General features: G+C 37.9%; 225 protein-coding genes, 3 riboswitches and 1 other annotated feature (1 of these 229 cut by a window edge). Of the genes, 167 read left to right on the top strand and 58 right to left on the bottom strand.

Annotated elements, in window-relative coordinates; genetic code table 11:
• The 4 genes in view from BLR36_RS09310 to BLR36_RS09295 are tightly spaced (at most 1 nt apart) and all read left to right on the top strand, a layout consistent with a single transcriptional unit that may run on beyond the window.
• Positions 1–357, top strand: the 3' end of a protein-coding gene (locus BLR36_RS09310) for a response regulator (RefSeq protein ID WP_175454028.1). Its footprint begins 546 nt before the window's first position; only the last 357 of its 903 coding nucleotides appear in the window; the start codon falls outside the window, past its left edge; the stop codon is at positions 355–357.
• Positions 348–1,391, top strand: a complete 1,044-nt coding sequence (locus BLR36_RS09305; protein WP_093061471.1) for a HEAT repeat domain-containing protein — start codon at positions 348–350, stop codon at positions 1,389–1,391. Before BLR36_RS09310 ends, BLR36_RS09305 begins: the two co-directional genes overlap by 10 nt.
• A 1-nt stretch (position 1,392) precedes the next feature.
• Entirely contained in the window at positions 1,393–2,817 is a 1,425-nt protein-coding gene (locus BLR36_RS09300) for a glycosyltransferase family 2 protein (protein ID WP_093061470.1), read from the top strand.
• A complete protein-coding gene (locus BLR36_RS09295; RefSeq protein ID WP_093061469.1) occupies positions 2,814–5,966 on the top strand; it encodes a hypothetical protein in 3,153 nt (1,050 codons plus the stop codon). Before BLR36_RS09300 ends, BLR36_RS09295 begins: the two co-directional genes overlap by 4 nt.
• 72 nt (positions 5,967–6,038) lie before the next feature.
• Here the strand turns inward: BLR36_RS09295 and BLR36_RS09290 are convergent, their stop codons facing one another.
• From BLR36_RS09290 to BLR36_RS09280, 3 genes are all read right to left on the bottom strand, one after another.
• Complete coding sequence (locus BLR36_RS09290) at positions 6,039–6,770, bottom strand: metallophosphoesterase family protein (RefSeq protein WP_093061468.1); 732 nt, start codon at positions 6,768–6,770, stop codon at positions 6,039–6,041.
• Between the two features lie 19 nt (positions 6,771–6,789).
• Positions 6,790–7,476 (bottom strand): TVP38/TMEM64 family protein, encoded by a 687-nt coding sequence (locus BLR36_RS09285; protein ID WP_093061467.1) that lies wholly within the window; start codon positions 7,474–7,476, stop codon positions 6,790–6,792.
• Positions 7,477–7,784: 308 nt separating this feature from the next.
• A complete protein-coding gene (locus tag BLR36_RS09280; protein ID WP_093061466.1) occupies positions 7,785–8,987 on the bottom strand; it encodes an MFS transporter in 1,203 nt (400 codons plus the stop codon).
• Positions 8,988–9,047: 60 nt separating this feature from the next.
• Positions 9,048–9,307: a binding site (T-box leader), on the bottom strand.
• 123 nt (positions 9,308–9,430) lie between these two features.
• On the opposite strand from BLR36_RS09280, the gene BLR36_RS09275 reads away from it, so the two are divergent.
• Complete coding sequence (locus tag BLR36_RS09275; RefSeq protein WP_093061540.1) at positions 9,431–10,675, top strand: erythromycin esterase family protein; 1,245 nt, start codon at positions 9,431–9,433, stop codon at positions 10,673–10,675.
• A gap of 63 nt (positions 10,676–10,738) precedes the next feature.
• On the opposite strand, the gene BLR36_RS09270 is transcribed toward BLR36_RS09275, so the two are convergent.
• Positions 10,739–11,413 (bottom strand): DUF1129 family protein, encoded by a 675-nt coding sequence (locus BLR36_RS09270; RefSeq protein ID WP_175454027.1) that lies wholly within the window; start codon positions 11,411–11,413, stop codon positions 10,739–10,741.
• Complete coding sequence (locus BLR36_RS09265; RefSeq protein ID WP_093061464.1) at positions 11,391–11,735, bottom strand: PadR family transcriptional regulator; 345 nt, start codon at positions 11,733–11,735, stop codon at positions 11,391–11,393. The genes BLR36_RS09270 and BLR36_RS09265 overlap by 23 nt, the downstream gene beginning before the upstream one ends.
• A gap of 217 nt (positions 11,736–11,952) precedes the next feature.
• Here BLR36_RS09265 and dacB point away from each other — a divergent pair, with 217 nt between their 5' ends.
• A complete protein-coding gene (dacB, locus tag BLR36_RS09260) occupies positions 11,953–13,434 on the top strand; it encodes a D-alanyl-D-alanine carboxypeptidase/D-alanyl-D-alanine endopeptidase (protein WP_093061463.1) in 1,482 nt (493 codons plus the stop codon).
• 189 nt (positions 13,435–13,623) lie between these two features.
• Here the strand turns inward: dacB and BLR36_RS09255 are convergent, their stop codons facing one another.
• Positions 13,624–14,397 (bottom strand): SDR family NAD(P)-dependent oxidoreductase, encoded by a 774-nt coding sequence (locus BLR36_RS09255; RefSeq protein ID WP_093061462.1) that lies wholly within the window; start codon positions 14,395–14,397, stop codon positions 13,624–13,626.
• 171 nt (positions 14,398–14,568) lie between these two features.
• On the opposite strand from BLR36_RS09255, the gene BLR36_RS09250 reads away from it, so the two are divergent.
• Entirely contained in the window at positions 14,569–15,144 is a 576-nt protein-coding gene (locus BLR36_RS09250) for a TetR/AcrR family transcriptional regulator (protein WP_175454026.1), read from the top strand.
• A 103-nt stretch (positions 15,145–15,247) separates the two neighbouring features.
• Complete coding sequence (locus tag BLR36_RS09245) at positions 15,248–17,338, top strand: MMPL family transporter (RefSeq protein WP_093061460.1); 2,091 nt, start codon at positions 15,248–15,250, stop codon at positions 17,336–17,338.
• Between the two features lie 52 nt (positions 17,339–17,390).
• Here the strand turns inward: BLR36_RS09245 and BLR36_RS09240 are convergent, their stop codons facing one another.
• The 4 genes from BLR36_RS09240 to BLR36_RS09225 all read right to left on the bottom strand — a co-directional run bounded on the left by BLR36_RS09240 (position 17,391) and on the right by BLR36_RS09225 (position 19,514).
• Positions 17,391–17,960, bottom strand: coding sequence for a manganese catalase family protein (locus tag BLR36_RS09240; RefSeq protein ID WP_093061459.1), 570 nt, complete (start codon positions 17,958–17,960; stop codon positions 17,391–17,393).
• Between the two features lie 14 nt (positions 17,961–17,974).
• Positions 17,975–18,241, bottom strand: coding sequence for a spore coat protein CotJB (locus tag BLR36_RS09235; protein ID WP_093061458.1), 267 nt, complete (start codon positions 18,239–18,241; stop codon positions 17,975–17,977).
• Positions 18,238–18,456, bottom strand: coding sequence for a spore coat associated protein CotJA (locus tag BLR36_RS09230; protein ID WP_093061457.1), 219 nt, complete (start codon positions 18,454–18,456; stop codon positions 18,238–18,240). The genes BLR36_RS09235 and BLR36_RS09230 overlap by 4 nt, the downstream gene beginning before the upstream one ends.
• A gap of 149 nt (positions 18,457–18,605) precedes the next feature.
• Positions 18,606–19,514, bottom strand: a complete 909-nt coding sequence (locus BLR36_RS09225) for an AEC family transporter (RefSeq protein WP_093061539.1) — start codon at positions 19,512–19,514, stop codon at positions 18,606–18,608.
• 144 nt (positions 19,515–19,658) lie between these two features.
• Here BLR36_RS09225 and BLR36_RS09220 point away from each other — a divergent pair, with 144 nt between their 5' ends.
• From BLR36_RS09220 to BLR36_RS09205, 4 genes are all read left to right on the top strand, one after another.
• Positions 19,659–20,225, top strand: coding sequence for an NADPH-dependent FMN reductase (locus tag BLR36_RS09220; RefSeq protein WP_093061456.1), 567 nt, complete (start codon positions 19,659–19,661; stop codon positions 20,223–20,225).
• Between the two features lie 108 nt (positions 20,226–20,333).
• Complete coding sequence (locus tag BLR36_RS09215; protein ID WP_093061455.1) at positions 20,334–21,104, top strand: 3-hydroxyacyl-CoA dehydrogenase; 771 nt, start codon at positions 20,334–20,336, stop codon at positions 21,102–21,104.
• Positions 21,105–21,371: 267 nt separating this feature from the next.
• Complete coding sequence (locus BLR36_RS09210) at positions 21,372–22,535, top strand: thiolase family protein (RefSeq protein WP_093061454.1); 1,164 nt, start codon at positions 21,372–21,374, stop codon at positions 22,533–22,535.
• Positions 22,535–23,683 carry an acyl-CoA dehydrogenase family protein gene (locus BLR36_RS09205; RefSeq protein WP_093061453.1) on the top strand — a complete coding sequence of 383 codons (1,149 nt, stop codon included), beginning with the start codon at positions 22,535–22,537 and terminating at the stop codon, positions 23,681–23,683. Before BLR36_RS09210 ends, BLR36_RS09205 begins: the two co-directional genes overlap by 1 nt.
• A 97-nt stretch (positions 23,684–23,780) precedes the next feature.
• Here BLR36_RS09205 and BLR36_RS09200 read toward each other — a convergent pair whose 3' ends face one another.
• The 9 genes from BLR36_RS09200 to BLR36_RS09160 form a co-directional block, all read right to left on the bottom strand.
• Positions 23,781–24,086 (bottom strand): hypothetical protein, encoded by a 306-nt coding sequence (locus BLR36_RS09200; protein ID WP_093061452.1) that lies wholly within the window; start codon positions 24,084–24,086, stop codon positions 23,781–23,783.
• Positions 24,087–24,172: 86 nt separating this feature from the next.
• Entirely contained in the window at positions 24,173–25,279 is a 1,107-nt protein-coding gene (locus tag BLR36_RS09195) for a 5-methyltetrahydropteroyltriglutamate--homocysteine S-methyltransferase (protein ID WP_093061451.1), read from the bottom strand.
• A 1-nt stretch (position 25,280) separates the two neighbouring features.
• Positions 25,281–26,468, bottom strand: coding sequence for a cystathionine beta-lyase (gene metC, locus BLR36_RS09190; RefSeq protein ID WP_093061450.1), 1,188 nt, complete (start codon positions 26,466–26,468; stop codon positions 25,281–25,283).
• Positions 26,465–27,583 (bottom strand): methionine biosynthesis PLP-dependent protein, encoded by a 1,119-nt coding sequence (locus BLR36_RS09185; protein ID WP_093061449.1) that lies wholly within the window; start codon positions 27,581–27,583, stop codon positions 26,465–26,467. The genes metC and BLR36_RS09185 overlap by 4 nt, the downstream gene beginning before the upstream one ends.
• Before the next feature lie 82 nt (positions 27,584–27,665).
• Positions 27,666–27,772, bottom strand: a riboswitch (SAM riboswitch).
• Positions 27,773–27,853: 81 nt separating this feature from the next.
• Positions 27,854–28,054, bottom strand: coding sequence for a C4-dicarboxylate ABC transporter (locus BLR36_RS09180; RefSeq protein WP_139185080.1), 201 nt, complete (start codon positions 28,052–28,054; stop codon positions 27,854–27,856).
• Positions 28,055–28,197: 143 nt separating this feature from the next.
• Positions 28,198–28,635: a universal stress protein gene (locus BLR36_RS09175; RefSeq protein ID WP_093061447.1), complete on the bottom strand. Its 438-nt coding sequence runs from the start codon at positions 28,633–28,635 to the stop codon at positions 28,198–28,200.
• Between the two features lie 44 nt (positions 28,636–28,679).
• Positions 28,680–30,050 (bottom strand): DHA2 family efflux MFS transporter permease subunit, encoded by a 1,371-nt coding sequence (locus tag BLR36_RS09170; RefSeq protein ID WP_094029271.1) that lies wholly within the window; start codon positions 30,048–30,050, stop codon positions 28,680–28,682.
• 33 nt (positions 30,051–30,083) lie between these two features.
• Positions 30,084–30,650, bottom strand: coding sequence for a TetR/AcrR family transcriptional regulator (locus BLR36_RS09165; protein ID WP_094029270.1), 567 nt, complete (start codon positions 30,648–30,650; stop codon positions 30,084–30,086).
• A gap of 501 nt (positions 30,651–31,151) precedes the next feature.
• Positions 31,152–31,952 carry a TIGR00266 family protein gene (locus BLR36_RS09160; protein WP_093061446.1) on the bottom strand — a complete coding sequence of 267 codons (801 nt, stop codon included), beginning with the start codon at positions 31,950–31,952 and terminating at the stop codon, positions 31,152–31,154.
• Positions 31,953–32,114: 162 nt separating this feature from the next.
• Here BLR36_RS09160 and BLR36_RS09155 point away from each other — a divergent pair, with 162 nt between their 5' ends.
• Genes BLR36_RS09155 through BLR36_RS09145 form a run of 3 tightly spaced genes read left to right on the top strand, consistent with a single transcriptional unit; the run spans position 32,115 to position 35,962 of the window.
• A complete protein-coding gene (locus BLR36_RS09155) occupies positions 32,115–33,593 on the top strand; it encodes an aldehyde dehydrogenase family protein (protein ID WP_093061445.1) in 1,479 nt (492 codons plus the stop codon).
• A 15-nt stretch (positions 33,594–33,608) separates the two neighbouring features.
• Positions 33,609–34,766, top strand: coding sequence for a saccharopine dehydrogenase family protein (locus tag BLR36_RS09150; protein WP_093061444.1), 1,158 nt, complete (start codon positions 33,609–33,611; stop codon positions 34,764–34,766).
• Between the two features lie 2 nt (positions 34,767–34,768).
• Complete coding sequence (locus BLR36_RS09145; RefSeq protein WP_093061443.1) at positions 34,769–35,962, top strand: acyl-CoA dehydrogenase family protein; 1,194 nt, start codon at positions 34,769–34,771, stop codon at positions 35,960–35,962.
• Between the two features lie 289 nt (positions 35,963–36,251).
• Here the strand turns inward: BLR36_RS09145 and BLR36_RS09140 are convergent, their stop codons facing one another.
• Complete coding sequence (locus tag BLR36_RS09140) at positions 36,252–37,568, bottom strand: short-chain fatty acid transporter (RefSeq protein WP_093061442.1); 1,317 nt, start codon at positions 37,566–37,568, stop codon at positions 36,252–36,254.
• Between the two features lie 202 nt (positions 37,569–37,770).
• Between BLR36_RS09140 and BLR36_RS09135 the strand changes: the two genes are divergently transcribed.
• The 3 genes from BLR36_RS09135 to BLR36_RS09125 all read left to right on the top strand — a co-directional run bounded on the left by BLR36_RS09135 (position 37,771) and on the right by BLR36_RS09125 (position 41,211).
• Complete coding sequence (locus tag BLR36_RS09135; protein ID WP_093061441.1) at positions 37,771–39,888, top strand: beta-propeller domain-containing protein; 2,118 nt, start codon at positions 37,771–37,773, stop codon at positions 39,886–39,888.
• Positions 39,889–40,005: 117 nt separating this feature from the next.
• Positions 40,006–40,749 (top strand): threonine/serine exporter family protein, encoded by a 744-nt coding sequence (locus BLR36_RS09130; protein WP_371326709.1) that lies wholly within the window; start codon positions 40,006–40,008, stop codon positions 40,747–40,749.
• 12 nt (positions 40,750–40,761) lie between these two features.
• On the top strand, positions 40,762–41,211 hold the full coding sequence (locus BLR36_RS09125) for a threonine/serine exporter family protein (RefSeq protein WP_093061439.1): 450 nt from the start codon (positions 40,762–40,764) through the stop codon (positions 41,209–41,211).
• 46 nt (positions 41,212–41,257) lie between these two features.
• Here BLR36_RS09125 and BLR36_RS09120 read toward each other — a convergent pair whose 3' ends face one another.
• A complete protein-coding gene (locus BLR36_RS09120) occupies positions 41,258–43,273 on the bottom strand; it encodes a sensor domain-containing protein (protein WP_093061438.1) in 2,016 nt (671 codons plus the stop codon).
• 130 nt (positions 43,274–43,403) lie between these two features.
• On the opposite strand from BLR36_RS09120, the gene BLR36_RS09115 reads away from it, so the two are divergent.
• The 4 genes from BLR36_RS09115 to BLR36_RS09100 all read left to right on the top strand — a co-directional run bounded on the left by BLR36_RS09115 (position 43,404) and on the right by BLR36_RS09100 (position 48,856).
• Entirely contained in the window at positions 43,404–44,333 is a 930-nt protein-coding gene (locus BLR36_RS09115) for a DMT family transporter (RefSeq protein ID WP_093061538.1), read from the top strand.
• 108 nt (positions 44,334–44,441) lie between these two features.
• A complete protein-coding gene (locus BLR36_RS09110) occupies positions 44,442–46,178 on the top strand; it encodes an ABC transporter ATP-binding protein (protein ID WP_093061437.1) in 1,737 nt (578 codons plus the stop codon).
• Entirely contained in the window at positions 46,162–47,982 is a 1,821-nt protein-coding gene (locus tag BLR36_RS09105) for an ABC transporter ATP-binding protein (RefSeq protein ID WP_093061436.1), read from the top strand. Before BLR36_RS09110 ends, BLR36_RS09105 begins: the two co-directional genes overlap by 17 nt.
• 10 nt (positions 47,983–47,992) lie before the next feature.
• On the top strand, positions 47,993–48,856 hold the full coding sequence (locus tag BLR36_RS09100; RefSeq protein ID WP_093061435.1) for a GNAT family N-acetyltransferase: 864 nt from the start codon (positions 47,993–47,995) through the stop codon (positions 48,854–48,856).
• Between the two features lie 179 nt (positions 48,857–49,035).
• Here the strand turns inward: BLR36_RS09100 and BLR36_RS09095 are convergent, their stop codons facing one another.
• Positions 49,036–49,242 carry a hypothetical protein gene (locus tag BLR36_RS09095; RefSeq protein ID WP_093061434.1) on the bottom strand — a complete coding sequence of 69 codons (207 nt, stop codon included), beginning with the start codon at positions 49,240–49,242 and terminating at the stop codon, positions 49,036–49,038.
• A gap of 346 nt (positions 49,243–49,588) precedes the next feature.
• Between BLR36_RS09095 and BLR36_RS19145 the strand changes: the two genes are divergently transcribed.
• The 8 genes from BLR36_RS19145 to BLR36_RS09055 all read left to right on the top strand — a co-directional run bounded on the left by BLR36_RS19145 (position 49,589) and on the right by BLR36_RS09055 (position 57,310).
• Positions 49,589–49,720, top strand: coding sequence for a hypothetical protein (locus BLR36_RS19145; RefSeq protein ID WP_256371023.1), 132 nt, complete (start codon positions 49,589–49,591; stop codon positions 49,718–49,720).
• Between the two features lie 16 nt (positions 49,721–49,736).
• Positions 49,737–49,958, top strand: coding sequence for a hypothetical protein (locus BLR36_RS19030; protein ID WP_371326712.1), 222 nt, complete (start codon positions 49,737–49,739; stop codon positions 49,956–49,958).
• Positions 49,959–50,440: 482 nt separating this feature from the next.
• Positions 50,441–51,658 (top strand): M20 family metallopeptidase, encoded by a 1,218-nt coding sequence (locus BLR36_RS09080; protein WP_254771362.1) that lies wholly within the window; start codon positions 50,441–50,443, stop codon positions 51,656–51,658.
• Between the two features lie 33 nt (positions 51,659–51,691).
• Positions 51,692–53,248 (top strand): ABC transporter substrate-binding protein, encoded by a 1,557-nt coding sequence (locus tag BLR36_RS09075; protein WP_093061433.1) that lies wholly within the window; start codon positions 51,692–51,694, stop codon positions 53,246–53,248.
• 177 nt (positions 53,249–53,425) lie between these two features.
• Positions 53,426–54,343, top strand: a complete 918-nt coding sequence (locus BLR36_RS09070; RefSeq protein WP_093061432.1) for an ABC transporter permease — start codon at positions 53,426–53,428, stop codon at positions 54,341–54,343.
• 15 nt (positions 54,344–54,358) lie between these two features.
• Entirely contained in the window at positions 54,359–55,294 is a 936-nt protein-coding gene (locus BLR36_RS09065) for an ABC transporter permease (RefSeq protein WP_093061431.1), read from the top strand.
• A 17-nt stretch (positions 55,295–55,311) separates the two neighbouring features.
• Positions 55,312–56,316 (top strand): ABC transporter ATP-binding protein, encoded by a 1,005-nt coding sequence (locus tag BLR36_RS09060; protein ID WP_093061430.1) that lies wholly within the window; start codon positions 55,312–55,314, stop codon positions 56,314–56,316.
• Positions 56,294–57,310, top strand: coding sequence for an ABC transporter ATP-binding protein (locus tag BLR36_RS09055; protein ID WP_093061429.1), 1,017 nt, complete (start codon positions 56,294–56,296; stop codon positions 57,308–57,310). Before BLR36_RS09060 ends, BLR36_RS09055 begins: the two co-directional genes overlap by 23 nt.
• Positions 57,311–57,326: 16 nt before the next feature.
• Here the strand turns inward: BLR36_RS09055 and BLR36_RS09050 are convergent, their stop codons facing one another.
• Positions 57,327–58,217: a LysR family transcriptional regulator gene (locus BLR36_RS09050; protein WP_093061428.1), complete on the bottom strand. Its 891-nt coding sequence runs from the start codon at positions 58,215–58,217 to the stop codon at positions 57,327–57,329.
• Between the two features lie 562 nt (positions 58,218–58,779).
• Here BLR36_RS09050 and BLR36_RS09045 point away from each other — a divergent pair.
• The 3 genes from BLR36_RS09045 (at position 58,780) to BLR36_RS09035 (ending at position 61,093) form a co-directional block, all read left to right on the top strand.
• Positions 58,780–59,028: a hypothetical protein gene (locus BLR36_RS09045; protein ID WP_093061427.1), complete on the top strand. Its 249-nt coding sequence runs from the start codon at positions 58,780–58,782 to the stop codon at positions 59,026–59,028.
• Positions 59,029–59,190: 162 nt separating this feature from the next.
• On the top strand, positions 59,191–59,394 hold the full coding sequence (locus tag BLR36_RS09040) for a hypothetical protein (protein WP_093061426.1): 204 nt from the start codon (positions 59,191–59,193) through the stop codon (positions 59,392–59,394).
• 340 nt (positions 59,395–59,734) lie between these two features.
• A complete protein-coding gene (locus tag BLR36_RS09035; protein ID WP_093061425.1) occupies positions 59,735–61,093 on the top strand; it encodes an MFS transporter in 1,359 nt (452 codons plus the stop codon).
• A gap of 127 nt (positions 61,094–61,220) precedes the next feature.
• Here the strand turns inward: BLR36_RS09035 and BLR36_RS09030 are convergent, their stop codons facing one another.
• A complete protein-coding gene (locus BLR36_RS09030; protein WP_093061424.1) occupies positions 61,221–62,444 on the bottom strand; it encodes an IS110 family RNA-guided transposase in 1,224 nt (407 codons plus the stop codon).
• Between the two features lie 519 nt (positions 62,445–62,963).
• Between BLR36_RS09030 and BLR36_RS09025 the strand changes: the two genes are divergently transcribed.
• The 4 genes from BLR36_RS09025 (at position 62,964) to BLR36_RS09010 (ending at position 65,724) form a co-directional block, all read left to right on the top strand.
• Complete coding sequence (locus BLR36_RS09025) at positions 62,964–63,680, top strand: class I SAM-dependent methyltransferase (protein WP_093061423.1); 717 nt, start codon at positions 62,964–62,966, stop codon at positions 63,678–63,680.
• A 256-nt stretch (positions 63,681–63,936) separates the two neighbouring features.
• Entirely contained in the window at positions 63,937–64,281 is a 345-nt protein-coding gene (locus BLR36_RS09020; protein ID WP_139185079.1) for an SMI1/KNR4 family protein, read from the top strand.
• Between the two features lie 317 nt (positions 64,282–64,598).
• The gene (locus tag BLR36_RS09015; RefSeq protein WP_093061421.1) at positions 64,599–64,844 is read left to right on the top strand and encodes a hypothetical protein; all 246 of its coding nucleotides are present in this window, start codon (positions 64,599–64,601) and stop codon (positions 64,842–64,844) included.
• Between the two features lie 109 nt (positions 64,845–64,953).
• Positions 64,954–65,724, top strand: coding sequence for a GNAT family N-acetyltransferase (locus tag BLR36_RS09010; RefSeq protein WP_093061420.1), 771 nt, complete (start codon positions 64,954–64,956; stop codon positions 65,722–65,724).
• A 306-nt stretch (positions 65,725–66,030) separates the two neighbouring features.
• Here BLR36_RS09010 and BLR36_RS09005 read toward each other — a convergent pair whose 3' ends face one another.
• Positions 66,031–66,948 (bottom strand): aldo/keto reductase, encoded by a 918-nt coding sequence (locus BLR36_RS09005; RefSeq protein ID WP_093061419.1) that lies wholly within the window; start codon positions 66,946–66,948, stop codon positions 66,031–66,033.
• Between the two features lie 312 nt (positions 66,949–67,260).
• On the opposite strand from BLR36_RS09005, the gene BLR36_RS09000 reads away from it, so the two are divergent.
• Complete coding sequence (locus tag BLR36_RS09000; RefSeq protein WP_093061418.1) at positions 67,261–67,974, top strand: AAA family ATPase; 714 nt, start codon at positions 67,261–67,263, stop codon at positions 67,972–67,974.
• Positions 67,975–68,015: 41 nt separating this feature from the next.
• On the top strand, positions 68,016–68,759 hold the full coding sequence (locus tag BLR36_RS08995; RefSeq protein WP_093061417.1) for a glycerophosphodiester phosphodiesterase: 744 nt from the start codon (positions 68,016–68,018) through the stop codon (positions 68,757–68,759).
• A gap of 610 nt (positions 68,760–69,369) precedes the next feature.
• On the opposite strand, the gene BLR36_RS08990 is transcribed toward BLR36_RS08995, so the two are convergent.
• The 4 genes from BLR36_RS08990 to BLR36_RS08975 are packed head-to-tail and all read right to left on the bottom strand — an operon-like array spanning position 69,370 to position 73,147.
• Positions 69,370–70,377 (bottom strand): FecCD family ABC transporter permease, encoded by a 1,008-nt coding sequence (locus BLR36_RS08990; protein WP_093061416.1) that lies wholly within the window; start codon positions 70,375–70,377, stop codon positions 69,370–69,372.
• The gene (locus tag BLR36_RS08985) at positions 70,374–71,372 is read right to left on the bottom strand and encodes a FecCD family ABC transporter permease (RefSeq protein WP_093061536.1); all 999 of its coding nucleotides are present in this window, start codon (positions 71,370–71,372) and stop codon (positions 70,374–70,376) included. The genes BLR36_RS08990 and BLR36_RS08985 overlap by 4 nt, the downstream gene beginning before the upstream one ends.
• A gap of 58 nt (positions 71,373–71,430) precedes the next feature.
• Entirely contained in the window at positions 71,431–72,351 is a 921-nt protein-coding gene (locus BLR36_RS08980) for an iron-hydroxamate ABC transporter substrate-binding protein (protein WP_093061415.1), read from the bottom strand.
• A 1-nt stretch (position 72,352) separates the two neighbouring features.
• A complete protein-coding gene (locus BLR36_RS08975) occupies positions 72,353–73,147 on the bottom strand; it encodes an ABC transporter ATP-binding protein (RefSeq protein ID WP_093061414.1) in 795 nt (264 codons plus the stop codon).
• A 122-nt stretch (positions 73,148–73,269) separates the two neighbouring features.
• On the opposite strand from BLR36_RS08975, the gene BLR36_RS08970 reads away from it, so the two are divergent.
• On the top strand, positions 73,270–74,310 hold the full coding sequence (locus BLR36_RS08970) for an NAD(P)/FAD-dependent oxidoreductase (protein ID WP_093061413.1): 1,041 nt from the start codon (positions 73,270–73,272) through the stop codon (positions 74,308–74,310).
• 228 nt (positions 74,311–74,538) lie between these two features.
• On the opposite strand, the gene BLR36_RS08965 is transcribed toward BLR36_RS08970, so the two are convergent.
• Positions 74,539–75,561 (bottom strand): DUF2804 domain-containing protein, encoded by a 1,023-nt coding sequence (locus BLR36_RS08965; protein WP_093061412.1) that lies wholly within the window; start codon positions 75,559–75,561, stop codon positions 74,539–74,541.
• Between the two features lie 116 nt (positions 75,562–75,677).
• Between BLR36_RS08965 and BLR36_RS08960 the strand changes: the two genes are divergently transcribed.
• On the top strand, positions 75,678–76,166 hold the full coding sequence (locus tag BLR36_RS08960; RefSeq protein WP_093061411.1) for an amidase domain-containing protein: 489 nt from the start codon (positions 75,678–75,680) through the stop codon (positions 76,164–76,166).
• Between the two features lie 51 nt (positions 76,167–76,217).
• Here BLR36_RS08960 and BLR36_RS08955 read toward each other — a convergent pair whose 3' ends face one another.
• Together BLR36_RS08955 and BLR36_RS08950 are read right to left on the bottom strand one after the other, a co-directional pair.
• Positions 76,218–77,066 carry a DegV family protein gene (locus BLR36_RS08955; protein ID WP_093061410.1) on the bottom strand — a complete coding sequence of 283 codons (849 nt, stop codon included), beginning with the start codon at positions 77,064–77,066 and terminating at the stop codon, positions 76,218–76,220.
• Between the two features lie 111 nt (positions 77,067–77,177).
• Positions 77,178–77,744 carry a glycerol-3-phosphate acyltransferase gene (locus BLR36_RS08950; RefSeq protein ID WP_093061409.1) on the bottom strand — a complete coding sequence of 189 codons (567 nt, stop codon included), beginning with the start codon at positions 77,742–77,744 and terminating at the stop codon, positions 77,178–77,180.
• A gap of 140 nt (positions 77,745–77,884) precedes the next feature.
• Between BLR36_RS08950 and BLR36_RS08945 the strand changes: the two genes are divergently transcribed.
• Positions 77,885–78,460 (top strand): nitroreductase family protein, encoded by a 576-nt coding sequence (locus BLR36_RS08945; protein WP_093061408.1) that lies wholly within the window; start codon positions 77,885–77,887, stop codon positions 78,458–78,460.
• Positions 78,461–78,503: 43 nt separating this feature from the next.
• On the opposite strand, the gene BLR36_RS08940 is transcribed toward BLR36_RS08945, so the two are convergent.
• The gene (locus BLR36_RS08940; protein ID WP_093061407.1) at positions 78,504–79,271 is read right to left on the bottom strand and encodes a hypothetical protein; all 768 of its coding nucleotides are present in this window, start codon (positions 79,269–79,271) and stop codon (positions 78,504–78,506) included.
• 181 nt (positions 79,272–79,452) lie between these two features.
• Positions 79,453–80,850, bottom strand: coding sequence for a dipeptidase (locus BLR36_RS08935; protein WP_093061406.1), 1,398 nt, complete (start codon positions 80,848–80,850; stop codon positions 79,453–79,455).
• Positions 80,851–81,026: 176 nt separating this feature from the next.
• Between BLR36_RS08935 and BLR36_RS08930 the strand changes: the two genes are divergently transcribed.
• The 4 genes from BLR36_RS08930 (at position 81,027) to BLR36_RS08915 (ending at position 84,354) form a co-directional block, all read left to right on the top strand.
• Entirely contained in the window at positions 81,027–82,298 is a 1,272-nt protein-coding gene (locus tag BLR36_RS08930) for a hemolysin family protein (RefSeq protein ID WP_371326708.1), read from the top strand.
• A 147-nt stretch (positions 82,299–82,445) separates the two neighbouring features.
• Complete coding sequence (locus BLR36_RS08925) at positions 82,446–82,853, top strand: hypothetical protein (RefSeq protein ID WP_093061405.1); 408 nt, start codon at positions 82,446–82,448, stop codon at positions 82,851–82,853.
• A 115-nt stretch (positions 82,854–82,968) separates the two neighbouring features.
• On the top strand, positions 82,969–83,427 hold the full coding sequence (locus BLR36_RS08920; RefSeq protein ID WP_093061404.1) for a DIP1984 family protein: 459 nt from the start codon (positions 82,969–82,971) through the stop codon (positions 83,425–83,427).
• A 378-nt stretch (positions 83,428–83,805) separates the two neighbouring features.
• Positions 83,806–84,354, top strand: coding sequence for an RNA polymerase sigma factor (locus BLR36_RS08915; protein ID WP_093061403.1), 549 nt, complete (start codon positions 83,806–83,808; stop codon positions 84,352–84,354).
• Between the two features lie 310 nt (positions 84,355–84,664).
• Here the strand turns inward: BLR36_RS08915 and BLR36_RS08910 are convergent, their stop codons facing one another.
• The 3 genes from BLR36_RS08910 to BLR36_RS08900 are packed head-to-tail and all read right to left on the bottom strand — an operon-like array spanning position 84,665 to position 87,503.
• Positions 84,665–86,230, bottom strand: a complete 1,566-nt coding sequence (locus BLR36_RS08910; protein ID WP_093061402.1) for an ABC-F family ATP-binding cassette domain-containing protein — start codon at positions 86,228–86,230, stop codon at positions 84,665–84,667.
• Positions 86,231–86,264: 34 nt separating this feature from the next.
• Positions 86,265–86,450 (bottom strand): SE1832 family protein, encoded by a 186-nt coding sequence (locus BLR36_RS08905; RefSeq protein ID WP_093061401.1) that lies wholly within the window; start codon positions 86,448–86,450, stop codon positions 86,265–86,267.
• A gap of 48 nt (positions 86,451–86,498) precedes the next feature.
• Complete coding sequence (locus tag BLR36_RS08900) at positions 86,499–87,503, bottom strand: hypothetical protein (protein WP_093061400.1); 1,005 nt, start codon at positions 87,501–87,503, stop codon at positions 86,499–86,501.
• A gap of 77 nt (positions 87,504–87,580) precedes the next feature.
• On the opposite strand from BLR36_RS08900, the gene BLR36_RS08895 reads away from it, so the two are divergent.
• The 5 genes from BLR36_RS08895 (at position 87,581) to BLR36_RS08875 (ending at position 92,890) form a co-directional block, all read left to right on the top strand.
• Complete coding sequence (locus tag BLR36_RS08895) at positions 87,581–88,339, top strand: oxidoreductase (protein ID WP_093061399.1); 759 nt, start codon at positions 87,581–87,583, stop codon at positions 88,337–88,339.
• Between the two features lie 11 nt (positions 88,340–88,350).
• On the top strand, positions 88,351–90,177 hold the full coding sequence (locus BLR36_RS08890; protein ID WP_093061398.1) for a cation:proton antiporter: 1,827 nt from the start codon (positions 88,351–88,353) through the stop codon (positions 90,175–90,177).
• Positions 90,178–90,259: 82 nt separating this feature from the next.
• Entirely contained in the window at positions 90,260–90,823 is a 564-nt protein-coding gene (locus tag BLR36_RS08885; RefSeq protein ID WP_093061397.1) for an NADPH-dependent FMN reductase, read from the top strand.
• A gap of 251 nt (positions 90,824–91,074) precedes the next feature.
• Entirely contained in the window at positions 91,075–91,593 is a 519-nt protein-coding gene (locus BLR36_RS08880; protein WP_093061396.1) for a sigma-70 family RNA polymerase sigma factor, read from the top strand.
• Complete coding sequence (locus BLR36_RS08875; RefSeq protein WP_093061395.1) at positions 91,586–92,890, top strand: DUF4179 domain-containing protein; 1,305 nt, start codon at positions 91,586–91,588, stop codon at positions 92,888–92,890. The genes BLR36_RS08880 and BLR36_RS08875 overlap by 8 nt, the downstream gene beginning before the upstream one ends.
• A gap of 67 nt (positions 92,891–92,957) precedes the next feature.
• Here the strand turns inward: BLR36_RS08875 and BLR36_RS08870 are convergent, their stop codons facing one another.
• Both BLR36_RS08870 and BLR36_RS08865 read right to left on the bottom strand, forming a co-directional pair.
• Positions 92,958–95,147 (bottom strand): DNA topoisomerase III, encoded by a 2,190-nt coding sequence (locus BLR36_RS08870; RefSeq protein WP_093061394.1) that lies wholly within the window; start codon positions 95,145–95,147, stop codon positions 92,958–92,960.
• A 414-nt stretch (positions 95,148–95,561) separates the two neighbouring features.
• Positions 95,562–97,256: a methyl-accepting chemotaxis protein gene (locus BLR36_RS08865; protein ID WP_139185078.1), complete on the bottom strand. Its 1,695-nt coding sequence runs from the start codon at positions 97,254–97,256 to the stop codon at positions 95,562–95,564.
• A gap of 807 nt (positions 97,257–98,063) precedes the next feature.
• Here BLR36_RS08865 and BLR36_RS08860 point away from each other — a divergent pair.
• The 7 genes from BLR36_RS08860 (at position 98,064) to BLR36_RS08830 (ending at position 104,098) form a co-directional block, all read left to right on the top strand.
• Entirely contained in the window at positions 98,064–98,696 is a 633-nt protein-coding gene (locus BLR36_RS08860) for a hypothetical protein (RefSeq protein WP_093061392.1), read from the top strand.
• Positions 98,697–98,712: 16 nt separating this feature from the next.
• Positions 98,713–99,195: a Cys-tRNA(Pro) deacylase gene (ybaK, locus tag BLR36_RS08855; RefSeq protein WP_093061391.1), complete on the top strand. Its 483-nt coding sequence runs from the start codon at positions 98,713–98,715 to the stop codon at positions 99,193–99,195.
• A 120-nt stretch (positions 99,196–99,315) separates the two neighbouring features.
• Positions 99,316–99,912 carry a YczE/YyaS/YitT family protein gene (locus BLR36_RS08850; protein ID WP_371326707.1) on the top strand — a complete coding sequence of 199 codons (597 nt, stop codon included), beginning with the start codon at positions 99,316–99,318 and terminating at the stop codon, positions 99,910–99,912.
• A gap of 78 nt (positions 99,913–99,990) precedes the next feature.
• Positions 99,991–101,052, top strand: coding sequence for a hypothetical protein (locus BLR36_RS08845; RefSeq protein WP_093061389.1), 1,062 nt, complete (start codon positions 99,991–99,993; stop codon positions 101,050–101,052).
• Positions 101,053–101,291: 239 nt separating this feature from the next.
• Entirely contained in the window at positions 101,292–102,482 is a 1,191-nt protein-coding gene (locus tag BLR36_RS08840; protein WP_093061388.1) for a glycine C-acetyltransferase, read from the top strand.
• A 238-nt stretch (positions 102,483–102,720) separates the two neighbouring features.
• Complete coding sequence (locus tag BLR36_RS08835) at positions 102,721–103,260, top strand: sigma-70 family RNA polymerase sigma factor (protein WP_254771361.1); 540 nt, start codon at positions 102,721–102,723, stop codon at positions 103,258–103,260.
• Positions 103,253–104,098: a helix-turn-helix domain-containing protein gene (locus tag BLR36_RS08830; protein WP_093061387.1), complete on the top strand. Its 846-nt coding sequence runs from the start codon at positions 103,253–103,255 to the stop codon at positions 104,096–104,098. Before BLR36_RS08835 ends, BLR36_RS08830 begins: the two co-directional genes overlap by 8 nt.
• A gap of 36 nt (positions 104,099–104,134) precedes the next feature.
• Here BLR36_RS08830 and BLR36_RS08825 read toward each other — a convergent pair whose 3' ends face one another.
• Positions 104,135–104,773 (bottom strand): hypothetical protein, encoded by a 639-nt coding sequence (locus tag BLR36_RS08825; RefSeq protein ID WP_093061386.1) that lies wholly within the window; start codon positions 104,771–104,773, stop codon positions 104,135–104,137.
• A 165-nt stretch (positions 104,774–104,938) separates the two neighbouring features.
• On the opposite strand from BLR36_RS08825, the gene BLR36_RS08820 reads away from it, so the two are divergent.
• A complete protein-coding gene (locus BLR36_RS08820; RefSeq protein WP_093061385.1) occupies positions 104,939–105,898 on the top strand; it encodes an L-threonine 3-dehydrogenase in 960 nt (319 codons plus the stop codon).
• Positions 105,899–106,117: 219 nt separating this feature from the next.
• Positions 106,118–106,462 carry a hypothetical protein gene (locus BLR36_RS08815; RefSeq protein ID WP_093061384.1) on the top strand — a complete coding sequence of 115 codons (345 nt, stop codon included), beginning with the start codon at positions 106,118–106,120 and terminating at the stop codon, positions 106,460–106,462.
• A 202-nt stretch (positions 106,463–106,664) separates the two neighbouring features.
• Here the strand turns inward: BLR36_RS08815 and BLR36_RS08810 are convergent, their stop codons facing one another.
• On the bottom strand, positions 106,665–106,847 hold the full coding sequence (locus tag BLR36_RS08810) for a hypothetical protein (protein WP_093061383.1): 183 nt from the start codon (positions 106,845–106,847) through the stop codon (positions 106,665–106,667).
• 488 nt (positions 106,848–107,335) lie between these two features.
• Between BLR36_RS08810 and BLR36_RS08805 the strand changes: the two genes are divergently transcribed.
• Together BLR36_RS08805 and BLR36_RS08800 are read left to right on the top strand one after the other, a co-directional pair.
• A complete protein-coding gene (locus BLR36_RS08805) occupies positions 107,336–107,674 on the top strand; it encodes a hypothetical protein (protein ID WP_093061382.1) in 339 nt (112 codons plus the stop codon).
• A 187-nt stretch (positions 107,675–107,861) separates the two neighbouring features.
• Positions 107,862–108,593, top strand: a complete 732-nt coding sequence (locus BLR36_RS08800; RefSeq protein ID WP_093061381.1) for a class I SAM-dependent DNA methyltransferase — start codon at positions 107,862–107,864, stop codon at positions 108,591–108,593.
• A gap of 172 nt (positions 108,594–108,765) precedes the next feature.
• On the opposite strand, the gene BLR36_RS08795 is transcribed toward BLR36_RS08800, so the two are convergent.
• From BLR36_RS08795 to BLR36_RS08775, 5 genes are all read right to left on the bottom strand, one after another.
• Positions 108,766–110,106, bottom strand: a complete 1,341-nt coding sequence (locus BLR36_RS08795) for a YjiH family protein (protein WP_093061380.1) — start codon at positions 110,104–110,106, stop codon at positions 108,766–108,768.
• Between the two features lie 108 nt (positions 110,107–110,214).
• Positions 110,215–110,901 carry a bacillithiol biosynthesis deacetylase BshB2 gene (bshB2, locus tag BLR36_RS08790; RefSeq protein ID WP_093061379.1) on the bottom strand — a complete coding sequence of 229 codons (687 nt, stop codon included), beginning with the start codon at positions 110,899–110,901 and terminating at the stop codon, positions 110,215–110,217.
• Positions 110,902–110,914: 13 nt separating this feature from the next.
• Entirely contained in the window at positions 110,915–111,265 is a 351-nt protein-coding gene (locus BLR36_RS08785) for a YojF family protein (RefSeq protein ID WP_093061378.1), read from the bottom strand.
• Positions 111,266–111,509: 244 nt separating this feature from the next.
• On the bottom strand, positions 111,510–112,343 hold the full coding sequence (gene thiD, locus BLR36_RS08780) for a bifunctional hydroxymethylpyrimidine kinase/phosphomethylpyrimidine kinase (RefSeq protein ID WP_093061377.1): 834 nt from the start codon (positions 112,341–112,343) through the stop codon (positions 111,510–111,512).
• A 69-nt stretch (positions 112,344–112,412) separates the two neighbouring features.
• On the bottom strand, positions 112,413–112,670 hold the full coding sequence (locus BLR36_RS08775) for a hypothetical protein (protein WP_093061376.1): 258 nt from the start codon (positions 112,668–112,670) through the stop codon (positions 112,413–112,415).
• 103 nt (positions 112,671–112,773) lie between these two features.
• Between BLR36_RS08775 and BLR36_RS08770 the strand changes: the two genes are divergently transcribed.
• The 6 genes from BLR36_RS08770 (at position 112,774) to BLR36_RS08745 (ending at position 116,185) form a co-directional block, all read left to right on the top strand.
• Entirely contained in the window at positions 112,774–113,523 is a 750-nt protein-coding gene (locus BLR36_RS08770) for a DUF4230 domain-containing protein (protein WP_093061375.1), read from the top strand.
• A 1-nt stretch (position 113,524) separates the two neighbouring features.
• Positions 113,525–114,184 carry a uracil-DNA glycosylase gene (locus BLR36_RS08765; RefSeq protein ID WP_093061374.1) on the top strand — a complete coding sequence of 220 codons (660 nt, stop codon included), beginning with the start codon at positions 113,525–113,527 and terminating at the stop codon, positions 114,182–114,184.
• A 37-nt stretch (positions 114,185–114,221) separates the two neighbouring features.
• Positions 114,222–114,401: a uracil-DNA glycosylase gene (locus BLR36_RS19025; RefSeq protein ID WP_093061373.1), complete on the top strand. Its 180-nt coding sequence runs from the start codon at positions 114,222–114,224 to the stop codon at positions 114,399–114,401.
• Positions 114,398–114,652 carry a YwdI family protein gene (locus BLR36_RS08755; RefSeq protein ID WP_093061372.1) on the top strand — a complete coding sequence of 85 codons (255 nt, stop codon included), beginning with the start codon at positions 114,398–114,400 and terminating at the stop codon, positions 114,650–114,652. Before BLR36_RS19025 ends, BLR36_RS08755 begins: the two co-directional genes overlap by 4 nt.
• Positions 114,653–114,679: 27 nt before the next feature.
• On the top strand, positions 114,680–115,060 hold the full coding sequence (locus tag BLR36_RS08750) for a DUF423 domain-containing protein (RefSeq protein WP_093061371.1): 381 nt from the start codon (positions 114,680–114,682) through the stop codon (positions 115,058–115,060).
• 178 nt (positions 115,061–115,238) lie between these two features.
• Positions 115,239–115,322: riboswitch (cyclic di-GMP riboswitch) on the top strand.
• Positions 115,323–115,339: 17 nt separating this feature from the next.
• Entirely contained in the window at positions 115,340–116,185 is an 846-nt protein-coding gene (locus tag BLR36_RS08745; RefSeq protein WP_093061370.1) for a GGDEF domain-containing protein, read from the top strand.
• Between the two features lie 147 nt (positions 116,186–116,332).
• Here the strand turns inward: BLR36_RS08745 and gerQ are convergent, their stop codons facing one another.
• Entirely contained in the window at positions 116,333–116,671 is a 339-nt protein-coding gene (gerQ, locus tag BLR36_RS08740) for a spore coat protein GerQ (protein ID WP_093061369.1), read from the bottom strand.
• Positions 116,672–116,979: 308 nt separating this feature from the next.
• Positions 116,980–117,729: a hydrogen peroxide-dependent heme synthase gene (hemQ, locus tag BLR36_RS08735; protein WP_093061368.1), complete on the bottom strand. Its 750-nt coding sequence runs from the start codon at positions 117,727–117,729 to the stop codon at positions 116,980–116,982.
• A gap of 151 nt (positions 117,730–117,880) precedes the next feature.
• On the opposite strand from hemQ, the gene pta reads away from it, so the two are divergent.
• Positions 117,881–118,825 carry a phosphate acetyltransferase gene (gene pta, locus BLR36_RS08730; RefSeq protein WP_093061367.1) on the top strand — a complete coding sequence of 315 codons (945 nt, stop codon included), beginning with the start codon at positions 117,881–117,883 and terminating at the stop codon, positions 118,823–118,825.
• Positions 118,826–118,836: 11 nt separating this feature from the next.
• Positions 118,837–119,676 carry an octanoyl-[GcvH]:protein N-octanoyltransferase gene (locus tag BLR36_RS08725; RefSeq protein ID WP_093061366.1) on the top strand — a complete coding sequence of 280 codons (840 nt, stop codon included), beginning with the start codon at positions 118,837–118,839 and terminating at the stop codon, positions 119,674–119,676.
• Positions 119,677–119,811: 135 nt separating this feature from the next.
• Here BLR36_RS08725 and BLR36_RS08720 read toward each other — a convergent pair whose 3' ends face one another.
• Complete coding sequence (locus BLR36_RS08720; protein WP_093061365.1) at positions 119,812–120,435, bottom strand: RsfA family transcriptional regulator; 624 nt, start codon at positions 120,433–120,435, stop codon at positions 119,812–119,814.
• A 171-nt stretch (positions 120,436–120,606) separates the two neighbouring features.
• Here BLR36_RS08720 and BLR36_RS08715 point away from each other — a divergent pair, with 171 nt between their 5' ends.
• The 3 genes from BLR36_RS08715 to BLR36_RS08705 all read left to right on the top strand — a co-directional run bounded on the left by BLR36_RS08715 (position 120,607) and on the right by BLR36_RS08705 (position 122,758).
• A complete protein-coding gene (locus BLR36_RS08715) occupies positions 120,607–120,834 on the top strand; it encodes a YuzB family protein (protein WP_093061364.1) in 228 nt (75 codons plus the stop codon).
• An 84-nt stretch (positions 120,835–120,918) separates the two neighbouring features.
• Positions 120,919–122,214 carry an HD domain-containing protein gene (locus BLR36_RS08710; protein WP_093061363.1) on the top strand — a complete coding sequence of 432 codons (1,296 nt, stop codon included), beginning with the start codon at positions 120,919–120,921 and terminating at the stop codon, positions 122,212–122,214.
• 28 nt (positions 122,215–122,242) lie between these two features.
• Positions 122,243–122,758 carry a YwgA family protein gene (locus BLR36_RS08705; RefSeq protein ID WP_093061362.1) on the top strand — a complete coding sequence of 172 codons (516 nt, stop codon included), beginning with the start codon at positions 122,243–122,245 and terminating at the stop codon, positions 122,756–122,758.
• Between the two features lie 474 nt (positions 122,759–123,232).
• Here BLR36_RS08705 and BLR36_RS08700 read toward each other — a convergent pair whose 3' ends face one another.
• Positions 123,233–123,418 carry a 2-hydroxymuconate tautomerase gene (locus tag BLR36_RS08700; protein WP_093061361.1) on the bottom strand — a complete coding sequence of 62 codons (186 nt, stop codon included), beginning with the start codon at positions 123,416–123,418 and terminating at the stop codon, positions 123,233–123,235.
• Positions 123,419–123,484: 66 nt separating this feature from the next.
• Here BLR36_RS08700 and BLR36_RS08695 point away from each other — a divergent pair, with 66 nt between their 5' ends.
• Positions 123,485–124,000, top strand: coding sequence for a YwhD family protein (locus tag BLR36_RS08695; RefSeq protein ID WP_093061360.1), 516 nt, complete (start codon positions 123,485–123,487; stop codon positions 123,998–124,000).
• A 402-nt stretch (positions 124,001–124,402) separates the two neighbouring features.
• Here BLR36_RS08695 and BLR36_RS08690 read toward each other — a convergent pair whose 3' ends face one another.
• Positions 124,403–126,469 (bottom strand): transglycosylase domain-containing protein, encoded by a 2,067-nt coding sequence (locus BLR36_RS08690; protein WP_093061359.1) that lies wholly within the window; start codon positions 126,467–126,469, stop codon positions 124,403–124,405.
• Positions 126,470–126,636: 167 nt separating this feature from the next.
• On the opposite strand from BLR36_RS08690, the gene speE reads away from it, so the two are divergent.
• Together speE and speB are read left to right on the top strand one after the other, a co-directional pair.
• Positions 126,637–127,470, top strand: a complete 834-nt coding sequence (gene speE, locus BLR36_RS08685) for a spermidine synthase (protein ID WP_093061358.1) — start codon at positions 126,637–126,639, stop codon at positions 127,468–127,470.
• 4 nt (positions 127,471–127,474) lie between these two features.
• A complete protein-coding gene (gene speB, locus BLR36_RS08680) occupies positions 127,475–128,347 on the top strand; it encodes an agmatinase (RefSeq protein WP_093061357.1) in 873 nt (290 codons plus the stop codon).
• Between the two features lie 49 nt (positions 128,348–128,396).
• Here speB and BLR36_RS08675 read toward each other — a convergent pair whose 3' ends face one another.
• Positions 128,397–129,485, bottom strand: a complete 1,089-nt coding sequence (locus BLR36_RS08675) for a diguanylate cyclase (protein ID WP_093061356.1) — start codon at positions 129,483–129,485, stop codon at positions 128,397–128,399.
• A gap of 158 nt (positions 129,486–129,643) precedes the next feature.
• On the opposite strand from BLR36_RS08675, the gene BLR36_RS08670 reads away from it, so the two are divergent.
• The 25 genes from BLR36_RS08670 (at position 129,644) to BLR36_RS08555 (ending at position 156,508) form a co-directional block, all read left to right on the top strand.
• Complete coding sequence (locus BLR36_RS08670; RefSeq protein WP_175454024.1) at positions 129,644–130,063, top strand: YwiB family protein; 420 nt, start codon at positions 129,644–129,646, stop codon at positions 130,061–130,063.
• Positions 130,064–131,731 (top strand): arginine--tRNA ligase, encoded by a 1,668-nt coding sequence (gene argS, locus BLR36_RS08665; RefSeq protein WP_093061354.1) that lies wholly within the window; start codon positions 130,064–130,066, stop codon positions 131,729–131,731.
• Between the two features lie 362 nt (positions 131,732–132,093).
• A riboswitch (cobalamin riboswitch) is annotated at positions 132,094–132,235 on the top strand.
• 124 nt (positions 132,236–132,359) lie between these two features.
• The gene (locus tag BLR36_RS08660; protein WP_093061353.1) at positions 132,360–133,328 is read left to right on the top strand and encodes an ABC transporter substrate-binding protein; all 969 of its coding nucleotides are present in this window, start codon (positions 132,360–132,362) and stop codon (positions 133,326–133,328) included.
• Positions 133,329–133,332: 4 nt separating this feature from the next.
• Positions 133,333–134,316 carry a FecCD family ABC transporter permease gene (locus BLR36_RS08655; protein WP_371326711.1) on the top strand — a complete coding sequence of 328 codons (984 nt, stop codon included), beginning with the start codon at positions 133,333–133,335 and terminating at the stop codon, positions 134,314–134,316.
• Between the two features lie 3 nt (positions 134,317–134,319).
• Positions 134,320–135,789: an adenosylcobinamide amidohydrolase gene (locus BLR36_RS08650; protein WP_093061351.1), complete on the top strand. Its 1,470-nt coding sequence runs from the start codon at positions 134,320–134,322 to the stop codon at positions 135,787–135,789.
• Between the two features lies 1 nt (position 135,790).
• Positions 135,791–136,750: an adenosylcobinamide-phosphate synthase CbiB gene (gene cbiB, locus BLR36_RS08645; protein ID WP_093061350.1), complete on the top strand. Its 960-nt coding sequence runs from the start codon at positions 135,791–135,793 to the stop codon at positions 136,748–136,750.
• Positions 136,737–137,813: a pyridoxal phosphate-dependent aminotransferase gene (locus BLR36_RS08640; RefSeq protein WP_093061349.1), complete on the top strand. Its 1,077-nt coding sequence runs from the start codon at positions 136,737–136,739 to the stop codon at positions 137,811–137,813. Before cbiB ends, BLR36_RS08640 begins: the two co-directional genes overlap by 14 nt.
• Positions 137,786–138,316, top strand: coding sequence for a bifunctional adenosylcobinamide kinase/adenosylcobinamide-phosphate guanylyltransferase (locus BLR36_RS08635; RefSeq protein ID WP_093061348.1), 531 nt, complete (start codon positions 137,786–137,788; stop codon positions 138,314–138,316). Before BLR36_RS08640 ends, BLR36_RS08635 begins: the two co-directional genes overlap by 28 nt.
• Positions 138,317–138,324: 8 nt before the next feature.
• Positions 138,325–139,155 carry a cobyric acid synthase gene (locus tag BLR36_RS08630; RefSeq protein ID WP_093061347.1) on the top strand — a complete coding sequence of 277 codons (831 nt, stop codon included), beginning with the start codon at positions 138,325–138,327 and terminating at the stop codon, positions 139,153–139,155.
• Complete coding sequence (cobS, locus tag BLR36_RS08625; RefSeq protein WP_175454023.1) at positions 139,152–139,901, top strand: adenosylcobinamide-GDP ribazoletransferase; 750 nt, start codon at positions 139,152–139,154, stop codon at positions 139,899–139,901. Before BLR36_RS08630 ends, cobS begins: the two co-directional genes overlap by 4 nt.
• Positions 139,871–140,470, top strand: coding sequence for a histidine phosphatase family protein (locus BLR36_RS08620; protein WP_093061345.1), 600 nt, complete (start codon positions 139,871–139,873; stop codon positions 140,468–140,470). Before cobS ends, BLR36_RS08620 begins: the two co-directional genes overlap by 31 nt.
• Complete coding sequence (locus tag BLR36_RS08615) at positions 140,422–140,823, top strand: bifunctional adenosylcobinamide kinase/adenosylcobinamide-phosphate guanylyltransferase (RefSeq protein ID WP_093061344.1); 402 nt, start codon at positions 140,422–140,424, stop codon at positions 140,821–140,823. Before BLR36_RS08620 ends, BLR36_RS08615 begins: the two co-directional genes overlap by 49 nt.
• Positions 140,807–141,397, top strand: coding sequence for a cob(I)yrinic acid a,c-diamide adenosyltransferase (locus BLR36_RS08610; RefSeq protein ID WP_093061343.1), 591 nt, complete (start codon positions 140,807–140,809; stop codon positions 141,395–141,397). The genes BLR36_RS08615 and BLR36_RS08610 overlap by 17 nt, the downstream gene beginning before the upstream one ends.
• 5 nt (positions 141,398–141,402) lie before the next feature.
• Positions 141,403–141,885 carry an ECF transporter S component gene (locus tag BLR36_RS08605; protein WP_093061342.1) on the top strand — a complete coding sequence of 161 codons (483 nt, stop codon included), beginning with the start codon at positions 141,403–141,405 and terminating at the stop codon, positions 141,883–141,885.
• Positions 141,878–142,540 (top strand): hypothetical protein, encoded by a 663-nt coding sequence (locus tag BLR36_RS08600; protein ID WP_093061341.1) that lies wholly within the window; start codon positions 141,878–141,880, stop codon positions 142,538–142,540. Before BLR36_RS08605 ends, BLR36_RS08600 begins: the two co-directional genes overlap by 8 nt.
• A 508-nt stretch (positions 142,541–143,048) precedes the next feature.
• Entirely contained in the window at positions 143,049–145,202 is a 2,154-nt protein-coding gene (locus tag BLR36_RS08595) for a (Fe-S)-binding protein (RefSeq protein ID WP_093061340.1), read from the top strand.
• 155 nt (positions 145,203–145,357) lie between these two features.
• Positions 145,358–146,566 carry an acetyl-CoA C-acetyltransferase gene (locus tag BLR36_RS08590; protein WP_093061339.1) on the top strand — a complete coding sequence of 403 codons (1,209 nt, stop codon included), beginning with the start codon at positions 145,358–145,360 and terminating at the stop codon, positions 146,564–146,566.
• Positions 146,563–147,414: a 3-hydroxybutyryl-CoA dehydrogenase gene (locus BLR36_RS08585; RefSeq protein WP_093061338.1), complete on the top strand. Its 852-nt coding sequence runs from the start codon at positions 146,563–146,565 to the stop codon at positions 147,412–147,414. The genes BLR36_RS08590 and BLR36_RS08585 overlap by 4 nt, the downstream gene beginning before the upstream one ends.
• 14 nt (positions 147,415–147,428) lie before the next feature.
• Positions 147,429–148,565: an acyl-CoA dehydrogenase gene (locus BLR36_RS08580; RefSeq protein WP_093061337.1), complete on the top strand. Its 1,137-nt coding sequence runs from the start codon at positions 147,429–147,431 to the stop codon at positions 148,563–148,565.
• Positions 148,566–148,755: 190 nt separating this feature from the next.
• Positions 148,756–149,895 (top strand): acyl-CoA dehydrogenase, encoded by a 1,140-nt coding sequence (locus BLR36_RS08575; RefSeq protein WP_093061533.1) that lies wholly within the window; start codon positions 148,756–148,758, stop codon positions 149,893–149,895.
• A 9-nt stretch (positions 149,896–149,904) separates the two neighbouring features.
• On the top strand, positions 149,905–150,522 hold the full coding sequence (locus tag BLR36_RS08570) for a TetR/AcrR family transcriptional regulator (protein ID WP_093061532.1): 618 nt from the start codon (positions 149,905–149,907) through the stop codon (positions 150,520–150,522).
• Between the two features lie 37 nt (positions 150,523–150,559).
• On the top strand, positions 150,560–153,817 hold the full coding sequence (gene icmF / locus BLR36_RS08565; RefSeq protein WP_093061336.1) for a fused isobutyryl-CoA mutase/GTPase IcmF: 3,258 nt from the start codon (positions 150,560–150,562) through the stop codon (positions 153,815–153,817).
• A gap of 105 nt (positions 153,818–153,922) precedes the next feature.
• Positions 153,923–154,081, top strand: a complete 159-nt coding sequence (locus BLR36_RS18795; RefSeq protein ID WP_175454022.1) for a hypothetical protein — start codon at positions 153,923–153,925, stop codon at positions 154,079–154,081.
• Positions 154,082–154,153: 72 nt separating this feature from the next.
• Entirely contained in the window at positions 154,154–154,687 is a 534-nt protein-coding gene (gene rpoE, locus BLR36_RS08560; protein ID WP_175454021.1) for a DNA-directed RNA polymerase subunit delta, read from the top strand.
• Positions 154,688–154,912: 225 nt separating this feature from the next.
• Positions 154,913–156,508: a CTP synthase gene (locus BLR36_RS08555; RefSeq protein ID WP_093061335.1), complete on the top strand. Its 1,596-nt coding sequence runs from the start codon at positions 154,913–154,915 to the stop codon at positions 156,506–156,508.
• Positions 156,509–157,205: 697 nt separating this feature from the next.
• Here the strand turns inward: BLR36_RS08555 and BLR36_RS08550 are convergent.
• Complete coding sequence (locus BLR36_RS08550; RefSeq protein ID WP_093061334.1) at positions 157,206–157,721, bottom strand: DUF2529 family protein; 516 nt, start codon at positions 157,719–157,721, stop codon at positions 157,206–157,208.
• Positions 157,722–157,889: 168 nt separating this feature from the next.
• Here BLR36_RS08550 and BLR36_RS08545 point away from each other — a divergent pair, with 168 nt between their 5' ends.
• From BLR36_RS08545 to BLR36_RS08345, 41 genes are all read left to right on the top strand, one after another.
• Complete coding sequence (locus tag BLR36_RS08545) at positions 157,890–158,246, top strand: response regulator (protein ID WP_093061333.1); 357 nt, start codon at positions 157,890–157,892, stop codon at positions 158,244–158,246.
• Between the two features lie 129 nt (positions 158,247–158,375).
• A complete protein-coding gene (locus BLR36_RS08540) occupies positions 158,376–159,233 on the top strand; it encodes a class II fructose-bisphosphate aldolase (RefSeq protein WP_093061332.1) in 858 nt (285 codons plus the stop codon).
• A gap of 85 nt (positions 159,234–159,318) precedes the next feature.
• Positions 159,319–159,966 (top strand): fructose-6-phosphate aldolase, encoded by a 648-nt coding sequence (fsa, locus tag BLR36_RS08535; RefSeq protein WP_093061331.1) that lies wholly within the window; start codon positions 159,319–159,321, stop codon positions 159,964–159,966.
• Between the two features lie 19 nt (positions 159,967–159,985).
• Positions 159,986–161,263 (top strand): UDP-N-acetylglucosamine 1-carboxyvinyltransferase, encoded by a 1,278-nt coding sequence (locus BLR36_RS08530; protein WP_093061330.1) that lies wholly within the window; start codon positions 159,986–159,988, stop codon positions 161,261–161,263.
• 138 nt (positions 161,264–161,401) lie between these two features.
• On the top strand, positions 161,402–162,364 hold the full coding sequence (gene glpX, locus BLR36_RS08525; RefSeq protein WP_093061329.1) for a class II fructose-bisphosphatase: 963 nt from the start codon (positions 161,402–161,404) through the stop codon (positions 162,362–162,364).
• A 274-nt stretch (positions 162,365–162,638) separates the two neighbouring features.
• The gene (gene rho / locus BLR36_RS08520) at positions 162,639–163,922 is read left to right on the top strand and encodes a transcription termination factor Rho (protein ID WP_093061328.1); all 1,284 of its coding nucleotides are present in this window, start codon (positions 162,639–162,641) and stop codon (positions 163,920–163,922) included.
• A 437-nt stretch (positions 163,923–164,359) separates the two neighbouring features.
• Entirely contained in the window at positions 164,360–164,578 is a 219-nt protein-coding gene (rpmE, locus tag BLR36_RS08515; protein WP_093061327.1) for a 50S ribosomal protein L31, read from the top strand.
• A gap of 128 nt (positions 164,579–164,706) precedes the next feature.
• Complete coding sequence (locus tag BLR36_RS08510) at positions 164,707–165,279, top strand: thymidine kinase (RefSeq protein WP_093061326.1); 573 nt, start codon at positions 164,707–164,709, stop codon at positions 165,277–165,279.
• An 838-nt stretch (positions 165,280–166,117) separates the two neighbouring features.
• Positions 166,118–167,197: a peptide chain release factor 1 gene (gene prfA, locus BLR36_RS08505; protein ID WP_093061325.1), complete on the top strand. Its 1,080-nt coding sequence runs from the start codon at positions 166,118–166,120 to the stop codon at positions 167,195–167,197.
• Positions 167,181–168,044, top strand: a complete 864-nt coding sequence (prmC, locus tag BLR36_RS08500) for a peptide chain release factor N(5)-glutamine methyltransferase (RefSeq protein ID WP_093061324.1) — start codon at positions 167,181–167,183, stop codon at positions 168,042–168,044. Before prfA ends, prmC begins: the two co-directional genes overlap by 17 nt.
• Positions 168,045–168,246: 202 nt before the next feature.
• Positions 168,247–168,777 (top strand): stage II sporulation protein R, encoded by a 531-nt coding sequence (locus BLR36_RS08495; protein ID WP_093061323.1) that lies wholly within the window; start codon positions 168,247–168,249, stop codon positions 168,775–168,777.
• Positions 168,778–168,845: 68 nt separating this feature from the next.
• Entirely contained in the window at positions 168,846–169,874 is a 1,029-nt protein-coding gene (locus tag BLR36_RS08490) for an L-threonylcarbamoyladenylate synthase (RefSeq protein ID WP_093061322.1), read from the top strand.
• Between the two features lie 63 nt (positions 169,875–169,937).
• A complete protein-coding gene (locus BLR36_RS08485; protein WP_093061321.1) occupies positions 169,938–170,441 on the top strand; it encodes a manganese efflux pump in 504 nt (167 codons plus the stop codon).
• Between the two features lie 59 nt (positions 170,442–170,500).
• Positions 170,501–170,947, top strand: a complete 447-nt coding sequence (locus BLR36_RS08480) for a low molecular weight protein arginine phosphatase (RefSeq protein ID WP_093061320.1) — start codon at positions 170,501–170,503, stop codon at positions 170,945–170,947.
• Positions 170,944–172,257: a methyl-accepting chemotaxis protein gene (locus BLR36_RS08475; RefSeq protein ID WP_093061319.1), complete on the top strand. Its 1,314-nt coding sequence runs from the start codon at positions 170,944–170,946 to the stop codon at positions 172,255–172,257. Before BLR36_RS08480 ends, BLR36_RS08475 begins: the two co-directional genes overlap by 4 nt.
• Positions 172,258–172,438: 181 nt before the next feature.
• Positions 172,439–172,879 (top strand): ribose 5-phosphate isomerase B, encoded by a 441-nt coding sequence (rpiB, locus tag BLR36_RS08470; protein WP_093061318.1) that lies wholly within the window; start codon positions 172,439–172,441, stop codon positions 172,877–172,879.
• A 15-nt stretch (positions 172,880–172,894) separates the two neighbouring features.
• Positions 172,895–173,440 carry a TIGR01440 family protein gene (locus tag BLR36_RS08465; protein WP_093061317.1) on the top strand — a complete coding sequence of 182 codons (546 nt, stop codon included), beginning with the start codon at positions 172,895–172,897 and terminating at the stop codon, positions 173,438–173,440.
• Positions 173,441–173,459: 19 nt separating this feature from the next.
• Positions 173,460–174,695, top strand: coding sequence for a serine hydroxymethyltransferase (gene glyA / locus BLR36_RS08460; RefSeq protein WP_093061316.1), 1,236 nt, complete (start codon positions 173,460–173,462; stop codon positions 174,693–174,695).
• A 493-nt stretch (positions 174,696–175,188) separates the two neighbouring features.
• On the top strand, positions 175,189–175,818 hold the full coding sequence (gene upp / locus BLR36_RS08455) for a uracil phosphoribosyltransferase (RefSeq protein ID WP_093061315.1): 630 nt from the start codon (positions 175,189–175,191) through the stop codon (positions 175,816–175,818).
• 170 nt (positions 175,819–175,988) lie between these two features.
• Positions 175,989–177,110, top strand: coding sequence for a non-hydrolyzing UDP-N-acetylglucosamine 2-epimerase (wecB, locus tag BLR36_RS08450; RefSeq protein ID WP_093061314.1), 1,122 nt, complete (start codon positions 175,989–175,991; stop codon positions 177,108–177,110).
• A 407-nt stretch (positions 177,111–177,517) separates the two neighbouring features.
• Positions 177,518–177,892, top strand: a complete 375-nt coding sequence (locus BLR36_RS08445; RefSeq protein ID WP_093061313.1) for an ATP synthase subunit I — start codon at positions 177,518–177,520, stop codon at positions 177,890–177,892.
• 26 nt (positions 177,893–177,918) lie between these two features.
• Positions 177,919–178,632, top strand: a complete 714-nt coding sequence (gene atpB, locus BLR36_RS08440) for a F0F1 ATP synthase subunit A (RefSeq protein WP_093061312.1) — start codon at positions 177,919–177,921, stop codon at positions 178,630–178,632.
• Between the two features lie 63 nt (positions 178,633–178,695).
• The gene (atpE, locus tag BLR36_RS08435) at positions 178,696–178,920 is read left to right on the top strand and encodes a F0F1 ATP synthase subunit C (RefSeq protein ID WP_053590520.1); all 225 of its coding nucleotides are present in this window, start codon (positions 178,696–178,698) and stop codon (positions 178,918–178,920) included.
• A 142-nt stretch (positions 178,921–179,062) separates the two neighbouring features.
• A complete protein-coding gene (atpF, locus tag BLR36_RS08430; RefSeq protein WP_093061311.1) occupies positions 179,063–179,587 on the top strand; it encodes a F0F1 ATP synthase subunit B in 525 nt (174 codons plus the stop codon).
• Positions 179,584–180,120, top strand: coding sequence for a F0F1 ATP synthase subunit delta (locus tag BLR36_RS08425; RefSeq protein WP_093061310.1), 537 nt, complete (start codon positions 179,584–179,586; stop codon positions 180,118–180,120). The genes atpF and BLR36_RS08425 overlap by 4 nt, the downstream gene beginning before the upstream one ends.
• Before the next feature lie 27 nt (positions 180,121–180,147).
• A complete protein-coding gene (atpA, locus tag BLR36_RS08420; protein ID WP_093061309.1) occupies positions 180,148–181,656 on the top strand; it encodes a F0F1 ATP synthase subunit alpha in 1,509 nt (502 codons plus the stop codon).
• Positions 181,657–181,700: 44 nt separating this feature from the next.
• Positions 181,701–182,561 (top strand): F0F1 ATP synthase subunit gamma, encoded by an 861-nt coding sequence (locus BLR36_RS08415; protein ID WP_093061308.1) that lies wholly within the window; start codon positions 181,701–181,703, stop codon positions 182,559–182,561.
• 34 nt (positions 182,562–182,595) lie between these two features.
• Positions 182,596–184,011, top strand: a complete 1,416-nt coding sequence (gene atpD / locus BLR36_RS08410; RefSeq protein WP_093061307.1) for a F0F1 ATP synthase subunit beta — start codon at positions 182,596–182,598, stop codon at positions 184,009–184,011.
• Between the two features lie 24 nt (positions 184,012–184,035).
• Positions 184,036–184,440, top strand: a complete 405-nt coding sequence (locus tag BLR36_RS08405; RefSeq protein WP_093061306.1) for a F0F1 ATP synthase subunit epsilon — start codon at positions 184,036–184,038, stop codon at positions 184,438–184,440.
• Positions 184,441–184,662: 222 nt separating this feature from the next.
• Positions 184,663–184,899, top strand: a complete 237-nt coding sequence (locus BLR36_RS08400) for a DUF1146 family protein (RefSeq protein ID WP_093061305.1) — start codon at positions 184,663–184,665, stop codon at positions 184,897–184,899.
• Positions 184,900–185,217: 318 nt separating this feature from the next.
• Entirely contained in the window at positions 185,218–186,513 is a 1,296-nt protein-coding gene (gene murA / locus BLR36_RS08395; protein ID WP_093061304.1) for a UDP-N-acetylglucosamine 1-carboxyvinyltransferase, read from the top strand.
• Positions 186,514–187,054: 541 nt separating this feature from the next.
• Complete coding sequence (spoIID, locus tag BLR36_RS08390; protein WP_093061303.1) at positions 187,055–187,996, top strand: stage II sporulation protein D; 942 nt, start codon at positions 187,055–187,057, stop codon at positions 187,994–187,996.
• 31 nt (positions 187,997–188,027) lie between these two features.
• Positions 188,028–188,690, top strand: a complete 663-nt coding sequence (locus BLR36_RS08385; protein ID WP_093061302.1) for a M23 family metallopeptidase — start codon at positions 188,028–188,030, stop codon at positions 188,688–188,690.
• A 68-nt stretch (positions 188,691–188,758) separates the two neighbouring features.
• A complete protein-coding gene (locus BLR36_RS08380) occupies positions 188,759–189,034 on the top strand; it encodes a sporulation transcriptional regulator SpoIIID (protein WP_093061301.1) in 276 nt (91 codons plus the stop codon).
• A 211-nt stretch (positions 189,035–189,245) separates the two neighbouring features.
• Positions 189,246–190,238 carry a rod shape-determining protein gene (locus BLR36_RS08375; protein WP_093061300.1) on the top strand — a complete coding sequence of 331 codons (993 nt, stop codon included), beginning with the start codon at positions 189,246–189,248 and terminating at the stop codon, positions 190,236–190,238.
• A 66-nt stretch (positions 190,239–190,304) separates the two neighbouring features.
• On the top strand, positions 190,305–191,144 hold the full coding sequence (locus BLR36_RS08370; RefSeq protein ID WP_093061299.1) for a flagellar hook-basal body protein: 840 nt from the start codon (positions 190,305–190,307) through the stop codon (positions 191,142–191,144).
• 45 nt (positions 191,145–191,189) lie between these two features.
• Positions 191,190–192,029 (top strand): flagellar hook-basal body protein, encoded by an 840-nt coding sequence (locus BLR36_RS08365; RefSeq protein WP_093061298.1) that lies wholly within the window; start codon positions 191,190–191,192, stop codon positions 192,027–192,029.
• A gap of 24 nt (positions 192,030–192,053) precedes the next feature.
• Positions 192,054–192,332 carry a DNA-directed RNA polymerase subunit beta gene (locus tag BLR36_RS08360; protein ID WP_093061297.1) on the top strand — a complete coding sequence of 93 codons (279 nt, stop codon included), beginning with the start codon at positions 192,054–192,056 and terminating at the stop codon, positions 192,330–192,332.
• Positions 192,333–192,356: 24 nt separating this feature from the next.
• The gene (fabZ, locus tag BLR36_RS08355; protein WP_093061296.1) at positions 192,357–192,794 is read left to right on the top strand and encodes a 3-hydroxyacyl-ACP dehydratase FabZ; all 438 of its coding nucleotides are present in this window, start codon (positions 192,357–192,359) and stop codon (positions 192,792–192,794) included.
• A gap of 91 nt (positions 192,795–192,885) precedes the next feature.
• A complete protein-coding gene (locus BLR36_RS08350; RefSeq protein ID WP_093061295.1) occupies positions 192,886–193,275 on the top strand; it encodes a hypothetical protein in 390 nt (129 codons plus the stop codon).
• 88 nt (positions 193,276–193,363) lie between these two features.
• Complete coding sequence (locus BLR36_RS08345; RefSeq protein ID WP_093061294.1) at positions 193,364–193,705, top strand: hypothetical protein; 342 nt, start codon at positions 193,364–193,366, stop codon at positions 193,703–193,705.
• A 407-nt stretch (positions 193,706–194,112) separates the two neighbouring features.
• On the opposite strand, the gene BLR36_RS08340 is transcribed toward BLR36_RS08345, so the two are convergent.
• Positions 194,113–194,541, bottom strand: coding sequence for a YwpF family protein (locus tag BLR36_RS08340; protein WP_093061293.1), 429 nt, complete (start codon positions 194,539–194,541; stop codon positions 194,113–194,115).
• Between the two features lie 257 nt (positions 194,542–194,798).
• Between BLR36_RS08340 and BLR36_RS08335 the strand changes: the two genes are divergently transcribed.
• Positions 194,799–195,194 carry a single-stranded DNA-binding protein gene (locus BLR36_RS08335; protein WP_093061292.1) on the top strand — a complete coding sequence of 132 codons (396 nt, stop codon included), beginning with the start codon at positions 194,799–194,801 and terminating at the stop codon, positions 195,192–195,194.
• Between the two features lie 90 nt (positions 195,195–195,284).
• On the opposite strand, the gene BLR36_RS08330 is transcribed toward BLR36_RS08335, so the two are convergent.
• From BLR36_RS08330 to BLR36_RS08320, 3 genes are all read right to left on the bottom strand, one after another.
• Entirely contained in the window at positions 195,285–197,996 is a 2,712-nt protein-coding gene (locus BLR36_RS08330) for a DEAD/DEAH box helicase (protein WP_093061291.1), read from the bottom strand.
• A complete protein-coding gene (locus BLR36_RS08325; RefSeq protein ID WP_093061290.1) occupies positions 197,993–199,573 on the bottom strand; it encodes a hypothetical protein in 1,581 nt (526 codons plus the stop codon). The genes BLR36_RS08330 and BLR36_RS08325 overlap by 4 nt, the downstream gene beginning before the upstream one ends.
• Before the next feature lie 139 nt (positions 199,574–199,712).
• Positions 199,713–200,111, bottom strand: a complete 399-nt coding sequence (locus BLR36_RS08320) for a helix-turn-helix domain-containing protein (protein WP_175454019.1) — start codon at positions 200,109–200,111, stop codon at positions 199,713–199,715.
• Positions 200,112–200,277: 166 nt separating this feature from the next.
• Between BLR36_RS08320 and BLR36_RS08315 the strand changes: the two genes are divergently transcribed.
• From BLR36_RS08315 to BLR36_RS08230, 17 genes are all read left to right on the top strand, one after another.
• Positions 200,278–200,643 (top strand): hypothetical protein, encoded by a 366-nt coding sequence (locus tag BLR36_RS08315; protein WP_139185077.1) that lies wholly within the window; start codon positions 200,278–200,280, stop codon positions 200,641–200,643.
• A 309-nt stretch (positions 200,644–200,952) separates the two neighbouring features.
• Entirely contained in the window at positions 200,953–201,414 is a 462-nt protein-coding gene (locus BLR36_RS08310) for a transcriptional regulator (protein WP_093061287.1), read from the top strand.
• A 631-nt stretch (positions 201,415–202,045) separates the two neighbouring features.
• On the top strand, positions 202,046–202,729 hold the full coding sequence (locus BLR36_RS08305) for a hypothetical protein (RefSeq protein ID WP_093061286.1): 684 nt from the start codon (positions 202,046–202,048) through the stop codon (positions 202,727–202,729).
• A complete protein-coding gene (locus BLR36_RS08300; RefSeq protein WP_093061285.1) occupies positions 202,722–203,981 on the top strand; it encodes an efflux RND transporter periplasmic adaptor subunit in 1,260 nt (419 codons plus the stop codon). Before BLR36_RS08305 ends, BLR36_RS08300 begins: the two co-directional genes overlap by 8 nt.
• 271 nt (positions 203,982–204,252) lie before the next feature.
• Positions 204,253–204,513 carry a YhdT family protein gene (locus tag BLR36_RS08295; protein WP_093061284.1) on the top strand — a complete coding sequence of 87 codons (261 nt, stop codon included), beginning with the start codon at positions 204,253–204,255 and terminating at the stop codon, positions 204,511–204,513.
• Entirely contained in the window at positions 204,510–205,958 is a 1,449-nt protein-coding gene (gene panF, locus BLR36_RS08290) for a sodium/pantothenate symporter (protein ID WP_093061283.1), read from the top strand. The genes BLR36_RS08295 and panF overlap by 4 nt, the downstream gene beginning before the upstream one ends.
• A 15-nt stretch (positions 205,959–205,973) precedes the next feature.
• Positions 205,974–206,894 (top strand): DMT family transporter, encoded by a 921-nt coding sequence (locus tag BLR36_RS08285; RefSeq protein WP_093061282.1) that lies wholly within the window; start codon positions 205,974–205,976, stop codon positions 206,892–206,894.
• 302 nt (positions 206,895–207,196) lie between these two features.
• On the top strand, positions 207,197–207,934 hold the full coding sequence (locus BLR36_RS18790; protein ID WP_175454018.1) for a hypothetical protein: 738 nt from the start codon (positions 207,197–207,199) through the stop codon (positions 207,932–207,934).
• A gap of 170 nt (positions 207,935–208,104) precedes the next feature.
• Positions 208,105–208,854, top strand: coding sequence for an RNA polymerase sigma-I factor (gene sigI / locus BLR36_RS08275; protein ID WP_093061281.1), 750 nt, complete (start codon positions 208,105–208,107; stop codon positions 208,852–208,854).
• Positions 208,851–209,726: an anti-sigma factor domain-containing protein gene (locus tag BLR36_RS18785; protein ID WP_093061280.1), complete on the top strand. Its 876-nt coding sequence runs from the start codon at positions 208,851–208,853 to the stop codon at positions 209,724–209,726. The genes sigI and BLR36_RS18785 overlap by 4 nt, the downstream gene beginning before the upstream one ends.
• 121 nt (positions 209,727–209,847) lie before the next feature.
• Positions 209,848–210,882 (top strand): N-acetyl-gamma-glutamyl-phosphate reductase, encoded by a 1,035-nt coding sequence (argC, locus tag BLR36_RS08265; protein WP_175454017.1) that lies wholly within the window; start codon positions 209,848–209,850, stop codon positions 210,880–210,882.
• Positions 210,883–210,900: 18 nt separating this feature from the next.
• Complete coding sequence (argJ, locus tag BLR36_RS08260; protein ID WP_093061279.1) at positions 210,901–212,127, top strand: bifunctional ornithine acetyltransferase/N-acetylglutamate synthase; 1,227 nt, start codon at positions 210,901–210,903, stop codon at positions 212,125–212,127.
• Complete coding sequence (gene argB, locus BLR36_RS08255; protein ID WP_093061278.1) at positions 212,090–212,869, top strand: acetylglutamate kinase; 780 nt, start codon at positions 212,090–212,092, stop codon at positions 212,867–212,869. The genes argJ and argB overlap by 38 nt, the downstream gene beginning before the upstream one ends.
• Positions 212,866–213,990: an acetylornithine transaminase gene (locus BLR36_RS08250; RefSeq protein WP_093061277.1), complete on the top strand. Its 1,125-nt coding sequence runs from the start codon at positions 212,866–212,868 to the stop codon at positions 213,988–213,990. Before argB ends, BLR36_RS08250 begins: the two co-directional genes overlap by 4 nt.
• An 817-nt stretch (positions 213,991–214,807) precedes the next feature.
• Positions 214,808–215,761, top strand: coding sequence for a nuclease-related domain-containing protein (locus tag BLR36_RS08240; RefSeq protein ID WP_175454016.1), 954 nt, complete (start codon positions 214,808–214,810; stop codon positions 215,759–215,761).
• A 402-nt stretch (positions 215,762–216,163) separates the two neighbouring features.
• Complete coding sequence (locus BLR36_RS08235) at positions 216,164–218,017, top strand: T7SS effector LXG polymorphic toxin (protein ID WP_175454015.1); 1,854 nt, start codon at positions 216,164–216,166, stop codon at positions 218,015–218,017.
• 11 nt (positions 218,018–218,028) lie between these two features.
• Positions 218,029–218,502, top strand: a complete 474-nt coding sequence (locus BLR36_RS08230; protein WP_093061273.1) for a DUF600 domain-containing protein — start codon at positions 218,029–218,031, stop codon at positions 218,500–218,502.
• A gap of 873 nt (positions 218,503–219,375) precedes the next feature.
• Here BLR36_RS08230 and BLR36_RS08215 read toward each other — a convergent pair.
• The gene (locus BLR36_RS08215) at positions 219,376–219,939 is read right to left on the bottom strand and encodes a helix-turn-helix domain-containing protein (protein WP_254771359.1); all 564 of its coding nucleotides are present in this window, start codon (positions 219,937–219,939) and stop codon (positions 219,376–219,378) included.
• Between the two features lie 262 nt (positions 219,940–220,201).
• On the opposite strand from BLR36_RS08215, the gene BLR36_RS08210 reads away from it, so the two are divergent.
• From BLR36_RS08210 to BLR36_RS08180, 7 genes are all read left to right on the top strand, one after another.
• Positions 220,202–221,020, top strand: a complete 819-nt coding sequence (locus tag BLR36_RS08210) for a transporter substrate-binding domain-containing protein (protein ID WP_093061269.1) — start codon at positions 220,202–220,204, stop codon at positions 221,018–221,020.
• A gap of 31 nt (positions 221,021–221,051) precedes the next feature.
• Entirely contained in the window at positions 221,052–221,708 is a 657-nt protein-coding gene (locus BLR36_RS08205; protein WP_093061268.1) for an amino acid ABC transporter permease, read from the top strand.
• Between the two features lie 21 nt (positions 221,709–221,729).
• Complete coding sequence (locus tag BLR36_RS08200; protein ID WP_093061267.1) at positions 221,730–222,458, top strand: amino acid ABC transporter ATP-binding protein; 729 nt, start codon at positions 221,730–221,732, stop codon at positions 222,456–222,458.
• 147 nt (positions 222,459–222,605) lie between these two features.
• Positions 222,606–224,768 carry a 5'-nucleotidase C-terminal domain-containing protein gene (locus BLR36_RS08195; protein WP_093061266.1) on the top strand — a complete coding sequence of 721 codons (2,163 nt, stop codon included), beginning with the start codon at positions 222,606–222,608 and terminating at the stop codon, positions 224,766–224,768.
• A gap of 216 nt (positions 224,769–224,984) precedes the next feature.
• Positions 224,985–226,442, top strand: coding sequence for an N-acetylmuramoyl-L-alanine amidase (locus tag BLR36_RS08190; RefSeq protein WP_093061265.1), 1,458 nt, complete (start codon positions 224,985–224,987; stop codon positions 226,440–226,442).
• Positions 226,443–226,508: 66 nt separating this feature from the next.
• Positions 226,509–228,401 carry a S8 family peptidase gene (locus BLR36_RS08185; protein WP_093061264.1) on the top strand — a complete coding sequence of 631 codons (1,893 nt, stop codon included), beginning with the start codon at positions 226,509–226,511 and terminating at the stop codon, positions 228,399–228,401.
• A gap of 64 nt (positions 228,402–228,465) precedes the next feature.
• Positions 228,466–230,463, top strand: a complete 1,998-nt coding sequence (locus BLR36_RS08180) for an S-layer homology domain-containing protein (RefSeq protein WP_093061263.1) — start codon at positions 228,466–228,468, stop codon at positions 230,461–230,463.
• Positions 230,464–230,686: the final 223 nt, after the last annotated feature.

Raw genomic sequence — 230,686 nt, 5'->3', positions numbered from 1 at the left:
CAAAAAGTACTTCTGTTAGCATTAACCAAACTACCACTTAAACAGTTTAAGTTAGACATCCAAACATTCTCAGATGGTTATGAATTTTTACAATCTGACTGGTATCGATCCAGTCATGCACATTTAATCATTATGAACGATATACTACCAAAGAAAAATGGATTTGAAGTACTATATGCATTAAGGAAATTGCCGAATAGTAAGCGTTTTATAACATTTATGATGACGAAAAAAAAGGTAGAGGAAGACATGCTATATGCATATGAAAATGGTGTAGATCAATATCTCTTTAAGCCATTTAATTTAAGGTTATTCGAGGCGCAGGTAAAAAGAGTGTTATCAAGGTTATGGTCATGATGTATTTATCCATAGAACTTCTAATTCGAATTATCGTTGTCTTGGTTGTATTGCTCATATGCTTTGGAATTTATGTAGCTATTAATGGATTAAGAGAAAATTATAGGAATAAAGGAAAAACTACTTATTTAGATGCAGAACAGGAAAATTGGTATACATACTTTAGTAGTGCTGGGGAGATTAGTGAATCACTAATACCTAAAACGACAAGGGAAATCCAGGGAGTCGAAGAGATTTTTATCAGTTATTTAAAAAATGTATCTGACCCAACTATTAAAGAAAAGATTAATCAATTTTCAAATAAATATTTAAGAGAACATTATTTAACGCTTCTTCGAAGTAAAAAATGGAGTATTCGAATAAATGGGTTGAAACGTATAGCTAATTTTGAAATTGAGTGCTTGGAAGAATGTCAAAAGTTTAAAGGAAAAAATACCTCGAAGGAAGAAAATTTCCAGTTGCTTAAAATTTTCTCGTTCTTGAATAGAGAGAATTTTGAAGATGAGCTTTTAAACCGCTCAACAGGTTTCTCTGAGTATGAATTCAAAAAACTATTTGTATCAATTGACGAAGAATTATTAGGTAGGATTATTACGAATATAGAGGATCTACCGAAAGCTGGTCAATATGCATTTATTGATATTTTAGGCAGCAAGCGTGATATGAAATACCTTGATTTTCTAGAATCTCAATTATTAAACGAACATCAGGAAATACGAATTCGTACATTAAAAGCAATTCATTCTATAGGTGTTGTTAGAGAATTAGAAAAGTATATCGATTTTGTTAAATCTCCATTTTGGGAAGAGAGGTTAATGATGGCAAAGTTACTAGGAAATTTACCATTAAACGAAACGGCTTCACACTTTCGAGTTTTACTGGAGGATGAATCCTGGTGGGTACGATCTCAAGCAGCAAAGACAATCGGAAAAGATAAAGATGGCTTGGATTACTTAAAGAACTTTAGCAAAACGACAGGTGATAAATATGCGATGGAAATGGCTAATGAAATTTTGCTAAATGGTGGGAACTAGTATGTTGTTATCTATATTAAATTTTCTTATGCTTTTTTTTGGTAATATCATACTTATCTATATGATTGTAGTTATTTTTTCTTATTCCATCATGCTAATATTTGCATCTATTGAGTTAAGAAAGAAATATAAGTTAAACAGGACGGAGATCGAAGAGGATTATATCGACGTTATTTATACAAAACCAGTTTCTATTATCGTTCCTGCTTTTAATGAAGAAGTTGGTGTCGTGGAAAGCATTCATTCGTTATTGAGTTTACGATACCCTTTAACAGAAATTATTGTAGTAAATGATGGTTCTACAGATTTAACACAGGAAAAAGTGATAGAACAATTTAAAATGAAAAAAATAGAAAAAATTTTAAGAGCACAGCTACCAACGAAAAAAGTTCTATCCGTTTACCGTTCTGAAATCCATCCTAACCTACTACTAGTAGAAAAAGAAAATGGAGGAAAAGCGGATGCCTTAAATGTGGGAATCAATATAGCACAGTACCCTTACTTTTGCTCGATAGATGGAGATTCTTTACTACAAGAGCAAGCACTCCTACACGTGATGAAGCCAATTATTTTATCCGATGAAGAAGTAATAGCTACAGGTGGCAATATTCGAATTGCAAATGGATTAAATGTCCATTTTGGCTCTGTATTTGAATCAAGTAATTCTAGTAACTTACTAGTAGTTATGCAAATAGTTGAGTATTTGCGAGCATTTTTACTTGGAAGAATTGCTCTAAGTAAACTTAACCTAGTTTTGATAATTTCAGGAGCTTTTAGTGTGTTTTCTAAGAAATGGGTAGTAGAAGTAGGTGGATATTCTACTCACACTATTGGAGAAGATATGGAGCTTGTAGTAAAGCTACAACGATTCATTAAGGAAAAGAAGTTAAAGAAGAGAATTGAGTTTGTTCCTGATCCAGTATGCTTTACAGAAGCACCACAAAGCTTAGGAGTATTAAGGAAGCAAAGAAGAAGATGGCATCAAGGTCTAATAGAAAGTTTGTGGAAACATAAAAATATTACGTTTAATCCAAAATTCGGGTCTATTGGGACTGTAGCTTTTCCTTACTTTTGGCTAGTGGAATGCTTGGGACCCTTAATAGAATTAGGTGGATACATATATGTAATTGTTTGCTTTTTCCTAGGAGATATTTATTTAGAGTTTGCTATTATTCTGTCTCTACTCTTCGTATTGTATGGATCATTATTATCTGTAGCATCCATCATTTTAGAGGCATGGAGTACAAATACCTATCCTAAAAGGATAGTCGTAATTCGATTGATTTTTATGGCATTAACCGAGATTTTCTGGTATAAGCCTTTAACCTTATTATGGAGATTAGAAGGAATTATGTATTTCCTGCGAGGACGAAGCGAATGGGGAAATATGAGTCGAGTAGGAATGTCGAAGGGACCATCTAGATGAAACGATTCTATTTAATAGTTATATTTTTATTAATCATCCTATTTATCCCTATTGCTATGTGGTTGCTAGAGCCAAGTAACAGGCTAAATATAGCAATTATCGATAAAACAGTGCCAGATGAAACATATCGTGAGCATAAAGGGTTTACATGGTTTTTAAATTATTTGAAATATGTAGATAAAGAAGGAAATTCGTATAATTCAACGACAAGCTATTTTGGTGTTTTACCAAATGATGAGGAAAAAAGTTATGCTACCCGGGAACTTCCTGATGATTATACAGAGTACGAAGTCATTTACCTTGCTGATTTGTATGGAGTAGATGAACAAATTATCAAACCACTAGAGGGTGGAATGCAAGAGGAAGAGTGGAAGGCAATTGTTAGACGATTAGATAAACAAGATAAGAGTTTACTAATTGCTGAATTTAACACATTTGCATCTCCAACGAGTGAACGGCTAAGAGAAACTATAACAAGCTATCTAGGTATTGAGTGGGCGGGCTGGACTGGCAAATATTTTTCTGAACTCGATTATAAGATAAATAAAGATATTCCACAGTCCATAATTAATGCATATGAAAATACTTGGAGATATAGTGGAGCAGGATTTTTATTAGTAAATGATTTTACTGGTGAAGTGATTGTCTTAGAAAACGAGAAACATATGCTAGAAGACGGGATAAGCTTAACGTTTACTGCGGAAGGTGAAGCGAAGTTTGGACTTGCATCTAGTGCGAGCTACCACAATTGGTTTGATATCATTTTACCGACAAATGGCAGTACGGTTCTTGCTGAATACGAGTGGAGTCTAACAGAGGATGGAAAGAAAATTTTGGAAGAAAAAGGTATTCCTCGTGAATTTGCAGCTGTCATTGAAAATTCACATTCAAACTCTTCTAGTATATATTTAGCTGGTGACTATAATGATGTAGTAAATGTACCAATCTTGTTTCAGTTTAAAGGACTCTCACAAATTTATAAAGCAGTCCAGAAGTTTTCAGATGAATCTTTTTATTGGTCTACTTATGTCCCGATGATGCAATCTATTCTAGAGAATTTTCAGAAGGAACAAAAAGTTAACCAAATCTCAAAAAGCAATAAGGCTATGAAGTACAATGCAAGAATTGAAAATAACTCCTTTGAACTGTTAATAGACGGCAAGTGGAAAGCAGTGACGATTAAAGGGGTTAATGTTGGAATGGCAAAACCTGGAGTATTCCCTGGAGAAGCTGCAATTACAGAGGATGAATATTATAGGTGGTTTGAACAGATAGGTGAGATGAATGCCAATACTATTCGAGTATATACGCTTCATCCACCAGGATTTTATAACGCATTAAAGAAATATAATGAAAGTCATGAAAACAAGCTGTATGTTTTCCATGGAGTTTGGATTAATGAAGAAATGCTGGCAGAATCATTAGATGCCTTTGAAGAAGAGAATCTAAAGCAATTTCAAAATGAAATGAAGAAAATAGTTGATGCCATTCATGGAAATAGAGTTGTTGAGCCAGAAACTGGCCATGCTTCCGGTGTATATAAATCAGATATATCCGAGTATGTGATTGGATGGGTGCTCGGGATAGAGTGGCTTCCAGAGATGGTATTGAACACAAATGAAGTCTACTCAGAGTTGGGTGATTATAATGGAGAGTATTTTGAAACAAAAGATGCGGCACCATTTGAATACTGGCTTGCAGAGCAGATGGATATTATTACAATGTATGAAAGTGAAACTTATAATTGGTTTAGACCGATGAGTTTTACAAACTGGGTCACTACGGATATTTTGGACCATCCAGCTGAACCAAGTGATAATGAAGATTTAGTTAGTGTAGATCCTAATGTGATTTATACGAAGAAGGAAATGAACGAAACAAACCAATTTGCTTCATATCATGTGTATCCTTATTACCCTGATTTCCTGAATTTTGAAGAATCCTATCAAAGTTATGAAGACCATCGTGGGGAAATTAATGGATATGCAGCTTATTTAAACGAACTCAATGAAGTACATCGTCTCCCAATTTTGATTGCTGAGTTTGGATTACCTTCATCTAGAGGATTAACGCATGAAAATACATTTGGATTGAACCAAGGATATTTAACAGAGGACGAACAAGGAGCTTACCTAGCTAGGATATTCGAAGATATTATGGCAGAGAAGCTTCTCGGAGGACTTATTTTTACTTGGCAGGATGAATGGTTTAAACGAACATGGAATACAATGGACTATGATAATCCAGATAGGCGTCCCTATTGGTCTAACGCTCAAACAGGAGAGCAACAGTTTGGTTTATTAAGCTTTGATCGCCATAAAGTAAGGATCGATGGTAACACTGATGATTGGGAAACACAGCCGTTGTATAACAAAGAATTAGGTGCTATGCATTCTCTATCTATAGATTATGATGAACGATACTTATATGTTAAATTAGATTATAACTCTAAAGTGACAGGACATCCAATCTTCCTTTTAGACGTAGTTCCGGACCAAGGAAACTACTTTGTAGAAGGAGAAAAATACGGTGAGTTCTCTAACGGAGTGGACATTTTAATAAATCTGGATAAAAATGTATCAAGACTACTAGTGGACGATTATTATGATTTTTATACGTATCATTATATGCACACATTAAAATTGCTAAAACCTTCTACTGAGGTGCCTAAAAAAAATAGCGGAAAATTCTCTCGTGAGATGTATGCCCTGAACAAGGAACTATACTTACCACAACAAAAAACAACGGTCCCCTTCAGTTCTTATGAGGCTGGAAAATTGCTCGAAGGGAATGGTAATCCGGATTCACCTGATTATAATTCTCTTGCAGATTATTCAGTTAGTGAGAAAGGTGTTGTTGAATTAAGACTACCTTGGTTATTAATACGTTCAAAAGATCCGAGTCAAAAGGAATTCGTGGGGGATATATATAGCGACGGAGCAGCTGCTAGTAAATTTGTTGAAGAAATTTATATCGGTGCTTTGTTTGTAGGTGAAGAAGGGGAGGTTACTGATTCATTCCCAGCTGTTGATCGAGACAAACTAGGACCATTAGAAGCCTTCGCCTGGGAAAAATGGGATCAGGTAGAGGCAGTAGAAAGGTTGAAAAATTCTTATTATATTGTCAAAGAGCTGTTTAATAACTATTAAATAGAACACTTAAATGTCCTCCAAGTAATTTCTTGGGGGACATTTTTTAGTCAAGAATCTGATGGAAAACTATTATTCTTTATAAAAAAGCTTAAACAATATTTCTCTCTGTGGTACTTGGAGTTTCTCGAATTTTTCTAGGAAAGTTTCTTTGTCATACTTAACGTGGTGTATAGTAACTTCGGGTTTATCTAAACTAAAGTCTATTATTGCATAAGGTGCAGTATTTCCTTTAGACACACCAAGGGCTCCTGGATTCAATAGTATCTTGTTGTCTGTTTGAAAAAGATGCTCTGGATGATTATGCCCAAAGCAAATAATATCAGCAGGATAATCACCAAACATGTTAATCGAATTTTCTAGTGTTGGCTCTAAAATAGTATAAAAGGGTTCTTCTCTAATATGAGCATCACGCATATGGGCTTCTATATGATAGTGGATGCCAAATAGACGCGTGCCGTTAATATCTTTTGTTACTATTCTTGGTAGTTGCTGAAGGCGTTGCACATTTTCCTTAGATAATTGGTTAGCAATCCATTCGTGGTGTTCACGTGTATGCTTGTAACTATCAGGATGACCTTCTCCTGAAATAAGAGATAGTATTGCCTCGTCGTGGTTACCAGTAATCATTCGAACATCAGAACGCGCAAATAGTATATTTAGAACCTCATTAGTATCTGGTCCCATAGCAATCATGTCCCCAAGACACCAAATTTCCTGCACATCTCGGGTATCTATTTCTTTCAATACTGCTTGTAAAGCAAGTTCGTTTCCGTGAATGTCTGTTATGATAGCGATCTTCAAAAATAATCACCTCAATAGCTTAGTCTAACGTTTCCACTTTTTTCGTAGCTTTCTTTTTGTGCTTCACATATTTCATTAAATAATAAATCATAATCGTCACAAAGATTATTCCAAAAATGACGAACTCATCAACCTCAGAGGACAGTATCCCCGCTGGAATAAGGGCAAGAACAAAAAAATACAGGAAATTTCCAATTGCAGTAGCTACGGTAAAGGGAACGATTCGTATTGTGCTTAGCCCTGACAAGATATTTATCAGACTTGTTGGGATAAAAGGGAAAAGTCTTCCCTGAAGCACATAAGCAAAACCATTTGCATCAACCTTTTCGATCAAACCTTTATTGAACTTATCTATAATAATTTCTTGGAAAACATAGCGAACACCGTAAAACACAATGATGGAAGCAATGACACCTGTAAACCAGCTCCATAAGAATCCGTTAATAAATCCAAATAACGTAATATTGATTGTAATTACTAAAATAAGTGGGAATATAGTAAATGAATTTTGTATGAGCATGACTAGCGCCATAAAAAAAAGAGAATAGCCGATATTTCTTTCTAAAAACAGTTGGACTTCATCTATATCTCCACGCAATAATGACGTCACAATATCTTTGTTTAATAAGACAAAAACTAAAACTAGCAGCAAACCGCCCCATATAATCCATTGCCTTTTCGTAAGATGTTGAATTTTATTTTTCATTTGTTAACGTCACCTAGTCCTTCTCACGTTTATCCTGTATTTACGGGCAGTTTTCCCACTATATAGCGTATCCCAATTTACCCAAGCATATGTGATACAACTGCCCCTAAAAGTCCGCCATAGAATATAGACGAAAAGCGTTACGTTGTGCGGTTTCATTTGCCAGTGTTCCATTTTCCATCAGTGGCATGGAAGTTTCACTTTATTATCCAATCGTACCATGGTTTGAGGTCACTAAAAAACTTTTAAGGTCAATTCTTATAAAGATATTCAATTGAATCTTGTTAAGACCGAAAAAAACAATTCTTTTAGACCATTTTCCTTTTAACTTTACTTGCTGAAAGAAAAGTTAAGTGGAGAGCCACACAAAGCATTAGAATAGCACCTCCAATGACTACCTCTCTAACAGATAGCCAATGAGAAGCAAATCCTAGGAAGAGAATAACGATAATTTGTATAAAACTCGATAGCATCCCATAAAGGCTTGATATTCTACCCATCATGTCAGTAGGAATATTGGATTGAATGTATGTCATAAATCCCGTATTTGAAATAGATAGAAAAAATGAAAGAACAAAAAATCCGATACTTGCTAACAAATAGCTTGTGGAAAAACTGTAAATAACATAACCAATTGAAACAAATAGTGTCCCAATACTCATCAACAGTTTTGCTGGAGTGAATCTTACTAATACATTGGTACAAATAGCACCCACTAAAAATCCAATCCCAGCAAGCGTGACGAGAGAACCATAGGCAGTATTGGATAGATTGAGGACCTTCTTTGCAAAGGTCACTTCCATGGAATCTAAAGCGGCAGTAAGTAACATAACCATTTGAAACATCATATAAAAGAGGAAAAAAGGAATAGCCTTCTTACTAAAATGTACAACTAAACTCCAATCATTTCGGATGTTCGACCAGGTTAATCTTGAATTATTAAAGAGATCTGTAGAAATTTGATTGGGAAGTAGGAGTGTAAGAGCAGCACATAATAAAAAAATAACTACGTTTACAAATAGAGCTTCCTTAAGGGAACCAATCATAAACAAAACACCTGCAATTAGTGGACCAGTTACAAAAGCACCCGAATGGACAAAGCTAAGAATTGCGTTAAATCGATGTCTTATATTTTCAGGTAGCAAAAGTGTCATGTAAGTGAAGGATGCTGTCCCAAATATCGCCCCGGCCATTTGGATGAAAAAGACTAATGTATAAATGAATAGGATGGAATCAGAAAAAGGGATAATAAAGATTAATATTGCTCTAATAACATCTAAGCACACCATAATATGTTTAGTTGAAACTCGATCAATGACACTGCCAGCCCAAGGTCCGACTAATAATTGGGTGATAGGCTTGATAATATACAATACTGCAACGGCTAAAGCAGATCCTGTTATCTCTAATACCATTAAGTTAATCGCTAATAAGTATATCCATCCTCCGATATTGGCAATTCCAACAGAACACAAATATAAAATAGGGTATTTCCATTTGAATGAATTCATTTTAAAACCTCCGACATATTTAATTTGACCAATAAAAAATCCCACCCCCAAGACTGCTGTCTTAGGGACGAGAAAATATGTCGTGGTGCCACCCTAGTTTGCCCTAATGTCACCATTAGTGGCCTTTTCAAGTACGGCATGTAAGCATGCTTATACTCTAGCTCGGTAACAGGAGCGTCTGTCACATAATACCTTGTTCTGTACAAGTCCTATGTGAAGCTCAGAGGCTTGTTTCGATAACTTCATTCTTACCCATTCGCAGCTAAAAGGGCTCTCTGTCAAGAAATTCGATTACCTACTCTTCTCTTCATTGCTTTTTAATTTTTCCTATCATACCACATCTACCATTAAATAAGAGTTGTTTTTTTATCTTTGGCAGTATACTTTATCAGTATAAAGAGTGCTAGTGTAACGCAAACTTCTAGAGAAAAGGAGTGTTTACGATAAAATCTGTTACAGAAGCTATAAAAAGTTTTGCGCAGCCATTTAATACTTCCGAGGATTTGAATCCACTTTTAAAAGCGATTGGAGATGCAAAGATTGTTCTATTAGGAGAAGCAAGTCATGGGACATCCGAATTTTATAAGGTACGAGCAGAGTTGACAATGCGCCTCATAGAAGAAAAGGGGTTTACTTTAATAGCGGTAGAAGGGGACTGGCCATCCACTCAGCGAGTAAATAGATTTATAAAAGGATACGATACAGCGGTTAACAATCAAAGTGTACTAAATGCATTCGAGCGTTGGCCTACATGGATGTGGGCAAATAAAGAGATTGCTGATTTAGCTAAATGGTTAGAAAAATATAATAAGCAAGTAGAAGATAATAGGAAGATAGGCTTTTATGGAGTTGATGTCTATAGTTTATGGGAATCTCTAGATGAGGTGGTTAGCTATTTGGGCAAAACGAATCCAGAAGGAACAGACATGGCTTTTGCAAAAAAAGCAATTTCCTGTTTCGAGCCTTTTAACCGTCATCCCGAAACATATGCTTTTTCTGCCGTTCATATTTCAGATGCTTGTGTGGATGAGGTGACCAAGCTAGTTTCTTCCCTTCGCATAAATGAAAAGCAGTATGAGGATGATCAGGAAGCGGATTTAAATTTAAAGATAAATGCTTTAGTTGCCCAAAACGCGGAAGAATACTACCGAGCTATGGTACGGAGTGATGAACTTTCATGGAATGTTCGTGATGAGCATATGGTCGAAGCGATTAATGAAATAATGGATTATCATGGAAAAGAATCGAAAATAATAATTTGGGCACATAACACCCATATTGGAGATGCATCCGCAACGGATATGAAAGAAGAAGGTATGACAAACGTTGGGGAAATTCTACGTCAACAGAACAAAACCGAAAATGTGTTTTCAATCGGGTTTGGTACCCATAGTGGAGAGGTTATTGCTGCAAACAAATGGGGGACTATTCCTAAGAAAATGATTGTTCCGCCTGCAAGAAAAGGTTCATGGGAAGATATGCTACATAGTACGGGAGCTTCTGATAAGATTTTACTTTTTGATGAGGAGAATCGAGTATTCTTTAATGATTGGGTGGGGCACCGGGCTATTGGTGTCGTGTATAATCCAGAGTTCGAAGCTTATGGAAATTATGTACCATCTAAAATTGGGAGCAGATATGATGCATTTATCTATATAGACAAAACTAATGCATTAACACCAATTTAAGTTAATGATTGAAATTCATTTACAGATGGAGAGGGAACGAATTTCTCCATCTGTCTCTAATATCTAGGTTCTATACTTTTTAATAAGCCATGATATCAGTAATAATAGGGAGCCTATACCAAGAGATACTTGCCATGGTAACGTAAAGGTTGGACCGATTTCCTGTACAAAAAAACTAAAGATCGCAATAATCGAAAATCCACCAGCTCCATATAAACCAGCCTTAATCATCGCCTTCTTATCAGTAGCATTTTCATCAAAGGAAGTTTGACTTATTAAGCCGAAAATCATTTTTACGCCAAAAGCTGTCAAAACCATTATCAATAGGATGAGAAGAAGGGAAGAAATGATATAAACTTCTTCGGACGCTTTACTACCTATTATTGGAATAATTATGCTTCTCATTATTAAAAACCATCCAACTAAGTTTATAACTATTTCACTTACAAATATGAAGTTCTTGCGTTTGTTTTCACGCGGTAAATGACTAATAATCTCATCTGCATACCCCTTAGGATCATTACCAAAGATTTCTTGCGCAGTTTTACCGTCGTGTTGACCTTCAATAAGATGACCTAACATTTCCATCAAAACTTCCTCTGATTGCTGCTCTGATAAGGTTAGCTTGGTTCGAATATAAAGTAATAAATTCGTGTAATATTTCTCGTTTTGCTCTGTCAGTAACATTCTTTTTTGATTGTTTTGTTCTATTAACTCACTCGCTTTCAAACGTTTCATCCCCCTTCGATAATAATGCATTAATAGGTACTGATAACTGATTCCACTCTGTGGAGATTGTCTCAAGAGCATCTTTACCAACAGAAGTTAGTGAATAATATTTACGATTTGGTCCAGATTCAGAAGGTCTCATTTCACCGATAATAAGTTTATTTTTTTGTAGTCTTAATAAAACAGGGTAAATAGTTCCTTCACTAACGTCCTCTAAACCCACTTTTTGCAGCTTCTTGGATAATTCATAACCATATACGGCCTCTTTTTCGATAACGGCGAGAACACAGCCATCCAGAATTCCTTTAAGTAGTTGACTTCTTATTGACATGCTAATTCTCCCTTTCACTATCTTGTAAAACAAAGTAGCATTATAAAATTTAACTACCTTGCTTTACAGAGTAGTTAATCTTAGTGTAAAGAAAACTTCGTTTAATGTCTACTAGGTCAATGGTCCAGTTTCTTGTGAATATCTCAAATGGACCTTATTATCTGACAATTTAATGTTAAACTATCAGTAACTTAAACGACAAATAAGGAGGGATAAAGTGAGAAGTTGGAGGAAATTATTAGTTTCTGTCTTATCAATCGTGATGATCAGTAGTTCTGTATTTATTTCTACCAGTGAGTATAATTCTGTAGAAGCAGCTACCTCATACAGTAGTCTAAAAAGTAAAATCAATAGCATAATGGCGGATAGCCGTATGAAAAATGCGTCTACAAGTGTCACAGTAAGGAAGGCTTCTACTGGAGAAGTCGTGTATGAATATTATGCCGACAAGGCGGTAACACCTGCATCTACGATGAAATTGTTAACTGGAGCGGCTGCACTGGAAACGCTTGGTGAGAATTATCGTTTCACTACCACCGTTTTATCGGAAGGTAAAGTTGAAAAAGGTATATTAAAAGGGAATCTATATTTACGAGGTCAAGGAGATCCCACATTACTTAAAAATCATTTGGATAGTTTTGCTGCGAGCCTTGCAAAAAATGGTATCAAAAAGGTAAACGGAAACTTAGTCGGAGATGATACTTGGTATGATAAAGTTCGACTTTCTGCTGGTATTTTAGCTGAGGACGAGCCATATTACTATGCAGCACCTATTTCGGCGTTAACACTTTCACCTAATGAAGATTATGACGCAGGATCGGTTATTGTAACAGCAAGACCAAGTAAAAATGGAAGTTCAACAAGTGTTACATTGACACCAGCTACAAGTGTTCTACAAGTAGTGAATAACTCCAAAACTGTCCCTAAAGGATATAAAAATACTTTGAAAATAACCCGCAAGGTAGGGACTAAGAAAGTAATTATCAGTGGAAATGCTCCTTTAGGAACTTCCGGAGTAAAAGAATGGATTTCTGTTACGGATCCAACAGCCTATGCGCTAGACGTATTTAAAAAATCATTAGCAGAAAAAGGTATTACATTTTCTCCAGGTTCTAAGGTAGTGCGAGGTAAAACACCGGAAAATGCAAAAGCTCTTACTTCTAGAAAGTCAATGTACTTAAAGAATTTAATGATCCCTTTTATGAAATTAAGCAATAACACACATGCAGAAGTATTAGCGAAGGAAATGGGAAAAGTAGTGCATAATGAAGGAAGCTGGAAAGCTGGGCTGCTTGTCATGCAAGACTATGCATTATCGATTGGGTTGGACGTTACTAAATGGAAATTTGAGGATGCTTCTGGAATGTCCTATTCTAACAAAGTTACTTCAAGAGAGCTATCAGAGCTATTATATTTAGTAGGTTCAGAGCCCTGGTATAAATATTATATTAAGAGTCTCCCTATTGCAGGGTCTCCAGACAGATTAGTTGGGGGTACTTTAAAAAACAGATTGAAAGCAGCTCCTGCTAAAGGAAATGTAACGGCGAAAACCGGCAGTCTAAACAACATAAAGTCACTTGCTGGCTATGCGAAAACTAAAAGTGGAGAGACTCTAATATTTACTGTCTTAACAGAAAAAAATAGATCGAGTACCATTCCCGTCATCGATAGAATAGCTACTACAATTGCTAACAATTAATAAATGTGGTTGACACATAACCCAAAATTTAAAAACGTGAAATCGGTCAATTGATTTCACGTTTTTATCTTTATTTTAGGAACGTATAGTCAAGATTTGATTAAATAACATTATTTATGACCTTTGTATTTTAGTTGTTTGAAGTGAAGAAATTAACTGTATAAAAAAACACCCCCGAAGGGATGCTTTTTATTGATTCAACTGACCGCCGTCAACTGTGTAGATAGATTGGTTGACATATGATGCATCCTCAGATAATAAGAATGATACGACATTTGCAACTTCTTCCGGTTCTCCGTAGCGTCCCATTGGAACGGCTTGAGCGAATGCTTTGATAGCTGCCTCACCTTGACCAGGAAGTGTATTTTCCTCAATTTGACGCATCATGCGAGTATTGATGATTCCAGGAGCAACGGCATTTACACGTACACCTGCTGGTGCTGCTTCAAGAGCAGCTACACGGGTAATACCAATTAACGCGTGTTTCGACATAATATATCCAACCATACCTGGAGAAGCCATTAGCCCTGCACCGCTTGCGGTATTAACTACTGCACCAAATCCTTGTTTTTTCAACACTGGTAACACATATTTCAACCCTAGGAATGCTCCTTTGATGTTGACATTGTACACCAAATCAAATGTTTCTACTGGATACTCTTCGATTGGTTTTGTTATTCCTTCAATCCCTGCATTGTTAAAGAATCCATAAATTTGGCCAAATTTTGAAATTGTTGCATCTACATATGCCTTAACTTCTTCTTCCTTTGCCACATTAGCTTGAAGTGCAATAGCGCGAGTTTCGTCTAAGCCTAAATCCACGATCACTTGTTGAACAGCTTCTAAATTTAAATCTACAAGAGCTAATTTAGCCCCTTCATCAGCTAGTTTCTTAGCCGTTACTTTTCCAATTCCACCTGCTGCACCAGTCACGATTATTACTTTATTTTCGAATTTACCCATTATTAACACTCCTTGTTTTATAAAATATCTTGAATACGAGATAAATATCCCTTGAATTCAAGATACTATTGTTATTGAAATTTGTCAATTGCCTTGACTTCAGTATATTTATAGTGTGGTTTAAGTATTTCAATTTATGTACTATACTATTTGTGTAGTGAGGTGAGAAGAGTGGCACGTGAGCGTAAATTTACTAACCCGGAGTTATTTAAAGCAACGAAGTTATTGCTAATAGGAGATGGCTATGATTCCTTTACATTTAGTAAGTTAGCATCAATGATGGAAGTTTCGCGTGGAAGTATATATAAATATTATGAGAACAAAGATGAACTAATTTCAGCATTTCTAGTATATGAAATGAATCGATTTCTTCAAGATTTTAATGAGCTCGACAAAAGTGGTGATTTTAAAACACAGCTATTTTTAGTTATTGATTTTATTTTTAGTCATAGTGAGATCCATCAAATATTGGAGATTATCAATCAAATCCCTAAAAAGTCTAACAACCCATACCTATCTAATCAAACACGATTAAAAACATATTATGTTGAAATGTACAAACAATTTCAGATTATAATCGAGCAAGGAAAGAAAGAAAAAGTGATTAAAAATCATCTATCTAATGCTATAATTCTCGGGATGATTTTTCAAACCATTGCAATTCCTAATCATTTTGGGATTCCTCAGGATCAATGGATAGCTTCAATAAAGGAAATTTTAAGTGAAGGAATGTTCACAAAAGATTAATTGACATACCTGTCACTTTTGCACATAATGTAAAAAGCAGGTATGTTTTTTTATTCAAAGTGACACAAGTGTCATTATCTTAATGGAGTAGGAAGTGATCTTAGTGAAAAAGTTGCTAGGGAAAATAACAGATTTTGTTACGTCTCGAAAAGGTATGTGGATTACTTTAGGCGTTTGGATTGCCCTCACTGTAATACTTACAGGTGTTGCACCAGGTTCAAGTGATTATAAAGTTTCCAGTGTAGCCTCCTTACCTGAAGATGCCAAGTCTATTATAGCGCAAGAAAATATTGACGAGCATTTTAAGGATGCAGAAAGCCTGCCTGGAATACTAGTTCTTCAGTCAAAAGAAGAAATTGATGTTACAACACTTGGAGCAGCATTAGACAAAGTAGCAGCGGCGGATATTAATGGTATGAAGGAAATGATTCCATTTAATAGTTTGCCACCTCAAGCATTGGAAGGTTTTTTCTCAGAAGATAAGAAAACATCTGTAATTCCCCTTAGTTTTGTCACTAATCTAGAAACGTCTGACTTAGAAGAGAGCCTCGATCAGGTGAGAGAAATTGTAGCTGAGGAAACTGGTTCAACGGTTTATATGACAGGACCAGCTGGAATTGCTGTAGATACAACGAATTTATTTGAACGTGCTGACCTTGTATTAATATTGTCGACAGTAGGGATTATATTAATACTTTTAATTATCATTTATCGTTCTCCATTATTAGCGCTAATTCCGCTTTTAGCAGCAGGTGTTGTGTATCAAGTAGTCAATCAAATACTTGGAATTTTAGGTGCTACCGGATTAGATTTAGCTAGTCAGTCTTTATCCATCATGTCTATATTATTGTTTGCAGCAACGATTGACTATTCATTATTCGTGTTCTCTCGTTACCGTGAAGAACTGAAGAATTATGAATCTAAATTCGATGCTATGAAATATGCAATGCGTGAGACTGGAATTCCTGTATTCTTTGCAGGGGGTACAGTTTTAGCAGCAATGCTCGTACTGTTCTTTGCATCATTTGGCGATTATCGTAATTTTGCTCCAATTTTTGGGACCACGATGCTTGTTATTATGTTTGCTTCTGTCACGCTAATTCCAGCATTATTTACGCTTTTCGGTCGCAAGTCATTCTGGCCACGAATTCCAAAGTATGGGGAGAAGGAAGTAAAAGCAAACTCATTATGGAACAAAATTGGGACATTTGTTGTTAATAAACCAGTAATTGCAGCAGTATCGATATTAGTTATTTTAGTAGCTTCTGCGTTAAACTTATTTAATCTTAAATATGAGTTCGATACGATTAAATCTTTCCCTGCTGACATGCCATCCCGTGAAGGGTATGAAGTAATTGAAAAAGAATTTGAAAAAGGGGATTTAGCTCCAACAACTGTCCTGTTTGAATCCAAAAGTGGAGTTACAGAAGAAATGCAAGCAAGTCTAGTTGATCAGTTATCCCAACAAGACTTAGTGAGCAGTGTTCGTGCTTCAGGAATTTCAGAGGATGGATTTGCAGCACAATTCCAACTTACATTCGAGGAAAGTCCATACTCTACAGAGTCAATGGATGCCTTGGAATCTCTGATTGATGATGCAGATAATATTGTCAAAGCCAGTGATGTAGATGGAGAATTGTACTTTGCTGGTGAAACTGCATCACAAGTAGATGATCGTTCTGCCAATAACCGAGATCTGATCATTATTGTATTACTTGAAACGCTGTTAATCTTTGTCTTATTGATCACGTTAACAAAATCTATTAAAATGCCAATTTATATGATGGGTACTATTTTATTGTCCTTCTTGGCAGCACTTGGCTTAGGGATGTTCTTAACGAATATATTCTTCGATATTGATACGATTAGTAATCGAGTTCCGCTGTATTCATTCGTATTCTTAGTAGCACTTGGAATAGATTATAATATTATTCTCATTTCAAGATATTTAGAGGAACGTGAAAAGCGTTCCGTTAAAGAAGCGGTTCAAATTGCGGTTTCACACACAGGTGGAGTTATTTCGTCGGCAGGAATCCTGCTTGCCGCAACATTCGCCGTTTTAATGACTCAGCCAATCCAACTGCTATTCGTTTTCGGATTTATCGTAGCAGTCGGCATTATTTTGGACACATTCTTAATACGAGGAATCCTTTTACCAGCGTTAATTGTCCTATTTGAAAAAGATAAAAAGTAATTTAAAACGCATGGTCTTTTGGAATTTATCCAAGATGACCATGCGTTTTATTTTAAAATATCTTCTTTCTATCTCTTTCATCCTTGAGCATTTCAACTGCCTCACGGAAACGAAGCGAATGAATATTTTCTCGTTCTCTTAAGAAACGTAAAGCATCGTTAATACCGGGATCATCTGATATATCGATTAACCACTGATAGGTTGCGCGTGCTTTTTCTTCAGCAGCAATATCCTCATAGAGGTCGGCGATAGGATCACCTTTAGATTGAATATAGGTTGCTGTAAAAGGGACTCCTCCTGCATTCTCATAAAATAATGAATGACCATGATTAACAAAATGGGCACCTAAACCTGCTTTTTCTAATTGTTCAGGAGTAGCATCCTTCGTTAATTTATAAATCATAGTTGCGAGCATTTCTAGATGGGAGAATTCCTCAGTGGAAATATCCGTAAGCAGTCCAATTACTTTATCCGGTACAGTGTACCGCTGGTTCATATATCTAAGTGCAGCTGCCAGTTCACCATCAGCACCTCCGTATTGCTCCATAATATATCTTGCGAGCATCGGATTACAGGTGGTTACCTCAACAGGATAAAGCAACTTTTTTTCATATACCCACATCTAATTTCTCCTTTCTATAATTGCCATGGCCAAGGTGCTTGATTCCAACGCCAACCAACTTCTAGCGCCTGTCTAGAGGGTGCGGATTTTAGGGATATTGGTCCAAATTTATTTTCATATTGTTTGCGTGCAGCTGCAGCGTCTTTAATCGCAACTCTCCATTGCTCTAAGGCGTCTTCATCATCGGGGTGTGTGTCCGTGTATAATGTCCATTCCACAACAACAAAATCCGTTTGTTGTACTTTTTTTAACAGAGCCATTCTTTCATCAAAAACACTCATGAAATTCCTTCCTCTCTGAAGAATCCATCCACAAATTGGGGCCAGAGCGAACCATGAATTAACGCCTCCTCTGGAGAAAACTGAGGTAGACCAGGCTGCTGGAAATTGGTGAAAATCTGTGGAGGCAACACAAAATACTTCACTGTAATCGGGGGGCAGGGATCCCGTGGGGAAACAAAAGGCTTAAAACTTCCTCGATAACTAGGATGTTGCAAATGTCATCACTCCTTCTACCTAACCTATGAAGCTAGAACTTGTCTAATTCTCAACAAAATTGTTTTTTTATATAACGTAATGGCGAATACAAAAAACTCTTATTAGCAAAGAAAACTAATAAGAGTTCGGCATTTTACTCTCTACTACTCTAAGATATTCCTAAGAAAAATAGAACTAGCGGAATAGAAATAATGCTGACGAGAGTTGTAACTAAAGTTGTAAACGAAACAAGATCCGGTTCGGTATTAAACTGCAATGCTAACATTGTTGTATTAGCTGCTGTTGGCATAGCGGCTAGTATAATTGCAACCTGTTTGACCGTATCATTAACCGGCAAAAAGTATAAAATCCCAACAGCCAGAAGGGGGGATACAATTATCCGAATAACAGAAACTACAGCGACGTATCGGTAAGCAACCTTTTTTCGAGAAATGACAGCTAATTGCATTCCAAGAACGAGCATCACGGTTGGTATTGAAGCGTCTGCTACAAGTCCTACTCCATCCATTACCGCTTGAGGAACAGTCACTCCGGTTTCTTGTAAAAAAATACCGAGTGCAGCTGCATACACTAACGGCATCCTTATTACGCGATGCAAGGACTGTTGCCATGTCGCCTTTTCATCACCACCAAGAGATGCAAAAAATATACCAAATGTATTGATGAACAAACCATGTAGAACCATAATTATCACAGCATAGTCAAAGCCGGTAGCCCCTAAAGCAAATAACACTACCGGAGCACCGTAATTTCCACTATTCATAAACATGCCACCTAAAATCATTGCGGAAAGTTCTGAGCGTGAAGATTTCATAAGAGTTCCCGTTATCCAAGTCAATATAAGTAAAATAATGGCCAAAATAAGACAGAATAATACGATATAAAAATATTCTATCGTTAGGGCATTAGTATAAAATGTTCGGAAAGCTAAAAATGGAGACATTAAATATAGCGCAGCTGTAGAAATAGATTTAATATCGAAACCAATAAATTTTTGTCCGATAAACCCGATAAAGAAAATAATAAAAACCGGCAAAATAATTAATATAAGTTCCACTTCAACACCTTCAATCTCCATCTATTAAAATTACTATATCATTATTAAAATATATAATGGCAATAAATGTGTAGAAATCATTCACAAGGAAATGATAAAGAAGAGTGTATAATGTCTTTAAAGAAACAGACGGAGGCAGAGATAATGTCAGTAGAAAAATTAAAAATTGGTATTGTGGTTGGAAGCGTAAGAAAAGGGCGTAATGCAGAGGCTGTGTCAAAATGGATGTTTAATTTTGCTTCAAAAAGAAATGATGCAGACTATGAATTAGTAGATTTGATAAATTATAGATTGCCTCTTCTTGGGCAAGAGATTCCTTCAGAACAGGAGGAAGAAGCCAATTCTGCGATAAAAAATTGGTCTGAAAAAATGGATACGTATGATGGTTATATTTTCGTTACTCCAGAGTATAATCACGCAGTTGGTGGAGCATTAAAAAATGCATTAGATTACTTAAACCCCGAATTAAACAATAAGGCAGCTGGTTTTGTTGGATATGGTAGTTTAGGTGGAGCACGTGCACATGAAAATATGCGTTTAATTTTAGGAGAATTACAGGTTGCAGATGTTAGTACTGCGGTTACATTCTCACTAATGGCTGACTTTGAGAATATGAGTTTATTTAGACCTGCTGCATATCACGAAGGAAACGCTCATAAAATGCTTGACCAATTACTCGCATGGGGCGGGGCTTTAAAAACGCTCCGTTAATCTAAAATCAATTTAAGTCCAAGGGAATAATATTTTTCCCTTGGACTTTTTGAGTTATAATTAAAATGTATTATTTAAAATTTTCAGACAACATAAAGGGGTGAGACAGTGGATATTCAAAACAAAGTGGCAATTGTAACAGGTGGGGCATCTGGGTTGGGGCTGGAAACTGTTAGGCATTTATTACAAAAAGGAGCTCGTGTAGTAATTTTTGATTTAAATGAAGAATTAGCTAAAAAGGTCACTCAGGAACTCGGAGAAAACGTAACCTACGAGATAGTAAATGTGGCAGATGAAGAATCTGTTCATGCAGCTATTCAGCAAACAGTAGAAAAGTTTGGGGCAATACATATTTGTGTGAATTGTGCTGGTATAGCTCCTCCGCAAAAAACAGTTGGAAAAAATGGAGCGATGCCTCTAGAAAATTTCAAAAAAGTGATAGATATAAATTTAATAGGTTCGTTTAACACATTGAGATTAGCTGCTGTAGAAATGATAAAAAATGAAACGCTCACAGATTCGGGCGAACGTGGCGTTATTATTAATACAGCCTCAGTTGCAGCATTTGAGGGACAAATGGGGCAGGCGGCTTATAGTGCAAGTAAGGCAGGAATAGTGGGGATGACCTTGCCTATTGCAAGGGATCTGTCCGCAAATGGAATACGTATCAATGCAATTGCTCCAGGATTATTCCGTACACCTATGGCAGCAGGTTTAGACGATAGAGTAATAGAAAAGCTAGAGTCGTTGGTGGAATTTCCAAAGCGACTTGGACGACCTGAAGAATTTGCTTCGCTAGTAGCTTTTATGATTGAAAACGAATATATCAATGGGGAAGTAATTCGATTGGATGGAGCAATTAGAATGCAACCAAGGTAACAAGAAAAGCGAAAGCGCCTATGTAAGCCCCGACTAGCACTGGAAGGATTTCGGAAAAGGCGTCCTTTGCCTTTAACGAAATTCTGAAGTGACTCGAGGGGCTAGGCGCTGTAGCTGGACAACAAGAAAAGCGAAAGCGCCTATGTAAGCCCCGACTAGCACTGGAAGGATTTCGGAAAAGGCGTCTTTTGCCTTTAACGAAATTCTGAAGTGACTCGAGGGGCTGATGACCGGATCAAGACAAAAAAAGCGGAGGGTGGAAATGATATGACAGAGGTTGTAATAGTAGAAGGGGTACGTACTGCAATAGGAAGAAGAAAAGGGGCACTTTCAGAATACAGAGCAGATGAACTTGCAGCTGTAGTGTTAGAGGAATTAGTAAATCGTGCAGGAGTGGATAAAGCAGAAATTGATGATGTCATTTTAGGCTGTGTCACTCAGGTTGGAGAGCAAGCTGGGAATGTCGCACGTACAGCAGCTTTGATCGCCGATTTTCCGATTCATGTACCGGGAGTGACGATTGATCGACAATGTGGTTCTAGTCAGCAGGCAGTCCATTTTGCTGCACAAGCAATTGCTTCTGGGGATATGGATATAGTCATTGCTGGTGGTGTAGAAAGTATGACGCGTACACCGATGTTTTCCAATATGGGAGACACAAAACCGAGTGCAAAGCTAACGGAGAAATATGAAATTATCAATCAAGGGCTATCGTCCGAACGAATGGTAAAGAAGTGGAATTTAATGCGTGAAGAATTGGATAAGTATGCTTCTGAAAGTCATACAAAAGCGATTGAAGCAATTGAGAAAGGTCATTTTGAAAAAGAAATTGTTGCGGTAGGGGTTCCACAAACAGATGGCACCATAAAAAGCTTTGCAACGGATGAAGGCCCTCGTCCAGGTTCTACTGTTGATGTATTAAGTGGATTAAAGCCTGTATTTGATGAAAATGGAATGATTACTGCTGGGAATGCTAGTCAAATGAGTGACGGAGCGTCTGCAGTTCTTTTAATGTCCCGTAAAAAGGCAGATGAGCTTGGACTAAAACCTAAAGCTCGTATAATAGCTCGAAGCGTTACAGGGTCAGACCCAACGCTTATGCTGACAGGTCCAATTGAAGCGACGAAAAAAGTGTTATTAAAAGCGGGACTTTCGATTGATGATATAGATACCTATGAAGTCAATGAAGCTTTTGCACAGGTTCCATTAGTTTGGCTAAAAGAGATAGGTGCCAATCCAGAAAAGTTAAATCCAGATGGCGGAGCAATAGCGTTGGGTCATCCATTAGGAGCGACAGGTACAAAATTATTAGTTACCATGCTACACAGACTTGAACGAACTGGTGGGCGCTATGGTCTTTTGGCTATCTGTGAAGGAATGGGTATGGCAAATGCCACAATTATTGAAAGAATTGAAGAGGGGGTAGAATAATGGGGAGGTATAGATTTGAGAACGAAGAGCATGAATTATTTCGAAAATCGTTGCGAAACTTTCTTCAAAAGGAGGCTGTTCCCAATTATGAAACATGGGAAAAGGACCGTCTTATTCCAAAGGACTTTTGGAGAAAACTTGGTGAGATGGGATATTTGTGTTCACAAGTAGAGGAAGATTATGGTGGTCTTGGCTTGGATTTTAGTTTCGGTGTAATTATTTCAGAGGAATTAGAGAGAGTTGGTTCAAGTTTAGTTGGAGTCGGATTGCACAACGATATTGTAGTTCCTTATATAGAGTCATTTGGTTCACAGGAGCAAAAGCAAAGGTGGCTACCGGGATGTATAACTTCCGATTTCATTACTGGCGTTGCGATGACAGAGCCAGGAACAGGTTCAGACTTAGCTAATATACAAACAACAGCAATTCGCGATGGAAATCATTACGTTTTAAATGGACAAAAGACATTCATTACAAATGGTGTTAATGGAAATCTGTTTTTAGTAGTAGTGAAAACTAATCCAAAAGCAGAACCAAGGCATCAAGGTATTAGTTTAGTTATTGTGGAAGAAGGGACTCCTGGATTTTCGAAAGGGCGTAAGTTAGATAAGGTCGGATTGCATGCACAGGATACAGCAGAGCTATACTTCGAGGATTGCCGAATTCCCATTTCAAATTTGATCGGCGAAGAAGGAAAAGGCTTTGGCTATTTAATGGAAAAACTACAACAGGAAAGATTAGTAGTCGCAATCTCTGCTCAAATTGCTTCAGAGGATATGTTAGAAATGACAATGGAGTATGTAAAGTCTCGTAAAGCTTTTGGAAAATCAATATCGTCCTTTCAAAATACACAGTTTAAAATAGCAGAGATGGCAACAAAGATAGAGCTTGGAAAATCATTTTTAGAATCCCTTATAGAGGATCATATTGCAGGGAAGGATATAGTTACTAAAGTGTCGATGGCCAAATATTGGCTAACCGAAACGGCAAGAGAAATTTCGATTGAATGTATGCAATTGCATGGTGGCTATGGTTATATGGAAGAATATAAAATTGCAAGAAGATATCGAGATATACCAGTAGCTTCGATATACGCCGGGACAAATGAAATAATGAAGGTGATAATTTCAAAGAACTTAGGTTTATAAATTAGATAATTTAGCAAATGAATGATTAAAAGCTCGACCCAGCAATTCATCACTAGGTCGAGCCTTTTGTTAATAGAATTCTGAATTCTGTTCAGATTTAGCTGCCAGCATGTCTCCATTGTGTAGGAGTTCCTGCTTTTGGACAATTAGGGAAGGTAGATCCCTCAACTAAATCCATCTCGTCGCCATCCTCATCAATATATCTTCCAGATTCCGTTACTGGTTCTCCTGAATTATGATGGTGACCTTCCGCGTGTTTCCAATAAGTAGCTATTTGTGATTCCGGACAAGAAGGGAATTTATCGCCCTTATTTAAAGTTTTGGTAATTCCAGCCTCACATGTATATGCGCCAGTTTCTTCCACAATCTCATCTGTTGCGTGTTCATACTGTTGGTTTCCCATCTTAAATTCCTCCTTCATGTTTTAACCTCTGCTATCTATTTACCCTTCGCAACATGTCTAAAACATTAGGGGGAATATTGAATTCCTTATTTCCAAACATCATTAGCGATTTGAATTACATGCTGAACCTTCGACCATTGTTCTTCCTCCGTCAAAAGATTTCCTTCTTCAGTAGATGAAAAACCGCATTGTGGACTTAAACAAAGCTGCTGTAATGGCACATATTTAGTTGCTTCTTTAATTCTATTTTTAATAAGAGCTGCATCTTCTAAATCTCCGTGTTTAGATGTGATTAACCCTAATACAATAGATAAATCTGAACGGTTAACATGACGAAGTGGTTCGAAACCTCCCGAACGTTCATCATCAAACTCAAGGAATAGACCATCTACATTTAACCCAGCAAAAATAGTTTCCGAGACTAGCTCATAACTTCCGCTAGTAATGTACGTAGACTTAAAGTTTCCACGGCAAATGTGCATCGTGACTAGCAGATCCTCGGGACGTTTTGCGATTGACTCGTTAATAGCGCGTGCTGATAATGCCAGTGCTTCATCCAATTCGAGACCTTTTTCTTTTAAGGATGCAATTCCTTCCTCTGAAAAAGTGGTTGCCCATGAAGTATCGTCAAGTTGAAGGTATCGACAACCTTCATCATAAAGTGCTTGAATTACTCCTTGATATGCCACGATTAAATCGGTTAACAAAGCTTCTTGGTTTGAATAAATGCCTTCTTCAATAGTAGCTCGGTACAGTAACATATTTGGACTAGGTATTGTGAATTTTGCTACTGCATCACCTGCGATACTTTGAAGGAACTTAAAGTGTTCAATCATATAATGCGTGCTAAAACCAATTTTCCCGTTTACTTTAATACCGTGGGCTCTAGTTTGCACACCTTTAAACGTTAATCCTTTATCTGTATCATAAAATTCTACTCCGTCAAATCCACCGAGGAAATCAAAATGCCACCATTTTCTTCTAAACTCTCCGTCTGTAACAGCTTGAAGTCCAATTTCCTTTTGTTTTGCTACTAGTTTCGTAATCTCTTCATCTTCTATTTGTTTTAATTGATCTGCTGTTAATTCATTGTTTTCAAATTGTAGTCGAGCTTCTTTTAAGCGAGCTGGTCGCAAAAAGCTTCCTACGTGATCTGCTTTGAATGGTGTATTTACAACTAATGGTTTTGACATTTTATATTCCTACTTTCTCATTTTGTTTCGATGCAATTGCTAAAGCTTGTTCAAAGTCCGCGATTAAATCATCTACATTTTCTAATCCAACCGAAAAACGTAAGAGACCATCTGTTATTCCACGTTTTTCTCTTTCCGCTTTAGGCATCGCAGCATGTGACATTTGAGCTGGATGTGACAGAATTGATTCTACTCCGCCAAGACTTACCGCAAATACTGGAATTTTAACGTTTTCTACAAAAGCCTTTGCAATGGATCTAGTCGGTAAACGGAATGAAAGAACTGCTCCGGCACTACTAGATTGCTTATTATGCGTTTCGTATCCTGGATGAGTGGAAAGACCAGGAAAATAGACTTTCTCCACTAGATCATGATCATTTAAATAGTTGGCAATTTTTCGTGCAGACTGAGCGGATTTTTCAAAACGTACACTTAAAGTTTTGATTCCTTGTATTAGTGAAAATGAATCCTGTGCTCCTAAAATAGCACCGAATGAGTTTTGGATAAACGCTAACCGCTTTCCTAATTCCTCGTCTTTTGTAACCGCAAGTCCTGCAATAATATCGCTATGTCCAGATAAAAATTTTGTAGCACTATGTAAGACAACATCTACTCCTAAATCTAGCGGACGCTGATAAATAGGTGTCATAAATGTATTATCTAAAAAAGTTAAACAACTATTGGATTTTGCAAGTTCTACGACAGCAGATATATCTGTAATACCTAAGCATGGGTTCGATGGTGTCTCAATGTAAATCAGTTTTGTATTAGATTGTATCGCACTAGCAATTGCTTCAATATCCGTAAAATCTGCAAAAGTATGCTCGATACCAAAACGAGGCAAGACTTCTGTAACAAAACGGAAAGTACCACCATATACATCTTCGGTGATAACGATATGATCACCAGCGGACAAAAGCATAAATGCCGAAGAAATAGCCGCAATTCCTGATGCAAAAGCCAGTCCTCTAGGCCCACCCTCTAATTCTGCAATCGTTTTTTCCAGTGCATCTCTCGTAGGATTTCCCGATCTGCTATAGTCATAAGGTCCAAAATCATCAAAGCCTTCTTGATGGAAAGTGGAGGATAAATAGATAGGGACATTGACTGCTCCAGTTTTTATCTCTGAATCTCCTCGTGTAGATGCAACAATAAGACTAGTTTCCAACGATTCTTTGTAGTTACTCATTTTGTAGCCTCGCTTTCTAATGTATCCAATACCTGTTTTAAATCTGCGATTAAATCTTCTACATCTTCAATTCCGACCGAAAAACGAAGTAGGCTATTATCAACGCCTCGTGCGTTCCGTTCTTGTTCAGGTATATCCGCGTGTGTTTGCGTAGTAGGATACGTGATAAAACTTTCCACACCACCAAGGCTTTCTGCGAAAACAATTAGTTGAAGTCTTTCTAAGAAAGGAGCAACCCAGTCGCTTTTCTGTAAACGGAAGGATAACATTCCACCAATACCGGGATACAATACATCTTTAACGGTAGCTTCCTGTTTTAAAAACTCGGCAATCTTTTTAGCATTTGCATCATGCTGTTTCATACGTAGGTGAAGCGTTTTTAATCCTCTTATTAATAACCAAGAATCGAAAGGGGAAAGAACAGCACCTGCAGCATTGTGATTAGTTTGCAATTGTTCGCTTAGTTCGATTCCTTTTGTAACAACAAGTCCTGCCAGAACGTCGTTATGCCCCCCGATATATTTGGTCCCACTATGGATGATAATATGCGCACCTAATTCAATTGGTCGCTGTAAATATGGGGTTAAGAAGGTATTGTCTACGATTAATAATAAATTATGTTTTTTTGCTATATCCGCAAATAGTTGAATATCTATTTCTTGCATCAAAGGGTTAGTTGGCGTTTCGATAAATAAAGCTTTTGTATTTTTTGTGATCAAAGCATTTACTTCTTCAGCGGATTCAAACTTTGCGTATGTAGTGCGAATATTATAGGAGTCAGCGTACTGGTTAAATAGACGATACGTTCCTCCATACAAATCTTCAGGAGCAATAATTTCATCACCTGAACGGAAAAGGGATAGCACCAATTGAATAGCAGCCATACCCGAACTACAGGCAAAACCAGCGTCTCCGCCTTCTAGCTTAGCGATTCCTTCTTCTAAAATAGCTCTTGTTGGATTTTTTGTGCGTGTGTAGTCATACCCTGTAGATTGCCCGATTCCATTATGCTTGTAAGCAGTGGATAGGTAAATCGGTGGGTTTACAGCCCCGGTTTTTTCATCACTATGATTTCCCAATTGTACTAGCTGTGTGTCAATACTGTTTTTTGTCATAAATATTCATCCTTTACAATTAAAATAAAAAAGAGGATTCTCTAATAAGAAGAGAACCCTCAAGGAAATATCGAAGTTTGTCTTCTTATCTTCAAGACGGTAAACGTCTACTGGAATTAGCACCATACCTCGACTTGGCTGGTTGCTGAGACATCTTCGGGCCAATCCCTCCGTCTCTCTGGATAAGAAATATATGAAATTATCAAAGTTTTAAATTTAAATAAGCTTAACACGTAGTGGATATTAATACAATACGCTTTTTAATTATTATTATGTCAAAAATGTCAATATTAAAACAATTACCCCGAGTATTAAAGATATCCAGCCTACTACTAACTTGTAAGAATAAGCTAATGCTGCAAGCCCTAATAGAACTGCTCCAGCACCTAACCAAAGTGGAGCATAGAAGAAACCAAGCACCCCTAAGACAATCCCCAACAAACCAACCCATAAACTTGTAGAAGAATTCAACATGCACACCTCCTATCCTTTATTGTAGGAACCCCAAGGTATAGCATTCCTCCATGTATTATATGAAGGGAATAGAGGAGGGGCATGAACAATCGGCTAAAAAAACGCACAGACAGGAAAAATGTTTGTGCGTTCTTTTATGATTACTCAGGAGTGCGAATAACTAAAACATCACATGTAGAAGATCGTACAATAGCCTCTGAAACAGAACCTATTAGAAAACGTTCAACCGCATTTAGCCCAGTTGCACCACAGATGACTAAATCGGCATCTGCTATTTTTGAAAGTTCTTTCGTAAGAAGAGTTTTTGGATGTCCATATTCAATTACAGTGTTTACATTTTCAATACCTTCTGAATGAGCTTGCATGTTATAGCCATTCAATAGTTCCTCTGACTGCTTATGTGCAGTATCAAAAATGGAACGTTCATAAGCTTCGAATGAGCGAGTATCGATAATATTAACGATGTTTAATGTTGCTCCAACATTTCGTCTTGCCACATCGATTGATTTACGAAATGCGTATTCCGCTTCCTTAGAACCATCTACTGCTACAACAATATTCTTATAATGATTTGCCATTGTTTTAATCTCCTTTAATTAAATAGAATGAAAATCAATTTATATTATTTTAACGTTACATTTTGAGGTTTTTTCATAAAGAAAGATAGGATTAAGTTAATCACTGCAAAGACTAGGCCAATAGTAAATACGAATGAAGAACCTGATGCTGCTGCCTCTGAAAAATTGTTGCTAACTGTTGTTAAATAACTATTTTGTTTAGCAGAAAAAAGAGAAACCATAACTGCAATACCAACCGCACCTGCAACTTGTTGGATAGTTTGCGTAATTGCAATTCCATCTGGGTAGTATTCCTTTGGTAAAGAATTTAGCGTGTTTGTTTGTGTAGATGCAAGAACCGCACCAATACCCAACATCATAATAATATGGATTACGACGATTACCCAAAGAGCAGAATCTGTTCCTAATTGTGCGTATAGCGCATAAGCAATAACCACTAGTGCTGTACCAGGTGTAATAATCGCTCTTGGACCATATTTGTCAAACAATCCACCGATTACCGGTGCTAAAATACAGTTTAGTAAGCTACCAGGTAATAGTATTAAACCAGTTGTAAATGCCGCGATCACTAAAGCCATTTGCATATACATCGGTAAAATTACAAGCATAGAAAGCATGTTGAAGAAGGTGATAAAGCTCATAAATACACCAAGAACGAAAAGAGGATATTTAAATGCTCGTAAATTCATCATTGGCTGTTCCATTTTCATTTGACGCATCGAGAACAGAATTACTCCGATTACGCCAATAATGATAGACCCTAGAACAATTTGACTTGTCCAACCGTTGTCACCAGATACACTGAATCCGTACACAATCCCACCGAAACCAACTGTAGAAAGGATAACTGACAATATATCAATGGACACTTTTCGTATTTCATTAACATTTGGTACATAAAAAATTCCAATAACTAATGATAATAATAGGAATGGTACTTGAGCCCAGAAAATCCAATCCCAAGATAATGTATCTAAAATCAGTCCCGCAATGGTTGGACCTAATGCCGGACCTGCTAACATAACTAATCCCATAACTCCCATTGCAGCTCCGCGTTTGTTTGGAGGGAAGATAGTGAAGATAACATTTTGCGTTAAAGGTAAGTTAATAGCTAACCCTGCTGCTTGAATAATACGTCCAGTTAACAGAAAACCGAATGATGGTGATAGTGCCGCTAAAATTGTACCTAGAAGGGTTAAAGATATAGAAGTTAAGAACATTTGTCTTGTTGTAAATTTTTGCATTAGGATACCTGTTACTGGTATTAAAATACCGAGTGTTAAGAAATATCCTGTCGCTAACCATTGAACGGTTGTCGGGTCTACTTTAAAAATAGTACCTAAATCTCCTAAAGCAATATTTAATGCTGTTTCACTAAAAAGTCCTACAAATCCAGCTACTAATAGAGCCGTCATTATAGGGCCAGTCTTATATGTTTTATTCACTTTTTAAGATCTCCTTGTTTCTAAAATTTGCGGTAGTAATTGGGAAACAACTTGGAGTGGTTCCATCGTTTTTTGCATTAAGCAAAGTAACATGGCTCCCTCAATAGAAGCTGTAATCATCAAAGCAATAGAAGAAGCTTCTTCATTAGTAAAGCCATCTGCTACTAATTTGTGGAAATAAATAGTCTGAATTTCCGAATATAGTTTAGTACATGCTTTTCTAACAGAATCACTTAAAGAAGCCATTTCGCTAACAATGCTGCTAAAGGTATATCCCGAAAGTGTTCCTTCAGCTTCAAAATTGACAATCAGCTTTTCAATCATTGCATTAGTCGCTTCTTTAGTAGTTGAATGCCCCTCAAAAATTTCTTTAATATCCCCCGTAATAGCTTCATTCAATGAGTGAAGGCAAGCCATTAGAAGTTCTTCTTTTCCATTTGGAAAGTGGTGATAAAGCGAACCCTTTGAAATTCCACACTCTTTCAAAATTTCGTTTAATCCAACACCTATATATCCTTTTTGCTGGAAAAGTTTTGTTGCGATATTGATTATCAGCAATTTTGTATCCATTTCCGCAGTACACCTCCTACATACCAACCGGTCTGTTTTTTAGTATAGCAAAACAATATTCTAAATTTCTAATGTTTTTTGTCGTATAGCAATATGGATGTTCATTATTTAGACACAAATAACCCGAACGAGAGTAAATTGGTTCTAAGCAAGAGTAAATCAATTACGTCCGAGAGTAAACGCAACCGAACGAGAGTAAATTCGTTCTAAGCGAGAGTAAAACAAGTTTGTCCGAGAGTAAATGGGTTCCGTCCCAACCGAACGAGAGTAAAACAAGCGCCTCCGAGAGTGTTTCGATGTCATCCGAGAGTAACCCCTTTGCGCAACTTTCATTTGGTTATACGCAACATAGGAATTCGAATGCGCAACTTCTAGGGTAATATGCACAACTTCTAGGCCAATCTCCGCAACATCCGCTCTCATATCCGCAACAACAAAGTTTATCTAAACCAACAAAAAAAGAATGACTTAAAAAATCAAGTCATTCTCTAAATTCTATATTTATTTACCACCAAGTAGGTCAAACAATCCACCTGCGATACTTCCTTCACCCTTAGAACTGCCACCTGGAATTTGTGGAGCAGCAGCAAACACCTTACTAGCTAATCTGCTAAACGGAAGTGATTGGATCCATACCGTACCTGGACCACGCAGAGTAGCAAAGAATAAACCTTCGCCACCGAACAAGGCAGTTTTGACTCCTTTGACCATTTCAATATTGTAATCTACATCCGCAGTCATTGCTACAAGACATCCAGTATCTACGCGTAAAACCTCACCTTGCTGAAGTGATTTTCTATGAATCGTTCCTCCTGCATGAACAAAAGCAAGTCCATCGCCCTCAAGCTTTTGCATGATGAAACCTTCGCCACCAAAGAACCCTGCACCTAATTTACGCTGAAATTCTACGCCAATCGTCACGCCTTTAGCAGCCGCAAGAAACGCATCCTTTTGACAAATAATTTTGCCGCGGTATTGGCTCAAGTCCATTGGAATAATTTTGCCAGGATAAGGCGATGCGAAGTAAACATGTCTTTTTCCGCTACCGGTATTAGTAAATGTTGTCATGAATAAACTTTCTCCCGTAAGCATACGTTTACCTGCACCCATTAATTTGCCCATAAGTCCACTATTACCAGAACCAGATGAGCCATCACCGAAAATAGTTTCCATGGAAATGCCGTCTTCCATCATCATTAAGCTACCAGCTTCTGCAACAACCGTTTCTTTTGGGTCTAATTCGATTTCTACAAATTGCATGTCGTCTCCGTATAACTTGTAGTCAATTTCATGATTATTCATGAACACATTCCTCCTGAAATTTATTAGCTACTAAGTATACGAAAGTAAGATTAAAAGGTTTCATCCTAAAATTTCAAAAATTTTAAAAGGGTTTTAAGAATTGATATCGAATAATACAAGTAGTGAAAGCGTTTACATTTTTAAATAGAAAGAGGGAATAAAATGAAATTAACAAATTTTATTAATGGGAAATGGCAAGACGACGAGCGTGCGGAGTATACGGCAGTATTAAATCCTGCGAATGGAGAACAGCTGGCTGAGGTCAAGCTATCTACAGAGGAAGATGTAAATCTTGCCGTAGAAGCAGCAGTAAAGGCTCAAAAGAAGTGGGCACTCGTTCCAGCACCTAAACGTGCGGATTATTTATATGAGATTGGAAGATTGATGAAAGAAAAGAAAGAGCATCTTGCCCAAGTGTTAACAAAAGAAATGGGTAAAGTGATTGAAGAGGGCCGTGGAGAAGTACAGGAAGGCATCGATATGGCATTTTACATGGCTGGGGAAGGTCGTCGATTATTCGGTGAGACAACTCCATCCGAACTAGCAGACAAGTTTGCGATGAGTGTTCGCGCACCTATAGGAGTCGTTGGACTTATTACCCCTTGGAATTTCCCGGTTGCGATTGCTACGTGGAAATCATTTCCGGCTATCGTTGCAGGAAATGCATTCATTTGGAAACCAGCAACGGAAACTCCTATGATGGCATATGAAATGGCGAAAATCTTTGATGAAGCTGGATTACCCCCAGGAGTTGCTAATATTGTATTTGGTTCAGGTTCTCAAGTAGGTACGGCTATGATTGAGCATCCAGAAGTAAAAGTTATATCATTTACGGGCTCTACTGACACTGGAAGTAAAGTAGCTGAACTTGGTGGTCGTCATTTAAAGAAAGTTTCTCTTGAAATGGGTGGTAAAAATGCAGTAATTGTAATGGACGATGCGGATTTATCATTGGCAGTCGAGGGGATTTTATGGAGTGCCTTTGGAACTGCAGGACAAAGATGCACGGCATGTAGTAGGGTAATTGTGCATAAAGATGTAAGAGAAGATTTAGAAAAAATGCTTCTTGAACAAATGGAAAAACTAACGATTGGTGACGGCTTAGATGAAACAGTCAAAATTGGTCCAGTTATTAATAAAAATGCTCTAGAAAAAATCCATTCTTATATAAAAATAGGACAAGATGAAGGGGCAACTCTCCTAACAGGGGGCACAATTTTAAATGAGGCAGAGCTAGCAAAAGGGAATTACTATGCTCCTACTCTATTTACGGATGTGACACCGAACATGCGAATAGCTCAAGAGGAGATCTTTGGACCAGTTGTTTCCTTGATCGAAGTGAATTCACTAGAAGAAGCGATTGAAGTAAATAATGGCGTCAAATTTGGATTATCCAGCTCAATCTTTTCAAGAGATGTCAATAAAATCTTCCGTGCTCAGCGTGACTTGGATACTGGAATTGTCTATGTGAACGCTGGTACAACTGGTGCAGAAATTCACCTACCCTTTGGTGGAACAAAAGGTACTGGAAATGGACATCGTGATTCAGGCGTTGCAGCTTTAGATGTGTATACAGAATGGAAAAGCATCTATATAGATTACAGTGGGAAATTACAACGTGCACAAATAGACACAGAATAATAGGGGGATGATTACATGAAAGTTGCTGTATTAGGCGCAGGATTAATGGGGAAAGAAGCAGCCCGCGATTTAGTGTTAAGCCCAAACGTAGAAACGGTCTTCTTATGTGATTTAGATGTGGGACAGGCAAAAATGTTTAAGGAAAGATTGCAAAACTCCAAAATCGAAGTATTGAGACTAGATGCAAACGATGACGATAGTATACGGAAAATAATGAAAGAAGCAGATGTAGTAATTAATGCATTATTTTATACGTTCAATGAAAAAATAGCGAGACTTGCTGTAGAAGTAGGGGTTCATTCTATCGATTTGGGAGGGCATATTGGCGGGGCAACAGATAGCGTATTAATACTTCATGAAAAGGCTAAAGCTAAAGGAATTACTTTAATCCCTGATTTAGGTGTGGCTCCAGGAATGATTAATATATTAGCTGGATACGGAGCCTCTAAACTAGATGAGGTGAATGCACTTCGATTATATGTTGGAGGAATACCAGTAGAGCCTGAGGGGATTTTTGGTTACAATATCGTCTTTTCGTTAGAAGGAGTCTTCGATCATTATACGGATACTTCTCATGTTATAAGGGAAGGAAGACTTCAGGAAGTGCCATCTCTTTCAGAAGTAGAACCGATTAACTTTGAAGAGTACGGTGAACTAGAGGCCTTCCACACAGCTGGGGGCACTTCAACTTTACCTAAATCTTTTCCAAATGTAGATACACTGGAATATAAAACAATTCGTTATAAAGGACATGCAGATAAGTTTAAACTGCTCGTAGACTTAGGGTTAACGGACAAAAAAACAGTCGTAAATGTAAATGGCAACATGGTAAAGGCGCGAGATGTATTGAAGGAAGTTCTAACACCTCAGTTATTACTAGGAGATAAAGAGGATGCAGTATTGCTTCGTGTAATTGTAGAAGGCTATCAAGACGGAGTGCTAACAAATTACACATATGAGATGGCGACCAAAAAAGACCCTCTTTCAGGTGAAACTGCAATGGCTCGAGCAACAGCTAATACTGTTTCCGTCGTTGCACAAATGATTGGAAACGAGGTCATTAATAATCGTGGAGTGTATCCTCCCGAGCTAATCGTCCCTGGAGACCTTTATATCCGAGAAATGGCAGCAAGAGGCGTAGAAATAAGAGAATCCATTACTAGAGGTGAGTAAAGATGAACTTTGATTTCTCAGAAGAACAAGTACTACTTCGCAAAACGGTTCGCCAGTTTGTGGATAATGAAATAATTCCGCATATTGCAAAATGGGAATCAGACGGCGCATTTGATCCTTCCATTTGGAAAAGACTTGCAGACCTTGGCTTGATGGGAGTTTGTATACCTGAAAAGTATGGTGGAAGTGGAATGGATTATAACTCACTAGCTATTGTTTGTGAAGAATTAGAGCGTGGGGATACAGCATTCCGTACAGCAGTTTCCGTTCACACTGGTTTAAATTCTATGACTTTAATGCAGTGGGGGTCAGAGCAACAGAAACAAAAATATTTAGTTCCGCAGGCAAGTGGTGAGAAAATTGGAGCATTTGGTTTAACCGAACCAGGCGCCGGTTCAGATGTAGCGTCAATGTCTACGGTTGCAGAGCTTGACGGAGATGACTATGTCTTAAATGGACAGAAAACATGGATCTCGCTGTGTGATGTGGCTGATCATTTCATCGTTTTTGCTTATACGAATAAATCCAAGAAGCATCATGGGATAAGTGCGTTTATCGTCGAGCGAACATTCGAAGGTTTTTCATCAAAAGCCATAAAAGGTAAATATGGCATTAAATCAGGTAATACTGGAGAACTGTTTTTTGATAATATGCGAGTACCGAAAGAAAACCTTCTCGGAAAAGAAGGAGAAGGATTTAAAATTGCGATGTCGGCTCTAGATAATGGTCGATTCACAGTAGCTGCCGGAGCAGTAGGGTTATCGCTAGCATGCCTAGAAGCAAGCGTTAAGTATAGTAAAGAGCGTCAAACATTTGGAAAAGAGATTGGCAGGCATCAGCTTGTTCAACAAATGATTGCTAAAATGGAAGCTGGTCTTCAAATGAGTCGGCTCCTCGTGTACCGAGTAGGCGAACTAAAAAACAAAGGTGTACGTAATACAAGGGAAACATCACTAGCCAAATGGCAGGCATGTGATTTTGCCAATAAAGCTGCTGATGATGCGGTGCAGGTGTATGGAGCCTATGGATATTCAGACGAATATCCGGTAGCGCGATATTTGAGAAACTCAAAAGCACCAGTTATTTATGAAGGAACGCGAGAAATCCATACAATCATGCAAGCGGAATACGTCCTCGGTTACCGGGAAGACAAAACGCTAAGCAATATGCTTCCGAAATGGCCATTTGAAGAATAAAATATATAAAAAAGCAAGAATGTCGTTCACCTCCGTGAATAACATTCTTGCTTTTTAATTTTTTAAAACAATATTTCTTTACGCAAGTAAATATCTAGCGAAAGAGAGTGAAATCCTAATTACCGCAAGTAATCGCCATCCCTAACAGACTAACCTATTTTCAAGAGTAAGAAAAGGGTAACAAAAAAAGCTCTCGATTAATTTATTCGAGAGCTTAACCTATTAGTCTAATACGATTCTTTAAGCGATTTCTGAGGAGGATTGAAATACTACTAAAATCTTACTGCTTTTAGAAGAAAAATAGACCGATACTTATCACTAGCCCACTTAATAGCAGGATAAATACACAATAGCCCATAATATCCTTTGCTTTTAAACCAGCAATAGCTAATGCTGGTAAAGCCCAGAAAGGTTGGATCATGTTTGTCCACGCATCACCCCAAGCAATAGCCATTGCAGTCTTAGCATAACTGAGATCTAAAGCAGATGCAGCATCTAACATAATTGGTGCTTGAACTGCCCATTGCCCACCTCCCGATGGGATAAAGAAGTTTACAATTCCTGCCGCATAAAAAGTAAAGAGATAAAAAGTATGCTCATTAGAAATACTGATAAATGCCTCAGATACGACACCTGCAAGTCCAGAAGCAACCATCATCCCCATGATTCCCGCATAAAAAGGAAACTGAATAACAATATCACCAACGGTTTTAGCTGCATTTTTTACTGCAACTAAGAATCGCTGTGGAGTACCATGACAAATTATACCGAGAACTATAAATATCAAGTTAACGATATTAAGATTTAAATCAAACCCTTTATTCATAAAATGTTGAACTAGATATACTAAACCAAGCAGTCCGATTAAACCAGTTAGAATATAACTCTTCTCTAAACGAAGAGCGGGTGTAAGATTTTTAGTATTCTCTTCAACAGTATCCTCTTCTTCAAGTAGAGTAGGATCAATAGAGAAAGTTTCTTCTTTACTTGGCATCATCCATCTGTTTAATAGTGGAACAGAAACAAAAAGTGCAATTACAATAAATAAGTTGTATGTAGTAAATAAAGTTTCTGTAGTAGGAACAATGCCCATTATGTCTGCGAAGGGATGTCCTTCCGTTGCGATAGATAGTGGAATAGATCCAGCTAAACCGCCGTGCCAAATGATGAAACCAGAATACGCACTAGCAATTAGTAAGCGATAATCTACATTCTTCACTTGTCGAGCAATTTCCTTGGCAAATAAAGCCCCAATTACCAAACCAAATCCCCAGTTAATCCAGCAACCGATAAGCGAAACTACAGATACTAGTAGTATAGCAGCTCCTGGAGATTTCGCAGTACCAGCAAGAGAACTTAGTATTTTTTTGAAAACTGGACTACTTGCTAATACATGTCCTGCTAATAGGACTACAACCATTTGCATAGTGAAAGATAGTAATCCCCAAAATCCATCTCCCCAATAAGTAGCCATTTCAAGAGGAGTAGAGTCCGTTAGAGTCACTCCAAGTAAAAAAACAAGTAATGTTAATATTGCTACAAAAATATACGGATCCGGTAAGTACCTTTCCATTAAGGAATTTGTAAATCGTGTTAAAACCTTCAAATTAATTTCCCCCTTTGTTTTTGTTGTCCATCCCCCTCTTAATATATGATAATTGAACCCTAGTTAATTCGCTATACAATTCATAATATTTAATCTAGAGAAAGGAATTAATAATAATTCTGAATTTTCTTTCCGTGGGTGTAACTAATTCAATTTTTTAAAGTCTAATGGGTTACAAAGAAAAAAGGAAGGGTGATCCGTATTGAAAAGGTGGATTATTTCAATAGCGGCATTAGTTTTAGTGGTTGGATTAGGTAGTGTATTCTATTTCGCTAAATTATCTGTGACAGCTCAATCAGTTGTGCTATCTGGTGAGGTTTTTCGAGCTTCTTTTTCTTCCGCGATCGGAAAAAATGCATTAGAAAACGGAGATGTATACATCGAGGATCAACTAGGTAAGAAAGTCAATGCGAGTTATTCGATTACTTCAAATGGCAAATCCCTCGAGGTTACAGGATTGAATGAAGGCAAATACACTTTGCATGTGAAAGACAAACTCAGAAGGACAAAAACTGATTTTCCTTTTCACGTATATAAAGAGCTGCCAACAGTCCAATCACAAGCGGAGCTAAAAGCCCATTTTGAAATGGTAATGAAATTGCAAAACATTCATAACAAGAATTTTGCGTTTCCGGAATCGACGGAAGAATCTGCGGAGGTATCTTCTGACGCTAAAGGTGGCGGTGATTATTCTACAACTAACAATCAAGTTGAAGGTGTAGACGAGGCAGATATCGTAAAAACAAATGGCACCCATATATATTCGATAACAGAAAATAACGTCTCTATCGTAAATATTGAGGATCCAACGAAAATGAAAGAGGAAACAAAGATTAGGTTTGGTCAGGATTATTATCCAATGCAGCTGTTCTTAACCGATAAAACATTAATAGTTTTGGCGCAAAAGAATTCTTATCAAACATTACAGTATGAGGAAGATAGTAATAACGAAGCACGAATGTATATGCCGATGAATTCTATGACTACTGCGTTATTTTATGATATTTCCAATCCATCAGCCCCGAAATTACAAAGAGAGGTCGGGACGGAAGGGAATATGTCTGGGGCTAGGCTAACAGATGATACGCTCTACTATGTAACAAATGTATACCCAAATTTTTGGATAATGGAAGAACAAGAAAATATAGAGTTGCGCCCGTTTACGTATGATTCAAAATCAGGAGAAACAGTGAAACCTTTGCCATACAAGGATCTTTCCATCCTTCCGAATTCCAAGGAGGCGACGTATAGTATAATCACTGCTTTAGACGTTACGAATCCCAAGAAAAATGAAGTAATGACAAAAGGCTATCTCGGTGGAAGTGAACAATTATATATGTCGAAGGATAATTTGTTTTTAACTTCGAGTATTTTTGAGGGAAGTACTTCTAGCAACAAGATGATTTGGAATCCAGGCTCTATGGATACGGAAGTGTTCAAGTTTGCGTTAAACAAAACGGCTATCCAATTTGTTGCTTCCAACCGCTTAAAGGGCCATATTTTAAACCAATTCTCCATGGATGAATATAATGGATATTTACGAGCAGTGACAACTAAGGGTAATAGTTGGGATGAAAATGAAGTGTCTGAAAACAACTTATTTATATTAGATGATGGGATGAAATTGGTAGGCTCTCTAACAGGTCTTGCAAAGGATGAGCGAATTTATTCAGCAAGGTTTATGGGGGATAAAGCTTATATGGTGACGTTTAAAGAAACAGATCCGCTATTCGTAATAGACACCGCTACTCCTACTTCTCCTAAAGTATTAGGAGAGTTAAAGATACCTGGATTTAGTAATTATTTACATCCGTTAGATGAAAATCATCTTATCGGGTTCGGCTACGAGACAAAAATTGATACCCAAAATGGTGGGAAAGAGCCACTGATTATAACTGAAGGAATGAAAATCTCCTTGTTCGATGTAAGTGACTTTGCAAATCCAAAAGAAAAAGATACAGAAATAATAGGTGATCAAGGTACGTATTCACCATTACAATATGACCATCATGCACTTTTTGAACACCAGCAGAATAATTTATACGGGTTCCCTGTATCTATATACGAAAAACTACCAGGCAAGGAATATTCAGATTTCAAGCAGGATGGAGCATTAATCTACGAGATAACACCAGAAAATGGAATCCAGCGCAAAGGGGACTTACTTCGTCCTGAGGTTGCTGGTCAAATGTATGAAGAATGGGAAAGTTCGATTCAAAGAATTGTCTACGCAGGTGACACTATTTATACAATTGCGATAAAAGAAATTAAAAGCTATAATATTCATACTTATAAACAAACTGGTCTAGTGAAGTATTAGAACGAAAGTGGCTTTTATAGTCACTTTCTTTATTTTGGATAAAATTCCAACAGCAATTGTTTTTTTTCAGTTGGTTCTATAAGATTAGCTTAAATGGATGAAAGAAGGTGTTCCTCATTGACTGCAGATTATGAATTGGTAGTGGAATGCTGTTTACTTGCTGGACGTTTAATGATGGAAAGTGGAGCTGAGACATATCGAGCGGAAGATACGATGGATCGTATGGCTGTTTCACAGGAACTGACGGAATCTCAAAGCTTTGTCACTCCAACTGGAATCATTTTTAGTGGAAACAAAAACCTTCCAACAAGATTAGTAAGAATAAAAGCAAGAACGACCGATTTAGGAAAGATAGCCTTAGTAAATAATGTATCAAGAAAATTAACTTTTGGTGATATTACAATTGAAGAAGCATATAGCGAGCTAAAACAAATTGATAAGGGTCATGAAACATTTCCTCTTTGGATAAAAGTAGCTGCAGCTGCTATTGCATCAGGTGCTTTTCTATTATTATACGGAGGAAGGCTAATGGATGTATCAACAGCTTTGCTCGCTGGTGGTATAGGTTATGCAATAGCAGACCGGTTAGAAGTAAGGACTAGAGTTAAATTCTTTGCGGAGTTTTTAGCAGCTATGTTCGTTACAATCATAGCAATTTTATCTGTTTCTAGTGGCCTAGGGATAGAAATTGACAAAATTATTATTGGCTCTGTAATGCCACTTGTACCTGGTTTATTAATCACTAATGCTGTTCGTGATTTAATGGCAGGTCATTTTGTATCAGGTCTGTCAAAGGGAGCAGAAGCTTTTCTTACCGCTTTTGCAATTGGAGCCGGAGTAGCACTAATAATTTCACTGTAAGGAGGATTAGGATTGATATATATTACTCAAGGTATTTTAAGTTTTATCGCAGCTATGGCTTTCGGAGTAGTATTTAACGCACCGAAAAAATCACTCTTTTACTGTGGAATTGGTGGGATGACAGGTTGGATTGTTTATATGTGCGTAAATCAACTAAACCAGGATCAGGTAGGTGCTTCATTTGCGGGTGCCTTTACCGTTGCATTCGTATCCCATATAATGTCGAAAAAATTTAAAATGCCGATGATTATTTTTAGTGTTGCCGGAATCATTCCACTAGTTCCTGGGGGCACTGCTTATAATGCTATGAGGCATGTTGTGGAAAAAGATTACGCCACAGCGCTTGAATTTGGCTCCCAAGCCTTACTAATTTCAGGCGCTATAGCAATGGGCTTAGTATTCGCAGAAATTATTACCCAACTTTGGGTGAAGGCATTTTTGAGATTAAAAACAAAACCGTGAGCAAAGAGATTAACTCTGCCCACGGTTTTATTTTATATAAATTTTTTTATAACATTTCCTCTACTTCATCAGCAGAAATTGGTAAGCTTACATAATAGCCTTGTACCGCATCACAGCCCACTCGCTTGAGAATCTCAAACTGTTCGGCTGTTTCGACACCTTCTGCAACCACTTGTAAATTTAACGATTGGCCAAATTGTACTAAACCTTGAACCAGCTTTTCAAGTTTTTCTTGCTTAGTAATAGAGCTTATAAAAGATTTATCTATTTTTAATTTACCTATTGGTAGCATTTGTAAATAGCGTAAAGAGGCATATCCAGTTCCGAAATCATCCAACACAAAGACGATACCATCCTGCTGCAACTTTTGTATTTGCTGAACAATTGCTTTTTCGGCTTCAGCCTCGAGAGCAAATTTCTCAGTGAATTCTATTTGAATCAGCTGTGGGGAACATTTATATTTCTCTAGCACTTTTCGAATCGTTCGCACCATATTTTTATCTCTAAATTCACGAATGGATGAATTGAAGCTCACTTTGATAGGTATTCCTTTTCGTTCCCAAATTGCAGCTTGCTCACAAGATTTTTCGAGCATAAACTGACCGATTTCGTTGATTAGTCCTGTTTCCTCAGCGATGGGGATTAGTTCTTCTGGTGATACAGTGCCTAGTATGCTGTCTTCCCATCTCACTAATGCCTCTACGGACGTTATTGCACCGGTCTTTACATCTTTTTGAGGTAAGAACATAACGTGTAGATCATTATGGTTCAATGCTTCTAATAATCGCTTCTCAATTTGAATTTTGCGAGAAAGTTTCGAGTGGTCAGACTTAGAAAGAGTAGTGATCATACTGCCACCTTCTAGCTTAACCTTTTGAATTGTATTAGTAGTAGCTTTTAATAGATGAAGATAAGATTGCTGATCTTCCGGGTAGCGAGTTATAGCTCCGCTTACAGTAATTGGAATAATCTTGCTGTCTAAGTAAATAGGATTTTGCTTCAAATAATGTGTAAACCCTTGGATATACCAATCACTTAAAGGAGTTACGATTGCAAAATCATCTCTGCCAGATCTTGCTATAATAGAATCTTCGAAATAGATTTTCAATCTTATGGCAAATTCATTTAACATTATCGATTCGGTTTGATCATTGAAAATTTCTTTTAATGTATAAAATTGGTCGATGCTAATGAAAACAAAAGAAAATGATTTTTTTTCCTTGATATATTCATTTACTATTTCTTCTAATCGATGTCTAGTTAACAAACCTGTTTCTGTGTCTACATAAGCAATCTGTTCTAGTTTGTTCTGCATTAATTTCTTTTCGGTAATTTCTTCTTCCAATAATAAAAAGTAAGGCGTATTATTTTGAGTATTAGATACAGGGATACCTAACAAATTCACCCAATATACAGTGCCGTCTTTTGTGACTTTCTCGACAGCATTTTGAAATACCTTGCCGTCTCGAAGCTTCGTAATAATCTGTTTCCCAATTGCTATATATTCAGGAGTATCCGGTAGTAGCTGCCAAAAAGATTTTCCGATGATTCGTTTAGGAGTCCAACCACTTTTTTTCAAAAACTTATCGTTAGCATGCATGATTAGCCCTTCAGGATCAATATAAACGACCATGAAAGAATTGGACAATCCTTTTTTTATAAGTTGAACTTCTTGAAAAGAAGATGCTTCCAATAAATTACTTGTATCTGTTTTAATCTGAAATAATACATAGCGCATATCCTGATAGGCAAAGGACTTTGCAACAATGGATGTTTTTATAGCTTTTTTATCTTTCGAATAAAGGACTACGGGGCTTACTTCAAAAGGATCTTCTGTATGTAAAATAGTTTCCCAATTTGCATTAAAGTGTCCTTGTGTATAGTCAGTAAAAAGTGGTACATCTGTGTTTTGTAAGTCAATAATAGAGTAACCAAATTGTTTTTCGGCTTCTTGGCTCCACCAGACAATCTTGCCCTCGTTATCTGTCATAAAACAAGGTGTTGGCAAGTTGCTAAAGACAGTGTTGCTTAAGTTTAAAGATTCTTCTTCTTTGAGAAACATATTCAAGCCTCCTTAAATATTCTGGGATTATTTTTTATGGTTTCAATAAATTAGTCATGAGTATAATACCATATATTCATAAGAAAATATATAGGTGGGTAAAAAGTACTTCGGAAAGTAGTTGGAAAATATGACTGAAAATAAGTTTGTAAGGTCCAAAGGTATATTACTCATAGTTTTAGGTTCTATTTTATGGGGTGCATCAGGACCTATGATGGAATGGATATTAAATAATACTAGCTTATCCGTTTCTTTTTTCTTAACGGTTCGCTTAATAACAGCTGGTTTATGTATATTGCTTTATTTATTTATCACAGGGAAGCGAATTTTTCTTATATGGAAAGATGTCAGTTGGCTCAAACAACTAATTGTTTTCGGCGTATTAGGAATGTTGGGGGTACAGTATACATTTGTTGCAGCAATTGAGGCGAGTAATGCATCGATCGCTACATTGCTTCAATTTTTAGGACCGGTTTATATTATTTTATATTTGTCCTGGAGGAACAAAGTATTTCCACCTAAATATCAGGTTATAGGTATTATCGGTACATTAATTGGTTTGTTTCTATTATTAACGAATGCAAATGTGAGCATATTGTTAATAAGTAGGGAAGCTTTACTTTGGGGAATGGCAGTAGGGGTAGCATTTTCTATTTATACTGTATATCCAGCTAGGTTGATGAAAGAATGGGGAGTTCTCGTTGTTGTCGGCTGGGGAATGCTAATCGGTGGGGTAGTGCTTGCGCTGGTTACACAAATATGGAATACAGATGAATGGATCTATCTTGCAGCATACCCTTTAAACTTGATTGTCGTCATTGTTATATTGATCGGAACCGTTGCATTTATATTATTTTTATCAAGCATGAAATACATAACTGCTGTGGAAACAAGTATATTATCCAGTATTGAGCCACTAACCGCGATGATTATTTCCGTCTTCTGGTTTAGTCAAATACTTGGGGTTTGGCAATATATTGGTGTTATTGTCATGCTTGTATTTGTTACATGGCTGTCTATTGCAGGGGAAATTAAATGGATGCGTAAAAGAAAAGGATGACTTTGGTAATATTAAGTCATCTTTTTCTATATCTTCAGATAATTTTATGGCATAATAGATTTTACAGTAATTAATTCGAGTGTCGAAGAATCTAGGGGTGTTTCCATTTTGAAGACTATTTTTTCTTATTTATCTCCATATAGAATGTTGGTAATTTTCGCTTTAGTGTTAATGTTAGTGGAGCTTTCTGTAGAGCTTATTCAACCATTGCTAATCGCTATCATTATTGATGATGGGATTTTAGCTGGAGATCAGCAAGCTATTATTTTTTGGGGCAGTATTATGCTAGGAATATCGTTTTTGGCATTTTTAGCAGGAGTAACTAATACATTTATCGCTTCGCATGTTGTTCAAAGCTATGGATATGATATACGTCAGGCGCTATTTAAAAAAGTGCAGGCTTTTACGATGGCTACTTTTTTAAAATTTCCTACAGCAAGTTTAATCACACGTTTAACTACGGATGTAACAATCACACAAAATCTAATCTTTATGGGATTACGTATTATGCTCCGTGCACCCTTGCTAGTTGTTGGGAGTATCATTATGTCCTTTATCGTGAATCCATATTTAGCTATGTTTTTAGTAATTGGTGCTCCTTTTTTAGTAGTATTCCTATACATAATGAGTCGGAATGGTTTAAAACTATTTGGGAAAGTTCAAAAAAGGGTAGACCAAGTCACAAGGAAGATACAAGAAAATTTACAGGCAGTGCGGCTAATAAAAGCGTATTTGCGTGGCAATTTTGAATCGAGTCGCTTTGCAACAGTTGCGGATAACCTGAAAATGGATAATGTAAAGGCGTTCCGAATCATGGAGTTAATATTGCCTGTCCTACTGTTTGTCATGAATGTGAGTTTGTTGGCAGTTCTCTGGTTTGGTGCTAAAGAAATTCAAACAGGAGCTGTGGAACTAGGAGAGCTTGTAGCTATCATTAACTATGCGATGCGTATGACTGGTGCCTTCTCTATGTTTGCTTTCATCATTATTTTCTTCTCAAGAGCAAAAGCATCCTCTGAGCGTATGGAGGAAGTGCTCCTTGTAGAAGATGGAATTGAAATTATCAATACAGATTCAGAAGAGACAGCTCCAGGAATAGGAGAAATTGAATTTAGGCATGTGTCATTTCATTATCCTACGACAGATGTGCCTGTATTAAGTGATGTATCTTTTAAGGTTAAACCAGGATCGAAGCTAGCGATTATGGGAGCAACTGGTTCTGGTAAATCGACGCTACTCAACCTAATCCCAAGGTTTTTTGATACAACTAAAGGTGCTATTTTAATAGATGGAATCGATGTTAAAGAATGGCCGCTAGAAGAACTGAGAAAGATTATTGGTCTTGTTCCTCAGCAATCTATTCTTTTTACAGGAAGTATTCAGGAAAATCTAGGGTGGGGAGATCAGGCTGCAACAGAAGAGCTGTTGAGGGAAGCCGCAAAACAAGCGCAAATCCATGACTCTATTGAACAATTCCCAGACCAATATAATACGAGAGTTGGTCAAAAGGGAGTCAACCTTTCTGGTGGACAAAAACAGAGACTTTCCATCGCACGTGCACTCGTTAGAAAGCCGGAAATTTTATTATTAGATGATAGTACAAGCGCATTAGATGTGTCGACAGAAAACGCATTATGGGAAGCACTAGAGGAAGAAAATGCAACAATGTTAGTTATTACACAAAAAATTAGAACTGCAAAAGGTGCGGATCACATTTTACTATTAGAAGAAGGTCAAGTATCTGCTTATGGTACACATGAGGAGTTAATGGAAAGCTCTTCTCTCTATAAAGCAATAGCTGAATCACAACAAGAGGGGGGCGAGCCTGATGAACTTCATTCGTAAACCTTTTGGCTATGAGCCTATTATTACTAAAGAAGATTTAAAGAAAGATCATAAAAAGAAAGTCGATAAAGCATCTGATTGGAAAGGCGTTTTAAAAAGAATATGGCAGTTGGTCGATGAACAGCGATTTCTTTTAATTATTGTTATGTTGATGGTCATCGCCAGTTCCGCTCTAGCGTTAATTGGCCCATATTTAATAGGGGTTATTGTGGATGAACATATTTCCAAAAGTATTTTTGAGGGTTTAGCTAAAATTATAGGTGTAATACTCATTGTGTACCTACTCTTCTCTTTAACGACATACTTACAAAGCTATTGGATGATTGGTATATCACAGCAAACCATCTATAGACTTAGAACTGGATTATTTGAACATTTACAGAAGCTTCCAGTGTCCTTTTTTGATAAACGTCAGCACGGAGAGTTAATGAGTAGGATGACGAATGATATTGAAAACGTAAGTCAAACATTGAACTCATCTCTCATACAAGTATTCTCAAGTATTCTTACTTTAGTTGGGACAACTGTGGTCATGTTATTACTTAGTCCACTAATGACTTTAATCACGCTTATAATTGTGCCATTTATGTATTTTGCGATGCGCTGGATTACAAAAAGAACGTCTAAATTGTTCAAGGAGCAGCAAAAAGCAGTAGGTGAGCTAAATGGAATGATTGAAGAGACCATTTCTGGACAACGAATTGTAAAAGCTTTCTCTCAAGAAAGTAGGATGCAAGAAGAGTTTGCACTTAAAAGTGAGCGTTTAAAACTAACCGGGTTCTGGGCTTTAACTTATTCAGGTTTCATACCAAAAGTGATGAACTTGTTGAACAATACAAGTTTTACCTTAGTTGCTGCGGCAGGCGGATTATTAGCCTATTATGGGCACGTGACAATAGGGGAAATTGTTATTTTCACGGAGTATTCGAGGCAGTTTACTCGTCCATTGAATGACTTAGCGAACCAATTTAATACGGTGCTTTCTGCAATCGCAGGAGCAGAGCGTGTTTTTGCTATTATGGATGAGCCTATGGAAGAAGATGCTGCTATCGATCATACAGAGTATAAGCTGAAAGGTAATGTTACTTTTGAAGATGTAACGTTTTATTACAATAAAGAAGATGAGTCTCCGACGATTTCCGACGTTTCCTTTCATGTGGAGTCAGGGAAAACTGCTGCATTAGTTGGAGCTACAGGAGCAGGGAAAACTACTATAATGCAATTGCTTGCACGTTTTTATGAAGTAAATGGTGGTCGCATACTAGTGGATGGTATTCCTATTGATCAGTTGCCTAGACATACGCTACGTAGCCAAACGGCATTTGTTTTACAGGATCCGTTTTTATTCGAAATGACGGTCAGAGAAAATATTCGTTATGGCAAACTTAATGCGACAGATGAAGAGGTACTAAACGCAGCGAAAGAAGCAAATGCACATGATTTCATCATGAAATTACCGGATGGCTACGATACTATTTTATCGGCGGATGGAGGAGAAATTAGTCAGGGGCAAAAGCAGTTATTATCCATTGCCAGAGCTTTAGTTGCAGATCCAGCAATTCTATTGTTAGATGAAGCAACGTCTAGTATAGATACGGTTACAGAAATGAAAATTCAAGAAGCCTTGGAACGATTGATGGAAGGCAGAACAAGCTTTGTCATAGCCCATCGATTAAATACGATTCGCCAGGCAGATTTAATATTTGTGATGGAAGCTGGGAAACTAGTAGAGTCTGGACCACAGGAAGAGCTGTTGCAAAAGCGAGGCAGATATTATAGTATGTTAACGAATTCAAAGATTTAAGGAGAAATACATGAATATATCTATAATGACTGTGTCGTTTCCGTTAGACCAGGAGACAATGGAAGAAATAGAACAATTGATAGCTGAAGCAGAAACAGTGGATAAAATGGATTATACCTCTCTATTGAGCGTGGAAGAGATATCCGATTATTTCACAAAAGGATTTTGCATAGTAGCCTATGATGAAAGCGACCAATTAGTTGGCGTTTTGACCTCTATTGATCGAATAGCTACACTGGATTTTGAGTGGAGTTGTGTTGTGCTACCTACTGTGAGGAGATTAGGTATAGCGCAACAATTAGTAACCGAACTAGGCAGGAATTTAGAAATTAGAGGAGCAGCTGCGGATCTTGCATTAATTCCTGAAAGCTCGGAAGCGGGTCATCAGCTTCTTCGGAAGTTTGGTTATGCTTTGGATTTTTCTGAGAGAACGATGGTAGCTGTGGCAGGAACAGTGGAGTTAGATAGTGAAGTGGAAATTTCACATTATTCGAACGAGGAGTCAGCAATTCTTGGCGTATTAGTAAACGCATTTGGTGACACAGAACAAGAAGCCAGAGAGTTAATCGCATTTAATACACAAACGCCAAATCGCCATTTGATGATTGCCAAATTCCGTGATGAATTAGTAGGAACGTTTACTTTAGTCGATGACGCTGAAAAGCTATGGGTTACAGGACTTGCTGTGCATGAAAAAGCACGTGGCAAAGGAGTGGCGTCCAATTTATTAAACTGGAGTAAAAACGAAGCGAATCGAATGGGAAAAGCGTCCGTCTATTTGGATGTAGAAACAGACAATGATCAGGCATTATCTATTTATGAAAAAGCAGGATTTACAACAGTGAGTAACACGCATTTTTATAAAAAAGAGTAATCTAGCAGCGAGCAAATTTTGTTGATTTGTTCGCTGCTTTTTTTAAATCAGGCTATGTTAAAGGCTAGAGTTAAATTTCGTGAGGTGGTATTGTTTGTGAAATATTACACTTAAACTAACGCGGCAGGTTTGTTGAAGAAGGATATTAGTTCTTAATTGGAGAATTTACAAGATACATATTAGTTATTTCTAATAATGTTATAGAAAATGACGCCAATTCTGATGCGATGTATAGCTGATATTAGCTGTAAATTTGTAATAGGGTTCCATAATAGCTCCATAAATTCCTCATCTGGACCAGTGAACTGAAGCTCAAGAACTTTTTTAATTACTTCTATGTTTGTGTCTTCTACATCAGACTCTGAACAAGCAGATATTAAAAACAATGACCGTTTTCTTGGATGAAGGTGCACATTACTTGATTGAACATAGTCTTGTATGTTCCAAAGAAAGTGAGCACATCATCGATATGGAGTGGATGAATCCTTGTTTTCCAAGGTTTTCGAAAATGATATCTTTCGGGGTATGTCCTACTTAGTAGAATGGTCCCAGCGTAGGAACAAACCGCTACCGGCCTGCCTACTAAATGAAGGGGTGCAACGATTAAATAGCCATATCGAAGTAGCAGGCTTGCGAATAGGCAGGCAAGTATGGGGTTACTATATTTTCATTATTTTGCAACCTATTTACTTCCTCATTCGACCTTATTGCATAAATGAAAGGAGAGCCGAAATGGATATGGCTACATTAGTAAGAAAAGCAAAAAAAGGTGAAGATGAGACATTTGAACAACTGGTTGACTCTGTCGACATAAGATGTATCGGACAGCCTATGAATATGTTAGAAATGAACAGATGCTCTTGACCTCTACCAAGAAACTATTTACACAGCATACATTTCAATAAAAAAATTAAAAAAATCTGAAAGTTTTTTGAGTTGGATTACAAAAATTTTAGTTTTTAAATCGATCGATTTTATTCGAAAAGAGTCTCGCCATTTTGCTACAGACAATGATGAAATCATTACTGAATTATTAGCTAACGAAAGGCGATTTGATACCCCATTCAGTAGATTTGTCAGAAGGCTTTTGAAGGAAATATGAATGTGGAATTGTCAGTAACGGTTTAACTAAGGCAACATTAACAAATTTTCCGAGTGTATTCCCCTTCAGGGAAAGAAGAAGCGCAGTCCTATTAGGATTGCGCTTTTTTCTTTCCTTTTTTTGTCCTTGTGTACTTATTGGGTATCAGGTTCCAAATCAATTCAGAATTCAATACGATCCTTGTACCTTTCACTCTTTTCAGTCCAATCTTGAAAATACCTATTTCGTTCTTCATACCTAGTTATAATAATTTTTAAAATTCTCAATTATGTTAAACTATTATCTTGCATACATAAAAAATTAAGAAAAAGCATTTTAATACCTCTTTATAAGACAACTATAGAATTTATTTATAACTACCTTAACATTTTTGAATTTCCCTTTAATTCTCGATTTCATTAATATTAGGCTAATGAATCTGAAAATTTAATATTTTCTTTTTTATCGTTTTATGTTTTAAAAGAAAACTAGGTAGAGCAGAGGTGTGGATTTTGCTGGATGAGAAAAGTGTATTGTTTAACGAAGTAGAAAGTTTAAGTGATGTTTTATTTAGTATTAGTGATTACATCCATGATAATCCTGAACTTGGTAATGAGGAATTTAAGGCAGTTCAGAAAATTACGGACACATTAGAGAATTATGGCTTTACTATTGAAAAAGGAATAGCTGGATTAGATACGGCCTTTATCGCCACCTATATAAATGGATCAGGTGGTCCGGTAATTGGTTTACTTTGTGAATATGACGCGTTAAAAGATCTTGGACATGGATGTGGACATAACCTTCAATCTGCATCTGTTTTAGGGGCAGCTATTGCTCTTTCAAGACAACTTGGTCAGCATAATGTGACGATTCAAGTCATCGGCACACCTGCAGAAGAGACAACAAGTGGGAAGATTCCGATGGCGAGAGGAGGATATTTTGACCATCTAGATGTGGCCTTAATGATGCACGGTGGTGACCGAACAACAGTTGATGGGAGATCACTAGCTGTAGATAACTTTGAATTTGAATTCATTGGAAAGGAATCACATGCTGCTGTAGCTCCTGAACAGGGAATTAGTGCATTAGATGGTGTTCTTATGACCTTTAATGGCATGGAGTATTTACGAGAGCATGTTCGTACCGATGTTCGAATTCATGGCATCATCACGGATGGGGGGAAGGCCCCAAACATTGTACCAAAAAGAGCAGCAGCCAAATTTTCCGTTCGTGCGAAGGATCGAAACTATTTAAATGAAGTTGTGGAAAGGGTGTTTAATGTAGCAAGAGGTGCAGCATTAGCTACTGGAACTGAGGTAATCATCCATCCATTAAAATCACTGGAGAATAAGCTGAACGTTCAAAGTTTAAATGATTTACTTTTAGAAAATGCACGTTTTTCAGGTGCGAAGAATATTACGCCACCGCGTGAAAGAACTGGTTCAACTGATTTCAGTATTGTCACTCACCGCGTGCCTGGTGCATGTATTCGTGTTTCCTTTGTCCCTTATGGAACATCAAACCATACGGAAGAATGGGTGGAAGCCTCTAAAAGTAAAGATGGAAATGAAGCAATTATAGCTGCTGCTAAGACTTTAAGTGGGACTTGTCTAGATTTAGTTTGTTCACCGGATTTGTTAGATAAGATTAAAACTGAATTCATAGTTGCAAAACAAACATTAGAAAGCGATTCTGAAGAACTTGTGTCAACTAATTAATAAATTTACTAATCAAAAACAAGGGGGATTTATATGAGGTTCAAATTTTCAACTTTTACGATTTGTGCACTAGTTTCTATCTTACTATTAGCTGGCTGTACTACTACGACTACATCGAAAAGTACTGCTCCAGAAGCTTCCAAGGAAGAGGATAAGACATTAACCATTTCCCTAGGTCCAGATCTTATGACATGGGATATTCATAACCATACAACTACAACTACAGAGGCTATACACGTTAATGTATTTGATTATTTATTGATGAGAGACAAGGCAGGAGAAATTCAACCCCATTTAGCAAAAGAGTGGAATCGAATTGACGATACAACTGTGGAGTTTAAACTCAACGAAGGAGTAAAGTTTCATAATGGGGAAGATTTAACGGCTGACGACGTTAAATTTACACTTGAAAGAGTTGCAAAAGATGATACTCTTCGAAACCATGGGGATTATGACACGATAAAAGAAGTTAAAGTATTGGATGATCTAACGTTTCAAATCATTACAACTGAACCAGATCCGATGATTTTGAGCAGAATCTCAAGGCAAGCGTCTGGTATTTTACCAAAGGATTATATTGAAGAAAATGGTTGGGAGCACTTTGAAAATAGTCCAGTTGGATCTGGGCCATTAAAATTTGTTGAATGGAAAAGGGATAACCAGGTTGTATTAGAGCCAAATCCTGATTATTTTGGAAAGAAAGTAACAAATGTTGACAAGGTTATTTTCAGAGCAATTCCTGAGGATTCAACTAGGGTTGCTGAACTTTTGTCAGGAAACATTGATATCGTTGCAAATGTTCCTCCAAGTGATTGGGAAAGGGTAAAAAGTTCTGACAACAGCCAAATTGTAAATGGACCTTCTAATCGGAATTATATGATGTTTCTTCGAACACAGGAAGGCTGGGCAACTTCGGATGTGAAAGTGCGTGAAGCGATGGATTATGCCATTAATGACCAAGCAATCGTGGATAGTTTGTTAAATGGTGGTGGAACTCCGTCTCTTTCACGTGTGAACCCAGGAGACTTAGGCGCACAAGAGGATTTATATGGAAAGTATAACTACGATGTTACAAAAGCAAAGCAGCTATTGGCAGAAGCAGGATATGCAGATGGGCTGACTATTGAATTATCTGGTCCAACTGGAAGGTATATTCAAGACCGTGAAGTAATGCAGCTGATTGCTGGGATGCTTCAAGAAGCAGGTATCAAAACAGAAATGAATCTAATGAAGTGGGAGGCATTCGTAGAGCTAAGAGAACAGCAAAAATTTAAAGATGGCTATTTAATAGCATTAGGTTCGTCGTTTTTTGATGCTGGTCAGTCACTAGATTACTATGGAACGGATCGTGCTAGTTCGATTAATGGTTATAGCAACCCAGAAGTTGACCAGTTATTAAGCGATGCTGCAACGTCAATGGATGAAAGTGCTCGCATTAAAATGTATCAACGTGTTCAGGATATTGTTAATGAGGATAAGCCAATTTTACCTTTATTTCAAATTGACCAATATTTTGGGGTTTCTAAATCTTTAGAGTATGAAACAAGAATGGATGAGCTTATTTACATTCCAGATATAACAAATAAGTAAAACATTTTAAGAAGCACTAAGCTTATGACCCCTCTCTTTTTTAATAAGAAAGAGAGGGGAAATTTCCATAAAAACGTTAAGAGCTTTGTTGTGTAGAAGCTTAGTAGCAATGTACGTGAAAGGGAAAATTGTTATCGAAAATATATTACACCGTTCAACAAAAGGGAGAGGATAGCCGTGTGGAAATATTTAGCTAAGAGATTACTTCAAATTCCTCCAGTTCTATTTATCGTTACAATCATGATTTTTGTTCTTGTTTATATAGCTGGAGATCCTGTTGCCACAATGTTGCCAGCAGATGCATCACCAGAGGAGATAGCTCAGTTTCGCCATGCGCTGGGATTTGATGAGCCGTTTTATGTCCAATTTGGCAATTATATCTTAGATTTGCTACGTGGGGACTTTGGTGAATCCTATCAATACGGGACTTCAGCTTTAGGTCTTGTGTTAGAAAGACTTCCTGCAACGCTAGAGTTAGCTACTGCATCGATGATTATTGCAATTCTAATTGCTATTCCATTGGGCATTTTATCTGCAGTAAAACCAAATACGTTCATTGACTTTTTTGCAACAAGCTTTTCTGTATTAGGAAAAGCTATACCAAACTTTTGGCTAGGAATAATGCTGATTTTAGTTTTTTCGGTGACATTAAAAGTATTGCCGGTTTCAGGAACAGGTAGCTATGCCCATATTGTTTTGCCTGCTATTACTTTAGGGACGGCAATGTCGGCAGAAATCACACGTCTTGTGCGTTCTAGTATGTTAGAAATACTTCATCAAGATTATATTCGAACAGCACGAAGCAAAGGCTTAAAATATTCAGCCGTTGTGATAAAACACGCCTTTAAAAATTCTTTGGTACCTGTAATAACGATTACCTTCCTTCAAGCAGCTGCTTTAGTTGGTGGATCGTTAATTACGGAAATGATATTTGCTTGGCCAGGACTTGGACAATTGATAATACAAGCGGTATATGCAAAGGATCTTCCAATTATTCAAGCTGCAGTTTTTGTCACAGCAAGCATGATTATATTTATCAATATACTGACTGATATCATGTACCGTGTACTAGATCCAAGGATAAAGTTTAATTAAGGAGGAGGTAAATCGATGGAATTGAATAATCAGGCTGAGCTATCTCCTTATCCAGTTGAGAGCAGTAGACAAAAAGAAAACATGAGTAAAAAGCTTCGGGTTCTTTTAAAGAAGTTATTAACTAGCAAAACGGGAGTTGTAGGTCTCTTTATCGTGTTGACTGTATGTTTAATGGCATTGTTAGCGCCGGTCATCGCGCCATACGACCCAAATAAAATAGATACGGCTAATATGTTAAAGCCACCATTTTGGCTTGTTAACGGGGATTTAAGTCATATTCTAGGTACAGATAATCTCGGACGTGATATTTTAAGTAGACTTATTTATGGTTCGAGAATATCTATTATTGTAGGTCTACTTTCTGTTGTCGTCGGAGGATTAATAGGTGTTATATTTGGCCTTATTGCAGGTTATTATGGTGGAATTCTAGATAGTCTTATTATGAGATTCGTAGATTCATTTTTAGCTATTCCTACCACCTTATTTTGTATCGTATTTTTGACTGTATTAAATCCTGGATTGTTTACACTGATCTTCGTCATTGGTGTAACAAATTGGGTTATGTATGCAAGCTTAGTTAGAAGTGAAACACTCAGTATCAAAGAAAGAGAATATGTAAAAGCGGCGAAGACAATTGGAGTTTCAAATTATCATATTATCTTCCGTCATATTTTACCTAATGTTTTTTCATCCATTATCGTCATCTCAACATTAAGTATTGCTGGAACTATTATTACAGAATCTTCCTTAAGTTTTTTAGGATTAGGTATTCAACCTCCTGCCATTTCATGGGGTATTATGCTGAGTGAAGGAAGGGAACATCTTGCAACTAGTTGGTGGTTATCGACTTTTCCTGGTGTAGCTATTTCCATTACAGTCCTTGGAATTATTTTTCTTGGGGAATGGTTACGGGATGTACTAGATCCTAGATCACGAGGAATGAAATCTTAGTGAATGGAGGAATGGAAATGACCAAGATGCTTGAAGTAGTAAATTTAAAAACTCATTTTTATACAGAAAACGGAATTATTCCTTCAGTAGATGGGGTATCATTCACCATCGATAAAGGACAAACAACTGCAATTGTTGGTGAATCAGGCTGCGGTAAAAGTGTCACTTCTTACTCAATCATGAGATTAGTAGATTCACCAGGAAAGATTGTAGATGGAGAAGTTATTTTTGAAGGGAAAGATTTAACTAAGATATCAGAAAAAGAGATGCGATCCATCAGAGGTAATGATATTTCGATGATCTTTCAAGAGCCTCTAAGTTCTCTTAATCCGGTAGTTAAAATTGGGAAGCAACTTATTGAAACACTTATTCTTCATCAAAAACTAACAAAAAAAATGGCTAAACAAAGAAGCATAGAGATGTTGAATAAAGTAGGATTACCGCGTGCTGAAAAGATATATGAATCATATCCCCATGAGTTAAGTGGTGGGATGAGGCAGCGTGTGATGATTGCTATGGCATTAGCGTGTAGCCCAAAGTTACTAATCGCTGACGAACCGACGACTGCTCTAGATGTAACTATTCAAGCTCAAATTTTAAAATTAATGAAAGGATTAAGAGATGATTTCCATACATCCATTTTATTAATTACACATGATTTGGGTGTAGTGGCAGAAATAGCGGATAAAGTGATTGTTATGTACTCAGGTCAAGTAGTAGAGGAAGCAGATGTATTTAGTCTTTTTGCAAATCCAAGGCATCCATACACACAGGGATTATTAAATAGTACTCCCCATCTGGATGATGAAAAGGATGATTTAGAACCAATTAAAGGAAACGTACCTTCTCCAGCAAATCGCCCTACTGGTTGTTCCTTTCATACAAGATGTCCACACGTGAAGGCAATCTGCCGTCAAAAGAGTCCAAATCTAATAAGCTTGGGTGATTCTAATAAGGTCAGATGCTGGCTTTATGAAGAAAACCAGGAGGAGTTGCTTTATGCTGAAAACATTGGAAGATAGCAGTCGTTTAAATGGTGAAACCGGACAGCAACTGTTGATCTTAGAAGGCCTCAAAAAGCATTTTGAGGTGGGAGGAAATTTTCTTAAAAAGAATAAGGAATATTTGAAAGCGGTCGATGGTATCAATTTAACCGTAAATAGTGGAGAAACTTTGGGAATTGTCGGAGAATCTGGATGTGGAAAATCAACCTTAGGCAATCTGATTATGGGTTTATTAAAACCTACAGAAGGAAAGATTATTTTTGATGGTTTAGAAATATCTTCATTAAAGGAAAAAGAATTGAAGAAGAAACGAACAGATTTTCAAATGATTTTTCAAGATCCTTTTTCATCATTGAACCCAAGGATGAGATTATTTGATATCATAGCCGAACCGTTAATAACTCATTTGAAACTCGATAAAAAAGAATTGGAAAGGAGAGTATTTGAATTAATGGATGATGTAGGTTTGGATCCTACTTACTCCAACCGATTCCCACATGAGTTTAGTGGAGGGCAAAGACAAAGAATTGGGATTGCAAGAGCCCTTGCTCTAAAGCCGAAACTAATTGTATGTGATGAACCAGTTTCTGCATTGGATGTATCCATTCAAGCTCAAATATTAAATTTACTGTCCTCTATTCAAAAAAAATATCAGTTAACTTATATTTTTATCGCTCATGGGTTGCCGGCTGTTAAACATTTTAGTGATCGTATTGGAGTTATGTACTTAGGAGATCTTGTGGAGTTAACAACGAAGGAGCAGTTATTTAAAAGGCCGATGCATCCTTATACTGCTGGACTATTAGCTTCTGTCCCTATTTCTAGCCCTACATTAAGAAATAGCCGTAAGAATGTTGGCATCGAGGGAGATATCCCAAGTCCAGTTAATCCGCCATCGGGCTGTAAGTTTCATACGAGATGTCCAATTGCAACTCAAAAATGTAAAGATGTGCTACCAGAATTTACCAAAAAAGAAAGTGGCCATTTTGTTGCCTGTCACTTTCCATACTAGATTTATAGAAAAAAGCCTATAATAAGGCTTTTTTCATATGTTCAACAAAGCTATTAACCGGTGATAGCTCAAGGGAGGACTCTCGGTACATTAGCCATGTCTTCCGGGTTATTAACTCATCATTTTCGGCTCTTAAATCATATGTATAGAATGAGTCATGTGAAGTAAGAGCTGATTTAGGGATGATGGCATATCCTAAATTATTTGCAACCATCTCTTTGCATGTTTCGACCTTATCAATCTCCATGCTAATCATCGGAGCTGATGTAAAGTTCTCCTGCCACCAATTTTCAATTAGTTTGGATAATGGGTTTGAAGGCTTTTGTGTTTTTCTAATAAGGTTATTCGGCTGATAGGAAATCATTGGTGTAGAGGGCAACTCTTTCAGCTGGATAGGTCTATTAGAAATAATGGAAATTGGATCTTCATATAAAAGTATCTTATCTTCATACCAATCATAATTTCCTGTTACAATACCAATTTGAATAACATTTTCTTTTAATAACTGTACAATCTCTGAACTCCAACCAGAATTTATCTTAACTTGCACTTTAGGAGTCAACTCCAGGAATTTTTTGATGATAGGGGGTAGACTGTACAACGCAAAATTACTAGAAACACCTATTCTAAGTCGTCCCTGGGTATTGTTTTTGATTAAACTCATATAATCCTTCATTTTACTTATCTCAAGTAGCATATTTTTTGAGAATTCAACTAAGTAATCCCCCTCGGGTGTAAACCTCATTTTGTTACCTTCTCGTTTCAGAACTTTAATATCATACTCCTGCTCAATTTGCTGCAGCCGATAGGTAAGAGCAGGTTGAGACATAAATAACCGATTCGCTGCCTTCGTAATATTTTGTTCCTCATGTATTATCACTAACAATAAGCAATCTTGTTCTTTCATAATTGGAATCTCCTCTTTGTGAGACGTTTGACTAGGTTAAGTATAACTTTACTTTAATTATACACGCTTAAAAAGAGTCCCTGTGTTAGAATTAAATATACAATATTCTGTCTACTCTGTATTATATTATTTTGATAAAATGAAACTATAAGGAATTACGGGATGGTTCTAAATCAATTCAGAATTTAAAGAGAACCTTGTGGTACCTTTTACTAATACTTTCCTGCAAGAGCTAGTAACTTTATTTTTGTGGTTTTCCACTCTTTTCTTATTTCATCCCAGTTAATAATTTCAAATCACTTGCAATCTTCTATTATTTTAGAAACAATAAAATCTCCGATTAAGGTGCTTTTAGAGCATTTAATTTATTTTTGTGCCGGCATTTTTATTTACTAGTATGAGATTGTGTAGTATTACACTTAAACTAACGGGTGCTTTAGCAGAACAGTGCTGGCTGTCAGTCGGCAGCCTTTTTATTATTCAACTAAAGCGGCAGTTTAGCTGAATAAGCAGGTATATAAAATATTCAATGGTTAAATCATTTGGATAAGGGGGTTACTAAATGGAAATTTTTATACCCATTGGCTTGGGATTTGTTATAAATTTATTAGTTTTTATTATTTCTAAGAGTCTAAAACAAACTAATAATAGGTCATTACTAATATGCTTGTTTTCCTTTCTAGCGGTTCTACTAGCATCCTTTATTATCGGTTCTTGGTTGGGGATGGGTATAGGTATAATCAGTTTAGGTATGCTAATTTTCGTGTTTTTGGTTGGGTTTGTAATCACAATTATTCCTCGTAAAAAATAATATAAGATATTCAACAAACAGGTGCTTTACTTCAATAAAGGTAAAGCATTTTTTTCTCATTAAACTAAAGAAGCAGTTTAGTTGAACAAGAACAAGATGTTAATATAGGTTTGTAAGAGTCGCTGTTTAAGCATTAAATGAGGAATGAGGAGGAAATTGATTATGAATTGGGGAGTTATGTTAATCGAATCTAAAGCCTTAAGAATTATTATAAAAGGAGCCTTCTGGGGATGTATTGCTTTAGCTTTATTTATTCTCTTTATGATAGGTAATTTTCTCTTCAAAATATATATTTTAGATTATAGGTTTGATGATGGAGAACTACATCCACCATTTGAAACTTCGATAAACAATGAACAACCTTAATCAACTAACGGGTGCTTTACTTCAAGAAGGAGTAAAGCTTTTTGCTTATGGAACTAAAGGGGCAGTTTATTTGAACACCATCTTATGAGTGCAATAATTTAAAAATGGGACAGTCTCAAATTGGGTTAATGGGTCAGGGGAATTGAATTATTATTCCGCATGTATGGTTTATTATCACCTAAAGCAGTTATAACAGAACTGCGAGAACTACACTTAAATCAGTTCCACGGGACAGAAAACCTTCCTGTTTTATGAGACAATGAGATAGGCTTAATTTTGCACAGCTTGGGATTTGGATATGCAAAATTAATGAGTAGTACTTTTTAGAGGAGACATTGAAATGACTGTGGGGAAAAATGAAAAATTTATCATACTAGCTGTGTCATTAGGCGTAATCCTTAATCCATTAAATACGACCATGATTACAGTAGCATTGCCAGCAATTCAAAAGGATTTCCAACTGACCACAACAAATGTTTCATGGTTAGTTGCTTCTTATTTTATTATTAGTGCGATCTTTACACCGTTAATTGGGAAATTGAGTGATATTTACGGAAGGAAATTGATCTTTCTAATTGGTCTTGGGCTAGTGGTGGTGTCATCCATTTTCGCACCGTTATCTCCGAATTTGCCTGTGTTACTTGTGATGCGTGGGATTCAAGCAATTGGTACCTCGGCACTCTTTCCAGCTGGAGTTGGGATTATACGTAATACAATTCAGCACAATCAAAACCGCGTGATTGGGACATTAGCTGTTTTTGCAACAACGTCTGCTGCATTCGGACCCACTATAGGTGGAATGCTCATTCAGTTCGGTGGATGGCCGGTTATTTTTTATGTAAACTTGCCGATACTTGCAATTGGAATTGGATTAACGTTGATGTTTATCCCGAAAGATAAGAAAAACACGGCTAAATCATATAAGTTGGATGTAATTGGAATTTTGTTGTTTAGTTTATTTATTACTTGTTGGATGATCTTTTTACTTGGACTCGAGCAAAGTATTCAAATCGGAACATTGATTCTTGCGATTGTACTAACGATTGTTTTCTACATGTATGAGAAAAGAAGAGATGAACCATTTATCAATGTTAATTTCTTTCGAAAAAACTTGAATATGGCAGTTATCTTTGCTCAGTACATTTTATCAACCGTAATATTCTTTGCGGTGCTGTTAAGCTTCCCGACATTTATTCAAACTGTGTTAGGTAAAAGCTCTCAGATGGCGGGAATCGTGATGCTATCGCTTTCTATCTTTGCAATGATTATGACACCTATCGCCACTAGATGGATGGAGCGGTCAGGATTTCGAATTCCATTATTGATCAGTGTTCTAGTCGGATTAGTGGGCGTGATCTTGTTATTTACCGTTAAGGAAAATTCTCCTTTAGTTTGGATTGGTGTCGTGCTAGCGGTTACTGGAATTAGTAACGGGATACAGAATATTGGACTGCAAAACTTGTTGTATACCTCTATTAGTGTTGAGGAAAGTGGAATTGCGTCTGGACTACTTATGACATCGAGGTTTATTGGAAATATTTTGGCTTCGAGTATTTTTGGTGTAGCGTTTGCTACAGGAATGAGCGTAGGAAATCTGAGTACAATGGCGATTGTATTATTGGTTGTTGCTGTTGTGTTGGTTCCTGGTATGCTTTATGTTACGGTGTATGAGAAGAAGAATTATAGTAAAAAAACATAGTCATTTTTTTACTCCCATGAAAATTAAAATCTTCGATTTAGAGAAAAAGGCAATACGAAATCGGACGCAGCTCAATAATTTTTTTAAAAAGTGCAGCGCCTAAATGAGAATTAAATTGTGGGTTGGACTAGGAGGCATTTGGTTCAGTGATTGTAACGTTGTAACCTAAGTTTTGAAGTCTTCGAACAGAATATCGTACAATCGATTGTTCTTTTTGTTTGTCAAAGTAATCTTCACCTAAGTCTACGTACATTTCTTTGCGTGTTAGGAGATAATAGCTGATTCTTAAAATGGCATGAGCGACTGATATCCCTGCACGCTTTTTACCCTTTCTTGATGCAGTACGCCTATACAGGGCTCCCAAGTAGGTTTTGGATGCTCTAACAGAATGAGCTGCTTCAATTAATGCCGATTTCAAGTACTTGTTTCCTTTTTTCATGTTGGTTGATTTCCTCTTGCCCGCACTTTCATTATGTCCAGGTACTAATCCTGCCCAGGAACATAAGTGCGCCGAACTGGGAAATTGCTTCTCCACATCTGGACCGACTTCAGCTAAGATTTGTTCGGCCATTCGAGTGGCGATACCAGGAATGGAATCCAATCGTTCTATATCTTCATGATGGGAGGATAACCTAGTAGCCACCTCTTCGTTTAATAGTTCAATCTGTTCAGTTAGAAATTCTATATGGACCAGAATGGTTTTTAACATGAGACGTTGATGTGGATTGATATACCCTCGAAGAGCTAGCTCCAGTTCACTCTTTTTCTTCTTCATTGATCGACGGGCAAAGCTAGCTAATTTCTCAGGATCATTTTCGCCATCGGCGATAGCACGGAGCATATCAAGAGACGAAACACCCATGATGTCGGAGACAACGGAACCGAGTTTGATATTAGCTCCTTCTAAAACCTTTTGAATCCGATTGTGTTGTCTCGCACGCTCTTCAATAATACTTCGACGGTACCGAACTAACTCTCGTAATTCGCGCTGATTTCGGTCTGGAATAAAACTTGCTTTAAGTAGACCATGACGAAGAAGTTTGGCAATCCATTCTGCATCCTTCACATCGGTCTTGCGACCTGGTACTGCTTTCATATGTTGAGCGTTCACTACTAAAAACTCAATACTCTCGGCTTCTAGCAAGTTAACAATAGGCTTCCAAAATACACCTGTACTTTCCATTGCTACGTGAGTACAACCATGCTCCTTAATCCAGTCAATTAACTGTAATAGAAATACAGTTTTAGTGGAAAACGTTTGAATCTCCTTTCCTTTTGGCGTAATAATACAAGCAGTAATGGAATCCTTATGGACATCCATCCCACAGGCACGTTCAATGATTACTTCCATTGTAATCATCCTTTCTACGGCAAATAGTATTGGAGGCTGGTGCAATAACCAGAGTAGGATTAATCTCCCATGAGTGCTTCCCGTAAGGGAGCGACAGTCTGTGATGCACCGTGGTCGTTGGAGTCAGACTAACGGATGGGCTCTATGGCACCATAGTTCATCGACCTTCCTCTCCCAGCCGTAGTATCCTATACCCAGGTTTTCACATTTTCATTCTCTGTGGTGTAGCGCTGATTTTGCGCTACATGGATGGCTAACGGGTGCTTTACTTCAAGAAGGAGTAAAGCCTTTTTATTATTGAATTAAAGTAGTAGTTTGTGCAACAAGGACTATCGTAGATTTATAACGCTAAGTAAAGAAATATTATCAAACGACTACTGGGGCACATTTTTGTTTTACATATCATTAATAGATTATTATTTTAGAAAATTAAGATACAATGAGAGTGACTTTATTTAGGAACGAAAGAATGATTCATGTTGGTAACAAACAAGTATGATTTAGGAAGTAGGTAAATAAATGATTCCACTAGTGTATGACCAAGTTAATGGCTGGGGCAAAGACGATGAATTTTTTTTAGCACTATTGAAGAAGATTAATGTAAAAACTATAGCTGATTTAGGCTGTGGGACAGGGAGATTGACAACTCATTTTGCGAAAGAAGACTACCAGATTACAGCTATTGACCCGAATGAAGAAGCGATTGAATATGCGAAAAGTAAAGAGTATCCAGGAGAAGTGATATGGATTGTTGGTGATAGTACGAATTTACAAACAAATGCGTTTGAAGCTATCATTATGACAGCGAATGTTGCACAAGTGTTTCTTACAGAAGAAAGTTGGGGAAATGTCATTGCTGATGCGTATCGGGCATTAAAACCCGGAGGACATTTTATTTTTGATACACGTAATCCATTAGCAAAGGCATGGGAGCAGTGGGAAAAGGACACGACACCGGATGTTGCAACAGATTTGGTGAACGGTGAACCACTTGAAATTTGGACACAATATGAGGGATTAGTAGACGATGTTTTTACGTTTTATGAAACGGTAAAAAAAGCACTTACGGGGGAAGTAGTTATTCATGAAAAAATGCAATTAAAATTTAGAACACAGGAAACAATCTATGAAGCATTAAAAAAAGAAGGTTTTTCACAGATTCAAGTTTATGGAGATTGGGAGTTTAAACAAGCAACATCAAAAACAAAATCTTTTATTTTTCACAGTATAAAATAAATAATTTTCTTGATTTTTTAGGAATTAAGTTTATATAGGCGTAAAAAGATTGTGAAGTATTGTACTTAAACTAACGGGTGCTTTACTTCAAGAAGGAGTAAAGCTTTTTTCTGATTGAACTAACGAAGCAGTTTAGTTCAATCAGAATCATTGCGATAAGCAGGATTTTATTGGACTTAACGGAACTCTAAAAGATAAAATCAAATGGGTGTAAGGAAAATGACAATTAATGAAATAATTATCGAAGCCAAGTCTTATAGAAAGAATTAAATTAAAGTATCCCGATTTTGTTGGCAAAACGGCAACCGAAAGTGATTTAACAAGGTTAGAAAAAGAACTTAAAATAAAATTGCCAGAATGGTATATCGAATTATATACAACAGTCCCTTTAATAGATGCAGAGTTTGGAATTCAAGAAGATGAACCTGATGAGGATTATGATGGGGTTTCATATATTATATGGGGTGGTGTGGATGACATAATCGATGAAAGCACTAAATATGAGCCTGGAATATCGGCATTAGAAGATGGATTTGTATTTTTAGCAAGTTGTTCCCACGGAAGCGGTGACCCTATATATGCAAAACTAAATTCAAAGTAGCCAAGCGTATTTCGAATATACCACGATGATTATTCTAAAAATCAATTAGTAGAAGACCTTACTTCTTTGTTTAAGAATGCAATAATCTAACCAGTTCGGTACTACTCAACTTCTTCAACTAACGAGTGCTTTAGCAAAATATGACCATCATTTCGATGGTCTATTTTTATATCCTATATGTCCTATATATTAAGTTGATCTCAGATATGCATTGTGAAATGTTACACTTCAACTAACGCAGCAGTTTAGTTGAAGAAGAAAAATTGAAACTTAAAGGGTTTTCATTTGTTCATGTTAAATATAGGGGGGAATTATATATGAATAAGTTTGGGTTTTTATCTATTCTAATGGTACTGATTAGCATAATTACGTTTTTTATTGTCAGAGGACCAAATGCAAATTTGTCTTTAGCAATTATACTTCTAGGTTCTTTTTCGTTACTCGGAATAATTTTTGCTGTAATTTCTAAGAGGTGGTTATCAGGTATAATTGGCGTTTTAGCTAATGGAATGGTGCTAGTTTTTGTATATTTCTTATTGTTAGCTAATGGCATAGCTAGTTAAATAAAGCGTTTGGAAAAATTGAGGGGTAAATATTCCGCTAAAGGTGCAGGTTTGGCAAATATATGTATCAAAAATATTCTCTTAGTAGGCTTGATGGAGGTATAACGAAATGATTACGGTACCAAAAGAACATTTTAATATAATAAAGGAGAAAATTAAAGAAGCACCAACATTTGTATATAGCGTATTAGATTGCATTATTAAAGGAACGGTACTTGCGGATTCCTCCAATTATGAATCATTGGTTATTAAGACCGATTCAGGATTGTATTACATTACAGGACAATCAACTGATGAACTATTTCTAAAGAACATAGTTAGAATACATGAGGCGTCACTTAAGCAAGGGAAAAGATTTACATTATTTTCTACTGAATCTACTTGGAATCAGGCAATTGAAAAATGCCTTGAGAAGAAGGTAAGAAAAATACAACGTTATGGTTTTTCCTTTGATTTAATGGCCTTTAAAAATAGAAAAAGAAGTGATTTTAGTGAGTTTGATGTAACAACTATTAATCAATATCAGATTGAACATTGTTTGGAATTTGATAAAAAATACTACGACGAATATTGGGATTCCCCTCATAATTTTCTTCAAAATGGGATAGGTTTTTGTGTGAAGAGTGGAGAGAGGGTTATTAGTGAAGCAGTTTCAATTTTTAAATCTAAAAATTATGCGGAAGTAGATATAATAACCGATTTAAATTATAGAGGAAAAGGGTTAGCAAGTATTGTAGCTGAACAATTTATGGATTATTGTCTTTCCCGAAATATTCAACCTCGTTGGGATTGTGATGTTGATAATATTGCTTCCATCAATTTAGGTAGTAAATTAGGTTTTATTAATCCAAAAGAATATACTGTCTATATTAATAAATAATTCATTATAGTGGAGATTAATTAAGCAAATAATTGAAAATCTAATTCAACGAACGGGTGCTTTACTTTAAGAAGCGGTAAAGCCTTTTCTTATTGAACTAACATAGCAGAATAGTTGCACAAGTATGTTATAAAAAAAGCGGGGGAGATTAATAATGTTGTCCATATCTAAATATAAAAGTGTTTAGTTAAACAAAACCATTATTTCGAATGAAAAACCAAGCACCCTTTGTCAACCAATGATTTTATGGTGCCTGGTTTTATTGAACCTGTTTTGGGTTTTTACTTACATTGTAGAAAAAAGCAATTAAGGCAGTACATTACCTGCAGCACGATAGATGCCATACCACTCCTCGCGAGTAAGAAGGATATCACTTGCCTTACAGCAATCCCTAAAACGGCCTTCATTCATCGTACCGATAACCGGTTGCATGTTTGCTGGATGACGCAATAGCCACGCGATAACGATGGTTGTATTGCTTACTTCATATTTGTTTGCGACTTCATCAATCTTTTGATTCAATTCTGGGAACTTGTCATTACCTAGGAATACTCCCTCAAAGAACCCGTATTGGAAAGGAGACCAGGGCTGAATGGTAATATCGTTCAGTCTGCAATAATCAAGTACGCTGCCATCTCTGTTCACAGCAGAATCATTTTGCATGTTCACATTAAAACCATTTGAGATCATATTTGCTTTGGTAATACTTAATTGAAGCTGATTAGCAACGATTGTTTGCTGCACCGACTTCTTAAGTAATTCGATCTGCATTGGATTCTGATTGGAAACACCAAAGTGACGAACTTTTCCTGAACGTTCAAGAATATCGAAAGCCTCTGCTACTTCTTCTGGTTCTACCAACGTATCAGGACGGTGTAGCAGCAGAATATCTAGGTAATCTGTATTCAATCTCTTTAAGCTTCCGTCAACCGACTCTATAATATGTTCTTTTGAAAAGTCGAACATACCTTCTCGAATACCACACTTAGATTGTAAAATAATCTTTTCACGAATATCATCGTTCATATGGATGGCTTCAGCAAATATTTCCTCGCATGTTCCACTCCCATAAATATCAGCATGGTCGAAGAAATTCGCACCTAATTCAAGCGCTGATTGGACAAAGTGCTCAGCCTCAGCCTTTTTTAGAGAATTAATGCGCATACAGCCGACTGAAACAACCGGCACTTCTAAATTACTTTTTCCAAGTTTCATAGTCCTCATGTTATATCCTCCTTAATTGTAATTGTGTAATTTCATTTAATGAATTTGAATTTTTCTTCCATGCTAGTGGCAAAAGTATATGTATACGACAAATGGGAAATTCTGCTTATGTAACTCTTATTGATTGTGACACACAGGTACAGTGTTTTCAAGAAACTACTACGCAATAATCTAGCGAAAGATTACAGCCAAATAATAAGTAGGTTTATAGAATCTTTCAAGCTATTAGATAAGTATACGATAGCATGAAATCCGAATAATCCATCATAGAAAAATGGTACAATAAAGAAAAGTGAATCGTAGGTGATATGCTTGTTTTTAAAAAGAATAGTACTCGAGCGAGAAAATATTTCATCTTTTAATCAGTATCCATTTTCTATCCCTTCTATCCAAAATTTAAAACAAATCGACTTACAAAGCAAAGTTACTTTTTTCGTTGGAGAAAATGGTTCCGGAAAATCTACTTTGTTAGAAGCCATTGCAGATAAATGTGAATTTAATACAGCAGGAGGGGGAAGGAACAATTTTTACGAAGTAGATGCATCGGAGTCAGCACTTGGCGACTATATTAAACTATCCTGGTTACCGAAAGTAACAAATGGTTTCTTTCTCCGAGCAGAATCCTTTTATAGTTTCGCATCTCATATCGACACAATGGGAACAGGTCCTTACGGTGGAAAGTCCTTACATCATCAGTCTCATGGAGAAGCATTTTTCTCTCTTTTTTCAAATAGGTTTAGAGGGAGAGGAATTTATTTGTTAGATGAACCGGAAGCTGCTCTATCGCCCTCGCGTCAGTTAGCATTTTTAAGGATTTTACATGATTTAGTGCAAGAAGACGATAGTCAATTTATTATTGCTACGCACTCTCCGATCCTATTAGGCTACCCAGATGCCACCATTCTAAGTTTTGATGATGGGGAAATTAAAGAGGTAGAGTATGAGGAAACAGATCATTTTCAACTAACAAAATATTTTTTACAGAATAGAGAAAGGTTTTTACAAGAGATTTTAGAACAGGATTAGAAGTATAATGGAGTCATTAATGGTACAAGGAGGTAAGCTTTATGAAAATTTATGCCCATAGAGGTTCTTCAGGTACACATCCAGAAAATACACTCGCAGCTTTTAAGGAAGCCGCAAAATTACCTGTGCACGGCGTTGAATTTGATGTTCATATGACGAAAGATCAGGAATTGGTTGTTATTCACGACGAGACGATCGATCGGACATCCAATGGAACAGGTTTTATCAAAGATATGACGTTAGCTGAATTGAAGGAATTTGACTTTGGTTCTTGGTTCTCCCCTAAGTTTAAACAGCAAACAATTCCAACGTTACGAGAAGTGTTGTATGTATTTAAAGACACAGATCACCATCTAAACATAGAGCTAAAATCAGATATTTTCCCTTATGAAGGGATGGAGCAAGCGGTATTGCAAATGTTAACAGATTACCGACTAGAACCACGTGTCGTAATCTCTTCGTTTAACCATGAGATGGTTAGGAAATTCAAACAAATGGCACCTCCTATTGAAACTGCTATTCTCTTTATGGAAGTGATGATAGAGCCGCACAAATACGCAGAACTGGTGGGAGCAGATGCATTACATGTTTTTTTCCCGGCTGCTCTAAGGCAGATGGGAGCGGAGGCCATTGCCAGTGGCAAAAAAGTTCGTACTTTTACTGTCAATGAAGAGAAATATGCTGATTTGCTAAAACAAGTTGGGGTGGATGCTATTTTCACAGACTACCCAGAGAAAATGTGGAAATACCTTCATTCACAAGAAAAATCGGGGGAACGCCGTTGATTTCCGCTACAGGCGGACGCTTTCCGTGGGCACGGCTTCAATCTCCTCGTCACTTCGAAAACATATGCTCCTGCGGTTACTCGTCGCAAAGACATTGGCCAAACAAAGTTCGGCCAATGTCTTTCCTGCGGGGCTTTCAGCACGCGCTGTTCCCACTGGAGTCGCCGCCTTGCGCTCCAATCAACAAAGTCCACTTGAACTAAAAAGATAATTGAACAAAATTCTCACTAACTATGCAAGCAAGGATGAAATGGACTCCTGTAAAGAATTTTTACTTCCTTCATCTTATCGCTGAATAACGGAATTACTAATTCAATAGCGGTTACAAATAATTTTATCCGTTCTTTAACTTTGACTAATTTTATTGTTCAAGGGATACGCTTTGGCAAATCTTTAAATACAGTACTACACATGAATTGATTGTAGTGGAAGGTGGCGACTCCTGCGGGATGAGTGAGACAGATGAAACATCACATCGTACCCGTAGGGGCGGTGATGGTTCATCGCTCACCCCGCGGAAAGCGTCCACCTGAAACGAAAATCAGTGGCATTAATAATTCATTATCATTTAAGAAAAAGGACTACGAAAAATCGTAGTCCTTTTTTAAAGTTACTTCTTCATCAACAAATACATAAAGTAAGGTGCACCTATTAGTGCAACTACTACCCCCGCAGGAATTCCATTCGGTTCGACAACGTTTCGACCGATTGTGTCGGCGAAAAGTAATAACCATCCACCGATAAGGATCGAGATAGGGATGAACAATTGATGGCGTGGTCCTACTAATGATTTAGCGATATGAGGGGCCATCAACCCTATAAAAGCAATTCCCCCCGTTACTGACACTGCTGATGCTGCAAGGGCAACAGCAGTTAATAGGAGGATAATCCGTTCCTTCTCAATTGCTACCCCTAATCCAATTGCAACTGGTTCATTTAAATTGAGTAAGTTTAATTTATTTGCCTTATATAAGGTAAATGGAAAAAGTATGATGAGCCATGGTAAAAGAGCTAAGATAAATGGCCAATCTGCTCCCCAAATATTACCGACCATCCAGTTGGCAATGAAATCTACTTTTTGGCGATCAGCAGATGATATAAAGACAATCATCAAACCTGAAAGAGCCATAGAGAAACCAACACCAACCAATACTAATCGAACCGGCTGTAACCCAACTTCCCGGTTATATGAAAGAATGTAGATGAAAAAGGCAGTAATTAAAGCACCAACAAATGCCACAATGGGAAGTAGGTACACGAAGGAACCAGGTTGTATGGGCATAAATAAAAAGAAAATGGAAACCGCCGCTCCTGCTCCAGAGTTAATCCCAATAATTCCTGGATCCGCTAAATCATTTCGAGTGATACTTTGCAAAATAGAACCAGACAGCGCTAATGCCATTCCTGCAAGAATCGTAATGATAATTCTTGGTAAACGAACGGAAAATAAAACAAACTCTTCTTTAAATGTTCCTTGACCTAAAAAAGTTGGTAAAAGTCGATTAAAGGATAGGGTGGAATATCCAATTCCTGCACTCACAAAGGCAGTAATGATAATCAATGACAATAAAACAATCAAAAGTATCCGTTGTTTTTTAACTTGCTGACGATGAATCATTGAAATACACGACCTCCTTTACGAACGATCACTAAAAAGAAAGGTAATCCCATAATAGCAATGATTGCCGCCACTGGTGTCTCATATGGAATATTAATAGTTCGTCCAATTGTATCTGCAAGAAGCATAAGGATAGCTCCTGCAATAACCGACATCGGGATGATCAGTCGGTAATCCGTACCGACAATTGCTCGAACAATATGAGGGACCATTAAACCGACAAATGCCATATTCCCTACAAGTGCGACTGAGGCACCGGCAAGTAATATAACGACTACAAATAAAAATGTTTTTGTTTGAGTTGTTTTTTGTCCAAGTCCGACAGCTACTTCTTCGTTTAAACTTAAAATAGTTAACTGTCTAGATAATATAAGAGCTACAATGATACCCAATGCTATAAAAGGACTAATCATCTGGAGCTGGCTCCAGGAGGTTCCTATTAACCCACCAGCTGTCCACATGGAGACATCCTTGGAAATCTTAAAATAGATTCCAACACCGTCTGCAATTGCATACAAAAAAGCAGAGACCGCAGCACCTGCTAGTACAATTCGAAGTGGAGAAAACCCACCTTTTTTCATCGCACCAATCCCAAATACCATGACTGCTCCAACTGCAGCACCTATAAAGCAGGCAATAGTAATACCGAAATAATTGATTCCAGGAATTAGTGCAAGACTTATAGCTAGTGCTGCGTTCGCTCCTGAAGTTAAACCTAGTAAACCGGGATCGGCAAGGGGGTTGCGTGTTACGCCTTGCATAATTGCACCAGCTACAGCTAGAGCAGCGCCAACCAATATAGCAGCGACCTCTCTAGGCAATCGCAGCTCTCGTAAAATATTAATAGAATCACTTTTTACGTTAGAAAAAAGTGCCTGCCATACATCTTGTAAAGAGGTGGAAGCAGCCCCATAAACCATGGAAATACCGAACATTACAAACAAAAAAATAAGTCCAATAACAAATTTCAAACTAAATTGAATAGAGGTTTTCATCGTCGTATCCTTTCTACAAAAATAGCGGAGGAATCCCATTAGAATTCCTCCACTATAATTACTTGCTGTTTAAGAAGCTTTCTTTAAAGAACTCTAATTGATAATCTAATGAAATAGGGTCATTAAAATAAAATTTTTCAGCATTCGCTTCAAACAATTGTCCATTTTGAACGGCAGGAATATTTTTAAATACATCTGTCTCTTGGAATGAATTATCTTGATCTGCTACTTTACTTAGGATGACATAGTCACCTGCAAACTCAGGAAGAACCTCTAAAGATAAAGCATAATAACCAGCCTCTAAAGCCATTTCTTTTACTTTATCAGGCATTTTTAACCCCATTGCTTGGTAAAGAACTTCAGTTCCGCGCCCCCAATTATTACCAAATACATATAATTGTTTGTCAAAGTTTTCGATAACTGAAACTGTTGCATCTTCACCAATGACTGCTTTAATTTCTTCTCCAGCCACGGATGAACGTTTTTTGAAATCATCAATCCATGCTTGTGCTTCTTGTTCTTTATTTAGTAGTTTTCCTATTTCTAAATGCTGGGTCAAATAATCTACTTTTCCGTAAGTGTATGTTACTGTTGGTGCAATTTCTTTTATTTTATCCAAGTTTTGAACGGTTGAAAGAGCAATGATTAAATCAGGGTTCAGCTCAATAATTTTCTCTAAATTTTCTTCTGATACTTCCTCAACATCAGCTAAGAATGAATCATATCCTGGATTAGACTTTGACCAAGAATCTGCTCCGACTAAGTTTACGTCAAGTGCAGCAACGTTTCCTGCAAATGAAGATAAGACGACAACTCTTTGAGGATCTGCAGGTACTTCTATTGGTCCACTTTCTGATTCATATGTAATAGTCGTTGGATCTTCTTTCGTTTCATTTTCTTTTGTTGTGACAGATTCACTATTACATGCACCTAGTATTAGTACAAATAATATTAGAACTGGCAAAATTAATTTTTTCATTTTATTTTTCTCCTTTAAATAAATCATATGATATACACATTGGCTTACCTGTTCGTGGATCTATCCCAATTTCAGCATCTATATTAAAGACACCACGTAAAACCTCTTTTGTTATAACTTCCTCGCAGGACCCAGCTTTCACAATATGTCCAGCCTTTAAGGCAACGATATAGTCGGCAAATCGAGCTGCTTGGTTTAAATCATGTAAAACCATTACAATCGTTCGTTTTTCCTCTTTGTTTAGTTGCTGCAAAAGCTCAAGAACTTCTAACTGATGTGCCATATCTAAATAGGTGGTGGGCTCATCAAGAAATATAATCTCTGTTTCCTGTGCAAGAGCCATAGCTATCCACACGCGCTGCCGTTGACCACCGGAAAGAGAATCGACAGGCAAATACTTAAAACTGCTAGTATTGGTCATTTGAAGTGCCCAATCTATCACTTCATAATCCTTTTTAGAAAGTCTTCCAAATCCAGTTTGATAGGGAAAACGTCCATACGATACTAATTCTCCGACAGTTAGGCCGCTTGCACTCTCAGGTGTTTGAGGTAAAATGGCCATTTTTTTTGCAAGAATTTTAGTGTTTTCCTTTGCAACATTTTTTCCATCTAATACGACTGCACCAGACTGATGTGAAATAATTCGGGTAATTGCTTTGAGAAGAGTGGACTTCCCACAACCGTTTGGTCCGATGATTGTAGTGATTTTCTGGTTTGGTATTTGCACAGACAAATCCTTTATGATGAGCTGCTCACCATAGCCAATAGATAAATCGTCTGTATATAAACGAACCATTTGAATACCTCCAAACTAAATGTTGCTTAATTAATTGATAACGATTATCATTATCATATTAGCAACTATATTTAATTATTCAACTGATGTCAACAAATAATTTTTAGGGTGGGAGAATAAAAATGCAAAATATATTGGATGTAACGATTATTGGTGGTGGTCCGGCAGGTTTATATTCAGCCTTTTATAGTGGTTTAAGGGAAATGAAAGTGAAGATAATTGAGTTTCAGCCTCAACTAGGTGGCAAGTTACATGTGTATCCAGAGAAGATGATCTGGGACGTAGGTGGCCAGACCCCGATTTCAGGAGAGCGTTTAATTGATCAATTAGTACAACAAGGTCTAACATTTGAACCTGAAGTGGTAGTGAATGAGAAGGTTGAAACGATTACTCGCCGAGAGGATGGAATTTTTGTTTTGCATACTGCTTCTGGTGCTGAACATTATTCGAAAACTATTATTATTGCAGTAGGTAGTGGGATTTTAAAGCCAACGAAGCTTGAGATAGAAGGAGCCGAACGTTTCGAGGTAAGCAATTTAAACTATACGGTAAAATCCATTCAGCGTTTTAAGGATAAGACAGTTCTTATTTCAGGTGGAGGGAATGCAGCAATTGATTGGGCCAATGAACTGGAGCCTATCGCGAAAAAAGTGTATGTCACTTATCGAAAAGATGCATTAAACGGTCATGAAGCACAGGTAACTCAATTATTAAAGAGTTCAGTAACATGCTTCTTCAATACTAAGATTACAAAATTAATTGCTAGTAAAAATCATGAAATGATAGAAAAAGTTGCTGTTTTAAATGATGAAACAGGAGATATTACACGTATTGAAGTCGATGAGGTAATTATCAATCATGGCTACGATCAGGATGCAGAGCTACTGAAAAATAGTAAAATAGCTATTGATATTGCAGATGATTTTTATGTGAAGGGGACTAGCTCATGTGAATCATCAGTTGCTGGAATTTATGCAGCAGGGGACATTATTCAATATCCAGGCAAAGTAAACTTAATAGCAGGCACCTTCCAGGATGCTGCAAATGCAGTCAATCAGGCTAAGCAGTATATCCAACCAGATGCAAATAAATTTGCAATGGTCTCTTCGCACAACGAAGTGTTTAAAGAACGAAATAAAAAATTAGTGAAGCAACTTGTATAATAATTGCTTAAAGTTATCCACCCAATTTAAAGAGTTGTCTCTAAGTATGGCTAGGAGATAACTTTTTTTGTGGGGAAAATTTACTATTCCAACTAACAGCTCAATTATTTCAACTAAACTGTGCGAAATTCCAACTAACCTACTCAAAATTCCAACTAAACTAGAAAATCCACCATAGGCACAAAAAAAAGAGGATCATGACACTAGTCACAACCCTCGATTCAGGTATTACCATTTAGCTTTATGTTCTTCAATACACCCTAATAATTGCTTTACCTCCAGGGTAGGGCCATTTTCTAGCTGAATTTTGCCATTAAAATAACCAATCATCTGGTGAACCTCGGAGAAGAGTAGTTTCAGATCAGTTTTCGCAATGCGGTGAAAAAATGGGGTGAATGTCATATTCACTTCATCGGAAAATTTAGTTTTAACCTTCCAGGGCTTCATAAAATCATTCGTATCATAAGTAAATAATAAATCTTCGTGGATTTTTGTCATTTTGCCATCAATGAAAATCGCATTTTCGGTCATACCAGTGCCATCTGTCCATTTCCCGCCAAAGTTCAATCCGATTCTTTTAGAGCCGACTCGTTGAGATGCGAAGCCCCAGTTCCAGAGAGCTTCTCTTGGCCATACACCTCTACCATAATCGAGCACCGCAAAATTGTCTTCTTGTTGGAAGGTATAGCGAGAATCACCGACTTTCACAAAGCCAGATGTAGGCAATATGTGGTGCTTCCCTGTAAATTGGAATTGCGTCCGACTCCATGGAATTACTACATTCAAGGATTCATCTTCAACTGGATGAGCTATATGTAAATCTGCATGTAACAAATCACCATCAAAATCTGGGATAGTTACAGTCATATGCGTTTCGTTTTGTATATAAAGTAATTGGATAGACATTTCTTTGGAATGAAGATGTATACTTTCCAAAATATTAGTGGGCATTTTTAATTTATTTCCTAGGGGAATCGTAACTGTCTTTTCAACGTAGCGTTGCGTTTCATAGTTAAGGAAATAGACAAAGCATACCGCTGCGTAATCTAAATGACTAATAGTGGCAGAGAAAAGAATATCATCTCCAAAAACACACCAGTAATTCCACTTTTTCTTACGCATATAGTGACCCTTCAAATTACTTTCAATCAATGGCTTCTTTGCGTATCCAATTGCTTTAGGATTCAAATTACCTTTTTTATCGCAAAGTAAAGTGGGCACTGAAATTTCTTTTTCTGCATGCTGTCTCACTGACCATCTTCCTTTCTAAAAAGTAATTTGCCAAAAAAAATAAATTTTTTCATTGTATCCATACTAGCATATATTTTCTGTTTAATCATATAAACAAAATAGAGGGAGGATGAAAATTGGCAACATACAATCGAGAGAAGGCAGTAGCCTATGCGCAAAAATGGTGGAACAGTTATAATCCAAGGTTTCCGATATTCGATGTGGACTGTACAAATTTCATTTCGCAATGCTTGTTTGCGGGGGGAGCCCCTATGAGAGGTCAGCCAAACAGGGAGCGAGGGTGGTGGTTGAGCAGCGAAACGTGGAGTCTGAGCTGGAGCACGCCTCATTCATTACGCTGGTACTTAGCGGGCTCTACAAAAGGTCTGCAGGCAACACAAGTTAGTTCACCTGACCAGTTAATCCCAGGTGATTTAATTTTTTATGATTTCCAAGGTGATGGTAGATTCGATCACTCGACTATCGTAACAAGTGTTCAGGATGGTGTTCCTTATGTAAATGCACATACGAATAATAGCCGTAATCGTTATTGGAGTTACGAGGATTCCTATGCACATACACCAAGAACAAAGTATATATTTTTCCATGTAAAAGATAATTTTTAAAAAACACAAAAAGACTTCCGAAAGTGTATTTGGAAGTCTTTTTTTTAAGTTTTACAAATACCAAAGCAAGGCAATTGTATCCTCGCCAGCATGTACTGCAAGGGATGTGCTAATTTCACCAATAGTGAACTGTAAATTTGGAGCTTGTTGTAAAATGGCTAGTTTTAAGTCTGTTGCCTGTTGCTCTGCGTTAGCATGCATTATGTACACATGCTTTAAACCATCCTTTTCAGCAGCTTCAACTGCCTTATTGATCAGGTACTGGATTGCTTTTTTATGAGACCGAACCTTATCTAGTTCCTTAAGCTCGCCCTCCGTATTGATCTGAATAATTGGTTTTATTTTAAGTAGGCTCCCCAAATAGAATTGAGCACTACTCAGTCTACCACCTTTATACAGTTGGGTTAAGTTGCCTATTAAGATATAGTTGCGGAACTTCGAGGTCATATCTCTTAATTCAGTTGCAATATCCTGATATGATTGGCCTGCTTCTTGTAATTGCAGCCCTTTTTCTACTAACCCTGTAATACCTGCTGATAACGAAAAAGAATCAATAAATTCTACTTGGATTTGCGCAATTTCAGCACCACTGATAGAGGAAGAGAGTGTTCCACTAAGACTTTTAGAAACGTGAATTGCAATAATAGAATCATATTCTTTACTCAGTTTTTCATATAACATAGCAAATTCACCAGCAGAAGGCTGAGAGGTTTTAGCGGCTTCTGTTCCATTGCGAAGTCGATCGTATAATTGATCGGGTGTTAAATCAACGCCATCTACAAATTGTTCTAAACCAAAATGAATATTAAGAGGAATAACATATACATCTGGGTGATCTTTTAATGTATTGCTTATATATGCACTACTGTCGACTAACCACGCAATCTTTTTCAAAGTCATCTTCTGACATCCTATCTAATTTATTATTTAAATGATAGTAATTATATCATATTAAGACTTAATGTATCCTTATTATAGAGGAAATCAATTATAAATTTAATAATGTTATAGTTACTTTTTCCACCATCTCTTACCCCATGATTCCACAGTATCTAACCGGTGACGGACTAGAATAATAAGAATTGCTATGGAAAGTGGCCAAAGAGAAGCGAATTCAGGTATTATCCAAGTTAAAATAGCATATGCACTAAATGCAATGGTCATACTTAAAGTTGCACTTCTAAGCAGCGCCATTATAATGATAAAACAAATGACCAATATAGCGAACAATGTAGGTTCTATTGCTGCAGCTACGCCGATGAATGTAGCAATACCTTTCCCGCCTTTTCCTTTTAACCAAAACGGAAAAAGATGTCCTAAAATTACCGCTCCACCTGCTATAGCAATAAACTCTAAAGAATATTGAAAATAAAAGCCGATATAAATTACACTAACACCTTTTAAGGCATCACCTAAAAAGGTAAGAAAAAATGCAGATTTTCCAAGTACTGCACCAGCATTTCTTGCACCTAAATTGCCACTTCTTTCTTTTCTTAAGTCAGTTTTTTTCCATTTACCGATCCACCAAGCAGTAAGGAAGTTACCGATTATATAACTAAACAACCAATAGAGTAGCATGCTGTCACCTCAATGTATGTGAGTAAAAGATGGGTAATATTGAACCTTTCATTTTATAATACACTACACTTTCTAATAAATGATTAAATTGGTATGATAGAGGAAATAATTCAATTGTAAAAGGGAGAATGAACTAATTAATGATGCATTCACTAACGGTACGCGATGCAATAATTCAAAGAAGGTCAATTAAATTATTTAACGGACAGCCCGTAGAAAGAGAAATACTGTTAAACATTTTAGATGACGCAGTATGGGCACCTAACCATCAATTAAGACAGCCTTGGAGATTTATCGTGGCGTGTGGAAAAGAATTAGATGATTTATATAGCGTGTTAAAGGAATTTACCATTCCCAAATGGAAAGAGCTTTCGGAAGAGGACCTAGAAAAACAAATGAAGAAATTTACGAATCCCGGCGGATATGTATTTGTTGTGGTCCCGGAGGATGCTCGTCAAAAGGAACGTTTAGAGGATTATGCAGCAGCAAGTATGCTAGTACAAAATATTCAATTATTGGCTTGGGACAGAGGAATCGGGTCTTGCTGGAAAACTCCAGGGTTTTTAGATAACCCATTGTTCCGCAAAGAGCTCGGAGTTCAATCAGGTGAACGCATTATCAGCATGCTGCAAGTCGGCTACTTTGATGAAATGCCAAAACCAAAAGACCGTAAAGGTGTAGAAGACCTAGTAACTATTTTTGAGAAAAAAGAATAACTAAAAAAATCGAGTAAGAGATATCAGTCTCTCACTCGATTTTTTATGGTTTCTTAACATAATATGGGGGAGAGTTACCTTCTGATTTATTGATTGTCATAGAATTTCGATCTACAATATATGAAGTAAGAGAGCTACCTAAAATTTCTCCTCTTTTCCATTCCTCAGTAAAGGTTACTATATACTCTTCATCATCAATGGAACTTACGCTTGTTTCCCTTTTTACTTCATAATCTCCAATTGTTCCCGTCCATGTTCCTACTTCTTTCGGAAACTCGCTAATCATCGTTCCTTCCCCTGAAGTTGCAAACGTAACTGCATCTTCCTGTGTAAAAGGAGGGAGAGGAGGAGACATTAATTGTAAATACAACCAAAGGCATAACAAGGTAAGCATAGGGGACAAAATTAGGAAGAATAATTGCTTCGTTTTAAAACTACTTCTGATCAACCATAAGTCTAAAAAAGCAAAAAAGACAGCACTAAAAAAACCAAAAACAGCTAAAAGTCTTTCCTCATAAAAAATGCCGAACAATGCTCCCAAAAGTCCGAGGATAACTACATATAACCATTTGTGACGAGCAAAATATTTTCTTTGTAATAACTCGACTCCAATTGAAATAATATTTCCGTATACTAGTATTATTGCTCCTGCATACAGAAAGAAAACGAAAGTCCAGCCTACAAAATGATTACCCTGCTCATAAATAGTCAAATCCACATTGAAAAGGCTCATAATCATAGCCACAAGTATTGCTGTAACAAAGGTCACTATTAGCTTACGAGAAACAAAACTAACACCTGTCGTATCCATGTATTCCTCCTAGTTAAGAAAAGCACAAGCGCCTATGCAAGCTCCGACAAGCGCTGGGAGGATTTCAGATAAAGGCGTACTTTGCCTTTACTGAAATCCTGAAGCGACTTGAGGGACTAAGCGCTAGAGCTAAACAGATAGTAAAAAACACATGGATTAGAAAACCCATGTGTTTCAGTAATTACTTCTTCAAATCTTCTTTTGAAAGCTCTGCTAATTCGAAATAGTAATCACTAATTACACGAAGACCTTGGTCAAAGTTTTCCAAATGGAAATGCTCGTTAGGTGCATGGAAATTTTCTGTAGATAGTCCAAAGCCCATTAATACAACCGGAAGCCCAAGAATTTCGTCAAATGCAGCAACAATTGGAATAGAACCGCCACCACGAGTATATGCTGTAGGAACGTTATAAACTTTTTCATAACTGCGACCAGCTGCTTGAATAGCAGGGTGATCAAAAGGAGTGATGAATGGTTTACCCTTATCAAATTCCGTAAGTGTTACAGTTACTCCAACTGGCTTGTTCTTTTCAATATGAGCCCTTAGTTTAGCAACAATTTCATCTGGATCTTGATCAGGTACTAAGCGGCAAGTGATTTTTGCACCGGCTTCACTTGGAAGTACAGTTTTAATACCTTCACCTGAGAATCCTCCGAAGACACCATTGATTTCTAAAGTTGGGCGTGCCCAAACGCGTTCTAAATGTGTGAAGCCTTTTTCGCCGAATAATTCTTCGACTCCAACTTCTGCTTTCAATTCATCTTCATCGAAGCCAAGGGAGGCATAAGCTTCTCTTTCTTCGTCCGATAAAGGACGTACATTGTCATAGAAGCCTTCTACTTCAATCGTTCCCTCTGCATCACGGAAGGATTCTAATATAGAAACTAATGCATGAATGGAGTTTTGTACCCCACCTCCATAAAGGCCAGAGTGAAGATCGCCTTTAGCGCCTTTTACATCAATTTGAACGCCGCATAGTCCACGTAAACCATAGCAAACTGCCGGTTGACCAGGGCCTTGCATACCTGTATCGGAAATCACAATAACATCTGCAGCGAGCTTTGTTTTATTATCTTCAATATACTCTTCTAAATTAGGGCTACCAACTTCTTCTTCTCCTTCAATTAAAAACTTAACATTTACTGGTAAGGATTTGTTTGATTGTAGGAGTGCCTCAATAGCTTTAACATGCATAAATACTTGCCCTTTATCATCACTTGATCCACGAGCATATAATTTATTGTCTCTTACTTGTGGTTCAAAAGGTTCGCTATCCCAAAGATTTAGAGGATCGACTGGTTGAACATCATAATGTCCGTATATAAGCATTGTGGGTTTGTCTTCTGCATGTAACCAATCCGCATAGACAACCGGGTGTCCGCTAGTTTTATCGACTACGACATTTTCTAGTCCTGCTTTTGTTAATGAATCAGCAAGCCACTGGGCACCTTTTTGCATATCCTCTTTATGTTCCGATAAAGAAGAAATACTTGGGATACGTAAAAACTGTTTTAGTTCTTCTAAATGTTCTTCTCTTTTTTCTGTGAAATAATGGTCTAATGTAGTTAGTTGACTCATTACAATCCCTCTTTTCAAAAAATTTCGTGAATAGAAATAGTATAGCATAAGTTTTGTGCATATTAGAGGTATTTAGTCAGGGTTGATATTAGTTTTGTGACAACTAAAATCACAATATGATATAGTTATAAGAAAACATATGGAACGTATATTAATACCCACAGGAGGCAACAATTTTGTACATAGAATTTGTACTATTTGCTATTTCGGTACTTGTATCCCTTTTTTTATCAGGTAGTGAAACAGCGTTAATGACAGTTAATAGGATGAAGGTCCAGCTTAGAGCAGAACAGGGAGACGAAGAATCAGAGAAAATACTATCCCTACTTTCAAAGCCGGACCGAATGATTATAACCATCTTAGTAGGAAATACAATAGCTAATATTGGTATGGCCGTAATCTTAATATTAATCGCAGAACATTTTGAATGGCATATTGGTTGGTCTATTGCCATTTTAACAGCGTTTATTATTTTATTTTGTGAAGTACTTCCTAAGACGATTGCCGCAACCTTCTCGGATCGTGTTGTATATGTAGTTTCTCCATTTATACGCTTACTTGTCATCATTTTGCGACCACTTACAGCATTTATAGCTGAAATTACAAATTTATTTATTCGAATTGGTTCAAAAGGTGCTATAACAGAAACGACAATTACAAAAGAAGAGCTGCTTTCCATGGTTGATCTTGCTTCAACGGACGGAACGTTTGAAGACGAAGAATCTGAACGAATAAAAGGGATGCTCGATTTTCCAAATAAGGATGTTTCGGATGTTTTGTCTACACATAGAACGGAAGTAGTAGGTATCCCGATAGAAGCTACATACGAAGAGGTTCGTGATACCATCCTGGAGCATCATTATACTAGATATCCAGTTTACGATGATAGCTTAGATACAATTGTCGGAATGTTTTACTCGAAAAAGTTTATCGAGTGGTCCATGGATACATCTATTGAGCTCGACACTTTTATCGACAAAGAACCATTATTCGTTGTACAAACCCTCAGTGTGGAAAAAGTATTTAAACTAATGCTGACCCATAAAAAGCATATGGCCATTGTGTTGGATGAATATGGAGGAACACTTGGGATTGTCACGCATGAAGATTTAATAGAAGAAATGATTGGGCAGGAAATAGAAGATGAAACCGATGTGGACGAAGAAATTCTTGTGCATGAGATGACGGAAAACCGACTAGTCTGTGCAGGTAGAATGGAAATCGAAGAAGTCAATTCGCTATTCCACGTTGCTATTGTCAATGAAAATGAAACAATAGGTGGCTTTGTCTTAGATCAGTTGGGGCATGTACCAGAAGAGAACGAACAATTCGCCTATGAAGATTTAATGGTCGAAATCAATGAAATGGATCGCAGTCGAATAGTAAAATTGACTATTACAAAAAGAGAAGAAACAACTGAAATAGAACCGGAAAAACAAGAGGATTAAAATTTAATCCGTTCACTTGAATGGTACAAAACACTTATTAAACACACAAGCAGACTGTTAATTAACATACAAATTAACAGTCTGTTTTTTTATTGATAATGATTCACAGGGGGCAGAATTGTTAAAGCAGGCATTAGGGGGATTTAAATGAAAAGTAAAAAGTGGATATACTTAATAGGAATTTTTACAATAGGTTTATTTCTTTTTATAGTATTTGGTAATGAAAAAGAAATGGTGATTTACGAAGAATTACTAAATTCTTCTGAAATTGAATATTTAGAAGTTGTAGGGATTGATAATGAACCAATAATTATAATAGAAGATGAAGGTGATATAGAGAGAATAATTGTTCTTCTTAAACAGCTGAATGGTTCTTTAGAATTAGAATATCTACCATCTGAAGAATCTTTGCTTGGGTTAAACGTTGTCCTTAAAGGACATTATCCAAGTGCACCGATAATAATTTACCAAGATAAAATCTTTCATGGAAAAGGAAGAAATGTACCTAGAGACATCGTAAATGAATTGGTTAAAACTATTGAGAATTCTATTTAATGGAGTGTTCGTTTAAAATTCTCATGGTGTAATTTATAGTAAATTCCTATTTTTTACCTAAAAAGAAGGAATTACATTAACATAAAGCGAATAATTCAGTACAGGAGGGATATGTATGAAGTTAGCAGAAGCTCTAATATTAAGATCCGATTACCAAAAGCGAATAGAACATTTGAGAAATCGTTTACTTCAAAATGCTAAAATACAAGAAGGGGAGACTCCAAACGAAGACCCAAAAGTATTAATAAAAGAACTGAATCAACTATTAAGTGATTTAAAAAAACTAATAAAAAATATTAATCGTACAAATTTACAGACGGCATTTAATGATAGTCAATCTGTAGCTGATGCTTTAACGGAACGTGATCTGCTTAGTCAGGAAAGAAAAATATATAGTGCTTTACTGGAAGCAGCTGCTATTCCTCATGATAGATATTCTAGAACAGAGATAAAATATGTCTCCACTATCAATGTAAGAGAAACGCAGAATTATGTGGATGAATTATCCCAAAAGCATCGAATACTTGATACCAAAATTCAAGAAATTAACTGGCTTACAAATGTAATCGAATAGCCGAAAGTTGGTAGCGAAATGTAAAGGCGAGTACGAAGCGCCAACTGCTCAAGTTGGACTAACGGTAAAGGTTTCGGGGTAACCTTGAGGTTCGAGTCCTCCTAATACAAGTTATACCCAGTACTTTTACATGAGTACAAGTTATTTTTGACAATTAACTACCGCGTACTGATTTGCATTTCGTGAGGGTGGATAAGGGGAACTTTTAAAAGTTTAGGCTATCTTACTATCTTTTTTCTATGGACCAATGTGAGTTTGTTGTCCTCCTAAAATTTGGCTTACACCTTTGTAATTTTTCTGAAAGAGAATACGATAGAGGGTAAGGTTAAAATTTGGCATTATAGAGTTAACAAGAAAAGCCGAGCGGAGGAAACTAACATGCAGGTTCAATTAGAAGAAATTTACGAGGAATATAACCGTTATATATATTATTTATCTTTGAAGCTAACTAAAAATCAAACAGAAGCAGAAGACTTAATGCAAGAGGTTTGGGTGAAAGTCGTACGATATGAATCATATATGAAACAAGTCGATCATGTAAAAGCATGGTTAACAACAATTTGTATGAACACATTCCGTGATAGATATCGCAAACAGGTTAGACGCAGCAAATACGTAGCAAATCAGCCAGAGCAATTAGATATTTCCTTGCTGGATTTAATTGCTGCAGATGTTCTAACTGTTGAGGAGCAATTAGAGAAGGAAGACGTTGGTGAGATGATTCGATCCAAAGTGAGTGAGTTGGATGGTATATACCAGAAAACAGTAATGTATTTCTATGTACATCAATTTTCTCTAATCGAAATTGCCGAAGTGATGAAAGTATCAATCGGCACTGTAAAATCTAGACTATTCCGCGCAAAACAACGTTTGAAAGAGTTAATTATGAATGATGATATTGCAAAAGAATCATTAGTGCTAGCTTAAGAGAAGAAGCCTCCCGTATTTGTTTGATAACGGGAGGCTTTTTTTGATGAGCTAGGTTCAAGGTAGGGGTTGCAGGTTTCCTATAGAAGCAGTTAACTCATGTAAATTAATGAAATACTCTCGGATGCGGCGTCAATACTCTCGGTTGAGCTGGGGTTACTCTCGGAGAGACGGTAAATACTCTCGCATAGACGTAGAAGACTCTCGTACAGCGGTGAATACTCTCGTACGTGGATAATTTACTCTCGCAGAGTTGTTTAAATGCTCAAAAATCCCCTGAGTGCCATCACTCAAGGGATTCATATAACCATTAATCTTTAATAACTTCTTTACCAGTAGAGAACCATTCTTCCACGTTCCATACTTTTGTTACAAGACCCTCGTAAAATTCTGGTTCATGGCTGACTAGCACGATTGTACCCTTGAACTCTTTCATCGCACGCTTTAACTCTTCTTTTGCATGGATATCCAGATGGTTTGTCGGCTCATCAAAGATTAACCAATTCGTTTCTTCCATCATTAGTTTACATAAACGCACTTTTGCTTGCTCCCCACCACTTAAACTTGATAGCGGACGGGAGATATGCTCACTCTTAAGACCAGTACGAGCTAAGGCACCGCGTACTTGGGCTTGTCCCATGCTTGGGTACGTTTCCCAAATTGCTTCAATTGGTGTAATATCTCCAGCTTTTACTTCCTGTTCGAAATAACAAGGGGTTAAGAAATCACCACGTGTTACTGTGCCGCTGACAGGAGGTATTTTGCCAAGCATTGTTTTAAGTAAAGTCGATTTTCCGATTCCGTTCATTCCAACAAGCGCAATTTTTTCGCCTCGCTCAATCGTAAATGTCAATGGAGGTAGTAACGCTTTATCGTATCCGATTTCCAAATGCTCAGCTTCTACAACGTAACGACTAGGGCTACGAGATTCCTTGAAGCTAAATTCTGGTTTTGCCGCCGTTTCAGGGCGATCAATTCGTTCGATTCGATCCAGTTGTTTTTGACGAGATTTTGCTCGTCCTGTAGTTGAGTATCGAGCTTTATTTTTGGCGATAAAATCTTCTTGTTTCTTAATGAAATCTTGTTGTTTCTCATAAGCATCGATGTGCTGACGTTTATTCAACTCAGCAAGCTCTAAGAATTTCTCATAGGACGCAGTATATCGAGTGAGTTTCGAAAATTCCAAGTGGAAAATCACGTCGACAATTCCGTTCATGAACTCTGTATCATGGGATATCAATAAGAATGCATGCGGATAGTTTTTCAAGTAATTGGAAAGCCAGTTTACATGCTCTTCATCTAAATAGTTGGTAGGCTCATCAAGTAACAATACTTTTGGCTTTTCTAATAAAAGCTTTGCAAGTAATACTTTTGTACGCTGACCACCTGAAAGTGCTTCTACTGGGCGCTCTAGACCAATAGCATCCAAACCAAGACCACGAGCAACCTCTTCTACCTTCATATCTAAAGAATAGAAGTCACCAGCATCCAAAGCATCTTGAATTTCTGCCATTTGCTCTAATAATACTTCTAGCTCCTCGGGCGTTGCATTCGCCATTTTACCGATAATTTCGTTTAACTCTTCTTCTTTTTTGTACAATGGCAAAAATGCATCTCGCAGTGTATCAAACATAGAACGTCCAGATTGCAGACGTGTATGCTGATCTAGATATCCATAATGAGTGTTCGGTAACCATTCTACTCGGCCTTCGTCATGAATGATTTCTCCTGTTAATATATTCATCAATGTTGACTTACCAACACCGTTGGCACCTACAAGTCCTACATGCTCACCTTCGACTAAGCGAAATGAAACTTCCTTGAAAAGGGTACGGTCTCCGAATGTATGTCCTAAATTTTCTACTAATAAGCTCATATATCTATTTCCTCCAAAAAGAAAGCTCTGCGGATTATAATAATTCCGCGAGCTGTTTGTTTAGTTCTGCAAGTTTTTCTTCCATTTTTGCTAGTCTCAGTTCAGCATTTTCAACCTGAGTAGGGTGTCCATTTGATTCTAATTTTTCCATATCACCTTGCAAGTTAATATAGTCCAATTTTACCTCTGCAATTTCAGCTTGTAGCTGTGATTTTGTCATTATCAATCACCTTCAGCATTTTGCATTTATTGTAGCATAAAAAAGGACTTAGCGTACGATTTCTTGTTCCTCTTTTGAACTTGTAATCGTTTGCTCAATCAGTTTTACTAATTCTTCTAAGTTATTACTAAAGTCAAAGCGACTCTGTTTCTGTATATAGGCGTTTCTTCTGTTATTGTGCAGGATAATTTCCATCACCGCATTTTGTAGATATGATTGTTTGATCTTCCTACCAAGACCTAGGTTTGCGAAGCCATGTCCTTCCTGTGGGAATGCAAAGTTAACTTCTTCTTCATGTGCACAAAGAACGATGCAAGGTATATGAAACTGTGCAACTAGAAAAGGCATATAAGACCCGCTTGTAATTACAATATCACTTTTAGGTAACAGTGTTTCTGGCTCCGAGGTAGAAATGATCTGTATAGATTTACGCGTAAGTGCAAAACGTTTTAATTCAAATATGTCATGCTTGTAATGTTCATCCACCAATACGCTAATCTTAAGTGGGATGTGGAGTTGTACAAGATGTCTTAAGGTCCTATAGGTCAAATTCTCGGGATCTTCATGAGGGAAAGAGACGATTATATGCGGGGGATCCTGTATCGTGTTATTATTTTTATAAATAACTTCATTGACTGGAATATATCCAAGTGGACCAAATACATAGTTCTCTTTCGTAACGTCCTTTGGATTTTCATACAGCGATTGAATAACAAGATCAGCTAAAGCCCCACCATCACCCTGGTCGTCTAAATGAATAAGCGTACAATTGAATGCTTTTAAACGACGAATAAGATCTTTTTCTGAATTTCCACCATCGTGCATAATGCAAGTTGGTTGAAATGCTTTCATTTCTTCGATAAGGTGAGCATTATTTCTATATAAAAGAGGTTGAATCTGTTGTTTTTTTAAATATTGAATAAGGCTTGTATTAGAATGATGCACAAAAATTTCGGAGTTAGTCGGTTTTAATGAAGAAAGCAATGCTACTGCACGATCTGCCGGATAGTGTCCGCGATGTGGTAATGTATTCAATAAATAGGCTAGTTTCATATTTTATCTTCCTTTCCATAAGTTATCTCTTTAGTGTATGGGAATGGACAGGTGCTTATGACAAGGGGGAAAGCTAAATGGCTAGAAGAGTAGCTATAGTAGTAGGTGCTACTGGTTTTACTGGAAAATTTTTAGTAAAACAATTATGTGAGAGTGAAGAGTATGCTGCAGTTACCGTCATTGTCAGAAGAGATTTTACTTATAAGCATGCCAAACTAGACGTGCAAGTAAAAGATTTTGATAAATTAGAGGAAAACGATTTAGAACTTGCGGATGATCTATTTTGCTGTTTAGGAACTACGATGAAAAAAGCCAAGTCAGAAGAGAACTTTGAGCGAGTAGATTTAGAATATCCATTACGAATTGCTTCTTTAGCAAAAAAACGTGGCATTCCAAATTTTCATGTCATTTCTGCAATTGGATCCAATAAAAAATCTCTTTTTTTCTATAGCCGAGTAAAGGGCAAGATGGAGGAGGGACTAATAGAAATGGAACTACCGCATCTTTTCATATATAGACCTTCCTTGTTAACAGGAGAAAGAAGAGAATTTCGCTTAGGGGAGCGCCTATCCGAAGGCATCTTCCAGCTAGTAAATCCATTTTTAATCGGACCGTTTAAAAGAATGCGCTCCATTCCAGGGCAGCAGCTTGCTTATGCCATGTATCACTATGCAATATATAATACAAAAAAAGCCGTAACGATTTATAAACCAATCGATATTTTGAGCGCTACGCCTATAGAGAAAATAGAAGAACAGCCGATTTCTCGAGAAGAATTATTCAATTGGGATGATCGAAAGGATATTTTTGTGGATTCAGAAAAAGTCAACGAGTAAGGGGAGATGCAATGTTAGGCTCTATATTATTTGTTTTGATGTTTGTTGTTGTATTAGGAATCTTTTCACAGTGGTTAGCGTGGCGTATACGAATGCCTGCAATTGTATTAATGTCCATTGTAGGATTATTGGTTGGACCTATTTTAGGATTGATCAACCCACAGGAGAGTTTGGGGGAATTGTTTAGCCCGCTTATTTCTTTAGCAGTTGCAATTATTTTATTTGAAGGAAGCTTAAATCTAGATTTCCGCGAAGTGCGGAGCTTTAACAAACCGCTTACCCGAATAGTGACATTAGGTGCGTTTATTGCTTGGATTGTTGGTTCCCTAGCTGCTCATTATATTGCAGGGCTTTCTGTTGCTGTCGCATTTGTCATCGGCGGGCTATTTATCGTAACTGGTCCAACAGTTATTTTGCCGCTACTGAGACAAGCGAAACTAAAATCCAGAACAGCTGCAATTTTAAAGTGGGAAGGGATTGTAGTAGACCCGTTTGGTGCATTATTAGCGGTGTTTGCATTTGAACTTATTAAATTCATTAATGGCAACGAGACGTTCACCGCATTTTTACTGTTCTTCACAGGTTCCATTTTTGCCGGGGGACTCGGCTGGTTGTTCGGCAGAATCTTAGGGAAAATGTTTGAAAAAGGGCAGATTCCAGAGTATTTAAAAGCGCCTGTCGTTTTTGCAGTTGTACTCTTGGTTTTTGTTTTCTCTGATGTAATTATGCATGAAACTGGATTACTTGCCGTAACCGCGATGGGTATAACGATGGCCAATATGCATATTGCCTCCATCAATGACATGAGACATTTTAAAGAAAATATATCTATTTTACTTGTTTCTAGTATTTTTGTTATGTTAACGGCTTCCTTAAATCCTGGTATATTATTGGAAATATTCAATCCTCGCATCGTATTTTTTGTATTAGCAATGCTATTTATCGTCCGTCCTTTATCCATATGGTTATCGACTATTGGAACGGACTTAATGAACAATGAAAAAATATTGATCGGTTGGATTGCACCTAGAGGGATTGTGGCACTTACTGTTTCCGGTTATTTTGCTACGGTGTTACAAGAAAGTGGATACAAGGATGCGGAAATGCTAACAGCTTTAACATTTGCTCTCGTATTTGCAACTGTAATTTTCCATGGCTTTTCCATTGGATGGGTTGCTAAAAAGCTTAAACTTGTTGCAACAGAAAAACCAGGGGTACTTATTGTAGGTGGAAATGCCTTTACGGGAGAGCTTGCTCTATCATTGCTGAATGAGCACATGGATGTACTAGTAGTCGATAATTCATGGGAGCAGCTTCGATATGCAAGGAAACTAGGAGTCCCCACTTATGCAGGGGATATATTATCAGAGCAAACGGAGTATTCGTTAGATCTAGCACCCTATCCTAAAATGATTGCAGCAACCGAAATGGATGCCTATAATGCATTAATCTGCTCGAACTTTGTAGTAGAGTTAGGTCGAGATGCGCTATATCAAACAGCTTCTAGCCATGTTACAGGAAATAAGTATCACCCATCAATTGGTGGTAAAACGCTTTTCAATAGCGATGCAAATATTTTTGATCTAACAGAACTTGTACTAAAAGGCTTTGTCATACGAAAGACTAATATTACAGAGCAGTACGACTACAACCAATACTTAGATGCTCGCATGAAAGAATCGATCTTACTTTATATTATTCGAGCAGATGGCACGCTGAAGTTCTTTACGACCAAAATGGAACTCATTGCAAATCCAGGTGATCTTGTTGTCAGCTTGACCCCTCCAACTCATATGCAAGAGTCAGATACGATTAATACCTCTCCGTCAAAAGGATGAACTTTGATAAATACGATCTCTTTTGGCGATAATAACTCCTTTTTTTGATACAATATAGGACGAATAAGGAGGTTTACGCAAGGTGAAAATTTTACTCGTAGATGGAACAATCATCGGCACGAAAACAGGTGTCATTTTAGATCAAGTGAAAGACTATATAGAAGAAATGAATAACGAATACACTATAGAAATAATTCGACTTTCTAATTATGATCATCAATTTGTAGATGGACGTCCTTTTGAAAATTACAATGACGACATGAAGTTGCTTGTAAGTAAGTTCGACCAAGCGGATGGTTTTATTATCGCGTCACCGATTTTTCAAGGTTCCATACCTGGTGTGCTAAAAAATACATTCGATTTCCTACATCCAAAGTCCATGCGCTATAAACCAGTATCCATCGTGGCAAATGGTGGCACGTACCAGCATCATCTAGTAATTGAAAATCAGCTGAAACCAATTTTAGATTATTTTAGATGCTTAGTAACCCCTAATTATGTTTATACACATAAAGACCACTTTGATGAAAACAATAAAATTATTGATAACGATGTACACGATCGCTTAAGAGAGCTCGCTCGGGTGTTTATCCAATACGCCGAAATGAGCAAAAGCCTCTGCAAGGAGCCAATTGACATACATTAAGTCCAATCAGGATGTCTCGCTATAAAGAGACATCTTTTTTTATGGAAGAAATATCCGTTCCGAGAGTAATGTACTCTGGAGAGCAAGTGAATAGAAATGAACGATAGTAAATCTATCTGATCCGAGAGTAATGAAAAGATGAGCGCTAGTAAACAACCCAGGCACGAGAGTATCTTAAATTCTCCAAAAAATAAAATGAACTTTTTCCACACTTCGATGTCTAATGTATAACAGAACAAGGGGGTGAACGAGTGGAAGTAATAGAAATAGCTAAGAAAGCTATTAAAGGGGATGACGAGGCTTTCTTACAGATAATGCATTTATATAAAGATACATTATATCGAACGGCATTTGCATTTTTAAAAACCGAACATGAAGCAGTGGAAGCGATGCAGGAAGTTACTTTTCGAGCTTACCAAAAAATACGTACAGTAAAAGAACCGAGTTATATGAAAACTTGGCTCGTTCGAATCATGATAAATTACTGTCAGGATCAGCTGAAAAAGAGTAAACGAGCTAGCTCGAGCGAAACTTTACCAGAGATAGGCTTTAGTGAAGATACTACTCATCTAGAGATCAATGAAGCAATCGCATCCTTGTCGAGCAGTGAACAGCAGCTAATATTTCTAAAGTACTTTCAAAATACCAAAATAAAAGAAATTGCAGAACTCGAGAAAATCCCAGAGGGCACGGTTAAATCTAGGCTACACAAAGCACTCAAGTCACTTCGGAATTTCCTGTCAGAGAAGGGAGACGCAGACCATGTATGAAAAAGAAGAAGAGATGCTAGATACAACTAAAAAGAAATTAGAACAAGTTGTAGTACCTGAAGAGCTTGTAAAAAACGCTATTCAACATGGGATACTTAAAGCAAAGGCAAAAAAGAGAAAACGTAAAAAAACGCTATGGGCTTTCTCCGTTGCAGCAATTCTTATACTAACCTTTGTGACATCTATACGAGTATCACCGGCATTTGCGAGTGCTATTTCTACCATACCTGGGATGGATCGGTTTGTGCATCTCATTCAGTTCGATAAAGGTATCGAAGCTATAGTCGAAAATGATTATTATGAACCTATTGGTAAAAGCCAAGTCAAAAATGATATAACGTTTACTGTAGACGGAATTATTATTGATGAAACAGGGGCAGAAATTTTTTATACATTAGAGACACCTTATCCACTTAAGAACTTGGATTATCAAGAGATTAAGTTATTTAATAATGGACAGGAGCTAAAAGCATCAAGTAGTTATAATCTACCAGACCTGGAACAGGGAAATAGTAATGAGGACGAATTTAGTCTTGTTTTTGTAGATTCGGAACAATTTACAAGTAATGATTTTGAAGTTCAATTTGAAGTAGAGCAAAATAACAAAATAACAACTTTTAACGTACCCTTTACACTCAAAAATGAAATAAAGTCTGGGAAAATATATACGTTAAATGAAACCGTCGAGATGGATGGCCAACAAATTGAAATCAAAGAAATAAAGGTATATCCACTAAGAGTAGCTTTAACATTAGAATTTGATGAACAAAATGAGATGAAAATATTACAGTTTGAGGATATGCGAATAGAGGATGAAAACGGGGAAGTATGGAGTTCCATTCAGAATGGAATAACTGGATTTGGTGAAAATCAAAACAAAGAAACTACGTATTTTTTACAAAGTAACTATTTTAAAGAGCCGAAAGAGCTGTATTTAAAATTCGATAAAGTGCAGGCGCTCCCTAAAGAGGAAAGCTACTTGCTGGTTGACTTTGCAAAGAAGGAAATCCTGGAGCAGCCATCCCAAAGAAAAGTAGAAGTATTGAATGTTGGTAGTAATACAATTAAACTGAAGTATCGACCGATAAGAGAAGATCATATGTACTCTTTATTTTCTCAAGGAGAGAACGCAAAAGGTGAGGTAGTTGATATACCAAGACAAAGTAATGGTGGCAACAACGATGAACAATATGCAGAAATAACCTTAGATGCAAAAGATATTATTAACCCAGTCAGAATAGATTTCATAGCATATCCCAATTACTTAAAAGGTTCTGTTTCTATTCAAATAAAATAGGAATGCGTAAAATATAAAAAAGATGGAGAAAAATGATTAATTTTTCTTCACCTTTTTTTATTTGTTTTTATTTCAAGTTCAGTTTTTTCAATGCTTCTGCAAGGGCATTGTTTACAGGTTCTTCTTCTTGGTTTTGTTTCTTTAAATACTTCTGTACATCACGTTTATCGACTTTGCCGCCTGAATTTTTTCTGCGGCGTTCAAAAGCCGATAATTTTTCGCGATATCCACATTTACAAGTGAAGATTTGTCCTTCACCTTCGCCTCGTAATTCTAGTTTTTTCTTACATTGTGGACAGCGGGCATTGGTTACTCTAGCTACGTTCTTACGGTGACCACATTCACGGTCCTGACATACGAGCATTTTTCCTTTTTTTCCGTTCACTTCTAGCATAGGCTTACCACAGTCTGGGCAGCTTTTGGTGGATATATTGTCATGCTTGAATTTCTTATCGCTATTTTTAATATTGCTAACAATTGTTTTTGTATAAGTTTTCATTTCATTGATAAATACGTTTTTACTCAATTTACCTTTTGCGATTGCATCGAGTTTTTGCTCCCATTCAGCTGTTAGGGCAGGGGTTTTCAAGTCCTCTGGAACTAAATCGAGTAGCTGTTTCCCTTTAGATGTTAGATAAATATCTTTTCCTTTTTTCTCCATAAGGAATGAGTTAAACAGTTTTTCAATAATATCTGCTCTTGTAGCAACTGTTCCTAAACCACCTGTTTTATCTAGTGTTTTCGCTAGTTCTTTATCTTGTGTACCCATATACTTTGCTGGGTTTTCCATTGCGGTAAGTAGAGATGCTTCGTTAAATCTCGCAGGTGCTTTTGTTTGACCAGAAGTCTCTGTCACTAATATAACTGATAACTTATCGCCTTTGTTTAAGTTAGGAAGTAGTTGTTCTTTCATGTCTTCCGTATTTTCGTCCTCATCAAAACGATTTTCATAAACTTCTTTCCATCCTGAAGAAAGAATCGTTTTTCCTTTTGCTACAAATGTTTCTTCGCCTATTAATGCTTTGACCGTAATTTGCTCATATTCAAAAGGCGGATAAAGAACTGCTATAAAGCGTTTAATAACTAAATCATAAATTTTGCGTTCTTTGTCTGTAAAGTTAGATTGGATCACAGTTTCTTCGGTTGGAATAATCGCATGATGATCAGAAACCTTACTATTATCGACAAAAGCTTTAGTTACTTTTATGGGCTTTTGTAATACTTTGTTTGCAAATGGTCTATACTGGCCGATTCCACAAGACTTTAATCGTTCTGGTAGTGTCTCTACAATATCAGTTGAAATATATCTTGAATCGGTACGGGGATACGTTAATACTTTATGTCGCTCATACAAAGTTTGCATAATTCCAAGCGTTTCTTTCGCTGAATAGCCAAATATTTTATTGGCATCACGTTGTAATTCAGTTAGATCATATAGTTGAGGAGCGGAGCTTTTCTTTAGCTTTTTATCAACATCTACGATTGTCCCTTGCTTTTTATCCACTTTAGCAACAATTTGTTGGGCTTTTTCCTTTGAGAATGTTCGAGAGTCATTCGTTTGTTTATCTACCCATGTAAGCTTTAACTTTTGGTCCGTATGTGCTTCTACACCAAAATAGGTTTTAGGCTTAAAATTTCGTATTTCATCTTCTCTCTGAGCAATAATAGCGACAGTAGGAGTTTGCACACGTCCACATGACAGCTGCGCATTGAATTTGCTAGTAAGTGCACGGGTTGCATTTAGCCCGATATACCAATCTGCTTCAGACCTTGCAACAGCAGCATGATATAGGTTTTCATAAGCCTTACCTGGTTTTAGATTCTGAAAGCCTTCTTTAATTGCTTTATCCGTTACAGAAGATATCCAAAGACGTTTAACAGGCTTGTTTACCTTTGCTTTTTCAATAATCCATCTTGCTACTAATTCACCTTCACGACCAGCGTCAGTTGCAATGATAATATCGCTGACATCTGTACGCACTAATTGGCTTTTGACTGCATTATACTGCTTGCCTGTTTGTTTAATAACGACTAGCTTCAAGTCGTTAGGAAGCATTGGTAAATCATCCAAATTCCAGGTTTTATATTTTGCATCATAAACTTCAGGATCTGCTAATGTAACCAAATGCCCTAATGCCCAAGTTACGATATATTTGTCGCCTTCTAAATAACCGTTTCCTTTTTTATGACACTTCAGTACATTTGCGATATCTCGAGCAACAGAGGGTTTCTCTGCAATTACTACACTTTTCTTCATTATATAACATCCCTTCGAACTACCATTAATTTTTAATATATCATACGACAATGACATTTGCAGTGAAGGAGGCACCTATTAAATTTATTCCTCGAGTTTGTTAGTCGGAGATTATGTGTAAAGTCGTCAATAAACGAATTACACATTTTACATTCAGAGGAAGGAGTCATGCTATATGTTTAATTTGACAATATTTTGTTTGCTGTTAGGTAGTTAAAATGGCGTGTCTTTTGAAAACTGATAAGAAGGGTAAGAGAAGGTTGATTTATTGCGGAACATATTTATCACCTAAGATAAGATAATTTCAGTGCTGTTGAACTTAAATCTGCCCCTAGTGTTCTTGCCTACTTAATAGTTCACAAATAAATCTCTCTCCCTCGAAAGAAGTAAAGAGATTTATTTGGAAATATTTTTTTAGTTTAATTTGAACTGTTTCACGATCATTTGTAAGTCCTCAGCCATTTTGGATAAGGTAGTAGCAGAAGCTGTAATTTCTTCCATCGAGGCAAGTTGTTCCTCTGAAGAAGAAGCGACATTTTGTGTATTATCAGCGGAATAATGAGCAATATTAGCCAGTTCTTCGATGGAAGCACTGACTTGTTCCACACTTGCAGACATTTCTTCAGAAACAGCGGAAACTTCTTGAATTTGGGCAGTAACTTGTTCAATAGAGAATAAGATCTTTTCAAAACGTTTTCCTGTTTCATCTACAACTATTTTACCTGCAGCAACTTCCGTTGTACCTGCCTCCATATCGTTGACCGCTTCAATTGTAACTCTTTGCACTTGGTTAATTAATTCAGCTATATGATCGGCGGATATTTTGGACTGTTCCGCAAGTTTTCTAACCTCATCAGCAACCACAGCAAACCCATGCCCATGTTCACCAGCACGAGCGGCTTCGATCGCAGCATTTAGTGCTAGTAAATTTGTTTGATCAGCAATTCCAGTAATAACGCCAATGATATTACCGATTTCTTTTGAAAGTTCTCCTAATCCTTTTATACTTAAAGAAGAATTTGATACCGCGGTTTCAATAGAGTTCATCTGATCAATCATTTGGAGAATTGAATTATTACCTAAGTTAGCTTCTCTGCTCGTTTCAATTGCTGATTCTGAAACGGAAGAAGATGTCTCAGCTACACGTTGAATACCAATAGCCATTTCTTTCATTGCAGTAGAGGATTCATTTGCACCTACAACTTGTGTCTCAGAACCACTTGCAATATCTTGTATGGATGTTGCAATCTGTTCGGTTGCAAGGGAAGTTTGTTCTGCACTTGCTGTTAATTCCTCTGCGGTTGATGCTACGTCATTTGAATTCATACTGACTTGCTCTATTACCATCCGAAGATTTTTAGCCATAAGATTGAAAGAACCTACTAAATCTCCAATTTCATCTTTGTTTTTTATAGATTCAATATCGACAGTAAGGTCTCCATCTGCAATTCTTTTAGCAGAACTTGCTAATGTCACCACTGGAGTAGAAATTAGACGTCCAATGACCAAAGCAATTGCTACTCCTGCTAATACTGCTACAGCTCCTATAACTAAGACTAAAAGGATTGTTTTTTGAACCTCTTTTGTGTTGTTGTTACTACCTTCTGCTAATAAATTGTTCTGATACTCAGAAAGTTTAGCTACTTCTGTATCTAGTTTGGCTACAATGTTACTACCTTCAGTAGAAACAAGAGTCTCAAATTCCGTATTCTTTTGCGCTTTCTTTAATATAAAAACTCTCTCAGTAAACTTTACATATTCACTGTGAATCTGGTTAATATCTTCTAACATTTTAATCGCTTCAGGTATTTTAAACTTTGGAAGAAGCGTATTATATGCTTTTTCATAATTTGAAGTAGCATTAGAATAAGCTTGATAAGCTTCATCATTACCTATAATTAGATATCCACGCATAGCAACTATCTCTTGTTTAACAGCGACTTGTAACTCCTTTATTTCAACTGCTTTCATTGCTTTATCTTCTAATAAATCAGTATAAGAGTCATCTATCGCTGTTATTTGAATGTAACTAATACTAATTGTGATAATTAGTAAAAGTAGAATAGCAGAAAATCCTCCTAGCAATTTTTTGTTAATAGTCCATCTCAACAAAATACACCTCAATTTTATTTTTTTCTATACAGATTGCAAGAATAGATAGTATCACTAAAATAAATCTTTTGTACTATTATTTTTTGATATTTGTATAGACTATTTGCCCATACTGATTATAAGTGAACATATTATAAATAACAAGGAAGTATTTGGTACTGCTTTACAAGAATCGAAAAATATTAACGTAAATTATAACTGAAATCGAGTTCATACTTTGGAAACTTAAGTAATTCAAGAAGGGTTAGAGCTAAGATAAAAAAAGAAAAACGCTTCTATATTCGTGCTGTTATTTTAGTTTTTTTAGTAGAAGCGATTGATTTTAAAATTTATACAAATTTAACGAAGGTAAGAATTGATTTATTACGGGTAGGGGATTATAAGTCTAATTTTGGCTTTCTGAGTGGAGAACAGCATCAAATATATGATTTGTAAAGTACTTGAAGTTTTATCCTTCTAGGGAACCTGGTGTCACCCATGTGAATTAGAATTCCTGCTAATGGAAAGCAATATGAAGTTTGTTAAATCAATGTCTAGAAATAGTACTCATTTCTCCTGTAATGAACCTTCTTAAATTTCTATTTCAAGGTTAATAAACTAATCTAAATCTTCCTCTGAAGGTCTTTGCTCGAAAAATAATAATATTACTTCTTACGTAGTAGTAAAGACATATATTCGCTTGATTTTCATAAATTTATATTTGAGTCTTTGTGCGTACCTATTTCGTGACAATAGTAAGTTTGAATATTTTGTGAAAATGGTAATATGTTAAGAAGGATAATTTTATGGAAAGAGGTGGAGGAGATGACATTAATAAGAGTAGCTGGTAATGGTGCTTTTCAACGAAAAGATGTAGGACAGGCTTATCGTAAAAATGCAGAATTTTATCAGCCTAAAAAGAATCCAAGTTTAGCTGAATTAGAGGATTTGCTACTTGGAAACAAAGAAAAGGAAATCGATTCTAATGAGGTAAGTGCAGCTGTTAAAGAATTTCAGCAAATGGAAAAAAACAAAGGGATGTTAGATATTAAAGGTCCTTCTGTACCTGTACAAACAATTGGGGGACCAACACCAGAAGATACGATTGAACTACTGGAAGAAGTTCGAAGCACTGCTCTTGCTGATGCTGATCCGACTCCTCAAGAATTGCGGACAGCTGCAACTGCTTCTGCAAAAATCCAAAGTGTTCAGTCCCAAATTACATTGCACCAAGAAGCAACTAGACAAATTGAGATAGAAGCCAAAAGACAAAGAGAAGATGAAGCGGCTATTTCCAATCGTTCTGTGCAGTACGACCATCAACCTCCAGAAGTTCGGGGGGAGAATGTACAGAAAAGAAGATTTATCGAACAAGCCATTGCTAAATACTCGCTACAAGTGCATTTAAAAAAGTATGGCTTCACTGACCAGCAGCCGAGTTTCTTCCGCATAGCTTAAGAAGGGGCACTTGAATATGAGCAAAAAACAAAAAACGAATGCTGTTCGAAAGCTGGAGCAACAGAAAATTTTGTTCGAATTAATTGAATATGAGCTTTCTGATGATCAAGTAGACGGGGTAACTGTTGCACATAAAATAGGCTACCCTGTTTTTGTTGTGTATAAAACATTACTCGTAACTGCGGGAACAAATAAACATTTTGTTTGTATTATTCCTGTACATAAAGAGTTGAATTTAAAGGAAGTAGCTAAAGCAGTAGGTGAAAAAAAGGTGGAGTTACTGCCCTTAAAGGAATTGCAACCAACCACTGGATATATAAGAGGTGGTTGTTCTCCGATTGGAATGAAGAAATTATTTCCAACGTGGATAGATAAGAGTGCAGAGAGTCTTGATTATATCCTCGTAAGTGGTGGGAAAATCGGTCTTCAGGTAAAACTGAGTTTGCAGGATCTTTTGCGACTAACGAACGGGCAAATTGCAGAAATAATTAAAATGTAATCGATTCTCTAAAAACATCGTTATACTTAACCTACTAGATGGTTTACTGGAACAGGAAGTAGGGCTGAAATGAAACAATTAGTTTGGCGTTGGATATTTTTTGTTACTGGAGTCACAACGATGGCGTTGGGAATTTCGATGACTATTAAGGGTCAGCAATTTGGAATTGGACCATGGGATGTGTTTCATGTAGGTTTATATAAACATTTAGGTTTAACCATTGGCACTTGGGCGATTTTAACCGGTATAATTATTGTGTTGATCACGATGATAGGAACGAAGAAATTTCCGCAGCTTGGAACATGGTTAAATATTGTTTTTATAGGATCTTTTATTGATGTGTTTAACTGGCTATTGCCTGATATCACAAGTTACATAGGTCAACTGATTATATTTATTATCGGGGTTGTTGTAACTGCAGTGGGCGTAGGGGTTTATGTTTCTCCAAATGTGGGGGCGGGTCCTCGAGATTCTCTTATGCTGTTGCTTATGGCAAAAACAGGTTGGAGTATTAAAAAGGTTCGCACCGGTATTGAAATAATAGTGGCACTTGCGGGCTGGGCGCTCGGTGGACCGGTGGGACTAGGTACTATTATTATTGCTTTATTGCTCGGACAGATCGTTCATTATTCATTGCCATTGTCTCAAAAACTATTATATAAGATTTCCGGTTATACATTGCCGTATGTAAAGAAGAGTGTGGAAAATCAATCCTGATTTTCTACACTCTTTTTCATATTCTAACCGGGTCGTGCATATAGTATTTCTTGAAGGAATGATAGGGAGGATGACGCTATGAACGGAATAATTACTCATTATATGGGAAGGTCATATACTGGACAAGGTGTGAAAAACTTTTACAACGAAATTATTCAAGAAGCAAACAAAGTATATTTCTTTAAAGGACCGACTACCTATCGACTATCGGATATATTGAAGGAAATAGGCTACAATGCAGTAAGACGGGGTAAAAATATGGAGTGGTTCTATGATCCAATGCATGAGGATCTAGTAGAAGGTTTATATATTAATGAAACAAAAACACTTTACTTACAAGCTGATAATATTGATCCTTCCTATTATGGAGCCGGACATGAATGGGTAACTTATTATGAAACATATAATGATCGGAAATTACGTGAAATTGGTCCAATAGTAAAAGATAAGCAGATTAGTAATAACGTATGGCTAACAAAAGGACTTCAAGCATTATCTCGAGCAAAGGAAATTCATGATGAATGGGAACAGCTTATACAAGTAGCTGTCAGCTGGGATGGGATTAATGCATTGCTGGAAGAGCGCACGAAGAAAAATATCGGTAATATTCAGCTGCAAAAAAATCCTAAAGTAAGTCATCGTTTAATGGGATCCCTTACTCCACTCGGTGCAAAGGATACACTAGAATCTATTTCCAAAAATTTAAAGACTAGATTATATATAAAAGGATTACCGGGTAGCGGGAAATCTTCTTTTATGAAGAAGTTTGGGAAAGAAGCCAAGCTACATGGACTGGATGTTCGATATATTTGGTGTGGACTAGATGCTGGTAGTGTAGATGGAGTAGTGCTTCCTGAGCTTCAATTATGTTTGGTAGACGCAACAAGCCCTCATGTATATGAGCCTGAGCGAAATGGTGATGAAATTATCGATTTCTTCTCACATATAGACCAGACTATGTTAGATGAAGATAAGATAATAGAAGTAAGACAACGTTACGCAAATGAGATGGAGCTTGCTCAAGATTATTTGTGCACGTATGCTGGAGAATCCAAAATGATTAAAATGTTGTACGATTCAGCCATTGATGAGGAAAAGTGGAGTGAATTACTAGAAAAAATGCTTGAAACGATAAGATGAACTAACGATTTACTTATTCAAACGGAAGATTGGGAATTAGTTATGCTTGGAACCTTCGGTGGGAAAAGTTTTCTATTCCAACTAAAGTGTTCATTTTTCCAACTAAATTATCCAAAATTCCAACTAACTAAAAAATCCACCGTTGTTTTGTATCAGCGGTGGATTTCGTATGTTAATTTCTTTCATTCATTTTGCATGGTAAGATAGAATAGAATACTACCCGTGAAAGGATGAGGAGCATGTCTAACGTATTAAATAATTTTTTATCCGAAAACTTAAGTGAATTAAAAAACCAAGGTTTATATAACGAAATCGATCCTGTAGAAGGTCCAAATGGGGCGAAAATCAATGTAAAAGGTTCTGAACTCATAAACTTATCTTCTAATAACTATTTAGGGCTTGCGACAAATCCAGAGCTTAAACAAATTGCCAAAGATGCAGTGGACAAGTATGGGGTTGGAGCGGGGGCTGTCCGTACAATTAATGGAACGCTTGACCTTCACGTGAAATTAGAGGAAAAGCTAGCGGAATTCAAAGGAACCGAAGCTGCAATTTCATATCAATCAGGCTTCAACTGTAATATGGCTGCTATTTCTGCCGTGATGGACAAAAACGATGCAATTCTTTCCGACCAACTAAATCATGCATCTATAATCGATGGCTGCCGACTATCGAAAGCTAAAATTATTCCATTCAACCACTCGGATATGGATGATTTACGTGCCAAAGCAAAAGCTGCAACTGAGTCTGGTCAATACAACAAAGTAATGGTTATTACTGATGGTGTATTCTCTATGGATGGAGATATTGCTAAGCTTCCAGAAATCGTGGCAATTGCAAAAGAATACGACCTGATCACTTATGTAGACGATGCTCACGGTTCAGGTGTTACTGGTAAAGGGAAGGGAACTGTAAAGCATTTCGGTTTAGAAAAAGAAATAGACTTCCAAATTGGTACACTTTCAAAAGCAATCGGTGTCGTAGGTGGATACGTTGCAGGCAAAAAGGATCTAATTGACTGGTTAAAAGTTCGTTCGCGTCCGTTTTTATTCTCAACAGCTCTACCACCTGGAGATGTAGCAGCAATAACTGCTGCAGTTCAAATGATCATTGACTCTACAGAATTACACGACAAGCTGTGGGAAAACGGTGACTATTTAAAAGCAGGTTTATCAAAACTAGGCTTTGACATTGGTGCATCCGAAACACCGATCACGCCTTGCATAATCGGAGACGAAAAACTAACACAGCAATTCTCCAAACGACTATTTGAAGAAGGCGTTTATGCAAAATCCATCGTCTTCCCGACTGTACCAAAAGGAACTGGCCGCGTACGCAACATGCCAACTGCAGCCCATACGAAAGAAATGTTAGATGACGCCATAGCTGTTTACGAAAAAGTTGGTAAAGAGCTTGGGGTAATTGAATAATTTTAAGAAGTAGACTGCGACAGAAACGAAAATCAATTTTGTTAACACAAAAAAACCATTTTTCTCATTGAGAAAAATGGTTTTTTGAGTTTTGTCTCAGCTTCTTTTTTTGTAGAAGAGGATTAAGGATAAAAAAAACTGAATGAATATCTAACTTGATAAATATAGTTGAAACGGATTTAATGTTTTGGTCGTCTTAGTTGTAAGGGGAAGGAAGTGAAGTAAAAGAGTGGAAAATGTGGGATGTAATATATTGTCTGTCGAGGTAGATCAGGATCGATGGCTGGACGCATTGATGGGGTTGTACGGAGAGCCCTTAACCAATATAGCTTATACATACACGATGGACTGGGGGAAATCTCAAGAGATTGTTCAGGATGTATTTATTATCTGTTATAGAGATTTTCATAAGCGACAAACTATTCTAAATTACAAAGCTTGGATCTATAAAATTACGATAAACCGTGCGAAAGATTATTATAAAACCTCCTGGGTTAAAAGGGTATTATTAATAGAAAGTTTGATAGAGCGAGAGCCATCTCCCACACTAATGGAGAATAATCTTATAGCATCTGAGAAGGATGCAAAACTGACAGAATCTGTATTAAATCTGAAAGAGAAATATAGAATCGTTATCTTACTTTACTATTATGAAGAGTTAGCAGTCGGGGAGATTGCGTCTATACTAAGCTGCAATGAAAATACGGTGAAGACGAGGTTGAAACGGGGAAGAGAGCAACTAAAAAAAATGCTGGGAGAGGAGGAATCACATGGATGAACAACTAAAAGATCTACGTAAAGCGATGAATAATAGCCTATTTAAACAAAATAATTTTAGCGAGCATCAAAAAGCTATAGTTCGTTTAAGTGTAAATAAAAAGCAGAAATTTAATTTTGTACCAGCCATTATAATTATATTATTTCTAACAGTTTCTTCAGTTCTTGGACTTTCTTATATTAATGACAAACAGTCGGCTGCCTATTTAACAGCGAATCACGATTTAGAAGCACAACTCTTTGTTAACCAAAGGAACACGGAACATACATTATTTTTCTTGAAAAATGAACTGACTATCTCTACTAATCCTTCGTATAGATTGACTCCGGATTCTTCCGATTTAGAGAAGAGTAGTTTTGAACCAGCAACGCAAACAGTGTACGAAAATATCTCTGTGAAAACAGACGGAGATCAATACTTTGTAAATAGTGGAGAAGAACATATACTGACGCTCAAAAAAATTGCGCCACGTTTGGTGGAAGATGAGGATGGAAATGTGTTTAGTACTCAAAAGTATCTAAGTGACCTACTAGCGATTGAAGTTGTAAACGAATCAGACATCAAGCTAACTTCAATTGAAATACTAGCAACAAATGAAGATAAATTTGATGGGAAGATTAAATCAGAACGGCTAAGTAAATCACCATTAATAGCAAAGATGGAAGTAAATCGCAGTGAGTTTCATCGAGTAGTAGAGTTTCAGGTTAATGTGACCTTGGCTGATGGAACCGAACATACTTTAAATGACACAATCCTTCTTGATGGGGCATACGAGGATCTGTACTTATTCCGTATAGTAGGTAGCTCAGTAGAAAAATTGAGGATATTGAAAAAATAGTGAAAAACGCTGATGCATTTCAGCGTTTTTTTTCGTCTAGTTTTTATTTTCTTTTTCCATCCATTTAAACGAATAGATGAGATTAAACTTCTGAACACCTCTAGCTAAGCGAATGCTCTCGTTAGCTGCTAAACGAAAAGCACCCAAATCACCTTTTTCGATAGCAATAATGGCATCTATTGCGTAGGGCATCCAACCAACAGGCAACTTATCTTTTAAAGCTAGTGCATCATCAAAGTTTCCTTTCAATATTTCTGCATATGCAACGTAGTATGTATGAAGTGGTTCTTTACTTATTTGTTTAGCTCGCTGCTCAAATTGTGAAATATTATTTTCAAATAATGCTAAATTTGTTTTATATACTTCTTGCATATATGGCTGTTTGTATTTAGATAAAAGAAGTTGAATGGTAGAAATGATTTCTTCACGATTGCCAGTTCTTACTGCTAGTGGATAAGCAAATAATGGCTTTCGTTTATTTTTCTCCAGAAAGCGTTCCACCTTTTTTAAGTTATTTGATTTATATAACGTATATATTGGTGGCAAAACAATTAGTACAGTGTATACAACAATAATAACGATATAAATAAACCAAAACGACAGCTCCATAAAGGACAAAGCTACTGTTAGAATAACTCCTATAACAAATATTAAGATAAATGGTAATAGTCTCATAAACTCCTCCTTAATTTCATTATATCAAAACTCTTTACGTTGAGATATTGTGTTTATTGAATGAACACTGTATAATTACTTTCATAAAATATTAGTGTTATCAACGGTTTAAAACAATTTAGTGTACTCCTCAAAAATACAAATGTTTTTGAAAGGAAGAAAATTATGAAAAAGATTATGGTTACCGGAGCATTGGGTCAAATTGGTTCAGAGTTAATAACCAAATTGCGAAAAGAATACGGTTCTGAGAATATATTAGCCACAGATATTAGACAAATAGCTTCACCAGTAACAGAAAGTGGTCCTTTTGAAATTTTGGACGTTACAGATGGAGAAAAAATGCATCAGCTTGCGAAGGATTTTAAAGCGGATACGATGATTCATATGGCAGCTCTTTTATCAGCGACTGCTGAGGCAAAGCCTTTACTTGCGTGGAATTTAAATATGGGTGGTCTAGTCAATGCATTAGAAGCGTCTCGAGAACTTCGGCTGCAATTCTTCACTCCAAGCTCTATCGGAGCATTTGGTCCATCCACACCAAAGAACAATACGCCTCAAGATACACTTCAACGACCGACAACGATGTACGGTGTGAACAAAGTATCTGGTGAACTATTATGTGATTACTACTTTAATAAATTTGGAGTAGATACAAGAGGAGTTCGTTTTCCTGGACTGATTTCCAATGAAACCTTACCTGGTGGGGGAACGACTGATTATGCAGTCGATATTTACTATAAAGCCATTAATGATGGATCTTATACTTCGTATATAGCAGCTGGAACTTATATGGATATGATGTATATGCCAGACGCACTTCAAGCAATTGTGGATTTAATGGAAGCAGATGCTTCAAAATTGATTCACCGAAATGCATTTAATGTTACAGCGATGAGCTTTGAGCCTGAGCAAATTGCAGCCTCGATAAGAAAGGAAATACCGACATTTACAATGGACTATGAAGTAGATCCAATTCGCCAAGCAATAGCGAATAGCTGGCCAGATTCTATCGATGCAACAGCTGCGAAGGAAGAGTGGGGCTTTTCCTATGAATTTGATTTAGATGCAATGACAAAGGATATGCTAACTAAACTAGCAGCAAAAAAAACAGCGGAAACCTATTAAATTAGGTCCGCTGTTTTTATTTAGGACTCTTACGAAAAGGTTAATAAATCGTTAATGATTATGGAGAATAAGACAATTTCCACATGGTTGTTTATGTTAAAATGTATATAAAAATCAAAAAGAGTACTTTATAACAATTAAGTAATTTCTACATTGGGTGCACACTTTCGAGCGCTTTTTGCCACAAGAGTTTAATGGCTATAGAAAAGAGGGGAGAAATTGAAGAAAGCAATAACAATAGGTTTAATTTTTGTTTCTATTTTACTTTCAGGATGTAATACGAACAAATTAAGCAGTGCTGAATTTACTAACACTACACCAGCCAAAATTAAAATAGACAACTTAACTTATTTAATGACCGATGAAGTTTTAGCAACTAAAGAGGTGGAAGAACAAATAGGGAAGATTACTCGAATTCAAACAATTGTGTCTTACTCTAAAGACCAAAATCCATATATAAGTCCGAGTAAGATTTTTGAAATAAAGGATATAAATATCGAAGAGGCAATAGCAATTGAAGTTAATGACAAGTTATATAAAGCATATATAAATGATTTAGAATGAACATAAGGAAGATTTCAGAATTATATTGAAATTCCTTACGACGTGCTTTACTTGAAGGAGTAGGACGTATCATATAGCGGAGTATGAGGGATAAAGAATATGTATGTCTCAAAATCACAAAATAGACATTTAAATACTCTATAAAGGAACAGTCATCACTAAAGTAAATTTAGGAATGACTGTTTTAACTTTTTTAGTATTTCTAGTTGTTTTTATTGTTATTTTTGTTATTGTTGTTGCGGTTTTTGTTTCGTTCATTTCTATTTAAGTTTAGAAACTCCAAGTTTAAATTTTCAAAGTTGAAATCATCACCGAATTCAGCTGAATTATTTTGGTCGTTGTTATTATTGAGATTTTTATTGTTTTTGTCGTTGTTATTCACCATGACAGTTCACCCCCTTGACCACATTAGTGTGGGTTAAAAGGCTAAAAAAATACTCTTAACAAAAGCAACCATAATTTGTAATAGAAGAGAGGGAGCTTCTGGAACAGGTGTTTTACTTCAATAAGGAGTAAAGCTTTTTCTTGTTCACGCAGTTTAGTTCATTAACCCATATTATGTGATTTCGAACTTTTATTCAGTCATATACTTAAATTAAAAAAGAAGCGTACTAACACTAAAGGCACTTATGTAATGGTCGACGGTCCGATGTCACTAATCTCTCAAATATTGTTTCTGGGACCTATATTCTCTAAAATGGAAAGAAAGTATATGAATATCCTTGTCCATAAACCAAATAAACATAATCAAAATATTTTTCAGGAGCTTTTTTTAGATGGAAAGGGAAAGGTTGTCATCCGTGGGAACTGAAGCAGCAGATAAGCGAATTAAACAAATTATTTTAAAAATCTAGAACAAAGGAGGGCGAAGTGATGAAAACTAGAAGCAGTACTTTAAAGTGGATTATGTTTATTGGTCTAGGAATAGTACTTCTGGCGTTGGTAGGATTAAGTATATGGGACTCAAACGAAAGATCCAAGGAAGTTCAACAAATCGAGTTAAAATTGGGTTTTGAGATAAAAGTACTAGATAGACAATCACACGGTACGTTGAGAGCAGCAACGAGAACATATCTAGTGAAACCATTAGATGATGATAAGGAAAGCGATTTAGAATACCTATTATACTTGAATGAAGAAGACAAGATTGAACAATGGGCTATGGTTAAAAACGGAAAGGTAATTAGACCAATTAACACAGAAGACAAATAGTAAATTATAAAATATTCTATAAGCCGTTTTTCATTCCAATAATTACCGGGGGATAACTTTTTATATAATTTTTAAGTAAATAACATCCAACTTGTCTATTCTGAGAAACATGTGATAGAATACATTAATTTGTGTATTCGGCGATGAATCGCCCGACATCTCAAATTTTTGAGGGGGAGACGTTTCGATGGAATTTAAAGGATCTAGTGTTTACGATCAAACGGATTTTTTTAATAATTATATGGCTAGAAGAAACAGAAAAGATAGTCCAAATAACGCTATTGAAGGACCGATTATCTATGAATTAATAGGGAGCATTCAAGATAGTAGTGTCTTAGATTTAGGGTGTGGTGATGCATCGTTTGGAAAAGAACTCTTGCATTTAGGAGCAAAAAACTACACAGGAGTGGAAGGTTCAGAACAAATGGTGGAAGTAGCACGGTCTAACATGCTTGAACAAAACGGGACCATACACTTTGAAACAATGGAATTTTATGATTATCCAAAAGAGACATTTGATCTTGTAACATCTCGATTTGCAATCCATTATGTTTCAGACATTAACCGTCTGTTTCAAGATATTCATAAAACACTTAAAGATAGTGGGAGATTTGTTTTTAGTATCCAGCATCCACTTACAACCTCGTCGTTTGCTAGTAAACAATCTGGAGATAAACGAGGTAATTGGATTGTCGATGACTATTTCCATGAGGGAGAAAGAAAGGAGCCTTGGATCGACCAAATAGTAGTTAAGTATCATCGTACAATTGAACATTATTTTATAGCACTTACACAAGCTGGCTTTTCAGTTGTAGATTTACGTGAGGGTAAACCGAAGCGTGAACATTTTAGTAGTGAAGACGAATTTGTTAGAAGACAACGAATTCCAATTGTACTGGCTTTTTCTTGTGTGAAGTAAAAATGTTTCTAATATGGAATGTTGAACGAACGGTTGTCTTAATAAAAAATTCAAGAAAAAAGAGCTTGGAAATAATTGAACTGCTCCCTATCAAGTAGACAGGGGTTAGTTCAGATTCTCCAGGCTCTTTTTTCTATATAACCTCAATCATTAACCTTCACACTAGCCATCTTTAAAATAATATATGCGCTACAGCTGCAATGATTGGGAACGAAATAAGCGTACGTAATAAGAAAATAACGAGTAAATCTTTAAAATTAACCGGAATTTTTGAACCTAATAACAATCCACCAACCTCAGACATATAAATCAACTGAGTTACCGACATCGTTGCAATAAAGAAACGAGTCAATTCCGATTCAATTGATGCCCCTAGAATAGATGGTAGGAACATATCTGCAAATCCCACAACCATTGTTTGGGCTGCAGCCGCTGCTTCTGGAATTCCGAAAAGCAAAAGTAAAGGTTCAAATGGCTTACCTAAAATAGTGAAAACAGAAGTATATTCTGCAAGCATTAAAGCAATCGTACCAAATGCAAGCACTACAGGTGCAACCCCAATATACATATCAACTACATTTTTTATACCATCAGAGAAAAAATTACGAAGTGACCGATTTTTATTTGCCATATTTAATGCATTTTCTAAACCATGCGTAACAGCATTATAATTTTTAGGATATTTCTCCGCATCCAAATCAAGCGGACGTCCATCAATATGTGTATCCTCTTTTCCAGCAAGAGGGTAAATTCTTGGCATTATAAACGCAAGAACTACCCCACAAAGAAGAACAGTTAAATAATAGGGAATAAAGTAATTCTCTAAACCAACTTGCTCTAAAACAACGATACAAAAAGTGATCGAAACAACAGAGAAAGTAGACCCGATAATTGCTGCTTCTTTTTTCGTGTAATATCCTTCTTCATACTGTCTGCTCGTTAGCAAGACACCGATTGTTCCATCTCCAACCCAGGAAGTAAGGGCATCAACTGCGGAACGACCTGGAAGCTTAAATAAAGGACGCATGATTTTCACCATCATTGTACCAAAGAACTCCAAGAGGCCGAAGTTTAATAGTAGGGGTAATAACAAACCAGCAAAAAGGAAAATAGTGAACAGGAATGATACTAATCCAGTAGGACTTAATAACAACCCACCAGTATTTTCGCTCCAAATTGCTTCAGGACCAAGCTGCCAGATGATTAAGATAGCAAACACTGCCCCAACAATCCGTGTTACTGTCCAAAATGGCGTCACTTTGAACAAGTTATTAATAAACGTATCTTCTTTTGGTAAGAAAAGAAAAATAATGGAACCAATTGCAGCGATTAATAAAGTGATTAATGCAAGCCATTGAACAACAGGTTCAAGCACTCCTGATAGAAGACTTGCTAGCCATGCAATAGGTATTTGAAACCCACCATCAATCGGTAGAGGAATCATGAATAATATAACACCTGCTATAGAAGGAAGCAGGAATAATAACCAGGTAGATAAGGAAAACTTTTTCATGCATAAGACCAACTTTCTGTAAATGTGAATATTTATACATCATAGAATGATATTTATACATAATAATTCAAATGCATGAAGAAGTCTATAGAATATATGGAAGTTCTTTTATTCGAAATCTTTGGAGAAATCGTATGTGTAAAAACGTTCAAAGTTAAGCCAATTTTCTGCCTCGGCTTCACCATCCGCTAGGCGTTTATCCATTTCCTCTAACATCCATGCAGTTTGTGAAATATGCGCACGCATAGAACCCATTTTTTGTTCTGCGGCTTCTTTAATATTATGAACAATATCTGGTTCTCCAAGAGCCTCTTTTGAGTCATTGGAGAATGCCAATGCGTAAATTTTCGGACGCTGCTCCTCAGGCATACGTCTAACCGCACGTATCATAGCACGGCCAGTCGCATCGTGATCAGGATGTACAGCATAGTTCGGATAAAATGTAATGATAAGCGAAGGGTTCGTATCGGAAATAAGGCTTTGCATCATCTCCACCATTTTTTCATCATCTTCAAATTCGATTGTTTTATCACGTAATCCCATCATACGAAGATCTGTTAAACCCATTGCTTTAGCAGAGGCAAGCAACTCTTCCTTGCGGATATGCGGCAATGTTTCGCGTGTAGCAAAAGGAGGGTTACCTAAATTTCTTCCCATTTCACCTAATGTTAAGCAAGCATATGTAACCGGAATCCCTTGATTGATATAAGTAGCGATAGTACCTGATACCCCAAATGCTTCATCATCAGGATGGGGGAATACTACAAGTACATGTCGTTCCATTGGTAATGTCATTTATATGTCCTCCTTAATACGTAAATGGTGTTTTACTAATTTGTAATGCCACAGCTAGCTTTCCAGCTTGGTCATGTCCTGCCATAAGCAATCGGCCGTGCTCATCTAACTCAAAATGGGTAATCCCTTGTGCATAAACCCAACCATATGGAAGCTTCAAGCCTATACGGTGTGGAGATTCTCCAGCTATTTTCCCGAGTTCATAACGGATCATTACGTTACGGATAAAGGCTCCCGCATTAAAGACATTCTCATTAAAATGGGCTGCATACGCACCATTCGTCGTTTCTAAATGTATATATATATCTTCGTTTGCAAAGTTATTCAAAAGCTCCTGCAAGCGATCTACTTGAACAAGTTCCATACATATTGCCTCCTAACATACTGTCTGTTATTAGTATAAAGAAAAAAACTTTATGATGCGAATGATTGAATTAGACACAACAAAAAGGGTTCTTTACGTTGAAGCGACTTAGTCGAGCTCTGCCCTGAAGTTTAGGACCAAATTTACTTGTTGTAAATGATTCACGTGCCGAAAATTGTATGATTTCTTAAGGAACAAAAAAACTCGCAAGTCATAGATGACATTGCGAGCTATTATATACGTATTAAACAGTTGTAGTAGTTACTTCTGGTGCACCAAACTTACCTTTAGCACCATGAAGAACTGGTCCAACATATTGATTTAGTTTCCAACCATGTGCGATTGCAGCTGAAACAAATTCTTTTGCTTCAAAAACTGAATCGGCAACAGATAAGCCGTTAGCTAAGTTTGCAGTTACCGCTGCAGCAAATGTACAGCCAGCACCATGATTATACGTAGTTTCGGTTTTTTCTGTTTCTAATAGTGTATGGGTTTGACCGTCAAAGAATAGGTCGACAGCCTTTTCATGCTTTAACTGCTTTCCACCTTTAATGACAACATTTTTAGCGCCAAGTGCATGAATTTTTTCTGCAGCAGCTTTCATATCCTCGACAGTTTTCAATGCACCAAGTCCAGAAAGTTGACCAGCTTCAAATAGATTAGGCGTAACTACTAAAGCGCGTGGAAGTAAAAACTCAATCATTGCGTCCACTGTCCCAGGATTTAAAACTTCATCTTCGCCCTTACATACCATAACAGGGTCAATAACGACACTTTGAACTCCAGCTTCTTCTATTATATTCCCAGCAGTTTCGATAATTTCTTCGGTACTTAGCATACCAGTTTTAATAGCATCTACATTTGTAGATAATGCTGTTTTGGCTTGACGTTTAATCTCGTCCACTGGCAATGAAAATACACCATGGCTCCAGCCGTTATCAGGATCCATCGTAGCTACTACTGTTAAAACGTTCATACCATATGTACCGTGCTCTTGGAAAGTTTTTAAATCTGCTTGTATTCCAGCTCCACCAGAAGTATCGGAACCAGCTATTGTAAGTGTTTTTTTAATAGACATTAGACTTTTCTCCTTTTTCTATGCTGTGGGTAATTAATTCATTGTATCAGATTTTTTCAGATAATTACATTATGGAATCTTGGGAGCAGTCCATAGTTTGTATAAAACAAATATACAAATAATAACTAAAATACCCGTTAAAAGAGCTCCAACAATAATTTTGTTTATCCATAAGGAAACAGATAAAAATAAAAGGAAAACAATAAGTAGAAAGAACGCAAAAATAAAACAGCCCATTCCTATATTTTTAGCATCCTTGGATACTGCATTTGAACTTGCTGCTTGTTCAATCTGCTTTAGCTTTTCACGATAGTGTAAGTCTGCCATTTAGAAAATCTCCTTTTTTTTATCGTATCATGGCGGATTGGTTGTTAATAGCGAAACTTTTATATAATGTAAACGTAATAGAATTAAAGAAAAGAGGGATAATATGCGAAAAGAGGACAAGATTCGTGAAATGGAAAAGCTTCTACAGGAATTAAAAGCACAGGATGAAACGGCTGCAACGATTGCAGAAAGCCCCTCTCGTAAAGGATTTGACTTTTGGAAGATGCCTGGTGTTTTATTTCGATTTGGCTCCAAAACCTTCCTACTAATTGGACTTCTCGTTATTTTATTGCTAGCAGCACTTCCCTTCGCTGCTTTTTGGGCTATTAAAGGAAGTACATTTACAGAAAGTAAAGGGTCATTCGTGGAGCAAGTACAAGCCTTAAATGAGCTGTCTACAGCACAGGCATACACGAAAGTAATTATTGAAAGACAAGATAATGCTGTATTTGGAAAAGAGATTGGCATTGATTTGCCTGGTACGAAAAGGCAGCTCCTGGTTGTTGTGCCAGGCTCCGTCAAAGCAGGTGTCGATTTTTCGCAGGTGACGGAATCGGATATAAAAGTAGATGAAGAGAATAGAACAGCCTTGTTAACATTGCCAAAATCTGAGTTTTTAGGCGGACCGGAGATTTTGTTTGATCAGGTGGAGGTATTTTCGTATGAAGGATTATTCCGTGAAAAAGCAGATATTGAGGAAGCATATGAACTTGCAGAGACTGCAAAACAGATGATGATTGAAGAAACAACGGGGCAGGGTATTTTAGAGTTAGCAGAAGAAAATGCTGCTAAATCGGTAAAAGAAATGTTCCAGTTAGTGGATTATGATGTAGAAGTCGAGTTTAAGGAGTGACATGGTCATGACTAGTTGGAAAGTGGTGTTAAAAGAGGAAATGGAGAAGCCTTATTTTAAACAGCTACAATTATTTTTAGATAAGGAATATGCTACTCAAACCATTTTCCCTGCACGAAACGAAATCGGTAGTGCCTTTCAAATGACAGCTTACGATGATGTCAAGGTAGTGATATTGGGACAAGATCCATACCATGGGGAGGGACAGGCACATGGTATGAGTTTTTCCGTAAAACCAGGTGTTCGTATACCGCCAAGTCTTAAGAATATGCTGAAGGAATTAGAGAGTGATTTAGGTTGTCCTTTACCAACTAATGGATATTTAGAAAAGTGGGCGAAGCAAGGAGTTTTGCTTTTAAATACGGTATTGACTGTTCGAGAGGGGGTAGCGAATTCCCATAAAGGAAAGGGATGGGAAATGTTTACGGACGCTGTAATTCAAAAGCTTTCTGAACGTCAAAACCCCGTTATTTTTGTTTTATGGGGCAAGCCAGCGCAGTCTAAAATAAATCTAATCGATACAGAAAAACATATGATTTTAAAAGCCCCACATCCTAGCCCTTTGAGTGCACATCGAGGATTTTTGGGAAGTAACCCATATTCCAAGATCAATGCTCAATTGGTGTCATGGGGTGACCAGCCAATCGATTTTTGTCTATAAATATGCTACGATAGTCAGTGGAAAGTGGGGGACGAAATTGGCTGTAAACTGTTTCAAATGTCGACATTTTTTTACGACATGGGATGCTCGAAATCCTCGTGGATGTAAAGAATATGGATTTAAAACTAAGGAACTCCCCTCCGTAGTAGTACAGCGTTCCTCCGGAATGGAATGCTTGAAATTTGAACCAAAGCAAGTGGAGGGACAGAGACGATGATTTCTAATGATCAACTTTTAATGCAAATAGATAAACAATTGCAACAAGCAAGAGTAACTGGCAATGAACAAACAAAGAGGGAAGCGCTCGCTGCAATCCGGGCATTATGTGATTTAGCACTAGAATCACCACCTTCGCCTTTCCCACAAGCTACCTCCGTTGTACAATCAGTACCAATCGCACCAACGATACAACAGCCAGTAGCTCTAAAGGAAGAAGATGCAAATGGAGAGTCATTATTTGATTTCTAAATAGAAAGATAGAAAGAAGGAATAATTGTGAAGTTATTTATTATTGCAGGAGCGATCAACGGATTTTTAGCAGTAGCATTGGGAGCTTTTGGTGCACATGCTTTAAAAGAAAAACTATCTGAAAAGTATTTAGCGATTTGGGAAACAGCAGTTCAATACCAAATGTTCCATGCCCTCGCATTGGTTGCGATTGGCATTTTAATGAGTAGCAAGCTATTAGGACCGGTTTCATCGTTGAATACGGCTGGCTATTTAATGATAGTAGGAATTGTTTTATTCGCAGGAAGCTTATATGTATTGAGTTTAACTGGTGTTGGCATTCTAGGAGCAATTACGCCAATCGGTGGCGTAGCGTTTTTAGCGGGCTGGATCATGCTCATCGTAGCAGCTGTGAAATACGCAAGCTAAACAAAAAGTCGAATCTATCTTAGGTTCGGCTTTTTATTTTGAGTGGATTGTTCCACCTAAACACTCCTGATTTACTTTTATCAAAAGGCTATGTTAAAGGTAAAGGTTTAAAATGACAATGGATTTTAGTTAACCATTGATACATCTATGTGTTGTATACTTATTTACTTAGCAACTCTATTGAAAAAGGCAAAATTATCGAAAGATGATGACGCAAAATCACAGGTCTAAAGCATTAAGCTAAGATGGCTGGGTTACCGAAAGGAGTAAAGATAGTAATTGAATAAAAAACGCTTTAAATACTCATTTGTTTTAATTTTTTTATTTACTGTTGTTCTTGTTTTTATTGATACGATTTTGACTGAGGAAGCAAGTGAACATTATCCATTTATATGGTCACTCTCTCTGATTCCAATAATCTTGATTGCAAATATGTATCCTAAATGGAAAGTAATTATAGGGTCTGGAATCTTTTATAGCTTTTTGAAGTACACAACTGAGTTTAGTCAGCAAATTAACCCTGATAATAGCGAAATTAACGCACTTATTTTAGGTTCGCTTATTAATTGGTCTATTATTCTAACTATTGGATACTTCATAAACAAATCTTATAAATTGTTACTAAAAGTAGAAGAGCTGACCATTACAGATCCATTAACTGGTATTTATAATCGAAGATATTTAGAACTTTTTATGGAAAAAAGTATTCCTATTTATAAAAGGACGAACAGTTCTTTAGTTTTTATGATGTTAGATATAGATCATTTCAAAAAAGTAAATGATAATTATGGTCATCAATGTGGGGATGAAGCTCTTAGACATACTTCAAGTATTATTAGCAATAACGTAAGAAACTCTGATGTTTTCGTACGTTTTGGTGGAGAAGAATTCGCGGTTATTCTGCCAAACACCGATGTTGCGGAGGGATTAATAATAGCAGAACGTATACGTGCGGATGTAGAGAAATCAGAGTTCATTTATAAAAATGAACGTATTAATTTTACAATCAGCATTGGAGTATCTTTTTATAATGGAGATTCTGAAGAGGAGTTAATCACAAAGTCAGATAATGCGTTATATAAAGCAAAAGAAGAAGGTAGGAATCAGATAGCAATTATTAAATAATTTATTGAAACTTTACTAAGAACTTTTATTTGAAATGGGCTATTTTTGACCCTAACTGGTGGTTAGCAAGATATAGAAAAATAAACCCTCACCTTTAACGTAGCTTAACAAAAAAAGCTTATTCGCAAAACGAATAAGCTTGAAGCATCACATGTAATAATTAATTTCCTCATCAAATGTTACATAGTCTAAATAAATCATAAGCATTAAGTATCGTTTACCATTTGGATCACTAATAATAACGTGATCGCGACCGGCCGCTTCTATATAGCCGGTAACTACAAAATTATTTCTTTCTCTGTTGTTCTCGAAAGTAAAATAGAATGTACCTAACTTACCTTTGTTTGCTCGTAATATATTTTCAATGTAAGATTCTTCCTGTCCTCTAGTAGCTGCTGGTATTTGAGGTGGGGTCATAGGGTGTTGCATTTGCTGTTGCTGCTGTTGTTGGGGGAAAACTCCTGGGTGCCAATAATATTGAACCATTCATGCATCCTTTCTCGATTAAATTTCTAGCTTACGGATATTCTTAAAGTCTAGGTAGGTATCACCTCCTACCCATACACTATGCATCCAGTTAGAAAATAATGAATCATGTCTGTATAAAGCGCGGTTATTCGATTTCATTCAACGAATACTTGCGGAGCTGATCGGATTACTCTCAGAGCCGCTGTGCTTACTCTCGCTTCTTTGTTTTTTACTAGCGCTCACTCTTTAATTACTCGCTCTTCGGGATATATTGGAAGTCAAAAAAGGACAAATAAAAAAGACTGCATTACTGCAGCCTATTCCTCTTAGATATTAAAAAATGTAGAGCGTTTTTCGCCGGCAAGAATTGTGCCTGTGAAGAATGAACCAAATTCTGCATAACGAGCGCTTACTTCATCAAAACGCATTTCGTATATTAACTTTTTAAATTGAAGTACGTCATCGGAGAATAATGTTACGCCCCATTCAAAATCGTCGAATCCTACTGAACCCGAGATAATTTGTTTTACCTTACCAGCATAGCTGCGGCCGATTAAACCATGGCTGCGCATTAAATCTTTGCGCTCTTGCATTGGAAGCATATACCAGTTGTCATCACCGTCACGGCGCTTGTCCATTGGATAGAAGCAAATGTATTGAGAGCGTTGAAGCTCAGGGTATAAACGCGCACGTACATGTGGATTTTGATATGGATCTTCGTTAGATTCACCAGCTAGGTAGTTAGACAATTCTACTACTGAAACATATGAATAAGCAGGAATCGTGAAGTCCGCTATTGTTAATTTATTAAACCTTGCTTCAAGTTCTTGAAGCTCATCCATTGTAGGACGTAATGTCATTAACATAAAATCTGCTTTTTGCCCGACGATTGTGTAAAAAGCATGTGCTCCCGTTTTAGCATCATCCGCTAGTTGCATTTCATCTAAAAATGCTACGAATTCATCTGTAGCTTGTTTGCGTAGTTCCGGATCTACTTGTTTCCATGATGCCCAGTCCATTTGGCGGAAATCATGTAACACGTACCAACCATCTAATGTAATTGCTGCTTCATTCATTATTTATGACACTCCTTTAAATTAAATAATCGCATATTAAGTGTATCATATACATTCTAACATTTCTTCTAATGGCACGGCTTTCACATGACAATCTGTGACAAACTCGTGTATGCTTGAAGGAACAAAAACGAGCGTAGGAGGAGAAGGAATGGCGGACTTTTTTCAAGAGATAAAAGAGAGACTTAAGGATGCTAATTTATCTATTATTTTGCCTGAGGGAAATGATGAAAGGATTATTTCTGCGGCTCTGAAACTGCAAGAAGAAGGGATCATTCGTCCGATCATTATTGGAAATGAAGAAGAAATTCCTTCCGCTTTAACTGTTATTAATCCAAAAAAATATGAAGAAATGGACGAACTTGTTGCTGCTTTCGTAGAACGGCGAAAAGGGAAAGCAACAGAAGCACAAGCAAGAGAAATTCTACAGGACGTCAATTATTTTGGGACGATGCTCGTATATATGCAGCAAGCAAGTGGCTTGGTAAGTGGAGCAGCGCATACGACTGCCGAAACTGTGCGCCCTGCATTGCAAATTATTAAAACGAAGCCAGGAATCTCTAAAACAAGTGGATCGTTCATCATGGTGAAAGAGGATATTCGATATGTATTCGCTGATTGCGCGATAACTATTGCACCAACGAGCGAGGATTTAGCAGAAATAGCAGTAGAAAGTGCTAAAACTGCTGCCGCTTTTGGGATAGAACCTAAAGTTGCGATGCTATCATTCTCTACAAAAGGCTCTGCCAAGTCAGAGGAAACAGAAAAAGTAGTGAAAGCTACTGAATTAGCTAAACAATTGGACACAAATCTTCTAATAGAGGGAGAGCTCCAATTCGATGCGAGCATTGTTCCGTCAATCGCTGCATCAAAAGCTCCAGCTGCAGTAGTGCAAGGGGATGCAACTGTATTTGTGTTCCCTTCCTTAGAGGCTGGGAATATTGGTTATAAAATTGCTCAGCGTCTTGGAGGATTTGAAGCAATTGGTCCTATTTTACAAGGATTGAATGCACCAGTAAACGATTTATCACGAGGTTGTTCTGCAGATGATGTATATAAGCTAGCTTATATTACTGCTGCACAAGCACTTATTTAAGGAGAAGTCACATGTCACAGATAGAAGATTTATTGCAACAAGAAAAGTGGCGGTTTTGGGATCAATCGCTTAGTGGTAAAAATAGATCTGCACTCGAATCATTCGCTTCGGACGATTTACTTTGTCATTTAGTGGGACAAGGGCAGTCACCAGCGACCGTACGCACATGGGTGCACGATCAAACGGTTGTGTTAGGTATACAAGATCACCGACTACCGTTTGTAGTGGACGCACAGGATTTTCTTCGCACACAGGGCTATTCCCCAATCGTACGCAATTCGGGGGGATTAGCTGTAGTTTTAGATGAAGGTGTATTGAATGTATCTATTATTTTGCCAGAAGCAAACCAAGCAATTGATATACCTACTGGCTATGAAGCAATGCTGGCATTTGTTCAGCTTTTATTTCCTGAGGCAGAAGATAAAATAGAAGCTTATGAAATTATAGGATCGTATTGTCCAGGTTCATATGATTTAAGTATAAACGGCAAAAAGTTTGCAGGAATTTCTCAGCGCAGACTGCGACAGGGAATTGCGGTTCAAGTGTATTTATGCATTGAAGGCAGTGGGAGTGAACGAGCAGAACTGATTCGTAGTTTTTACGAAATCGGGATTCAGGGAGAATCCACAAAGTTTACATATCCCGTTATTAAACCAGAAGTAATGGCATCTATGAATGAACTACTAGGTACATCGTTCAGAGTAGAGGATATCGTCATTCGTATCCAACAGCTGCTACAACAATTGTCCAATACGGTTATCAATCAATCTGTCACACCCGATGAAATGGACCTGTATTTATTTTACATGCAGCGAGTAGTCGATCGAAATAAAAAAATGCTAGAGAAGTAATATAGAAATCGGGTAGGGAAGAAAAAGTTTAGACTTACGGGAGAGATTCCGGTCTAAACGAGAGCAACGCTAACAAAACTTGGAATACTCCAACAGCACATACTGTTTCCAAACCAAAAAAGAACCACCAATCTACTAAACGATTGGTGGTTCTTTAGATACAAGATTTCCATTCTTCTCCATTTGAAAAACGGGTACTACTGGAACTTCTTCTTCATTTAATGTGACGAGACGTCTTGCGCGGTTCATGATTTGTACAAATTGCTCGTAATCCTGTTTGATAGCTGCATTTTCTTTTTCAAGCTTCGCAAGCTCGCTTTCTAATTTACGAATCTTTTCATTTGCAATAGTGGAAAGATGACGGTATCTAGAAATATCTGAATCACTATGTTGCAAACGTACTAGATATGCAATGATAATGTCAATTGATAGTGCAGATACTGGAATGGATTGTGCACGATCCTCATCGTCTTGTGATTTTGCTAGATAAATTCCGTTTCCTCTTCTTCTATAATCTTTTCCTAAAATACGAAGCTTTTCTTTTCTTTCTTTTTTCGCTTCCTTTAACTCATTTTCGTATTGATGGCGAACGACTGCATTCCAGCGAAATCCACATGCTGCTGCAGTTCGACTTAATGCATCACCAGCTTCCTCGAATGCGTTTAGTTGCGTGCTACCCTCGCGAACGTGACGTAATACCAGCTCGGCTAGCATTTCATCATTTTCAGTCATCCAGGCGTCTTGTCTAATCTTTACCATGTTTTTCCTCCTACCATGTTCATAGTTTCGTTGTTCTATTAACATAATGGTCAACTTATTGCTCTTTTATTCACGTAATATACACTTGATAGCAATATAAACTTTAAGATACAATGACCTGTAGACTATTACAGTTTCAATTATTTAAAAATATCAAAGGGGTTGTGAACGATGGCAAACCATTTTCGAGTTTGCGATGAGTGTCAGGCCGTCAATTTAAAAACATTAATTCCAAAACTCAAAGCGATTGATCCAGAGGCAGAGATTGAAGTGAAGGAATGTCAATCATACTGCGGTCCCGGACGTAAAAAAACATTCGCTTTTATCAATAACCGTCCCGTTGCAGCATTAACGGAAGACGAATTAATGGAAAAAGTACGTGCCAAGATAGCAGATTAATACGAACTTTTGCCGCCTTTCCATACGCGGCTTTTTTCTTTATAATGAATACTTAATGACAATAAACATTTCGGGGGTGGAAAAATGAGCTATGCGACCCAAAAGCTAGCAGAAGAAAAAGTGTTTAAGGATCCAGTTCATCGCTACATCCATGTACGCGATCAGGTTATATGGGATGTTATTGGCGCAAAAGAATTTCAACGTCTTCGCCGTATTAAACAGCTTGGAACTACGTATCTAGTTTTTCATGGTGCTGAACATAGCCGTTTCAATCACTCTTTAGGTGTGTATGAAATTGTACGAAGAATAGTAGATGATAGTTTTAGTGGACGTCCGGAATGGGATGATTCTGAAAGGCTAATAGTTCTATGTGCGGCTCTTCTCCATGATTTAGGGCACGGTCCTTTTTCTCATGCGTTTGAAAATGTGTTCGGGTTAGACCATGAATATTTCACCCAACAAATAATACTTGGTGATACCGAAGTCAATGAGATCTTAAAAAGAGTTGAGGACGATTTTCCACAGCGAGTAGCTGACGTTATCGGTAAAACGTACCCAAACAAGCAGGTAGTTAGTTTAATATCGAGTCAAATAGATGCTGATCGAATGGATTATTTACAAAGAGACGCGTATTTTACTGGAGTAAGTTATGGACACTTTGATATGGAACGAATATTGCGCGTGATGCGACCAAGAGAAGATCAGGTCGTCATCAAATCGAGCGGAATGCATGCAGTTGAAGACTATATAATGAGTAGATATCAAATGTATTGGCAAGTGTATTTTCATCCAGTTTCTCGCAGTGCGGAAGTAGTTTTGACGAAAATTTTGCATAGAGCAAAAGCATTGAGTGAGATGGGATATGACTTCGACCAGCAGCCGACTCATTTTAAAGGTTTCTTTGATAGTACATACACACTAGACGAGTACCTTGCATTAGATGAAGGGGTTTTATTGACTTATTTTCAGCTTTGGATGACTGAAAAAGATCCAATTTTATCTGACTTGAGTAACCGTTTTGTGAATCGAAAGTTATTTCAATATATTGAGTTTGATTTAGCTAAAGATTATATGAAAATGAAAGAGTTGGAGTTGCTATTCAAAAAAGCGAGTATAGACCCAGAGTATTACCTTGTTTTCGATTCCTCTTCAGATTTGCCTTATGACTTTTACCGTCCAGGGGAAGAAGGGGAACGCATACCAATTCACTTGTTGAAGCCGAACGGAGAAATCCGAGAGCTCTCTAGAGAATCCGAAATAGTAGAGGCGATTTCTGGAAAAAGAAGAACAGATCATAAATTATATTTCCCAGAGGATATTTTAACAAAGGATGGAAAGAAGAAAGCACTAAAAAAACAAATACTCGATTTATTGACTTAATGTAATTGAAAGTAAAGGAGGGGTCTAATTGATAGAAGAACATGCTAAAATTGTGCAATTTATCGGAGCAGCAAACGGCATTACCGGTAGAAAAAAACTGCAAAAAATGATTTACATCGCAAAAAAACTGCAATATCCATATAAGGAAAAGTACGAATTCCATTTTTATGGCCCTTATTCAGAAGAGCTTACCTTACGAATTGAAGAATTATGCAATATGGGATTTTTACAGGAAGAACGACAAGATAAAGGCTCCTATGTACAATATAAATACCAAATGACCGACGCAGGCGAGCATTTCATGCAAATGGCTCAAGTACCTGAAGCGACGCGTGATTTAGTAGCATGCATTAACCACATGAAAGATAAAAGTTCTCGTTTTCTAGAGTTAGTTTCAACATTATTGTATTTCGATCACCTCCCAAAAGAGGAGCAGATCGAAAAACTTCACGTCGTAAAAGGAAAACTTAACTTCTCAAAAGAAGAAATAGACGAGGCATTTACATTTGTCATGAATCTCATGAATGAACGGGCTATCCAATAGGATGGCTCTTTTTTATTAAAGCTAAGGGGAAAATTAGTAGTAAAATCTGAACAAAGTTGATATCCGCTCCAATCAATGAAGTCCACTTTAAATAAATGAATAATTGAATATAATTCCACATTAATATTCGTGTTTTATATTGAAATAAGAAATTATGAAATTGACTCAACTAACAATAATGCTACAGATTGATATTTATGATCTGCCTATTCCTAGTGTTTATCATAAACGCTTCTTTTTCTTAATGGATAAATTATTACTCTATTTATTGATTGTAGTGAAAGTCGGCGACTCCAGCGGGATAAGCGAGAAAGTCGAGACCCCACAGAGAGCGAAGCGAACGAGGAGGCTCGGCCTCGCCCGCGGAAAGCGTCCGACTGTAACGAAAATCAATGGTATTACTTATTAAAGGTTTTATTAAATAAATGAAATAAAAAATGAACCCCAACTGAAAAGGGTTCATCTCGGTTTGAATTATTTATCGCTGAACAACTTACCAGCAGTTCCATAATGATTCTTCGGCATTTCCTCAATAAATACAGTAACGTTCTCCACAGGTGCATTAACTGTTTCAGAAACTGCTGCGGTTACTTTCTCAACAAGCGCTCTTTTTTGTTCATCTGTTCGACCTTCAAGCATTTTAACGGTTACATATGGCATTTCGTTTCCTCCTTTAGTGAAATTTTCTGTATACTAGTATCATAACAGAACGGAGGGAACTGTCGAATGGCAAATGAAGAAAAACCAAAACAAAAGATTGGCTTTACGATTATAAAAAATGATCCGACCGATGGACATAAAGGATTCGGAATAGGTTCTCTTTCTTTAGAGAATGTATCTCCAGTCATTATTGATATAGAAGAAGGCATTGCACAAGTCGAAATCGGAGCGATGCATGCCAGAAGTGACACGGAGCGTGGTATTAAATTTACAACGAACCGAGAAGACTCAGCTGGAGGGAAACCATATTGGCTTGTGTGGGTCACGATAGATTACAATCCACAAGGACCGTATTTTGCTGGAGTTAGTGCCTGTGAGATGATTATCAACCGTGAAAAACGCCGCGGCTATAAAAATTTGGCTGATCATGTGAATCGAATGGACAAATCGATGAAACGACAAATTTTAGTCGATTTTATGGATGATCGTTCCAAAAATATTTTAAGTGAATTTTTGCAGTCTCATAACAAAGAAATGTGGGACAGAAGCGACGCAAAGCTACACCAAGACTTAACTGTTTAAGCTATCAACTCAAATAGTCTGTTTAGGTGGTTGAATTAAAAGTAAAAAGACAGTACAATTTAGTTAAAGCTTACTTCCAAGTAATGCTAGGACACTTAGTGGACTCGAGTAAGTAAATGGTTTGTGCAAATTGACACCCAATCCAATAAACGCATTCTTTTTACAGAAAGCCAAGCTAAGAAAAAGCATTCTCTTACCTAGAATTAGGTAGGAGAATGCTTTTTATATTTTTGCAAATAAACTTTGGCTTATGGATAACTTTCTACAAGTAAATCTCCATACAGACTCCAGCGCCTAGACCCTCGAGTCGCTTCAGACTAGTGAATAAAGGCAAAAAACGTCTTTATTGCTATTCTTCCAGCGCTTTTCAGGGCTAAAATAGGCACTTGCGCTTTCATTATTTTATTCAAATAAATTAAATGGGAAGATAGACCATGGAACAGAATCTTCCACTTTCGGCTCGAATGTTTGTTGCTTCAATTTAGGATCGGTACAAAGCTTCGTTGGAACATCTTTTTTCTTCAAATAAACAAGTCGTTGTTTTTCACAGGCAGAAGTAGCAATTCCGCCTGTTTCAATATCAACGATGACGCCCTGCACACCATCTGGAGCGATGAAAGGCTCGACTGGAAGTCCCTGATGGACAGCTTCCATAAATTCAATCCATACTTGCTTTGTTACTTGTCTTGCCTCGGCCTCGCTAACCTGTTTTCCTTGATCGTATCCATTCCATACACCTGCTGTTAACTGAGGAGAGAAGCCTATCAAAGATTGGTCAGTATTCGTAGTTCCCGATTTCGCTGCGTAAGGTCTCGTTTGTTTTGCCCGAATACTGATTCCTGTAGCAGGAGAGTAATCATTGAAAACCGGGTCGAACATGCCTGTGAGTAAATGGGATAATATAAACGAGTCTTGTTCAGTTAATACCTTTTTACCTTTTACATCACTTTCTTTAATATCATAAATGACGTTTCCTCTATTATCTGTAATTTTAGTAATAAATGTAGGTTCTTGCTGAATTCCTCCAGCAGATATAGTGTTGTAAACCTTAGTCATCTCTAAAAGAGAAATTTCCGTAGTACCGAGCGCTGTAGCGGGTGTATCCTTGACGTTCATATCCAAGTTAAATCTTTCTGCTAATTGTTGAAAAGGCTTATAGCCAATTTGTTCTAGTGTTTTAACCGCATATATATTATCAGAAATAGCAAGTGCCTGAGCCATGGAAATTGGATGATCAGCAAACTCTCCGTTCACATTTTTGGGTTCATATTCTCTGCGCCCATTATCATAGGTGAAAATAGTTCGTTCGCTTTTCATATACGTAAGTGGTGAGAATCCATTTTCTAAAGCTGCCGCAAATAATAGCGCTTTTATCGTAGAACCAGGCTGCCTTTTAGCCTGTGTAACTCTGTTGTAGGGACTTTCCGCAAAATTACGTCCACCGATCATCGCTGTCACATAACCGGTATCTGGCTCCATACTGACGAATGCTACTTGTAATTCTCCATCTGGCATCCACTTTTCAATCATCTCTTCTGCTACTTGTTGATGCTGCTTATTTAACGTTGTTTCAATCGTCCAGCCACCTTCTTCAATTCGACGCCCTTTTTCCAACGCAATTTCTGTAGCCTCTTTCCACACTTCCTCCAAAAAGTATGGAGCAGTTTTTCGCTTAATCAAGGAATCATCCGCTTTTAATACGTATTTTTCGTTTATAGCACGTTCCTTTTGGTCGCTAGTGATCAATTGTTGATTTTCCATCAATCGAAGGATGAGCTGCTGGCGATTTACTGCTTTTTCTTCATTTACCAAAGGTGAATAGTAAGTAGGACCTTTCGGAATACCGACTAATAGTGCAGATTCTGCTAGAGTTAAAGATTTGGCACTCTTTCCGAAATAGAATCTACTAGCAGCTTCGACTCCATACATACCATGGCCAAAGTACACCGTATTCAAGTATCCTTCTAGCAGCTCTTCCTTCTCGTAGAATAGCTCTAGACGATACGCATACAACGCTTCATTTATTTTTCGAGTCCAAGACTTTTCATGCGTTAAAAACAAGTTTCGAGCATATTGCTGCGTAATGGTACTTGCACCTTCCACTTTTTTACCCGCTTTAATATCCTTTAAAATAGCAGAAGCAATCCGAGAATAATCAAACCCGTGATGCTCATAAAACTCCTGATCCTCTACTGCTACAGTGGCTTGAGGTAGAAAAGGAGACATTTCCTCCAATGAAATCCAGTATCTACGTTGATCCTCAAAACGATCACCAATAACATTTCCTTGATTGTCTAAAAAAACGGAGGAAATTGGCACTTGAATCATAGGGGCACCTACAATTTGTGCGTATATTCGGAGCGTGAGGAGTGCGCTAAAAAGTGCACAGCTAGCGGCAATACTTATAAGTAATAGCCTTTTCCATCGTTTGCTTCGGATGACTTTTTTTCTATGTTGAATACGCCCCATGAAATCAACTCCGTTCTAAATGATGTTTTCATTAGTATGAGAACAATAGATTCAAATTAAACGGGTAAACAAAAAAGTATTGCACTTTTGTCAAAAAGCACTATACTTTCAATGTATTTATTTTTTTATAAATACCAAAAATTAATTATAGAAACGGAGATAGATAAATGGCTGGATTTTGGTTTACAGAGAAGCAAACCGAGAATTTTGGCATCACAATGAAGGTGAAACGCACTCTTCATACCGAGCAAACAGATTTTCAACTGCTAGAAATGGCAGAAACAGAAGAATGGGGAAATATGCTCTTTTTAGATGGCATGGTAATGACCTCGCAAAAAGATGAATTTGTATACCATGAAATGGTGGCACATGTTCCTTTATTCACACATCCAAATCCTGAAAATGTGTTAGTAGTTGGCGGTGGAGACGGTGGAGTAATTCGTGAAATTATGAAACATCCAAAAGTGAAGAAAGCAACACTTGTTGATATAGATGGAAAAGTTATTGAGTATTCAAAAGTATACTTACCAGAAATTGCTTGTGAATTAGAAAACCCACGCGTAGATGTTCAAGTGGGGGATGGGTTCATGCATATCGCAGAATCTGAAAATGAATATGACGTAATTATGGTAGATTCTACTGAACCAGTAGGACCTGCTGTAAATCTGTTTACAAAAGGCTTCTACGCTGGAATATCGAAAGCATTAAAAGAAGACGGTCTATTTGTCGCACAATCGGACAACCCTTGGTTTAAGGCAGACTTAATCCGCCAAGTGCAAAAAGATGTGAAGGAGATTTTCCCAATTACTAATATGTATTTGGCGAACATTCCAACATATCCGAGCGGGCTATGGTGCTTTACAATCGGATCTAAAAAGTATGATCCACTGCAAGTACCAGATGAGCAATTCTTTGATATCGAAACAAAATATTATACAAAAGAGCTTCACAAAGCGGCATTTGTACTACCGAAATTTGTGAAAGATCTTGCAGGAGAGTAAGTCTATGCGATTTAGTGAAGATTACTCAGGAAATGTATTTATTAAAAGTAAACAAAATTATGATGAAGCGCAGGCAGTTATTTACGGTATGCCGATGGACTGGACGGTAAGCTATCGTCCAGGCTCACGCTTTGGTCCTGGGCGTATCCGTGAAGCATCGATTGGTTTAGAGGAGTATAGCCCGTATCTAGATCGCGAGCTAGATGAAGTGAATTATTTTGATGCAGGAGATATTCCGCTACCATTCGGTAATGCAGAAAAAAGCTTAGAGCTGATTGCCGGTTTTATTCGTCAACTGCTAATAAACGGTAAAATCCCTGTCGGTATGGGTGGCGAACACCTAGTGTCTTGGCCTGTCATGAAAACAGTGGCAGACAACTATGACAATCTTGTCATTATTCATATGGATGCACATACAGATTTACGTGAGGAGTACGAAGGTGAACCGCTATCTCACTCCACACCAATCCGTAAAATTGCTGAATACATTGGTCCAAAAAACGTCTACTCATTCGGAATTCGTTCTGGCATGAAAGAAGAGTTCGACTGGGCAAAAGAAAACGGCATGCAAATCCATAAGTTTGAAGTGCTGGAGCCATTGAAAAAAGTGCTACCAACACTAGAAGGACGTCCCGTCTATGTAACAATCGACATCGACGTACTCGACCCTGCACATGCACCAGGAACTGGAACAGTAGACTGCGGAGGAATCACAAGCCGTGAGCTACTAGCATCCATCCACGCAATCGCCAACTCTGGCGTAAACGTAGTAGGCTTCGATCTAGTCGAAGTAGCACCAAACTATGACCCGTCGGAGCAAACAGTGAATACTGCTAGTAAATTGCTACGTGAAATGATCTTAGGCTGGGTAAAGTAGAAAACATAAAAACGTGATGTCCTTTGTTTAGGGCATCACGTTTTTATATTTAAACTAACTTGTTTTGATTGGTATGTACTACTTTATTTCTTCCTGAAGCTTTTGCCAGGTAAAGAGCTTCATCAGCAAGCTTATATAATTCATGTGTTGTTGCGGCATCTTGTGGAAATGTACTGATGCCTCCTGAAATGGTAATGGCTAATTTTTCTCCTGTGGAGATCGGGAAGGCATTTTTTTCTATTGCTTGTCTAATAAGTTCGGCAATTTCTAAGCTCTTATTCTCAGAAGTATTTGGTAGGAGGACGGAAAACTCTTCGCCTCCATTTCGAGAAACTATACCCCCAAAGGAATTACTTGCTTCTTTTATTCGGAGCGCTAATTCTTTCAATACTTCGTCGCCTACAGGGTGTCCATATGTATCATTAACTTTTTTGAAATAGTCAATATCTAATAAAAGAAGTGAAAATATTTCACCTTTCGATAAAAGATTATAAGTATATTCTTGAAATTTCCGATTATTATTCAAACCAGTGAGGTAGTCTGTTATGGACATCTCTTCAATATGCTTAATCTTTTCAAAGAGGCTGCTAAGTTGTTTTAAAATCACAAAAATAATGAAAAACGACAAGATGGAATATAATATAAAACTTATAATGGCCAACCACGTTTCAAATTTCCAGTTACCTAAGAAACCTAATACAATAGAAGTTTGTACGATTGAATATCCAAAAAAGTAGTGAACGTTTCGGAAAGTCATCGTTTTCTTCCAACTCCAAAATCCAATAACCACTCCCACTATAATAGTGCTACTTCCTGCAATAAGGGAAGTTGTAGAATATCCGTACATAAACAAACGGAACACTCCAATAATTGTTCCGCTTATTATAGTTGCAACTGGTCCTCCTAAGACACCAGACAATGCAATAACCGCCATTCTACCGTCCATAATTACGAAATCTGAAATGCTAACTGCTGTTAACATTAATAAACAGCCAGTAAATCCACTTAGTATTCCAAGAATATAAGGGGTGTATTTGGATGATGGAATATAAACTTTTAACCTATTTTGAAATGGTATATAAGTAAGAATTGCAAAAGTAAAAAGAATACAAAAATTTATTATAAAATCAATCAACATAATGGTCACCTTCTTAAAATATCTCGGTCCATTATAACCTTTTGCCAATAAATAGTAAATTACTAATTGAATGATTAGTTGTCACCTGCATTTAATTTAAGCTATAATATGAAGGTTATAGTAAAATGTAAATAAAATTTCTACAAAGGATGTTAGGCATGTCTACGTCATTACAAAAGACCGTGAATATACAGTTACTTTCCACGATTCGTCATCCGAATGTCCCCGCAGAAACCGTTAATTTTGAAACTTCAGGTACGCTAACGCTTAAAGGTACCCAGTATTATTTAGTTTACGAAGAACTGCAAGATGAAAAAGCCATTCGAACAACTGTAAAGCTAAGCGGTAAAAATGCATTAATATTACGAAGTGGTGGAGTTAAAATGCGTTTGCCTTTTGAACGTGGAGAACTTCAAACAGGAAGCTATGATACACCATATGGCACTTTAATGATTACAACAAATACAAAGCACCTACATTTTGAAAACGGTCATTTTCAAGTTGAATATGAGCTAATTATCAATGAGGAAGTTGCTGGTACATATACATTAGAACTAATTTATACGGAGGCGGATTAAATGAACGCAGTAGAGAAGCTACAACAATCCATTAAGGAAGCATTACAACAAGCAATATTGAAAGCAGAACTTGTCAGTGAAGAACAAATTCCTGCTATTCAACTGGAAACACCAAGAGACAAAGCAAATGGGGATTATGCAACAAATATTGCAATGCAACTGACAAAGCTTGCAAAAAAGAATCCTCGTCAAGTAGCGGAAGCAATCGTAGAAAACCTTAATCTGTCTGGAACAATGATGGAGAAAATTGATATTGCAGGTCCCGGATTTATGAATATTACGGTTCGTAAAGATTACTTACAGGATGTAGTAAAGGCTGCCTTAACAGAAAAAGAAAACTACGGTCGTTCCACTTCGGGAGATGGAGAAAAAATACAAGTAGAATTCGTTTCTGCGAATCCAACTGGCGACTTACACTTAGGGCATGCACGTGGGGCATCTGTTGGTGATTCCTTATGTAATGTGCTTGATTTTGCTGGATATGACGTTGCTCGCGAATATTATATTAATGACGCCGGAAACCAAATTCATAACTTAGCTATATCAATAGAAGCTCGTTACTTCCAAGCTTTAGGATTAGACAAAGAGATGCCAGAAGGTGGCTACCATGGGCAAGATATTATCGATATCGCAGGAGCCCTTGCTGAAGAACATGGCGACAAGTTCGTATCCATGTCGGATGAAGAGCGCTATAAAGCCTTCCGTGCACATGGGTTAAAAGTAGAGCTTGCAAAACTACAAAAAGACTTAGCAGATTTCCGTGTAGGCTTTGATAACTGGTTCTCAGAAACTTCTTTATATGAAAACGGTAAAATCGAAGTTGCTTTAGATAAATTACGTGCAAATGGTCATATTTTTGAAGAAGAAGGTGCGACATGGTTCCGCTCCACTACATTTGGAGACGACAAAGACCGCGTACTGATTAAAAGTGATGGCTCATTCACGTATTTATTGCCAGATATCGCATACCATGAAGACAAACTAGTTCGTGGATTCGATCAACTCATAAATATTTGGGGAGCAGACCATCACGGCTATATCCCGCGTATGAAAGCAGCAATTGAAGCGCTTGGATACGAGCGTGAAAAGTTAGAAGTATCTGTCATTCAAATGGTTCAATTATATAAAGACGGCGAAAAAATGAAAATGAGTAAACGTACAGGGAAAGCTGTAACAATGCGTGAGCTTGTAGAAGAAGTAGGACTAGACGCAGTACGTTATTTCTTCGGTATGCGTTCTGGGGATTCTCATATGGACTTCGATCTAGATTTAGCCGTTTCCCAGTCAAATGAAAACCCAGTGTTCTACGCGCAATATGCACACGCACGTATCTGTTCGATTTTGCGTTCTGCAGAAACTCAAGGCATGAAAGTATCGACGGATTCACTTGAATTATTACAAAGTGAAAAAGAATTAGATTTATTGAAAAAAATTGGTGACTTCCCACAAATCGTTGCAGATGCTGCAAAACTTCGTGCACCTCACCGTATTGCAACTTATATCCAAGAATTAGCTACGACATTCCATAGCTTCTATAATGCAGACAAAGTTTTAAATGAAGATAATCTTCCACAAACAGAAGCTCGTCTTGCACTAGTAACATCAGCACGCGAAACAATCGCAAATGCATTACGCCTGTTAGGTGTATCTGCTCCAGAACAAATGTAAATCCAACCCCTCGACGTTGCTCGAGGGGTTTTCTTTTGATAATTTGGAATAAATATCATAAACGAGAGTAAATCCCATCCAACCGAGAGTAAACATACCTCGTCCGCGAGTATTTGCATCCAGAGCGCAAGTAAACACGGAACGAAAGAGAGTAAACAGCAAACGAGAGCGAGTAAATGTAAAGTTGGCTCTTATACGAGAGCGAAAAGCTACTTTACGAGAGAGTGGAGTTGCTGAACGAGAGAGAAAACCACCTATACGAGAGCCACCATACAAAATCACGACAAAGGTCAGACCTCCCAATCCCGAAAACGAAGTCGACAGTCTGAAAAAATAAGGTATAATGAATGCAAAGCAATATGAATAATTTAATGCATAGAGGTGCTCTAGTTACGGATTACTAGAGTTAAAAGGGAAGCTGGTTAAAGTCCAGCACGGTCCCGCCACTGTAAATGATGTAACCCATCATGAGTCAGAAAACCTGCCTTTATGCTTTACGCCCTTTACCTACGAGGATAGGTTTGGTGTAGATCTGGCTCACTGTGACTTCGTGCAGATTTATACCTATCTATCTCTCATCTAAAGGATGGGGGATTTTTTTGTTGCTTCAATATAGGAGGAATGTAAAATGAAGAAATTGTGGCAATTATGGATGACCGTCGCACTTGCAGTACTGCTGCTAGTAGGATGCGGACAAGAAGAAGTAAAACCTGAGAAAAATAACGATACTACTCAACAAGTAGCATCAGTAGATGAAACTACTTTCCCAATAACAATGACCGATGCAGTCGGCAATGAAATTACATTGGAAGAAGCACCAAAAACAATTGTTTCTATGCAACCAAGTAATACGGAGATTTTGTTTGCACTTGGTTTAAATAATGAAATCGTCGGTGTAAATGATTACGATAATTATCCAGAAGAAGCACTGGAAAAAGAGAAAATTGGTGGAATGGAGTTCAATGTAGAGAAAATCATAGCAATGAATCCGGATATCGTTTTCGCACATGAATCTGCACTTGGTATGGGTGAAGCGGGATTACAGCAAATTCGTGATGCTGGTGTGAAAATATTCGTAGTTAAAAATGCAATGGACTTCGCTCAAACATACACAACAATCGAGGAGATTGGTCGTGCTACTGGCAAATTAACAGAAGCGCAAAAAATTGTAGAAGACATGAAAGCAAAAGTAGAAGAAGTGAAAGAAAAAGTGGCAAATGTTGAAACGAAGAAAACAGTATTCATAGAAAACTCGGACGTTCCAGAAATTTATACACCTGGTAAAGGAACGTTTATGCAAGAAATTTTAGATATGGTGAATGCTGAAAATATTGCAGCAGACCAAGAAGGCTGGTTTAAAATGGAGCCAGAGGAAATTGTTAATCGCAACCCAGACGTAATTATCGTGATGTATAGCTATGTGGAAGGCATCGTTGAAAAAGTGAAAGCTCGAGATGGTTTTGATACTATTACAGCTGTGAAAAACAATGAAGTGGTACAAGTAGATGAAAACCTAACAAGCCGCACAGGTCCACGTCTTGCAGAAGGATTGGAAGAAGTAGCGAAAGCAATCTACCCGGAGGCTTTTAGTGAGTAAAGCGTTGATCGGCTACATCCTGTCCATAGTTGCGCTTTTTGTTGCAATTTGGCTTGGTGTATCGGTCGGATCCGTCAAGGTACCGATCAGCACATTATGGGATACGGGAGCAGATGCAATTGCGACCAATATTGTTTGGAAAATTCGCATGCCGCGTGTGGTGCTTGCAGGGCTAGTTGGAGCATCACTAGCCATTGCAGGTGCTGCATTTCAAGGCTTATTAAAAAATCCGCTTGCCGATCCTTATACGTTAGGAGTGTCGTCCGGTGCCTCAGTAGGTGCCGTGGCTACGCTCTTTTTCGGTATTTCGGTGCCGTTTTTAGGGATATATACATTGCCTGTTTTCAGTATGATTGGGGCTCTAGTTACGATGCTACTAGTTATTACGTTTGCAAAGCTAGTCGATCGGGCGATGAAAATGGAAACCATTATTTTGACAGGTATTATATTTAGTTCTTTTTTAGGCTCCGTCATTTCGTTAATGATTGCTCTGACAGGAGAAGAACTCAGACAAATTATCGGTTGGCTACTCGGGAGTGTATCAATGCGAGGATGGAGTTTCGTCCAAATGGCTTTACCGTTTGTCCTTATTGGAACCTTTTTATTATGGTTAAACAGAAGAGAGTTAAATGCGATGCTATTTGGAGAGGAACGAGCGCAGCATTTAGGAGTCAATGTGAAAAAACGAAAAATGATGATCTTAATCGGGGGTTCTATGTTAACGGGAACTGCCGTTGCAGTATCAGGAACGATTGGGTTTGTTGGACTTGTCGTACCGCATATGACAAGGCTTTTATTCGGCTCGGATAATCGTCATGTATTACCACTAAGCTTTATAAATGGAGCGGCATTATTAATCGTTTGTGATTTAGTATCTCGCACAATTATTTCCCCAACGGAGTTGCCGATAGGAGTAATAACCGCATTTATAGGGGCACCTGTTTTTGCATTTATTTTCTTTAGACAACGAAAAAAAGGAGGCATTTAACCTATGTTACGAGTCGAAAATGTATCGGGTGGCTATGATCGCAAAATGATCATTAAAAACGTCTCCTTTGAAGTTGGGAAAGGAGAAATGCTTGGGATTCTTGGTCCCAATGGTAGCGGAAAATCCACGTTGCTGAAGGTTATAAGCGGAATATTACATATGGAGTCGGGGAATGTGATGATTGATGGGAAATCGCTGATATCTTATTCCTCGAAAGAGCTTGCGAAGAAAATGGCCGTTTTACCACAATTACATAGTCATACATTTTCACATTCTGTAAGAGATACGATTGCACTCGGTCGCTATCCACATCAAACTGGATTATTCTCGTCTTGGTCAGCTGAAGACGAAGAAGCGGTTGTCGAAGCGATGAAACTGACTGCAATGGAAAGATACGAGCATCAGATGCTGGATCTATTATCTGGTGGTGAGCAACAGCGCGTATTTGTTGCCCAAGCTCTTGCACAGCAAGCACCTATACTGCTACTAGATGAACCGACTAATCATCTAGACATTGCCCATCAAAAACAATTGCTCGATACGATTAAAACCCAGGCAATTGAAAAGGGAATTACGATTATTAGTATATTTCATGATATAAATCTTGCCTCCCTGTACTGTGATCGTTTGCTTTTGATGAATCAAGGAGAGGTAAAAGTATTAGGTGCACCGCAAGAAGTAGTGAAAAAAGATCAAATTGAAACGGTGTACAAAGCCCGCATTAGCACTAATCCACATCCGGAACGACCAAAGCCCCAAATTACCATTCTTCCGGATGTTAATGAACAGCGAAGCGATAGAACAATAACAGCAGATAATTTTCAAGTTACCGCTGATTTAGTTGTTTTTCAAGCGGAAACTCAACTCAAAACATGGTCGTCAGCAGTAATTAATGCCGGAAGTGGATGGTACAAAAACTTCGTCAATAGAAGAGTAGACGCCAGCTACGCTTGTGATAATGTACAAGAAGAAATGCTTGAATACTTGGCGAAAAACGGATTTTCTGAAGCAGATACAGTTGGAATGATGACTGCGGTAAAAACAACCGATGCTGTCATTAAAGAATATGACACACCTTTTGGAAGCATCGTCATTATGGTTACCGCAGGAGTAGGGAATGCGGTGGACGTCTCTAGAGCACATGAAGTAGAGATGCTTCCAGCAATCGGAACCATCAATACATGGATAATTGTCAACGGTGAACTGACCGACGAGGCTTTTATTCAAGCAGTTATTACAGCGACCGAATCCAAAACGAAAGCACTCGCTTTTGAACAGGTTAAGGATCCTCGTACGGGGACGATTGCAACTGGAACCTCAACCGATAGTGTACTAATAGCGGCCACACAAAAAGGTCGACAAATCCCATATGCTGGTCCAATTACGGAAATAGGAAAAAAAATCGGACTCGGTGTATATGAATGTACAGTGGAAGCTATTCAAATATACAAAAAAGCAAAGGGTTGGAAATAATATGGGTCCACATATAATTGCTATAGCGTTGGGCTTAATATTGGACCGAATAATTGGCGATCCACCGAATTGGCCGCATCCGGTTAAATTTATCGGAACGCTCATTTCGAAGCTAACAAGCTGGTTGAATAAAGGAAAAGCTCGCAAGGCGAAAGGATTACTGCTTGTTTTAATCGTAGTTGGTGTAACTTTCTCCTTAACAATTGCAATTTTATTAGGTGCTTATTCGGTTCATCTATGGGTAGGAATTGCAGTGGAAAGTATACTGATTGCCTCTGGGCTTGCTCAAAAAAGTTTAAAAGTGGCAGCAATGGATGTATATAAACCGTTGATTGCAAAAGATTTACTTGAAGCTAGACAAAAACTTTCTTGGATTGTCGGTCGTGATACAGACAAATTAAATGAACAAGAAATTACTCGTGGAGTTGTGGAAACAGTATCTGAAAATATTAGTGATGGAATAACTGCTCCGCTTTTTTATGCATTTGTGTTCGCCGGAGCACCAGGACTGTGGCTATATAAAGCGATAAATACGCTCGATTCTATGATCGGTTATAAAAATGAAAAATACGAGGACTTCGGATATGCAGCTGCAAAGCTAGACGACATTGCGAACTATATTCCAAGCCGACTGACAGGCTATCTCATTATGCTATGGGGCAAGAAAGAGAGCAACTTGCCTTTTAGCAAACGGATGAAAGGCTGGTGGCAAGATGCGAAAAAACACCCAAGTCCCAATAGTGGTTATTTGGAAGCGGCCACCGCTTATCAGCTAGGCATTCAACTTGGCGGTATTAATACATATAAAGGGATTGTTTCTAATCGTGCACTTATGGGAATTGGAGAGGTTCCATTATCGCCAACCCATATATTAAGTACCATTTCTCATTTGAATACGGCTGTAGTTCTATTTTGGCTGTGGATGATGGTCATTGGAGGGATTTTGTTTGGCATTACCTAATCACGGAGCTAATGCTCATCACGTTTATGAACGGCTAAGAATAGAAATCCCGGAAACGGTAATTGACTATAGTGAAAATGTAAATCCATTAGGACCTCCAAAGTTTGTGTATGAACGGTGGGAATCGTATGCACCCCTAATTACGAAATATCCAGATCCACTTGGAGAGCCTTTTTTATCCGCCGTAGCCAACTATCACGATGTGTCATGTGAAAATATAATCATTGGAAATGGGGCAGCGGAAATATTCGCAAGCCTTGCCAAACGATATGAAAATAAACGTGCTGTATTGATTCATCCAACTTTTTCAGAGTATGAGGCAACATTAGCTCCTTACAAAGTGTTCATAAAAGAGATAATTGCGACTGGCAAGCTCCCTTTGGACGAAGTGCTCGATGAAGTTGAGTTTGCAGAAGTGATTTATATTTGTAGACCAAATAATCCAACTGGATATTTAATTCCATTAGAAGAAATTATTCAAATAGCAAAATACGCTAGAAGATATAAATGTGAGGTCATTTTAGACGAAGCATTTCTAGATTTTATAGATGAAAAAGAATCATTTATTCCGTATTTGAAGGACTTTCCAAACGTTATTGTCGTACGATCGATGACGAAAATGTATGCAATTCCTGGCATTCGACTTGGGTACGCGCTGGCGAGTGGAACAATCGTAAACGACGTACGTTCAAGAATGCCACATTGGAATAGTAATGCCATCGCGACAACAATTGGAGCGGAGTGTTTGCTGGAGGAAGATTACCGAATGAAAGCAATTACTTTTGCAAAAGAAATGCGCGAACAAATGACGTTGTTCTTAGAGAAATGGAACTGCATTGTGTTACCATCTTCGACTAATTTTATTTGTTTTCAATTACCGGATCCTGCTCGTTCAAAGGAATTTTTTGAGTATTTATTGCTTAAAGGGTGCGTACTCCGGCATACCGAGAATTTCAAAGGACTAGACGGAAAATGGTTTCGGATAGGCATGAAAGAAAGTTCACAAATGGGGTATTTGCAAAAGGAGATGACTATGTGGTTCGAGGAAAACTTGTCTTCATAACTGGCGGTGTGCGCAGTGGTAAAAGCAACTTTGCAGAACATTATTTAATGAATGAGCAGGCAAAACGAAATGTGTATATCGCTTCTGGGGTTGCAGTTGATAGCGAAATGAAAGCGCGCATACAAAGGCACCAAGACGACCGTGAAAACTACCCAGTAGATTGGATTACAATCGAGCAACCACGCCATTTTGAACAAGTCGTATCTAAAATTCAGCAAGGCGATGGGATCCTGTGGGACTGTGTCACTACGTGGCTAGCTAACGAACTGTATGAAGGTCAAATGGAAGAAGTAGAAAAGCAGCTATATGTGACAATCAATCAGCTATTAGAAAAAGCTCAAGTAGTCGTCATTGTTTCAAATGAAGTGCTCGATGAAGCTTTATCAAGTTATGAATTTACAGCTCTCTATCAAGCTTGGATCGGCCGGATCCATCAACAGCTTGTAGCAAATGCAGATCATGCCTTTGAAATGGAATATGGCATCGGTCATCAGTGGAAGTGAGGGATTAGATGAAGGGCTTAATGGTGCAAGGTACTGCTTCTAGTGTAGGGAAAAGTTTGATATGTACAGCTATTTGCCGACTCCTTGCAAATGAAGGTAAGCAAGTTGCCCCTTTTAAATCACAAAACATGTCAGGTTTAAGTATTCAAACAGAAGATGGGTTGGAAATAAGCGTTTCACAGGCTTTGCAGGCAAGAGCGGCGAACACCTCTTATTTACCCGAAATGAATCCCATATTATTGAAGCCAACAAAAAATATGGAGTCAGATATTATTATTCTAGGTAAAAAGCTGAATACAATGAGCGGCATGCACTACCGGGAGCATTTTTTTGAAAAAGGACAAGAGCTTATCCAAAATAGTTTAAGCAAGCTGTCTGTTTTATATAAGTATTTGATATTAGAAGGGGCAGGCAGTCCTGTGGAAGTAAATTTACGTGATCGAGAATTAGTGAATATGCGAGTGGCAGATATGGCAGATGTTCCAGTTATTTTAGTAGCTAATATTGAATATGGTGGTGTTTTTGCATCTATAGTCGGTACGCTTGCTCTACTGCCAGAGCCACAGAGAGTACGTGTAAATGGGATTATTATAAATAAGTTTCAAGGGGACGTTTCCTTGTTTCAAGACGGAATAAGTTTCATCGAATCTTACACAGGAATAGACGTTTTAGGAGTTATCCCTTATTTTCCAAATGAATTCGAAGAAGAAGATGGCGAAGAGAAAAGCGGGCAAAAGACATCAGATGGACAAATTGATGAATGGGCAAGCCATTTTAAAAAGCATGTGAAATGGGAAAAAATATTAAGCCTTTTAGGGAACGATGTGGCAATAAAATGAAGAGCATTTTGTTAGCACTTCAATTTTTCACCGTCCTTCCAATACATAAAAACCTGCCGATGGAAAAACGATCGATAACAGCAATGTACAGTGTTTTCCCTTGGATAGGAGCTGGCATTGGGGCGATTGCTTGTTTGGTTCTCTATTTTGATTTGAGTACACAAATGACGGCGTTTAGTATTGTACTTCTTGGTATTATGCTTTCAGGTGGTCTCCATATGGACGGATTTATCGATACTTCAGATGCATATTTTTCCTATAAGGATCGACTGAAGCGATTCGAAATACTGGAGGATCCGAGAGTCGGTGCATTTGGTGTGATGGCGGTTGTTTTTTTAGTACTCGGCAAAGTAATTATTGTATCGGAGGTTCTATCGGCCGGATCATTTCATTGGATTTTCGCCCTGCTTATTCCATTTTTCTCAAGAGCAACACTCACAGTACTATTTTCAATAACGGCAAGTGCTAAAACGAGTGGACTTGCTTATTACTTTAAGCAAAAAATGAATGCGAATGTCGTGCTCATTGCAGTAGTGTTTAACTTTTTTATCGGCATTGGTGTATTAGGGTGGATGACCAATTGGATGGTTGCCGTTACTGTCTTCATAGTGTTATTTACTTTTATTTGTATGTTCCGAAATTGGATGTTGAGAAACTTCGGGGGAGTCACAGGGGATTTACTCGGTGCAAGTGTAGAAATGTCGGAGGTGGTACTTTGGCTAACCCTTTTACTGTTACTCTCATAAGGCATTTACCAACCAAAGGAAATCGTGACAAAAAGTATATCGGCTGGACCGACGAACCGATAATTGGCGGTCTGAAAATCAAAAAATTCCCTAATGAAAATAGACAAGTTGTAGGTAGTGATTTGGTGCGCTGCAAGCAAACAGCAGCGGAGGTTTTCGGTGGAACTCCTTATACAGTGAATGCAAATTTTCGGGAATGCTCCTTTGGTGATTGGGAACAAAAAACATATAATGAATTAAAAGAAGATGATTCATACAGAAATTGGCTTAATGATCAGCAGCAATTAGCTCCACCAAATGGAGAGTCATTGGAAGCGTTGGGAAGTCGAGTTTTACAAGCTTTCTTGGAAACAAGTGAAAAGTTTGAGCAACCTATTATCGTTACTCATGGTGGACCTATGCGATTTTTGTTGACCAAGTTTGCAAGTGAAGAAAAGAGTTTTTGGGATTGGGAAGTACTTCATGGAAGTATGTTTACATTGAATTGGCCAGATAAAAAAGCGGTGTTGGAGGGGAAACGATGCACGTCATTTTCGGTGGAGCATTTAATGGAAAGCGAGCTTATGTAGAGCAAAGAGTTCGCGGACGCAATGTGCAATGGCTAGATGTGGAAGCGGATGCGCATGTTTTATTGCCAAATGTAGAAGTGATCGTTGTTACGGGCGCTGAAAAACTGTTAGAACATAAGAGTGTAGAGTTACTCAAGAAAATGGAACAATGGAATGAGCAAACAGAAGTGCTCGTCATTGCAACCGAAATCGGTCGAGGAATTGTGCCGATGGATGCAAATATGCGCAAGCTTCGAGATGATGTTGGTCGGTTTTATCAGCAGCTTTTTACAAAAGCAGATAGTGTGACACGAATTTGGTACGGTATTTCACAAACAATAAAGGGAGATGGACAAATTGAAAATTTACACTAAAACGGGTGACAAAGGACAAACAGGTTTAATCGGGGGAAGAACGGACAAGGACGATATCCGTGTAGAAGCTTACGGAACTATAGATGAATTGAATTCCTTTATCGGAAAAGCAGTCACGGAGCTAGATCCAACAAAATTTGCCGATATTTTAGAGGATTTAGAGACGATTCAGCATGAGCTATTTGACTGTGGTGGTGATTTAGCGAATGTTTCCAATAAACGCGTTTATAAAATGACAGATGAAGCAATTGAAGCTATGGAAAAACGAATCGATGTGCTAGTTGAAGAAGGACCAGTTTTAGAACGATTCATCTTACCGGGGGGAACTCCAGCTGCGGCAACACTTCATATAGCTCGAACAGTTACGAGACGTGCAGAGCGTTTAACGGTGACATTGACGAAAACAGCGGAAGATGTTCCCACTGTAGTACAGCGCTATTTAAACCGCTTATCTGATTATTTATTTGCAGCAGCTCGCGTAGCAAATGTGAGAGAAAATGTTTCAGACGTTGAATACGTGCGCAGTGCAAAAGTGTTTAAAAACGTAGGAAGCGAGAAGAAAGTAGAGGAGTAAAACTTATGAAACTTCGGTTATTAACACTTGCAGCTATGTTTGCAGCACTTTCTGCAATTGGAGCATTCATCAAGATTCCTGTCGGGATCGGAAGTGCAGCCTTAGATACGGTGCCAGCTCTAATTGCAGCATCCTTTTTACCCCCGTTTTATGCGGGAGCAGCATCGTTAATTGGCCACTTATCCTCTTCTTTGTATGCAGGGTTTCCGTTAGGACCATTGCATATAATTATTGCAGCTGAAATGTTTATCATTTTATTCGTTTACACAAAGCTGCATCAAGCAGGGCATCATGTTTGGAAATGGGTATTCTTTATCTTAGCTAATAGTGTGCTTGCAACGCTTCCGTTTTACTGGATTATTTCACCAGAGTTTTTTGTAGCTGCGCTACCGGCTATCACGCTAGCTACTTTTTTGAATGCAGCAATCGCCCTGATTGTCTCACCAGTTGTGACGGGAGTAATGGAACGAGTGAAAACACATGCGTAATGCAGTTTTATTGCCAAATGGACTTGTTTTAACGACAGACAACTCCGCCGGTATCGGAGAAAAAATAGACGATGTAGTTTCAACTCCAGACGAAATAGTTTCCTATTTCGCAGCAAGAGTCGCATTACTAGAGCAATGGGCAGCTGGAGCAACACCACTGTCCATCGTCGTTCATAACTTTTCTGGTGATCAAAGCTGGGTGAAATATGTCGTAGGAATAGAAAAGCTATTTAACGAAATAGGTGTAAAATGTCCCAAACTTACCGGCAGCAGTGAGACAAATATGGAAACGCTGCAATCGGCAATTGCCGTGACAATGATAGGTGAAAAGACTGAAGAAAATATTGCTGAAATTAAGTGGTATGCATATGGCAAACCAAGTGTCGGCGAGGAAGTCATCAAGGAACGTGATAAAATCGCAAACTTGAAAAAAATTAAAGAAGCTATAAATACAGGACTGGTGCATCAAGTCTGGCCAGTAGGATCCAGCGGAATTAAAGGAGAATGCGAACGACTAGGGTTGCATGGCAACTTAGTCGGTTGGGACGTGGAGAAATCTGGCGGACCTGCTACTACAGTTTTACTTGGCGTGGATATTCAGAAAGTAACAGAAGCAAAACTTCATTTTGGCGATTATTTTGAGGCTATCTCTTGAGGAGATAGTTTTTTTTTTGCAGGATAGAAGGTCTCTCGTATAGAAGGTCGTGGCTCTCGAATCGCATGGTATTGCTCTCGGATAAGATGAAATCTCTCTCGTATTGCAGTGACACTCTCGTATAGCTCAATATTTCTCTCGTATAAGTGGTTAACACTCTCGTATAATCATTTGACTTTCACACAAAACGAAGCTTCACACTTTTACTCTCGCTCGTTCGATGTTTACTAGCGGTTGCCCGTTATTTATTCGCTCACAAAATTGAAATACTATCGGTCCGACAATAGTTACTCTCGCTCAGGATTTTTATTCCAAAAACCGCTCGTAATCTAGTGGCTATTTTTTGCTGAAAGAGGTAAAATCAAAAAATTCACATCAATTTGAATAAATAATTGTTGACTGAATGCTCATTCAGTTTTAATATGGAATTACTTATATATTAGTTTATGAATCTAATGTATTATTCTATTCATAATGTCATTTTACAACTCAGAGGGGGAGAAATAAGATGAATCCATTGTTATTCGCAAACTGGTTGCTGTTTATCGCAGTAGTTCTGTATGCTTTAGGATTGTTCGCATATTTGTTGAAAACAAGATATACGTACATCAAACTAGGGAAAAAAGTTGAATTTGAAGATAATGTGAAGGAAAGACTTCGCAAAATTTGGGTGTATGTTTTTGGTCAAAAGAAACTATTAAAAGATAAGAAGAGTGGAGCAATCCACGTTATGTTCTTCTATGGTTTCTTACTTGTCCAAGCAGGAGCAATCGATTTTATTTGGAAAGGGTTAGCGCCAGGATCACATTTGCCACTTGGCCCATTATATCCAGCGTTTACTTTCTTCCAAGAAATTGTTACTTTACTTATTTTGGTTGCAGTTGTATGGGCATTTTACCGTCGATATGTTGAGAAATTAGTTCGCTTAAAACGCGGTTGGAAAAATGGTTTAGTACTTATTTTCCTCAGTGGTTTAATGCTTTCTGTTTTAATCGGTAATGGTATGGGGATGGTTTGGCACGAACATAGTGCTACTTGGTCAGAACCAGTTGCTTCAGCTATCGCAACTATTTTCGGATTTTTACCACCAACCGCAGGAGCAGTTGTTTTCTTTGCGATGTGGTGGGTGCATTTAATAATCTTACTAACATTCTTAGTATATGTACCACAATCAAAACACTTCCACTTAATCACTGGACCAGCAAATGTATACTTCCATCGTTTAGACAAGGTTGGAAGATTACGTCCAATCAATTTCGAAGAAGAGGAAGATGAAGACCCAGAAGCGGAAGAAGAAATGCCTTCGTTCGGTGTTGGTCGAATTCAAGACTTTACGCAAGCACAAATGATCGACTTCTATGCATGTGTAGAATGTGGACGCTGTACGAATATGTGTCCAGCAACTGGAACAGGAAAAATGCTGTCACCAATGGACTTGATCGTGAAACTACGTGATCACTTAACATTTACTGGAGCAGTTGAAACGAAGAAAAAACCATGGGTACCAGCACTAGCTTTCCAAGGGACAAAAGGAAATCAACTTGCGATGGCTGCTGGAGCAGAAGGCGCAGTAATCGAAGATATTTATAGTCCATCTCTTATTGGAGATGTAATTACTGAAGAAGAAATTTGGGCTTGTACAACTTGCCGTAACTGTGAAGACCAATGTCCAGTTATGAACGAGCATGTAGATAAAATTATCGACCTTCGCCGCTACCTTGTAATGACAGAAGGTAAAGTAAACCCAGATGCACAGCGCGCAATGACGAATATTGAGCGTCAAGGAAATCCATGGGGTCTTAACCGTAAAGAAAAAGAAAACTGGAGAGATGCTCGTCCAGAAATTCATATTCCAACAGTGAAAGAAGTTTCAAAAGCTGGAGAAGAGTTTGAATATTTATTCTGGGTTGGTTCGATGGGATCTTTCGACAACCGTTCACAAAAAATTGCTCTATCATTTGCACATTTGATGAACGAAGCGGGAGTTAAATTTGCGATACTTGGCAATAAAGAAAAGAACTCTGGGGACACACCACGTCGCTTAGGAAATGAGTTTTTATTCCAAGAATTAGCTGGTTCAAATATTTCGGAATTTGAAAAAGCAGGGGTAACGAAGATTGTCACGATCGACCCACATGCATATAATATCTTTAAAAATGAATATAGTGATTTTGGATGGAATGGAGTAGTGCTCCACCATACTGAAATGCTATATGACTTGGTACAAGAAGGGCGCTTGAAACCGCAATACGCAGTGGAAGAAACGATTACATTCCACGATTCCTGCTACCTAGGAAGATACAATGATGTATACGATGCACCACGTGAAGTGCTAAAAGCAATTCCTGGAGTGAAGCTAGTAGAAATGGATCGCAATCGCGAAACGGGTATGTGCTGTGGAGCTGGTGGTGGACTAATGTGGATGGAAGAGAATGTTGGAAATCGTGTGAACGTAGCTCGTACAGAACAAGCACTAGAAGTAAATCCAACCGTCATTTCTTCAGGATGTCCATACTGCTTAACAATGTTATCGGATGGTACAAAAGCGAAAGAAGTAGAAGAAACAGTAGGCACATATGATATTGCAGAGCTTTTAGAGAAATCGGTATTCGGAGAATTCATTCCGCCGGTGGAAGAAGAATTGGATTCAGTCGTACAATAATATATTGCAAATAGTCTTATAGTTTCGTAAACTAGTGTTAAATAGCAAGGGAGTAAATTTTTACTCCCTTTTTCTTACTAATAAAGTCGAGCGAGCGTTCAGTCGTTTTTTATTTTTGAATAGTTGAAAGCGCATACAACAAAAGGGGTGTCTACATGACGAAAACAGTTATCTTGGATGGAGCACGAACAGCTTTTGGTAAATTTGGAGGAGCGTTAAGTACTTTAACTGCATCTGATCTTGGTGGAGTAGCAATTAAAGAAGCGCTTAATCGCACAGGTATTGACCCTGAACAAATAGACGAGGTAATTATGGGGACAGTTCTACAGGCGGGGCAAGGACAAATTCCTTCTCGTCAAGCGGCAACTAAAGCAGGAATTCCTTGGTCTGTAAAAACAGAAACGATCAATAAAGTATGTGCCTCCGGAATGCGAAGTGTCACACTTGCCGATCAATTGATCCGATTAGGTGACGAGGAAATTATTGTAGCGGGTGGCATGGAGTCAATGTCCAACGCACCTTACTATTTACCAAAAGGTAGATTTGGTTTGCGCATGGGAGACGCAACTATGGTCGACGGTATGGTTTACGACGGACTATCTTGTTCATTCCATCCAAAAAATGTTCATATGGGAACATACGGTAACTCGACAGCAGAAAAGTTTGAATTATCTCGTGAAAAGCAGGATGCTTGGTCGTTTAGAAGTCATGACCTTGCATTAAAAGCAATTGATAATGGAATTTTAGGAGAAGAAATTGCACCGATCGAAATACCCCAACGAAAAGGTGAACCAATCGTTGTGAATGAAGACGAATCTCCACGTCGCAATACATCACTGGAATCACTAGCAACTCTTAAGCCCGCTTTTGGAAAAGAAGGAACAATTACAGCGGGTAACGCACCTGGGATTAATGATGGAGCATGTGCCATCGTTTTAACAAGTGAGGAAAAGGCAAAATCACTTGGAAAAGAACCGCTTGCATATGTTATTGGACACGCAGAAGTAGCAGTGGAACCTGAAAACTTCCCACAAACACCGGGACTAGTCATTAACAAAATTCTAGAGAAAACAGGAAAGACATTAGAAGATATTGATTTATTTGAAATAAACGAAGCCTTTGCAGCTGTTGCATTAGTGAGCAGCCAATTAGCAGGTCTAGACGAGGATAAAGTAAATGTAAATGGTGGGGCAGTAGCTCTTGGTCATCCAATAGGAGCATCTGGTGCACGTATCATTTTAACGCTTGCATACGAATTGAAGCGCCGCGGTGGAGGGATTGGTATCGCAGCGATTTGTTCTGGCGGTGGTCAGGGAGATGCGATCATGATCGAAGTTCCAAAAACAGGAGGTAGCATTGCATGAATATCCAAAAAGTAATGGTAATTGGCGCAGGGCAGATGGGATCTGGAATTGCTCAAATATGCGCTCAAGCGGGATTTGACGTGAAGCTAAATGATCGCGAACAGCAATTTTACGACCGTGGAATCCAAACAATTACTAAAAACCTTTCTCGGAACGTAGAAAAAGGTCGAATGACGGAAGATGAAAAACAATTAGTGCTAGACAAAATTACGATGTCGCTATCGATTGAGGATGCTAATGATGTGGACATTGTGATTGAGGCAGCTGTCGAAAATATGGAGATCAAACAATCCATCTTCAAACAACTAGACGAAATCGCACCTGCTCACACAATACTTGCGACAAATACATCGTCACTGCCGATAACTGAAATTGCTGCTGCGACAAAGCGTCCAGAGCAAGTAATTGGGATGCACTTCATGAATCCTGTTCCAGTTATGAAGCTAGTAGAAATTATTCGCGGACTCGCTACATCTGATGAAGTTTACACTGCGATTGAAGAAATGACGACGAAACTAAGCAAAGTGCCAGTTGAAGTAAATGACTTTCCTGGATTCGTATCTAACCGCATATTAATGCCGATGATTAACGAAGCAATCTACACGCTTTACGAGGGTGTGGCAACGAAAGAAGCTATTGATGATGTGATGAAAATGGGAATGAACCATCCAATGGGACCGCTTCAGCTAGCGGACTTTATCGGTTTAGACACTTGCCTCTACATTATGGAAATCTTACATGAAGGATTTGGTGACAGTAAGTATCGTCCATGTCCGTTGCTACGTAAATATGTGAAAGCCGGTTGGTTAGGTAAGAAAACAGGTAGAGGATTCTACATCTACGAATAAAAGGGGCACTTAGGATGGAATTGAAATTTACAGAAGAACAATTAATGATGCGCAATATGGTGAGAGATTTTGCAAAAACAGAAATCGAACCATTTATCGAAAAAATGGAGCAAGGGGAGTTCCCACGCGAGATTTTAAAGAAAATGGGAGAGCTCGGTTTAATGGGAATCACCGTTCCAGAGCAGTATGGCGGATCAGAAATGGACTTTACAAGCTATGTAATTGCCATTAATGAACTATCAAAAGTGAGCGCAGTAGTAGGAGTAATACTTTCTGTTCACACTTCAGTTGGAACTAATCCAATTTTATATTTTGGTACAGAGCAACAAAAAAATAAATACGTTCCGAAGCTAGCATCGGGCGAATATTTAGGTGCCTTTTGCTTGACTGAAGCTTCCGCAGGATCAGATGCAGGTGCATTGAAAACAAAAGCTGTCCTAAAAGATGATCACTATGTATTAAACGGCTCCAAGGTTTTTATTACAAATGGTGGTGAGGCAAATGTTTATATTGTTTTTGCATCGACTGACCACTCGCTCGGTTCAAGAGGTATTACGGCATTTATCGTTGAAAAAGATACACCAGGATTTATCGTTGGGAAAGACGAACATAAAATGGGTCTTCATGGTTCTAGAACTGTAGAGCTAACGTTTGAAGACATGAAAATACCATTAGAAAACAGACTTGGCGAAGAAGGAGAAGGCTTTAAAATTGCGATGGCCAACTTAAACACGGGTCGTATCGGTATTGCAACTCAAGCACTCGGTATTGCTGAAGCCGCTTTCGAAGCCGCTGTTGGTTATTCAAAAGAGCGTGTACAATTTGGTAAACCGATCGTAGCAAACCAAGGTGTAGGATTTAAACTAGCAGATATGGGCACAGCTGTGGAAGCTGCTAGATTACTAGTTTACCGTGCTGCAAGTCTACGTGACCAAGGTCTTCCTTGTGGCAAAGAAGCATCGATGGCAAAACTATTTGCCTCAAAAACCGCGGTTGACGTAGCAATTGAAGCAGTGCAAGTATTCGGTGGCTACGGCTATACAGAGGATTATCCAGTAGAACGTTATTTCCGGGATGCGAAAATCACTGAAATTTATGAAGGCACAAGTGAAATTCAACGTATTGTGATTGCCAAACACCTAACGAACTAAAACAAGCATCTTCGTTGTATACAAGAGAGATTCACGGTTATCCGAGAGAAATCACAAGCTATACGAGAGAGATTCTGTTTTATACGAGAGAAAACATGCTCCATCCGAGAGAGACCTTAAGCTATACGAGAGACCCCTCTCGAAGTATCAACAAACAACCAAACTAAAACCAAAAAGGGCGGGAATGACAATGAACTTTCAACTATCAGAAGAACATGAAATGATTCGTAAAATGGTAAGAGACTTTGCAGAAAACGAAGTAGCACCAACAGCCGCTGAACGTGATGAAGAGGAACGCTTTGACCGTGAAATTTTCGACAAGATGGCGGAGCTTGGGCTAACTGGAATTCCTTGGCCGGAAGAGTACGGCGGAATTGGTTCAGATTATCTAGCGTACTGTATCGCAGTAGAAGAGCTTTCGCGCGTTTGTGCTTCAACAGGCGTAACTTTATCTGCACATACTTCACTTGCAGGTTGGCCGATTTTCAAATACGGCAATGAAGAGCAAAAACAAAAATATCTTCGTCCTATGGCAGAAGGAACAAAAATCGGTGGCTATGGTTTAACGGAAGCTGGTTCAGGTTCTGATGCGGGTGGGATGAAAACTACTGCAAAATTAGATGGTGATCATTATGTGTTAAATGGTTCTAAAATCTTTATTACAAACGGTGGTATTGCCGATATTTATGTAGTATTTGCAGTAACAGATCCTGAATCGAAGCATAAAGGCACGAGTGCTTTTATCGTTGAAGCAGATTTCCCTGGATTCTCAGTTGGTAAAAAAGAGAAAAAATTAGGAATCCGCTCTTCTCCAACTACTGAAATTATTTTCGATAATTGCCGCATTCCAAAAGAAAATCTTCTTGGGCAAGAGGGTGAAGGTTTCATTATCGCGATGAAAACATTAGATGGTGGACGAAACGGAATTGCTGCTCAAGCAGTAGGAATTGCACAAGGAGCTTTAGATGCGTCGGTAAATTACGCGAAAGAGCGTGTACAATTTGGTAAGCCAATCGTTGCAAACCAAGGGGTATCATTCAAACTTGCTGATATGGCAACTTCTATAGAAGCTTCTCGTTTGCTTACTTATCAAGCTGCTTGGTTAGAGTCAAATGGACTTTCGTACGGAAAAGAATCAGCTATGGCAAAGTTGATGGCTGGTGATACTGCGATGAAAGTAACAACGGAAGCTGTTCAAGTATTTGGCGGATATGGTTATACGAAAGATTACCCAGTAGAACGTTATATGCGCGATGCAAAAATTACACAAATTTACGAAGGTACACAAGAAATTCAACGGTTAGTTATTTCTCGTATGTTAACGAAGTAAAAGATGACTATGGAAAAGAAACATGAAGTAAAGACATCGGTCAAAGATGAGAATCTTATTGAAAAAAGACGAGATCAAATGATTCGAGCAGCTGTTACTTTATTCAAAGAAAAAGGCTTTCATCGCGCAACTACTAGAGAAATAGCTAAAGAAGCTGGCTTTAGTATTGGGACCTTGTATGAATATATTCGTTCAAAGGAAGACGTACTCTATTTGGTTTGTGACAGTATTTACAATGAAGTGCACAACAGACTGTCTCAAATTATTGCAGAAAACGGAACGATAGGCGAATTAAAAACAGCTATCCGTCACTACTATGGGGTAATCGATGATATGTCAGACGAGTTCGTAGTTATGTATCAAGAATCGAAGTCGCTCCCAAAAGGTGCATTAGAATATGTATTAACGAAAGAATTGGAAATGGTCGATATCTTCCATCAAATAATTATTGGCTGTATTCAAGCAGGGGAACTTGAACTAACGGAGGCCCAGGCACAACTTTACGCACATACATTAGTCGTTCAAGGACAAATGTGGGCGTTCCGAAGATGGGCGCTGCGCAAGGAATATACGATCGAACAATTTACAGAGTTACAAATCGAATTATTACTCGATGGGATGAAATAAAAAACACGTTTGCTAACAAACAAGGGGGAATATCAACATGTCAACGGTAGAAGTATATCGTCCAAAAAACCATGTGCGTTTCGTTACAGCATCGAGCCTTTTCGATGGGCATGATGCATCCATCAATATTATGCGTCGCATCTTACAAGCAAGCGGAGCAGAGGTTATTCATTTAGGGCATAATCGTTCAGTGGAAGAGGTAGTAAATGCGGCAATTCAAGAGGATGTGCAAGGAATCGCCATATCTTCCTATCAAGGAGGGCATGTGGAGTATTTTAAATATATGAAAGATTTACTCGTAGAGCGTGGTGCGCCGCATATTCGTATTTTTGGCGGCGGTGGCGGAGTAATTATTCCAAAAGAGATAAAAGAATTACAGGAATATGGCATTTCCGGCATCTTCTCACCAGAAGACGGTCGTAAATTAGGGTTACAAGGAATGATCAATCAAATCCTAATGGAATGTGATGTGGCAACAGAAGCAAAGGGTGTAAACGAAGAAATTACAAGCGTTACGACAGAAAATCCTGAAGTGCTTGCTCATTTAATCACTGTAGCAGAGGAAGCGCATCAAACACATAGTGACGAAGCGATTCAAATGCTGGAGCAAGCAAAGAAATTATCCAAAGGCACACCGGTGTTAGGTATTACAGGTACTGGTGGAGCAGGAAAAAGCTCGCTCACAGACGAATTAATTCGTCGCTTCCTACAAGAGCTTCCAGATAAAAAGATTGCTGTGCTATCCATTGATCCCACGAAGCAAAAAACAGGTGGAGCACTTCTAGGTGACCGAATTCGAATGAATGCAATATTCAACAAGCGTGTATTTATGCGAAGCTTGGCAACTCGTGGTTCACGTACAGAATTATCAGGAGCACTTGCGGATGTATTAGATGTTGTAAGAGTTGCTGGATATGACATGATTATTGTAGAAACGAGTGGAATCGGACAAGGGGACGCAGAAATTACAAATGTATCGGATGTATCGATGTATGTAATGACTAGCGAGTTCGGAGCACCTTCCCAACTAGAGAAAATTGACATGATTGACTATGCAGATTTAATCGTTATCAATAAATTCGAGCGTAAAGGTTCTGAGGACGCCCTTCGCCAAGTGCAAAAGCAGTATCAACGAAGCCGCGAGTTATGGCATGATGATTTAGATACAATGCCTGTATATGGAACAATTGCTAGTCAATTTAATGATAAAGGAACGAATTCATTATTTGCAGCACTTATTGCTACATTAAACGAGAAGACAGGATCCACTTGGGAAACCTCCTACGATCAATTTGTGAAAACGCAAAAACAAAACGTCATTATTCCTAACGATCGCCGCTACTACTTACGTGAAATTACAGATGCTGTTCGTGGTTACCATCACAAGTCGGAAGAACAGGTAGGCTTTGCTAGAAGACTATTCCAGCTAGAAGGTGCAATTGAACAGGTGAAGGAAAAAGCGTCAGACGACGTACTGGTTCAATCTCTCGAATCATTAGCTAAAGGTGTTCGAGATGAACTGACTGCAGAATCTAAACGTATTCTAGAAAACTGGGCAGCTTTAAAGGAAGCATACGCTGGGGACGAATTCATCACAAAGATTCGTGATAAAGAGATTCGCACCATTTTACGTACAGAAAGTTTATCAGGACTAAAAATACCGAAAATAGTGCTACCTAAATTCGTAGATTATGGAGAGATTTTACGTTGGGTGTATAAAGAGAATGTTCCAGGTTCATTCCCTTATACGGCAGGTGTATTTCCGTTCAAGCGAGAAGGGGAAGATCCAAAACGTCAATTTGCTGGAGAGGGGACTCCTGAGCGCACAAATCGTCGCTTCCATTATTTATCGAAGGATGACGATGCAAAACGCTTATCCACTGCATTTGACTCAGTGACATTATACGGAGAAGACCCTGATCATCGTCCTGATATTTACGGAAAAGTCGGGGAATCTGGTGTAAGCATTTGTACATTAGAAGATATGAAAAAGCTATATGACGGGTTTGACCTATGCGCACCTTCCACTTCGGTTTCGATGACGATCAATGGACCTGCTCCAATTATTCTTGCGATGTTTATGAATACGGCAATTGATCAGCAAGTGCGTCTAAAGGAAGAAGAGCTGGGGCGAACGCTAACTGTAGAGGAATTTACAGATGTTAAAGCTACTACATTACAGGTCGTTCGAGGAACTGTTCAAGCGGATATATTGAAAGAGGACCAGGGTCAAAATACATGTATCTTCTCTACAGAATTTGCCCTTCGTATGATGGGGGATATACAGCAGTATTTTATTGACCAAAAGGTTCGTAATTATTATTCAGTATCTATTTCGGGTTATCATATTGCAGAAGCAGGAGCGAATCCAATTTCGCAGCTGGCATTCACACTTGCGAATGGCTTTACTTATGTGGAGTACTATTTAAGCCGCGGTATGCATATTGATGACTTTGCACCGAATTTATCGTTCTTCTTCTCGAATGGATTGGACCCAGAGTATACAGTTATTGGTCGCGTTGCTCGTCGTATATGGGCAGTTGTTATGTGCGATAAATATGGTGCAAATGAACGCAGTCAAAAACTGAAATACCATGTTCAAACATCAGGCAGAAGCTTACATGCACAAGAAATTGACTTTAACGATATCCGTACAACTTTACAAGCATTAATGGCTTTACAGGATAACTGTAACTCTCTGCATACGAATGCTTATGATGAGGCTATTACCACTCCTACAGAGGAATCAGTGCGCCGCGCAATGGCGATTCAAATGATTATTACGAAGGAACATGGCTTATCAAAAAATGAAAATCCATTGCAAGGTGCTTTCATCGTCGAAGAATTGACGGACCTAGTAGAAGAAGCAGTGCTATCCGAATTCGATCGTATTAATGATCGTGGTGGCGTGCTTGGGGCAATGGAAACACAATATCAACGTGGTAAAATTCAAGAAGAATCTATGCATTATGAGATGAAAAAACATACAGGCGAGCTTCCTATTATCGGGGTGAATACTTACTTAAATCCTAATCCTGCTTCTGAAGAGGACATTAATAATATGGAAATTGCACGCGCAACAAAAGAAGAAAAAGAAACGCAAATAACGAATCTAAGAAATTTCCAACAAAAAAACGAAGCTGAGACCGAAAAAGCTCTTGCTCGTTTGAAGCAAGTTGCTGTTACAGGTGGCAACATTTTTGAGGAGTTAATGACAACTGTACAAAAAGCAAGTCTTGGTCAAATTACCCATGCATTGTATGAAGTAGGCGGACAATACCGTCGAAATATGTAAACAATCGTTACAGGAAAATAAAGTTTAGTGTTCTGATGAATATTGGAACACTTTTTTCCTGTTTTTTTGTATAATATACCTAGTATGTAGTAAAGGAGAATTTGGATGAGAAAACCTGTTCATTTCATGGTCATAGTAATTCTCTTACTACTAACTATTTTCTTATATAACAAACAACTTGCATCTATTCCACTGCTTTTAATATCATTTTATTTGTTTGTCATTGTAGGAGCTAAAATTTCTCTTTTCAAAAAGAATAAATGAATGTAGCATATAACATACTTGTGTGTATATAATGAAAAGTATGCAGACGAACATAGAAAGGACGTGCACGATTTGAAATTTCGTGAAATGACAACAGTACAACTACAAGAAGAATCGTTAATCGACTTAGCATTTGCGATTTTAGAAGATAAAAAAAACTCATTAACTTTAAAAGAACTATTTGATGAGATTCAACATTATAACGGTCTTACTGATGAGGAAATGGCTTCACGCAAACCTCAATTCTATACAGATATGAATATTGACGGACGCTTTTTGGCTATTGCAGAAAACCAATGGGGCCTAAGAGAATGGTATCCTGTAGAACAAATTGAAGAAGAATCTGCTCCTACTGTTAAGGTTCGTAAAAAGAAAGATAAAGTAATAGACGATGATTTAGAAGATTTAGATGAGGACGAAATCATCTTCGAAGAAGAATTCGATGAGTTTGTTGAAGATGACGACGATGACGAAGATGAAGACGACGAGCCAGTAATCGAATTTGTCGAAGAAGAGATTGATGAAGTGATTGAAGAAGACTTAATCGATGAAGACGATGATGAATTTGAATTGGATGAGGATTTAGACGAGGAAGACGAAGAATAATTCTTGACTTATCCATTTAAACGCTATAAGATACTATTGGGCTCTTTTTGAAGAGACATTACTCATGTGCATATGCGCTCCCCTGCAGTGAAGCAGGCGGAGCGTTTTTTTGTTTTTGCTCTACTCTTATTTTATTTCATTCTTTTACGCATACTAAAATAAGACAATGTTCCCGCTTGGATATTGCGGCGAACGAACTAGATATTATATTAGGAGGAACACAAGATGACTAAATTTATATTTGTTACTGGTGGGGTTGTATCTTCACTTGGTAAAGGGATTACGGCTGCATCACTTGGTCGTTTATTGAAAAATAGAGGACTAAACGTAACGATCCAAAAATTCGATCCTTACATCAACTTAGACCCTGGGACAATGAGTCCATATCAACACGGAGAGGTTTTCGTAACAGATGATGGAGCAGAAACAGATTTAGATTTAGGTCACTACGAGCGTTTTATCGACATCAACTTGAACAAATACTCAAATATTACAACTGGTAAAGTCTACTCGTCAGTACTTAGAAAAGAGCGTCGCGGCGATTATAATGGTGGAACAGTTCAAGTCATTCCACATATTACAAATGAAATCAAAGATCGTTTATTTTTAGCTGCAAAAGAAACACATGCAGATATTGTTATTACGGAAATCGGTGGAACAGTAGGGGATATTGAGTCTCTTCCTTTCCTAGAAACGATCCGTCAAATGAAACGTGATGTTGGTAGCGATAACGTAATGTATATTCACTGTACTTTAGTGCCATTCATAAATGCTGCAGGAGAAATGAAAACAAAACCAACACAGCACAGTGTTAAAGAGTTGCGTAGCCTAGGTATTCAACCAAACGTAATTGTACTTCGTTCGGAAATGCCAGTTCCTCAAGATATGAAAGATAAAATTGGGCTTTTCTGCGATATTAAACCAGAAGAAGTAATTGAATGTATTGATGCGGATTCTTTATATGAAATTCCGTTGAATTTACAAGCTCAACATTTGGACCAAATTGTTGTAGATCATTTCAAACTTCAATCACCTGAAGCCGATATGACAGACTGGAAAGCATTAGTAGACCAAGTAAAATCCTTATCGAAAAAAGTTCGTATTGGTTTAGTTGGTAAATACGTAGAGCTTCAAGATGCATACATTTCTGTAGTAGAAGCGATGAAACATGCAGGCTATAAATTTGATGCAGACGTAGAAGTGAAATGGGTGAATGCAGAGGAAGTAAGTGATGCTAACGTTGCAGAAATCCTCGGAGATGTAGATGGAATCCTTGTTCCTGGTGGATTTGGAGACCGTGGAGTAGAAGGGAAAATCGCTGCTACTAAATTTGCACGCGAAAACAATGTACCATTCTTAGGTATTTGTTTAGGTATGCAATTAGCAACAGTAGAATTTGCTCGTTCAATTCTAGAACTTCAAGGAGCTCATTCTACAGAGTTAGATCCAACAACTCCACATTCAATTATCGATTTATTGCCAGAGCAAAAAGATGTGGAGGACCTTGGCGGAACACTTCGTTTAGGATTATATCCATGTAAACTAACACCAGGTTCAAAAGCTCACCAAGCATACGGAGAAGAACTTGTGTACGAACGTCACCGTCACCGTTACGAGTTCAACAACGAATACCGTGAGCAATTCGAAGCAGCAGGATTTGTGTTCTCTGGTACAAGCCCAGATGGTCGTCTTATCGAAATCATCGAGCTACCAGATCACCCATTCTTCGTAGCTTCCCAGTTCCACCCGGAATTTGTGTCACGTCCACAACGTCCACAACCGTTGTTCCGCGACTTCATTAAAGCATCCGTTGGTGAATAAAAAAGTGGAAGCGCCTAATTAGTGAAGTCAGTCTAAATTCGCGCACTACTTTCACATACTTTACGGATAAAAAAGAGGATTACTCATGAGATTTAGCATGAGTAATCCTTCTTTTTTTTACATACTCAATTAATTGGCTACCAGATTAAGTATATTCAACACGGATGTGCGCTACCGCACGGTACAAGTTCACTTACTAAAATCATGAAATATATACGTAATTGCAGTAGGATTGCAAAAGATAGGAGAGTTCTAAATGAATTTATGCTTTTCGTAATAATCGTGTTTATAATACAAGCTCTGTTCAATTTCTAATATAAAATCTACTTATTATTTGATTGGAGTGAAAGGTGGCGACTCCAGCGGGAATAGCAGTCAAGCTGAGACCCCGCAGACTTGCACAAGCAAGGCGAGGAGGCTTAGCGACTGCCCGCGGAAAGCGTCCACCTGAAACGAAAATCATCAGTATATATTACCTACAACTAATATCGTAGAAAAGAAGCATTACTTGCTTTCAATAGCCGTTTACTTTCGTTAAACAAGTAAATACTTACTCTCATTCTGTAATACTTGCGTTCAGTAAAATTTTACTTGCGCTGAAGAGCTAAACACTCACAAAATAAAAAAACTAGCCAAAAAAACCTAACAAAAAAACAGTCTAAAGATTAGATATTACCCTTAGACTGTTTTTCATAAATTATTCACCAACAAGCATTTCATTCAACTTCATTTTCACTGCTTCATACACATACAGTCCAGCTAAAGCATGGGGAAGCACAATACGTGTTCCATCTTCTGCTGGAAGGAGCCCTTTAGTGAGTTTTGTGGAAATGTATGTATAAGCAAGTTCAGCTAGCAAATTGTCATCGCCACCTGGTTCGGCTGCTAAAGCACTAAAAGGAATAAACTCGTCATTCAATTTTTTAGCTAAGTCCAGTGCATCTTCGTCGTTACAGGAACGAGTTAGAATCCAAACACGATCAGCACTAGTCAGTTCGATTTCGGGTGACCAAGCCTGCATAGATGGGAAAGGTTCCGCAGCAAACTGTCCATTAATTGAAATACTTTTCATTTCTCCGAAAGTAGCGAAAAAAACTGTCCCTACTCGGGCAGCCGCTTGTGCGAGTAAACGAGCAGTTTCCTCAATATTTTCTTCCTCTGCACTTGCGATTCGTTGTAATAATCCAGAAAGTTGAGTAGTTAACATTTTCATCGAAATTCACCTCCTGTTCATTATATAGCAAAGTTCTCCTTTTAAAAAACATATCTTCATGGGTAATAAATCCAATTAAAATGGAAAAATATATTAAAAAAAGAGGGATTACCATAACAAATATCGTATAATACAAATAGGGATTAATAAAGAAGGGGTTTGCTTGTGATGAAACATATCTTAATAGTGGATGATCAGTTAGGTATTAGGTTGTTATTAAAAGAGTTGTTTACTCAAGAAGGGTATAATGTCAGTTTAGCTGCAAATGGGTATGAGGCGTTAGAACTTATCAATGAGCACAATATCGATGGAGTTTTACTCGATATGAAAATCCCCGGGATGGATGGAATTCAAATTTTAAAGCGTATAAAAGAACAATGGAGTGAGCTCCCGGTCATGATGATGACAGCTTACGGAGAGTTAAATTTCATAGAAGAAGCAAAGAAATTAGGTGCCTCACTTTATTTCACTAAGCCATTTGATGTATTTGAACTTAGAGATTCTGTGAATAATCTCCTGAAATGAGATGGAACAGCAGGCAGTGGAAAACATCGCCTGTTTTTGTTATGATGAAGAAGAAAAGTAGAAGTTCCATTTTTTGTGGAATAGAAAAGATAATTGTGGAGTAAAAGCAAATAGAGGAGGTCCATATCAATGGCTTTAGTTTCGATGAAAGAAATGCTGGAAAAAGGAAAAAAAGAAGGGTATGCAGTAGGACAATTTAACATTAACAATTTAGAGTTCACACAAGCTATCCTACTAGCAGCTGAAGAAGAAAAATCACCAGTTATTTTAGGTGTATCCGAAGGTGCAGCAAAATATATGGGTGGCTTCGTAGCAGTAGTATATATGGTAAAAGGATTAATCGAATCTTATAAAATTTCCGTACCAGTAGCAATTCATTTAGATCATGGATCTAGCTTTGAAAAATGTAAAGAAGCAATTGATGCTGGTTTCACTTCTGTCATGATTGATGCTTCTCATCATCCATTTGAAGAAAACGTTGAAATTACAACTAAAGTTGTCGAATATGCACATGCCCACAACGTATCTGTAGAAGCTGAACTGGGAACAGTTGGTGGACAAGAGGATGACGTTATTGCGGATGGAGTTATATACGCGGACCCTGCTGAATGCGCAGAGCTTGTGAAACGCACAGCAATTGATTGTTTAGCTCCTGCTTTAGGTTCTGTTCATGGACCATATAAAGGAGAACCAAATTTAGGTTTCAAAGAAATGGAAGAAATCTCTAAACTTGCAGACCTTCCTCTAGTTTTACATGGTGGAACTGGTATTCCAACACATGATATTACACGCGCAATTTCTCTTGGAACTGCGAAGATCAATGTGAATACAGAAAACCAAATTGCTGCAACAAAAGCGATTCGTGATTTCCTAGCTTCAGATGCAGAGCAATACGATCCACGTAAATATTTGACACCTGCACGCGATGCGATTAAAGCAACAGTAATCGGCAAAATGCGTGAGTTTGGAAGTTCAAACAAAGCTTAATAATAAATTAGAAAAATAGCTACAGGGGAGAAGTGTTCAAAGGAACCTTCTCCTGTTTTTCCATCATGAGGAGGATATTAATCATATGAAATTTTTTATCGATACTGCCAATTTTGAAGAAATTAAAGAAGCACACGCTTGGGGGATTCTATCAGGAGTAACAACGAATCCATCACTAGTAGCAAAAGAAAATATCTCATTCCACGATCGCCTGCGTGAAATTACTGCATTAGTAGACGGGTCGGTTAGTGCAGAAGTAATTGCATTAGATGCAGAAGGTATGATTAAAGAAGGTAGAGAACTTGCTGCCATTGCACCGAATATTACTGTAAAACTACCAATGACTCCAGAGGGTCTTAAAGCTTGTTCAGTATTCCGTTCAGAAGGTATTAAAACGAATGTAACACTTATTTTCAGTGCTAACCAAGCATTGCTAGCAGCACGAGCTGGGGCAACCTACGTATCGCCATTTTTAGGTCGCTTAGACGATATCGGACATGATGGTATGGAATTAATTGCTAAGATTGCACAAATCTTTGATATTCATAACATTGATACTGAAATTATTGCGGCATCTATTAGACATCCTCAACATATTACCGATGCAGCTCTAAACGGCGCACATATTTCAACAACACCTTTTAAAGTACTTCAACAACTATTTAATCATCCTTTAACAGACAAAGGGATTGAAGGATTTCTAGCGGATTGGAACAATCGTAAAAGCGAGTAACAAGACGAGGGAGAACTGTATGGAAGTTTATAAAATAAAAGGGGGACAACGCCTTCAAGGAACCATTAAAGTAAGTGGGGCGAAAAATAGTGCGGTGGCGCTAATTCCTGCTTCTTTATTGGCAAATTCCCCTGTCACTATCGAAGGTTTACCAGAAATTTTAGACGTGTGGACGTTAAAAGATATTTTAGAGGAAGTAGGAGCTAAAGTAACATTTGAAAATGGAACAATGACGATTGATCCGACAAATGTTGTGGATATGCCTCTACCAAATGGCAACATTAAGAAACTTCGTGCTTCATACTATTTAATGGGTGCCCTGCTTGGAAGATTTAACAAAGCGGCAATAGGTTTACCGGGAGGCTGTCACTTAGGCCCAAGACCTATAGATCAGCATATTAAAGGCTTCGAAGCATTAGGTGCATCCGTATCAAATGAGCATGGTGCCATTTATTTGCGTGCACAAAACTTAGTCGGTGCTAAAATCTACTTAGATGTAGTAAGCGTAGGAGCTACTATAAATATTATGCTAGCAGCCGTTAAAGCAAAAGGTCGTACGATTATTGAAAACGCAGCAAAAGAACCCGAAATTATTGACGTAGCAACATTACTATCTAATATGGGTGCGAATATTAAAGGTGCTGGAACGAATGTTATTCGAATTGATGGTGTAGAAGAATTACATGGTACAAAGCACACGATTATTCCAGACCGTATTGAAGCTGGTACATTTATGATTATGGCAGCGGTAGCTGGCGATGGCATTACGATTGACAATGTGATTCCTTTTCACGTGGAGGCGCTAACTGCTAAGCTTCGTGAAATGGGAGTAAGAGTGGAAGAATATGAAGAAAAAATAGTCATTCCTAAAGTAGAAGAATTATTACCTGTAGATGTAAAAACACTCGTATATCCAGGTTTTCCAACGGATCTTCAGCAACCATTTTCAGTATTAATGACCCAAGCAACAGGCACATCTGTAATCACGGATACTATATACTCCGCTCGTTTTAAACAAATCGATGAATTGCGTCGGATGAATGCAAATGGGCGTGTGGATGGTAGAACTGCCGTCATTACAGGTCCAACGAGCTTGGAGGCTGCTACTGTGCGTGCAAGCGATCTTCGTGCGGGCGCGGCGCTTGTTATTGCAGGGTTACTTGCTGATGGAGAAACAGAAATTCAAGATATATTCCATATAGAACGTGGGTATAGTTCTTTAGTAGATAAGCTTCAAGGGCTTGGTGCAGATATAAGACGAGTAGAAGTTAAAGAAGTGGAAGTAAATAATGATTAATATTCAACTTATTTTGATTTTTTGTTAAAAGTTTTTTGGATAATTGTTACTTATCAAGTTTGACAAATATGCTACAATGAGACAGGAAGAAATATAGTTCGGAATTCGGATAAAGCAAAACTGGAGGCTTATATAATAATGGAACGTAGTTTATCAATGGAATTGGTTCGGGTAACAGAAGCAGCAGCAATCGCATCTGCACGTTGGATGGGAAGAGGTTTAAAAAACGAAGCGGATGATGCAGCAACAACTGCAATGCGTACCGTTTTTGATACGATTCCTATGGAAGGCGTAGTTGTAATTGGAGAAGGGGAGATGGACGAGGCACCGATGTTATATATCGGAGAAAAACTAGGTCTGGGCACAGACGGTCCTCACGTAGACATCGCAGTAGATCCTTTAGAAGGTACAAATATTGTAGCCTCAGGTGGTTGGAATGCGCTTGCTGTACTTGCAGTTGCCGATCGTGGAAACTTACTTCATGCTCCAGATATGTATATGGATAAACTTGCCGTTGGGCCAGAATCTGTAGGACAAGTGGATATTAATGCTTCCGTTTTAGATAATCTAAAAGCAGTTGCTCGTGCAAAAAATAAAAACATTGAAGATGTTGTGGCTACTATTTTGGGGCGTCCTCGTCACCAAAAAATCATCGATGAAATCAGATCAGCGGGAGCACGTATAAAGCTAATTACAGATGGTGATGTTGCAGGAGCTATTAATACAGCGTTTGATGATACAGGTGTAGATATTTTATTCGGAATGGGCGGAGCTCCAGAGGGAGTTATTTCTGCTGTAGGATTAAAATGTTTAGGTGGAGAAATTCAAGGAAAGCTTATACCTCAAGATGAGGCAGAGTTAGCTCGTTGCATCAAGATGGGTCTAGACGTAAACAAAGTTCTACGTATGGAAGACTTAGTAAAAGGCGACGACGCAATTTTTGCAGCAACAGGTGTTACGGACGGGGAACTTCTTCGTGGAGTTCAATTTAAAGGTGCCTTCAGTTCAACTCATTCGATTGTAATGCGTGCTAAATCAGGTACAGTTCGATTTGTGGAAGGTCGTCACAGTCTAAACAAAAAGCCTAACTTAGTACTATAAAGTGAAACTTCCATCAGAGGGGGGATTCTTCATCCACTGATGGTTAGTTGAACCAATCGGGGATTTACAGGCTGTTTATCCCACCAATTTTTCTTGCTCAAAATTTGAGGTGGGGTATTACAGCCTGTTAAACCAGGATAAAATAAGAAACTTTCCTTATGTTTTACCCGACGACCTATTATAAGGCGTCGGGTAACCTCTTATAAAACTTCTTTCTCTAACATTTCAAAATGAGTGAAACAATAAAATATATTAAAGAGTGGTGCATCCCCATATGACACAAACAACAATTAATGAGTTAGAAAACATGACTCTGAAAGAACTTTATACACTTGCTCGTAAATTTAAAGTAGCTGCATATAGTAAACTTTCAAAAAAAGAACTTATTTTTGCAATCTTAAAATCTCGTGCCGAACAAGAGGGATTTTTCTTCATGGAAGGCGTACTAGAAATTATTCAACAAGAAGGATTCGGTTTCTTACGTCCGATAAACTATTCGCCTAGCTCAGAGGACATTTATATATCCGCGTCTCAAATTAGAAGATTTGACCTTCGAAATGGCGACAAAGTAACAGGAAAAGTACGCCCACCAAAAGAAAGTGAACGCTATTATGGACTACTGCATGTCGAGTTAGTAAACGGAGAAGACCCTGAAGTTGCAAAGGAAAGAGTGCATTTTCCTGGTCTAACACCTTTATATCCGGATCGTCATATTAAATTGGAAACGGTTCCTGATAAGCTATCAACTCGCATCATGGATCTAGTAGCACCTGTTGGTTATGGTCAACGTGGATTGATTGTGGCACCACCGAAAGCTGGTAAAACATTACTTATTAAAGAAATTGCCAATGCAATAACTACGAATCATCCAAATGCAGAACTAATTGTTTTATTAATAGATGAGCGTCCTGAGGAAGTAACTGATATTGAGCGTTCCGTCAAAGCAGACGTAGTAAGCTCTACATTCGATGAGGTTCCGGAAAACCACGTAAAAGTGGCTGAACTTGTACTGGAAAGAGCAATGCGTTTGGTTGAACATAAACGTGACGTGATCATCTTGATGGACTCCATTACACGTTTAGCTCGTGCCTACAACTTAGTTATTCCGCCAAGCGGTCGTACACTTTCAGGTGGTATTGACCCTGCAGCTTTTCATCGCCCAAAACGTTTTTTTGGTGCGGCGCGTAATATTGAGGAAGGTGGTAGCTTAACTATTCTTGCTACTGCGTTAGTCGATACTGGATCTCGTATGGACGAAGTGATTTATGAGGAATTTAAAGGAACTGGTAACTTAGAGCTTCATTTGGACAGAAGTTTGGCAGAGCGTCGTATTTTCCCAGCTATCGATATTCGTCGTTCTGGAACGAGAAAAGAAGAGCTACTTATTCCAAAAGAACAGTTGGATAAACTTTGGGCAATTCGTAAAACATTCTCCGATTCATCTGACTTTGGTGAACGCTTCTTGAAAAAACTTCGCCTATCAAAAACAAACGAAGCATTTTTTGAGCAACTAGCAGTAGAAATGAAAGCCCACCGAAGTGGAAAAGTAACCCTTTAATTTCTATATTAATAGAGAGTACAAATGTTGAAAGATTTTGCATATAGTTATTCATTAATATATATTGGATTCTGTTGATTGAAGCGGAAGGCGGCGACTCCAGTGGGAACAGCACGAGCTGAAAGCCCCGCAGGAAAGACATTGGTCGAACTTTGTTTGACCAATGTCTTTGCGACGAGTAACCGCAGGAGCATATTTTTTCGAAGTGACGAGGAGATTGAAGCCGTGCCCACGGAAAGCGTCCGCCTGAAGCGTAAATCTACTTTTTGTCATTATAAAATTAATCATTTGCATTCGACTATCAAAGATGATATTATATTTAACGTAACATCATACATTTCTGCTACATATGCGGTTGACATCAATCGGATCGTGTAAGGTATCAGTTTCATAACCAACTCTGTTCCAGATGGTTCAGGGCGAGAGGAGAGATAGAGATGAAAGCAGGAATTCATCCCGATTACAAAGAAGCAACAGTATCATGTTCATGTGGTAACACATTCACAACTGGTTCTGTAAAAGCTGACATTAAAGTCGAGTTCTGTAACGAATGTCACCCATTTTACACTGGGCGTCAAAAATTCGCAGCAGCTGATGGCCGTGTTGATCGCTTCAACAAAAAATACGGCATTAAAGAAGAAAACAAAGAAAACTAATACCGAAATACCTGTAGAGCCTCATGCTTTGCAGGTATTTTTGTTTTAAGGAAAATAGGATTTCCGATAATCGTACACGTATGATATAAATAAATAGAATAAATACATAGTACACAAGGAGACATATCATGGCACAATTATTTTATAAACACGGAGCAATGAATAGTGGGAAATCAATCGAAATCTTAAAAGTTGCTCATAATTACGAGGAACAAAACAAACCTGTTTTAATATTCACTCCAGGCATAGATACACGTGACGAAGTAGGTCATGTTTCTAGTAGAATCGGATTGAGAAGAAAGGCAACAGCTATCTATAATGAAACAAACTTATTTGAATTAGTTCAAGCAGAATCCCCAAAACCATACTGTGTCCTAATCGACGAAGTACAGTTCCTATCAAAGGAACATGTCCTACAGCTTACAAGAATTGTGGATGAATTAGATATTCCGGTAATGGGATTCGGACTAAAAAATGACTTCCAAAATGAACTTTTTGAGGGTAGCCGCTACATGCTTATCTACGCAGACAAAATTGAAGAGATGAAAACCATTTGCTGGTTCTGTCACAAAAAAGCAATCATGAATTTACGTGTAGATGACAGTGGTAAACCCGTGTACACAGGTGAACAAATTCAAATAGGTGGTAACGACTCTTACTATCCAGTATGCAGAAAATGTCACGCCAATCCACCACTTTAAGATATTATTAATCCACTTCATTCATTTGTTTGAGGTGGTTTTTTTATGAATAAGAAGTATAAAATTTGGTATGCCTTTAGAAAGTGTTGCAATATTTTTGAAAAATAGAATCTAATAAATTAATCATACTGCTGATTTCCGTTTCAGGCGGACGCTTTCCGCGGGCGTTGTCTCAGCCTCCTCGCTTCGCTGCGGGGTCTTCGTCTAACGCTTTTCCCGCAGGAGTCGCCACCTTTCACTTCAATCAATTAAGTGAGCAGTACTTAACAAAAAGATTTTTCACAGTTAATCGCTTAGCTGATAAGAGCAGGCAAAGTTAATATAGTGATTAAACTATCTGCTGAATTAGGATACTATTCTATAATGAAGGATGTACAAAGTAGTTTTACTTTCATCTAGTGGAAATACAGTCAAATAGTAAGTGTTTACTAAGTAAAGAACCGAAAAAGCGAACGAAATTGTATCTTCGAGAGCTTCCTTTACGAATAGCAAAGTATCTTTTCTCGAATTTCCAAAAATGCACTAACCTGTTTAAGAAAGTTGTGAAGGGCGAAGGAGAGACAAACGCCATAAGATTACCGAAAAAAGGGATGCTGGGTTAGTTGTGACGTTCGTCACAACTAACCCAGCATCCTAAAACTTCACTCGGTAATAATATAGCGAAACGTCTGTCAAAAGCCCTGCAAAAAAGATAGAAACAGGTAATGAACTTAAAGGAAATTGCATTTTTCTTAATATTTATCTCAAACAACCAAAACCTTTACAGAAAAAGTAGCGGGAATGTAACTTTTTCTTTATAATAGGAATGATATAGACTTAAACGAACGAGGTGAGCTCGATGTTTGATCGATTACAATCGGTAGAAGATCGTTACAATAATTTAAATGAATTGCTTAGTGACCCTGATGTGGTTAATGATTTAAATAAGCTAAGAGAATACTCAAAAGAACAATCGGATTTGCAATCAACTGTAGATGCATACCGTGAATACAAAGAGGTTAAAAGCCAATACAAAGACTCCAAGCAAATGCTTGAGGAAAAGCTAGATGCAGATATGCGCGAAATGGTGAAAGAAGAAGTCAGTGATCTAGAAAAGCAAATCGAAGTATTGGAAGAGCGACTAAGACTGCTATTGATTCCAAAAGACCCAAATGATGATAAAAACGTTATTATGGAAATTCGTGGAGCTGCGGGTGGAGATGAAGCTGCGTTGTTTGCGGGAAATCTGTTCCGCATGTATAGCAGATTCGCAGAAACGCAAGGCTGGAAAATCGATGTGATGGAGTCCAGTCCAACGGGTCTAGGCGGCTTCAAAGAAATCATCTTTATGATTAACGGAAATAATGCCTTTTCAAAAATGAAATATGAAAATGGGGCACACAGAGTACAGCGTGTTCCTGAAACAGAATCTGGTGGTCGTATTCATACTTCTACGGCTACGGTTGCCGTACTTCCGGAAGCAGAAGAAGTAGATGTGGATATCCATGAAAAGGATGTTCGCGTAGATACATTCGCATCATCTGGTGCTGGGGGACAATCGGTAAATACTACGATGTCAGCAGTTCGTATGACACATTTACCTACAGGAATTACTGTTTCGATGCAGGACGAAAAATCGCAAATCAAAAACAGAGAAAAAGCAATGAAAATTCTTCGTGCACGTGTAGCGGATAAATTCCGCCAAGAAGCACAAGCAGAATACGATGCAGTTCGTAAATCGGCAGTTGGTACGGGTGACCGTTCCGAACGAATTCGCACTTATAACTATCCGCAAAATCGTGTAACAGATCACCGCATCGGATTGACTTTGCAAAAACTTGATCAGGTCCTAGAAGGTAAGATGGATGAAGTGATTGATGCATTAATCATGGAAGATCAAGCAGAAAAATTAGAGAGAATGAATGATACGAATGTGTAAAACAAATTTTGAGGCCCTAAAACGGGCTTCTTCTTTTTTAGAGGAAAATAACCGAGAAAAAGAAGTTGCTCGCTACTTATTGCAGCACGTCTTACAAAAAAAATACTCTGATTTAATGATGACGATATACGATGAAATAACTCCAGTAGCATTCAAAACCTTTTGGGGGTATGTTGACGAACATGCTACCGGACGCCCTTTTCAATACATTATTGGCCAGGAGAGTTTTTACGGTCGTGACTTTTTAGTGAACGAACATGTCTTGATACCAAGACCAGAAACAGAAGAATTGATAGAAGAAGTCAAAAAACGGACGGCTAAACTTTTTGAAGTAAGCCAACCTATAAAAATTGCTGATATTGGAACCGGTAGTGGTGCGATAGCGTTGACCATAAAGAAAGAAATACCTAATGTCAATGTGACTGCCACAGATATATCTCCAGAAGCATTAACCGTTGCTAAACAAAATAGCGTGCGCTTAAAAGCAGAGGTTGAATTTAGGCAAGGGGATTTACTAGCACCAATTGCCAAGCAAAAATGGGATGTTATCTTATCGAATCCTCCCTATATCGGAGCACATGAAGCAGAAAGTCTATCAGATACGGTGATAGATTATGAACCACATTTAGCTTTATTTGCAGAAGAGGATGGTTTACAGCTATATAGAAAAATGGCCGAGCAGCTTCCAGGTATGATGAATACACCAAGCTTCATAGGGTTTGAAATTGGCTACGAGCAAGGTCCAGCCGTTCAAAAAATGCTTCAACATGCATTCCCACACTCACTTGTCGAAGTTGTTCAAGATATTAACAAAAAAGATAGATTTGTATTTTGTACAATCAATTAAGTCGCATAATTAAACATCTCAATAATATAGTGTTTTGCATTTAATAATCTGGTTATAATAGTCGATGTTATTAATTGAAGCGACAGGCGGCAACTGCAGTGGGAGGTGTTCGGATTTTAATAATAAATAATTATGAAATTCGCCTAATCACTGAATAAAATATGAATCTACTGGTAACAATGTTCCTAAGGGGGAATGTTATATGTTACCAGATTACGAGATTAAAAAAGCGCCGAGCATTGGTAAACAAATAGACGCAGTTATTTTCTTTGTTTGGATGCTGTTATTAATTCAGTTTTGTTTATTTTTGCTCTTTCCACAGGGAGAAGAAGTAGAGGGTATTCGTTTCCGTTTAATAGCAAATAGCAATACAATCGAAGATCAACAAGTGAAAAATAACGTGAAGCATCATATAGAGCCGATTTTACTAAAATATGAAAATAATCCACAAGAAACGTACAACGAATTAGAACAGGTTGTTAATAAGCTTTCAAATAAACTGGATACAACTATCACAATTACTAAAGGGGAGGCTATCTTTCCGCCGAAAGTTTTGAACCAAGGAATCTCCTCGCAATTGATGACCGAATCCATTGTAATTTCCATTGGTAACGCAAGAGGGGATAATTGGTGGTGCGCGCTTTTCCCAAAAGTGTGCTATAAAGAAGAGGTTGAGAAAGAAAAGCCTAAATTTTGGGTTTGGGAATGGTTAAAAAAGAAGTTTTCCACATAGTTACTAACAATAACATGAAAGTTATTAACAATCTGTGGACAAGTCCTGATGAAAGGAGAAAAAATCAAATGAAAACAATAATCTCGATTGTGGATAATTTATCCGCAGATAAGTTCAGTTATGCACAGGCTGTGGATTTGTTGACAAATGGAGAAGTGGTAGCTTTTCCAACGGAAACTGTATACGGATTAGGTGCCATTGCTACAAGTGAAGTAGCTGTAGCTAAAATATTCGAAGCAAAAGGCAGACCACAGGATAATCCACTTATAGTCCACATAGGTTCTAAAGAGGAGATAAAGGAGTTTACTCACGATATACCAAAGCTTGCAGAAGTGTGTATGGAAACATTTTGGCCAGGTCCATTAACCCTTATTCTGCCGCTAAAAGCAGGCTCATTGGCTGAAAATGTGAGTGCTGGTCTTCCCACAGTAGGTGTAAGAATGCCAGAACATCCAGTAGCATTGGAGTTATTAAAACAGCTAAAGCAACCCGTTGCTGCTCCTAGTGCAAATAAAAGCGGCAAGCCAAGTCCGACGAAGGCTGCACATGTGTATCATGATTTGAACGGGAAAATCCCACTAATATTAGATGGCGGTACAACAGGTATCGGTTTAGAATCTACAGTGATCGATTTTGTAGGGGAAATTCCTACTATTCTTCGTCCAGGTGGTATAACAAAAGAAATGTTAGAAAAAGTTATTGGTCCTGTAGGGGAAGCAAAACCGACAGATCATGAAGAAGCACCACGTGCACCGGGGATGAAATATGCACATTATGCACCTGATTCTCCAGTATTTCTCATAGAAGCTTCTATACAAAAAGTTCAAGAAGCAGTAGAAAAAATACATAATGAACAGAAAAAAGTAGCAATAATAGCAAGTGATTCATTTAACCAGGTGCAAGTAGATTACTTCTTTTCATTGGGCAATGAAAATCAACTAGATGATGCTGCACATTTACTGTACCAGGCACTAAGAGATTGTGACGAAACAGACGTCGAAATCATACTTGTACCGGTTCTTTCTAAAAAAGGGGTCGGAAGGGCTATTATGAACCGTCTGGAAAAAGCAGCAAATGGAAATTGGTTTCGTAACTAATATCGTATTCTCGCTCGACTATTTGCATACATTTAAGTATGCAAATAGACGGGGGAGATTTTTTTGTGGCGTGAAATTTTAGCAGGCGCCTTAATGTCTGTGGATGTACTTATTTTATTTTCATTAATCTTATATCGAAAGCAAATTTTTACATTGGCTGCATGGGTGGCATCCTTACATATGCTTTTTCCGTTAATCGGGTATTATGCGGGTGTGGTCGTACAAAATTATTTGGCGTATGCAAGTCCTTATTTGTCGGGTATTCTTTTGTCGCTTGTAGGATTACAAATGATTTTAGCTCAATCTCCAAAACAGGTGCCACTTCTGTCTCCATATTTACTTGCAGTATTTGCAAGTCTAGATACCTTTTCAGTAAGTGTTTCGTTTGGTATGCTTAAACTAGAAAAGTTTGCGTTCATATTAAGTGCGGGATTCTTTTCTTATGTTGCAGTATTTATAGCACAAAAGGTTATATTTAAATATACTTTTATGAACCGAGCGATTATTTTAAGGTTAGCAGGTATGCTTATTTTGTTAATGGGTATTCTCACGTTACGAAATATTTAACAAATTATAAAACAATTATAGGACTAATTAATATATACTAGAGATGAGGAAATAGATCTATGAATATTCTGTTTGTTTGCACTGGTAACACATGTCGGAGTCCGATTGCTGAAGCGTTATTAAAGTCTCAAAACATAGATGGTCTAGAGGTTCGCTCCGCAGGCATCTACGCTATGGATGGCGGACCAATATCTCAAAATAGTCAATTAGTATTAGAGCGAGAGATGATTCCATATACGCATTCATCATCTGCAATAAATGAATCATTAGTTGACTGGGCTGATCTGATTTTAACGATGACTGCCTCACACAAGCACGCAATTATTTTAGGTTTCCCTCACGCAATTTCGAAAGTTTATATGTATAAAGAATTTGTCACCCCTAATGATATTCAGGATGTATCGGATCCGTATGGGGGAGATTTAAATACATATGAAGGTACCTTTAAAGAGCTGCAAGTATTAACAAATGAACTAGTGAACAAACTACAGGGGGAAATTGGATGAACGGAAAAAAGAAAAAGCACACTTTTGGAATTCAAAAGAAAATTGTGCTATTTGTGACGATTTTAGCATTGATAACGTATACAACTAGCGCTCTATTTATAAACTTTGTACAACCACTTATTTTTGATGACGCGACAGGTTCTTGGAAGTTTGAGGTTATTACCTACGCACTCGGAATTTTTTGGTCTGGACTATTAGCGTATTTTTTCAGTGGACTAATTATTAAGCCTTTATTCAACTTAGAAAAAGTCGCAATTTTGGCATCAGAGGGAAAAATTGGTGTTGATGTTAAGGTGCCGAAATCGAAAGACGAGATACAATCAGTGGCGATCGCATTTCAGGCAATGCTCGAGAACTTAAGAGATGTGGTAAAAGGTATTGAAGATAACTTTGAGAAAACTAACAAAACCGTACAACAGCTTTCAGTAGAATCCTCTATTGCATCAGAGCAAGCGGAAGCGATTGCGCATACGATAGCACAAATTTCAGAGGGTGCAGAACACTCCGCAGTAGCAGTTCAAGAAACGGCTGAATCAGTAGAAGATGTACGAGTATTAGCATCAGAAGTAAATTACCGTGCAGTAAAATCTTCGGAACAATCCAACGAAATGATTACTGGGTTATCTCAAACTACAGAAGTTATTCATTCACTAGTTAATGGGATTCAAAAAATAGCTTCTGGCAGTGAGGCAGCCCTTGGGAATGTTCATCAGTTAGAAGAGAATGCAGGAAAAGTGGAAAGTATTATTCAATTAGTAGGAGATATTGCAGCACAAACCAATTTATTGGCACTAAATGCATCGATCGAAGCAGCGCGTGCTGGAGAGCATGGAAAAGGATTTGCAGTCGTAGCGGAAGAAGTCCGTAAACTCGCTGATGAAAGTGCGAAAGCCGTACAAGGTATTTCAGAGCTGATTTTAGCTATACAAACAGATGTACAAACAGTTGTCCGCCAAATGACGGATCAAGTAAGCTTTGCAGTGGGCGAGGCTAAACGCGTTTCAGAAACTAATGAAGCAATAGAAGGAATGTCTACAAAAATTCATGAGATGGCAGAATCCGTTGTGGAAATTTCCTCTTTAGTAGAAAAACAATTAACAAATATTGAAAGCACAGCACGTCAGTCACAGGAAGTAGCGGCCATCGCCGAGCAAACATCAGCAGGAGCACAAGAGGTTCGCAGTGCTACGGATGAACAAGCTCGTTCTATCGAGCAAATTGAATCGGTATCAATCGGGTTAAAGCAACAATCAGAAGAGTTATATGAAGTAATATGTCAATTCGATCGAAAAACGACCGATTTGATATAAATATCATTTAATGTTCGTGTTTTAGTGAAAAAAATTCTGAAAAAGGTCATTTTCCTTTTGAATTTTCATAAATTATTCAAATAAATTAAAAATAATGCAACTCACTTTGCGTGAGTTGTGTTTTTTTCTATAGAAAAATGGTATGATGTTGGAGAGTATTAAACAGAAAAGAGGGAACGACTTGAAAATTGCGATTTCTTCCGATCATGGCGGAAATAATCTTCGCCAGGAAATAATGCAGCTACTAGAAGAATTAGGATTATCCTATGAAGATTTTGGACCAAAAAGTAACGATTCTGTTGATTACCCTGACTTTGCTAAACCTGTAGCAGAGGGTGTGGCAAATGGCGATTTCGATCGTGGTATTTTAATCTGTGGTACTGGTATTGGTATGTCTATTGCTGCCAACAAAGTAAAAGGTATCCGATGTGCATTAGTGCATGATGTATTTTCCGCGAAGGCTACTAGAAATCACAATGATTCCAATGTACTTGCAATGGGTGAACGTGTGATTGGAGCAGGGCATGCAAGAGAAATAGTTTCCACTTGGCTTGAACAGGATTTTGAAGGCGGACGTCATGTACGCCGAGTTGAAAAAATTACTGAAATAGAAAACGCATAGAAGAAGGGATTCCTTATGGAAGCAAAAAGTTTGTGGGAAGAACAAATCGAACAACTTCTCTTAGAAGTGGAGCAGCAAATCGAGTTTCATGAAAATGATTTATTTGTCGTTGGATGTTCGACCTCCGAAATTATTGGTGAAAAAATTGGAACTGCAGGCGGATTAGAAGTTGCCGAGGTTTTATTCGCCCCTTTACAAGCATTTGCAACACGTAATAAAATCCATTTAGCTTTTCAAGGCTGCGAGCATATTAACCGCGCCATAACGATGGAAAGAAAAACTCAGACACTATATAGATTACCCGAAGTTACGGTTATTCCAGTAGTTCGTGCAGGCGGTTCCATGTCTGCGTATGCGTACTCACATTTTAATGACCCTGTTGTAGTCGAGCATGTAAGTGCACATGCAGGCATTGATATAGGACAAACCTTGATTGGTATGCAGCTTCAACCAGTTGCTGTACCAATTCGTTTGTCCATAAAGAAAATTGGGGAAGCAATCGTATCGATTGCGAAAACACGTCCAAAGCTAATCGGCGGAGAACGTGCATTTTACGGATGAATTCGAGGAGGAACGAATAGTGGAGAAAATTTTATCACAAGATCCAGCAGTATATGAGGCAATGTTAGCAGAGAAAAAGCGTCAACAAGCGAATATCGAGTTAATCGCATCAGAAAACTTCGTATCAGAAGCTGTAATGGAAGCGCAAGGCTCTGTACTTACCAATAAATATGCAGAAGGTTACCCTGGTAAACGCTACTATGGTGGCTGTGAGCATGTAGATGTAGTGGAAAATATTGCACGTGATCGTCTGAAAGAAATCTTTGGTGCTGAACATGCCAATGTCCAACCACATTCAGGTTCTCAAGCGAATATGGCAGTTTACATGACTGCTCTACAACAAGGAGATACAATTCTAGGTATGAATTTATCCCATGGTGGACATTTAACGCACGGTTCTCCAGTTAATTTTAGTGGTATTCAATATAACTTTATCGAGTACGGTGTTAACAAAGAAACGGAACTAATTGACTATGAAGAAGTTCGTAGAATCGCATTAGAGCACAAGCCGAAAATGATCGTAGCTGGAGCAAGTGCATATTCACGCACAATCGACTTCGCTAAATTCCGTGAAATCGCAGACGAAATTGGAGCATACCTATTTGTAGATATGGCGCATATCGCCGGTTTAGTAGCAGCTGGTCTTCATCCGAACCCAGTACCTCATGCGCATTTCGTAACATCTACTACACACAAAACATTACGTGGACCACGTGGTGGATTAATCTTAACGACTGAAGAGTTTGCAAAGAAAATTGATAAAACAATTTTCCCAGGAATTCAAGGTGGCCCATTAATGCACGTAATCGCAGCTAAAGCAGTTGCATTTGGTGAAGCGCTAAAGCCAGAATTTAAAGAATACCAAAAACAAGTAATTGCCAATTCGCAAGCATTAGCAGAAGCTCTTACTGCAGAAGGTATCCGTATCGTTTCTGGTGGATCCGACAACCACGTTATGCTATTAGACGTATCTGCTCTAGGATTAACAGGAAAAGTGGCAGAGCATGTCCTGGACGAAGTGGGCATTACTGTCAATAAAAACACAATCCCATTTGATACAGCAAGTCCGTTCATCACTTCTGGTGTCCGTATTGGTACTCCAGCTGTTACATCTCGTGGATTTAAAGAAGCAGAAATGAAAGAAATCGCATCTATCATTGCTAAACTATTAAAAAATAACGAGGATGCAGAAGTACTAAAAGAAGCAAAAGAGAGAGTCGCTACTTTAACAAGTAACTTCCCATTATACGAATAAACCAATATATAACTAAGCCAGCTACTTCGCAATAGTAGCTGGCTTTTTCTCTATCAGACAGTTTTAAGAGAGAAACGCGGCAAAGTTTACTAGAATCACCTGAATGTTGAAAGGAATCACTGGAAAGTAAAGAAAGATCACCAGAATAGAAAATAAAGTATGTGATAATCTGGAAAATGGAGAGATAATGTTGTTTACTCTCGGAGACAGGTTGTTTAGTCTCGTTCGCTAGAGTTTTCTAGCGGACCACAGTTACTTACTCGCTCTTTACGAAGATTTACTCTCGGAAGGGAATGTTTACCACCTCTAGCTAGTAATAGAAAATTCTACCTCATGATAATGCTTTAGCGCACATTCGAGAAGAAAGTATTACTTATCTCAAGATTACCAGCTCAAATAGACGCAATATTAAAAACGTAGGATTACTGTAAGTATCCTGCGTTTTTTGTTATAATTAGTAGAATTTAAATAAAACACAAAGGAGCATCTTAATATGCCGAAAGTATTTGTATTTGATCACCCCCTAATTCAACACAAACTTACATATATTCGCGATGTGAATACAGGCACGAAGGAATTTCGTGAATTAGTGGATGAAGTTGCTTCACTCATGGCATTTGAGATTACGCGTGAAATGCCATTGGAGGAAACAGAAGTAGAAACTCCAGTGCAACTTACAAAATCTAAAGTGCTTGCTGGGAAAAAAATTGGGATAGTTCCTATATTACGTGCTGGAATAGGAATGGTTGATGGAATTCTTAAGCTAATCCCAGCTGCAAAGGTAGGGCATATCGGACTATATCGCGATCCCAAAACATTAAAGCCGGTAGAATATTACGTAAAACTTCCAGCAGATGTAGCGGAACGTGATTTCATATTAGTCGATCCAATGTTAGCTACAGGTGGTTCAGCAATTGAAGCTGTAAACTCTTTAAAAACTCGTGGGGCTACTAGCATTAAATTTATGTGTTTAATCGCAGCACCCGAAGGAGTAGAAGCTCTTCAACAAGCGCATCCGGACGTAGATATTTATATCGCTGCTCTTGATGAAAAGCTAAATGATCACGGATATATCGTCCCTGGATTAGGCGATGCAGGTGACAGATTGTTTGGTACAAAATAAAGTGAAACTTCCATCGGTGGGGTTCTACATCTCCGCTGTTGGTTAGTTGAACAATCGGGGATTTACAGGCTGTTTATCCCCCAACTTATTTTTCTCGATTTTCTCTCACCAAAGCTGAGGTGGGGGTATTACAGCCCGTAAAACCGGGATAAAAGGAGAGTTTGTATTTCATGCGTAAATATAAAGTAATGACGATTTTTGGTACGAGACCAGAGGCAATTAAAATGGCGCCACTAGTTCTAGAACTTCAAAAACATCCTGAAGAGATTGAATCACTGGTGACGGTGACTGCTCAACATCGTCAAATGCTTGATCAAGTATTGGATACATTTAACATAAAACCAGATTTCGACTTAAATATGATGAAAGATCGTCAAACATTAGTAGATATAACTACTAGAGCGCTTGAAGGCTTGGACAAAGTGATGAAGGAAGCGAAACCTGATATCGTGCTTGTTCATGGAGATACTTCTACTACATTTGTGGCAAGTTTAGCAGCGTTTTATAACCAAATAGCTATTGGACATGTAGAAGCAGGATTACGCACATGGAATAAGTTTTCGCCATTTCCAGAAGAAATGAACCGTCAGTTAACTGGTGTAATGGCAGATATTCACTTTTCTCCAACGGTGAAATCTGAAAGAAATTTAATAGAAGAGAACAAGGACAAAGACTCTATCTTTGTTACTGGTAATACTGCTATTGATGCACTGAAAACAACAGTAAAAGAAGATTATACTCACCCAATATTAGAAAAACTTAAAGGGAGTAGAATCATTCTATTAACTGCTCATCGACGCGAAAATTTAGGTGAACCTATGCGTAATATGTTCCGAGCTATTAACAGATTGCTTTTAGAACATGAAGATGTACAAGTAATCTATCCAGTACACATGAATCCAGCTGTAAGAGAAATTGCCAACGAAGTTTTAGGAGAGAATGATCGAATTCATTTAATAGAACCGTTAGAAGTTCTAGATTTCCATAACTTCGCTGCACGCTCTCATATAATATTGACTGATTCTGGTGGTGTGCAGGAAGAAGCTCCGTCACTGGGTAAACCAGTTATTGTGCTGCGAGATACTACCGAACGTCCAGAAGGAATTGAAGCGGGAACCTTGAAACTTGCTGGCACAGATGAAGAAACAATCTACCAATTAACAAATGAATTACTATCTGATGAAGAAGCTTATAAGACAATGTCCCAAGCAAGCAATCCTTATGGTGATGGTAAAGCTTCTCAAAGAATCGTTGAAATTTTAATTAACTTCCTTCAAAAAGAAGGAAAATAAAATTTGTCCATAAAATGTCGGAAAATTTGACTTTCCTAAGTTTTTCTCTTTAAGCAATTGACATCAATTTGCCCCTATTGTATGCTTACAAAGGATAATCATGATAGGGGTTTCATGCTTGAAACACTAGTCAGATTAACTTTCTACTAGATTCACAGTTTTTACTTAATAAGGAAAAAATGTGAAGATTCTTTTTTACGTCGTATTAGACGTCCAATTAAAGGGAAAGCATTGTATACTGCGATTCTCTCACAGCTTATCGGTTCTATCTCATTCACAAAAGAAGTGTATGAACATAGTAGAACCACTCCAGTATTACTAGTAATAAGTCTTCATGCTAACTTTACAGTTACATGCTGGCGGCAATTGCTACCATTCGAAAATATGATTCAGGAGATTAAAGATCAATGCTAGAAATGCAACGTATATTTACGAAGCAAAAGAAGTATTTATTTTTTTTGCTTGCTGTTTGTGCGCTAGGCTGGGGTTTAACCCCTTATTCGACAATTTTTGCGGGCTTGGCACTCGGTTCTTTATTTGGTCTGTATAATTTCTGGATTCTAGTCCGTAGAATGGAGAAATTTGATCGTGTACTTGAAAGTGGAAAAGGACGAGCAGGTTTAGGTACAACATTCCGATTTGCCTCGGGTGTTGCAGCTGTTGCAATAGCGTTAGCCCTTCCAGAATATTTCCATCTGATCAGTACAGTTATCGGATTAATGATTCCCTATGTTCTGCTTGTTGTAGAACGTATTATGTTTCATGTAAAAAATCAGCAATGAGAATGTGAAAGAGAGGTGAATTAATCGTGGAACATGCAAATCCCACATTTGAGTTTCTAGGGATGACAGGGAACTGGTCCAATATATTAATGTTAGCAGTGACTACACTAGTCGTATTTTTGATCGCCTTTATCTCGACTAGAAACTTGAAGATGAAGCCAACTGGTATGCAAAACTTCATGGAGTGGATAATGGACTTCGTGAAAGGAATCATTAAAAGTAACTTTGACTGGAAAACTGGCGGTCGATACCATGTTCTTGGAATAACACTACTTATGTTTATCGCAGTAGCGAACGTATTAGGTCTTCCATTCGCCATATCTTATGATGGTGTTCTATGGTGGAAATCTCCGACAGCAGATCCAACAGTTACAATGACATTAGCAGTTATGGTTATCATTTTAACGCACTATTATGGAATAAAGATGAAGGGTATGAAGGGCTATGCAGTAGATACATACTTAAAGCCAATGCCATTCTTATTCCCATTAAAAATTATCGAGGAATTCGCAAATACGTTGACACTCGGTCTTCGTCTTTACGGTAACATCTATGCGGGTGAGGTTCTTTTAGGACTTATCGCAGGTTTAGCAACAACTGGAGTATTCGGCTTTGTTGGAGCAATCATTCCAGCAATGGCTTGGCAAGGATTCTCACTATTTATCGGTGGTATCCAAGCTTTCATTTTCGTTATGTTAACAATGGTTTATATGTCGCACAAAGTGTCGGCAGACCATTAATATAACTGTTTAGATTCTTAAACAGAAAAAATAAAAACAACATTCCAAGGAGGAAATTACACAATGGTAGGTTCAGTTGGTCTTTTAGCAGCAGCTATAGCAATCGGTTTAGGCGCACTTGGTGCAGGTATTGGTAACGGTTTAATCGTTTCAAAAACAGTAGAAGGTATCGCTCGTCAACCAGAAGCACGTGGAGCTTTACAAACAGTTATGTTCATCGGGGTAGCATTAGTTGAGGCGATTCCAATTATCGCAGCAGTTATCGCTTTCATCGTATTAAACAAATAATAAGTACAAGCAAGTATAAATGGCGGGTCCTAATCCGCCATTCTCTTTATGAAGTACACAACATATGAACTAGAAAACAATGAACACTATTTAATAATAGAAGCAAGATCTCTTATTAGCGTTTGAAAGGAGTGAAACAATCGTGTCTTTTGATTACCTTGTACTTGGTGCTAGTGGCCATGATGGGTTAAATGTTTGGGATATTTTAGCTACATTATTCTTCTTCATCTTACTTATGGTTCTATTGAAGAAAGTAGCTTGGGGTCCACTTATGGGGATCATGACTCAGCGTGAAGAGTTAATCGCAAGTGAGATCGCAGCAGCTGAAAATAGCCGTGGGGAATCACAGCGTTTACTTGAAGAACAACGTGACTTACTTAAAGAAGCACGTACGGAAGCTTTAGCGATTGTAGAAAATGCGAAAAAGCAAGGCGATGCATCTCGTGAGGAAATTATCACAACTGCTCGTGCAGAAGCTGTTCGTTTGAAAGAATCTGCTATCCGTGAAATTGATACAGAAAAAGAAAGAGCGATTGCAGCAGTACGTGAAGAAGTCGTTTCACTTTCAGTACTTGCGGCGTCGAAAGTTCTTGAAAAAGAAGTTTCGGAAGAAGATAATCGTGCGCTAATCGAGGCAACGATTGCGAAGGCAGGCGAGGTTAAGTGAGTAATTCAACTGTAGCTAAGCGTTACGCAATCTCGTTGTTCGAGCTAGCAACACAAAAAAACGAAGTACAAGCTGTCGAAAATGATTTACGTGAACTTAAAGTTGTATGGAATGGCAACAAAGATGTGAAAACTTTATTCACTTCGCCAAAGCTATCTCTAGACAAGAAAAGAGAGTTAATACGTCAAATCTTTGCAAATGCGAACCCAATTGTTATCAATACACTTTTAGTGCTTATTGATAAGAAGAGATTAGCAGAAGTATCCGACATAATTTCTGAATTTATGATCCTTTCGAATGAAGCACAAGGTGTTGCAGAAGCGAAAGTATATACTACACGTGCACTTACAGAGGAAGAACGTGCAAACGTCTCTACTGCATTTGCTAAAAACGTTGGTAAACAAGCATTAAATATTCAAAACATTGTAGATCCATCTATTATTGGTGGTATGCGTGTACAAATCGGAAACCGCATTTACGATAGCACTCTAATCACGAAGTTAGATCGCTTAAAACGTAACTTGATCGGTTAATATTATGAATTATGAGAGGTGACATACATGAGCATCAAAGCTGAAGAAATCAGTGTCTTGATTAAGCAGCAGATTGAGAATTACGAATCTGAGATGAAAGTTAGCGACGTTGGTACGGTTATCACGATTGGTGACGGTATCGCGCGTGCTCATGGCCTCGACAATGTCATGGCTGGAGAGCTTTTAGAATTCTCAACTGGTGTTTTAGGTATGGCACAAAACTTGGAAGCCAACAACGTTGGTATCGTTATCCTTGGACCATACACTGACATCAAAGAAGGCGATGAAGTACGTCGAACAGGCCGTATTATGGAAGTTCCAGTTGGTAAAGAATTGATTGGCCGCGTTGTCAATCCACTTGGCCAACCAGTTGACGGACAAGGTCCTATTGCAACTACGAAATCTCGTCCAATCGAAAGTCCTGCACAAGGGGTTATGGCACGTAAATCTGTACATGAACCACTTCAAACAGGTATTAAAGCGATTGACGCTCTTGTACCAATCGGACGTGGCCAACGTGAGTTAATCATCGGTGACCGTCAAACAGGTAAAACATCTGTTGCGATTGATACAATCCTTAACCAAGCAGACCAAGATATGATTTGTATCTATGTTGCTATCGGTCAAAAAGAATCGACTGTACGTAACGTAGTAGAAACACTTCGTAAAAAAGGTGCTTTAGATTACACAATCGTTGTTACAGCATCTGCATCTTCGCCAGCTCCATTATTATACCTAGCGCCTTACGCTGGTGTAACTATGGCAGAAGAATTCATGTTCGAAGGGAAGCACGTACTAATTGTTTATGATGATCTATCTAAACAAGCAGCTGCATACCGCGAACTTTCATTACTTCTTAAACGTCCTCCAGGTCGTGAAGCATATCCAGGGGATGTATTCTACTTACACAGCCGTCTACTTGAGCGTGCTGCGAAGCTAAATGAAACTTTAGGTGCAGGTTCAATCACTGCATTACCATTCGTTGAAACACAAGCGGGAGATATTTCTGCTTACATTCCAACAAACGTAATCTCAATTACAGATGGTCAAATTTTCTTACAATCTGATTTATTCTTCTCTGGTGTGCGTCCAGCAATCAACGCTGGTTTATCCGTATCCCGTGTAGGTGGATCAGCTCAAATTAAAGCAATGAAGAGTGTTGCGGGTACACTACGTCTTGACTTAGCTGCATATCGTGAGCTTGAAGCATTTGCTCAATTTGGTTCAGACCTTGACGCTGCAACTCAAGCGAAACTTAACCGTGGTGTTCGTACAGTAGAAGTATTAAAACAAGACTTGAATTCTCCTATTAAAGTAGAAAAACAAGTTATGATTTTATATGCTCTTACACGTGGCCATTTAGATGATATTCCAGTAAATGATATCAGTCGCTTTGAAGCAGAATTAGGTAGCTGGTTAGATACAAACCACACAAATGTTTTAGATCATATTCGCACGACTAAAGCTCTTCCTTCAGATGAAGATATGAACAATGCTATTTCTGCATTCAAAAAAACTTTCGCAAAATCTGAATAATATCTTTGTCGATGTGAAAAAAACAATAAGGTGGTGAAATACCAGTGGCATCATTACGCGACATTAAAAGCAAAATTACGTCAACTAAGAAAACAAGCCAAATTACAAAAGCTATGCAAATGGTTTCTGCTTCTAAGTTAAGCCGTGCGGAGGAGAATGCGAAAGCATTTGTTCCTTACATGGGTAAAATTCAAGAGGTAGTCGGTGCAATTGCATCAGGTACTAGTGATAGTGGACATCCAATGTTAACTCACCGTCCTGTTAAAAAGACTGCATATCTTGTCATCACTTCTGATCGTGGATTAGCTGGAGCCTATAACAGTAATGTTATTCGTGCTGTAGCTAATGCAATAGCACAACGTCACGCTTCAAAAGATGAGTATGTAGTACTGGCAATTGGTCGTATGGGACGTGACTTCTTCTTAAAACGTGGTTCTAATGTAATTGGAGAAGTTATAGGTTTACCTGACCAACCAGCTTTTTCTGATATTAAAGAAATTGCGCGCAGAGCTGTTGGTATGTTCACGGATGGTACATATGATGAACTTTATATGTACTATAACCACTTTGTCAGCGCCATCTCTAGTGAAGTAACGGAGAAAAAGGTACTGCCACTTACGGATATTGCAGTAGAAAAAGGCACAACTGCTTCTTATGAATTCGAACCTTCAAGTGAGGCAATTCTAGAAGTGTTACTTCCTCAATATGCGGAAAGCCTAATTTTCGGTGCATTACTCGATGGTAAAGCAAGTGAACATGCTTCGCGTATGTCAGCGATGAAATCCGCGACAGACAACGCATCTGATTTGATTAGTAACTTAACATTAGTATATAACCGAGCACGTCAAGCTGCGATTACTCAAGAAATTACGGAAATCGTCGGCGGTGCAGCGGCTTTAGAATAGTTTAAGATAGAAAGTAAGACAGGAGGGAACAGTAGTGAACAAAGGACAAGTACTACAAGTAATGGGTCCAGTTGTTGACGTTAAGTTTGACAACGGCCATTTACCAGCTATCTATAATGCACTAACTGTAGCGATTGAACGTCCAAATGAAGCACCGACAACGTTAACGTTAGAAGTAGCTTTACACTTAGGAGATGACTCTGTTCGTACGATTGCAATGTCATCTACAGACGGACTTAAGCGTGGTACAGAGGTATTTGATGCTGGTGCAGCAATTTCTGTTCCAGTTGGTGATGTAACATTAGGACGTGTATTCAACGTACTAGGTGAGGTTATTGACTTAGGAGAAGAAATTTCAGTGGCAGATCGTCGTGATCCAATCCACCGTCAAGCTCCAACGTTTGAAAACCTTTCAACAGAAGTTGAAATTCTTGAAACAGGTATCAAAGTAGTAGATCTACTAGCTCCTTATATTAAAGGTGGTAAAATCGGTCTATTCGGTGGTGCCGGAGTAGGGAAAACAGTTCTTATCCAAGAACTTATCAATAACATTGCTCAAGAGCACGGCGGTATCTCTGTATTCGCTGGTGTTGGAGAGCGTACGCGTGAAGGAAATGACTTATTCCACGAGATGAGTGATTCAGGCGTTATTAAGAAAACTGCAATGGTATTCGGTCAAATGAATGAGCCACCTGGTGCACGTATGCGTGTAGCTTTAACGGGTCTTACAATGGCAGAATATTTCCGTGATGAACAAGGTGCAGACGTACTTCTATTCATCGACAATATCTTCCGTTTCACGCAAGCAGGTTCTGAGGTATCAGCACTTTTAGGTCGTATGCCGTCAGCTGCTGGTTACCAACCAACACTTGCTACTGAAATGGGTCAATTACAAGAGCGTATCACGTCAACAAACACTGGTTCAGTTACATCTATCCAAGCGATTTATGTACCAGCCGATGACTATACGGATCCAGCTCCAGCAACAACTTTCGCTCACTTAGATGCGACTACAAACTTAGAACGTAAATTATCTGAGATGGGTATCTACCCAGCGGTTGATCCTTTAGCTTCTTCTTCACGTGCGCTTTCACCAGAAATCGTAGGTCCAGAGCATTATGAAGTAGCACGTCAAGTGCAATATACTTTACAACGCTATAGAGAGCTTCAAGATATTATCGCAATCTTAGGTATGGATGAATTAGGAGACGAAGACAAGCTTACGGTTAACCGTGCGCGTCGTATTCAGTTCTACCTATCTCAAAACTTCCATGTTGCAGAACAATTTACAGGTCAAAAAGGTTCATACGTTCCAGTTAAAGAAACTGTTGAAGGATTCAAACAAATTCTTGAAGGAAAATATGACCATTTACCAGAAGATGCATTCCGTTTAGTTGGACGCATTGAAGAAGTTGTAGAAAAAGCGAAAAGCATGGGCGTAGAAGTATAATAAATCGGACCAGGAGGTAAAAATATGAAGACACTTACAGTCAATATTGTCACTCCCGACGGCCCGGTATACGATTCTGAAGTAGACATGATTATCGCAAAAACAGCATCTGGTGAAATCGGTATTTTACCTGGCCATATTCCAATGGTTGCACCACTTGTAACAGGTGCAATAAAATTGAAAAAAGAGGCAAAAACAGAGTACGTAGCAGTAAGCAGTGGATTTGTAGAAGTTCGACCTGAAAAGGTATCGATCCTTGCAACATCTGCTGAAGTTGCTTCCAGTATCGATTTAGCTCGTGCTAAAGAAGCGATGAAACGTGCAGAAGAACGTATTCAAAGTAAACAAGACTCGGTTGATCATAACCGTGCTGAACTTGCATTGAAACGTGCGATGAATCGTATCAACGTTCATGAGGGTAATATTTAAGCTTATACTTAAAGCCTCTGGTGAAGCTAGAAATTATGTAAGGTATTTTATCATGCTTAGTAATGGCTTGATGAAGAAAGTTGCCTATCAAAATGAAAATTTAATAGGTTAACCTACCTACATAATTTTGAGCTTAATGCCTAGGCGATGTTAATTTTAATGGAAGCGGGCAGGATAAATTCTGTCTGCTTTTTATTATTGTCTCGAATAGGAGGACTATAAGTGGGATTATTAAGTAGTGAACAAGCACTAATAGCAATACTTGCAAATATCTTTTTTATTGGTATTTCTTTCTATGCGTTACAGGCATTAATGTTGGACAAAATAATAAAGAAAAATAGTGTATTTCAAGCTCAACTATTTTATATTTTAACGAGTATTATGATAGGCTCTATCGTTGCAAACTTTTTTTTGAATTTAACAAGTTGGTCCAACCAGCTTCCTTTTTTATTCGAGTAAGATCCTATATGCTCATGCAAATTATAGTAAAGTTTGTATGAGCATGTAGAATCTTCACGTATTTCCTGGGAAATTTTTTGCTAAAGAGGTTTACCTATTTGCACTGTGGGTATTTTAAAATTATCTACACGAAAAGACTAGGTAATACGTATAATAGAAACAAGAAAATTTTATGAAAAGTCTTCAAAAATAGTGTTTTAGATGCTTGTATATAGTCGAATTACGTTGTATGATGAATATTGTTTTGAATACCTAAAATTGACATCATACGTATTCTTTTATATAAAGCAAATGGATAATGAACGCGGAGGGAAAGTAGTGGACAAAATCGTTGTTAAAGGTGGCCAAACGTTAAACGGGACAGTACGAGTAGAAGGTGCAAAAAATGCAGTATTACCAGTATTAGCTGCAGCTCTACTTGCGACTAAAGGCAAAAACGTTATTAAAGATGTACCGACACTTGCAGATGTTTTGACAATAAATGAAGTATTGAAAAGTTTAAATACAGAAGTTAGTTATAGCCCAGAAAAGAATGAAGTAATCATTGATTCGCAAAAAAAATTATCTAGCGAAGCTCAATTCGAGTATGTGCGTAAAATGCGTGCATCTATTCTTGTCATGGGTCCAATCTTAGCGCGTAATGGTTTTGCTCGCGTAGCTCTACCAGGAGGCTGTGCAATAGGATCACGTCCTATCGATCAGCATTTAAAAGGTTTTGAAGCAATGGGTGCAGAAATTTCCTTTGGACACGGATTTGTTGAAGCAAAGACAACTGGTCGTCTAAAAGGCGCTAAAATTTATTTGGATGTTCCAAGCGTAGGAGCAACTGAAAATATTATGACAGCTGCTGCATTGGCGGAAGGCACAACTATAATCGAAAATGCTGCGAAAGAACCGGAAATTGTCGATTTAGCTAACTTCATCAACGAAATGGGCGGTAAGGTCAAAGGTGCAGGAACCGACACTATTCGCATTGAAGGTGTAGAAGAATTACACGGCACTGAACACCATATCATCCCAGATCGTATTGAAGCTGGAACATTCATGGTAGCTGCAGCAATTACAAAAGGCAATGTCCTTATTGAAAATGCAGTACCTGAACATATGACAGCTCTTATATCTAAAATGCAAGAAATGGGCATTGAAATTACGGAAGAGGAACAGGGTCTTCGTGTACGCTCTGAAGGTAATTTAAAATCTATCGATATCAAAACGATGCCACACCCAGGTTTTCCAACAGATATGCAATCTCAAATGATGGCATTAATGATGACTGCTCACGGAACTGGCATCATAACAGAAACAGTATTCGAAAATCGTTTCATGCACGTGGAAGAATTCCGCAGAATGAATGGCAACATGAAAATCGAAGGCCGTTCTGTTATTATGGAGTCACCATCTGACCTACAAGGTGCAGAAGTTGCAGCAACCGACTTAAGAGCGGCAGCGGCACTTATCATCGCAGGTTTAGTCGCAGAAGGAATCACACGCGTTACAGAGCTCTATCACTTGGATAGAGGATATGTTGATTTCGACAAAAAACTTGCAGCACTTGGCGCAGATATCGAACGTATTGGCAGCGAGTCAGCTGAAAAAGAAATACAATTGGTATAATACCATATGTAAAGCACTACACTTTTATGCTCGTGTAGTGCTTTTTTGTGTATGTTTACTAGAATGCTCTCATATAGCCCAATCTCTCTCGTATAGGCAGCAACCTCTCTCGGATTGTCTCGGATTTCATCGGATTGCTCTCGTAAAGGCAGCAATCTCTCTCGGAAAGAGCTGGATTTCTCTCGCAAAGCCCGATTTCTTTCAGATAGAGCCCGATCGCTCTAGCAAAGCCTTATCTCTCTCGTATAGGTAGTAACCTCTCTCGGATTGTCTCGGATTTCTCTCGTAAAGCCCGATCTCTCTCTTATAGAATCGAATCGCTGTAGTGAAGGCAGCAACCTCTCTCGGATTGTCTCGGATTTCTCTCGTAAAGCCCGGTTTCTCCTATAGAATCGAATTGCTCTCGTATAGGTAGCAATCTCTCTTGCAAAGCAGCTCTCTCTGTTTTACTGTTTGAGTCTCTAAATATTTGTAATTTATCAAAGTTCAAATATATTAAAATAGATTCATCACTCTCCAAAACCGAGCATATAGTATTTCTATGAAACAAAACATACTCTTTATAATCTTATGCCTAGCCCTCTTGTTTTTGCCCTTTTTATTAATAAAAGAAAAATCACATGAAAAAACAGTACTACCACCAACTTCTGAACTTGAAATTGCATGTCCAATACTAATCGAAGTGAAAGGGGTTAAGGAGAAAATTCCGCTAGAAAGCTATATACTTGGAGTTGTGGCAGCAGAAATGCCAGCTACGTTTCATGAAGAGGCATTAAAAGCCCAATCCATAGCGTCCAGGACATATGTACTTAGAGATACGAATTATGGACAAAAACCAATTGATCCAACTGTACTGAAACAGGTATATGCGAGTGAAGAAGATCGGAAGAAAAAATGGGGGGCTTCCTTTAGTCAATATGAGGACAAGCTAAAAAAGGTCATCGCGGAGACAGAAGGAAATATTATTGTCTACAAAGATCAACTAATCACAGCGATGTTCTTTTCCTCCAGTAACGGTCAGACAGAAAGTGCAGAAAATTATAGTGGAAATGTGATTCCCTATTTAGTATCTGTTCCAAGCGAATCGGAGGAACTGTATGCTCCTAATAGGACCAAACAGTTTGAATTCACACACGCAGAATGGTCAAAAGCTTTTAAAATGAAATGGAATGCAAACATACCTAAAACTTATCAAGTAACAAAGACTGATACGGACCGAGTTGAATCGATCCATATGAATGGAAAATCGTGGACAGGCCGGGAAGTTCGTACACTATTAGGTCTACCGTCTACTGATTTCACGATAACGTTTCAATCTGATAAAGTAGTAGTAGATACTGTTGGATACGGACACGGAGTAGGAATGAGTCAGTACGGCGCAGAGGTACTCGCCAACGATTCTGTATTGGCGCAAGACATTTTACTCCACTACTATAAAGGTACAGAAATAAAAAAATTTTCACCATGTTTAAAATCTCCTTGATTTGCAAACAATGCAAATAGAGGTGATGAAAATGAGAGAAGAACAAAAGAACAATACTTCTCAGAAGAAGAAAAATAACCCGAAAAAGCCGTGGTTTTGGCCACTAGTTTATGCAGGTTTTTCGGTAGCTTTTGTAGGAATGATTTGGGGTTACAATGTGTATGTCACGGATGATTCTGTAAAGGATTCAGAATGGACAGAAGCAAACAAAGACCCTAATTCAGTTACGATTGAAACAAATGCACAAGCAGAATCGATGAAATATCCATTTAAAGAGACTCTGCTAGACAGCGTGGAAATCGTACAGCATTATTACGATATGGAAGCACCTGAGGCGACTCGTGAACAGTCGTTAGTAGTATTCAATCAAACTTATGTGATGAATACTGGAGTATCTCTATCTATGAATAGTGAGCCGTTTGAAGTAGTTGCAGCAATGAGTGGAAAAGTAGAAGAAGTCAATTTAGACCCATTTGTTGGAGATGAAATCGTCTTGTCACATGCAAATGGTATGGTAACCAAATATCGCTCTGTCACTGGTATTCTAGTAAAAGCTGGAGACGTTGTAGAACAAGGTGATTCACTTGCTACAGCAGCTGAAAATGAATGGAACCCAACAGCGGGTGTACATCTTCAGTTTGAAGTACTGCAAGATGGTGTTTTAGTAAATCCAGAGACATTACTAGCATTTTAATTCATAATAGCTAAGGCGTATGCATAAATTGATGGAAAGTGTTCCTTTACTAACGAAAGGAAGAGTTAGTGCACGAAACGATTCGTCATAGATGCATACGTTTAGGTGAAATGGTCCTTGAGACCAAAAAAACTGTCCGTGCGATCGCAAGCACAACCGGTCATTCCAAAAGCACTGTGCATAAGGATTTGACGGAAAGACTCCACTTAGTAGATCCACAGCTGGCAAAAGAGGTAAAAGAAATTTTAGCGTATCATAAATCGGTCAGGCATTTACGAGGTGGAGAAGCGACAAAAAGAAAGTGGAAAACGAAAAAAGAAGATAGAAGAGGTCGTGATGAGTAATTAATCACGGCTTTTTCTTTTGATTAAATGACCCATAGTCTTAGCCCCCTATTCAACTAGTAGTTATTTAGACACGAGTATTATGCCATTTTTTCACAAATAATATTGTTAAATAAAGTGTAATTCTAGTAAAACTATGATAAAATTTAAAGTTAGAGACGTATTGATCAATATACATAATGGGTTTAGTTGGGAAGGAGAAACATCAGTAATGTTTGCAAAGGATATTGGAATTGATTTAGGTACAGCCAATGTATTAATACATGTAAAAGGAAAAGGGATTGTTTTAAACGAACCCTCTGTCGTTGCTATAGATAGAAATACCAAAAAAGTACTGGCTGTTGGAGAAGAAGCAAGACAAATGGTCGGTAGAACTCCAGGGAATATTATAGCAATTCGCCCACTTAAAGATGGCGTAATTGCTGATTTTGATGTGACAGAAGCAATGCTTAGACATTTTATCAATAAATTAAATGTCAAAGGATTTCTATCAAAGCCACGTATCTTAATCTGCTGTCCTACAAATATTACTAGTGTTGAACAAAAGGCAATACGCGAAGCTGCGGAGAAGTCTGGCGGGAAGAAAGTTTATTTGGAGGAAGAGCCAAAAGTTGCAGCAATCGGCGCAGGAATGGATATCTTCCAACCAAGTGGTAACATGGTTGTCGATATAGGTGGAGGTACAACAGATGTTGCAGTACTTTCCATGGGCGATATCGTAACAAGTGAATCGATTAAAATTGCAGGAGATGTTTTTGACAATGACATTCTTCAGTATATTAAAAAAGAGTACAAACTTCTAATCGGTGAACGTACTGCTGAAAATATAAAAATATCGGTAGGTACTGTTTTTCCAGATAGTCGTCACGAGGAAATGGATATTCGTGGGCGAGACATGGTCACAGGGCTTCCTAGAACAATAACGATTAAATCGGAAGAAATTGAAAAAGCATTGAAAGAATCCGTTTTGGGTATTGTCCAAGCTGCAAAGAATGTGTTAGAAAAAACACCACCTGAGTTATCTGCAGATATTATTGATCGCGGAGTTATTATAACAGGAGGCGGAGCACTTTTACACGGTATGGACCATTTGTTAATGGAAGAGTTAAAAGTTCCTGTATTAATAGCTGAATACCCGATGAATTGTGTCGCAATAGGAACAGGGATAATGTTAGACAATATTGACAAAATATCACGAAGATAAATGCAAACTGGCTGCGGAGCACTAAATTGCTTTCGTATACTTCGTTTGCAGAGTGGAGGCTTTCTTATGTTTCGCGGATTTACTACAGTTGCATCCGGAATGATTGCACAACAGCGTAGAACAGAAATACTAACTAATAATATGGCCAATGCCAATACACCGGGATTCAAAGCGGATCAATCGACTATTCGTTCTTTCCCAGACATGTTATTGTCTAGACTAGGACCTACTCAAATTCCTACAAAGGATCCGATTACCGGCAAGTATGCTTCTGAAGTTGGAGCAATTAGTACAGGTGTATACATGCAAGAAACAATGGCATTAATGACACAGGGACAAATCATCCAAACAGATTTGAATACAGATATAGCATTAATCGATGGCTCACTACCAGTTGATGAAGAAACAGGACAAACGGGAGCAGTATTCTATCGTTTACAGCATCCAACTGAAGGAGAAGCTTACACTCGAAATTCGAATTTTACGTTAGATGGTTCAGGATTTTTAACAAATCCACAAGGTTTGTATGTACTTGATTCGGAAGGGCAACCGATCCAGCTACAAAATGATGATTTCCAAGTAGATTCAAGTGGTCAGATCTTAGTAGACAATGCTGCAGTAGCACGAATTGGTGTATCATTCTCTGCACAGCCTAACACTCTTATCAAGCAGGATAACGGTTTATACAGAACAGTCGATGGAACTGAACTACCATCTGCCTATAATATAGATAATATTTCTTTCTCGATGCAACAGGGGTATATGGAAGGTTCGAATGTGGATCCAGCTAGAACAATGACAGATATGTTAACTGCTTATCGCGCATTTGAAGCAAACCAAAAAGTACTGCAAGCATACGATAGAAGTATGGACAAAGCTGTTAACGAAGTAGGCCGTGTGAATTAAGAGAGCTTTAAAAAAGCTTTAACAATGAAAAGAGGTAGGCTGAAAATGCTACGCACGATGATTACAGCGACGAATACGATGTCGCAACTGCAAAGTCAAATAGATATTATTGGGAACAACCTTTCTAATACAAGTACGCATGGCTACAAAGCAAAGGATGCAAAGTTCCAAGAATTATTATATCAACAATATAATAATGATAAATTAGATCGTGTAGAACGAGATTCACCTACTGGGATTCGCTATGGCGTTGGTGCAGCACTTGCACAAACCCAAATGAACTGGAAGCAAGGTAGTCTCCAATCAACAGATCGTAATTTAGACTTCGCTTTTCAAGAACCAAAGCAATATTTTAATGTGCTTATGCCAAATGGTGAAGGTGGACAGCAAACAGCATATACCCGTCAAGGAGCCTTTTATGTTACTCCGATGGAAAATGGTCAGCTTATGCTCGTGAATGGGGACGGTTATCCTGTGGCTGATGCTGACGGACTAGCAATTACTATTCCTGATGGTGTAACGGATTTCAGTGTAAATGAAACAGGAATTTTAACGGCTACATATCCAAATGGTACTACACAGCAACGGGAATTAGCGGTATCAGTGCTACAAAAGCCGAATGCGATGGTTCATTTATCTGCAACTTATATTGCAATGCCAAATAACCTGGAACAATTAGGTTTAAACGCAGAGGATATTATGACAGATTTACAAGGTGCAAACCGTGGTGAAATAGCTATTGCAAATGGTATGTTAGAATTATCGAACGTAGATACATCGAAAGAAATGACTGATCTTATGACAGCGCAACGTTCTTATCAGTTCAATGCCCGTTCCATCACTATTGCGGACCAAATGCTGGGACTTATTAATGGCATTCGATAATTATGCGTGTAAGGAGTTGTGTTTATGACAGAAGAAAGTAAAATTTCTGCTAGACAACAGCGAAGATTAGAAAAAGAACAAGAAAAGGCACACGAACAAGCGCAACAGACGGGAACAACAAGGTGGGTTCAAATCCGCATGTTTCCTATATGGTTGCGCATACTACTCGTAATTCTAATCTTAGCTGGAGCAGCAATAACAGGACTAATGTTTGGTTATGGCGTTCTAGGTGATGGTGAACCAAAGGACGCATTAAAATGGGATACATACCAGCATATAATTGATATTAAAGATGGCAAGTAATAAAGATTTTTGGAGGATGATTCTATGTTAACAACAGAGCAAATTCAAGCAATTTTACCGCATCGTTATCCATTTCTTATGATAGATAAAATTCTAGAAGTTGAAGAAGGAAAGCGCGCGGTAGGATTAAAAAATGTAACGATTAACGAAGAATTCTTCAATGGTCATTTTCCAGGATATCCAGTAATGCCCGGCGTACTTATCGTAGAGGCTCTTGCTCAAATCGGAGCTGTCGCTGTCCTTCAAATTCCAGAAAACAAAGGAAGACTCGCATTCTTTACCGGAATTGATAATTGTCGTTTTAAACGACAAGTAAAGCCAGGAGACCAATTGAAACTAGAGGTTGAATTGACAAAGCTTCGTGGAGCAATGGGAAAAGGTCACGGAATCGCAACAGTAGATGGAGAATTAGTATGTGAAGCAGATATACTGTTTGCACTTGGACCTGTTGTGGAAAAGTAATAATTTGCAATATGTAGTTATATCTTATAAAATAAGTTAAATTATTTAGAAATAGTTAGGCGTTGTATTAATGTAGGAGGTTTTATACTTCATGTATAATGAGTTATCGTCAGGTATTAAAAGTAGTATTACCAGATCCATAACTAAGGCATTTGAAATATATATGACCAATATTAGTTGGGATGAAGAACTTTTTAATATTGAAGACTTTGTAAAGAGTTGGCAATTATACATTGTCGAATCTGCCACTTGGTTTGAAAAAGTACCAAAAGAGATAAAAGAAAGTCCAGAATTCCATGAAGAAATAGCGCTAAAAATAAACGCTTCTATAGAGAAGATTTTATCAGAGCCAGTGAACGAAGACTTAATTGCGTCAATTGAAATTATGCAAGACAAATTAGGTACCCAATATAAATATGGCTGTAAAGCAGAAGCATTATACGTTGAATCGCTTCTAAAAGAAATGCAAAAACAGGCATAGTTGCCATAGGATAGTTCCTTTTTTCTTGGATAACCTATCGTAAGTCACAAAAAAGTGACGACGATAACAAGAAAGGAGGAATTATTTTATGTGGAAAAAAGTCGTTCCCGCTGTAGCTCTAAGTTCGTTATTATTGGTCGGGTGTAATAATCGTGACAATGCGATTCCTAACAACAATGAGACCCCGATGGAGGATGTACGTAACGATATAAATACACCATCGCCGAATAGAAACAACGGGATGGACAACGGCCGTGGAAATGGAACATTAAACGATGGAACGATCAATGATGGTACAATTAACGATGGAACAATGAACAATGGAATTAACGATAACGGAACCATTAATAATGGCAATGGCAACGTACCAAATGACGGAGTTAATAATAACAATGACCACTTAATAAAAGACAAAAACAATATTAAATAATTGTTGAACAAAAAAATGCTGACTCCTAAAAATTAGGGTCAGCATTTTTTTAGGCTAAAAAATTCCTCCTTTCCGCGTGTAAAAGGCACTGGAGAGCAAGTTAACATCGCCGAAGCGAGAGTAACGACTGAACCACGAAAGTACCCAACTCAATAGCATGAGTAACCGACAAAAACCAGAGATGATAACTCCTAAAAAAATTGGATCAACCTCTATCGAAATGGATAAATATCCCGTTCCGAGAGTAAAAGTTACGGGAAAGCGAGTAAATATAGCAGTTCCGAGAGTAACCGCCTCACGAAAGCGAGTAACGGCCACCTGACCGCTAGTAAAATGATATTCGACTTGTACAGAATGATTTTTCCCCAACAAAAAAACCCTGCAAAATAAATCACAGGGATACCTCACTATTGATCCTTTCGCAAAGCAGGGCGTATCTTCATATCACTTTCAAATTTAGCAAGCAATTTTTCGCCAGTTAAACCATCTTCGATCAACTCGGCTAGCAATGATTCTGCATATTTTCTTCTTGCTCGTTTCAATGTACCTTTGAGTAGGACGGAAAGATGATCCCCAATTTGTTTCACCGAATAGGTTACCACTTCAAAATGAGCAGGTTCGTTTTCTGGATAAGAGATAATAACTTTTACATCATATACATCATTGGATTTTTTTAATTCATTAAAGTAAGTTTCGTATTTTTGATCGGTAAAAAGTTCTAAAATCCAAGAACGACTTGAATTTTCTTGGTTAATTACGATACCGTCTTCAATGTTAATTGGCATTTCTTCTTGGTCAGAAACAATGCTAACTGAAATCATTTTGAACGTTTTCATGCACAAATCCCCTTTAGAAAAGCATTAATTAGTTTCCATTATAGCATAGCAAGTACAGTGGAAAAAATATTAGTACAAACTACAAAAATAGCATTTTTGAAAATTTAAAAGGCTGTTATAGAGGGAGGTTAAAAGAAATTGTGCTTCAGAAATTTAATTTTGAGCGGGAAAATGGCTTCGAAATGGAATTGTGAGCTTTTGCCAACAGTTTGTCTCATCAGTATGATAGGGCTAATGAAGCTAAAGGAGGTGACAGATTGAACACTGTTTCGATAATCGGACGTATGACGAAATCTCCACAATTAAAGCATTTTTCTGAGGGGAGAATGCAAACGAATTTTGTAGTCGCGGTGAATAAAAGCTATAAAAATGACGAAGCGGACTTTGTGTTATGCACGATTTGGGGAAAGCTCGCTGAAACAACCGTCAAATATTGTGGTAAAGGGTCTCTTGTCGGGATAACAGGCAGACTTAATACAAGATCGTATGAAAAAGAAGCAGGAGCGAGGGTTTTCGTAACAGAAATAGTTGTGGAGGACATACGATTTTTAGCAACAAAGAAGCGAGGTGAGGAAGCGGAACAACAGCAACATAAGAATAATGAGAGTGATTTTGAATTTCCGGTAATACCACCAAACCAACTACCAGTTTAATGATTGAAAAGACCGCAATCTTATTCAATGATTATCAAAAGAGAAAGCCCTGACCAAAAATTTTCTTGGTCAGGGTTTTAAAAAACACTATTAAATAGACAGTGTAAGCAACTCTTTTATGTCACTATCCGACATTTCTGTGATCCACTGACTTGAATGGATTAATTCCTCAGATAGCGACTGTTTTTCAACTAGGAGCTTATCAATTTTTTCTTCAATCGTTCCAATTGTGATGAACTTATGGACATGAACAAAGTTAGTCTGTCCGATACGATAGGCACGGTCAGTTGCTTGGTTTTCAACAGCAGGATTCCACCAACGATCGGCGTGAAGCACATGGCTAGCTGCCGTTAAGTTTAATCCAGTTCCCCCAGCTTTTAGCGACAATAGGAATACAGGAAATTCTTTTGCTTGAAATGCTTCCACCAAATGATCGCGCTGATTTTTAGGCATACTTCCAGTTAAAAATGGCGCATCAATTTCATAAAGCTCTGTTAAACAATGCTGTAGTAAATGACCCATCCCAATATATTGAGTAAAGATGAGACATTGCTCACCGCGAGCTGCAATTTCCCCAGCAAGCGAAACAATTTGAGCGAGCTTCTCTGAACGCTCTAGCATATCGCCCGCATCATCAAAAGGCTCCTTTAAATAGAGTGCAGGGTGATTACAAAGCTGTTTAAGCTTGCTTAACATTTTGAGAATGAGACCTTTTTTCTCAAACCCTGTAAGTGTATCGAGCTTACTAACGGTCTCTTGTATTAGTGACTCATACAAAGCTGCCTGCTCTGTAGTAAGTGCACAGTACTCACGTTGCTCCAGCTTTTCTGGCAAGTTAAGCTGAAGTTCTGGATCCTGTTTCGTTCTTCTTAATAGGAAAGGTTGAATTTTCACTCGTAATTTATGTTTAGTTGCTTCAGAATTATCTCGTTCGATAAGTGCTATATAGTTTTCTTGGAATTTACGGAACGAACCTAAATAACCTTTATGGATAAAGTCAAAAATAGACCATAGCTCCGATAATCTATTTTCTACAGGAGTACCAGTAAGTGCAATATGATGACCACCGGTTAACTTACGTATAGCACGTGATTGTTTTGTATGCATATTTTTTATGTTTTGTGCCTCATCTAAAGTAATGCTGGTCCACATAATTTCAGAAAGCGAATCAATATCCTGCATGGCAGTTCCAAATGTAGTGAGAACGACATCACTTGTCATATCAATTTCTTTTGTACGAGATGATCCATAATGTGTCTGCACTTTTAGAGAAGGAGCAAACTTCGCAATTTCTTTTTGCCAGTTTCCTAACACGGAAGTAGGGCAAATAATGAGCGAAGGTGTTGGTTGCTCCGTATTTTCATGTACGTGCAGTAAGTATGATATTAATTGAACAGTTTTTCCGAGACCCATATCATCTGCGAGACAGGCACCAAATTTTTCATTACGCATAAAGACAAGCCATTCCAGTCCTTGTTGCTGATAAGGGCGTAAAGTCGTCAATAAATTAGGTGAAACTTCCACAGAAGGGAACCCTTTTTTCTCAGACAACTGTGTCATAAGAGTTTGCAATGATTTTTGCATCTCAAATTCAAACAATGGATCCGCATCGACTTCCTCTTCGTCGTCTAGTGCTAGTGCAAGCTCTTCAGGAATTTCACGGAACAGCAACTCTTTCACAGTCCAATTCTCATCCTCTGATTTTCTTATAAGCTCACGAACTTCATGCATCCAAGCTGAATCGATTCGGAACCATTCATTACCAGCCTGTATAAAGGAACGATTTTCATTTACCATCTGTTGAAACTCATCGGCTGAAATTTCTTGGCCGTTCAAGGAAAAACTCCAGTTAAATTGCAATATTTCATTTAGACCGGCAGCAGTTTTATATGAATTGGCAGTCTTCGCGATTGTTTTAACACGCATTTTTGTGTCTTTTACTGCCTTTAGCCATGCTGGTAGTACAATCTCAAAGCCGAGTGCCTGTAGTTTGACTAAATCATCACGAAGAAACATCCGAACTTCTTCATCAGTTAATGTGGAAGAATAGAATGCTTCATTATTTGTTTGATCGATGGAAGATATAAGTGAAAACATTTTCGACTGCGTTTCTTTTATAAAATCACTAAATTCAACCCACTTATCAGGTAATGCTTGATTGATGGGCAACGATTTCTTGCGGTATGCAGGTGTCCAATAAACACTGCTTTTCTTCCCACGTACCACTGTTTCAAGCTGCCATGTATCCTCCATTGCCTCTGGTTCTGACAATCTTAGTGCAACCAATAAGCTTGGATGAGCTGCCTGGGACTTAATTGGCCAGCCACCTTGTTGGAAAAATGGGATAAGCGGTTCTATGTCTTCCATTGATAAACCTGCTTGGAATAGCTTTTGTTTAACAGCATTCACTAGGAGTATTTGCCCACTTACCTCGATTGGAGCGGTAATTTTAAGTTCATTTCCTTCTACGTTTATCAAATTCCATAAGTCGGGAGTTGACCAAACTTTAGCTGTCTCTTTAAATGTATCTAACCATTTATTAGAGTCTTCATTGACACCGTTAAACAGGATGAAGGGATTCATTTTTCTAGAAAAAAGTTCAACTAATTCAACAGGAGTGGCAATTAATGCGTTATCTTCTATTTGAGCATTGAGACCAAAAAAGCTTTCTCGATGATTTAAATACAAGGAAGGTACCCACTTTTCAGCAGGTATATTTATCGAAACTAAGCGAAAATGCCCGTTTTCTAATGGATGTATATTTAAGGAAAATTCTTTTTTAATAGATAAAGGCTGAGTCATAATGGTAGGTTTCCTTTCTCTATTTCTTGTTGCAGTGCACGAAGACGGCGATACTTTTCGCGAACATTTTCTACGTAAGCATTCCAGTAATCAGTGTCGTTTGATTTTTTAGCAACTTGTTTCATTTTTTTCCAAATCCGAACAGCCTGCTTATAGCTATAGCGATTTTTCTCTTGGATGAAGCGCATTGCATAGTGATGATAAAGTGGAAGCAAAATCTCTGGTGCTTCTTCCTTTACAACTGAAAGGCCACATGCCTCCGCATACTCCAGGGAGGAGTTAGCGGATTGATGGAGAGCCATCCAATCATAGTAGCGCTTTTCCTTAATCAGTAGGTTCGAATATGACTGTAAGCCATACATTCCAAAGGATTGATATACATTTTCTAACTCCGTAGGGTGCAATTGAACAGAATCAAACAAAAGCTCTAATCTTCGGATAAGTATAACGCGAGACGGATTTTGTACTACTTCATTTAAGTAATAAGAAACATGAGGAAGTAGCTTTCTAGCCAAGTTTGAACCTAATTCTTTTTTGCCAGTTTGAAGCGCCTTTTCACACACTTCGATCCATGCAAGTAAATGGTTTCCTTCCATTTGTTCTGCGGCTGACAGTAATTCATCGGTCATTGACAATGTCAGGTAAAAGTATGGCAGCACCATGTTTAATGGTACTTCGTCTTCTACAGTATCTAATGTCTCCAAAAATTTAACTTCCTGCAATCTTTTGTTTTTATCTGTTACGAGTGCATCCCAAAAGGACAGATACACTTGCTTTCGATAATATACTAGATTTTCCATATCAAAGTAAAAATGGTGAATGCGCCCCATTATTTCATCATAAAATGGATCAGCTGCAAACATACGCGGTTTCGAGGATAACTGGTTTAAATGGTCATTTAGCTCATCGAGGTAATCATTTAAAAAATGAAGCACACGATTTTGCATATTTGACTGGGCTAGCGGTTCAATATATGGCCAAGACTTGATAAGTATAGAAAGCTCCACATACACATCAAAAATAGGCTGCCACTCTCGTTCAAAAGGACGAGACTTTCGAATTTGCGATTTTAAATCGTGAATAGCAAATTCAAGTAAATAAAAACTGGTAGGTGGGTAATTAGCGATAAATTTACGGAAAAAGTTTTCGACTAAAATATCCCAGCTTCTCGGACTACGTTCATCTTTTAACAAAGTTAGCTGAATCTGATCAGCCTGTGAGCGCCATTCAGAAATCCACGAAGACAAGGATTCGTTTTGTTGGTACAAATAAAAAACAGCTGCCACAATATGTCTACAAGGCTTATGAATTGGACAAGGGCAGTGGAAATTATCTTTTGTTATGTGATAGTTCACTTCAATATTCGTCACATCACGAATCGTAAAATCGACTCGATGTTCCTGAGGGTAATAATTTGTAATAGAAACTGCACCGTTACGCACAAAAAAAGTGGCACGACGAACAAGCTCCTCGTCCTCAAGTAAAGCAGGATGTAGCTTTTTAGCAATCGTATCCATTGATTGGTGAATCTGTTTATTGTAATGGGTTGCGAGTTTTTGATAAGAAGTAAGGTTCAAACGGATCTCTCCTAAGAAAAAAGGCTTTCCTTCCATTATACTTATAAAAACTGCTTATTAAAAGCCGAACCTAAAACAAATTGACTAAAAGGCTTAGTAACAACAGAAAAAGCCTTACTTATCAATATAAGTACAGGCTTTAATCTTTTTTCAAACGATTTATTATATATTTTCTTCGTTCTTTGTCAGTCTCTGCAAAATTAACGATATCCATCGTAAAATCTCGATATTCTTTCAAATGAATAACCTCGTTCACGTATTCATCCTGAAATGTTTCTATGTATCTTGCTTTGCTTTCCCTTGCCTCTATTATTGAATCTTCACTTTTATAGCGCTTATCCTGAAGCATGAATAAAAATTGGTCATCTGGAATCTTATATTTTTCTTTTATTTTCAAAAGTAGCTCTATGGAAATTCCAAGGTCACCTTTTTCATATTTTGATAAAGCGGAATGATCAATACCTAAAAGTTTAGCAGCTTCTATTTGTGTAATGTCTAATTTTTCCCGATACTCACGCAAATGGTCCCCAATTGCCATATTCATCCCTCCCATATACAATGCAACAATAGCGAAATTAGGAGATTAATGAACAAAAATCGCTAAATTGGCGATATTTGAAAAGAAGATGAATAAATATAGTATAAGGAATATACATCACCTAACAGGAATGTGAAATATAGGAATAAATACAACAAAAAAGGAAGTGATAACTATTAAAAGAATACATTTATATATACCATCTGAATTTCACAATAATCATGCAGAGAATGCGGATGAAATAAAGGTTGTGGGTGTGAAGAGAAAGTCTATTGTGTATTTTAGTGGAAATCGTGAAAAAGAGCAGACTCATATCAATCAAATTGTTGCTGAGGATTTCACTATCTATGATTTAAAACTAAATTATAAAGATAATCTGATATCATTTTATTTGGAGCATGAAGTGGAGCTTAACCAAACGAAAATCTTGGAAAAGGTATTTGAAACGTTTATCGTTGAATACAATCCTCAATCATTCGGATACCTAACGATGGCAAAAGGTAGAAATAGACCAAGCACCATTAGAAAATAAGGTTTTATTTTAGAGCAGATGCACCTCGCATTCGCTTTTTTTGTTTTTTAGAAAATTATTAAATCTTTTGTTTGGATAAGTCCAGACTCCAACGCAAGATCGTCGAATAAGAACGTTGTTGTTAGCCTATATGATGTTATATAGTCAGTCGTTGCGACACGATGTTACGAACTTGACTGACTTCTCAAACATATTAGCTTACGCATTTGTTTTTTTAGCAATGCTGGATAACATTAACTACACGAAATATTGAAAATATGATAAACTAACAGTAATCAGAAAATTCCATTAAAAGAAAGGAGGGAGAATATGATACTTGTACAGTTAATGAAACCATTCTATACAAAATATGAGGGTGAAAGTATTAAGATGGTATTCGCCTATCAGTATTTTTCTATAAGGAAAGATGATGAGTTATTTCATTTTATACCAGTAGAGGGAAAAGAAATTATTTTAAATGCGATGACATTACAGGTAGAAAATTTATCGGAAGTATTTGTTTTTCAAAAAGGGAATAGGTTTATTCGACTGCCGCTCTATCAATTATTGCTTGTGTCAGATATTCACGTACATTTACAATCAATTTTAGAAGAAGCAAACCAAGTGGATAAGCAAGGAGTCTCTATTGAAGGGACGGATGAAGTCATCAAATTACTTGAACAACAAAACCTGGAACGCATGATCGACTTTGCATTGATAACAAAGGATGAGTCCTTATTCAATACCCTACTTCAATATAAAGAATTTGACGGAGGCATTAACATTGAATAATTATATCAAATAAAAAAACACCTACCGAGTAGAATATTTCGATAGGTGTTTTTATGTGCTTAACTAGTTAATTGGATGTAAAAAAGTACAGGAATAACACAAATCCGCTTGATCCGATTACTCCAAACAAAATATCCCTCCAATTAAACCCAAGCTTGTCGATTTTCATTTACATAAACTCCTTTCCTGTCAATTTCCCGGGAAATAACTCGATTATCCAATTTGTCGTTTATTAATCTGAAACGTTACATATAGAGTCTCCTAAATCGACAGAAATTAATCATTAAAGTAATTTAAGGATGAACCAAGTTGCAACTGCTTTGATATAATCATAAAAGGAATATGCTTTTAAGTTGATAGGTTGTCAGGCAATTCAACCACTCATCAAATAAGTCAACCGCTATTTCTGACAATTGTTTTATTTTAATGATAAAATGTATAGAAATCTCTGCAGTTCCTTTAAATTTCAGTTATGATAGGTTTATAGATATTAAAAAGAGGGAAATGAGTTGAAGGGGTTTATAGTCCAAGTATCAATGGAACTAAAATCATCGAAACAGTTCGTTGTAACACCAACAGCACCACTATTTTGTGGAAGTAACTGTTCAACCATAAGAGGGGGAACACTTGAATGTTTTTTGAATTTCGATTTTGGAAATATCTTTTCAATAGAAATGATCTCATCGCATCGTTAAAGAATGATGCCACGATGCGAGACTTTCAAAGTCGCGTCTGGTTCGTGGCAATATTTGGAGTCCTACTATACGCCCTGAGAGATATTTGGGGATTACATACGGAAGAACTAACCTATATTTTTGTAAACGGCTTCGAAGATACTTTTACGATTGCTAGAATCGTCTCTTTAATAGGAACAATTATTTGGTCCATATTATATATGGGTTTTCATTTCTTTGTCATTGCGTTTATCTTACATAAAATTACTGCTGTAGAATTATCTAAAGTAGCGATACTACAATTATTTGTCGTAGCTCTTTTATTAATAGAAAAAGCATTTAACTTTTTCTTATATGCAGTAGTTGGCTACGCAACGGATTATTCAGTTCTTTCATTTGGTCCACTAGCAGCAACATTTATCGAGCATTCATATGTAAATTATTTCTTTAATGAATTATCTCTAATTACCGGATTAATAATTGCCATTCAGTTACATTTTCTACGAGCTTTTACAACGATGTCGGCTCGTAATCTATTTCTCATATTACTAGCAATTCAACTAATATTAGCCTTGATCACAGCAGGCTTTGAAGTACTCCCAATTCAATCATGGGTCGAAGGGGGCACACCAAATGAATAAATGGTTAACTATTGGGATATCCATAGTTGTCGCTACTTTTATCGGAGCGAATGCAATCCTCATCTATTCGGATAAAAGTCAAATTAGCCGAACATTTTACCTAAGTGAATATGAACGTGTGTCTGAAAATACATATGCCGAAGAACTGGAAAAAGAGTCTATCGTAGTTCCTGCAAATGAGACGACCGTTACGATGGATGTAGAAGCTGTTAATGATATCGTAGTCTCAGAGGGAGATTATGTGAATGAAGGTGTGGACCTTGCAACACTCAAAACGGATTCTGCAGAGGATCAGCGATTATTATGGGAAACAGAGCAACAAGCTTATATGCAGGAGCAGTCAGAGTTAGAAGACATTATTAGCGATCTTGAATCCGAACGTTATGGAGCAGATTCGAGTTCATCAAGCAATGGCCAGGCAACTGGCGGAACGACTGATGAGATTGTGGATGTAAATGTTCAAGTCGATGTCAATGTATCTCAAGATGGGAATTTTGCTCAAGGCATAGCGGAAGCAAAGCAAAAACTAGCGGAGGTAGATCGTAAACTTCAAATAGTCGATGCGCAGCTTGCACAAAATTCAGGAGAACTTTCCTTTTTGAGCCCTATAAACGGTACAGTTTCTTCTATCGAAGAACGAAACGGAAAGTACTTCATACACTTATTTGCAGACGAAAAAGCAGTCATTACTTACGCTAAGGAATCTGAATGGCATGATATCGCAGAAGGACAAATCGTGAAAAATTACTCAACCCACCGTGAAGGAGTAGTAGAAGGAAGCATTTCTACCAAAACTCAAGTGCCTGCAAATGCATCTAAATGGCTAACAGCATTTGAACAATTTGAACATGAAGTTGACGAACCTGTCTATGAAATACGGATTCAATTAGCTGAACAACTAGAAGCTTTGCCTTTTGCGGCAAATATAAACTCAGTGATCATTACAAACCAAGCAGAAAACGCTGTACAAATAAATTCGAAATGGCTACTAAACCGTTCCGCAAATACAGCAGAGGTATACACACTCACAAGTGACGGCAGAATTGCTCGTACACCTGTTACCGTACCTTTCGATTTGAAGCAGCATGCGATTCTTTCAGAAGGACTAAGCACTGGTAACATCGTCCTCAACGCAGATCTAAAAACAGAGGGCGCAGAAGCATTCCTGCCATTCCCGCTAGACCTTCCAACTTGGAATAGCATCAAATCTGTCCACTGGAAAGACTACGTAAAATACTTAACGTATAAATAGTATGGAAAACAACCCGGAAAGCCACCATCTTTCCGGGTTGTTTTATGCAGGAAGGACGGAGAAAAAACTCTTCCGAGAGTAAATTGTACCAGTGCGAGAGTAACGTCACCTAAACGAGAGTAAATTAATCTCTTATATGAAAGATCAAACCCACCTCTAACTATTCATCACATAAGCTCCACTTCTAAACCTTTTTACAGCCAACTATTAACAACTGCATTCAACTTCGTTATACTAAAGTGAAACATTAAGAACGGTAGGGGTGGATTAGATGGATCCTAGATTTAAGGTTGCACATAGGGAGGCATTGATTGGTGTAGTGCTTGCGATTGTGCACTTTATATGGTGGTTTGGATTTGCATATGGGCTAGGCTCAAAGCCGGTAGAGGAGTATTCCTATATTTTCGGGTTTCCAGATTGGTTTTTTTATAGCTGCATTATTGGTTTTGTCCTTGTGGCAATTACCGTTATTATTCTTGCAAAATACGTCTTAAAAGATGTTTCGTTAGAGGAAGAGGGGGATGAGCAGTGAATATTCAAGTAATCATCCCGATGATTCTTTTTCTTGCCATTATATTTTTCATTGGTTTTTGGTCTAGTAAGAAATTAGAATCCTCGACAGGGGGCTTTTTACAAGAGTACTTTTTAGGTGGACGTGAGCTTGGCGGATTTGTGTTAGCCATGACGATGGTTGCTACGTATGGTAGTGCCTCGAGTTTTCTAGGAGGCCCCGGAACTGCATACACGATGGGCTTTGGTTGGGTATTGCTTGCGATGACCCAAGTAGTGACGGGCTATTTTGTTCTGCTTGTTCTTGGGAAAAAATTTGCGATTCTAGCTCGAAAATATAACGCAATCACGCTAATAGACTTTTTAAAAGTCCGTTACGGCAATAGTAAAGTAGTTGTATTACTTGCAGCAGCTAGTATTATTATCTTTTTGTTTTCCGCAATGACAGCGCAGTGGGTTGGTGGTGGTCGTTTAATCGAGTCACTCACTGGCATGCAATATACGACAGCATTATTTATTTTCGCTGTATCGGTTCTTGTATACGTAGTCATTGGAGGCTTCAGAGCAGTGGCGGTGACGGATGCTGTACAAGGTGGTGTCATGGTAATTGGTACGCTCGTGTTACTAATCGCAGTTATCATCGCCGGTGGTGGTGTGCCAAATATTATGCAGGACCTTTTGAACGAAAATCCAAGACTGATAACTCCATATGGCAATGAAGGTAATCTTTCTGCCGCATATGTATCATCTTTTTGGATACTTGTAGGAGTAGGAGTTGTCGGGCTTCCACAAATGGCAGTGCGTGCAATGTCTTACAAAAACACACGCTCCATGCATCGTGCACTAGTAATTGGAACGCTTGTCACAGGGTTTATTATGCTGAATATGCATCTCATCGGCATATTTGCTAGACCGGTAATTCCAGGAATTGAAGTTGCAGATACAGTGATTCCACTTGTTGCACTGAAGATTTTACCTGCATGGCTGGCAGGGATCGTACTTGCTGCGCCACTTGCTGCAATTATGTCTACAGTGGATTCTCTACTTATTTTAGTGAGTTCTTCCATTGTTAAAGATGTTTATATTAACTATATAAACCCAAATGCCACGGAGAAGAAAATAAAAAACTTGAGTTTTGGAGTAACAACGCTTTTAGGAACGATCGTATTTTTATTAGCTTTGAACCCACCAGAACTATTAATCTTCTTAAATTTATTTGCTTTTGGTGGACTTGAAGCAGCCTTCATATGGCCAGTCGTACTAGGCTTGTACTGGTCGTATGGCAACAAATACGGGGCGATAGCTTCCATGATCACAGGAATTGTTTCCTATATCGCACTTCATTTTTACAACGAGGCATACGGTAATCTGTTTGACATACATACGGTGGTAATCCCGGTTATCCTATCGTTAATTGCCTACGTGTCATTCAGTTTATTAATAAATAAAACAAAATATATATTTTAATAAGGAGATCCTCAGATGAATCAATGGAAAATATACGCAATGCTCGTATTTGTCATGTTCGCTTGGGGAGCTAACGTATCACTACTCAAATATATGGTCGAGGAAGTCGCACCCGTAACACTTACTGCATTTCGAATACTTGTCGCCGGCTTAGTAGTAGTACTAATTTTATGGAAAATGAAGCTACTGCGTAAACCAACACCCAGTGAATGGAAGTACATTTTGCTCGGAACGCTGACCAATGTAGTGATCCATCACTACTTTCTAAACATGGGATTGTCCATCACAAGTGCAACTCATGGGGGATTAATACTAGGAACTGGACCAATGCTGACGGCCATTTTCGCAGCAATCATATTGAGATACTTTCCTTCGAAAGTGCAGTGGCTAGGAGTAGTACTTGGTCTAGCTGGGATTGCGGTTTCCATCCTAGTAGGCAGTGAAACAATGGGAGCAAATCTAGGGGATTTCTATGTATTCCTATCGATTCTTGTACAGGTATTAAGCTTTATGGTCGTGAGTAAAGCGGCCAAAACATTGGATCCACGTTTACTCACTGCCTACATGCTAATAATCGGTGCAGTAATTCTGATCGTCATCAGTCTCATTCAAGAGCCAGGTGCCATCAAACAATTTTCGTCGACAACTCCAAACTTTTGGATAATATTTTTAGCTTCTGCAATCGTCTGTACCGCAGTTGGTCACCTTATGTACAATTATGCTGTAGGACAAGCGGGTCCAACGAAAGCAGCAATATTCATGAACCTAAATCCAGTATTTTCATTAATCATTTCGGCTCTATTCCTAGGAGAAGTGCTGCGCCTCAACCATCTACTAGGGCTAATCCTCATCATCGCAGGAGTCATGCTAGGCTCAGGAGCAGCAGAAGATCTATGGAAAAAACGCCAGCAAATACGTCGAAAATCGAACGCATAACTCAAATGCGTTCTTTTTTTATTGGGTGAAGAAGGGTGAAAATCCGCTCTGAGAGTAAAAGTTGCGGCTGCGAAAGTAAAATCCGTCGTTACGAGAGTAAACTTTGCCACTCCGAGAGTAAGATCCACCGCTCCGAGAGTAAGAACTGTCCCAGAGCGAGTAACCTCCTCGCAACCGAAAGTAACCATCATTCTTCCGCTAATAAAAAGAATTTTTCATCCGACCCCCACAAAAAAGACAAGCCTTTCGAATAACTAAGTGTCCGAACAAAAAGGACAAATATAACAAGAGGTGATTAGACAATGCAGATGAAATTTAAGAAAACTGGAGCAGCTCTATTAGTAGCAACAATGACGGTAACTGGAGCAAGTTATGCTTGGGCAAACGAAAATTTGTTTGATACGGTAGATTTGGGCAAAGTACTTAATCAACAAGAAACTGAAACTGTTGAAGCACCGGATACTACACCAGAAACTGAAACGCCTGAAACTGAAACGCCTGAAACTGAAACACCGGAAACTGAAACACCAGAAACTGAAACACCAGAAACTACAACACCTCCTACAACAGAGGAAAAAGTAGTATGGGACATTGAAATTCCTGAAGGATACACTGCTGGAAACTTAGCAGCACTTTCCAAAGCATTTGAAAATGCTGGAAATGAAACAGCTAAAGCAGCGATCAAACGCAATGCAGAACGCGCAATTGCAAAATTTGAAGCTAAACAAGCTGAAGAACCAAAAACTGAAGAGCCAAAAACAGAAGAACCTAAAGCAGAAGAGCCAGTGACGGAACAGCCGAAAGCTGAAGAACCAGTTGCAGAGACACCTGTAGAAGCACCAGTAAAAGAAAAACCTGTAGTTAAACAACCGGTAAAAGAAACTAAACAAGCTGAAAAAGAAGAAAGAAAAGCTCTACAACAAGAACAAAAAGAAGAACGTAAAGCACTACAAGAAGAACACAAAGCTGAAAAGAAAGCTTTAAAAGAAGAACACAAAGCGGAAAAACAACAAAACAAAAAGAACAAAGATCAAAAATAATTCCATTCAAATAAAATACTATTTTATCAAGATGAAATAAATCGTGTAGATACTTTTAATTTCGTCTAGTAACTTAGGAAAATAACAAAACAAAAATAGCACCGCTTTTCATTCTTCGCTCAGCTAACGTATAATTATAGGCTAAGGGAACATGGGAACGGAGGGTATGTATGCTCTTGTCAATGATGCAAGGTCTTTTCAAAACGAAACCAAAACAAAATACGCAAGAGCTTATAAAAAAAGCGCAAGCAGGTGATAAGGAGGTCTTAAATGACCTCCTTCTTGCCCATACCCAATTTTTGAAAAAAACAGCCAGTTTCATCTGTAAACGTCCTATTGATGAACAGGATGAAGAATACAGCATCGCCTTAAATGGATGTTATGAAGCAATTCATGCTTACAACGCAACCGAAAATACTTCCTTTCAAACCTTTGCCCACTTAATTATTAAAAGGCGCATTATTGACTTTATTAGAAAAGAAACAGTTCGACACAAAAAGGAGCTTCTCTTTGATAGAGGTGAAAATGAGTCTGAGGACGAACTTTTTTTAGTAAAAGAGCAGGCAGTAACTACATATTTGGAAGAAAAAGTTAATGAAACAAGACGAGAAGAACTAATAAAATATAGCAAATTATTATCGAGCTTCAACCTATCTTTTGACGAGCTCACAAAAGCAGCACCGAAGCATAAAGACGCTCGAAAAACAGCCTTTCAAACGGCACAGATTATTGCACATTCAGAAGAACTGTATGAACTATTAATAGAAAACAAAAAACTACCTTTGAAAGAAATCGAAGCGCTGGTGGAAGTATCTAGAAAAACATTGGAACGGCAAAGGAAATACATAATCGCCGTCGTCCTTCTGTTAAACGGTGACTTTGTTTATATAAAAGACTATGTGAAAGGAGAAATCATATGATGCGCAAATATAAGGGCATTGTTTGCGAAAAGAAGGCTGCCTACTCTGTGTTTCTTACAGAAGATGGCGAATTTCTTCGTGGAATTCCACTTAATGCGGCAGTTCAAATAGGCGATGAAGCAGAATTTCGTTTATTCACTCTTGCAACAGCTCCCAAACGTATGAAACCATTTTTCATAGCTCCAGCCTTAATAGCTGCAATGCTTCTCATAATTTTAGTCGCATCATGGTTTCCCCAAACAACCCCAGCCTATGCCTACATCAATGTAGAAGGTGACTCGAAGATTGAAATAGGGATAGATGAGGATGGAAAAGTTATTTCTATTCATTCAACTTCTGAAGTAATAGAAGATTGGGAAGGTCAGTCAATGGACCTCGTGCTAGCTAAAGCAATCGAGCAAGTAAGCACTGACGAAAAGGAGCTAGCTGTCACTACCGTTTATGAAAAAGAAGATAAACCAAAGCTAACTAAACAAATTGAAAAAGCGGTCCAACAAGTTCAAAAAACAAACCCTTCTTCCGAAAAGAATTCAGTGGAGCCAAAACCGAAAAATCCAAAGTCTGAAACTAAACCGCCTGGGCAAATTAAAAAAGAGGAAAAGGTACCTAAGCAAAATAAAGAGCAATTAAATACGCAAAAACCATCTGAACATAAAGAAAGTAAAAATGAACCAAAAGCCAAAAAAGAAATACCAGCAAAAGATAACGAACCAAAAGTCAAAACAGAACAGCAACCGAAAGCAAATAATCCATCCAATAATTCTAATAACAATCCAGGTCAAGAGAAGAAAAAAAACGAAGAAAAATCGAACAACGGAAATAATCCTAATAAAAACAATGGCAATGGCAACAGTACAAACCTTAATCACTAATCTCCCCCCCTTTGCACACAGTAAAGGGGGACTTTTTATATGTAAAAATATTAAAAATACATTTGACTTTATAATTATGCAGTATTATACTAATCATTATCTTACGGTTGGAGTGATAGATATGAAAATAGGAATTATAGGAGCAACGGGTTACGGTGGTCTTGAATTAATAAGATTATTGCATAATCATCCGGAAGCCGAGCGTGTTGATTTATTCACTTCTTCTGAAGAAGGAATGCAATTTTCGAATAAATATACACATTTAATGAATATTTACGATCAAGCGCTTCTAGCAATCGAACATAATAGACTAACAGAATATGACGTCATTTTTACGAGTACTCCCTCAGGGGTATCAACTGGGATATTACCCACTTTAATAGGAACTGGTCCAAAACTTATAGATTTGTCGGGTGACTTCCGTTTGAAAAACCCACTCGATTATAAGCAGTGGTATAAAAAAACACCCGCCCCATCAGACGCAATTGAAAAAAGCGTATATGGTTTAACAGAGTGGAACGAAGCTGCGATAAAGCAAGCGGATCTAATCGCTAACCCAGGATGTTATCCGACTGCGGTATTGCTATCTTTATTGCCACTCTTAAAAGATAACTTAATAGACGGGTCAAATATAATCATAGATGCAAAAAGTGGTGTGTCAGGAGCAGGTAACAAACCATCTCAAATGACGCACTTCAGCGAAACAAACGAAAACACGGCTATTTATAAAATTCATCAACACCAGCATATACCCGAAATTGAACAAGCGATTAAAATGTTTGCGGGAGAGTCAACGCCAATCACTTTTACGACACATCTCGTTCCAATGACGAGAGGAATTCTAGCGACAAGCTATGCCGCTCTTACACAAAACGTAACTGAACAACAATTGACAAATGCATTGAAAGAAACATATGCATACGATCCATTCATCCGAATCATTGACGATACGAACAAATTCGGTACCAATCAAGTATACGGTTCTAATTTCTGCGATATACACGTAAAAGTCGACCCACGCACGAACCGTGCAACAATCGTTTCGGTCATCGATAACCTCGTAAAAGGAGCAGCTGGTCAAGCAATTCAAAATATGAATGTACAATTCAATCTCGACCAAACTACTGGTCTTCAGCAAGTCCCACTATTCATTTAGAAAAAGGAGGAATAACCGATGACGACAAAAACGATTACGATGAAAAGCATCTCTTATAAAAATATCGCATCACCAAAGGGCTTCCAGGCAACTGGAATCCATTGCGGCTTAAAGCATAAGAAAAAAGATCTCGCTTTACTTGTTAGTGATGTACCTGCAAGTGTAGCGGGAGTTTTCACAACAAATGCCATTAAAGCGGCACCATTACTCATCACAAAAGATGTGGTATATGAAACAGGAAAAATGCAAGCAATCATCGTCAACGCTGGGAATGCTAATGCTTGCACTGGAAAACAAGGAATGGCAGACGCATACACAATGCAAAAACTAACAGCGGAAAAACTAGGAGTAGATCCATCTTTAATAGGCGTTGCATCCACTGGAGTAATCGGGGAGCTTATGAAAATGGAGCCCGTAACAACAGGGATCCAAACGTTAGAGCCAGTAGATGAACTGGAAGGTGCCATCGACTTTTCATTAGCGATCATGACCACAGATACAGTTACGAAAAACACAACTTATTCCACAATCATTGACGGTAAAGAGGTAATCATCGCAGGAACTGCAAAAGGTTCTGGCATGATTGAACCAAATATGGCGACGATGCTTGGGTTTATTACAACTGATGCAAATATCGAATCCAACCATCTCCAGGATGCGCTAAAAGCAATCACTGACGTCACTTTTAATGCAATTACTGTGGACGGGGACACATCGACAAATGATATGGTCATCGTGATGGCAAATGGAATGGCACAAAATAATTCATTAACTCCAGACCACCCAGATTGGGAAAATTTCGTGCAAACCTTGCACACTGTGTCACAGGATTTAGCGAAGATGATTGCTAAAGACGGAGAAGGCGCAACAAAGTTAATCGAAGTGGAAGTAAAAGGTGCCATCACGGATTCAGAAGCTCGTAAAATTGCCAAAACCGTAGTTGGTTCACCACTCGTGAAAACCGCTATATTCGGAAACGATGCGAACTGGGGAAGAATCATTGCTGCAGTAGGCTATAGTGGGGCAACGATCGATCCAAACGCCATTACGATTCTTCTTGGTACAACAAAAGTAGTAGAAAACGGCGAGCCTGTTCCTTTCTCCGAAGATGATTTAATTGTTTATTTGAAGCAGCCTGAAGTCAAAATCTTCGTCGACATTCATCAAGGTAATGGTCAAGGAACTGCATGGGGGTGCGATTTGACATATGACTACGTCCAAATCAACGCAACTTACCGCTCCTAAACGTATCGTCATTAAGCTTGGCGGTAGCATGCTCGAGGGGTTAAATGAAAACTTTTTCACCAATTTCAAAAAACTGCAATCAGAGGGACTTGAAATCGTCATCGTTCACGGTGGAGGTCCAGCGATCAATAAAGCCCTTGCTACAAACGGAATATTGACCACTGCCATTAATGGGATACGAGTAACATCCGCCGAAGCAATCGGGATCGTTCAGTCCACACTAATCGGTCAAGTAAATCCAGCACTAGTTCATCAGCTGAATAAAAACGGAATCCAGGCAATCGGTCTTAGTGGATACGATAGTCAGCTGTTACAGTGCACAATATTAGATGAAGCAACTTACGGTTTTGTCGGAGAGATCCAACAGGTGAATACGTCACTTATTGAAACATTACTGAAGAAATGTATTACTCCTGTCATATCTAGCATTGGTTGTACTGCAGATGGAAATCCACTGAACATCAATGCTGACACAGTAGCTAGCGAAGTCGCATTAGCAATTAAAGCAGATAGTCTGCAACTCGTTACCGACACGCCAGGTGTAAAAATAGATGGAGAAGTACAAGATATCGCTACTTCTGAAAAAATTACAGAGTGGATCACGTCTGGTGATATTTACGGAGGAATGATTCCAAAAGTAACAGCCGCTCTTGACTGCCTTTCGGCGGGCATTCCATCAGTCGAAATCGTCGGTGATCAGCTTTCCGGCACAACCATTTTGCAGCAGGAGGTGTACGCATGAGTTCTTTATTCCAAAACTATACTCGCAGACCTATTCACCTTGTCAAAGGGAAGGGTACCATCGTCACAGATGACAAGGGAAAAGACTATCTTGATTTTACAAGCGGTATAGCCGTGCTCAGTCTGGGTCATACGCATCCTGCGATAGTTCAGGCAATTCAAGCACAAAGTGAAAAACTTTGGCATATCTCGAATCTATTCGAAAATCCAGAACAAGAAAAACTTGCTGAAACTCTTGTAAACGATACACACTTCTCTCATGCTTTTTTCTGTAACAGTGGAGCAGAGGCAAACGAAGCAGCTATCAAGCTAGCACGCAAGCATACCGGAAAGCACACGATCATCACCTTTGAAAAATCATTTCACGGTCGCACATTCGGCGCGATGTCTGCTACTGGTCAAGACAAAATACGAAACGGCTTTGGACCATTGCTCGAGACTTTCAAAACCGTCCCATTCAACGACGTCGCTGCCCTCGAAGCAGTTATCGACGATGAAGTCGGAGCAATCATGCTCGAAGTAATCCAAGGAGAAGGCGGCGTCAACCAAGTAACACCGGAATTTGCTCAGGCCATCTCGGACATTTGCGATGCCAAAGAAATTTTACTTATCGTAGACGAAGTTCAAACAGGCATTAGTCGCACCGGTACCCGCTACGCATACGAGCAAACCGTATTGAAACCTGACATCATCACCTTAGCAAAAGGTCTAGGTGGAGGCTTCCCAATTGGGGCGATGCTTGGAACTGCAGCTCTACACGATTCATTAGGTCCAGGCACACACGGCACGACCTTCGGAGGAAATCCTCTAGCAGTCGCTGTCGCACAGACTGTATTGGATAACGTATTTGCACCTGAATTTATAGCAGATGTGAATAAAAAATCGGCTTACTTTATTGAAAAATTAAAAGAAGTTTTACCAACTCATAAAGTTGTTGGCTCTGGCTTACTACTCGGCATCGTCTGCAAAGAAGAGGTCGCAGCATACATAACAGCCGCCGACGAAGCTGGTCTTCTATTAGTTTCAGCAGGACCAAACGTCATCCGCCTATTGCCACCACTAACCGTAACAACCGAAGAAATCGACCAAGCCGTCGACATCTTAAAAACTATTTTGGCTTAATAACCACTTTTGCATTTAGTATCACCCTTGAATTAAAGCGCTCAGCGAACCGCTATTCACAAACCAAGGACCCACCGTTATCGGTGGGTCCTTTATTGATATATCCATAGTAACGGCTTCCTAATAATCCCGTTCAGAGAGTAAACCTCCTCGGACCGAGAGTAACCGGTGGCCGAGCGAGAGTACCCACCCTGCGTCCGCGAGTAAATCCACCTCGTCCGCGAGTAACCCTAGTCACTCCGAGAGTAAAACCCAAAAAGGAAGCTTTTCGCCTGTGCGAAAAGCCAAAGTGCATTAAATTTTCCAGTAAATCCCGTTCCGAGAGTAAAGCGCCTCCAACCGATAGTAACTGATGAACGAGCGAGAGTACCCACCTCGCGTCCGAGAGTAAATCCACCTCGTCCGCTAGTAACCCCCACCACTCCGAGAGTAAACCAAAAAAGGAAGCTTTTCGCCTATGCGAAAAGCCAAAGTGCATCAAATAATCCAATAAATCCTGTTCCGAGAGTAAACCACCTCCGAACAAGAGTAACCGATGACCGAGCAAGAGTACCCACTTCGCGTCCGAGAGTAAATCCCCTCGTTCGAGAGTAAACGAAGCCAAACCATCCGCACCCAAACAAAGCATCAAAATAATACTAACAAACCAACGAAATATCCGAATAATATTGTCTAAAATCTGAAACAATTCAATTCTCACTTCGTATTCATAACCAAAATGCAATTCTTACCCCCAAAAGCCCTCCAAAATGCAATTTCAAGAGTAGCCCTATTTCCACAGTAACCAACTATGCTAAGCTATCATGGAGGTGATAAAATGATCGTAAAACCATACACACAAACTCTCTATATGGAAGCTCTTATTTCGTTGAACAAGCGCCTGCACAAAAACCATCCCAAATATATCTCTCTGCGAGAAGAACTGCATCGCAATATCGCAGGAAACATTGGGGAAGAAGCCGTGATGAACTTTATTCAAAAGGTCAATCTTCCATACAAATTCTATGCCTTCCACAACATTTCCCTATACGGTGAATCCCTAATTCAAATGGATATACTTATAATTTCACAATACTATGCAGTTATACTGGAGGTTAAAAACATCCAAGGAGAAATCGAATTTAAGTCCCATCCTTTTCAGCTCAGCAGAACATTAGCTACGGGAGAACGACAGTCTTTTGACAGTCCCGAGATTCAACTACAAGAGTATATATACCAGCTAAATGGAATTTTTAAAGAAGCTGGATTTTCTATACCCATATACGGTGCAGTTGTGTTTCCCTTTACTAGCAGCTACATCAAAACACCTCCAAGCAAAACAACCATGCTATTTCGCAATGAGATCAGATTCTATCTAAGAAACCTAGAAACACAAAATCCTCCACTATCCATAGAAGCCCTAAACAACCTCAAAAACTTTATTCTAAATAAAACAATCATTTACAAACCATTCCCCCTTACACAACGCTATTCAATTAATACTGATGACATTATTACAGGGGTAGAATGTACATCTTGTAACTTTGTAGGAATGAAAAAAGTCACCCGCCACTGGATATGCACTCGCTGCAAAAATATAAGCAACAACGCCCATCACCAAACAATAAAAGAGTACTTCCTTGTTTATAAGAACTCTATTTCCAATAAAGAATGTAGACACTTTCTAAAGCTAAACAATATACACGAAGCAACCAGAATGCTTAAAAGCCCAAACCTTATCAAAACTGGCAAATACAAAGATGCCATATATAAAATGCACTTTACACACTAAGCTTCTCTATTATGCTTTTCATATCTAATAAAACCTCATTCCGATAGAGTAAACCACCGTCGAATGAGAGTAACCACCGAGATGTCGAAAGTAAATCACCTCTGAACGAGAGTGACCCCAATCTCTCCGAGAGTAACCTCAAAACAGGAACTCTATCTATATAACCACTATTTCTTATAGATAGTAGTGAAAGAGTCACGAAATATTCCTTACAAATTAATTCCTAATGTTTATTTTTAGGGATATTTTAACTTCTCCCTTTACCTTCCTACAATCGAATGGAATATTATAACTATTGGAAGTTTACTAGAGGGGGAGAAGCATGTTCACCTATGGGGTAATATTGTATACTAAAGATTATGAAGAATTGGTTAATCGTAGATGCCCGTTGAGGCAAGAACTATGAAAATATTAGATGTAGATTTATTTCAAGAAGGTCTGCAACGCAATATAATTATGATAGACAGGCTAAGCAGTGAAATGAAAGCAATCCAGCATGCAGTGGAAGGTCTTGTTCAGATGGAGGATCAATTAAAGGGGGCGGGGGGTAATGCCATCCGTTCCTTTTACCAGGAATGTCATTTACCGTTTCTTCACTTTTTCCAGCTGTTTTCCGATCAATTCAAACAAGTCCTTAACCAGATGGAGGCAGCACTTCATTCACTGGAACCCGATTCAGCTGGTTACATACTCGAGATTTTCCTTGATGGAGAGCTTGAACAGGGACTTACGCTAATTAGCGAAATAACTGCTAGCTTGACCGAAGAGGCAAACAGTATTATGGACCAAGTGAGTGATATTGTTGCGCTGCCTCATTTAGACGATAGTGGAGTGCAGGAGGGAGTCATTACTTCTAAGCGAAAACGTGATGACACTTTAATGCAACTTTATGAATTTGATGCTACCCAGACGTACGCACTGAACCAAATGGAACAAGCTTTGGATACAATGGACACGTGGCTGACAGGTATGGAAGGCTTGTTTCAAGCGGGGGTCAAAGATATAAATTTCTCCACTAGCCAGTGGGATGTCCTGACGCTCAGAAGTGATATTAAAACAGCACTATTTCCAAAAGTGTATTTAGATCCGAATGATGTATGGTTACAGGAACAAAAACAACTGATCGGCACAATGATCACTGCAGCTACTTTTCAAACGTTGGAATCAAAGAAAGTTACAACTATTGAAGAAAACGTAACGGAAAATATCAAATATCATCAGTATGACAATGGGTTACTCATCAAAGAGTATGTGTTCAATCAAACCGTTTTCTATGAAGTTGTTTCCAAAGTTGAATATAAGGAAGAAGCCGTCATTGTAGAGAAACCGAAAGAAAACAAGTTACTAGATTCTTTTCAGTTTGTACTAGATATTGCAGGGCTTATACCTGGTGTTGGTGAATTGGCAGATGGGGCAAATGGTCTGATCTATACAGCAAGAGGAGACACTTTAAATGCGACACTTTCTTTTTCGGCGATGATTCCCTTTGCTGGATGGGCAAGTACTGGTGGGAAATTCATAAATAAAGGAAGCGATTTATACTCTTCAAGAAATGTCCTAAGTACAGAAAAAGTAGAGTCCCTCTATTCGCCAAGTTATCAAGATGTCGTCAACAGTCCATTAGGCAAAACCCACAACCAACTAGATATCTTATCTAACACTGATTCTCATTTGGTTATGCCAAATGCACTTAAATATATTTTGCCACCTGCCAAAACGGAAATCCCAACGAGTATCAAAAGTGGAGATGTTAATTTTGGGGCTAAGGGTACGGGTAATAAAACAGATAAGATTCCAGATGGTGCTATTAGAGACGGAAGTCATATGGGTACGGATGGAGTTTTAAAACCGAATGTTACTTATAAAGCAGGAGAATATGAGTATTTATATGAGACAGACAATATGGGAAGACTCAAAGAGTTCAATGCAGATGATTTAAAATTAACAGAAAGAGATAGTAGATTACCACATAAATCAAACACGCCAGGAAAAGAAACGGGTGACCATGCTGGACATTTAGCTGGTGATAGATTTGGGGGCTCTCCAGATTTAGATAATCTTGTATCTCAATCAAGTAATGTGAATTTGAGCAAATACAAGAAATTAGAAAATCAATGGGCTGCAGCCATAAAAGAAGGGAAGAAGGTTTCCGTTAATGTTAAAGTCAATTATGAGGAAACTGGATTAAGGCCGACAAGCTTTGAAATAAAATATAATATAGATGATGTTATTAAGAAAGTAAGATTAAAAAATTAGGGGTGATATACTTGAGTAAAGTATTTGAAGATTATTTTTCTGAATTACAAGCAGATATGGTAGCTATTTGTTTAGAATACGTTGAAAATGAAGCAGAGGATATTTACATTTACTGTTCCTATGAACCAGAAATGTATGTTTTTGACGTATTTTTTAAAATAAATAATCAATATGTTTTTAAGCATAACTTAAATGATGCAGTAAATAGCAACAGCACTATAGGTAAGAAAGCATTGATTTATGATACCTCTGAACAAAGGCAAGAAGCTGTTTTAGATATTGGACTTGAAAATTTAGAAAAGATTCATGAAAAATGTAAAGAATATGGAAAAGAAATGCCTACAGAGATAAAGTTACATTATAATGTGAAGCAGAATAGTTTAAAAGGAAAATATAGATATGAGTTAGTATATTCAAATGACGAAGAGCTTTTACCAGATGATATTTTCGATTTTTGGTTTGAAGAAGTAAAAAATGCAAAATAATGAAGTGGAAATGTCTAAATTAATATAAGAGTTCAGTTGTATTCAGGATTATTTTTAGAATTAACTATAAGCACTTGTTTGTCTTATTAGGCAACAGGTGTTTTTGTTTTTGTGTTAGAAATTTTAACTTTAGACGACATTGGGTGATGCTTTACTGAAATGGGGATGACAAACTCGTAATGATAGAGTGATTATATTATTAAGTTTAGTTTTATCTATATTGGATATTTATGTTAAAATCGGATTAAAGAATGTAAATTGGTGTTCCCATAAGCTCACAGCGCAAGTTAGTACTAGAAAGGGTGAGAAAAAAGTGAGAAAAATACCGAAATTCACAATAATCGGAATCGCTTCTTTTTTTTCTGTTTTTTTTCCTATTTTCGAACTTATTGAGGTGGGCTAAGCAAGGGATGTTTTGCCAGAGCGAAAACCAAAAAGGAAGCTTTTCGCATGTGCGAAAGCTAAAAGTACATCTAAGTTTCTGATATATCCCGTTCCGAGAGTAATCCTCCTCCAACCGATAGTAACCGATGCCCGAGCGAGAGTATGCACCAATTCTCCAAGAGTAAATCCACCTTGACTGAGAGTAACGCCAACCACTCCGAGAGTAAACCCCAAAAAGGAAGCTTTTCGCCTGTGCGAAAAGCCAAAAGTGCATTTAACTAACCAAAAAATCCCTTTCCGCTAGTAAACCGCCACCGAACGAGAGTAACTCACAACCGAGCAAGAGTACCCACCAATTCTCCGAGAGTAAATCTACCTCGACCGAGAGTAACTCCCGCCACTCCGAGAGTACCCCTACCCACTCCCGAAGTCCCCCCTACCCAAACCCCAACAAAAAAAGCCCTCCGCCCCAGCGAAAGACTCCCATCCCTAAAAACTATGCGTCATCGTCCAAACAGCCACCGCATCCCAATCCCCATCATTCATAAACCGGTGCGGCAACGAGCTATCAAAGTAAATACTATCCCCTTCGTTGATCACATAAACCTCGCCCTCAATCTCCAGTCGCAAACTACCTATCAGCATCAGCCCGCACTCCTCGCCGCCATGGAACATAAGCGGATCATCGGTACCATCGCCCGGTGATACGATCATCTTAAAAAAGCTCATCTGTTTGCCCGAACTTGGTGACAAAAGCTCATATTCCACATTTGGTCGAACACGCTTGATCAGATTGCCCTCACCTTTGCGTGTTAGCGTGACTGCATTATTTTCTTCTGCCTCGAAGAACGAAAAAACGGGAACCTTCAGGCTATGGCTTAACTTCCATAACGTCTCCAAAGATGGAGATACCTGTCCGCGCTCGATTTGCGAAATCATACTCTGGCTTACATTCGTTTTTTTGGCCAGCTCATCTGACGTCAATCCTTGAGACCTACGTAAATACCTAATTCGATTACCGACCTCACTTTTAGGAAATACCAATACAAACACCCCTTATGCATAATAATTCATTAGACAGAATAATAAAACATAACAAAACAAAAAAATACAATATTAATAAATACATATTAAAGGTCATACAATACAACTATATACATTCTATTTTGCACCTATTTCCAAATAGAATCAATAATAAAAATATTATAATTAATTATTTATTATGTAGACAGGTGAATAATAATAATTTATACTACTAATAATTCACTAGTTTCATAAGGGGAACTGAATAATATAAAAAATGGGGGATTTAGAAATGAAGAAATGGTTAGCGGCAGTACTGATGATTACCGTATTAATTATCGCTGGTTGTAGCAATGATTCTGGAGGAGTATCAACAGAAAACTCTACAATTCAAAAGGCACTAAAAGAAAAGAAATTAGTCATTGGGATGTCAACAGGGTATTTCCCATTTGATATGAAAAATCCTAACGGTGACTTCGTTGGATATGATGCAGATACTGCAGAAGCACTTGCAAAGGCTCTAGGGGTAGAAATTGAATACAAACAATTCACGTTTGATGGACTTATTCCAGCGCTACAAACTGGGGAAGTTGACATGGTATTCGCTGGTATGACAATTCGTGGGGACCGCGCCCTAGCAGTAAGCTTTGCTAACCCATACTTCCAAACTGGTCAAGCAGTTATGCTTCCTGGATCAGATACAGCGACAAAAACTTGGCAAGACCTAGATGTAGCAGGCAAGAAAATTGCGGTAGGTATCGGAACTACTGGTGCCTTACTTGCGAAAGATGTATTTAAAAACGCAGAAGTAATGGACTTCGAAAACTTCCCAGATGCAGCAGCAGCTTTAGCGGCAGGAAAAGCGGATGGGATCGTATATGATGAGCCGGCAATCGCGGTTTGGAAATTACAAAATGGAGACAAAGTAAGACAATTAGAAGGGTTAATCTCTACTGAAAACCTAGGAATCGCACTGAAGAAAAATGACTTCGAAACAATCCAATGGGTAAACTCATTCTTAAACAGCTACCTTGGAAGCCCAGCAGAACTTGCATCACGCGAAAAATGGTTTGAAACTTCTGACTGGTTAGGTGACGTAGTAGAAGAGTAGAACACTCTGGCAATCTAGAGGAGGTACAACAATGACATACGACTGGAGTGTAATACCCCGTAATATGGACATCTTTATTGACGGGGCCTTAAAAACATTAGAAATTTCCTTATTAGCTATTCTTATTGCTATCCCAATAGGTATTATATTTGGGATGGGACGTATTTCAAAAAACAAGTTTTTCAGATTGATATCTTCCATCTATGTAGAAATCATTCGTGGTGTTCCACTGCTTGTTTTACTTATTTGGATTTACTTTGTACTTGGACAATTCTTAAAGCTCGGTTCCTATTGGGGGGCGATTTGGGGCTTGGCGATATTTGCTGGTGCATTCATTGCCGAGATCGTTCGAGCAGGTATTCAAGCTGTACCGAAAGGACAGATGGAAGCCGCGCGATCACTTGGTATGTCTCATGCAAAGGCAATGACTCATATTATTTTGCCACAAGCATTTAGACGAGTTTTACCACCACTTGCATCCCAATTTATTATGCTAATAAAAGACTCATCACTTGTATCAGTCATTGCAGCGACCGAGTTAACACTAAACGCCAAAAACCTAGTAGCAACATCATTCCGCTCGATTGAAGTGTGGACATTCGTTGCACTAATCTATTTCATCATGACATTCAGCCTATCGCTAATCATTCGATATTTCGAAAAACGATTACTGAAAAGCGAGACATAACGTTAAGGAGGGTGTACCCAAATGATTACTATCAAAAATGTCAATAAAAGCTTCGGAGACCACCACGTCCTAACCGACGTTTCGCTCGAAGTACCAAAATCGAATGTTATCGCATTGATCGGCCCAAGTGGAGCAGGGAAATCCACCTTAATCCGAGCGATCAACGCACTAGAGCCGATAGACAACGGGGAAATAATAGTGGATGGCATTTCCATTCACGACAAAAAAACGGACATCAACGTAGCCCGCACGAACATAGGCTTTGTATTCCAAAGCTTCAATCTATTTCCGTTTCTAACGGCTTTAGAAAACGTAACAATGGCACCGATGAAAGTAAAGGGACTAAGCAAAGAGGCAGCTGAAAAAAGAGGGAAAGAACTACTATCTTCTCTTGGACTTGGCGACAAATTCGATGCCTACCCAAACAGACTTTCCGGAGGTCAGCAACAACGTGTAGCCATTGCACGAGCACTTGCGATGGACCCACAAGTAATGCTATTTGATGAACCGACTTCTGCACTAGATCCAGAAATGGTAACTGAAGTGCTCGATGCCATCCGTAAACTAGCAAAAGACGGCATGACAATGGTAGTCGTAACACACGAAATGGGCTTCGCCAAAGAAATCTGTGACGAAATTGTCTTCATGGCAGAAGGCAAAATTGTAGAGCGCGCCGCACCAGCCAAATTTTTCAGCAACCCAAATACCCAGCGTGCACAAGACTTCCTATCCAAAGTCCTAAACCACTAGAGCAATCTAGTGGTTTTTGTTTTGAGGATTATAAAATTGTAAGTAGATTAATAATTTTGTAAATAATCTTTCCAATTGAATAATAGTTTGGTAAAATCGAACTATCTGAGATTTACAAACGAATCTCATAATACGAGGAGGAACAACATGTTTAAGAATAAGAAATTTCTAGCATCTAGTATTACAGCTGCAGCAGTAGCTATATCGATGGGATCAGCAGTTTCTGCAGAAGATGCAACAACCTTCAAAGACGTAGCTCCACAGTACAAAACTGCAGTTGATTACTTAGTAAGTAATGGATTTACAAAAGGTTTTTCATCTTCTCAATTCGGTACAGACTCAAGTATTAAACGTGCGGATGCGGCTGTTTTAGTTGCGAAAGCTATGGGCTTTAGTGAAAAAGGAATATACGCAGATGCAGGATTTAAGGACGTGCCTTCTCGTGCTAAATGGGCGGTAAATGCGCTTGTAGAGGCAAAAGTAGTGAATGGAAAAACAAAAACTTTATTTGGATCTGAAGATATATTAAATAGAAATGAAACTGCTAAACTATTAGCGAACGCTGGACAACTAGACGTTAATAACTCTGTAAGTAAAACAGAATTTAAAGATGTAAACAGTACTTTCGCCAGATATGTGGACGCATTAGTAAAATCTAAAATCACTCAAGGAAAAACTGCAACAGCTTTCGGTGCAACAGATGCAGTAAAACGTGGTGAATTAGCTTTGTTCCTACACAGAGGAACGAAAGAAATAAGTCAATTTGACTTAATGGTAATGCACACTAATGATACACACGCATATGTAGAAAATGCGCCTTATCGGGCAACTGCTATTAAAGAAGTACGCGCAGCAAACAAAAACAACCTTTTACTGGATGCTGGGGACGTATTCTCAGGAGATCTATATTTCAATGAATTCAAAGGGGCGGAAAGTGTTGCCGTGATGAATTTACTTGGATACGACGCAATGACATTAGGGAATCATGAATTCGATTTAGGAAATGGTCATAAGGAGCTTGCGAACTTTGTAAAATCTGCGAAGTTTCCTATAGTATCAGCAAACTTAGACTTCTCGAAAGAGCCTTTATTTAAAGATCTACAATTAAATAAATACAGTTCATCACCAGAAAACGGCAAAATCCAAAATGGGACAGTACTTAATGTTAACGGACATAAAGTTGGCATATTCGGTCTTACGACTGTAGAAACTCCAACAATTTCTAGTACTGGAAAAGTAATTTTCAAGGACTATATTGCTTCAGCAAAAGCTGCAGTAAAAGCATTTGAAGATCAAGGAATCACAAAAATCATTGCAATCTCACATCTAGGATATGATGACAACGTTGCATTTGATAATGATATTGAACTTGCGAAAAAAGTAGAAGGTATCGATATTATTGTTGGAGGACATACACATTCAGAGCTTAAAGAAGCTGTTGTTTCCAACGCATTCGATTCTCCAACATTAATCGTTCAAGCGAAAGAATATAGTAAATTCTTAGGTACAATAGGTGTTACTTTCAACGTTAAAGGGGAAGTAGTAGTTCAAAAAGCGGAGCTACTTAACACAGATGCTGGAAACAAAACAACTTATGCAGCTGACGCGGAAGCAGAAAAACTACTAGCTCCATATAAAGCTAAAATTGATGCATTGAAAAAAGAGTCTATCGGAGTGGAAGCACTAGTTGCACTAAATGGACTAAGAGCTAACGAAGGAGACGGTACACAAAGTGTTCGTTTCAATGAAACAAATCTAGGAAACTTAATTACAGATGGTATGCTTGCAAAAGCGAAAACGATTAATCCGAAAACATCTATTGCACTGACAAATGGTGGAGGAATTCGTACTTCTATCAATGCAGGTGATATTACTGTAGGGGAAGTATTACAAGTAATGCCTTTCGGTAATGCATTAGCTTTAGTAGAAGTAACAGGTTCAGAAATGAAAGAAGTACTGGAGCACTCCGTATCGCAGGCACCAAATGAATCTGGAGCATTCCTACATGTTTCGGGACTTAAGTTTGAGTATGATAGCACAAAAGAAGCTGGAAAACGCGTAGTTAAAGTAGAAGTTAAAGAAGGCGACAAATATGTTGCAATAAATGATGCAACTAAGTATGTAGTAGCTACTAATGCCTTCACAGCTCGTGGTGGAGACAATTATACAACATTTGCAAAAGCATATGCTGAAGGTCGAGTATCGGAACCAGGTTTTGTTGACTATGAAATGTTTATTGACTATTTAAAAACATTAGACAAAGTTGAACCAAAAGTTGAAGGTCGAATTGTTGACGTTTCAAAAAAATAAATACAATAGGACCCTTAAATATAGCCATACGGGAAAATCTCGTATGGCTAATTTCATTGGCACACAAAATACATATACATACAATATCTGACAAGTTGAAAACCTATATACCCAAAAAAGTTTCCAATTAAACCAAATTTAGCCCCAATGTCTGATATTTTAGTAGAAAAAAATGTGTTAAGATGCATGTAGAAAAAGAAAAGGAGTTATTAATCTGTGAAAAAAATTTATCTCACATTAATTGCTAGTTTCATTGCTATCTTGACACTATCCGCCTCTCCGACACTTGCTGCAACATATTATAAAGATGTAAAAAACACAATCAGTGCATATGAAGAAATTATGTATCTAAACAAGGGAGATATTCTTTCTTCAGATAGTTCTACTTTATTTTCACCTGATGCACCAATGACGAGAGCGCATGCTGCAGTCATGATAGGAAAAGCTTTGCAATTTTCAGGAACCGACAAAAACCAAAAGTTCTCAGATGTGCCTAGTTCAAATTTTGCTATTGGCTACATTAACGAAATGGCTAGCCGTGACATTATTAGAGGATATAATGATGGGACATATAAACCGAATGAAACCTTAAAACGTGGTGAAATGGCTTTATTAATAGCTCGTGCATTTGGATATCAGTCTACAACAACTAATGATGCTGCAAACGAATTAGTAAACAAAGGGATTTCAGCAGGAGTTGGAAAAGGAAACTTTGGGACAACTCAATTAATGAAACGCGGAGACTTCGCGGTATTTTTAACAAGAGCAATCAATGCAGATTTCAGAACTAATACTTTAGCAGACACACCTACTAAAATGTACGTGGATGTAAAAGGAGAAACGTTAAACTTCCGTAGTGGCCCTGGAGTTGGGTATGGGACAACCTATAAGTTTTCCGAAGGCTATCCAGTTGATGTGTATTACCAAGTTGGAAGTTGGGTTTATGCAAAATCAGGTAACAAAACTGGATTTTTCTCAAAAGCTTATTTAACAACAGATGCACCATCCGCTGGTTCTTTACCAATTGAACCAATTCCAGTAGACACGAAAAAATCATTGAATGATTTAGTTGTAGTAATTGATCCAGGACATGGTAAGCAGGATTCAGGAGCTACTGGATTCGGTCTGAAGGAAAAAGATGTTGTATTAGATATAAGTCTACGTATGAAAAAGTATTTTGCGCAAACACCGATAAAACCAATACTAACTCGTGAGACGGATACATTTCTGACACTTTCACAGCGTGCACAGTTTGCCTATAAAAATAATGCAGATTCATTTGTGAGCGTACATGCCAATGCACTAAACGGTTCAGCTTTAGGGCAAGAGACATTCTATTATGCATCTACTAATAAAAACGTCGATCAGTCTAAAGCACTTGCAACATACATTCACAAACGTATGCAAGAAGCATGGGGCTTAAGAGATCGAGGCGTAAAACCTGGAAACTATGCGGTTTTAAGAGAAAATTCAGTTCCCGCAGCATTAGCGGAGGTTGGGTTTATCGATAACAAAACAGATAATGCGTATATTGCTTCATCCACAAGAAGAGAGCAAATGGCTCGAGCAATTTTCCTAGGAACATTAGATTACTATTATCACTATGAAAAATATTCTGAAGCAGGAAGCTACTATTCTAAATTCAATGCAGCACCATCAAAAAAACATCATTAATCCATACAGTCCTGATGAATTTTCATTAGGACTGCTTTTTCATACATAGAAAGTGGGGGATTACCTGTGAAAGCTACTCAAATATTTATCATATCTCTTTTCTTAACAATCCTTCTGTTGCCTCTACAAACATACGCAGAAAGCGACAAAAATTTCTACATAATCTCAGAGAATGCAGACGAACTAAATAAGTTTATGAAAGATAGAAACATACAAGTAAACGGTTATTTCGATCATTTTTCTACCTTCGAGGTTACCTTGAATGAGGATGAAGTAAAAGCGATTCAACAATTTGATTCAACAGCAGTGCTCCAAAAAGAACATAAATACAATATATCAAGCGACAAAGTTATTCCTTCTATTACAACCGTTAAAGCAGCCCCATCCAATACAAAACCTTATACCGGTAAAAATGTGAAAATAGGAATACTTGATTCAGGAATTGATACAGAACATCGAGATATTAAAGTAGCAGGTGGCTTTTGTGCGCTGTCCACTAAGTGCGCCACTGGCATACCGTACGATGATAATCATGGACATGGTACACATGTCGCAGGAGTAATTGCTGCCAAAGCAAATGATACAGGGATAGTTGGCATCGCTCCAAATGCACAAATATACAGCGTTAAAGTGTTAGATGAATCAGGTTATGGAACAACAGGTAGCATCATTCGTGGGATCGAATGGGCGATCGAAAATGACCTAGACATTTTAAACTTAAGTATTACATCGACAATATACGATGCTGCCATGGAAAAAGCATTGAAAACAGCTTATGAAAAAGGAATGCTATTAGTTGGGGCTGCTGGTAATGAAGCTCTTGAACAGTCTAAAGGCAACTCAGTAACATATCCTGCGAAGTTTAGCAGTGTGATAGCAGTTGGAGCTGTCACAGATGTACTTGCAAAGTTACCAGAATCATCTATTGGGGCAGAACTTGAAATTGCGGCACCGGGATATGCAATATTCAGCACCTACCCATTCGAATGGGACTTTTCAGACGGCAAACAGGATGGCTATACACATTTATCGGGAACTTCTATGGCAGCACCTCATGTAACAGGTGTTTTAGCGCTATACCGTGAAAGATTTCCTAGCATGACAAATGTACAATTACGTGCTTTATTGACATCACAAGCAAAGGATCTTGGAACGCCTGGTAGAGACTCAAGTTTTGGCTATGGATTAGTTCAATACGAGAAAGACATCGCAGGATCTCCAAAATTAGAAGCGAAAGTGGAAAAAGGGAAAGTAGAAATTTTACAGGTAAATTCTGTTACGGGATTTCAACTATCTTTAAACAATAAAACATTAACCAAGCAAAACAATAAATGGACATTTTATGGGGTTCAAGGAGATTATCCGATAGAAGTATCTTACCAAACGGCAAAAGGCATCAAAGTACAAGAAAGACTAAATATCCAAATAATAAATCCTAAATATTCAGACGTTAAAGGAACGCAATGGTTTAGTGAACATATAGGCTACTTAGCAAATAAAGAGCAAATAAATGGCTATGACGACGGCAGTTTTAAACCTTACCAAGAGATTACTAGGGCGGAAGCAGCAGTATTAATCGGAAGAGCCAAATCATTAGATGGTGCATTAAGAAAAACGACCTTCTCAGATGTTTCCGATAAGTCGTTCGCAGCAGGCTATATTCAAAGTGCTGTAGACGCTGGAATAATTTCTGGTTACAAAGACGGTACTTTCAAGCCGGATGCTAAAGTGACTAGAGGCGAGATGGCAATATTATTGGCTAAAGCTTTTAAACTTTCACCAACGACCTCCAATAATAGCAATTTTGTAGATATTTCTCCATCAATGGCTGCGTATCCTTATATACTGCCAATTATTGATGCAAAAGTAACGGTAGGTTACGGAGATAACACTTTCAAGCCATACAATAAAATAACACGCTCAGAATTCGCAGCATTTCTTGCAAGAATTCAAAAATAGTTATGTAAATAAACTAAAAATGATAGATTAATAAAGTAAAAGAGAGATTTGGAAGGAGTTTAACATGAAAAAATTAGTAGCAATTCTCATTGCACTTTCCTTAATCATTACTGCATATATTCCTGTACAAGCTGCAGATGAACTGACAGGTTTAACGTTAGAAAAAGAAATGCGAGCAATGATCGAGCAAGGGATAATTCAAGGCTATAACGATGGAACAGTAAGACCTAAGGATGACGTGACGAGAGAGCAATTCGCCGCTTTCATAGTACGTGCATTAGAATTACCAGCAGCAGTTCCGACCTACACGGATGTAAATCCATCCTCTGCACTGGCATCTGCAATAGGTGCACTGCAAAGCACGGGAATTATGAAAGGGACATTAGATAATAAGTTCAATCCTACGAAAAAAATAACGCGTGAAGAAATGGCAATTACCATGGCACGCGTGTTAGATCAAAAAAGTATCACTGTTTCCGTAGATAGTATTATAGTGGGTGACCAAAATAAATTCGGGTCAGCAGATAGTATAGTAGCTGCCAAAAAAACTATTGCCGCTAAAATCATCAACGGATTTGCTACAGAAGATAAAACTTCATCAGCGGTACTGTTCAAGCCAAAAGATCTATCTAAACGTGACCAAGTATCAGCAGTAATCTACCGTTTCATCGAACTTATGAAAACAGTAGAAGAACCTGAGCCGACACCAGAACCAGGAAAACCAGAACCAGTTGACCCTACATTATATCAAATTGCATCCATTAAAAATGGAGAATTAGTAAAAACGACAAAAACGTATGCAACCTATGTAGAAGCAGAAAAAGCATTCGCATCATCGTCCGTTGATGCAATTTACAAGGGCGATGACATCATCAAAATAAAATCTGGAATTGCGTATGCTGACAATACAACGAAAAACTATGCATCTATTTATAGTAATACTAGTTTTTCAAACGAAGTAACGTACACAACAGAAGGCCGTGAGATGAAATACATCGGTAGCGGACCAGACTACGTCATCGTCCAAGTAGGCGGTACAGTAGGCTATGCGAAACATTCAGAAGTAGGTCTTATACCCTCACAGCTTATATCTGGAAGAGACAAATATGTGAAAAACGGTTCAGAGATGCTGAATCATTATGTATATGATCATTTAACGAAAAAATCAGCCTTTTATACTGTAGGACCAGCGCCGCAATTTATGGAACGATTTGGTGAATATTACAGCTATGACGGCGTCCAATTTTACGATATTAATGGAAACTTAAAGGGTACCCATTTCCCCTACTTCCAATTCCAATCAGTTAGACAGCCAACAAACTATACAGCAGAAGAACTAGACAGCTATATTATGTCGGCATTGGCAGCAAGACAGGCAACAAATCTTGCAAAATATAAAGACGCTGTAACCAAATCCAAACTAATCGGACTTGGCACATACTTAAAGGAAATGGAAACAACATACCGTGTCAACGCGATGTTCATCCTAGCAACGGCAATTCACGAAAGTGACTTTGGAATTAGCGGAAATGCAATGACGAAAAACAATCTATTTGGTATAAAAGTATTCGATTCGAACCCAGAATTGGGCGAAAAATATGCAGAACCCAAAAATAGTGTAAATGCATTCGTCACAAGATACATCAATTCAAGCTATGGACTACCTACTGGCAGCTATGCAAATGGAATAGTTCCAGGGAACAAAACAACTGGATTCAATGTAAAATATGCATCAGATCCACATTGGGGCTCAAAAGTTGCCGGCCATATGTACACAATAGATCAAAGCCTCGGCGGCAGAGATTACAAACAAGCTAAATTAGCGATGACAACAGCAACAACAACGCAAAACGTTCGTGCATCTGCTTCAACATGGAGCAACATATTATACACATACAAGAAAAAAGACTTAGGTGTAGGTAACCTATTCGGATACCCTGTTGTAATTGTAGAAACAGTAAAAGCCGCTGACGGTTACGAATGGCACAAAGTACTAACTGACACAGCCCCGCCATCTGATTACGGCTGGATCCGTGGAGATTTACTAAGAATAATAGAATAATATAAAACAAAAACGCACGGACGCTGTCACCTGACAGCATCCTTGCGTTTTTTAATATAGTGTAGTTTTGGAAAATTATCCTGTTCCGAGAGTATTTCCACTGTGAGAGCGAGTAAATAACTATAGACGATAGTGTATAAAAGTTTGTGTAAGGCTTTTTTTGGACAAAAATAAAAAGGCAAAGTACCCTCAAGTTATCGACTAAAACAACTTTAAAAGGAGA

The organism is Psychrobacillus sp. OK028 (assembly GCF_900103605.1).
Lineage (GTDB): Bacteria > Bacillota > Bacilli > Bacillales_A > Planococcaceae > Psychrobacillus.
Note: the sequence above shows the minus strand (reverse complement) of the source record. Positions and strands in the feature narration are given on the sequence as shown.

Excerpts from the sequence above, each read along its gene's own strand:
- BLR36_RS18785 (WP_093061280.1), top strand. The coding sequence starts at position 208,851 with ATGATGCGCAAATATAAGGGCATTGTTTGCGAAAAGAAGGCTGCCTAC.
- BLR36_RS09205 (WP_093061453.1), top strand. The coding sequence starts at position 22,535 with ATGGGGAGGTATAGATTTGAGAACGAAGAGCATGAATTATTTCGAAAA.
- BLR36_RS08510 (WP_093061326.1), top strand. The coding sequence starts at position 164,707 with ATGGCACAATTATTTTATAAACACGGAGCAATGAATAGTGGGAAATCA.
- BLR36_RS09120 (WP_093061438.1), bottom strand. The coding sequence starts at position 43,273 with ATGTTTCTCAAAGAAGAAGAATCTTTAAACTTAAGCAACACTGTCTTT.
- BLR36_RS09060 (WP_093061430.1), top strand. The coding sequence starts at position 55,312 with ATGACCAAGATGCTTGAAGTAGTAAATTTAAAAACTCATTTTTATACA.
- BLR36_RS09255 (WP_093061462.1), bottom strand. The coding sequence starts at position 14,397 with ATGGGTAAATTCGAAAATAAAGTAATAATCGTGACTGGTGCAGCAGGT.
- BLR36_RS08490 (WP_093061322.1), top strand. The coding sequence starts at position 168,846 with ATGAAAACAATAATCTCGATTGTGGATAATTTATCCGCAGATAAGTTC.
- BLR36_RS09105 (WP_093061436.1), top strand. The coding sequence starts at position 46,162 with ATGAACTTCATTCGTAAACCTTTTGGCTATGAGCCTATTATTACTAAA.
- atpA (WP_093061309.1), top strand. The coding sequence starts at position 180,148 with ATGAGCATCAAAGCTGAAGAAATCAGTGTCTTGATTAAGCAGCAGATT.
- BLR36_RS09035 (WP_093061425.1), top strand. The coding sequence starts at position 59,735 with ATGACTGTGGGGAAAAATGAAAAATTTATCATACTAGCTGTGTCATTA.
- BLR36_RS08860 (WP_093061392.1), top strand. The coding sequence starts at position 98,064 with ATGACATTAATAAGAGTAGCTGGTAATGGTGCTTTTCAACGAAAAGAT.
- atpE (WP_053590520.1), top strand. The coding sequence starts at position 178,696 with ATGGTAGGTTCAGTTGGTCTTTTAGCAGCAGCTATAGCAATCGGTTTA.
- BLR36_RS09065 (WP_093061431.1), top strand. The coding sequence starts at position 54,359 with ATGGAATTGAATAATCAGGCTGAGCTATCTCCTTATCCAGTTGAGAGC.
- BLR36_RS09045 (WP_093061427.1), top strand. The coding sequence starts at position 58,780 with ATGGAAATTTTTATACCCATTGGCTTGGGATTTGTTATAAATTTATTA.
- BLR36_RS08710 (WP_093061363.1), top strand. The coding sequence starts at position 120,919 with ATGAGCTATGCGACCCAAAAGCTAGCAGAAGAAAAAGTGTTTAAGGAT.
- BLR36_RS08320 (WP_175454019.1), bottom strand. The coding sequence starts at position 200,111 with ATGGCAATTGGGGACCATTTGCGTGAGTATCGGGAAAAATTAGACATT.
- BLR36_RS08405 (WP_093061306.1), top strand. The coding sequence starts at position 184,036 with ATGAAGACACTTACAGTCAATATTGTCACTCCCGACGGCCCGGTATAC.
- BLR36_RS08300 (WP_093061285.1), top strand. The coding sequence starts at position 202,722 with ATGAATAAATGGTTAACTATTGGGATATCCATAGTTGTCGCTACTTTT.
- BLR36_RS08905 (WP_093061401.1), bottom strand. The coding sequence starts at position 86,450 with ATGACAAAATCACAGCTACAAGCTGAAATTGCAGAGGTAAAATTGGAC.
- BLR36_RS09240 (WP_093061459.1), bottom strand. The coding sequence starts at position 17,960 with ATGTGGGTATATGAAAAAAAGTTGCTTTATCCTGTTGAGGTAACCACC.
- argC (WP_175454017.1), top strand. The coding sequence starts at position 209,848 with ATGAAAATAGGAATTATAGGAGCAACGGGTTACGGTGGTCTTGAATTA.
- BLR36_RS08775 (WP_093061376.1), bottom strand. The coding sequence starts at position 112,670 with ATGGCAGACTTACACTATCGTGAAAAGCTAAAGCAGATTGAACAAGCA.
- BLR36_RS08895 (WP_093061399.1), top strand. The coding sequence starts at position 87,581 with ATGGCTAGAAGAGTAGCTATAGTAGTAGGTGCTACTGGTTTTACTGGA.
- BLR36_RS09050 (WP_093061428.1), bottom strand. The coding sequence starts at position 58,217 with ATGAAAGAACAAGATTGCTTATTGTTAGTGATAATACATGAGGAACAA.
- BLR36_RS08475 (WP_093061319.1), top strand. The coding sequence starts at position 170,944 with ATGAACGGAAAAAAGAAAAAGCACACTTTTGGAATTCAAAAGAAAATT.
- BLR36_RS08950 (WP_093061409.1), bottom strand. The coding sequence starts at position 77,744 with ATGCTACTCTATTGGTTGTTTAGTTATATAATCGGTAACTTCCTTACT.
- BLR36_RS08770 (WP_093061375.1), top strand. The coding sequence starts at position 112,774 with ATGCGAAAAGAGGACAAGATTCGTGAAATGGAAAAGCTTCTACAGGAA.
- cobS (WP_175454023.1), top strand. The coding sequence starts at position 139,152 with ATGAAGAGCATTTTGTTAGCACTTCAATTTTTCACCGTCCTTCCAATA.
- BLR36_RS08310 (WP_093061287.1), top strand. The coding sequence starts at position 200,953 with ATGATACTTGTACAGTTAATGAAACCATTCTATACAAAATATGAGGGT.
- BLR36_RS09145 (WP_093061443.1), top strand. The coding sequence starts at position 34,769 with ATGAACTTTGATTTCTCAGAAGAACAAGTACTACTTCGCAAAACGGTT.
- BLR36_RS08345 (WP_093061294.1), top strand. The coding sequence starts at position 193,364 with ATGTGGAAAAAAGTCGTTCCCGCTGTAGCTCTAAGTTCGTTATTATTG.
- BLR36_RS08585 (WP_093061338.1), top strand. The coding sequence starts at position 146,563 with ATGAATATCCAAAAAGTAATGGTAATTGGCGCAGGGCAGATGGGATCT.
- BLR36_RS08330 (WP_093061291.1), bottom strand. The coding sequence starts at position 197,996 with ATGACTCAGCCTTTATCTATTAAAAAAGAATTTTCCTTAAATATACAT.
- BLR36_RS09270 (WP_175454027.1), bottom strand. The coding sequence starts at position 11,413 with ATGAAACGTTTGAAAGCGAGTGAGTTAATAGAACAAAACAATCAAAAA.
- BLR36_RS08910 (WP_093061402.1), bottom strand. The coding sequence starts at position 86,230 with ATGAGCTTATTAGTAGAAAATTTAGGACATACATTCGGAGACCGTACC.
- BLR36_RS08975 (WP_093061414.1), bottom strand. The coding sequence starts at position 73,147 with ATGGTTCGTTTATATACAGACGATTTATCTATTGGCTATGGTGAGCAG.
- gerQ (WP_093061369.1), bottom strand. The coding sequence starts at position 116,671 with ATGGTTCAATATTATTGGCACCCAGGAGTTTTCCCCCAACAACAGCAG.
- speE (WP_093061358.1), top strand. The coding sequence starts at position 126,637 with ATGGCTGGATTTTGGTTTACAGAGAAGCAAACCGAGAATTTTGGCATC.
- BLR36_RS08210 (WP_093061269.1), top strand. The coding sequence starts at position 220,202 with ATGAAGAAATGGTTAGCGGCAGTACTGATGATTACCGTATTAATTATC.
- argS (WP_093061354.1), top strand. The coding sequence starts at position 130,064 with ATGAACGCAGTAGAGAAGCTACAACAATCCATTAAGGAAGCATTACAA.
- BLR36_RS08980 (WP_093061415.1), bottom strand. The coding sequence starts at position 72,351 with ATGAAAAAATTAATTTTGCCAGTTCTAATATTATTTGTACTAATACTA.
- BLR36_RS08810 (WP_093061383.1), bottom strand. The coding sequence starts at position 106,847 with ATGGTGAATAACAACGACAAAAACAATAAAAATCTCAATAATAACAAC.
- BLR36_RS09025 (WP_093061423.1), top strand. The coding sequence starts at position 62,964 with ATGATTCCACTAGTGTATGACCAAGTTAATGGCTGGGGCAAAGACGAT.
- BLR36_RS08445 (WP_093061313.1), top strand. The coding sequence starts at position 177,518 with ATGCTAGAAATGCAACGTATATTTACGAAGCAAAAGAAGTATTTATTT.
- hemQ (WP_093061368.1), bottom strand. The coding sequence starts at position 117,729 with ATGAATGAAGCAGCAATTACATTAGATGGTTGGTACGTGTTACATGAT.
- BLR36_RS08840 (WP_093061388.1), top strand. The coding sequence starts at position 101,292 with ATGTCTAACGTATTAAATAATTTTTTATCCGAAAACTTAAGTGAATTA.
- BLR36_RS08595 (WP_093061340.1), top strand. The coding sequence starts at position 143,049 with ATGAATCCATTGTTATTCGCAAACTGGTTGCTGTTTATCGCAGTAGTT.
- BLR36_RS08660 (WP_093061353.1), top strand. The coding sequence starts at position 132,360 with ATGAAGAAATTGTGGCAATTATGGATGACCGTCGCACTTGCAGTACTG.
- argB (WP_093061278.1), top strand. The coding sequence starts at position 212,090 with ATGACTACGTCCAAATCAACGCAACTTACCGCTCCTAAACGTATCGTC.
- BLR36_RS09305 (WP_093061471.1), top strand. The coding sequence starts at position 348 with ATGGTCATGATGTATTTATCCATAGAACTTCTAATTCGAATTATCGTT.
- BLR36_RS08305 (WP_093061286.1), top strand. The coding sequence starts at position 202,046 with ATGTTTTTTGAATTTCGATTTTGGAAATATCTTTTCAATAGAAATGAT.
- ybaK (WP_093061391.1), top strand. The coding sequence starts at position 98,713 with ATGAGCAAAAAACAAAAAACGAATGCTGTTCGAAAGCTGGAGCAACAG.
- metC (WP_093061450.1), bottom strand. The coding sequence starts at position 26,468 with ATGAGTAACTACAAAGAATCGTTGGAAACTAGTCTTATTGTTGCATCT.
- BLR36_RS08935 (WP_093061406.1), bottom strand. The coding sequence starts at position 80,850 with ATGAGTCAACTAACTACATTAGACCATTATTTCACAGAAAAAAGAGAA.
- BLR36_RS09055 (WP_093061429.1), top strand. The coding sequence starts at position 56,294 with ATGCTGAAAACATTGGAAGATAGCAGTCGTTTAAATGGTGAAACCGGA.
- BLR36_RS08925 (WP_093061405.1), top strand. The coding sequence starts at position 82,446 with ATGAAAAGTAAAAAGTGGATATACTTAATAGGAATTTTTACAATAGGT.
- BLR36_RS08250 (WP_093061277.1), top strand. The coding sequence starts at position 212,866 with ATGAGTTCTTTATTCCAAAACTATACTCGCAGACCTATTCACCTTGTC.
- BLR36_RS09040 (WP_093061426.1), top strand. The coding sequence starts at position 59,191 with ATGAATTGGGGAGTTATGTTAATCGAATCTAAAGCCTTAAGAATTATT.
- BLR36_RS08715 (WP_093061364.1), top strand. The coding sequence starts at position 120,607 with ATGGCAAACCATTTTCGAGTTTGCGATGAGTGTCAGGCCGTCAATTTA.
- BLR36_RS08575 (WP_093061533.1), top strand. The coding sequence starts at position 148,756 with ATGAACTTTCAACTATCAGAAGAACATGAAATGATTCGTAAAATGGTA.
- BLR36_RS08970 (WP_093061413.1), top strand. The coding sequence starts at position 73,270 with ATGCAAAATATATTGGATGTAACGATTATTGGTGGTGGTCCGGCAGGT.
- cbiB (WP_093061350.1), top strand. The coding sequence starts at position 135,791 with ATGGGTCCACATATAATTGCTATAGCGTTGGGCTTAATATTGGACCGA.
- BLR36_RS08915 (WP_093061403.1), top strand. The coding sequence starts at position 83,806 with ATGCAGGTTCAATTAGAAGAAATTTACGAGGAATATAACCGTTATATA.
- rpmE (WP_093061327.1), top strand. The coding sequence starts at position 164,360 with ATGAAAGCAGGAATTCATCCCGATTACAAAGAAGCAACAGTATCATGT.
- BLR36_RS08240 (WP_175454016.1), top strand. The coding sequence starts at position 214,808 with ATGATCGTAAAACCATACACACAAACTCTCTATATGGAAGCTCTTATT.
- BLR36_RS08570 (WP_093061532.1), top strand. The coding sequence starts at position 149,905 with ATGGAAAAGAAACATGAAGTAAAGACATCGGTCAAAGATGAGAATCTT.
- BLR36_RS08615 (WP_093061344.1), top strand. The coding sequence starts at position 140,422 with ATGCACGTCATTTTCGGTGGAGCATTTAATGGAAAGCGAGCTTATGTA.
- BLR36_RS08180 (WP_093061263.1), top strand. The coding sequence starts at position 228,466 with ATGAAAAAATTAGTAGCAATTCTCATTGCACTTTCCTTAATCATTACT.
- BLR36_RS08845 (WP_093061389.1), top strand. The coding sequence starts at position 99,991 with ATGAACGGAATAATTACTCATTATATGGGAAGGTCATATACTGGACAA.
- pta (WP_093061367.1), top strand. The coding sequence starts at position 117,881 with ATGGCGGACTTTTTTCAAGAGATAAAAGAGAGACTTAAGGATGCTAAT.
- BLR36_RS08605 (WP_093061342.1), top strand. The coding sequence starts at position 141,403 with ATGAAACTTCGGTTATTAACACTTGCAGCTATGTTTGCAGCACTTTCT.
- BLR36_RS19145 (WP_256371023.1), top strand. The coding sequence starts at position 49,589 with ATGGATATGGCTACATTAGTAAGAAAAGCAAAAAAAGGTGAAGATGAG.
- BLR36_RS08955 (WP_093061410.1), bottom strand. The coding sequence starts at position 77,066 with ATGACTTTGAAAAAGATTGCGTGGTTAGTCGACAGTAGTGCATATATA.
- wecB (WP_093061314.1), top strand. The coding sequence starts at position 175,989 with ATGCGTAAATATAAAGTAATGACGATTTTTGGTACGAGACCAGAGGCA.
- BLR36_RS09195 (WP_093061451.1), bottom strand. The coding sequence starts at position 25,279 with ATGTCAAAACCATTAGTTGTAAATACACCATTCAAAGCAGATCACGTA.
- BLR36_RS08360 (WP_093061297.1), top strand. The coding sequence starts at position 192,054 with ATGACAGAAGAAAGTAAAATTTCTGCTAGACAACAGCGAAGATTAGAA.
- BLR36_RS09150 (WP_093061444.1), top strand. The coding sequence starts at position 33,609 with ATGAAAGTTGCTGTATTAGGCGCAGGATTAATGGGGAAAGAAGCAGCC.
- BLR36_RS08205 (WP_093061268.1), top strand. The coding sequence starts at position 221,052 with ATGACATACGACTGGAGTGTAATACCCCGTAATATGGACATCTTTATT.
- BLR36_RS08580 (WP_093061337.1), top strand. The coding sequence starts at position 147,429 with ATGGAATTGAAATTTACAGAAGAACAATTAATGATGCGCAATATGGTG.
- BLR36_RS08870 (WP_093061394.1), bottom strand. The coding sequence starts at position 95,147 with ATGAAGAAAAGTGTAGTAATTGCAGAGAAACCCTCTGTTGCTCGAGAT.
- BLR36_RS08370 (WP_093061299.1), top strand. The coding sequence starts at position 190,305 with ATGTTTCGCGGATTTACTACAGTTGCATCCGGAATGATTGCACAACAG.
- BLR36_RS08830 (WP_093061387.1), top strand. The coding sequence starts at position 103,253 with ATGGATGAACAACTAAAAGATCTACGTAAAGCGATGAATAATAGCCTA.
- BLR36_RS08720 (WP_093061365.1), bottom strand. The coding sequence starts at position 120,435 with ATGGTAAAGATTAGACAAGACGCCTGGATGACTGAAAATGATGAAATG.
- BLR36_RS09160 (WP_093061446.1), bottom strand. The coding sequence starts at position 31,952 with ATGAATAATCATGAAATTGACTACAAGTTATACGGAGACGACATGCAA.
- BLR36_RS08920 (WP_093061404.1), top strand. The coding sequence starts at position 82,969 with ATGAAGTTAGCAGAAGCTCTAATATTAAGATCCGATTACCAAAAGCGA.
- BLR36_RS09220 (WP_093061456.1), top strand. The coding sequence starts at position 19,659 with ATGTCAGTAGAAAAATTAAAAATTGGTATTGTGGTTGGAAGCGTAAGA.
- prmC (WP_093061324.1), top strand. The coding sequence starts at position 167,181 with ATGATACGAATGTGTAAAACAAATTTTGAGGCCCTAAAACGGGCTTCT.
- glpX (WP_093061329.1), top strand. The coding sequence starts at position 161,402 with ATGGAACGTAGTTTATCAATGGAATTGGTTCGGGTAACAGAAGCAGCA.
- BLR36_RS08805 (WP_093061382.1), top strand. The coding sequence starts at position 107,336 with ATGAAAACTAGAAGCAGTACTTTAAAGTGGATTATGTTTATTGGTCTA.
- sigI (WP_093061281.1), top strand. The coding sequence starts at position 208,105 with ATGCTCTTGTCAATGATGCAAGGTCTTTTCAAAACGAAACCAAAACAA.
- BLR36_RS09295 (WP_093061469.1), top strand. The coding sequence starts at position 2,814 with ATGAAACGATTCTATTTAATAGTTATATTTTTATTAATCATCCTATTT.
- BLR36_RS08765 (WP_093061374.1), top strand. The coding sequence starts at position 113,525 with ATGGTCATGACTAGTTGGAAAGTGGTGTTAAAAGAGGAAATGGAGAAG.
- BLR36_RS09175 (WP_093061447.1), bottom strand. The coding sequence starts at position 28,635 with ATGGCAAATCATTATAAGAATATTGTTGTAGCAGTAGATGGTTCTAAG.
- BLR36_RS08825 (WP_093061386.1), bottom strand. The coding sequence starts at position 104,773 with ATGAGACTATTACCATTTATCTTAATATTTGTTATAGGAGTTATTCTA.
- BLR36_RS09165 (WP_094029270.1), bottom strand. The coding sequence starts at position 30,650 with ATGGATACAAAATTGCTGATAATCAATATCGCAACAAAACTTTTCCAG.
- BLR36_RS08675 (WP_093061356.1), bottom strand. The coding sequence starts at position 129,485 with ATGTTGATTGATTTTATAATAAATTTTTGTATTCTTTTTACTTTTGCA.
- BLR36_RS08285 (WP_093061282.1), top strand. The coding sequence starts at position 205,974 with ATGAATCAATGGAAAATATACGCAATGCTCGTATTTGTCATGTTCGCT.
- BLR36_RS08545 (WP_093061333.1), top strand. The coding sequence starts at position 157,890 with ATGAAACATATCTTAATAGTGGATGATCAGTTAGGTATTAGGTTGTTA.
- BLR36_RS08670 (WP_175454024.1), top strand. The coding sequence starts at position 129,644 with ATGTCTACGTCATTACAAAAGACCGTGAATATACAGTTACTTTCCACG.
- BLR36_RS08945 (WP_093061408.1), top strand. The coding sequence starts at position 77,885 with ATGATGCATTCACTAACGGTACGCGATGCAATAATTCAAAGAAGGTCA.
- rho (WP_093061328.1), top strand. The coding sequence starts at position 162,639 with ATGACACAAACAACAATTAATGAGTTAGAAAACATGACTCTGAAAGAA.
- BLR36_RS08630 (WP_093061347.1), top strand. The coding sequence starts at position 138,325 with ATGAAGGGCTTAATGGTGCAAGGTACTGCTTCTAGTGTAGGGAAAAGT.
- BLR36_RS08385 (WP_093061302.1), top strand. The coding sequence starts at position 188,028 with ATGAGAGAAGAACAAAAGAACAATACTTCTCAGAAGAAGAAAAATAAC.
- BLR36_RS08875 (WP_093061395.1), top strand. The coding sequence starts at position 91,586 with ATGTATGAAAAAGAAGAAGAGATGCTAGATACAACTAAAAAGAAATTA.
- BLR36_RS08200 (WP_093061267.1), top strand. The coding sequence starts at position 221,730 with ATGATTACTATCAAAAATGTCAATAAAAGCTTCGGAGACCACCACGTC.
- BLR36_RS09115 (WP_093061538.1), top strand. The coding sequence starts at position 43,404 with ATGACTGAAAATAAGTTTGTAAGGTCCAAAGGTATATTACTCATAGTT.
- BLR36_RS09300 (WP_093061470.1), top strand. The coding sequence starts at position 1,393 with ATGTTGTTATCTATATTAAATTTTCTTATGCTTTTTTTTGGTAATATC.
- BLR36_RS08540 (WP_093061332.1), top strand. The coding sequence starts at position 158,376 with ATGGCTTTAGTTTCGATGAAAGAAATGCTGGAAAAAGGAAAAAAAGAA.
- BLR36_RS08800 (WP_093061381.1), top strand. The coding sequence starts at position 107,862 with ATGGAATTTAAAGGATCTAGTGTTTACGATCAAACGGATTTTTTTAAT.
- BLR36_RS18790 (WP_175454018.1), top strand. The coding sequence starts at position 207,197 with ATGCAGATGAAATTTAAGAAAACTGGAGCAGCTCTATTAGTAGCAACA.
- BLR36_RS08690 (WP_093061359.1), bottom strand. The coding sequence starts at position 126,469 with ATGGGGCGTATTCAACATAGAAAAAAAGTCATCCGAAGCAAACGATGG.
- BLR36_RS08940 (WP_093061407.1), bottom strand. The coding sequence starts at position 79,271 with ATGGATACGACAGGTGTTAGTTTTGTTTCTCGTAAGCTAATAGTGACC.
- upp (WP_093061315.1), top strand. The coding sequence starts at position 175,189 with ATGCCGAAAGTATTTGTATTTGATCACCCCCTAATTCAACACAAACTT.
- BLR36_RS09235 (WP_093061458.1), bottom strand. The coding sequence starts at position 18,241 with ATGAGTGTTTTTGATGAAAGAATGGCTCTGTTAAAAAAAGTACAACAA.
- BLR36_RS09185 (WP_093061449.1), bottom strand. The coding sequence starts at position 27,583 with ATGACAAAAAACAGTATTGACACACAGCTAGTACAATTGGGAAATCAT.
- BLR36_RS08725 (WP_093061366.1), top strand. The coding sequence starts at position 118,837 with ATGTCACAGATAGAAGATTTATTGCAACAAGAAAAGTGGCGGTTTTGG.
- BLR36_RS09210 (WP_093061454.1), top strand. The coding sequence starts at position 21,372 with ATGACAGAGGTTGTAATAGTAGAAGGGGTACGTACTGCAATAGGAAGA.
- BLR36_RS08600 (WP_093061341.1), top strand. The coding sequence starts at position 141,878 with ATGCGTAATGCAGTTTTATTGCCAAATGGACTTGTTTTAACGACAGAC.
- icmF (WP_093061336.1), top strand. The coding sequence starts at position 150,560 with ATGTCAACGGTAGAAGTATATCGTCCAAAAAACCATGTGCGTTTCGTT.
- BLR36_RS08795 (WP_093061380.1), bottom strand. The coding sequence starts at position 110,106 with ATGAAAAAGTTTTCCTTATCTACCTGGTTATTATTCCTGCTTCCTTCT.
- BLR36_RS08365 (WP_093061298.1), top strand. The coding sequence starts at position 191,190 with ATGCTACGCACGATGATTACAGCGACGAATACGATGTCGCAACTGCAA.
- BLR36_RS09075 (WP_093061433.1), top strand. The coding sequence starts at position 51,692 with ATGAGGTTCAAATTTTCAACTTTTACGATTTGTGCACTAGTTTCTATC.
- BLR36_RS08990 (WP_093061416.1), bottom strand. The coding sequence starts at position 70,377 with ATGATTCATCGTCAGCAAGTTAAAAAACAACGGATACTTTTGATTGTT.
- BLR36_RS08495 (WP_093061323.1), top strand. The coding sequence starts at position 168,247 with ATGTTACCAGATTACGAGATTAAAAAAGCGCCGAGCATTGGTAAACAA.
- speB (WP_093061357.1), top strand. The coding sequence starts at position 127,475 with ATGCGATTTAGTGAAGATTACTCAGGAAATGTATTTATTAAAAGTAAA.
- BLR36_RS08650 (WP_093061351.1), top strand. The coding sequence starts at position 134,320 with ATGTTACGAGTCGAAAATGTATCGGGTGGCTATGATCGCAAAATGATC.
- BLR36_RS08695 (WP_093061360.1), top strand. The coding sequence starts at position 123,485 with ATGGCAAATGAAGAAAAACCAAAACAAAAGATTGGCTTTACGATTATA.
- argJ (WP_093061279.1), top strand. The coding sequence starts at position 210,901 with ATGACGACAAAAACGATTACGATGAAAAGCATCTCTTATAAAAATATC.
- BLR36_RS08555 (WP_093061335.1), top strand. The coding sequence starts at position 154,913 with ATGACTAAATTTATATTTGTTACTGGTGGGGTTGTATCTTCACTTGGT.
- fsa (WP_093061331.1), top strand. The coding sequence starts at position 159,319 with ATGAAATTTTTTATCGATACTGCCAATTTTGAAGAAATTAAAGAAGCA.
- BLR36_RS08900 (WP_093061400.1), bottom strand. The coding sequence starts at position 87,503 with ATGAAACTAGCCTATTTATTGAATACATTACCACATCGCGGACACTAT.
- BLR36_RS09015 (WP_093061421.1), top strand. The coding sequence starts at position 64,599 with ATGAATAAGTTTGGGTTTTTATCTATTCTAATGGTACTGATTAGCATA.
- BLR36_RS09010 (WP_093061420.1), top strand. The coding sequence starts at position 64,954 with ATGATTACGGTACCAAAAGAACATTTTAATATAATAAAGGAGAAAATT.
- BLR36_RS08785 (WP_093061378.1), bottom strand. The coding sequence starts at position 111,265 with ATGGAACTTGTTCAAGTAGATCGCTTGCAGGAGCTTTTGAATAACTTT.
- prfA (WP_093061325.1), top strand. The coding sequence starts at position 166,118 with ATGTTTGATCGATTACAATCGGTAGAAGATCGTTACAATAATTTAAAT.
- BLR36_RS08195 (WP_093061266.1), top strand. The coding sequence starts at position 222,606 with ATGTTTAAGAATAAGAAATTTCTAGCATCTAGTATTACAGCTGCAGCA.
- BLR36_RS08530 (WP_093061330.1), top strand. The coding sequence starts at position 159,986 with ATGGAAGTTTATAAAATAAAAGGGGGACAACGCCTTCAAGGAACCATT.
- BLR36_RS08820 (WP_093061385.1), top strand. The coding sequence starts at position 104,939 with ATGAAAAAGATTATGGTTACCGGAGCATTGGGTCAAATTGGTTCAGAG.
- BLR36_RS09280 (WP_093061466.1), bottom strand. The coding sequence starts at position 8,987 with ATGAATTCATTCAAATGGAAATACCCTATTTTATATTTGTGTTCTGTT.
- BLR36_RS08985 (WP_093061536.1), bottom strand. The coding sequence starts at position 71,372 with ATGAAAACCTCTATTCAATTTAGTTTGAAATTTGTTATTGGACTTATT.
- BLR36_RS08295 (WP_093061284.1), top strand. The coding sequence starts at position 204,253 with ATGGATCCTAGATTTAAGGTTGCACATAGGGAGGCATTGATTGGTGTA.
- BLR36_RS08700 (WP_093061361.1), bottom strand. The coding sequence starts at position 123,418 with ATGCCATATGTAACCGTTAAAATGCTTGAAGGTCGAACAGATGAACAA.
- BLR36_RS08890 (WP_093061398.1), top strand. The coding sequence starts at position 88,351 with ATGTTAGGCTCTATATTATTTGTTTTGATGTTTGTTGTTGTATTAGGA.
- BLR36_RS08235 (WP_175454015.1), top strand. The coding sequence starts at position 216,164 with ATGAAAATATTAGATGTAGATTTATTTCAAGAAGGTCTGCAACGCAAT.
- BLR36_RS09170 (WP_094029271.1), bottom strand. The coding sequence starts at position 30,050 with ATGACGGCTCTATTAGTAGCTGGATTTGTAGGACTTTTTAGTGAAACA.
- thiD (WP_093061377.1), bottom strand. The coding sequence starts at position 112,343 with ATGTCTATTAAAAAAACACTTACAATAGCTGGTTCCGATACTTCTGGT.
- BLR36_RS08350 (WP_093061295.1), top strand. The coding sequence starts at position 192,886 with ATGTATAATGAGTTATCGTCAGGTATTAAAAGTAGTATTACCAGATCC.
- BLR36_RS08480 (WP_093061320.1), top strand. The coding sequence starts at position 170,501 with ATGAATATTCTGTTTGTTTGCACTGGTAACACATGTCGGAGTCCGATT.
- BLR36_RS09265 (WP_093061464.1), bottom strand. The coding sequence starts at position 11,735 with ATGTCAATAAGAAGTCAACTACTTAAAGGAATTCTGGATGGCTGTGTT.
- spoIID (WP_093061303.1), top strand. The coding sequence starts at position 187,055 with ATGAAACAAAACATACTCTTTATAATCTTATGCCTAGCCCTCTTGTTT.
- BLR36_RS08590 (WP_093061339.1), top strand. The coding sequence starts at position 145,358 with ATGACGAAAACAGTTATCTTGGATGGAGCACGAACAGCTTTTGGTAAA.
- bshB2 (WP_093061379.1), bottom strand. The coding sequence starts at position 110,901 with ATGACATTACCAATGGAACGACATGTACTTGTAGTATTCCCCCATCCT.
- BLR36_RS09285 (WP_093061467.1), bottom strand. The coding sequence starts at position 7,476 with ATGAAAAATAAAATTCAACATCTTACGAAAAGGCAATGGATTATATGG.
- BLR36_RS18795 (WP_175454022.1), top strand. The coding sequence starts at position 153,923 with ATGAGAAAACCTGTTCATTTCATGGTCATAGTAATTCTCTTACTACTA.
- BLR36_RS08340 (WP_093061293.1), bottom strand. The coding sequence starts at position 194,541 with ATGAAAACGTTCAAAATGATTTCAGTTAGCATTGTTTCTGACCAAGAA.
- BLR36_RS09100 (WP_093061435.1), top strand. The coding sequence starts at position 47,993 with ATGAATATATCTATAATGACTGTGTCGTTTCCGTTAGACCAGGAGACA.
- BLR36_RS08375 (WP_093061300.1), top strand. The coding sequence starts at position 189,246 with ATGTTTGCAAAGGATATTGGAATTGATTTAGGTACAGCCAATGTATTA.
- BLR36_RS08550 (WP_093061334.1), bottom strand. The coding sequence starts at position 157,721 with ATGAAAATGTTAACTACTCAACTTTCTGGATTATTACAACGAATCGCA.
- BLR36_RS08850 (WP_371326707.1), top strand. The coding sequence starts at position 99,316 with ATGGCGTTGGGAATTTCGATGACTATTAAGGGTCAGCAATTTGGAATT.
- BLR36_RS08465 (WP_093061317.1), top strand. The coding sequence starts at position 172,895 with ATGGAAGCAAAAAGTTTGTGGGAAGAACAAATCGAACAACTTCTCTTA.
- BLR36_RS09030 (WP_093061424.1), bottom strand. The coding sequence starts at position 62,444 with ATGGAAGTAATCATTGAACGTGCCTGTGGGATGGATGTCCATAAGGAT.
- BLR36_RS08755 (WP_093061372.1), top strand. The coding sequence starts at position 114,398 with ATGATTTCTAATGATCAACTTTTAATGCAAATAGATAAACAATTGCAA.
- BLR36_RS09155 (WP_093061445.1), top strand. The coding sequence starts at position 32,115 with ATGAAATTAACAAATTTTATTAATGGGAAATGGCAAGACGACGAGCGT.
- BLR36_RS09005 (WP_093061419.1), bottom strand. The coding sequence starts at position 66,948 with ATGAGGACTATGAAACTTGGAAAAAGTAATTTAGAAGTGCCGGTTGTT.
- fabZ (WP_093061296.1), top strand. The coding sequence starts at position 192,357 with ATGTTAACAACAGAGCAAATTCAAGCAATTTTACCGCATCGTTATCCA.
- BLR36_RS09200 (WP_093061452.1), bottom strand. The coding sequence starts at position 24,086 with ATGGGAAACCAACAGTATGAACACGCAACAGATGAGATTGTGGAAGAA.
- BLR36_RS08995 (WP_093061417.1), top strand. The coding sequence starts at position 68,016 with ATGAAAATTTATGCCCATAGAGGTTCTTCAGGTACACATCCAGAAAAT.